The organism is Mesorhizobium sp. WSM4809, from assembly GCF_055811655.1.
Map to the genome: position 1 here is coordinate 515,260 of NZ_JBVVQW010000001.1, position 230,686 is coordinate 745,945.

202 protein-coding genes, 2 tRNA genes and 1 pseudogene (2 of these 205 running past the window's edge) are annotated in these 230,686 nt (G+C 61.5%); 114 read left to right on the top strand and 91 right to left on the bottom strand.

Features of this window, described 5'->3' with window-relative positions; translation table 11 throughout:
* The 11 genes from ctaD to rnhA all read left to right on the top strand — a co-directional run.
* Positions 1–976 carry the 3' portion of a cytochrome c oxidase subunit I gene (ctaD, locus tag AC0L24_RS02285; RefSeq protein WP_023808611.1) on the top strand. The gene continues 677 nt to the left of window position 1, outside the view, so 976 of the gene's 1,653 nt are visible here — the last part of the coding sequence; the start codon falls outside the window, past its left edge; it ends in the stop codon at positions 974–976.
* Between the two features lie 75 nt (positions 977–1,051).
* Positions 1,052–1,996 (top strand): heme o synthase, encoded by a 945-nt coding sequence (locus AC0L24_RS02290; RefSeq protein ID WP_473563377.1) that lies wholly within the window; start codon positions 1,052–1,054, stop codon positions 1,994–1,996.
* 2 nt (positions 1,997–1,998) lie between these two features.
* A complete protein-coding gene (locus AC0L24_RS02295) occupies positions 1,999–2,157 on the top strand; it encodes a hypothetical protein (protein ID WP_013532777.1) in 159 nt (52 codons plus the stop codon).
* Positions 2,157–2,789, top strand: coding sequence for a cytochrome c oxidase assembly protein (locus AC0L24_RS02300; RefSeq protein ID WP_127270322.1), 633 nt, complete (start codon positions 2,157–2,159; stop codon positions 2,787–2,789). The genes AC0L24_RS02295 and AC0L24_RS02300 overlap by 1 nt, the downstream gene beginning before the upstream one ends.
* A gap of 1 nt (position 2,790) precedes the next feature.
* A complete protein-coding gene (locus AC0L24_RS02305; RefSeq protein ID WP_127270321.1) occupies positions 2,791–3,672 on the top strand; it encodes a cytochrome c oxidase subunit 3 in 882 nt (293 codons plus the stop codon).
* 92 nt (positions 3,673–3,764) lie between these two features.
* Complete coding sequence (locus AC0L24_RS02310) at positions 3,765–4,256, top strand: L,D-transpeptidase family protein (RefSeq protein WP_127320373.1); 492 nt, start codon at positions 3,765–3,767, stop codon at positions 4,254–4,256.
* A 56-nt stretch (positions 4,257–4,312) separates the two neighbouring features.
* A complete protein-coding gene (locus AC0L24_RS02315) occupies positions 4,313–4,717 on the top strand; it encodes a DUF983 domain-containing protein (protein WP_127320371.1) in 405 nt (134 codons plus the stop codon).
* Positions 4,714–5,469: an SURF1 family protein gene (locus tag AC0L24_RS02320; RefSeq protein ID WP_292634529.1), complete on the top strand. Its 756-nt coding sequence runs from the start codon at positions 4,714–4,716 to the stop codon at positions 5,467–5,469. Before AC0L24_RS02315 ends, AC0L24_RS02320 begins: the two co-directional genes overlap by 4 nt.
* 88 nt (positions 5,470–5,557) lie before the next feature.
* The gene (ispH, locus tag AC0L24_RS02325; protein ID WP_023808604.1) at positions 5,558–6,568 is read left to right on the top strand and encodes a 4-hydroxy-3-methylbut-2-enyl diphosphate reductase; all 1,011 of its coding nucleotides are present in this window, start codon (positions 5,558–5,560) and stop codon (positions 6,566–6,568) included.
* Positions 6,569–6,573: 5 nt separating this feature from the next.
* Entirely contained in the window at positions 6,574–7,536 is a 963-nt protein-coding gene (locus tag AC0L24_RS02330) for a homoserine kinase (RefSeq protein ID WP_127811000.1), read from the top strand.
* A 10-nt stretch (positions 7,537–7,546) separates the two neighbouring features.
* Positions 7,547–8,077 carry a ribonuclease HI gene (gene rnhA, locus AC0L24_RS02335; RefSeq protein WP_127810999.1) on the top strand — a complete coding sequence of 177 codons (531 nt, stop codon included), beginning with the start codon at positions 7,547–7,549 and terminating at the stop codon, positions 8,075–8,077.
* Between the two features lie 134 nt (positions 8,078–8,211).
* Here the strand turns inward: rnhA and AC0L24_RS02340 are convergent, their stop codons facing one another.
* The 3 genes from AC0L24_RS02340 to AC0L24_RS02350 all read right to left on the bottom strand — a co-directional run bounded on the left by AC0L24_RS02340 (position 8,212) and on the right by AC0L24_RS02350 (position 10,137).
* The gene (locus tag AC0L24_RS02340) at positions 8,212–8,688 is read right to left on the bottom strand and encodes a DUF2938 domain-containing protein (protein ID WP_027035933.1); all 477 of its coding nucleotides are present in this window, start codon (positions 8,686–8,688) and stop codon (positions 8,212–8,214) included.
* A gap of 74 nt (positions 8,689–8,762) precedes the next feature.
* On the bottom strand, positions 8,763–9,245 hold the full coding sequence (locus tag AC0L24_RS02345; RefSeq protein WP_127398996.1) for a peroxiredoxin: 483 nt from the start codon (positions 9,243–9,245) through the stop codon (positions 8,763–8,765).
* 85 nt (positions 9,246–9,330) lie between these two features.
* On the bottom strand, positions 9,331–10,137 hold the full coding sequence (locus AC0L24_RS02350) for a protein-disulfide reductase DsbD domain-containing protein (RefSeq protein ID WP_127327100.1): 807 nt from the start codon (positions 10,135–10,137) through the stop codon (positions 9,331–9,333).
* Between the two features lie 170 nt (positions 10,138–10,307).
* On the opposite strand from AC0L24_RS02350, the gene AC0L24_RS02355 reads away from it, so the two are divergent.
* On the top strand, positions 10,308–10,916 hold the full coding sequence (locus AC0L24_RS02355; RefSeq protein ID WP_023808594.1) for a YqgE/AlgH family protein: 609 nt from the start codon (positions 10,308–10,310) through the stop codon (positions 10,914–10,916).
* A gap of 161 nt (positions 10,917–11,077) precedes the next feature.
* Here AC0L24_RS02355 and AC0L24_RS02360 read toward each other — a convergent pair whose 3' ends face one another.
* From AC0L24_RS02360 to thrC, 4 genes are read right to left on the bottom strand one after another with little or no spacing between them, the layout of a single operon-like run.
* Positions 11,078–13,966 (bottom strand): EAL domain-containing protein, encoded by a 2,889-nt coding sequence (locus tag AC0L24_RS02360; RefSeq protein ID WP_127270311.1) that lies wholly within the window; start codon positions 13,964–13,966, stop codon positions 11,078–11,080.
* Between the two features lie 3 nt (positions 13,967–13,969).
* On the bottom strand, positions 13,970–14,566 hold the full coding sequence (locus AC0L24_RS02365) for a GNAT family N-acetyltransferase (protein WP_127268573.1): 597 nt from the start codon (positions 14,564–14,566) through the stop codon (positions 13,970–13,972).
* A gap of 15 nt (positions 14,567–14,581) precedes the next feature.
* Complete coding sequence (locus AC0L24_RS02370) at positions 14,582–15,874, bottom strand: M16 family metallopeptidase (RefSeq protein WP_473563378.1); 1,293 nt, start codon at positions 15,872–15,874, stop codon at positions 14,582–14,584.
* A gap of 14 nt (positions 15,875–15,888) precedes the next feature.
* Positions 15,889–17,286, bottom strand: a complete 1,398-nt coding sequence (gene thrC, locus AC0L24_RS02375; protein WP_128363688.1) for a threonine synthase — start codon at positions 17,284–17,286, stop codon at positions 15,889–15,891.
* A gap of 127 nt (positions 17,287–17,413) precedes the next feature.
* Here thrC and AC0L24_RS02380 point away from each other — a divergent pair, with 127 nt between their 5' ends.
* On the top strand, positions 17,414–18,145 hold the full coding sequence (locus tag AC0L24_RS02380) for a hypothetical protein (RefSeq protein WP_473563379.1): 732 nt from the start codon (positions 17,414–17,416) through the stop codon (positions 18,143–18,145).
* Positions 18,146–18,187: 42 nt separating this feature from the next.
* Here AC0L24_RS02380 and AC0L24_RS02385 read toward each other — a convergent pair whose 3' ends face one another.
* Positions 18,188–18,874, bottom strand: a complete 687-nt coding sequence (locus AC0L24_RS02385) for an HAD family hydrolase (protein ID WP_127268823.1) — start codon at positions 18,872–18,874, stop codon at positions 18,188–18,190.
* A gap of 176 nt (positions 18,875–19,050) precedes the next feature.
* On the opposite strand from AC0L24_RS02385, the gene AC0L24_RS02390 reads away from it, so the two are divergent.
* A complete protein-coding gene (locus AC0L24_RS02390) occupies positions 19,051–20,184 on the top strand; it encodes a site-specific DNA-methyltransferase (protein ID WP_127268824.1) in 1,134 nt (377 codons plus the stop codon).
* A gap of 65 nt (positions 20,185–20,249) precedes the next feature.
* Here the strand turns inward: AC0L24_RS02390 and AC0L24_RS02395 are convergent, their stop codons facing one another.
* Together AC0L24_RS02395 and mutY are read right to left on the bottom strand one after the other, a co-directional pair.
* Positions 20,250–20,861, bottom strand: coding sequence for an HAD family hydrolase (locus AC0L24_RS02395; protein WP_127395640.1), 612 nt, complete (start codon positions 20,859–20,861; stop codon positions 20,250–20,252).
* Positions 20,854–22,026 (bottom strand): A/G-specific adenine glycosylase, encoded by a 1,173-nt coding sequence (gene mutY, locus AC0L24_RS02400; protein ID WP_128288855.1) that lies wholly within the window; start codon positions 22,024–22,026, stop codon positions 20,854–20,856. The genes AC0L24_RS02395 and mutY overlap by 8 nt, the downstream gene beginning before the upstream one ends.
* Positions 22,027–22,079: 53 nt before the next feature.
* On the opposite strand from mutY, the gene AC0L24_RS02405 reads away from it, so the two are divergent.
* The 3 genes from AC0L24_RS02405 (at position 22,080) to smc (ending at position 27,054) form a co-directional block, all read left to right on the top strand.
* Positions 22,080–22,580: a DUF721 domain-containing protein gene (locus tag AC0L24_RS02405; protein ID WP_127268827.1), complete on the top strand. Its 501-nt coding sequence runs from the start codon at positions 22,080–22,082 to the stop codon at positions 22,578–22,580.
* A 163-nt stretch (positions 22,581–22,743) separates the two neighbouring features.
* Positions 22,744–23,487: a DsbA family protein gene (locus tag AC0L24_RS02410; RefSeq protein ID WP_473563381.1), complete on the top strand. Its 744-nt coding sequence runs from the start codon at positions 22,744–22,746 to the stop codon at positions 23,485–23,487.
* A gap of 105 nt (positions 23,488–23,592) precedes the next feature.
* Entirely contained in the window at positions 23,593–27,054 is a 3,462-nt protein-coding gene (gene smc / locus AC0L24_RS02415; protein WP_127810993.1) for a chromosome segregation protein SMC, read from the top strand.
* 261 nt (positions 27,055–27,315) lie between these two features.
* On the opposite strand, the gene AC0L24_RS02420 is transcribed toward smc, so the two are convergent.
* The 4 genes from AC0L24_RS02420 to AC0L24_RS02435 form a co-directional block, all read right to left on the bottom strand.
* Positions 27,316–27,531 carry a hypothetical protein gene (locus AC0L24_RS02420; RefSeq protein WP_127810992.1) on the bottom strand — a complete coding sequence of 72 codons (216 nt, stop codon included), beginning with the start codon at positions 27,529–27,531 and terminating at the stop codon, positions 27,316–27,318.
* Between the two features lie 183 nt (positions 27,532–27,714).
* A complete protein-coding gene (locus tag AC0L24_RS02425; RefSeq protein ID WP_127810991.1) occupies positions 27,715–28,083 on the bottom strand; it encodes a VanZ family protein in 369 nt (122 codons plus the stop codon).
* Between the two features lie 187 nt (positions 28,084–28,270).
* The gene (locus AC0L24_RS02430) at positions 28,271–29,473 is read right to left on the bottom strand and encodes a polysialyltransferase family glycosyltransferase (protein ID WP_473563382.1); all 1,203 of its coding nucleotides are present in this window, start codon (positions 29,471–29,473) and stop codon (positions 28,271–28,273) included.
* A 662-nt stretch (positions 29,474–30,135) separates the two neighbouring features.
* Positions 30,136–31,773, bottom strand: a complete 1,638-nt coding sequence (locus AC0L24_RS02435; protein WP_128289085.1) for an ABC transporter substrate-binding protein — start codon at positions 31,771–31,773, stop codon at positions 30,136–30,138.
* Between the two features lie 128 nt (positions 31,774–31,901).
* On the opposite strand from AC0L24_RS02435, the gene AC0L24_RS02440 reads away from it, so the two are divergent.
* On the top strand, positions 31,902–32,801 hold the full coding sequence (locus tag AC0L24_RS02440) for a LysR family transcriptional regulator (protein ID WP_127810990.1): 900 nt from the start codon (positions 31,902–31,904) through the stop codon (positions 32,799–32,801).
* An 89-nt stretch (positions 32,802–32,890) separates the two neighbouring features.
* Here the strand turns inward: AC0L24_RS02440 and AC0L24_RS02445 are convergent, their stop codons facing one another.
* The 4 genes from AC0L24_RS02445 to AC0L24_RS02460 form a co-directional block, all read right to left on the bottom strand.
* A complete protein-coding gene (locus AC0L24_RS02445; RefSeq protein WP_236382848.1) occupies positions 32,891–33,763 on the bottom strand; it encodes a phytanoyl-CoA dioxygenase family protein in 873 nt (290 codons plus the stop codon).
* Positions 33,764–33,931: 168 nt separating this feature from the next.
* Positions 33,932–36,022: an O-antigen ligase family protein gene (locus AC0L24_RS02450; RefSeq protein WP_292136631.1), complete on the bottom strand. Its 2,091-nt coding sequence runs from the start codon at positions 36,020–36,022 to the stop codon at positions 33,932–33,934.
* Positions 36,023–36,249: 227 nt separating this feature from the next.
* Positions 36,250–36,324 (bottom strand) — tRNA-Gln (locus AC0L24_RS02455).
* A 128-nt stretch (positions 36,325–36,452) separates the two neighbouring features.
* Complete coding sequence (locus tag AC0L24_RS02460) at positions 36,453–36,797, bottom strand: VOC family protein (RefSeq protein WP_127290804.1); 345 nt, start codon at positions 36,795–36,797, stop codon at positions 36,453–36,455.
* A gap of 221 nt (positions 36,798–37,018) precedes the next feature.
* Here AC0L24_RS02460 and ppdK point away from each other — a divergent pair, with 221 nt between their 5' ends.
* The 3 genes from ppdK to AC0L24_RS02475 all read left to right on the top strand — a co-directional run bounded on the left by ppdK (position 37,019) and on the right by AC0L24_RS02475 (position 41,829).
* Complete coding sequence (ppdK, locus tag AC0L24_RS02465) at positions 37,019–39,697, top strand: pyruvate, phosphate dikinase (protein ID WP_127395676.1); 2,679 nt, start codon at positions 37,019–37,021, stop codon at positions 39,695–39,697.
* A gap of 118 nt (positions 39,698–39,815) precedes the next feature.
* The gene (locus tag AC0L24_RS02470) at positions 39,816–40,919 is read left to right on the top strand and encodes a glycosyltransferase family 9 protein (protein WP_127395677.1); all 1,104 of its coding nucleotides are present in this window, start codon (positions 39,816–39,818) and stop codon (positions 40,917–40,919) included.
* A 169-nt stretch (positions 40,920–41,088) separates the two neighbouring features.
* Positions 41,089–41,829, top strand: coding sequence for a polysaccharide deacetylase family protein (locus AC0L24_RS02475; RefSeq protein WP_127395678.1), 741 nt, complete (start codon positions 41,089–41,091; stop codon positions 41,827–41,829).
* 39 nt (positions 41,830–41,868) lie between these two features.
* On the opposite strand, the gene AC0L24_RS02480 is transcribed toward AC0L24_RS02475, so the two are convergent.
* Positions 41,869–42,258 carry a DUF427 domain-containing protein gene (locus tag AC0L24_RS02480; protein ID WP_473563384.1) on the bottom strand — a complete coding sequence of 130 codons (390 nt, stop codon included), beginning with the start codon at positions 42,256–42,258 and terminating at the stop codon, positions 41,869–41,871.
* Positions 42,259–42,403: 145 nt separating this feature from the next.
* Positions 42,404–42,760: a hypothetical protein gene (locus tag AC0L24_RS02485; RefSeq protein WP_013532740.1), complete on the bottom strand. Its 357-nt coding sequence runs from the start codon at positions 42,758–42,760 to the stop codon at positions 42,404–42,406.
* 183 nt (positions 42,761–42,943) lie between these two features.
* On the opposite strand from AC0L24_RS02485, the gene AC0L24_RS02490 reads away from it, so the two are divergent.
* Positions 42,944–44,572 carry a fatty-acid--CoA ligase gene (locus AC0L24_RS02490; protein ID WP_127395679.1) on the top strand — a complete coding sequence of 543 codons (1,629 nt, stop codon included), beginning with the start codon at positions 42,944–42,946 and terminating at the stop codon, positions 44,570–44,572.
* 80 nt (positions 44,573–44,652) lie between these two features.
* Positions 44,653–45,438, top strand: coding sequence for a DUF1499 domain-containing protein (locus AC0L24_RS02495; protein ID WP_127810988.1), 786 nt, complete (start codon positions 44,653–44,655; stop codon positions 45,436–45,438).
* A 71-nt stretch (positions 45,439–45,509) separates the two neighbouring features.
* On the opposite strand, the gene AC0L24_RS02500 is transcribed toward AC0L24_RS02495, so the two are convergent.
* A complete protein-coding gene (locus AC0L24_RS02500; protein WP_127810987.1) occupies positions 45,510–46,508 on the bottom strand; it encodes a LacI family DNA-binding transcriptional regulator in 999 nt (332 codons plus the stop codon).
* Between the two features lie 198 nt (positions 46,509–46,706).
* Here AC0L24_RS02500 and AC0L24_RS02505 point away from each other — a divergent pair, with 198 nt between their 5' ends.
* From AC0L24_RS02505 to AC0L24_RS02525, 5 genes are read left to right on the top strand one after another with little or no spacing between them, the layout of a single operon-like run.
* A complete protein-coding gene (locus AC0L24_RS02505) occupies positions 46,707–47,747 on the top strand; it encodes an ABC transporter substrate-binding protein (protein WP_127327122.1) in 1,041 nt (346 codons plus the stop codon).
* A gap of 36 nt (positions 47,748–47,783) precedes the next feature.
* Positions 47,784–48,821 (top strand): ABC transporter ATP-binding protein, encoded by a 1,038-nt coding sequence (locus tag AC0L24_RS02510; protein WP_127396569.1) that lies wholly within the window; start codon positions 47,784–47,786, stop codon positions 48,819–48,821.
* 5 nt (positions 48,822–48,826) lie between these two features.
* The gene (locus AC0L24_RS02515; protein WP_245481910.1) at positions 48,827–49,699 is read left to right on the top strand and encodes an ABC transporter permease; all 873 of its coding nucleotides are present in this window, start codon (positions 48,827–48,829) and stop codon (positions 49,697–49,699) included.
* Positions 49,692–50,483, top strand: coding sequence for an ABC transporter permease (locus AC0L24_RS02520; protein WP_127810985.1), 792 nt, complete (start codon positions 49,692–49,694; stop codon positions 50,481–50,483). The genes AC0L24_RS02515 and AC0L24_RS02520 overlap by 8 nt, the downstream gene beginning before the upstream one ends.
* The gene (locus AC0L24_RS02525; RefSeq protein WP_245481760.1) at positions 50,480–51,415 is read left to right on the top strand and encodes a phosphorylase family protein; all 936 of its coding nucleotides are present in this window, start codon (positions 50,480–50,482) and stop codon (positions 51,413–51,415) included. The genes AC0L24_RS02520 and AC0L24_RS02525 overlap by 4 nt, the downstream gene beginning before the upstream one ends.
* Before the next feature lie 33 nt (positions 51,416–51,448).
* On the opposite strand, the gene AC0L24_RS02530 is transcribed toward AC0L24_RS02525, so the two are convergent.
* Entirely contained in the window at positions 51,449–52,357 is a 909-nt protein-coding gene (locus tag AC0L24_RS02530; RefSeq protein ID WP_127327126.1) for an MBL fold metallo-hydrolase, read from the bottom strand.
* Between the two features lie 117 nt (positions 52,358–52,474).
* On the opposite strand from AC0L24_RS02530, the gene AC0L24_RS02535 reads away from it, so the two are divergent.
* From AC0L24_RS02535 to AC0L24_RS02605, 15 genes are all read left to right on the top strand, one after another.
* The gene (locus AC0L24_RS02535; RefSeq protein ID WP_023808554.1) at positions 52,475–53,065 is read left to right on the top strand and encodes a biotin transporter BioY; all 591 of its coding nucleotides are present in this window, start codon (positions 52,475–52,477) and stop codon (positions 53,063–53,065) included.
* Between the two features lie 365 nt (positions 53,066–53,430).
* Positions 53,431–54,708 carry a sugar transferase gene (locus tag AC0L24_RS02540; protein ID WP_245481759.1) on the top strand — a complete coding sequence of 426 codons (1,278 nt, stop codon included), beginning with the start codon at positions 53,431–53,433 and terminating at the stop codon, positions 54,706–54,708.
* Positions 54,709–54,751: 43 nt separating this feature from the next.
* A complete protein-coding gene (locus AC0L24_RS02545) occupies positions 54,752–56,026 on the top strand; it encodes a nucleotide sugar dehydrogenase (RefSeq protein WP_127810984.1) in 1,275 nt (424 codons plus the stop codon).
* Positions 56,026–57,051 (top strand): NAD-dependent epimerase, encoded by a 1,026-nt coding sequence (locus AC0L24_RS02550; protein ID WP_127395597.1) that lies wholly within the window; start codon positions 56,026–56,028, stop codon positions 57,049–57,051. Before AC0L24_RS02545 ends, AC0L24_RS02550 begins: the two co-directional genes overlap by 1 nt.
* Before the next feature lie 97 nt (positions 57,052–57,148).
* Positions 57,149–57,979 carry a glycosyltransferase family 2 protein gene (locus tag AC0L24_RS02555; RefSeq protein ID WP_164873884.1) on the top strand — a complete coding sequence of 277 codons (831 nt, stop codon included), beginning with the start codon at positions 57,149–57,151 and terminating at the stop codon, positions 57,977–57,979.
* A complete protein-coding gene (locus tag AC0L24_RS02560; protein ID WP_127810982.1) occupies positions 57,976–59,244 on the top strand; it encodes a polysaccharide biosynthesis protein in 1,269 nt (422 codons plus the stop codon). The genes AC0L24_RS02555 and AC0L24_RS02560 overlap by 4 nt, the downstream gene beginning before the upstream one ends.
* Complete coding sequence (locus AC0L24_RS02565; protein ID WP_164748853.1) at positions 59,237–60,013, top strand: class I SAM-dependent methyltransferase; 777 nt, start codon at positions 59,237–59,239, stop codon at positions 60,011–60,013. The genes AC0L24_RS02560 and AC0L24_RS02565 overlap by 8 nt, the downstream gene beginning before the upstream one ends.
* A 5-nt stretch (positions 60,014–60,018) precedes the next feature.
* Positions 60,019–60,828: a class I SAM-dependent methyltransferase gene (locus tag AC0L24_RS02570; RefSeq protein WP_473563386.1), complete on the top strand. Its 810-nt coding sequence runs from the start codon at positions 60,019–60,021 to the stop codon at positions 60,826–60,828.
* Positions 60,806–61,963 (top strand): glycosyltransferase, encoded by a 1,158-nt coding sequence (locus AC0L24_RS02575; RefSeq protein ID WP_292692712.1) that lies wholly within the window; start codon positions 60,806–60,808, stop codon positions 61,961–61,963. The genes AC0L24_RS02570 and AC0L24_RS02575 overlap by 23 nt, the downstream gene beginning before the upstream one ends.
* Complete coding sequence (locus tag AC0L24_RS02580) at positions 61,960–63,102, top strand: glycosyltransferase family 4 protein (protein ID WP_127810979.1); 1,143 nt, start codon at positions 61,960–61,962, stop codon at positions 63,100–63,102. Before AC0L24_RS02575 ends, AC0L24_RS02580 begins: the two co-directional genes overlap by 4 nt.
* 57 nt (positions 63,103–63,159) lie before the next feature.
* A complete protein-coding gene (locus AC0L24_RS02585) occupies positions 63,160–63,594 on the top strand; it encodes a hypothetical protein (RefSeq protein WP_127810978.1) in 435 nt (144 codons plus the stop codon).
* Between the two features lie 153 nt (positions 63,595–63,747).
* Positions 63,748–64,806: a Fic family protein gene (locus AC0L24_RS02590; RefSeq protein ID WP_473563387.1), complete on the top strand. Its 1,059-nt coding sequence runs from the start codon at positions 63,748–63,750 to the stop codon at positions 64,804–64,806.
* 685 nt (positions 64,807–65,491) lie between these two features.
* A complete protein-coding gene (locus tag AC0L24_RS02595; RefSeq protein ID WP_245481758.1) occupies positions 65,492–65,818 on the top strand; it encodes a hypothetical protein in 327 nt (108 codons plus the stop codon).
* Positions 65,819–66,150: 332 nt separating this feature from the next.
* Positions 66,151–66,471: a hypothetical protein gene (locus tag AC0L24_RS02600; RefSeq protein ID WP_127268328.1), complete on the top strand. Its 321-nt coding sequence runs from the start codon at positions 66,151–66,153 to the stop codon at positions 66,469–66,471.
* A gap of 120 nt (positions 66,472–66,591) precedes the next feature.
* Positions 66,592–67,401: a tyrosine-protein phosphatase gene (locus AC0L24_RS02605; protein ID WP_127381370.1), complete on the top strand. Its 810-nt coding sequence runs from the start codon at positions 66,592–66,594 to the stop codon at positions 67,399–67,401.
* Between the two features lie 25 nt (positions 67,402–67,426).
* Here AC0L24_RS02605 and AC0L24_RS02610 read toward each other — a convergent pair whose 3' ends face one another.
* The gene (locus tag AC0L24_RS02610) at positions 67,427–67,585 is read right to left on the bottom strand and encodes a hypothetical protein (protein ID WP_164752261.1); all 159 of its coding nucleotides are present in this window, start codon (positions 67,583–67,585) and stop codon (positions 67,427–67,429) included.
* Between AC0L24_RS02610 and AC0L24_RS02615 the strand changes: the two genes are divergently transcribed.
* From AC0L24_RS02615 to AC0L24_RS02655, 9 genes are all read left to right on the top strand, one after another.
* On the top strand, positions 67,578–68,183 hold the full coding sequence (locus tag AC0L24_RS02615; RefSeq protein WP_224696614.1) for a polysaccharide biosynthesis/export family protein: 606 nt from the start codon (positions 67,578–67,580) through the stop codon (positions 68,181–68,183). The genes AC0L24_RS02610 and AC0L24_RS02615 overlap by 8 nt on opposite strands.
* Before the next feature lie 29 nt (positions 68,184–68,212).
* Positions 68,213–70,591 (top strand): GumC family protein, encoded by a 2,379-nt coding sequence (locus tag AC0L24_RS02620; protein ID WP_473563389.1) that lies wholly within the window; start codon positions 68,213–68,215, stop codon positions 70,589–70,591.
* Positions 70,479–71,738, top strand: coding sequence for a tetratricopeptide repeat protein (locus AC0L24_RS02625; RefSeq protein WP_127810974.1), 1,260 nt, complete (start codon positions 70,479–70,481; stop codon positions 71,736–71,738). Before AC0L24_RS02620 ends, AC0L24_RS02625 begins: the two co-directional genes overlap by 113 nt.
* Positions 71,735–73,066 carry an O-antigen ligase family protein gene (locus AC0L24_RS02630; protein ID WP_127810973.1) on the top strand — a complete coding sequence of 444 codons (1,332 nt, stop codon included), beginning with the start codon at positions 71,735–71,737 and terminating at the stop codon, positions 73,064–73,066. The genes AC0L24_RS02625 and AC0L24_RS02630 overlap by 4 nt, the downstream gene beginning before the upstream one ends.
* A 144-nt stretch (positions 73,067–73,210) precedes the next feature.
* The gene (gene rfbA / locus AC0L24_RS02635) at positions 73,211–74,092 is read left to right on the top strand and encodes a glucose-1-phosphate thymidylyltransferase RfbA (protein WP_127272412.1); all 882 of its coding nucleotides are present in this window, start codon (positions 73,211–73,213) and stop codon (positions 74,090–74,092) included.
* Positions 74,093–74,647 (top strand): dTDP-4-dehydrorhamnose 3,5-epimerase, encoded by a 555-nt coding sequence (gene rfbC, locus AC0L24_RS02640; RefSeq protein WP_024503666.1) that lies wholly within the window; start codon positions 74,093–74,095, stop codon positions 74,645–74,647.
* Between the two features lie 22 nt (positions 74,648–74,669).
* Positions 74,670–75,740: a dTDP-glucose 4,6-dehydratase gene (gene rfbB, locus AC0L24_RS02645; RefSeq protein WP_127272411.1), complete on the top strand. Its 1,071-nt coding sequence runs from the start codon at positions 74,670–74,672 to the stop codon at positions 75,738–75,740.
* Positions 75,737–76,639: a dTDP-4-dehydrorhamnose reductase gene (gene rfbD, locus AC0L24_RS02650; RefSeq protein WP_127810972.1), complete on the top strand. Its 903-nt coding sequence runs from the start codon at positions 75,737–75,739 to the stop codon at positions 76,637–76,639. The genes rfbB and rfbD overlap by 4 nt, the downstream gene beginning before the upstream one ends.
* A complete protein-coding gene (locus AC0L24_RS02655) occupies positions 76,636–81,054 on the top strand; it encodes a glycosyltransferase (protein WP_473563390.1) in 4,419 nt (1,472 codons plus the stop codon). Before rfbD ends, AC0L24_RS02655 begins: the two co-directional genes overlap by 4 nt.
* Positions 81,055–81,153: 99 nt before the next feature.
* On the opposite strand, the gene AC0L24_RS02660 is transcribed toward AC0L24_RS02655, so the two are convergent.
* The 11 genes from AC0L24_RS02660 to AC0L24_RS02710 all read right to left on the bottom strand — a co-directional run bounded on the left by AC0L24_RS02660 (position 81,154) and on the right by AC0L24_RS02710 (position 92,319).
* The gene (locus AC0L24_RS02660) at positions 81,154–82,989 is read right to left on the bottom strand and encodes a DUF7657 domain-containing protein (protein ID WP_127810971.1); all 1,836 of its coding nucleotides are present in this window, start codon (positions 82,987–82,989) and stop codon (positions 81,154–81,156) included.
* Between the two features lie 49 nt (positions 82,990–83,038).
* On the bottom strand, positions 83,039–83,737 hold the full coding sequence (locus AC0L24_RS02665) for a methyltransferase domain-containing protein (RefSeq protein WP_127381362.1): 699 nt from the start codon (positions 83,735–83,737) through the stop codon (positions 83,039–83,041).
* A gap of 32 nt (positions 83,738–83,769) precedes the next feature.
* The gene (locus AC0L24_RS02670; RefSeq protein WP_164873882.1) at positions 83,770–84,171 is read right to left on the bottom strand and encodes a GtrA family protein; all 402 of its coding nucleotides are present in this window, start codon (positions 84,169–84,171) and stop codon (positions 83,770–83,772) included.
* Positions 84,172–84,200: 29 nt separating this feature from the next.
* Complete coding sequence (locus AC0L24_RS02675) at positions 84,201–85,133, bottom strand: glycosyltransferase (protein ID WP_210214652.1); 933 nt, start codon at positions 85,131–85,133, stop codon at positions 84,201–84,203.
* A gap of 67 nt (positions 85,134–85,200) precedes the next feature.
* Positions 85,201–85,497 carry a hypothetical protein gene (locus AC0L24_RS02680; protein ID WP_127810968.1) on the bottom strand — a complete coding sequence of 99 codons (297 nt, stop codon included), beginning with the start codon at positions 85,495–85,497 and terminating at the stop codon, positions 85,201–85,203.
* A gap of 141 nt (positions 85,498–85,638) precedes the next feature.
* Positions 85,639–88,146 carry a hypothetical protein gene (locus tag AC0L24_RS02685; protein WP_473563391.1) on the bottom strand — a complete coding sequence of 836 codons (2,508 nt, stop codon included), beginning with the start codon at positions 88,144–88,146 and terminating at the stop codon, positions 85,639–85,641.
* On the bottom strand, positions 88,143–89,075 hold the full coding sequence (locus AC0L24_RS02690; protein WP_127810966.1) for a lysylphosphatidylglycerol synthase domain-containing protein: 933 nt from the start codon (positions 89,073–89,075) through the stop codon (positions 88,143–88,145). Before AC0L24_RS02690 ends, AC0L24_RS02685 begins: the two co-directional genes overlap by 4 nt.
* A gap of 4 nt (positions 89,076–89,079) precedes the next feature.
* On the bottom strand, positions 89,080–89,703 hold the full coding sequence (locus AC0L24_RS02695) for a class I SAM-dependent methyltransferase (protein WP_127810965.1): 624 nt from the start codon (positions 89,701–89,703) through the stop codon (positions 89,080–89,082).
* Positions 89,704–90,768 (bottom strand): glycosyltransferase family 2 protein, encoded by a 1,065-nt coding sequence (locus AC0L24_RS02700; protein WP_245481757.1) that lies wholly within the window; start codon positions 90,766–90,768, stop codon positions 89,704–89,706. It lies immediately after the preceding gene.
* Positions 90,769–90,820: 52 nt separating this feature from the next.
* Positions 90,821–91,588 (bottom strand): ABC transporter ATP-binding protein, encoded by a 768-nt coding sequence (locus AC0L24_RS02705; RefSeq protein ID WP_473563392.1) that lies wholly within the window; start codon positions 91,586–91,588, stop codon positions 90,821–90,823.
* On the bottom strand, positions 91,528–92,319 hold the full coding sequence (locus AC0L24_RS02710; protein WP_127810964.1) for an ABC transporter permease: 792 nt from the start codon (positions 92,317–92,319) through the stop codon (positions 91,528–91,530). The genes AC0L24_RS02705 and AC0L24_RS02710 overlap by 61 nt, the downstream gene beginning before the upstream one ends.
* A gap of 411 nt (positions 92,320–92,730) precedes the next feature.
* Between AC0L24_RS02710 and AC0L24_RS02715 the strand changes: the two genes are divergently transcribed.
* The 3 genes from AC0L24_RS02715 to AC0L24_RS02725 all read left to right on the top strand — a co-directional run bounded on the left by AC0L24_RS02715 (position 92,731) and on the right by AC0L24_RS02725 (position 96,352).
* The gene (locus tag AC0L24_RS02715; protein WP_164873880.1) at positions 92,731–94,719 is read left to right on the top strand and encodes a nucleoside-diphosphate sugar epimerase/dehydratase; all 1,989 of its coding nucleotides are present in this window, start codon (positions 92,731–92,733) and stop codon (positions 94,717–94,719) included.
* A gap of 32 nt (positions 94,720–94,751) precedes the next feature.
* Positions 94,752–95,687 (top strand): glycosyltransferase family 2 protein, encoded by a 936-nt coding sequence (locus AC0L24_RS02720; RefSeq protein WP_127320325.1) that lies wholly within the window; start codon positions 94,752–94,754, stop codon positions 95,685–95,687.
* A gap of 122 nt (positions 95,688–95,809) precedes the next feature.
* Positions 95,810–96,352: a sugar transferase gene (locus AC0L24_RS02725; protein ID WP_127397109.1), complete on the top strand. Its 543-nt coding sequence runs from the start codon at positions 95,810–95,812 to the stop codon at positions 96,350–96,352.
* A gap of 52 nt (positions 96,353–96,404) precedes the next feature.
* Here the strand turns inward: AC0L24_RS02725 and AC0L24_RS02730 are convergent, their stop codons facing one another.
* Both AC0L24_RS02730 and AC0L24_RS02735 read right to left on the bottom strand, forming a co-directional pair.
* A complete protein-coding gene (locus AC0L24_RS02730; protein WP_127397108.1) occupies positions 96,405–97,340 on the bottom strand; it encodes an NAD-dependent epimerase/dehydratase family protein in 936 nt (311 codons plus the stop codon).
* A complete protein-coding gene (locus AC0L24_RS02735; protein ID WP_127397110.1) occupies positions 97,337–98,662 on the bottom strand; it encodes an O-antigen ligase family protein in 1,326 nt (441 codons plus the stop codon). The genes AC0L24_RS02730 and AC0L24_RS02735 overlap by 4 nt, the downstream gene beginning before the upstream one ends.
* A 481-nt stretch (positions 98,663–99,143) precedes the next feature.
* On the opposite strand from AC0L24_RS02735, the gene cysD reads away from it, so the two are divergent.
* Genes cysD through cysQ form a run of 3 tightly spaced genes read left to right on the top strand, consistent with a single transcriptional unit; the run spans position 99,144 to position 102,788 of the window.
* Positions 99,144–100,049 (top strand): sulfate adenylyltransferase subunit CysD, encoded by a 906-nt coding sequence (gene cysD, locus AC0L24_RS02740; protein ID WP_027035869.1) that lies wholly within the window; start codon positions 99,144–99,146, stop codon positions 100,047–100,049.
* A 2-nt stretch (positions 100,050–100,051) separates the two neighbouring features.
* Complete coding sequence (gene cysN, locus AC0L24_RS02745) at positions 100,052–101,989, top strand: sulfate adenylyltransferase subunit CysN (RefSeq protein WP_164873879.1); 1,938 nt, start codon at positions 100,052–100,054, stop codon at positions 101,987–101,989.
* A 10-nt stretch (positions 101,990–101,999) separates the two neighbouring features.
* Positions 102,000–102,788 (top strand): 3'(2'),5'-bisphosphate nucleotidase CysQ, encoded by a 789-nt coding sequence (gene cysQ, locus AC0L24_RS02750; protein WP_164874015.1) that lies wholly within the window; start codon positions 102,000–102,002, stop codon positions 102,786–102,788.
* A gap of 15 nt (positions 102,789–102,803) precedes the next feature.
* Here the strand turns inward: cysQ and AC0L24_RS02755 are convergent, their stop codons facing one another.
* From AC0L24_RS02755 to AC0L24_RS02770, 4 genes are all read right to left on the bottom strand, one after another.
* Entirely contained in the window at positions 102,804–103,946 is a 1,143-nt protein-coding gene (locus AC0L24_RS02755) for a DegT/DnrJ/EryC1/StrS family aminotransferase (RefSeq protein ID WP_127810963.1), read from the bottom strand.
* Between the two features lie 248 nt (positions 103,947–104,194).
* Positions 104,195–105,118 (bottom strand): carbohydrate kinase family protein, encoded by a 924-nt coding sequence (locus tag AC0L24_RS02760; RefSeq protein ID WP_127810962.1) that lies wholly within the window; start codon positions 105,116–105,118, stop codon positions 104,195–104,197.
* Positions 105,115–105,561, bottom strand: coding sequence for an RbsD/FucU family protein (locus AC0L24_RS02765; RefSeq protein ID WP_127396452.1), 447 nt, complete (start codon positions 105,559–105,561; stop codon positions 105,115–105,117). Before AC0L24_RS02765 ends, AC0L24_RS02760 begins: the two co-directional genes overlap by 4 nt.
* Complete coding sequence (locus tag AC0L24_RS02770; protein WP_127810961.1) at positions 105,561–106,787, bottom strand: ROK family transcriptional regulator; 1,227 nt, start codon at positions 106,785–106,787, stop codon at positions 105,561–105,563. The genes AC0L24_RS02765 and AC0L24_RS02770 overlap by 1 nt, the downstream gene beginning before the upstream one ends.
* A gap of 209 nt (positions 106,788–106,996) precedes the next feature.
* Between AC0L24_RS02770 and AC0L24_RS02775 the strand changes: the two genes are divergently transcribed.
* From AC0L24_RS02775 to bglA, 10 genes are all read left to right on the top strand, one after another.
* Complete coding sequence (locus tag AC0L24_RS02775) at positions 106,997–108,031, top strand: sugar ABC transporter substrate-binding protein (RefSeq protein ID WP_127398255.1); 1,035 nt, start codon at positions 106,997–106,999, stop codon at positions 108,029–108,031.
* 159 nt (positions 108,032–108,190) lie between these two features.
* The gene (locus AC0L24_RS02780) at positions 108,191–109,252 is read left to right on the top strand and encodes an ABC transporter permease (RefSeq protein ID WP_127269995.1); all 1,062 of its coding nucleotides are present in this window, start codon (positions 108,191–108,193) and stop codon (positions 109,250–109,252) included.
* Between the two features lie 2 nt (positions 109,253–109,254).
* The gene (locus AC0L24_RS02785) at positions 109,255–110,037 is read left to right on the top strand and encodes an ATP-binding cassette domain-containing protein (protein ID WP_164762554.1); all 783 of its coding nucleotides are present in this window, start codon (positions 109,255–109,257) and stop codon (positions 110,035–110,037) included.
* 234 nt (positions 110,038–110,271) lie between these two features.
* Positions 110,272–112,740 (top strand): glycogen/starch/alpha-glucan phosphorylase, encoded by a 2,469-nt coding sequence (locus AC0L24_RS02790; RefSeq protein ID WP_473563393.1) that lies wholly within the window; start codon positions 110,272–110,274, stop codon positions 112,738–112,740.
* A gap of 106 nt (positions 112,741–112,846) precedes the next feature.
* Positions 112,847–115,060: a 1,4-alpha-glucan branching protein GlgB gene (gene glgB / locus AC0L24_RS02795; RefSeq protein ID WP_473563394.1), complete on the top strand. Its 2,214-nt coding sequence runs from the start codon at positions 112,847–112,849 to the stop codon at positions 115,058–115,060.
* A 35-nt stretch (positions 115,061–115,095) separates the two neighbouring features.
* The gene (glgC, locus tag AC0L24_RS02800) at positions 115,096–116,361 is read left to right on the top strand and encodes a glucose-1-phosphate adenylyltransferase (protein WP_013532699.1); all 1,266 of its coding nucleotides are present in this window, start codon (positions 115,096–115,098) and stop codon (positions 116,359–116,361) included.
* Between the two features lie 3 nt (positions 116,362–116,364).
* The gene (gene glgA / locus AC0L24_RS02805; RefSeq protein ID WP_292457855.1) at positions 116,365–117,810 is read left to right on the top strand and encodes a glycogen synthase GlgA; all 1,446 of its coding nucleotides are present in this window, start codon (positions 116,365–116,367) and stop codon (positions 117,808–117,810) included.
* Positions 117,811–117,813: 3 nt separating this feature from the next.
* Positions 117,814–119,442 (top strand): alpha-D-glucose phosphate-specific phosphoglucomutase, encoded by a 1,629-nt coding sequence (locus AC0L24_RS02810; RefSeq protein ID WP_127398063.1) that lies wholly within the window; start codon positions 117,814–117,816, stop codon positions 119,440–119,442.
* 208 nt (positions 119,443–119,650) lie between these two features.
* Positions 119,651–121,660 (top strand): glycogen debranching protein GlgX, encoded by a 2,010-nt coding sequence (gene glgX, locus AC0L24_RS02815; RefSeq protein ID WP_127810958.1) that lies wholly within the window; start codon positions 119,651–119,653, stop codon positions 121,658–121,660.
* On the top strand, positions 121,647–123,266 hold the full coding sequence (gene bglA / locus AC0L24_RS02820) for a beta-galactosidase BglA (RefSeq protein WP_127396101.1): 1,620 nt from the start codon (positions 121,647–121,649) through the stop codon (positions 123,264–123,266). The genes glgX and bglA overlap by 14 nt, the downstream gene beginning before the upstream one ends.
* 11 nt (positions 123,267–123,277) lie before the next feature.
* Here bglA and AC0L24_RS02825 read toward each other — a convergent pair whose 3' ends face one another.
* On the bottom strand, positions 123,278–125,059 hold the full coding sequence (locus AC0L24_RS02825; RefSeq protein ID WP_127396102.1) for a TadG family pilus assembly protein: 1,782 nt from the start codon (positions 125,057–125,059) through the stop codon (positions 123,278–123,280).
* A complete protein-coding gene (locus AC0L24_RS02830; RefSeq protein WP_127396103.1) occupies positions 125,060–125,494 on the bottom strand; it encodes a TadE/TadG family type IV pilus assembly protein in 435 nt (144 codons plus the stop codon).
* A gap of 390 nt (positions 125,495–125,884) precedes the next feature.
* Between AC0L24_RS02830 and AC0L24_RS02835 the strand changes: the two genes are divergently transcribed.
* The 4 genes from AC0L24_RS02835 to AC0L24_RS02850 all read left to right on the top strand — a co-directional run bounded on the left by AC0L24_RS02835 (position 125,885) and on the right by AC0L24_RS02850 (position 131,315).
* The gene (locus AC0L24_RS02835) at positions 125,885–127,477 is read left to right on the top strand and encodes a peptide ABC transporter substrate-binding protein (protein WP_127396104.1); all 1,593 of its coding nucleotides are present in this window, start codon (positions 125,885–125,887) and stop codon (positions 127,475–127,477) included.
* 164 nt (positions 127,478–127,641) lie between these two features.
* Positions 127,642–128,565 carry an ABC transporter permease subunit gene (locus AC0L24_RS02840; protein WP_127322904.1) on the top strand — a complete coding sequence of 308 codons (924 nt, stop codon included), beginning with the start codon at positions 127,642–127,644 and terminating at the stop codon, positions 128,563–128,565.
* Positions 128,558–129,679, top strand: coding sequence for an ABC transporter permease (locus tag AC0L24_RS02845; RefSeq protein WP_127267925.1), 1,122 nt, complete (start codon positions 128,558–128,560; stop codon positions 129,677–129,679). Before AC0L24_RS02840 ends, AC0L24_RS02845 begins: the two co-directional genes overlap by 8 nt.
* Positions 129,680–129,695: 16 nt before the next feature.
* On the top strand, positions 129,696–131,315 hold the full coding sequence (locus AC0L24_RS02850) for an ABC transporter ATP-binding protein (protein ID WP_127810954.1): 1,620 nt from the start codon (positions 129,696–129,698) through the stop codon (positions 131,313–131,315).
* 33 nt (positions 131,316–131,348) lie between these two features.
* On the opposite strand, the gene AC0L24_RS02855 is transcribed toward AC0L24_RS02850, so the two are convergent.
* The 4 genes from AC0L24_RS02855 to AC0L24_RS02870 form a co-directional block, all read right to left on the bottom strand.
* The gene (locus tag AC0L24_RS02855; RefSeq protein ID WP_127396723.1) at positions 131,349–131,693 is read right to left on the bottom strand and encodes a hypothetical protein; all 345 of its coding nucleotides are present in this window, start codon (positions 131,691–131,693) and stop codon (positions 131,349–131,351) included.
* A 224-nt stretch (positions 131,694–131,917) separates the two neighbouring features.
* Complete coding sequence (locus AC0L24_RS02860) at positions 131,918–132,361, bottom strand: hypothetical protein (RefSeq protein WP_245481754.1); 444 nt, start codon at positions 132,359–132,361, stop codon at positions 131,918–131,920.
* A 6-nt stretch (positions 132,362–132,367) separates the two neighbouring features.
* Positions 132,368–132,658: a hypothetical protein gene (locus tag AC0L24_RS02865; RefSeq protein WP_473563398.1), complete on the bottom strand. Its 291-nt coding sequence runs from the start codon at positions 132,656–132,658 to the stop codon at positions 132,368–132,370.
* A 703-nt stretch (positions 132,659–133,361) separates the two neighbouring features.
* Positions 133,362–133,438: transfer RNA gene (locus AC0L24_RS02870), tRNA-Pro, on the bottom strand.
* 200 nt (positions 133,439–133,638) lie between these two features.
* Between AC0L24_RS02870 and AC0L24_RS02875 the strand changes: the two genes are divergently transcribed.
* Together AC0L24_RS02875 and AC0L24_RS02880 are read left to right on the top strand one after the other, a co-directional pair.
* Positions 133,639–135,159 carry a phosphomannomutase/phosphoglucomutase gene (locus tag AC0L24_RS02875; RefSeq protein ID WP_127396722.1) on the top strand — a complete coding sequence of 507 codons (1,521 nt, stop codon included), beginning with the start codon at positions 133,639–133,641 and terminating at the stop codon, positions 135,157–135,159.
* An 11-nt stretch (positions 135,160–135,170) separates the two neighbouring features.
* The gene (locus AC0L24_RS02880; protein ID WP_127810952.1) at positions 135,171–137,411 is read left to right on the top strand and encodes a mannose-1-phosphate guanylyltransferase/mannose-6-phosphate isomerase; all 2,241 of its coding nucleotides are present in this window, start codon (positions 135,171–135,173) and stop codon (positions 137,409–137,411) included.
* 8 nt (positions 137,412–137,419) lie between these two features.
* Here AC0L24_RS02880 and betB read toward each other — a convergent pair whose 3' ends face one another.
* From betB to betI, 5 genes are read right to left on the bottom strand one after another with little or no spacing between them, the layout of a single operon-like run.
* Complete coding sequence (gene betB, locus AC0L24_RS02885; RefSeq protein ID WP_473563400.1) at positions 137,420–138,883, bottom strand: betaine-aldehyde dehydrogenase; 1,464 nt, start codon at positions 138,881–138,883, stop codon at positions 137,420–137,422.
* 57 nt (positions 138,884–138,940) lie between these two features.
* Positions 138,941–140,593 carry a choline dehydrogenase gene (gene betA, locus AC0L24_RS02890; RefSeq protein ID WP_473563401.1) on the bottom strand — a complete coding sequence of 551 codons (1,653 nt, stop codon included), beginning with the start codon at positions 140,591–140,593 and terminating at the stop codon, positions 138,941–138,943.
* Positions 140,586–141,587, bottom strand: a complete 1,002-nt coding sequence (locus tag AC0L24_RS02895) for a threonine/serine dehydratase (RefSeq protein ID WP_127327175.1) — start codon at positions 141,585–141,587, stop codon at positions 140,586–140,588. Before AC0L24_RS02895 ends, betA begins: the two co-directional genes overlap by 8 nt.
* Positions 141,587–143,116, bottom strand: coding sequence for a choline-sulfatase (betC, locus tag AC0L24_RS02900; protein ID WP_473563402.1), 1,530 nt, complete (start codon positions 143,114–143,116; stop codon positions 141,587–141,589). Before betC ends, AC0L24_RS02895 begins: the two co-directional genes overlap by 1 nt.
* On the bottom strand, positions 143,113–143,703 hold the full coding sequence (gene betI, locus AC0L24_RS02905; RefSeq protein ID WP_127810947.1) for a choline-binding transcriptional repressor BetI: 591 nt from the start codon (positions 143,701–143,703) through the stop codon (positions 143,113–143,115). Before betI ends, betC begins: the two co-directional genes overlap by 4 nt.
* Before the next feature lie 192 nt (positions 143,704–143,895).
* Between betI and AC0L24_RS02910 the strand changes: the two genes are divergently transcribed.
* The gene (locus tag AC0L24_RS02910) at positions 143,896–145,062 is read left to right on the top strand and encodes an acetyl-CoA acetyltransferase (RefSeq protein WP_127810946.1); all 1,167 of its coding nucleotides are present in this window, start codon (positions 143,896–143,898) and stop codon (positions 145,060–145,062) included.
* A 25-nt stretch (positions 145,063–145,087) separates the two neighbouring features.
* Positions 145,088–146,092, top strand: a complete 1,005-nt coding sequence (locus tag AC0L24_RS02915) for an asparaginase (protein ID WP_127810945.1) — start codon at positions 145,088–145,090, stop codon at positions 146,090–146,092.
* Here the strand turns inward: AC0L24_RS02915 and AC0L24_RS02920 are convergent.
* Entirely contained in the window at positions 146,085–147,461 is a 1,377-nt protein-coding gene (locus AC0L24_RS02920; RefSeq protein ID WP_127810944.1) for a TIGR03808 family TAT-translocated repetitive protein, read from the bottom strand. The genes AC0L24_RS02915 and AC0L24_RS02920 overlap by 8 nt on opposite strands.
* A 119-nt stretch (positions 147,462–147,580) precedes the next feature.
* Between AC0L24_RS02920 and greA the strand changes: the two genes are divergently transcribed.
* The gene (gene greA / locus AC0L24_RS02925; protein ID WP_127810943.1) at positions 147,581–148,054 is read left to right on the top strand and encodes a transcription elongation factor GreA; all 474 of its coding nucleotides are present in this window, start codon (positions 147,581–147,583) and stop codon (positions 148,052–148,054) included.
* Here greA and AC0L24_RS02930 read toward each other — a convergent pair.
* The 4 genes from AC0L24_RS02930 to AC0L24_RS02945 all read right to left on the bottom strand — a co-directional run bounded on the left by AC0L24_RS02930 (position 148,051) and on the right by AC0L24_RS02945 (position 152,291).
* Positions 148,051–148,440 carry a type II toxin-antitoxin system death-on-curing family toxin gene (locus tag AC0L24_RS02930; protein WP_127269972.1) on the bottom strand — a complete coding sequence of 130 codons (390 nt, stop codon included), beginning with the start codon at positions 148,438–148,440 and terminating at the stop codon, positions 148,051–148,053. The two genes, greA and AC0L24_RS02930, sit on opposite strands and share 4 nt — an antisense overlap.
* Positions 148,437–148,658, bottom strand: coding sequence for an AbrB/MazE/SpoVT family DNA-binding domain-containing protein (locus tag AC0L24_RS02935; RefSeq protein WP_127269970.1), 222 nt, complete (start codon positions 148,656–148,658; stop codon positions 148,437–148,439). The genes AC0L24_RS02930 and AC0L24_RS02935 overlap by 4 nt, the downstream gene beginning before the upstream one ends.
* Positions 148,659–148,728: 70 nt before the next feature.
* Positions 148,729–150,852 carry a methylmalonyl-CoA mutase gene (gene scpA, locus AC0L24_RS02940; RefSeq protein WP_127810942.1) on the bottom strand — a complete coding sequence of 708 codons (2,124 nt, stop codon included), beginning with the start codon at positions 150,850–150,852 and terminating at the stop codon, positions 148,729–148,731.
* A complete protein-coding gene (locus AC0L24_RS02945) occupies positions 150,849–152,291 on the bottom strand; it encodes a methylmalonyl-CoA mutase subunit beta (RefSeq protein ID WP_127810941.1) in 1,443 nt (480 codons plus the stop codon). Before AC0L24_RS02945 ends, scpA begins: the two co-directional genes overlap by 4 nt.
* 347 nt (positions 152,292–152,638) lie before the next feature.
* Between AC0L24_RS02945 and AC0L24_RS02950 the strand changes: the two genes are divergently transcribed.
* Complete coding sequence (locus tag AC0L24_RS02950) at positions 152,639–154,186, top strand: helicase HerA-like C-terminal domain-containing protein (RefSeq protein WP_127810940.1); 1,548 nt, start codon at positions 152,639–152,641, stop codon at positions 154,184–154,186.
* Positions 154,187–154,328: 142 nt separating this feature from the next.
* Here the strand turns inward: AC0L24_RS02950 and AC0L24_RS02955 are convergent, their stop codons facing one another.
* The 4 genes from AC0L24_RS02955 to AC0L24_RS02970 all read right to left on the bottom strand — a co-directional run bounded on the left by AC0L24_RS02955 (position 154,329) and on the right by AC0L24_RS02970 (position 158,398).
* Positions 154,329–155,378 (bottom strand): class I SAM-dependent methyltransferase, encoded by a 1,050-nt coding sequence (locus AC0L24_RS02955; protein ID WP_127810939.1) that lies wholly within the window; start codon positions 155,376–155,378, stop codon positions 154,329–154,331.
* 158 nt (positions 155,379–155,536) lie between these two features.
* Complete coding sequence (locus AC0L24_RS02960) at positions 155,537–156,619, bottom strand: alpha/beta fold hydrolase (RefSeq protein ID WP_127810938.1); 1,083 nt, start codon at positions 156,617–156,619, stop codon at positions 155,537–155,539.
* Positions 156,620–156,740: 121 nt separating this feature from the next.
* Complete coding sequence (locus tag AC0L24_RS02965) at positions 156,741–157,565, bottom strand: L,D-transpeptidase (protein ID WP_127269960.1); 825 nt, start codon at positions 157,563–157,565, stop codon at positions 156,741–156,743.
* 170 nt (positions 157,566–157,735) lie between these two features.
* A complete protein-coding gene (locus AC0L24_RS02970; RefSeq protein WP_027035819.1) occupies positions 157,736–158,398 on the bottom strand; it encodes a haloacid dehalogenase type II in 663 nt (220 codons plus the stop codon).
* 156 nt (positions 158,399–158,554) lie between these two features.
* On the opposite strand from AC0L24_RS02970, the gene AC0L24_RS02975 reads away from it, so the two are divergent.
* The 4 genes from AC0L24_RS02975 to AC0L24_RS02990 all read left to right on the top strand — a co-directional run bounded on the left by AC0L24_RS02975 (position 158,555) and on the right by AC0L24_RS02990 (position 161,694).
* Positions 158,555–159,433 (top strand): branched-chain amino acid aminotransferase, encoded by an 879-nt coding sequence (locus AC0L24_RS02975; protein WP_127269956.1) that lies wholly within the window; start codon positions 158,555–158,557, stop codon positions 159,431–159,433.
* Between the two features lie 106 nt (positions 159,434–159,539).
* Positions 159,540–160,139: a superoxide dismutase gene (locus tag AC0L24_RS02980; RefSeq protein ID WP_013532667.1), complete on the top strand. Its 600-nt coding sequence runs from the start codon at positions 159,540–159,542 to the stop codon at positions 160,137–160,139.
* Positions 160,140–160,296: 157 nt separating this feature from the next.
* The gene (locus tag AC0L24_RS02985) at positions 160,297–160,734 is read left to right on the top strand and encodes a c-type cytochrome (RefSeq protein ID WP_127269954.1); all 438 of its coding nucleotides are present in this window, start codon (positions 160,297–160,299) and stop codon (positions 160,732–160,734) included.
* 9 nt (positions 160,735–160,743) lie between these two features.
* Positions 160,744–161,694: a cytochrome c gene (locus AC0L24_RS02990; protein ID WP_127810936.1), complete on the top strand. Its 951-nt coding sequence runs from the start codon at positions 160,744–160,746 to the stop codon at positions 161,692–161,694.
* Here AC0L24_RS02990 and AC0L24_RS02995 read toward each other — a convergent pair.
* From AC0L24_RS02995 to AC0L24_RS03005, 3 genes are all read right to left on the bottom strand, one after another.
* Positions 161,691–162,095 (bottom strand): SET domain-containing protein, encoded by a 405-nt coding sequence (locus AC0L24_RS02995; protein ID WP_127321379.1) that lies wholly within the window; start codon positions 162,093–162,095, stop codon positions 161,691–161,693. The two genes, AC0L24_RS02990 and AC0L24_RS02995, sit on opposite strands and share 4 nt — an antisense overlap.
* A 156-nt stretch (positions 162,096–162,251) precedes the next feature.
* Positions 162,252–162,878: a LysE family translocator gene (locus tag AC0L24_RS03000; protein WP_127395277.1), complete on the bottom strand. Its 627-nt coding sequence runs from the start codon at positions 162,876–162,878 to the stop codon at positions 162,252–162,254.
* Positions 162,875–164,998, bottom strand: coding sequence for a S9 family peptidase (locus AC0L24_RS03005; RefSeq protein WP_127810935.1), 2,124 nt, complete (start codon positions 164,996–164,998; stop codon positions 162,875–162,877). Before AC0L24_RS03005 ends, AC0L24_RS03000 begins: the two co-directional genes overlap by 4 nt.
* A 163-nt stretch (positions 164,999–165,161) precedes the next feature.
* Between AC0L24_RS03005 and AC0L24_RS03010 the strand changes: the two genes are divergently transcribed.
* Together AC0L24_RS03010 and AC0L24_RS03015 are read left to right on the top strand one after the other, a co-directional pair.
* Entirely contained in the window at positions 165,162–165,530 is a 369-nt protein-coding gene (locus tag AC0L24_RS03010) for an SH3 domain-containing protein (protein ID WP_127268166.1), read from the top strand.
* Between the two features lie 443 nt (positions 165,531–165,973).
* Positions 165,974–166,399 (top strand): Ros/MucR family transcriptional regulator, encoded by a 426-nt coding sequence (locus AC0L24_RS03015; RefSeq protein WP_013532660.1) that lies wholly within the window; start codon positions 165,974–165,976, stop codon positions 166,397–166,399.
* A 167-nt stretch (positions 166,400–166,566) separates the two neighbouring features.
* Here AC0L24_RS03015 and AC0L24_RS03020 read toward each other — a convergent pair whose 3' ends face one another.
* Both AC0L24_RS03020 and AC0L24_RS03025 read right to left on the bottom strand, forming a co-directional pair.
* Positions 166,567–166,995 carry a SufE family protein gene (locus AC0L24_RS03020; protein WP_127395284.1) on the bottom strand — a complete coding sequence of 143 codons (429 nt, stop codon included), beginning with the start codon at positions 166,993–166,995 and terminating at the stop codon, positions 166,567–166,569.
* 101 nt (positions 166,996–167,096) lie between these two features.
* Complete coding sequence (locus AC0L24_RS03025) at positions 167,097–167,450, bottom strand: DUF5330 domain-containing protein (RefSeq protein ID WP_127810934.1); 354 nt, start codon at positions 167,448–167,450, stop codon at positions 167,097–167,099.
* Between the two features lie 536 nt (positions 167,451–167,986).
* Here AC0L24_RS03025 and AC0L24_RS03030 point away from each other — a divergent pair.
* From AC0L24_RS03030 to AC0L24_RS03040, 3 genes are all read left to right on the top strand, one after another.
* Positions 167,987–169,717, top strand: a complete 1,731-nt coding sequence (locus AC0L24_RS03030) for an ATP-binding protein (protein ID WP_127810933.1) — start codon at positions 167,987–167,989, stop codon at positions 169,715–169,717.
* Entirely contained in the window at positions 169,692–170,489 is a 798-nt protein-coding gene (locus tag AC0L24_RS03035; protein WP_127268164.1) for a peptidoglycan-binding domain-containing protein, read from the top strand. The genes AC0L24_RS03030 and AC0L24_RS03035 overlap by 26 nt, the downstream gene beginning before the upstream one ends.
* Positions 170,490–170,558: 69 nt before the next feature.
* Positions 170,559–170,906, top strand: coding sequence for a DUF1491 family protein (locus AC0L24_RS03040; RefSeq protein WP_127810932.1), 348 nt, complete (start codon positions 170,559–170,561; stop codon positions 170,904–170,906).
* Here the strand turns inward: AC0L24_RS03040 and AC0L24_RS03045 are convergent.
* A complete protein-coding gene (locus AC0L24_RS03045) occupies positions 170,884–171,921 on the bottom strand; it encodes a hypothetical protein (RefSeq protein ID WP_127810931.1) in 1,038 nt (345 codons plus the stop codon). The two genes, AC0L24_RS03040 and AC0L24_RS03045, sit on opposite strands and share 23 nt — an antisense overlap.
* Before the next feature lie 188 nt (positions 171,922–172,109).
* On the opposite strand from AC0L24_RS03045, the gene AC0L24_RS03050 reads away from it, so the two are divergent.
* Positions 172,110–172,298, top strand: coding sequence for a hypothetical protein (locus tag AC0L24_RS03050; protein ID WP_127272037.1), 189 nt, complete (start codon positions 172,110–172,112; stop codon positions 172,296–172,298).
* Between the two features lie 140 nt (positions 172,299–172,438).
* Here the strand turns inward: AC0L24_RS03050 and AC0L24_RS03055 are convergent, their stop codons facing one another.
* The 6 genes and pseudogenes from AC0L24_RS03055 to AC0L24_RS03080 form a co-directional block, all read right to left on the bottom strand.
* Positions 172,439–173,008 (bottom strand): DUF1254 domain-containing protein, encoded by a 570-nt coding sequence (locus AC0L24_RS03055; RefSeq protein WP_127271883.1) that lies wholly within the window; start codon positions 173,006–173,008, stop codon positions 172,439–172,441.
* Complete coding sequence (locus AC0L24_RS03060) at positions 173,001–173,585, bottom strand: DUF1214 domain-containing protein (RefSeq protein ID WP_127321659.1); 585 nt, start codon at positions 173,583–173,585, stop codon at positions 173,001–173,003. The genes AC0L24_RS03055 and AC0L24_RS03060 overlap by 8 nt, the downstream gene beginning before the upstream one ends.
* A gap of 205 nt (positions 173,586–173,790) precedes the next feature.
* Positions 173,791–175,944: a transglycosylase domain-containing protein gene (locus AC0L24_RS03065; protein ID WP_127810930.1), complete on the bottom strand. Its 2,154-nt coding sequence runs from the start codon at positions 175,942–175,944 to the stop codon at positions 173,791–173,793.
* A gap of 230 nt (positions 175,945–176,174) precedes the next feature.
* Positions 176,175–177,612 (bottom strand): annotated as a pseudogene (locus AC0L24_RS03070) (FAD-binding oxidoreductase).
* Between the two features lie 239 nt (positions 177,613–177,851).
* Positions 177,852–178,784: a dimethylarginine dimethylaminohydrolase family protein gene (locus tag AC0L24_RS03075; protein ID WP_127267591.1), complete on the bottom strand. Its 933-nt coding sequence runs from the start codon at positions 178,782–178,784 to the stop codon at positions 177,852–177,854.
* Complete coding sequence (locus tag AC0L24_RS03080) at positions 178,771–180,399, bottom strand: zinc-binding metallopeptidase family protein (RefSeq protein ID WP_127810928.1); 1,629 nt, start codon at positions 180,397–180,399, stop codon at positions 178,771–178,773. Before AC0L24_RS03080 ends, AC0L24_RS03075 begins: the two co-directional genes overlap by 14 nt.
* 84 nt (positions 180,400–180,483) lie before the next feature.
* Between AC0L24_RS03080 and AC0L24_RS03085 the strand changes: the two genes are divergently transcribed.
* From AC0L24_RS03085 to AC0L24_RS03105, 5 genes are all read left to right on the top strand, one after another.
* Positions 180,484–181,380, top strand: coding sequence for a LysR substrate-binding domain-containing protein (locus tag AC0L24_RS03085; RefSeq protein ID WP_013532647.1), 897 nt, complete (start codon positions 180,484–180,486; stop codon positions 181,378–181,380).
* A 119-nt stretch (positions 181,381–181,499) separates the two neighbouring features.
* Positions 181,500–182,594: an ABC transporter ATP-binding protein gene (locus AC0L24_RS03090; RefSeq protein ID WP_127810927.1), complete on the top strand. Its 1,095-nt coding sequence runs from the start codon at positions 181,500–181,502 to the stop codon at positions 182,592–182,594.
* Positions 182,595–182,661: 67 nt separating this feature from the next.
* Complete coding sequence (locus tag AC0L24_RS03095; RefSeq protein ID WP_127810926.1) at positions 182,662–183,777, top strand: ABC transporter substrate-binding protein; 1,116 nt, start codon at positions 182,662–182,664, stop codon at positions 183,775–183,777.
* Positions 183,778–183,802: 25 nt separating this feature from the next.
* Positions 183,803–184,636 (top strand): ABC transporter permease, encoded by an 834-nt coding sequence (locus AC0L24_RS03100; RefSeq protein WP_127267594.1) that lies wholly within the window; start codon positions 183,803–183,805, stop codon positions 184,634–184,636.
* Entirely contained in the window at positions 184,636–185,439 is an 804-nt protein-coding gene (locus AC0L24_RS03105) for an ABC transporter permease (RefSeq protein ID WP_127267595.1), read from the top strand. The genes AC0L24_RS03100 and AC0L24_RS03105 overlap by 1 nt, the downstream gene beginning before the upstream one ends.
* Here the strand turns inward: AC0L24_RS03105 and AC0L24_RS03110 are convergent.
* Entirely contained in the window at positions 185,436–186,224 is a 789-nt protein-coding gene (locus AC0L24_RS03110; protein ID WP_127810925.1) for a 2-keto-4-pentenoate hydratase, read from the bottom strand. The two genes, AC0L24_RS03105 and AC0L24_RS03110, sit on opposite strands and share 4 nt — an antisense overlap.
* Positions 186,225–186,492: 268 nt before the next feature.
* Between AC0L24_RS03110 and AC0L24_RS03115 the strand changes: the two genes are divergently transcribed.
* The 13 genes from AC0L24_RS03115 to AC0L24_RS03175 all read left to right on the top strand — a co-directional run bounded on the left by AC0L24_RS03115 (position 186,493) and on the right by AC0L24_RS03175 (position 201,641).
* On the top strand, positions 186,493–186,900 hold the full coding sequence (locus tag AC0L24_RS03115) for a DUF3168 domain-containing protein (protein WP_127810924.1): 408 nt from the start codon (positions 186,493–186,495) through the stop codon (positions 186,898–186,900).
* A gap of 175 nt (positions 186,901–187,075) precedes the next feature.
* Entirely contained in the window at positions 187,076–187,378 is a 303-nt protein-coding gene (locus AC0L24_RS03120) for a hypothetical protein (protein ID WP_127380058.1), read from the top strand.
* Positions 187,379–187,514: 136 nt separating this feature from the next.
* Positions 187,515–188,180, top strand: coding sequence for a response regulator transcription factor (locus AC0L24_RS03125; RefSeq protein ID WP_023812809.1), 666 nt, complete (start codon positions 187,515–187,517; stop codon positions 188,178–188,180).
* Entirely contained in the window at positions 188,164–189,597 is a 1,434-nt protein-coding gene (locus AC0L24_RS03130; RefSeq protein ID WP_127269160.1) for an ATP-binding protein, read from the top strand. The genes AC0L24_RS03125 and AC0L24_RS03130 overlap by 17 nt, the downstream gene beginning before the upstream one ends.
* Before the next feature lie 185 nt (positions 189,598–189,782).
* On the top strand, positions 189,783–190,220 hold the full coding sequence (locus AC0L24_RS03135; RefSeq protein ID WP_127269161.1) for a hypothetical protein: 438 nt from the start codon (positions 189,783–189,785) through the stop codon (positions 190,218–190,220).
* A gap of 93 nt (positions 190,221–190,313) precedes the next feature.
* Complete coding sequence (gene ccmI / locus AC0L24_RS03140; RefSeq protein WP_127396031.1) at positions 190,314–191,450, top strand: c-type cytochrome biogenesis protein CcmI; 1,137 nt, start codon at positions 190,314–190,316, stop codon at positions 191,448–191,450.
* Positions 191,451–191,458: 8 nt separating this feature from the next.
* Entirely contained in the window at positions 191,459–191,902 is a 444-nt protein-coding gene (ccmE, locus tag AC0L24_RS03145; protein WP_127321624.1) for a cytochrome c maturation protein CcmE, read from the top strand.
* 32 nt (positions 191,903–191,934) lie between these two features.
* Positions 191,935–193,926 carry a heme lyase CcmF/NrfE family subunit gene (locus tag AC0L24_RS03150; RefSeq protein WP_473563406.1) on the top strand — a complete coding sequence of 664 codons (1,992 nt, stop codon included), beginning with the start codon at positions 191,935–191,937 and terminating at the stop codon, positions 193,924–193,926.
* A complete protein-coding gene (locus AC0L24_RS03155) occupies positions 193,923–194,390 on the top strand; it encodes a cytochrome c-type biogenesis protein (protein WP_127810921.1) in 468 nt (155 codons plus the stop codon). Before AC0L24_RS03150 ends, AC0L24_RS03155 begins: the two co-directional genes overlap by 4 nt.
* Positions 194,391–194,520: 130 nt before the next feature.
* A complete protein-coding gene (locus AC0L24_RS03160) occupies positions 194,521–196,074 on the top strand; it encodes a Do family serine endopeptidase (protein ID WP_127270962.1) in 1,554 nt (517 codons plus the stop codon).
* Between the two features lie 351 nt (positions 196,075–196,425).
* Complete coding sequence (locus AC0L24_RS03165) at positions 196,426–197,100, top strand: response regulator transcription factor (protein ID WP_023812818.1); 675 nt, start codon at positions 196,426–196,428, stop codon at positions 197,098–197,100.
* A 108-nt stretch (positions 197,101–197,208) separates the two neighbouring features.
* Positions 197,209–198,687, top strand: coding sequence for a sensor histidine kinase (locus AC0L24_RS03170; RefSeq protein WP_127810920.1), 1,479 nt, complete (start codon positions 197,209–197,211; stop codon positions 198,685–198,687).
* Positions 198,687–201,641, top strand: a complete 2,955-nt coding sequence (locus AC0L24_RS03175; RefSeq protein WP_127810919.1) for a bifunctional [glutamine synthetase] adenylyltransferase/[glutamine synthetase]-adenylyl-L-tyrosine phosphorylase — start codon at positions 198,687–198,689, stop codon at positions 201,639–201,641. Before AC0L24_RS03170 ends, AC0L24_RS03175 begins: the two co-directional genes overlap by 1 nt.
* Before the next feature lie 492 nt (positions 201,642–202,133).
* Here the strand turns inward: AC0L24_RS03175 and AC0L24_RS03180 are convergent, their stop codons facing one another.
* The 3 genes from AC0L24_RS03180 to pepN form a co-directional block, all read right to left on the bottom strand.
* Complete coding sequence (locus tag AC0L24_RS03180; protein WP_127810918.1) at positions 202,134–202,394, bottom strand: type II toxin-antitoxin system prevent-host-death family antitoxin; 261 nt, start codon at positions 202,392–202,394, stop codon at positions 202,134–202,136.
* Positions 202,395–202,502: 108 nt separating this feature from the next.
* Positions 202,503–204,824 (bottom strand): PAS domain-containing sensor histidine kinase, encoded by a 2,322-nt coding sequence (locus tag AC0L24_RS03185; protein ID WP_127810917.1) that lies wholly within the window; start codon positions 204,822–204,824, stop codon positions 202,503–202,505.
* Positions 204,825–205,007: 183 nt separating this feature from the next.
* A complete protein-coding gene (gene pepN, locus AC0L24_RS03190; protein ID WP_127810916.1) occupies positions 205,008–207,653 on the bottom strand; it encodes an aminopeptidase N in 2,646 nt (881 codons plus the stop codon).
* Positions 207,654–207,809: 156 nt separating this feature from the next.
* Here pepN and AC0L24_RS03195 point away from each other — a divergent pair, with 156 nt between their 5' ends.
* Together AC0L24_RS03195 and AC0L24_RS03200 are read left to right on the top strand one after the other, a co-directional pair.
* Complete coding sequence (locus AC0L24_RS03195; RefSeq protein ID WP_127810915.1) at positions 207,810–210,116, top strand: xanthine dehydrogenase family protein molybdopterin-binding subunit; 2,307 nt, start codon at positions 207,810–207,812, stop codon at positions 210,114–210,116.
* Positions 210,113–211,090, top strand: coding sequence for a DMT family transporter (locus AC0L24_RS03200; protein ID WP_127810914.1), 978 nt, complete (start codon positions 210,113–210,115; stop codon positions 211,088–211,090). Before AC0L24_RS03195 ends, AC0L24_RS03200 begins: the two co-directional genes overlap by 4 nt.
* Here the strand turns inward: AC0L24_RS03200 and AC0L24_RS03205 are convergent, their stop codons facing one another.
* The 3 genes from AC0L24_RS03205 to AC0L24_RS03215 all read right to left on the bottom strand — a co-directional run bounded on the left by AC0L24_RS03205 (position 211,091) and on the right by AC0L24_RS03215 (position 213,771).
* Complete coding sequence (locus AC0L24_RS03205) at positions 211,091–211,903, bottom strand: helix-turn-helix domain-containing protein (protein WP_127810913.1); 813 nt, start codon at positions 211,901–211,903, stop codon at positions 211,091–211,093.
* 143 nt (positions 211,904–212,046) lie between these two features.
* Positions 212,047–212,916 (bottom strand): uracil-DNA glycosylase, encoded by an 870-nt coding sequence (locus tag AC0L24_RS03210; protein WP_256745691.1) that lies wholly within the window; start codon positions 212,914–212,916, stop codon positions 212,047–212,049.
* Between the two features lie 210 nt (positions 212,917–213,126).
* Positions 213,127–213,771, bottom strand: coding sequence for a hypothetical protein (locus AC0L24_RS03215; protein WP_473563407.1), 645 nt, complete (start codon positions 213,769–213,771; stop codon positions 213,127–213,129).
* Between the two features lie 10 nt (positions 213,772–213,781).
* On the opposite strand from AC0L24_RS03215, the gene AC0L24_RS03220 reads away from it, so the two are divergent.
* The 3 genes from AC0L24_RS03220 to AC0L24_RS03230 all read left to right on the top strand — a co-directional run bounded on the left by AC0L24_RS03220 (position 213,782) and on the right by AC0L24_RS03230 (position 216,399).
* The gene (locus AC0L24_RS03220) at positions 213,782–213,928 is read left to right on the top strand and encodes a hypothetical protein (protein ID WP_155930595.1); all 147 of its coding nucleotides are present in this window, start codon (positions 213,782–213,784) and stop codon (positions 213,926–213,928) included.
* A 63-nt stretch (positions 213,929–213,991) separates the two neighbouring features.
* Positions 213,992–215,671 carry an electron transfer flavoprotein-ubiquinone oxidoreductase gene (locus AC0L24_RS03225; RefSeq protein WP_473563408.1) on the top strand — a complete coding sequence of 560 codons (1,680 nt, stop codon included), beginning with the start codon at positions 213,992–213,994 and terminating at the stop codon, positions 215,669–215,671.
* Positions 215,672–215,799: 128 nt separating this feature from the next.
* A complete protein-coding gene (locus AC0L24_RS03230) occupies positions 215,800–216,399 on the top strand; it encodes a DUF922 domain-containing protein (protein WP_127269929.1) in 600 nt (199 codons plus the stop codon).
* Positions 216,400–216,403: 4 nt separating this feature from the next.
* On the opposite strand, the gene AC0L24_RS03235 is transcribed toward AC0L24_RS03230, so the two are convergent.
* The 5 genes from AC0L24_RS03235 to AC0L24_RS03255 form a co-directional block, all read right to left on the bottom strand.
* The gene (locus AC0L24_RS03235) at positions 216,404–217,450 is read right to left on the bottom strand and encodes an endonuclease/exonuclease/phosphatase family protein (protein ID WP_473563410.1); all 1,047 of its coding nucleotides are present in this window, start codon (positions 217,448–217,450) and stop codon (positions 216,404–216,406) included.
* A gap of 70 nt (positions 217,451–217,520) precedes the next feature.
* On the bottom strand, positions 217,521–218,984 hold the full coding sequence (locus tag AC0L24_RS03240; protein ID WP_245466279.1) for an AMP nucleosidase: 1,464 nt from the start codon (positions 218,982–218,984) through the stop codon (positions 217,521–217,523).
* A 116-nt stretch (positions 218,985–219,100) separates the two neighbouring features.
* Complete coding sequence (locus AC0L24_RS03245) at positions 219,101–219,295, bottom strand: hypothetical protein (RefSeq protein WP_127292634.1); 195 nt, start codon at positions 219,293–219,295, stop codon at positions 219,101–219,103.
* Between the two features lie 39 nt (positions 219,296–219,334).
* Positions 219,335–219,493: a hypothetical protein gene (locus tag AC0L24_RS03250; protein ID WP_023812838.1), complete on the bottom strand. Its 159-nt coding sequence runs from the start codon at positions 219,491–219,493 to the stop codon at positions 219,335–219,337.
* 224 nt (positions 219,494–219,717) lie between these two features.
* Entirely contained in the window at positions 219,718–220,059 is a 342-nt protein-coding gene (locus AC0L24_RS03255; RefSeq protein ID WP_127380042.1) for a DUF2147 domain-containing protein, read from the bottom strand.
* A 448-nt stretch (positions 220,060–220,507) separates the two neighbouring features.
* Between AC0L24_RS03255 and AC0L24_RS03260 the strand changes: the two genes are divergently transcribed.
* Complete coding sequence (locus AC0L24_RS03260; protein ID WP_013532614.1) at positions 220,508–220,774, top strand: SEL1-like repeat protein; 267 nt, start codon at positions 220,508–220,510, stop codon at positions 220,772–220,774.
* Positions 220,775–221,166: 392 nt separating this feature from the next.
* Positions 221,167–222,288: an ABC transporter substrate-binding protein gene (locus AC0L24_RS03265; protein WP_127270990.1), complete on the top strand. Its 1,122-nt coding sequence runs from the start codon at positions 221,167–221,169 to the stop codon at positions 222,286–222,288.
* An 88-nt stretch (positions 222,289–222,376) separates the two neighbouring features.
* Here AC0L24_RS03265 and AC0L24_RS03270 read toward each other — a convergent pair whose 3' ends face one another.
* From AC0L24_RS03270 to AC0L24_RS03295, 6 genes are all read right to left on the bottom strand, one after another.
* On the bottom strand, positions 222,377–224,359 hold the full coding sequence (locus AC0L24_RS03270) for an acetyl/propionyl/methylcrotonyl-CoA carboxylase subunit alpha (protein ID WP_473563411.1): 1,983 nt from the start codon (positions 224,357–224,359) through the stop codon (positions 222,377–222,379).
* 286 nt (positions 224,360–224,645) lie between these two features.
* Positions 224,646–225,014, bottom strand: coding sequence for a hypothetical protein (locus AC0L24_RS03275; protein WP_127269365.1), 369 nt, complete (start codon positions 225,012–225,014; stop codon positions 224,646–224,648).
* 195 nt (positions 225,015–225,209) lie between these two features.
* Positions 225,210–226,817 carry a carboxyl transferase domain-containing protein gene (locus tag AC0L24_RS03280; protein WP_473563412.1) on the bottom strand — a complete coding sequence of 536 codons (1,608 nt, stop codon included), beginning with the start codon at positions 226,815–226,817 and terminating at the stop codon, positions 225,210–225,212.
* 2 nt (positions 226,818–226,819) lie between these two features.
* A complete protein-coding gene (locus tag AC0L24_RS03285) occupies positions 226,820–227,983 on the bottom strand; it encodes an isovaleryl-CoA dehydrogenase (protein ID WP_127810903.1) in 1,164 nt (387 codons plus the stop codon).
* Positions 227,984–228,049: 66 nt separating this feature from the next.
* Complete coding sequence (locus AC0L24_RS03290; RefSeq protein ID WP_127321262.1) at positions 228,050–228,700, bottom strand: TetR/AcrR family transcriptional regulator; 651 nt, start codon at positions 228,698–228,700, stop codon at positions 228,050–228,052.
* Between the two features lie 59 nt (positions 228,701–228,759).
* Positions 228,760–229,044, bottom strand: a complete 285-nt coding sequence (locus tag AC0L24_RS03295; RefSeq protein WP_127396809.1) for an acylphosphatase — start codon at positions 229,042–229,044, stop codon at positions 228,760–228,762.
* 160 nt (positions 229,045–229,204) lie between these two features.
* Here AC0L24_RS03295 and AC0L24_RS03300 point away from each other — a divergent pair, with 160 nt between their 5' ends.
* Complete coding sequence (locus tag AC0L24_RS03300; protein WP_127810902.1) at positions 229,205–230,197, top strand: bifunctional helix-turn-helix transcriptional regulator/GNAT family N-acetyltransferase; 993 nt, start codon at positions 229,205–229,207, stop codon at positions 230,195–230,197.
* A 34-nt stretch (positions 230,198–230,231) separates the two neighbouring features.
* Here AC0L24_RS03300 and AC0L24_RS03305 read toward each other — a convergent pair whose 3' ends face one another.
* A protein-coding gene (locus AC0L24_RS03305) for a pyridoxal phosphate-dependent aminotransferase (RefSeq protein WP_127810901.1) crosses the window boundary here: on the bottom strand, positions 230,232–230,686 show its end. The gene runs 658 nt beyond the window's last position; the window shows 455 of its 1,113 coding nt (coding positions 659–1,113); its start codon lies beyond the right edge, outside the window; it ends in the stop codon at positions 230,232–230,234.

Sequence of the window (230,686 nt, forward strand, 5' to 3'; positions counted from 1 at the left end):
GATCACCGCCTTCCTGCTCCTGCTGTCGTTGCCGGTCCTGGCCGGCGGCATCACCATGCTGCTCACCGACCGCAATTTCGGTACCACCTTCTTTGCGCCCGACGGCGGCGGCGACCCGATCCTGTTCCAGCACCTGTTCTGGTTCTTCGGTCACCCTGAAGTGTACATCCTGATCCTGCCGGGCTTCGGCATCATCAGTCACGTCATCTCGACCTTCTCGAGGAAGCCGGTGTTCGGCTATCTCGGCATGGCCTATGCCATGGTGGCGATCGGCGCCGTCGGCTTCATCGTGTGGGCGCACCACATGTACACGACCGGCCTGTCGCTCGACACGCAGCGCTATTTCGTCTTCGCCACCATGGTCATCGCGGTGCCGACAGGCGTGAAGATCTTCTCCTGGATCGCGACGATGTGGGGCGGGTCGATTTCGTTCAAGACGCCGATGCTGTGGGCGCTGGGCTTCATCTTCCTGTTCACCATCGGCGGCGTCACCGGCGTCCAGCTGGCCAATGCCGGCCTCGACCGCTCGTTGCATGACACCTATTTCGTCATTGCCCACTTCCACTACGTGCTGTCACTGGGCGCGGTGTTCGCCATCTTCGCCGGCTGGTACTACTGGTTCCCGAAGATGACCGGCTACATGTATTCGCCCGTCATCGCCAACACCCATTTCTGGGTCACCTTCGTCGGCGTGAACCTGATCTTCTTCCCGCAGCACTTCCTCGGTCTCGCCGGCATGCCGCGCCGCACCATCGACTACCCCGATGCGTTCGCCGGCTGGAATTATGTGTCGTCCATCGGCTCGTATATCTCGGCCATCGGCGTCCTGATCTTCCTCTATGGTGTGTTCGAGGCCTTCCAGAAGAAGCGGATCGCCGGCGCCAACCCATGGGGCGAGGGCGCAACGACGCTCGAATGGCAGCTGCCTTCGCCGCCGCCCTTCCACCAGTGGGAACAGCTGCCGAAAATCAAGTAAGGCGGCTGCCCGCTCGAATACGAAACCGCCGGTCCGCCGGCGGTTTTGGCCAACGGATGATGGACTTAAGTACGCATGGCCCTTGTCGACGACCCATCGATTGACGAAGCGGGCTTTCGCATGTCGGAAGCGACGGCGGGCGATTTCTTCGCGCTGCTGAAGCCGCGCGTCATGTCGCTGGTGGTGTTCACCGCCTTTGTCGGCCTTGTCGCCGCACCCGTGACCATCAACCCTCTGCTGGCGGTGATCGCCATCCTGGCTATTGCAATAGGTGCTGGTGCCTCCGGCGCGCTCAACATGTGGTACGATGCCGACATCGATGCCGTGATGACCAGGACCGCCAACCGCCCGGTCCCGGCCGGTCGCATCCAGCCGCACGAAGCGCTGACCTTCGGGCTGGTGCTGTCGGTGCTGTCGGTGATGACGCTCGGCGTGCTGGTCAACTGGCTGGCGGCGACGCTGCTCGCCTTCACCATCTTTTTCTACGCCGTCGTCTACACGATGTGGCTGAAGCGCTGGACGCCGCAGAACATCGTCATCGGCGGGGCCGCCGGTGCCATTCCGCCTGTGATCGGCTGGGCCGCGGTGACCGGGACAGTCAGCCTCGAAAGCATTGTCCTGTTTCTGATCATCTTCCTGTGGACGCCGCCGCATTTCTGGGCGCTGGCGCTGTTCAAGTCCGAGGACTATGCCAAGGCCGGCATTCCGATGATGCCCAACGTCGCCGGCCACGCTTCAACCCGCCGCCAGATCTTCGCCTATGCACTGGTGCTGGCCCCGGTCGGCGTGCTGCCGTGGCTGCTTGGCTACACCACGCCGTTCTATGGCGTGGCCGCCCTGCTTCTGGGAGTCGGTTTTGTCTGGTACGCGTGGAAAGTGCTTGGCATGGCCGACGATGACCGTGTCATGAAACCGGCCAAGGCCCTGTTCGCCTATTCGCTGCTTTATCTCTTCGCCATCTTCGCTGCCTATCTGGCCGACAGCGTTGTCGAACGCGCGCTTGCCATGGGTGGAGCATGACCATGATCGAGGAAAAGCTCGAGACCGTCACGTTGACCGAGCGTCAGAAGAAGGCGCAGCGCAGCCGTTCTATCGCCATCGGTGTGGCGCTGGCGCTGCTGGTGGTCATTTTCTACATCGCGACGATCGTGAAGTTCGGCCACAATCTGGGCACGATGTGATGAGCGTCGGGACCTCCAAAAAAGCGGCTGGCAAGAACGGCAACGTCATCGTCGCGGCTGTCTGCCTCGCCTTTTTTACCGGCATGATCGGCATGGCCTATGCCGCGGTCCCGCTCTATAAGATGTTTTGCCAGGCGACCGGCTATGGCGGCACGACGCAACGTGCCGAGAAGCAGTATGCCGGCCGCGTGCTCGATCGCGAGATCACCGTCCGCTTCGATGCCAACATCGCTGGCGTGCCGTGGGAGTTCCAGCCGGTCCAGCGCTCGATGACGATGAAGATCGGCGAGACCGTGCAGGCGCACTATCAGGCGACCAACAAGTTCGATCGTCCCGTGACCGGCCGCGCAACCTTCAACGTGCAGCCTGAACTGGCGGGTCCCTATTTCAACAAGGTCGAGTGCTTCTGCTTCACCGACACGACGCTGAAGCCCGGCGAGACACTGGACATGCCGGTCCTGTTCTACGTGGACCCCGACATCGTCAATGTGCCGGAACTGAAGGACGTGAAGACGATCACGCTGTCCTATACGATGTTCCCGGTCGAGAAGGCCAAGCCGGTCGCCTCCTCGGAGCCGGCCAAGGGCAATAGCAAGACAATTTCGAATACCGAAGCAAATCTCGGGGGTTGATATGGCAGACGCGCACGCAAAACCACAGCATGACTATCATCTCGTCGACCCGAGCCCGTGGCCTTTCCTGGGATCGGTAGGCGCACTTGTCGCCGCCTTTGGCGGCGTCTGCTTGATGGAATACCTGAAGGGCGGCTCGTTCCCGATCTTCGGCTTCAACATCGCCAATCCATGGCTGTTCTTCATCGGTCTCGTGATCATCCTCTACACTATGTTCGCCTGGTGGTCGGATACGATCAAGGAAGCGCATGAGGGCCATCACACGCGTGTCGTGTCGCTGCATCTGCGCTACGGCATGATCATGTTCATCGCCTCGGAGGTGATGTTCTTCGTTGCCTGGTTCTGGGCCTATTTCGATGCCAGCCTGTTTCCGAGCGAAGTCCAGCAATATGCCCGCACCGCGTTTACCGGCGGTGTCTGGCCGCCGAAGGGCATGGAAGTTCTCGACCCCTTCCATTTGCCGCTCTACAACACCGTCATCCTGCTGCTGTCCGGCACCACGGTGACCTGGGCGCACCATTCGCTCATCCATGGCGATCGCAAAGGCCTGATCAACGGCCTGGTGCTGACTGTTGGCCTCGGCATGCTGTTCACCATGGTGCAGGCGTACGAGTACATGCATGCTCCGTTCGCCTTCAAGGATTCCATCTATGGCGCCACTTTCTTCATGGCGACCGGCTTCCACGGTTTCCACGTCATCATCGGCACCATCTTCCTGTTGGTCTGCCTGATCCGGGCGATGAAGGGTGATTTCACCCCCAAGCAACATTTCGGCTTCGAGGCGGCCGCCTGGTACTGGCACTTCGTCGACGTGGTCTGGCTGTTCCTGTTCGCCTCGATCTACGTCTGGGGATCGGTCGGCGCGGTGATCGAGGGCCACTGATCCTGGCCTGAGGAATTTCCGTTTGGGGAGGGGCGGCCGCGGCAATGTGGCCGCCTTCTCTTTTTGGCGCAATGATCGCTGATCGATAGCCAATGCGGCTGACAATTTTCCGGGCCATTTGCGCATTGATGATCGCGGCACTCCCGGCCTTTGCCGGCGAGAAGGTGGATCTGGTGCGTGTCCACAAAGCCGAACGCCGGCTGGAACTGATCGGCGACGGCAAAATCCTGCGCAGCTACGGCATCGCACTCGGCGGCGATCCTGTCGGGCATAAGCACCAGGAGGGCGATCAACGCACGCCCGAGGGGAACTATGTCCTCGACTGGCGCAACCCGAACAGCATCGCGCACAGATCGATCCATATTTCGTACCCCAACACCGACGATCTGGCGGCCGCCAGGGCGCGCAATGTCGACGCGGGCGGCATGATCATGATCCACGGCCAGCCAAACGGTTATGGCTGGTGGGGCTGGCTGCTTCAATTGGTCGACTGGACCGACGGCTGCATTGCGGTTACGGACTCCGATATGGACGAAATCTGGGCGATGGTGGCCGATGGCACACCGATCGAGATCGAGCGGTAGGCAATGAGTGGCAAGATGAACTGGTTGCCGGTCGATCTGAAATCGAGCTGTAAGCAATGAGCGACGATTCTTCCAGGAGTGAAGATAGGGCGATCTGGCCGCCGATCGATCCGATCTCGGCCGGCCTGCATGGCCGTTGCCCGCGCTGCGGCGAGGGGCGGCTATTTTCCGGCTTCCTCACCGTCGGCAAGCGATGTGTCAATTGCGGCCTCGATTATTCCTACGCTGATGCCGGCGACGGGCCGGCGGTGTTCGTGATCCTGATCATCGGCTTTATCATCGTCGGCCTGGCGCTCTGGGTAGAAGTCACGCTCAGCCCGCCGCTCTGGCTGCATCTGCTGGTCTGGATTCCGCTGGCTGTTGTGCTGTGCTTGACGGCGCTGCGGCTGATCAAGGGCGTGCTGCTGACGCTGCAATACCGCAACCAAGCGGCCGAGGGCCGACTGGATCGCGGCGAATGAGCGAGGCTTCCATTAAAACTGACGGTCGTTCGCGGCCGCGATCGGCATTGCTGCTCGGCCTTGGCCTTGTGCTGTTCCTGATCCTGCTGGTGCTCGGCACCTGGCAGACGCAGCGCCTGTATTGGAAGGAAGGCCTTCTGCAGACCATCGACCAGCGCACCCATTCGGCGCCCTTGCCGTTGGTTGCGGTCGAGAAAGAGTTCGCCGCCACCGGGGATGTCGATTACACGCCTGTCACCGTCACCGGCACGTTCCTGCATCAAGGCGAACGCCATTTCTACGCGACCTGGGAAGGTGATGCCGGCTTCAATGTCTACACGCCGCTGGCGCTCGACGACGGCCGCTTCCTCCTGATCAATCGCGGCTTCGTGCCTTACGATCTGAAGGATGCCGCCAAGCGCGCCAAGGGACAGGTGGCTGGCAGAGTGACGGTCACGGGGCTGGCCCGCAACCCGCTGCCGGGCAAGCCGTCGATGATGCTTCCCGACAACGACGTGGCGAAGAACATCTTCTACTGGAAGGACCGCGACGTGATGGCTGCAAGCGCCGGTCTGCCTGCGGGCGCCGCGCTGGTGCCGATCTTCATCGACGCAGACAAGACGCCAAACCCAGGCGGCTTGCCGGTTGGCGGCGTCACCATCATCGATCTCCCGAACAGCCATCTCCAATATGCGATGACTTGGTACGGGCTTGCCGCGGCGCTCGCAGCCGTGCTCATCCTGCGGCTTCGCCGTCCCGCGAAAGACGAATGAACGCGGCTGATGCCCCCTTTCAACCGATGCCCTTGACAGGGCAGGGGTGCGCACTTCATTTCGGCTTTGATCAACCGGCCCGGATTTAATGCTTCAGACAACCACTAAACCACCTCTGACGATCCGGCTCTGCCAGCCGCGCGGTTTCTGCGCCGGTGTCGACCGTGCCATCCAGATCGTCGTGCTGGCGCTGAAGAAATATGGCGCGCCGGTCTATGTCCGCCATGAGATCGTGCACAACCGCTACGTCGTCGAGGGGCTGCAAAGCCTTGGCGCCGTCTTCATCGAGGAACTCTCCGAGATACCGGCCGAACATCGGCAGTCGCCCGTCGTGTTCTCGGCGCATGGCGTGCCGAAATCGGTGCCGGCGGATGCGAAGGCGCGCAATCTCTTCTATCTCGATGCCACCTGCCCGCTGGTGTCGAAGGTCCACAAGCAGGCGATGCGCCATCAGCGGCTCGGCCGCCATGTGCTGTTGATTGGTCACGCCGGTCATCCCGAAGTGATCGGCACCATGGGCCAACTGCCGGACGGAGCGGTGACGCTGATCGAAACCGAAGCCGATGCCGCAAAGCTCTCGCCCGCCGATCCGCAGGCGCTCGGCTTCGTTACCCAGACCACATTGTCTGTCGAGGACACCGCCGGCATCATCCGCGCCTTGCAGGATCGCTTTCCGGCGCTGCAGGCACCAGCGGCGGAATCGATCTGCTATGCCACCACCAACCGCCAGGAAGCAGTCAAGGACACCGCGCCGGGTGCCGATCTCTATCTGATCGTCGGCGCGCCGAATTCCTCCAATTCGCGACGACTTGTCGAAGTCGCGGAGCGTGCAGGCGCCACCATGTCGCTTCTCGTGCAGCGCGCCGCCGAGATTCCGTGGAATGACATCGGCAACATCTCGACGCTTGGCCTGTCGGCCGGCGCATCGGCGCCCGAAATCATCGTCGACGAGATCATCGACGCGTTCCGGCAACGCTTCGATGTCACGATCGACCTGGCCATCACGGCCACGGAAACGGAGGATTTTCCGGTCATGCGGGTATTGCGCGATGTCGAACTGACGCGGGCCGACATGGCCTTCGTCAATGGAGCCGCGTAAGCCACATGGCGGTATACACCGACGTTGCGGAAGGCGAACTCGGCGCATTCCTGAAGCACTATCCGGTCGGCGATCTCCTGTCCTACAAGGGCATCGCCGAAGGCACCGAGAACTCGAACTTCCTGCTGCACACCTCCAGCGGCTCCTACATCCTGACGCTCTATGAGAAGCGCGTCGAGAAGGCGGATTTGCCGTTTTTCCTCGGGCTGATGGGCCATCTCGCCAACAAGGGCGTGTCCTGCCCGCTGCCGGTGACCGCGCATGACGGCAGCGTCATCGGCACGCTCGCCGGCCGGCCGGCGGTCATCATCACCTTCCTGGAAGGGCTTTCGTTGCGGCGGCCCACAGCAACGCATTGTGCCGAGGTCGGCAAGGCATTGGCGCAGTTGCATCTGGCCGGTGCCGATTTTTCGATGACGCGTCCGAATGCCCTGGCCATCGACGGCTGGCGCAAGCTCTGGGATGCAGCGCGCGATCGCGCAGACGAGGTCGAGCCGGGCCTGGCGGCCGAGGTCGATGCCGACTTTGCCGATTTCGAGCGCAACTGGCCGAAGGACCTTCCCAAAGGCATCATCCACGCCGATCTTTTCCCGGACAACGTTTTCTTCCTCGGCGAAAAACTGTCCGGCCTGATCGATTTCTATTTCGCCTGCGACGACCTCTACGCATACGATGTCGCCACCTGTCTCAACGCCTGGTGCTTCGAGAAGGATTTTTCCTTCAACCTCACCAAGGGCAAGGCGCTGCTCGCCGGCTACCAGAGCGTCCGGCCCCTGAGCGACCAGGAACAAACTGCGCTGCCGGTGCTGGCGCGCGGTTCGGCGTTGCGCTTCATGCTGACCCGGCTGTACGACTGGCTGACCGTCCCCGATGGCGGGCTCGTGATGAAGCGCGATCCGACCGAATACATCAGAAGGATGCGGTTCCACCGGGCGATCAAATCTCCTTCGGAATATGGATTGGCCTGATATGGGTATCATGAGCAAGCAGGTTGAGATCTTCACCGACGGCGCCTGTTCGGGCAATCCCGGCCCCGGCGGCTGGGGCGCGATCCTGCGCTTCAACGGCACCACCAAGGAGCTTTCCGGCGGCGAAGCCGAGACGACCAACAACCGCATGGAACTGTTGGCCGCCATTTCGGCGCTGAACGCGCTGAAGGAACCTTGCACGGTCGACCTTCACACCGACAGCAAATATGTCATGGACGGCATTTCCAAGTGGATCCACGGCTGGAAGAAGAACGGCTGGAAGACCGCCGACAAGAAGCCTGTGAAGAACGGTGAACTGTGGCAGGCGCTCGACGAGGCCAATAAGCGCCACAAGGTCACCTGGAACTGGGTCAAGGGCCATGACGGTCATGTCGAGAACGAGCGCGCCGACGAGCTTGCGCGCGAAGGCATGGCGCCGTTCAAGAAAGGTCCGTTCAAGCCTGCAGCAGCGGCAAAGCCTGCTGCGCCGGCCAAACAACCGGCAATCGCGAAAGTGCGGCGCTCTACCCAGAGCTATTGAATTTCCGGAGCGGCGTGGCTCTCAGGTACGAAGAAGCGGATCAGCCGGCGGGGGTGGCAACTACTACGATATCGGCGCGCACCGCGTTATCTACTGCTGGCTGCCGATCGACTGGCCAGCGCAGTTGTAGACCCTTATCGGATCAGCAGCGCCGTGCCCCAAAGCCCAAGTGCGAACACCGTGTGCGACACCAGGTTCAGCGCCCGGATCTGCATCGGATTTGGCCGCTTCGAGGCCGCCCAGCCGGCGCCCATGCCGGGTGCCAGCAGGAACCAGCCGGCGCCGACGGTGACGATGCCGAGGATGAAGGCCGGCAGGAATGTCGGCGCGGCAAGCCAGCCTGCTCCGGCCAGCACCACCAGGATGATGCCGTAGACGATGCCGACAAAATAGTGAAAGGCCCAACCCAGCGCCTTTTCATGCACGTACGGTGCGGCACCGCCGATATCGTCGTGGAAGACCTTGTCACGGAGATGCCAGACCCAGCGACCGACCGGCCCCCAGTTCGGCCGTGGCTGGCCGAACGCCTTGTGCAGGAAGATGGCCCAGAGATCCATCAGGACGGTGGCGCCGATGCCGATCGCGATAGCGCGCCAGAACATGTCAAACATCGCTAGAATCCCCCAAACGCAAGCCCTGGGCTACAAGCGCGATCGTCGTTCCACACCCGACGCCGCGCTGAAGTTCAGAGCTGTCCCAGAATATGAGCCGCGCCGGACTCGTCGACACCAGGCTTGGTCTCGACATTGAGCGCGGTGACCTTGCCGTCGTCGACGATCATCGAAAACCGCTTCGAACGCAGCCCCATGCCGCTGGCGGAAAGGTCATTGTCGAGGCCTACCGCCTTGGCGAAATCGCCACTGCCGTCGGCGAGGAACATGATCTTGCCCTCACCGCCGGTGAAGTGCGCCCAGGCGCCCATGACATGGACGTCGTTGACCGAAACGACGGCGATGGTGTCGACGCCGCGCGCCAGGATGGCATCGTGGTTTTCGAGATAACCCGGCAAATGGTTGTTGCTGCAGGTCGGTGTGAAGGCGCCGGGAACCCCAAACAGCACGACCTTCTTGCCCGAGAAAATCTCGGCCCCGGTGATCGGCTTGGCGCCATCGGCGGTCATCGTCTTGAAGGTCACGTCAGGCAGCTTGTCGCCAACGGAAATGGTCATGGATTCCTCGCTTGGGAAAATGGGGAAGGACGTGTCTTTGCCTAGCGAACCCAACGGCTTCCTGCAACCGTTGGGGTGGGCTGGATCAAGGGAAAGGCAGAACCCCTTCGACCGCGCCCGCCGAACTCGTTAGCGTATAGTGAAGCCCGCCATCGGTCGGCGTCGTCGAGGGGCGATCGAGGATCGGCACGGTGAAAATCAGCTTGCCGTCTTTTTCGCTGCGGGCAGGGGTGCCGAACATGTAGTCCCGCTCGCCGGCCACGAAGAAATCCGCCGCCTCCGGATCGCCGGGAAAGCTCGCCTCGACAATCAGCGTCTCGTGGTCGCCCGGCAGCACATTGATGCCGAAATCGGACCTCGCGGGCGCTGGTAGCGCCGCGAAACTCGCCTTCACCAGCGCTGCGTCCTCGGCATTGTCCGGATCGGAGGCGGGGTCGACGGTCAGCCGCGTCTGCACCGGAATGCAGATCGTTTCGCAGATGCCGAGAAAGATGTCGGCATCGATCAACGCCGGCTGGTTCGGCGCCGCCAGCGTGAATGTCACCGGCAGAGAAACCGGATAGTTGTAGCCTGCCCATTTGCCATAGCCGTCGTCATGGCGCTGCGGCGCCGGAAACGATAGCGCTGCGTCGGCGATGTTGGTGCTGGCTGAAATGTCGAGCTGCGGCGGCACGCCCGCGTCGCCCGGATCGCGCCAATATGTCTTCCAGCCGGGCTTGAGCGCTATGTCGAGAACGCCCTGGATGCGGCCGGTGTCGTCGGCTTTGCCTGATGTCACCAGCCGGACCTTGCCGCCTTCGCTGTTGTACCACGCCGATGAGGAGGCGGCGGCGGGAAGAGCGGTTGCCGATCCGATGGCGGCGCCGAGCAGCAGGATTTTCAAGCTTCGCATGGCGGTGATTTGATCGTCCGTTCGTGGCCGCGCAATGATTTCATGGCCTTGCCGGTATCATATTTGCGTGACTTCGAGGGAGAAGAATGTTCGAGCCGCCGCCACAGGCTTTGGTCGAATCCAGCACGGCGCATCTTTTCGGCGCTTTGGAAACGCGTTACGCTCCCTTCATGGACTTGTTGCGCCACAAGAAGACGGTCGCCAGCCGCGGCTTTCTCGACGATCAGTTCCTGATTGCCATGCCCGGCATGAAGGACGACCGTTTCACGCGCTCGGTCATCTATGTCTGCGCACATTCCGATGAAGGCGCCATGGGGCTGATCATCAACCAGACGCAGCAGATGCTGTTTCCGGATCTGCTCGTGCAACTGGGCATCATGAACGAGCAGGAGGCGATCCGATTGCCGGCGCAGGCCCGCGATTTCGTCGTGCGCAATGGCGGACCCGTGGATCGCAGCCGGGGCTTCGTCCTGCATTCGGGAGACTATCGGGTGGAATCGTCGCTGACCGTTTCCGACGACATCTGCCTGACGGCGACCGTCGACATATTGCGCGCCATATCGTCCGGCCGCGGGCCTCGTCATGCGCTGATGGCGCTCGGCTATTCCGGCTGGGGCGCCGGCCAGCTGGAGACCGAGATCGCCGAAAATGGCTGGCTGACCTGTCCGGCCAATGCCGAGCTTCTGTTCGACACCGATATCGAGCGCAAATACGACCGGATCCTCGCCTCGATCGGTATCGACCTTGCGCATCTCAGCTTGGCGGCCGGACACGCCTAAACCCCATCAGCCTCATCGCGGAGCCCGTTTCGAAACTCGCTCTGGAGAGTCATATGGTGGTGTTTTCGAGAACCGGAGCGCAGCGGACATTCGGGTCCGTGCACCGGAAGCGCAGAAAACGCCGTCAGATGGCCGCCAGAGTAGAGTTTCCAAACGGGCTCTCACGCTTGCGTCAGCGGATACTGCTCTTTTAGCGTCTTCAGCACCTGGTCGCCCGGCATCGGGGCGCCGAACATGAAGCTCTGCACATATTCGCAGCCCATCTGACGCAATTCCAGCGCATCGCTCTCGTCCGAAATGCCTTCGGCGACGACGGACAGACCGAGCTCATGCGCCATGTTGACCATCGACTTCAGCAGCACCGCGCGCTTGGGCGTGTTGTCGTCGACGAAGCTCTTGTCGATCTTGATGGTGTCGAAGGGGAAACGCGTCAGGTAGGCCAGTGAGGAGTAGCCGGTGCCGAAATCGTCCAGCGACAGGCCGATGCCGAGTTGCTTCAGCTTGGTCAGCACATGCGCGGTCTGCTCGGGATTGTCCATGACAAGCGATTCGGTGAGCTCCAGCCGGAAGCAGCGCGGCTTCAGATTGGCCCGCGCGATGACCGAGCGGACGTCGCTGACCAAGTCGCGGCGGATCAGCTGGCGGCTGGACAAATTGACCGAGACCGACAGCGGCGCGTCACCGATCTGTTTTTGCCAGCTGGCGAGATCTTCCGCCGCCTGCTGCATGGCAAACAGGCCGAGCTGCACGATAAGCCCGCAGCTTTCGGCGACCGGGATGAAATCCGCCGGCGGGATCATGCCGCGGCGCGGGTGGTCCCAGCGCAGCAGCGCCTCGAAGCCGGCGACGCTGCCGTCCTCGAGGCGCACGATCGGCTGGTAGGCAAGCGTGAATTCGCGCCGTTCGATGGCGCGGCGCAGGTCGGATTCGAACTGCAGCCTGTCGGTGCCGACAGTGCGGAAAGCCGGACGGAACGGCTCGATCCTGTCGCCGCCGAAGCGCTTGGCCTGGTGCATGGCAAGCTCGGCATCCTTGACCATGTCCTCGGCCGACATCTGCGGCGAATTCCAGGTGATCAGTCCGATCGACGCGGTCAGCACGATCTCGCGCTTGGCAAAGGTGATCGGGTTGTTGATGGCATGCTTGATTGCATCAGCGACCGCAGCGATGCGGGCCGGGTCCTGTTCGGACAGCAGCATCAAAGCGAACTGATCGCCGGCAAAGCGCGACAGCGAATCCTTCGGCTTGAGCAACCGGTGCAGGCGGCGCGCGATGGTCAAGAGGATGGTGTCGCCGGCCGAGATGCCGAGCCCGTCATTGACCTGTTTGAAACGGTCGATGTCGATGACGAAGACGGTCGGCCGCACCTTCTCTTCGGTGCGCGCGATCGAGATGATCGCTTCCAGCCGGTTCATCAAAAGTTCGCGGTTTGGCAGGCCGGTCAGATTGTCGTGCACGGCGTCGTGCAGCAGCCTTTCCTCGGACTTTTTCTGCTCGGTCACGTCGACCATGGTGCCGACGCAGCGGATGACTTCGCCGTCCGAGCCGATGACCGGGCGTGCGCGCAGTGAAAACCAGTGATAGTGGCCGTCGGCGCCGCGCAGGCGGAAATTCTGCGACACCCGGCCGCGCCGGTGTTCGAGCACCACGTCGAGCGTCGTGCGGAACGTGTCGCGGTCGTCGGCATGCAGCACCGGCAGCCAGTTGCGGGCCGCGCCGCCAAGGCTGTTCGGTGCCAGGCCGAGCTGGATGCTGACATCGGGCTTGGTGACGACGCGGTCGCGCAGCACATCCCAGTCCCAGACCGTGTCGCCCGATCCGGCCACCGCCAGCGCCTGCCGCTCGAGGTCGGAGAACAGGCCCTGGTGCAGGGCGCCGCCGGCAAAGGCGTGCTGCATCACTGTGAAGCCGATCAGAAGGATGATCAGGATCAGCCCGCCGCCCAGGGCCGGCTGGGCAATGTCGTTGTCGAGCATGCCGGTGATCGCCATCCACGATCCGCATAGCCACAACAGCACCATGACCCAACTGGGCACCAGCATGATGGCACGGTCGTAGCCGCGTATGCCGAGGAAGATGATCAGGCCAAGCCCGGTCAGTGCGGTTGCGGCGAAGGACAGCCTGGCGATGCCGGCGGCAACCGCCGGATCGACGATCGCGACCCCGGCGATCAGCACCAGCCCGAGGATCCAGACCAGTGCGCCGTAGCTGAAATGGCCGTGCCATCGGTTGAGGTTGAGATAGGCGAACAGGAACACCACGAAGGTTCCAGCCAGCGCCACCTCCGTTCCCGCCCGCCACATCTGCTCATTGCCGGGCGAGATCTCGATGACCTTGTTGAGGAAGCCGAAATCGACACAGATATAGGCCAGTACCGCCCAGGCAAGCGCGGCGGTCGCGGGGAACATCGAGGTTCCCTTGACCACGAAAAGAATGGTGAGGAACAGCGCCAGCAAGCCTGCGATACCGATGACGATGCCGCGAAACAGCGTGTAGGAATTGACCGAGTCCTTGTAGGATTCCGGATCCCAGAGGTAGACCTGCGGCAGCTTCGGCGAGGCCAGTTCGGCGATGAAGGTAATCACCGTGCCGGGGTTCAGCGTCACCCGGAAAACGTCGGCATCGGGGCTGGTCTGGCGGTCGAGCGCGAAGCCTTCGCTGGGCGTGATGGCGGCGATGCGGGTCGAGCCGAGATCCGGCCAGAAGATGCCGGAATTCACCAGGCGGAAATGCGGTGCGACGATCAGCCGGTCGAGTTGCTGGTCGGTGGTGTTGGCGAGCGCGAACACCGCCCAGTCGCCGGTCGAACGGGCATCATTGGCCTCGACCTCGATGCGCCGCACGATACCGTCCGGACCCGGCGCGGTCGACACCTGGAAATTCTCGCCCTGGTTCCGGTAGATCTCGACGGCGCCGGAAAGGTCGAGCGCGACGTCGTCGCGGGCGATCTTGATCGGCTCCACGGCGAAGGCCGACGATGCCGCCCACAGCGTCAGGAGTGTCGCGAGGACAAAGGCGAACAGCGACCCGTTTCGCAGGAAATTCGTCAAAAATCAGTCCTTCGTTCCAACGCCCGGCGGATCGTCCGCGATCCGGGCGTAGAGGTAGTGGTCCTGCCAGATGCCGTTGATCCTGAGGTAGGATCGCAGCAGTCCTTCGCGCCGAAATCCGGCTTTTTCAAGCACGCGGATCGACCTGATGTTGTCGGGAATACAGGCCGCTTCGATCCGGTGCAACCTCAGCGTATCGAAGGCGAAGCGGGCCACCACCTTGACCGCGTCGGTCATCAGGCCGCGGCCGCCGAAGCGCTCGCCGATCCAGTAGCCGACATGGCCGCTTTGCGAGACGCCATGGCGTATGTTGCCGAGCGTGATGCCGCCAGCAAGCTTGCCGCTGCTCTTCTCGAAGATGAAGAAGGCGATCGCGGTTCCTTGCGCATAATCTTCGCGGTAGCGGCTGATGCGCAGCCGCCATGCGTTGCGGTCGAGTTCATCGGGAGTCCAGCGTGGCTCCCAGGGTTCGAGGAAGGCGCGGCTTTCGCCACGCACCACCGCCCACTCGCGGTAGTCGTTGGTGAACGGCACGCGCAGCGTGACGCGGTCGCCTTTCAGCGCCGGCAGGTCGCGGCGAAAGAAAGGGAGCGCGAACACGACGCTTCGAGGGGCTTAGACGGCGAGCTTACGGGCCGCGGTCTGCGTGCCTGCGAGCGATTCGAGGATCGCCTCGTATGGCGCCAGTGTGCCCACAGGCCCGACAGCGGTAAGCGTCGGCTTGGTCGAGAACAAACGCGACGATAGATCGGTCAGCCGCTCGACCGTCAGCGCCGACAGCCGTTCCATCAGTTCCTCCTTGGTGATCGGCCGGCCGAACAGGAGCAGTTGCCGTGCGATCTGCGAAGCGCGGCTGGCCGGGCTTTCGGCTGACATGATCAGTCCGGCGCGATATTGGGCGCGCGCCCGGTCGAGTTCTTCCTGCAGGATTTTCTCGCCGGCCTTCTGCAGTTCGTCGATGATGACAGGCACCAGTTCGGCGATGTCGCTCTGGCCGGTCGCGGCATGGACGCCGAAGACGCCGGTGTCGGAAAAGCCCCAATGGAAAGCATAGACCGAATAACACAGGCCGCGCTTCTCGCGGACCTCCTGGAACAGGCGCGACGACATGCCGCCGCCGAGGATCATCGACAGCACCTGCGAGGCATAGAAGTCGCGCACATGATAGGCACGACCCTCGAACCCCAGCACGATCTGCGCGTCCATCAGGTCGCGGTCCTCGCGAAAATCGCCGCCGACATATTGCGCATATTGCGGGATGGTGCTGTCGGCCTTGCTGCGGAAGCCGCCGAGCTGCTTTTCGACCTCGCGCACGAAATTGTCATGCTTGATGTCGCCGGCGGCGACAATCACCATGCGCTCGGCGCCATATTGCCGCTCGATGAAGTCGTGGAGTTGCTTGGAGGTGAAGGATTTGACCGTTTCGGGCGTGCCGAGAATGGAGCGCCCAATCGTCTGATGGCGATAGGCGGTTTCCGTGAAGCGGTCGAAGACGATATCGTCGGGGGTGTCGTGCGCGGCGCCGATCTCCTGCAGGATCACATGCTGTTCGCGCTCGAGTTCCTGCGGGTCGAATTCGGACTCCTGCAGGATGTCGGCAAGAATGTCGACGGCCAGCGGCACGTCGTCGGAGAGCACCCTGGCATAGTAGGAAGTGGTTTCGACGCTGGTGGCGGCGTTGATCTCGCCGCCGACGTCCTCGATCTCCGAGGCGATTTCGAAGGCGCTCCGCCTTTTCGTGCCCTTGAACGCCATGTGCTCGAGCAGATGGGCCATGCCATGCTCGTCCTCACGTTCATTGCGGGCACCCGACTTGACCCAGGCACCAAGGGCAACCGATTCGATGCTTTGAAGGGTTTCGGTGGCGACTGTCAGGCCGTTCGACAGACGGCTTACCTCAACACCCATATGGCTAGTACTCCTTAACGCGCCGCCCGCGCGCGGCGGCCGACATAATCTTCCACCATTTTCAGGTCGGAGGGAAGTACCGTGTATTTTTCCTCCGATGTCATCAACCCACCTAGCCACGCGGGCAGTGCGGGCGACACGCCGCTGGCGGCTTCGACGGCGGCCGGAAATTTTGCCGGGTGCGCAGTACCCAGCACCACCATCGGCACGGCGCCTGACGCCTTGCCCGCAGCGACATGCACAGCTGCCGCGGTGTGCGGATCGAGCAGATAGTTGCTGGCCGCGAGCGTCGAGCGGATGGTGGCGGCGACCTCGTGCATATCAGCCCGGCCGGCGTCGAATTCCGACCGCATCCCGGCGATTTGCTGGGGTTCGATGGTGAAAGCGCCGGACTGCTTCAGACCGTCCATGTAGCGCCGCACGGTCGCGGCGTCACGGCCGGAGGCCTCGAACAGCAGGCGTTCGAAATTGGACGACACCTGGATATCCATCGACGGCGACGTGGTCGCAAAGACGCCCTTGGTGCGGTATTCGCCGGTCGAAAAGGTCCGTGCCAGGATGTCGTTGTCATTGGTGGCGATGACCAGCCGCTCGATCGGCAAGCCCATCCTCTTGGCGGCGTAGCCGGCGAAGATATCGCCGAAATTGCCGGTCGGCACGGTGAAGGAGACCGGCCTGTCCGGCGCGCCGAGCGACAGCGCCGAGGAGAAATAATAGACGATCTGGGCCATGATGCGGGCCCAGTTGATCGAATTAACGCCAGAAAGAGCCACCCGGTCGCGAAAGCCGTGATCGTTGAACATGTCCTTGAGCAGTCCCTGGCAATCGTCGAAATTGCCTTCGATCGCCAGCGCATGGACGTTTGCAGCCGTCGACGTCGTCATCTGCCGCTGCTGCACCGGCGAGACGCGGCCGTGCGGGAAAAGGATGAAGATGTCGGTCCGGCTGCGACCGGCAAAGGCATCGATGGCCGCCCCGCCGGTATCGCCCGAGGTGGCGCCGACGATGGTGGCGTGCTGGTCGCGTTCGGCAAGCACATGGTCCATCAGCCGGGCCAGAAGCTGCATTGCCACGTCCTTGAAGGCGAGCGTCGGCCCGTGGAAGAGTTCCAGGATGAAGGTGTTGGGGCCGGTCTGCACCAGCGGGCAGACGGCCTCGTGGCGGAAGGTGGCATAGGCTTCGCGCACCAGTCGCTCGAAAACGGAGGCCGGGATCTCGTCGCCAAGGAACGGCGACAGCACGCGGATCGCAAGGTCGGGATAGGCAAGGCCGCGCATGGCGCGGATCTCGGCGGCGGAAAACTGTGGCCACTCGCGCGGCACGTAGAGCCCGCCGTCGCGCGCCAGCCCGGCCAGCACCGCGTCGGAAAATCCAAGAACGGGGGCTTCCCCGCGGGTACTCACATAGTGCATGTCACAATTCCGTTACTGCTTGGCTTTCCATCCACCGCAAGGTGGTTAATTTCTGCGCTGGCTCAGTCGCATTTTTGCCGCGTGGTTGATATACGTCACCAGCTTTGCGAGAGGGAAGTGCAGTTTCATGGCGTTTCGTACATTCAGTGGTCGCTTTTTGGCGGGTCTTGCGCTCACCGGCTTTATACTTGCCGCCGCCGGCTGCCAATCGGGCGACAATGGCATCCTGAACCTCGGCAAAGGCAAGAAGGAGGACCCGACGGCGCCACCGCCGCCCCAGGATCCCAAGATACTGGCCAGCCAGTTGCAGGCCTATTGCCCCCGGGTGACGGTGCGCGACGGCACGGCTTTCTTCAATACCTATTCCAAGGAAGCTCAGAAGCCCAAGCCCAGGATCAAGAAGACCGGCGACGCCGCGCAGGATGCCGCGGCCCAGGCCGACGCTGACGCCGCTGCTGCAACTCCGCCCGACGAATCGGCCAACATCATCTACCAGGCATCGGTCAGCGACGTGACACGCGACTGCAGCCGTGCCAACGGCCAGTTGACGATGAAGATCGCGGTCGCCGGCAAGATTGTCCCCGGACCGAAGTTTTCTCCAGGCACCATCACCATGCCGATCCGAACGGCTGTGATGCATGGCACCGAGGTCCTCTACTCGCAGCTCCACCAGTATCAGGTCCAGGTCACCGATCCTTCGGTTGCCACGCAGTTCGTCTTCACCGATTCCAATGTCGTCGTGCCCGAGCCGACGGCGCAGGATTATCAGGCCTTTGCCGGCTATGACGAAACCGCGCATCAGGCAACGGCCGACAAGCCGAAGAAGACCCGCCGCAAGAGGGCTGCCGCGACGAACTAGGTCTCGGCAGTTGCATGAGGCGTGCGTCGCGGCGCACGCTTCTCAGGCGTCCGACCACTCCGACAGCGCCGCGATCACGCTTTTCAACTCCGCCCAGCGGCGGATCACCGTTTCGGCGCCGGCCTCGGTGAGCGCGTCGGCATGGCCGGGATAGCTGTGGGCGGCTCCGGTGAAGCCGATCACCCGCATGCCCGCCGCCCTTGCGCCGTGGACGCCGTGCACGGAATCCTCGATGACGAAAGTGTTCGCCGGGTTGGCGTTGAGTTTCTCCGCCGCGAACAGGAACACGTCCGGCGCCGGTTTCGTTTTCCCGGTCGGTGTTTCCATCGCCGAAAAAATCCGGTCGGCGAAAAACGGCAAAAGATGCACCTTCTCCAGCATGAATTCGATCCGCTCGGAGCGTGAATTCGAGCAGACGCAGCGCGGCACGGTTACCGCGGCAACGGCCTCGCGCGCGCCATCGATGGCGCGGACGTCGCTGCGCAGTTTGCGGTCGACCAATTGTTCCTCCCTGTCGATCAGAGAGGCCTGGAAGGGGATGCGGGACTTTTCCTCGACCCGCAGCATGATGTCCTTGAAGGTCAGGCCGGCATAGCTCTCCGAAATCTCCTCAGCCGATATCTCGTATCCTGCCAAGGTCAAAAGCTCGGCGTCGACACGGGCGGCGATGATCTCGGAATCGACGAGCACGCCGTCGCAATCGAAGATGACAAGGTCTGGCTGGGGCATGGTGATCCGGACAATGGGAGGGCGAAGCGGCCTCGGAAGGCTCAGGCGGCGCGGCATACACCAACAGGGCCGCCTTCGCAAATTCGCCCCACCCGTGCCTTGGCCTTCACGGAATATTTACGCTGATCGGTAACCATAACCAGGAGTAAACAGTAACGCGTGCCCTGGGTGTCAGAATGTCTGCCGTGCGTCTTCTCGACGAGCTATCCCACGCCCCCCAGCAATCCGAATGGCTGGACACGATCCTCAAGGGCGACTGCGTCGCCGCGCTCGACCGGCTGCCCGAAAAATCGATCGACGTCATCTTCGCCGATCCGCCCTACAATCTGCAGCTCGACGGCGACCTGCACCGCCCCGACCAGTCGAAGGTCGACGCCGTCGATGACGAATGGGACCAGTTCGAGAGTTTCGAGGCCTATGACGCTTTCACGCGGGCCTGGCTGCTGGCGGCGCGCCGGGTGCTGAAACCCAACGGCACCATCTGGGTCATCGGCTCCTATCACAACATCTTCCGTGTCGGCGCCAAGATGCAGGATCTCGGCTTCTGGATCCTCAACGACGTCGTCTGGCGCAAGACCAACCCGATGCCGAATTTCCGCGGCCGCCGCTTCCAGAACGCGCATGAGACGATGATCTGGGCTACGCGCGACCAGAAGGGCAAGGGGTACACTTTCAACTACGAAGCGATGAAGGCGTCCAACGACGACATCCAGATGCGCTCCGACTGGCTGTTTCCGATCTGCACCGGCGGCGAGCGGCTGAAGAACGACAATGGCGACAAGCTGCATCCGACGCAGAAGCCGGAAGCGCTGCTTGCCCGCATCATGATGGCCTCGACCAAACCTGGCGACATCGTGCTTGATCCCTTTTTCGGCTCAGGCACCACGGGCGCGGTGGCCAAGCGTCTCGGCCGCCATTTCGTCGGCATCGAACGCGAGCAGGCCTATATCGACGCCGCCAACGAGCGCATCGACGCGGTGCGGCCACTGGATGGCGCCGATCTCACCGTGCTGACCGGCAAGCGGGCCGAACCGCGCGTTGCTTTCGTCAGCCTGATCGACACCGGCCTGATGATGCCGGGTGCGACGCTCTACGACGCCAAGAAGCGCTGGGCCGCCAAGGTGCGCGCCGACGGTACGGTGGCGATCGGCGACAGCGCCGGTTCGATCCACAAGATCGGCGCCGAAGTGCAGGGGCTGGATGCCTGCAACGGCTGGACCTTCTGGCATTATGAGCGCAGCGGTGGCCTGACCCCGATCGACGAGCTTCGCCGCATCGCGCGGCTCGGCATGGAGCGGGCAGGGGCCTGAACCCCTGCCAATTGCTTCGAATGCCGTTGATTCAAAGCTCAACGGATCGCGCGAAGTGATTCAAATCAAGCCTTGATTCCGAGACGTTCGAGGTCTGCTTGAAGCGTCTCTGCATCGGTGAACAGCACCGACTGCCAGCCGGCCGCCTTGGCGCCGTCGACATTCTTCTGGCTGTCGTCGATGAACAGTGTGGCTGACGGTTCGAGGTCGAACGCGGCGACGTGGTGATCGTAGATGCCGCGATCCGGCTTGATCATGCCGATTTCGCCCGAGATGGTGACGCCGCGTGGACGATTGAGGAAATCGAAGCGCTCGCGGGCTTCGGCCAGCGTGTCGCTGGCGAAGTTGGTCAGCATGGTCACGTCGTGGCCGCTCTCGATCAGACCGACCATGATGGCGACACTGTCGTCATAGGCATGTGGAACCATCTCGTGCCAGTGGCGGCGGAACCCGCGGATGTTTTCCGCGTGATCGGGATGGTCCGCGATCAGCAGCGCCTCGGCCTCTTCCCAGGTCCGGCCGCGATCCTGCTCGATGTTCCAATCATGCGTGCAGACATTGTCGAAAAACCACTTTCTCTCTTCGGCATCCGGAATGAGGCGGCTGAACGGAATGTTGGGATCGTAGTGGATCAGCACTCTGCCGATGTCGAAAACGATGTGGCGTATTTCAGTCATGGGGCCTCTTTGCACTGTGTGGCGACGGCTTTTTCGTCGCGCCGGGTATCGCAGCCTCGATTGCCTTTTTCATGACAGTCGGCAGCGCCTCGCCGGAAATCTCGTGAGCGAGCGACCAGAAATGCCCGTCTGGCGCATCACCTTTGATGTGAGCGTGAAAGACTTCGAGTTCGAGAGCGAAATGCGTGAAGACATGCGCAATGCGGCCCGCATGCCGCCAGTCGGCGGGAAACGGCGCGGCCGCTTCCGTGGTTGCCCCATCGATCCGCGCGGTCCAACCCGTCGTCGGCACCTCGGTCATGCCGCCGAGCAAACCCTTCTCCGCCCGTTTGCGCAGAAGGATGGCGCCGTCGGCCCGCACGGCGACAAAGGCCGCGCCGTGCCGCTGCGGCTTGTCGGCCTTGGGCAGGCGCACCGGGAAGTGCTCGGGATCGCCTGAAACGACCGCGCTGCAGTCTTCGCGCAGCGGGCACAGCATGCAGCGCGGCCGGCGTGGCGTGCAGATGGTGGCGCCGAGATCCATCATCGCCTGGGCGAAGTCGCCAGGCCTTGTCCCGGGCACCATGCGATCGACATGGGCACGGATTTCGGGCTTGGCTTCGCTCAGCGGGGTTGCGATCGAAAACAGCCGGGAAATGACGCGTTCGACATTGCCGTCGACAACGGCGGCGGGACGGTCGAAGGCAATCGCCGTGATGGCCGCCGACGTATAGGCGCCGATGCCTGGCAGTTCTCTCAAAGCCGTTTCCGTGTCGGGAAACCGGCCGCCACGCGCGGCCACAAGATCGGCACAGGCCTTGAGATTGCGGGCGCGGGAGTAATAGCCGAGCCCGGCCCAGGCCTTCATCACATCCTCCGCCGGCGCCGCGGCCAGCGCCCCGACATCGGGCCATTTCTCGACGAAAATCCGGAAATAGGCCTTCACCGCTTCGACGGTGGTCTGCTGCAGCATGACCTCGGAGAGCCAGATACGGTAGGGATCAGGCCGCACGCCGCGCGCATGCTCACGAGGCGTGATGCGCCACGGCAATTCACGGTGATGCGCGTCGTACCAGCCTAGCAGGCGGGACGCGATATGCCCGGATGCAGCTCTGCTGCTATCCCCGGATGCGGCTTTGCCACTATCCCAGGATACGGTCTTGCGGGTCTGGTCTGCTGGTGCCATTGATCTGTATCGGCCTGGCCGGTATCTGCTGGGGTCGTGGCTGGAGGACGTACATGGCAGGCAGAACGCCCTACGGCAATCCCGTCCCGGTCAGCGATCTCGCGACCAGGATCCTCGATCCGGTGCTGCGCAAGCGGGCTGGCATTTCGATCGGCCTCGTCCAGTCATGGGACGAGATCGCCGGCCCGCGGCTGGCCAGCCATTCGCGCCCCGAAAAAATCCAGTGGCCGCGCCGTATGCATGAGGACGATCCGTTCGAGCCGGCCGTGCTGGTCATTGCCTGCGAAGGCATGGCGGCACTTCATCTGCAGCACGAGACGGGCGAGATCATCAACCGGGTCAACGCCTTCCTCGGCTTCACCGCCATCAATCGCATCAGGATCCTGCAGAAGCCGGTGACAACCGACAAAGGAAGGCGCAAACCGGCCCTGAGGCCGCTGACGGCGGCTGAGAAGACTAAATTGTCGGGAACTGTCGGCCTGGTCGATAATGATGAACTGCGCGCCTCGTTGGAGAAACTTGGCGCGACCATTATTGGGGAGAGAAAGTCATAGGCGTCTTGAAGAAAGTCATGGATTCGTCGTCAATATCTCGCATTCGTGATCGCCCTTGTCAGGTTTCGCGATTGGATTGGGGAATGAGATGCCTTAATTCGCGCCAACTCTCGCCTTTTCGTGTCTTTGCATTGCAAAATCCAACCCTTGTCAGGTGATTCGTATGAACCGTCCCCCGTTTGGCCAAAGCTTGTCTCGCAGAAACGTCCTGTCTTCGCTGGCCGCCATTCCGGCGGTGGCCCTGCTCGCCGACTGCAGCGGCTCTGGCGAGGAGGCGAAGGCCGCGGATGTGAAGCCTGCGGCCCCGGCCGCCCCCTCGACGCCGGCCACGCCGGCCGCCGCCACCGCGCCGGAAGCCCAGGGCACCGTGGACATGGCGGAACTGATGAAGCCGGGTGCGCTGCCCGACAAACAGCTTGGCAAGGACGACGCCAAGGTCACCATCGTCGAATACGCCTCGATGACCTGCCCGCACTGCGCGCATTTCGCCGAGACCACCTTTCCGGACCTGAAGACCAAGTACATCGACACCGGCAAGGCGCGCTACATCCTGCGCGAATTCCCGTTCGATCCGAGTGCCGAAGCCGGTTTTATGCTGGCGCGCTGCGCCAAGGACAACTACTACCCTATGGTCGACGTCCTGTTCAGGCAGCAGGCGAACTGGGCTGGCGTTCAGAACACCAAGGATGCACTGCTGCAAATCTCGAAGCTCGCCGGTTTTACACAGGAGTCCTTCGAGGCCTGCTTGACGGACCAGAAACTTCTGGACGATGTGAGATCGGTCCAGAAGCGTGGCGCCAATGAATTCAAGGTCGACTCGACACCGACCTTCTTCATCAACGGTAAGACCTACAAGGGGGCGATGTCGATTGAGGAAATGTCGGCCATCATCGACCCTCTGCTCTGACGTCCAGTCAGCCCTGAGGCGGCGGCGCTTCGGCGTGCGCGGCTTCCGGTCGTGCCGCGAATTCTCATCGCAAAACCACGGTAATCCGCTTAGTGGGCGGCGCGAATGAAGTTTTCGCGCCTTCGCCTCCTCGGTTTCAAGTCCTTCGTCGAGCCCGGCGAGTTCGTCATCGAACGCGGACTGACCGGCATTGTCGGGCCGAACGGCTGCGGCAAGTCGAACCTTGTCGAGGCGCTGCGCTGGGTGATGGGCGAAAGCTCCTACAAGAACATGCGCGCGTCCGGCATGGACGACGTCATCTTTTCCGGCTCGGGCACGCGCCCGGCACGCAACACCGCCGAAGTCACGCTTTTCCTCGACAACAGTGACCGCTCGGCGCCCGCTGCCTTCAACGATGCCGACGAATTGCAGGTGTCGCGCCGCATCGAGCGTGAGGCCGGCTCGCTTTACCGTATCAACGGCAAGGAGGCCCGCGCCAAGGACGTGCAGCTTCTGTTCGCCGACCAGTCGACCGGCGCGCGTTCGCCGTCGATGGTCGGTCAGGGCCGCATCGGCGAACTGATCCAGGCCAAGCCGCAGGCACGCCGCGCGCTGCTCGAAGAGGCAGCAGGCATTTCCGGCCTGCACACCCGCCGCCACGAGGCAGAACTGCGGCTGAAGGCGGCCGAGCAGAACCTCGAACGACTGGACGACGTCGTCGGCGAGCTGGAAAGCCAGATCGAAAGCCTGAAGCGCCAGGCGCGCCAGGCCTCCCGCTTCAAGAACCTGTCGGCCGATATTCGCAAGGCCGAAGCGACGCTCTTGCATCTGCGCTGGACACTGGCCAAGACCCAGGAAGGCGAGGCGCGTTCGGCGCTGGCGGTTGCGACAGCCCTTGTCGGCGACCGCGCCGCGGCCCAGATGGCCGCCGCCAGGGAGCAAGGTATCGGCGCTCACCGGTTGCCGGATTTGCGCGACGCGGAAGCCGCCGCCGCCGCTGCCTTCCAGCGCTTGTCGATCGCCAAGTCGCAGATCGAGGAGGAAGCCGGCCGTATCCGCGCCCGCCAGAGCGAACTCGAGCGCCGGCTACAGCAGCTCGACGGCGATATCGCGCGTGAAGAGCGCATGGTCCGCGACAATGCGGACATTCTCGAGCGCCTTCGCACCGAAGAGGCAGCACTCAATTCGGAAAATGCCGGCGCCGCCGAACGCGAAGCCACCACCCGTGCGGCGTTCGAACAGGCGGCGTCGACGCTTTCGCAAAGCGAAGCCAAGCTCGCCGCGCTGACAGCCGAACGGGCCGAGGCAGCCGCCTCGCGCAACCAGATCGAACGGACGCTGCGCGACACCGCCGAGCGCCGCGACCGCTTCGCCCGCCAGCTTGCCGATGTTGACCGGGAATTGTCTGAGATACTCTCCAAGGTCGCTGGCCTGCCCGATCCGGCCGAGAAGCGGGTGCTGGTCGAACAGGCCATGGCGCTGCTGGAGGAGGCCGAGGCTGCCGTGTCCGAGGCCGAGCAGTCTGTCATCGATGCCCGCGCCACGGAAAGTTCTGCCCGGCCACCGCTTCAGGATGCCAGGGCCGAGCTGGCGCGGATCGAAACCGAAGCGCGCACGCTGGCCAAAATCCTGAATGCAGCCAGCGGCGATCTCTTCCCGGCCGTGCTGGAGCAGATCAGCGTCGATCGCGGTTTCGAAACGGCGCTGGGTGCGGCCCTTGGCGAAGACCTCGACGTGCCGCTTGACCGCAGCGCGCCGGTGCATTGGGGCGAAAGTGCGATCCAGCCCGGCGACGCGGCTCTGCCGGAAGGCGTTAAAAGCCTGGCCAGCGTGGTCCACGCGCCGGCACAGCTCGCCCGCCGCCTGGCGCAGATCGGTATCGTCGATGCCGCCGGCGACGGCCGCCGGTTGCAGTCGCTGCTTGCTCCCGGCCAGCGGCTGGTCAGCCGTGAAGGCGCGCTCTGGCGCTGGGATGGCTTTACCGCAAGCGCCGATGCGCCGACCGCCGCAGCACAACGGCTGGCGCAGAAGAACCGGCTGGCTGAGCTCGATGCCGAGGCGATACAAGCGACGCTCGTCCTGCGCCAGGCCGAGGATGCGCTGGGAGAGGCTGAACAGGCGCTCCGCCTGGCAAGCGAGGCCGAGCGCAACACGCGCCAGGCCGGTCGTGACGCTCAGCATCGGCTGGACGCTGCCCGCAATGCGCTGGCCGAGGCCGAAAGGGCCGGCGGCGAATTGCAGAGCCGGCGCGCCGCACTCGATGAGGCACGCGCCCGCATCGTCGACAGCCATGAGGAGATTTCGGCCGCCTTCGCCGAGGCGGAAATGCTGCTGCAGGACGCGCCCGATCTTGGCGATCTGCAATTGCAGCTCGAACAGTCCTCGGCCAATGTCGCCCGCGACCGCGCCGCGCTTGCCGATGCGCGCGCGGTGCATGAGGGGCTGCGGCGCGAAGCCGAGGCGCGCGCGCGCCGGCTCGATGCCATTGGCGCCGAGCGCAGCAATTGGCTGGAGCGGGCCGAAAACGCCTCGACGCAGATCGCATCGCTCGGCGAACGCAAGGCCGAGGCCGAGGCCGAACGCGAGCGGCTGGCCGATGCTCCCGATGAAATCGACGCCAAGCGGCGTGCCTTGCTGTCGCAGCTCACCGAGGCCGAGAGCTTGCGCAAGGCGGCAGCCGACCGTCTGCAGGAAGCGGAGAACCGGCAATCCGAACTGGACAAGGCCGCCACCGGCGCCATCCAGTTCCTGGCCGAGGCGCGCGAGACCCGCGTTCGCGCCGAAGAGCGGCTGACCGCGGCCGACGAGCGCCGGCTGGAGATCGAGGCGCGCATCCAGGAAACGCTGAACACGCCGCCGCATCTGGTCATCCGCCACACCGGTCTGGAGGCCGACAGCCCGATGCCTGAGATGGCCGAGATCGAGCGTCAACTCGACAGGCTCAAGATCGAGCGCGAACGGCTCGGCGCCGTCAACCTGCGCGCCGAGGAGGAGCAGAAGGAGCTATCCGACCGGCTGGAGGCGATCGTCTCCGAGCGCGAGGACATCATTGAGGCGATCCGCAAGCTCAGGCAGGCGATCCAGAGCCTCAACCGCGAAGGCCGCGAGCGGTTGCTGGCCGCCTTCGAGGTCGTCAACGGCCATTTCCAGCGGCTGTTCTCGCATCTGTTCGGCGGCGGCACGGCGGAATTGCAGTTGATCGAATCCGACGATCCGCTCGAGGCTGGCCTCGAAATTCTTGCCCGCCCGCCCGGCAAGAAGCCGCAGACCATGACGCTGCTGTCCGGCGGCGAGCAGGCGTTGACGGCGATGTCGCTGATCTTCGCGGTGTTCCTGACCAATCCGGCGCCGATCTGCGTGCTCGACGAAGTCGACGCGCCGCTCGACGACCACAATGTCGAACGCTTCTGCAATCTCATGGACGAGATGGCGGCCACCACCGAGACGCGTTTCGTCATCATCACCCACAATCCCATCACCATGGCACGCATGAACCGGCTGTTCGGCGTGACCATGGCCGAGCAGGGCGTCAGCCAACTGGTGTCGGTGGATCTGCAGGCGGCCGAGGCGATGCGCGAGGCAAGCTGACCCAGGTCGCGCTGCCTGCGAAGGGCCGTTCCGGAGCAATTCAGGAAAAGTGTGCAAGCGGTTTTCGCCCGGCAAAAAAATGTCAGGGCCGCGGACTGTGCCTGTGCGAATGATGCTTGGCCGAGGACCAGACGAAATAGAGCGATCCCAGTTTCAGCACAGGCACCCTGCGATCCCGCTCGCGATCACGCAGTTCGCGGTAGGTCTTCACCTTCAGTGTGCCCCCGGCAATCTGATTCGCAAAGCCATGATGCATAGAGCTTACGTGCTTTCTCCAGTCGACGGAATGTTCATTTCAAGCTCCTCGTTAGTATTCGAGCTCTTGGAGGGTCGATCGGGAATTGTACTGGGCCACCAGATGACGAAATATTTGCCAAACTGCCAGGCCGGGACTTCGCCCTTGTGCTCCCGTCGCCGCAACTCATGACGTTGCTTGACCTTCAACACACCACCCGGAAGCCTGATCTTGATCGTCATCGTCCCTCAATACTGATGGCGCGCTTCCTGGGTGCCGCGCCCGAAGCTTCATCTGTCCGGCCAAGGTAGAAAAAACCGCCCACTCTCGGATCGGACCGTTGCAATCCGATTTCGCCGAGTCAATGGAGCCGGGGGCGAACTCCTCTGGCTATCGGCCCCGTGCACAAAGGCTTGAGAACAGGCTCAACCTCTGCGCCGCAAGATCCAGTTCACACAGATCACGGCCACGAGGCCACACGCGATGCCGACGCAATCGGCAACCCAGTCGGACACGTCCAGATCACGTCGTATCAGCGCCGTGCCCTGGAGGACCTCGATCGCCGCTCCAACAACTGCAAGGAAGACGATCAGCCTGACCTTGCGATCAGGCCAGCCGAGCCCTCCAAGGAAAGTCATGACGGCAAAGGCGCTGGCGTGATTCAGCTTGTCGTAATGGAAACCGATATCGATCCCGTACTCCTCGAGTCCGGGTATAGGCACCAGTGCAAGGACAAGAACAGCGACAAGCGTGCTGAAAAAAGCAATCCGTTCGGCGGCTGGATGAAGTCTCATTCTGCTCCAATCTGTGCCTGCCCGCCGCGAAGGTCGAAACCAGCTCGGTATTGGCGGTTCAGGCTGAAACTCAGATCGACGGCGTTGTCTTTCAAAGCCGCAATTTTTGCTTGAGCCTTTTCAGCCAGGTCTGTTCCGCCTCATCCTGGTCTTGATGCGCCGGGACGTAGCGCGGCGTTGCCGCCGTTCAACGGATTCCCGTCTGCGTCTCGTTCAAAGAGTGGAGTGCTGAAAAGGGCTCCGCATGGGCTTTCACCATTTCGCTCATTAGAATATCCGCGCCAGTCATCAGGGGGATCAAGGTTTCCGCAAATGTGTATGTTTTGATGCCGTAAAGCCACTTCAGGTAGAGAAGGGCAGCTGACGTGCCCGAGACGCACCCAACAATGTTCATCCGGGATACGACAAGCTCTATCGGATATATGTGCGGAAGGTTCGCTTCCATGATCCTGGTGCTGGCGTCGGCTGTCACATTGCCGATGGTATCCAGCAATTCGGGGAAGAAGGGCGTGCTTATTCTGGGATGTTCCTTCCAGACGACGTCGTATCCTCTCTCAACGATCTGCTCCGCAATGCGTCTATAGATCGCCGCCTCTTGCGCGTACGACATTATGCGGTTTCGCGACAATGCCTGGCCGAGCAGCAGGATCCGTGGGTTGGCTGACGTGCGGCAATGTTCATTGCCGCCGGAAAGCGCATCCCTGCAGGCTTCATCTATTACGTCGCGCATCAGCGAAGCGCCGACCTGAAATCTTTGTACGTTCTCCAGAGCATCGTGAATGGGGATTTCGTGGAGCAAAGAATAAAACTTTGTCACCCGTCTCAGATGGTGTCTTTCTATCTTGTCGGCCGCTTTCCTCAGTCGGAACGCCGGTGAAATTGTAGAGAGTCCTGCAATCAAGGCTCCGGTGATGCGCCGTCTAAACCTGGTGCCTGGCGGCCGTGACATGGTTGAAATTTCGAATGGAAGGTATGACGTCAAGCCATCCTCATACAAAACGATCTTGGCTTGTGGGTATGAGTCCAGCAGTATTTTTTCCGATGGCCGGTTAACGAAGCAGGCCCAGATTTCAACCGCGGAACTCGCGTCGATGCCAATTGTGTCTCGGATCAGACGATGGATCCGGAAAATTTGCAGTTGCCCATATTTACGCTCGGACGTCAGAAGGTCGTATGCCCATATGATCCGTTTCCAGGTCCATACTGTAGACGCAAGTTCAGCAAGACCGGTCTTGAAATGCTCGGAAACGCCGGCCGTTTCATAGAGCAGAAGGTAATCCTCATGCTCCTCATCCGCCGGGGAGCTTCCATCCATTGTTGACTGGCGAAGAGAGGCAACCAGGCTGAGCAATTGCCAGCTGCCAAAGACGCAGCATATTCGAACTGGCAATTTAAGGTCTCCAGATAGGATGGAAATAACGCCGCATGTTCCGCGATCTCAACCGCAAAATTGCTTCATGTCCGAAGACCGTGTGTGGCTCGGGGCGTTTCGCCAGCTTCATAATACTGCCTGTCGTGTCGACCGGAAATATCTTGCAGATATTGGCGTCCAACGCCCGAGACAGGCTGGAGTTCCGCGCAATAAGCAGGCGAATTCAGTTCAATTGAGCGGCAGAGACCTGTTGAGATCCGGCATAAACATCAGGCGGCGGCAGACCGCTCATGCGGCTCGATCTTGCCGCTTCGGTTCCTGTCGGCACCAAGAGCGCGAATTCTCCCGGTTTTCGGGAAGGTCGTTGCCCGGGAAAGCGGGTTTCACTTCCATCAGTCAAAAGTAAGCTCCAGCCATGAACCGGAGCTTGATGATGACAGAGGCGGAAACCAGAATGTTTCACACGCTTGATGTGCCAGCCGGTCCGGTGCGCTGGCCCGGGATTCCGGCCGACCTGCCAAGGTATGGCGCGTGTGGCCGCACCTGCGCATCATGCCCGATGCGAAGCCCGCACTGCTCCTCGAACGCCCTTGATGCCGAAGCTTCGGCGCAACTTTCCCGGTGAGCAGGCGATGGGCGGCGCCGGAAAATGCGCCGCCTGTCGGAAGGGTTGCCCGCGATCAGGCCGCGAGCCAGGCCCGGGTGAAGTCCTGCTCATAGGCCTGATGCATCTGGTAGCCCATCAAGGCAGGTTTCATATGGCAGAACAGCTTTCGCCAGTAGGGCTGAACGATGATGCCGGAATCCTGAAGCATGACCTGCAGTTCCTTCATCACCGCACGGCGCTGCTCCGGATCGGCGATGGCGTTGGCCTTGTGGACCTTGGCATCGAAGTCGGGATCGGCGAACCCTGTCTCGTTCCATGCCGAACCGGTCTGGTAGGCAAGCGCATAGGTCTGGATGCCGAGCGGTCGGGCGTTCCAATTGGTGGTCGCGAAGGGATACTTCGTCCAGTCGTTCCAGAATGCCGATTCCGGGATGACAGTGCGTTTCACCTTGAAGCCCGCGTCGCGCATCTGCTGGGCGACGGCATCGGAGCTTTCCTTGCGGTAATCGGCTTCGACCGAGATCAGATCAAATTCGAAATCGAGCTGGCCGGCTTCCTCGAGCAATGCCCTGGCCCGGACCGGATCACGTTTGATCGGCGGCAAGTCGGCGTGTTCGGGATGCATCGGTCCGACATGATCGTTCTGCGCGACGATACCCATGCCGTCGGCGCCCAGTTGCAGCACCGCTTCGTTGTCGACCGCAAGCTGTATGGCGTTGCGCACGCGCTTGTCGTCATAGGGTTTGGCGTTGACGTTGCAGCGCGAGACCAGGGTGGCGGCAGTGACGATCTCGCTTTTCTTCAGGCCCAGCCTGTCGAGCATGGCGACGTCATAGGACTGCGTCTGCCCATTCAGGTCGATCTCACCGGATTCGAATGCGGAGACGGTGGCGGCCGAGTCGGTGCCGTAGTCGGTCCAGTCGATGCCGTCGAGGAACACCTCGCCGCCCCACCACGACCCGTCCGGCCGCTTGCGCACCGAGGCAGCAACGCCGACATCGAGTCTTTTAAGTTCGAACGGGCCCGTGGAAACGGGGTTGGCCGACAGTGGCGCCGCCTTCGGATTGAATGTGTGGTGGACGATCAATGCCGGATAGTCGGTCATCGCTGGGATGATGGTGATGTCGGGCTGAGCCAGTTTCAGGGCCACGGTGTGGCCGTCGCGAACCTCGATGGCGCCAGTGCGCGCCACCTTGGTGTCGGGATCGATCAGCGCGGTCATGCGTCCTGCCATCGAGTTGCCGGCGGCATCCTTCTCGCACCAGCGCGTGATGTTGAAGGCAACATCCGTGGCGGTGAAATCGTCGCCGTTCGACCATTTCACCCCCGGGCGCACCTTGAGCACATATTCCGTCGCGTCGGCATTGATCTCCCAGCTCTGCAGCAGCACCGGCTCGAAGGTGAAATCCGGCTTCCAGCGCACCAGCGGTTCGAGAAACTGCATGGCGATGTTGCCCATCTGCGAAACCTTGAACTTGCGCGGGTCTTCCAGCTCCATCACCTGCATGGCAACACGCACCACGCCGCCCTTCCTGGGTTGGACGGCTTCCTCGGCTCGCGCCGGGACCGGCTGACCGATGAGCCCGTAGGCAATCGCCGTGCTGGCGCCGAAGGCGCTGGCCAGCGCCAGGAACTCGCGGCGGCCAAGCGCGCCGCTCTTCGCGCCTTTCGCAAATGTGCCGATCGCGGGATGAAGAGGTCTGGATGTCATATCGGTTCTCCCATTGTTGATTTTACGCCCAAATTCGGTGGAATGCCCTTGCCGCGTCGTTGCTGGGCGCTGTTTTCTACAGGACGCAGCCGATGGCGGCGGGGCCGCGACGGCGAGGGGAAGGCAAGATGAATCTTCTGACGGCGATGCGGGTGTTCGATCGGGTTTGCCTGCTGGGCAGCCTGTCGGCGGCGGCGCGCGATCTCAACATGTCGACGACGGCCGTCAGCCGTACCATCAAGGAACTGGAAGACGACCTTGGCGTCCGGCTCATCAATCGCACCACAAGGCGTCTCAGCCTCACCGAGGCGGGCCGCGACTATGCTCCGCGTGCGCGCAGCCTGCTCGACGACATATCCGAACTGCAGGATTCGACGCGCGGCCTGCACAAGGAGACGCGCGGCCTGATCCGGGTTTCCTGCTCCAATGTTCTGGGCCACACGCGCATAACCAAGCTGGTGCCGAAATTCCTCGAAGAAAACCCGCTCACCACGATCGAGTTCGACCTCACCGCGCGTTATGTCGTCGGCATTGTCGAGGAAGGCTATGATGTGGCCATCCGCTTCGGCGGTCAGGCGGATTCCGCCCTGATTGCGCGCCGGCTTGGTGAAGTCCGCAACTATGTCTGCGCCACGCCCGATTATTGGGATGCAAACGGCCGTCCGGTCCACCCGGATGAGCTGGCAAGCCATTCCTGCGTGCTGAGCAATTTCGCCAAGCGCCTTGGCACGTGGCCATTCATCGGACCCGATGGCCCTTTCGATGCGGCTATCGGCGGGCGCATCTCGACCAACAGCGTCGAGGCCGCCTACCAGATGACTACCGCCGGTTTCGGCATCGGCAACCTGCCCAGCCTCCTGGTCGACGCTGCGATCAGGGACGGCCGGCTGGAAGTGCAACTGGATGAGTTTCGCCCCGGCTCCAGCCCGATCTACGCGCTCTATCCGCACCGCACCTATATTGCGGCCAAGGTGCGCGCGTTCGTCGATTTCCTGATCCGCGAACTGTCGGCCGACTTCACCGCCTGAAATGCTGCCCGATTGTCCATGGCCAACGCCGCCAGGGGCCTGGCGCGAACGCCAGGCCCCCTCTGCCCCCGTCGCCCGACGCGGCAGCGTCATTTCCACCAGGCGGTGGTGTCGTACATCGGTCCCGGCTCCTCGAAGAGCTTTTCGTATTTGCACAGTGCCGGCGTCTTGCCGAGCGGCACCGAAACGCCGTCCCTGAACGCCCATTCGCCACGTTGCGTCGTATCGGCCCGCACATAGCTGGACAGCGCAAAGGCCCGGTCGTGCTGCGATTTGTTGGGCGAGGAGCCGTGCACGGTAAGCAGCCCCCATAAAGCAAGGTCGCCCGGCTCTAGCACCAGCGGAACGATGGTCGCCGGGTCGATGCCGACTTTGCGCAACTCTTCTTCGGCGGTCAGGCCCTTCATCAGCTCGCCGGTTCCCTCGTCCGACAGGCCGAGATAGCCGAGCTTGTGGCTGCCGGGCACGACCTGAAGGCAGCCATTGTCCAGCGTCGCCCGATCGACCGCGAGGCCTGTTGTCACGGTGGCGTCGGCGACATTGTCGAAGGCCGCCTGGTTACGGAAGCGCAAATCCTGGTGGAAGCGATAACCCGTGACATTGGCGCCGGGCGGCTTCCAGTGCAGCTGTTGGGCGATCTGCCTTATGTCACGGCCGATCAGGCTCTCGAGCAGCTTCAGATAGTCGGGATTGCGGCGGAATTCTTCGAAATAGGAATTGATCCAGGAAAACCAGTAAGCCTGCAGCACATAGCGTTGGCCAAAGTCCGATTCAGGCAGGATCTGGAAATTCAGGTTGCCGTGCCGGAAGGTGGCGTGATGCTTGAGGCCTTCGGCATAGACCGCATCGGTTTCCTTCTTCAGCCGGATCATCTCGTCGCCGTCGACGAATTGTCGAACGACCGCGTATCCTTCCTCGCGGTACTGCTCCACCGCCTCGCGTGCCTGCCTGTCCGTCAGCATGTCCGTGACAACCCCTGTCTGTGATCCGTGTCGATCGTAACGAAGGGGTTGCCGGCGATAAGCCATCGATTTTGGCATCGACTTTCCCGATTATCGGGAAATTGAGCGGGGCGTCAAAGGTGGATTGGTCGCAATCGGCTGGTCAGATACGTGCTGCGCCGGCAGGCCCTAAAAATAGGTCCGCGGCGCGACAAGGTTCTTCTGCTGGCGAACATAAAAACAATAGAAGCCGAACGCTGCGGCAAACCACATGAAGGCCTCGCCCATGGCCAGCCGGTTGTTGGAATTGGTGAGGATGGTTAGGGCGAAGAAGACCAGTGTGGAGATGTAGCAGGACCATGCGGCCGGAGCGACGAGCTTGGCTCGCATGGCCAGCAGAACCTGCCTGGCCGACCAGGTGTAGAGAAAGGCAAAGAACGCCAGTCCGACCACCCCATAACGCACGGCAATCTCCAGATAACCATTGTGGAAGACATTGAAGATCATGGGATGATAGGTTCTGTTCTGCCATTCGGTCAGCCAGCTGGAACTGGCTCCGAAGATCGGGTGGCGCTTCCAGATATTGATCGCATCCGCCCACAGCATCAGCCTTTCCTTGGCTGCAAGCGGAACCGCGTCGCTCGCGATGGCGCGGTCGAAGGCGGGGAGGACCCCATGCCTGAACACATCCGGAACCAAGGTTTTGACGAATGCCATGGTATCGTCGGCGGTGGACGAGAAGATGTTGTGTGCCGCGACAATGCCGGCCGCCACGATCACCAGCACGCCACCCGAAACCAACAGTTCGCGGCGATGGCCTCTCGCCAGGGTCATGACCGCCAACAAGAGCAGAGCGAGCGCAAGCGCAAGCCACACTCCCTTTGAGCGCATCTCGATGATATTGACGAGGGCAAGCAGCAGGACGGCTGTCGACAGGGCCCAATGCAGGTTCTTGGTTGCTTTTCCGAGGTCCGTTCTCTGCGCCGAGTAGGCCATGAATTGCAGCGTGCAGAGGAAGATGAAACCGGCCGCCACCGACGCGTGGATGGGATTGTTGAAAAGCCACGGGGCAGGTTGGACGCCTTGAAACATGTCCGAATAGAAGGTGTCCGCCGCTAGGAAGACGAGACTGAGGATCATGAACCAGAGCACGAGCCGTGCGGGCTGCCTGACAAACAGCAGAAACGCGAAGCCGGTCGTCGCGTAGAACAGCGGAAACATGTAAATGCCTTCGGCGCCACCCAACTGGTGGGTGCCGAAATAGACGATCGCCAGTCGGATGAAGACGTAGAGCGACCAGCCCAGACACAGGAAGCCGACCCAACCGATCAGCGGTTTGCTGTAGGTCCACAAGTCCACTCTGAACCAGCGGATGACCGCGACCAGGGCCAGCGCCAGGCCCGCATAGCGGTAGGTGTCGGCCTCGCGCCACACCGCGGAGACCAAAGCGAGAATGGCGAGTGCCGCAAGCAACAGAAGCAAGGTGTGGCGCGGCGCGTTGTCCTTGGCATCATCCAGGGCATTTCGCGGCAGAGGGGGCGGCAGCAGGACGTGATGCAGGCGGCGCAGTTCGTCGCTGGCCCGTAACACCCCGGCACGTAGCCGGCTCGGCCCGCCCAGCCTTGCGGATTTGTAGCTTCCCGAGGGACCGGCTATGCCCGAGATCCCACTGCTGGCGGCGAAGCCAAGCACGTTTTGGCGGACCGAATACACTTTCAGGCCGGTATCCCAAAAGCGCTCGAGTGCAACGTCCCATGGCATTTTCATAACGGCGAGCGCCGACAACAGACCCTGCGCGCCCTCCCGCGTCACCAGATAGGCGGCGGCCGAGCCTTGCGGGCCATGCAGCGCACGACCGATCTCGTCGCCTTCAACCGTTTCGACGGCGCGCATGAAGAAGCTCATGCGATGGTTGGTCAGCTTGATGACGTCGAAATCCGGCACCGCCGCGATGATGGCCTCGATGCGCCGCATGGTGTTTTCGCTGAAGAGGACGTCGTCCTCGACAATCAGGCCATGGGCGCTGCCACCGGCCAGGAACGTTTCCAGCGCCCGGATATGGCTGCGGTAACAGGCATATTCGCCCGAAAGGATGTCGCGCCCGCTCAGCTTGCGCGCGGCTGGAAGATCGATCTCCGTCCAGTCTTTTTCAGCAAGCGCCCGACCGTCGACGGCGGCAATGCGCTGCAAGGTCAGTCCTGCCGCTTCGGCGCTGGCGAGCAATTCGCTCCAGCGCTGGGTCTCGCGATCGAGGTTGATGGCGAAGATAGGGAGGTTCATTGAAGTTCCATGTTGAGCCGCCACCCACCTGGTCGACCTATGTATGGAAAGAAGGAGATGTTCAAGGCGACACTTTACAGATCATGTGCAAATGCTGACCCGAATTTGCCGCGATGGCACTGGCTCATCTGGATTTATGAAACAGTCGAATTATTAGCTGATCGGCTTCATGGAAGGTCGCAAAGGTACCCTCGGGTCCCATGTGTCAGGAACGGACCTTCGCGGGATGGCTGGGGCGCCAGGATTCGAACCTGGGAATGTCGGTACCAAAAACCGATGCCTTACCACTTGGCGACGCCCCAATTGCCGTCAGAGTCGCTTGTGCGGCGCGTTATTAGCAGAGCAGCCAAAAAGCACAATCCTTATGAGTGACGGTTGGAACGCTCGAATTGGGCAGGCAACGCAGCGCTGGCAAATGATATGCAGCGGGCTATTCGGACCACACCGCCATCTCGTTTCCGGCTGGATCGACGAAGTGGAAGCGCCGGCCGCCGGGGAACGGGAAGATCGGTTTGACGATCGTGCCGCCGGCGCTTTCGACAGCGTCGAGGGTTTGCTCCAGATCCCTGCTGTAGAGCACGGGCAGCGGCTTTGATGGCGCTTCCGCGGCATCTGCCTGGAAGCCTCCGTCCAGGCCTTCGGCAAAGGCCGAATAGGTCGGCCCATAATCGGTGAACGACCAGGCAAAGGCGGTACTGTAAAAAGCCTTCAGCCGGTCCAGCGTTCCACCGGTCGCGGGCATTTCCAGATAGTCGAGTTTTCCGGGCAGTTTCATGGCGCACCTGTTTGTTCACTGTATGTTCTACCCCAGAATTCCTGACTTGGCAAGTCTTTTTGCCGCATGCTGGAGCACGGCTTTGCTTAATCGATTGTAGTGGCCAGGTGGCTTTGCCGATGTCTTGCCTTTCGCACTGCAGCATCATATCGCTCCAAGGACGGACCGGCGGAACTTTCCGTTTCGCCAATCTTTCCAGTCTCCTGCAACCGGAGCGATGCATGACCAAATGGGTTTTCACCTTTGGCGATGGTGCGGCGGAAGGCCGTGCCAGCGACAGGAATCTCCTGGGCGGCAAAGGCGCCAACCTGGCCGAGATGTGCAGCCTGGGGCTGCCGGTGCCGCCGGGCTTCACCATCACCACGGAGGTCTGCAACGCCTACTACGCCAACGGCCGTATTTATCCGGCCGGGTTGGAAGCCGATGTCGCGGTCGCGCTCGATCACATCGGCCGGCTGACCGGCCGTCGGTTCGGCGACCCGTCGAAACTGCTGCTGGTGTCGGTGCGTTCGGGCGCTCGCGCCTCGATGCCCGGCATGATGGATACCGTGCTCAATCTCGGCCTGAACGACGAGACGGTCGAGGCGCTGGCCGCCGATTCCGGCGACGCGCGCTTTGCCTATGACAGCTACCGCCGCTTCATCCAGATGTATTCCGATGTCGTCATGGGCCTCGACCATGAGGTGTTCGAGGAAATCCTGGAGGATCAGAAGGGGGGGCTCGGGCACGAGCTCGACACCGAACTCACGGCGCTCGAATGGCAAGGCGTCATCGCGCTCTACAAGGCCAAGGTCGAGGAAGAGCTCGGCAGGCCTTTTCCGCAGGATCCGCATGAGCAGCTCTGGGGCGCGATATCAGCCGTGTTCTCGAGCTGGATGAACAACCGCGCCATCACCTATCGCCGGCTGCACGACATTCCCGAAAGCTGGGGCACCGCGGTCAACGTCCAGGCCATGGTGTTCGGCAATATGGGCGAAACCTCGGCCACCGGCGTTGCCTTCACGCGCAACCCTTCGACCGGCGAAAAGATGCTCTATGGCGAGTTCCTGGTGAACGCGCAGGGCGAGGACGTCGTCGCCGGCATCCGCACGCCGCAGAACATCACCGAAGCGGCACGTATCGCAGCTGGCTCGGACAGGCCGTCGCTGCAGAAGCTGATGCCTGACGCGTTCCAGTCCTTTGTCACCATCTCCGACAGTCTGGAGAAGCACTACCGCGACATGCAGGATCTCGAATTCACCATCGAGCGCGGCAAATTGTGGATGCTGCAGACCCGCTCCGGCAAGCGCACCGCCAAGGCGGCGCTGAAAATCGCCGTCGAGATGGCGCGCGACAGATTGATCACGAAAGAGGAAGCCGTCGCCCGTATCGACCCGGCCTCGCTCGACCAGTTGCTGCATCCGACTATCGACCCCAAGGCCGCGCGCGACGTCATCGGCATCGGACTGCCGGCGTCGCCCGGTGCCGCCACCGGCGAGATCGTCTTTTCCTCCGGCGACGCCGAGGAATTGAAGACGCAGGGCCGCAAGGCGATCCTGGTGCGCATCGAAACCAGCCCCGAAGACATCCACGGCATGCATGCGGCGGAAGGCATCCTGACCACGCGCGGCGGCATGACCAGCCACGCCGCGGTGGTGGCACGCGGCATGGGCAAGCCTTGCGTCTCCGGGGCCGGCTCGCTGCGTGTCGACTACAAGGCCGGCACGCTGATGGCGATGGGCTCGACCTTCCGCAAGGGCGACATCGTCACCATTGACGGCGGCAATGGCCAGGTGCTGAAGGGCGCCGTGCCGATGCTGCAGCCCGAACTTTCCGGCGATTTCGCCGCCATCATGGAGTGGGCGGACGCGGTCCGCCGCATGAAAGTGCGCACCAATGCCGAAACGCCGCTCGACGCGCGCATGGCGCGCTCCTTCGGCGCCGAAGGCATCGGCCTCTGCCGCACCGAGCACATGTTCTTCGATGGCGACCGCATCGTCGCCATGCGCGAGATGATCCTGGCAGACACCGAAAAGGACCGGCGCGCCGCACTTGCCAAGCTTCTGCCCATGCAGCGCTCGGACTTCCTCGAACTGTTCGAGATCATGGCCGGCCTGCCGGTGACGATCCGCCTGCTCGATCCGCCGTTGCACGAATTCCTGCCGAAGACCGAGGAGGAGGTGGCCGAGGTCGCCGCCGCCATGAAGGTGTCGCCGGACAAGCTCAGGCAGCGCACCGAGGCCTTGCACGAGTTCAACCCGATGCTCGGCCATCGCGGCTGCCGCCTGGCAGTCTCCTATCCCGAGATCGCCGAGATGCAGGCGCGCGCCATTTTCGAGGCGGCCGTGGAGGCCGGCAGGAAGGCCGGCGCTCTGGTGGTCCCCGAGATCATGGTGCCGCTCGTCGGCCTGGTGAAGGAACTCGATTACGTCAAGGCGCGCATCGATGCGGTTGCCAAGAGCGTCATGGAGGAAACCGGCGTCAAGATCGACTATCTCACTGGCACGATGATCGAGCTCCCCCGCGCCGCGATCCGTGCCCATGTCATTGCAGAGTCAGCCGAATTCTTCTCCTTCGGCACCAACGACCTGACCCAGACGACCTTCGGCATCTCGCGCGACGATGCGGCCTCGTTCCTGGAAACCTACCGCCAGAAGGGCATTATCGATCAGGACCCGTTCGTCTCGCTCGACATCGACGGCGTCGGCGAACTGGTGCGCATGGCCGCGCAAAAGGGCAGGGCGACGCGGCCAGACATCAAGCTCGGCATCTGCGGCGAACATGGCGGCGATCCGGCCTCGATCCGCTTTTGCGAAGAGGTCGGCCTCGACTACGTGTCCTGTTCGCCCTATCGCGTACCGATCGCCAGGCTGGCGGCCGCGCAGGCTGCGGTGCTGGTTGCGAAGGCAGGCCGCCGATAGGATCCATCCAGCTTACCGTTTTGTAAGGCAATTCACGCGAACGTGCTGGCGGCGTCGCGCAATCTCGACATTGTTCCTGCCCAATTTGCGGCTATCCGCAAATTGCTCCCGGAAACAGATGCTGCAGATTTCTCCCGCGCCGTTCCACTCGATCCTGGTCGTCCAAACCAAGTTCATAGGCGATCTCGTCCTCGCCTCGGCGCTCGCCAAGAACCTGCGGCTCGCATTCCCCGGCGCCAGCATCGTCTTTCTGTGCGAGGCTCGCTTCGAGAGCTTCGTGATCGCCCATGATATAGCTTCCGAGGTGGTCACATTCAGGCGCGACCGCATGCGCGGCACGTCCTTGGAGCGCGGGAAAGAGCTTTACGCCATGGTGCAGGCGTTGCGCCGCTTCCGTTTCGACCTGACCATCGACCTGACCGACTCGAAGACGTCGCGCATCGTCACCGGGCTCGTCAACGCCAAGACCCGTGTCGGTTACAGTCCTTCCGAAAGACCCTTGCGTATGTTGGAGCGGCAACCCGCCAATGTTTTTGCCAAGCCCTACGGCTTTGATGGTCAGCATTTCCTGTACCGCTACCTCTCGCCGCTCGAAGCGCTCGGCATCGAACTTCGCACGGTGATTCCAAACCTTGAGCCGCTGCCAATGGAGACGGCGAAAGCATTGGCGCTGCTGGGTAAGCACCATCTGAGGCCAAACGCATTCATCGCGGTACATGCGGGTGCAAGCTTCGAGGGCCGACGTTGGCAGCCGGAGCGGTTTGCAGCAGTGATCGTCGAGATCGCCGGCGAGACTGGTCTGGACGTCGTCCTGGTGGGTGGCCCGGACGAGCGCGAGATCGCCGAACGTATCGTCGCCAGGACCGCGCCGTCGGTCGTCAATCTCGTCGGTGACCTGTCGCTTGAAAGCCTGCTGGCGGTGCTGAAACAGGCCCGGCTGTTTCTCGGCAATGAGAGTGGCCCGATGCACATGGCCGCGGCCACTGGGACCCCGGTTGTCGGGCTGTTCGGTCTGACGGAGCCGTCGCGCTGGGGTCCCGTCGGCGTGCCGAGCATCTCGCTCCAGCCGCCGATGCCTTGCGCCTGCATGGCCGAAAACCTCTGCCGCGCGCCGGATCCCAGCAAGGCATGCTGCGTCTGGGGCCTGGAGGTCAAGCCTGTGGTCGATGCGGTGCGCGAGGTTCTTTCGCGCACCGAAATGAAACTGGAACACGCCATCTGAGATCATGCGCCGCATGCACGACCGCTCTCGACGCGGTGGAATGACCTGTCGCCCACAGGAACGGTCACATTGTCGCGGAGCGCTTTTCTGCTATGCGCCATCCCGATTTTCGCCTTCATGCGGGTCGTTGGGATGCCTGCTTGAAATGACGGGTCCGGGAATCGGTTTGATGCGCCTGCTGCAAAAAAATCTCTGCATGATCGCCCTGTCGTGGGCGATGGCATCCGCCAGCCATGCCGCGCCCCTCGTCGAGCCGACGCTGCACATCAAGTCGCAGGCGAGCGGAGCCGGCCGTGTGGCGCTTACGCTCGACGCGTGCGGTGGACAGACCGACAACCGGATCCTTTCGGCGCTGGTGGACAACAAGATCCCCGCCACCATTTTCGTGACCGGCATCTGGCTGAAGCGAAACGCCGCCGCCGTCGAGATCATGCGGGCGCATCCCGATCTGTTCGAACTGGAAAATCATGGCGGCCACCATGTCCCGGCGGTCGACACGCCGCGGAAAATCTATGGCATTCGCAGCGCCGGCAGCCCGGATGCGGTGCTGGCCGAGGTCGAATCGGGAGCCGCCGCTCTTACCGGGACCGGCGAGCCGGCGCCGAAATGGTTTCGTGGCGCAACCGCCGAATACAGCCCGTCGTCAATCGCCATGATCCGCAAGCTTGGCTTCAAGGTCGCGGGATTCTCGATAAATGGCGACGGCGGCTCTTTGCTTGGCGCCAAGGAGACCGCCCGGCGCATCGCGGCGGCCAAGGATGGCGACGTCATCATCTCGCACATCAACCAGCCGACCCATGCGGCCGGCGAAGGCGTGGTCCAGGGGCTGCTGGCGCTCAAGGCCAAAGGCTTGACCTTTGTGCGGCTCGACGATGCCGAGGGCATCGGCAATAACGGCACGACGGAGTGACTGGCCAGCCGAGCGGATCTCGATGCCTTCGGCGTTGGCTCAGTCCGGTTTGGCTTCGATCGTGACCTTGCTTGCGTAGAATGCGCCGTGGTTGCGGATTTCAGCCATTTCGTCGAAAGGACGCTCGTAGGCCCACATGGCGTTCTGGCCGGTCTCGCCGGCAGGCAGCACGCTCCAATAGCTTGCATCGCCCTTGTAGGGGCAATGGGTCGAGTGGTCGGTGCGGCCGAGCTTGCCGAAATCGATGTCGGCGAACGGAATGTAGAAGGCCGCCGGATAGGGGGCCTCGGTCAGCACCTTGGCCTTCGTTGTTGAAGCGATGACCACGTCTCCGACACGCACGGTAACGGTGCCGGCATAGGGCTCGACAGTGATGATTTTGTCCGGGTTGCGTTGGAAACCGGGTGCGGGGTTGGCGATCTGAACCATGCGGGGGGCTCTCCTTGCGTCGACTTAAGGTGTGTCGCGCAAGCCCGTTGCGCAAGGCCGCTATCGCCATCCAGCCCGCAAAACTTGCCGAGGCCGACATTGATGAATCGGACCCTGGAATCTTCGAGGTACTTGTCGTCAGCGGTCAGGCGGCGGCCTTGAACACGTCCATGAGACCGGCATAGGCGGCAGCGATCCCGGCGACCGGGTTGCTGCTTCTCGAGACGGTCTCGACCTTCAGGGAACCGCCGCCGGTAGGCAAGGTGAGCAGCAGGAACTGGCGGTTTCCGCCATCGCCGACTGACGCGGCCGCGACGTGCTGGTCCTCGCCCTGATTCTGGACGCACATCTTGAACAGCAGCGTGCCGCCGACCGCTTCCAGCGCGCCGCCGACAACTTCAACAAATTCATCTTCGGAAACAGTCTTTGTGTCCGGCACCAGATCGGCCAGACTTTCGGCAAGCGTACTCTCGAGAGCCTTGTCGTCGAGCTGCGCGTCCATGCGAACCTCTTTCAGTCGCCAATCGCACCCCTTTGCCCGTTAACGAAACTTAACGCCGACGATGGCCGGATTGTGGCGGTTTTCCACCAATGCGGCGCTCAGGGGTGCTGGCGGCTGGACAATCCGCCGGTTCGCTCCACAATAGCTCGAAAAGCACAACGCAAAAGCGTGAGGGAGGATCGAATGCTGGGACTGATGCAGGAATGGCCACTGCTTTGCCATAAGCTCATCGACAATGCCGAGCGGCAGCATGGCGTGCGCGAGATCGTGACGCGCTCGATCGAGGGGCCGATCGTGCGCACCACTTACGCCGACATCCATCGCCGTGCCCTGAAGGTCGCCCAGCGGCTCGAGCGCGACGGCTATGGGCTGGGCGACCGCATCGCCACGCTGGCCTGGAACACCGCACGCCATATCGAGGCCTGGTACGGCATCATGGGCATCGGCGCCATCTACCACACGCTCAATCCGCGGCTGTTTCCCGAGCAGATCGTCTGGATCATGAACCATGCCGAGGACAAGGCAGTCTTCGTCGACCTGACCTTCGTGCCGCTGCTCGAGAAGATCGCCGGCGCCGTCAAGTCGCTGAAACAGGTGATCGTGCTGACCGACAGGGCGCATATGCCGCCGACGACATTGCCCAACGCGGTCGCCTATGAAGATTGGCTTGACGAAGCGGATGGCGACTTCGCCTGGAAGACCTTCGACGAAAGCACCGCCGCCGGCATGTGTTACACGTCCGGGACCACGGGCGATCCCAAGGGCGTCGTCTACAGCCATCGTTCGAACGTGCTGCACGCCATGATCGCTGCCATGCCCGACGCCATGGGACTGTCGTCGCGCGATACGATCCTGCCTGTCGTGCCGATGTTTCACGCCAATGCCTGGGGCCTTGGCCAGAGCGGGCCGATGATCGGTGCCAAGCTGGTCATGCCCGGCTGCAAGATGGATGGCGCCTCGATCTATGAACTGCTCGACACCGAGAAAGTGACCTTCAGCGCCGCCGTGCCAACCGTCTGGATGATGCTGCTGCAGCATCTGGAGGAGACCGGCAAGGAGCTTCCCCATCTCAACAAGGTTGTCATCGGCGGCTCGTCGTGCCCGCGCGCGATCATGACCAAGTTTCAGCAGAACTACGATGTCCAGGTTATCCACGCCTGGGGCATGACCGAAATGTCGCCGCTCGGCACGCTGTGTACCCTGAAGCCGGACCATGCTGGTCTTGAGGGCGAAGCCCGGCTCGACGTCCAGCAGAAACAGGGCTACCCGCCCTTCGGCGTCGAAATGAAGGTGACCGACGACGACAACAACGAGCAGCCCTGGGACGGCAAGACTTTTGGCCGCCTGAAAGTGCGTGGGCCGGCCGTTGCCCGTGCCTATTATGGCGACGCCGGCGTGGAGCAGTTCGATGAGGATGGCTGGTTCGACACTGGCGACGTCGCCCACATCGACGCCGGCGGCTACATGCAGATCACCGATCGCGCCAAGGACGTCATCAAATCCGGCGGCGAATGGATTTCGACCATCGACCTCGAGAACCTGGCTGTCGGCCATCCCGATGTCGCCGAGGCGGCAGCCATCGGCGTTCAGCATTCGAAATGGGGCGAACGGCCGCTGCTGGTCGTCGTCCGCAAACCGGGCAAGGAACCGACCAAGGCTGACATTCTCGGGTTCATGGATGGCAAGGTGGCCAAATGGTGGATGCCGGACGATGTCGCTTTCGTCGGCGAAATTCCGCACACCGCAACCGGCAAGATCCAGAAGATCACCTTGCGCCAGCAATTCAAGGACTATCGCTTGCCGACCGATTGACGCGATGTCGCATGTTTCGGCTTCATGCCATCGCAAAAAGGCACTAAGTCTCCGTTCGGGTTGGGGCAGCACGGAAAACGATGGTTAGCATTCCTGAACGGCAAACGTCGAAGGCGGCCGGCTGGTCGCGGCGCACGGCCGCTTTTTCGTTGGTGCTGCTGCTGACGGTCTTTGTGGGCCATCGCTTCGATCTCGTCGAAACACCTGTCTTTCTGTGGGTGCTCGGCATTGTCGCGCTGCTGGCGGCGATGGCGCTGTTGTTTGCCGGGTTTGCCTTTTCGCGGCTGTGGAATTTCGGCGACCGCGGCGGCCGCGACCTGACGGTCGGCGCGCTGCTGGCACTGCTGGTGCTCGCACCCTACGGCGTCGCCGCCTACTGGGCGACGATCTATCCGCCGCTCAGGGATATCTCGACGGATTTCGACGAACCGCCGACGCTCGACGTGAGCGACCGGACGAAGGATATGAACGTGCTTGCACCGTCGACGCCTGGGGAACAGCGGCTGCAGGCCGATAGCTATCCGCTGGTCAGCGCACGCAGCTACGACCTGCCGTTCGAGACTGTCGTCAATGCCGTCGAAACCGTACTCGACCGGCGCGACTGGGAGCTGTCGGAGCCCTATCCCGATCTCGCCGGGCAAAGCGAGGTGACCATCACCGCCGTCGCCAAGGGCTTCGTGATCGGCCTTCCCGCCGATGTGGCGATCCGCGTGACGGACGATGGCGACACGGTCATCGTCGATATGCGGTCGGCATCCCGCTACGGCCGCTACGACCTTGGCGACAATGCCGCGCGCATCACCGAATTCCTGGCGGAGCTCGACCAGGAAGTCGCCGGTCAGGTCGGCGCCGCGCCAGCCGAGTGACTTTCAGAACCGGGTTGTAGTCAGGCGAATCCGTATGTCGCAGCAGAATGCAAGTTGGGTCTGCGGATAGACTATTCAGCGGGCTCGTATCTCCCCTGCAACAAGATCGTCGAGACCGGGCCAAGCGGATCGATGATCCGGCTCTCCAGGACCTCGATGAGTTTGCGTCCAACCCCGGCCATATCCACGAAATGAACGCCGATCTTTGCCGGCAGGAAGCGTGCAAGCCGCGTGCTGTCACGAGCGACGATGTGGACGTCGCTCCCTGGCACAAGACCTCTTCTGCCAAGAGCATGTAACGCCCCGAGAAGGCCCAGTTCGTTGGCGCATGCCAAGCCGGTCGGCCGATCTGACGACGCCAGTAGGCGATCGAACCAGCCTGCGCTCGATTCCATCGTGAACATGCCGTGACCGATCAGCGATTGGTCGATCGGAATACCGGCCTCGGCCAACGCCCTTTGATACCCGGCAAGACGCATGGCACTCGCCTGATCTTCCGGAACGAGAAGTTGCAATGCAATGCGTCGACAGCCCTTATCCATCAGCCGTCGGGTCGCCTCGTAGGCAATCTGTTCGTTGTCGATATCAACGTAAGGATATGCGACGTTCAGGTCCGTTCTTCCGAATGTGACGAATGGCATGCCTGCATCCAGCAGCAGCTTGACTCGCGGATCGCCCGACACCATGCGCGTGATGATCAGTCCGTCTGTGCTGCGCGCTTGAAGCTGCCGCTGCACACTCTCGACAGGATCGTCATCGGGAGTGGTGGAATAGATGGAGAGACTATAACCCGCTTGCCGCGCCGCCAGCGTCATGCCCTCGATCAAGGGAAGCTTCAATAGATCGGACAGATGGTCTTGTGTCTCCATCGGGTATACTGCCGTTATCGTCAGCGTTCGGCCGGTTTTGAGCGCGTAGCCATGATGATTTGGCAGATAACCGGCCCGTTTCGCCGCGTCTTTCACGCGTGCAATGGTCAAGGGATGGACTTCTGGCCCGTCCTTCAGAGCGCGGGAAACCGTCGTCACCGAAAGGGAAAGTTCCACCGCGAGCTGTTTTAGATTGGCCATTGTCGCCCGCCTTCATTGCTAAATCGCCGGCTGATTTCCTGCTGAAGCGCCGTGACGTTACCGGATTCGATATCCCGGTCAATCCTAACTCCTCGGGGAAGCAGCTTGACTCGGTTTAGATTGAGTGCAATCGTAACGTTACGATTAAAGAGAAACGGCGATTTTGAGCGACATTTCATAATTTCGGGAGGAGAACCTATGTCTTGGCTACGCATTTCCTTAGCAGCATTTGCAATCTCGGCTGCTTTGCCCGCCCATGCTCAAACAGTCACCATTACGACAGCGGGTGGCGACTATGGTAATGCCATGAAGGAAGCTATGTGGGGTCCTGCTGCAAAAGAGCTTGGATACGATGTCCGCGAGGAGACCCTAAGCGACGGCCTAGCCGCCTTGAAGATGCAGGTCACCTCGGGGGCTATCACGACCGACGTCATTCACCTTGGCTCACCGGAAGGCGCACAGGCTGCCGCACAATCGCTGCTGGAGCCTCTCGACTACAAGATTATCGACCCAAAGTCGGTGCCAGATGGCGCAAAGTCCGACTACTGCTATCCGTTCGACTCCTATGGCACCGTCATGTCATGGAATACCAAGACATACGGCGAGAACCCGCCGAAGACGTGGGCGGAATTCTGGGATGTTGCCAAGTTTCCTGGTCGTCGCGCGCTGCGCGCCAATGCTCAAGACTCGATCGAGATCGCACTGCTCTCCGACGGCGTGGCGCCGGCGGACATTTATCCCGTGCTCGGCACGCCGGAGGGTCTGGATCGCGCCATCAAGCGGCTCGAAGCAATCAAACCAAATGTCTCGGTGTGGTGGACCTCGGGCGCTCAGTCGGCGCAGTTGCTGAAAGACGGTGAGGCGGATTTGATCGTTACCTGGAACGGTCGGGCGGAGACAGTGAAAAAAGATGGCGGCGCGGCCGACTACACGTTCAAGGGTTCCGTCATTGGCACTGACTGTCTTGGAGTGCCGAAGGGGGCGCCGAACAAGGAAGCGGCCATGAAGCTGATAGCTGCGATGACACAGCCTGCGCGCGTGGCCAAGCTGACCGATTTCATCGCTTACGGCCCGGTCAATCCTGCTGGCTATGAGGGTGGCCTTATTCCCGCGGACCGTCTGAAGACCCTTGCGACCGCGCCTGAAAATGCCGGCACTTCGGTGTTCTCGAACGCGGATTGGTGGGTCAAGAACGGCGAGGCTGCCCAGAGGGCCTTCGATGAAATGATGAGCCGCTAAGCTTCGAATACATCGGCTCTAGGGCTGGAGCACATGATGAAGTCGCTCGCGATCACCATCGACAGCGTTCGCAAAACCTATGGGACCTACGTCGCGCTGGACGATGTTTCGCTCGACATCAAGGCTGGCGAATTCCTCACGCTGCTAGGCCCATCGGGGTCGGGCAAGACGACCTTGCTCATGGCCTTGGCCGGATTTGTCCGGCCAGATTCCGGCAAACTCTTGTTGGGGGATCGGGACATCACCCGCCTGGCGCCCAACAAGCGCGACATCGGCATCGTCTTCCAGAACTATGCCCTGTTTCCCCACATGAACGTCCTCGCGAATGTCGAGTACCCGCTGGTACTGCGCAAGGCGCCGAGATCTGAGGTCCGAAAGCGGGCGTTTGAGGCGTTGGCCCGCGTCAAGCTGGAAGATCTGTCGGAGCGCAACATTGCCGCGCTATCGGGCGGACAGCGCCAGCGGGTAGCACTGGCGCGGGCGATCGTCTTCGAACCACGCGTGATGCTGATGGACGAGCCGTTGTCGGCGCTCGACAAGAGTCTGCGCGAAACCATGCAGTATGAAATCAGACGTCTGCACGATGATTTGGGGATCACAACCATCTATGTGACGCATGACCAGCGCGAAGCGCTGATTATGTCTGACAGGGTCGCGGTCATGGATTCCGGCCGTATCCAGCAGATTGATACGCCACAGCGGATTTATCATCATCCATCGACCCGCTTCGTCGCGGAATTCCTAGGCGAGGCCAACATTATAGCCCCAGGCCTCGTGCGCAGAATCGACGGCGCCGATACATCGCCCGAAGCCCTGATGATCCGCGCGGAAAGCTTCCATCTTGATGCAAAGCTCGTCGGACGAGATGGCGTCGCGCTCGAAGGAACACTGCGCGCCAAGGTGTTTCGCGGCGAGAACTGGCTTCTGACGCTTGTGCTGGACGGCGGGCAAGAAGTTCTTGTCTGCATTCCGGCAGCCCTGGCCAGCGGCTGCGCCGAGCTTGCCACCGGCCAGTCGATGACCGCCTTTGCACCAGCCGCAAAAGTTCACGCGATGCCAGGAGCTAGGGCGTGACCGTCATGGCGAATCCCGCGCTTGCGGCAGACGCAAGACGAGAGCGGCGGTTCTTCCTCTCACTTTCTCTGCCGGCGCTGTTCATCGTTGGGCTGGCTGCGATACTGCCTATCCTGTGGATCATCCGGCAATCGTTCCTGACCACGGATGGCGAATACACTCTCGGCAACTACGAGAAGGTGCTTTCGAGCGGGCTGACATGGTCGGCACTGGTCACAACCCTTGAATTGTCCCTGGGCACGCTGGCGATCTGCATTCTTCTCGGTACTCCCCTGGCGCTCGCCCTGGCCAGCGCCAGACCTAGGGTGGCCAATTTGCTGATGGCCTTCGTCATGCTGCCATTGTGGACCTCCATTCTGGTGCGCACCTATGGCTGGCTGGTGCTGTTGCGGCGCGATGGCCTGATCAACGCAACTTTGACGGGTTCAGGCCTGACAGCTGAGCCATTGCCGCTGGTCTACAATTTCACGGGAACGCTGATCGGCATGGTTCACTACATGCTGCCGCTCTTTCTGCTGCCGGTTTATGCCGCGATGCGCGATATCGACGCCAACCTCATTCGTGCGGCGGCGAGCATGGGCGCCACTCTCGGGCAAACGATCCGCACGGTCATTCTGCCGCTTTCGGCCGGCGGCATCTTCTCGGGGTCGATCATCGTCTTCATCTATACGCTCGGCTTCTTCATCACGCCGGCGGTGCTGGGCGGCGGCAAGGTAAATCCTCTCTCCACCCGGATCGAGCGCACGCTATCGACCTTTCAGGATTGGGGGTCGGCGAGCGTCCTGGGCATTCTGCTCCTCGTTGTCATGGCTCTGATCGGTGTGATGTTCCTGTCGGCACGGCGACTGCTGACGCGCGACGGTGCGTCCCATGCTTGAGGCCTATCCGGACAACAGGCTGTCCCGCATCTGTCTGTGGGGCTTTTCCGCACTCGTGCTGGCGTTCTTGATGCTGCCAACGCTCGTGGTCGCGCCGCTGTCCTTTTCGGCGTCCGACCTTCTCGAGTTCCCGCCGCGCGCATATTCATTGCGCTGGTACGATCATTTTTTCGGTTCGGCGACGTGGATGGCTGCGCTCAGGACGAGCCTGGTTCTTGGAACATTGACAGCTATGCTCGCGGTACCCTTGGGGCTGCTGGCCTGCATTTCGATAAATCGGCTCGGCGGAAAGGCCGCTGTTACCATTCAGGGCATTCTGCTCACCCCGTCCATCGTGCCAGGAATCCTGCTTGCGATCGGTCTCTTCTTTGTGCTGGCGGCGCAACATCTGGTCGGAACGCTATTCGGCGTGCTGGTCGGGCATGTGGTGTTGGCCATTCCTGTCGTGTGCATTGTGCTGTTGCCCGCTCTGGCCCGCTTTGACTGGAACCAAGTTCAGGCGGCGCGCAGCCTCGGCGCGAACTGGGCGAGAGCCATCGGCGGCATAATTGTCCCGCAGCTTCAGATCAGTCTGCTGTCGGCCATATTGATGGCCTTCCTGACATCACTCGACGAATCCGTCATTTCGATCTTCGTCTCGAGTGGTCAAAACAGCACGCTGCCGAAGCTCATGTTCATATCTCTGCGCGATCAGATCGATCCGACCATCGCGGCGATCTCAACGGTGTGGACCGCCATGGTCGTGGTCGTCGTCTTGATCGTGACTTTACACCAAAAATCATGACTGAAATTGGAAACATGCTCACAAATCAGATAGCCAGTGATCCGGCGGATCACGCAGCGGACATACCTCAGGTAGGACTGGCCATCATCACCGGGTCGGCAAACTGGGGGCTGGCCTTCCCGGAAGATATCGAATTCGATGGTGTGCGCACCTTGCGGCGTGACATTAGTTTTGAAACGCCTTTCGGCCGCAGCGACAACTGGAAGCTGATCGAGTTCGATGCCTCGATTACTGCGGAAGGCAGAACGAAACGTGCGTTGTGCATGTATTCGCACGGCAATCCGCGCGACCATATCGACCATTCCTGCCATCGCCGGGCGTTCTGGGTGTTGATGAACGCGGGTGTAAAGCAAGTCCTAGCCTGCTCGACCGTTGGAGCCGTCAACAAAGCGATTCAACCCGGCGACATGGTGGTGACTGCCGATATCATCGAACTGACGCAGACGCCTTTTTCACTGCTTCCAGACCGCCAGAGCTTTGACTGCTCGGGCAAGCAGATCGTATGTCCAAGATGTGCGGCGGTTCTGGTTGAGACGGCCCGCCGTCATTGGCCAGCCGAATGCCGGGTTCATGGCATCGAGCAGCAGTTGGTGGCTGCCCATTGTTACGGGCCTCGACTGACAACCCCAGCCGAGGCTTTGGCTTATCGAAGCATGGGCGCGGATGTGCTCAACCATTCCATCGCCCCCGAGGCGACCCTGTCGCGCGAAATCGGCGCTTGTTTCGTGCCGCTTGCGTTCGTGACCGCGGGTTTCAACGACTATATGGACCGCAGTCGCCAGGAATTGCTGCAGGAGCATGTGTTGCCGAGCCTCTCCATGACCGCCTCGCGGGTTGCGCTGGAGACCGCGGCACGACTTCCAACTGATCCTGAATGCTCTTGCCAGGGCTTGAAGTCGCCCCAACCGGCAGAGCGCTCCAGCCGCTTCTAGAGTATAAAGGGCGCAGATGAGCTCGCGCCGATCTTAGCTTGCCGGCACAAAAATACCGGTGATGGCCGGGTCGCCGTCTGTCGTGACCAGGCCGCGCGCCGTCAGATCCTCGAGATGGGCAAGCACCGACAATCCGGCGGCGCCATGCAGCCGCGGGTCGGTGTCCCTGTAGATCGCCTTGACCATGTCCACGATCGTCCGGTCCCCCTCTTTGACCCGCTCCAGAATGGCGCGCTCGCGCATCTTGCGATGCGTCTTCAACCCGCGCATGAAAGCGCGCGGTGCTGTCACCGGCCCGCCATGTCCTGGCAACAGCAAGCGGTCCCCGCGTTCGATCAAGCGGTCCAGCGAGGCCATGTAGTCGGCCATCGCCCCGTCCGGCGGGGCGACGATGGAGGTTGCCCAGGCCATGACATGATCGGCCGAAAACAGGATGCCGGTTCCCTGCAGCGCGAACGCCGCATGATTGGCGGTGTGGCCCGGGGTCAGAACCGTCCTGATCGACCAGCCGTCGCCGTCGACCACCTCGCCGTCGGGCAGGGCGACATCAGGGATGAAAGCCGTGTCGGCACTGGCATCGAGCGCATTGGTCTCGCCGATATGCAGGGCTCTTGCCGGCCGGTGCGGCCCCTCTGCCAGCACGAGGGCGCCGGTGCGCTCTTTCAGCCGGGCCGCCAGCGGGGAGTGGTCGCGATGCGTGTGGCTGACGAAGATATGGCTGACCGGCCGGCCTGCGATCACCTCGATCAGGGTCCGCAGATGCGCCTCGTCCTCCGGCCCCGGATCGATCACCGCCAGCGTATCGCGGCCAACAACGTAGCTGTTGGTGCCGTGAAAGGTGAAGGGGCTTGGATTGCGGGCCGTGATGCGCTGGACATCGGGCGCGACATTCACCCCCTGGCCATAGAAGGGGTCGAAGCCGGTATCGAATTTCAGTGCCATGCATCGGTGCCTTGTTTCGGGAAACGGCAAAACCGATTGCCGCACAACACGCAAGCCAATATAGGAGGATGTGAGGCCGCGAACATCGGAGTGCGGCAATCGGATTGGGGAAATACCATGGCAATTGCAACTACGATGCGTCCGCTTGTTTCTCTGGCTCTGCCGCAAAACGGCGCGGCGCGGCTGGCAACGCAGCTTTTCCTGGCCATCGCCGGAACGCTTGTGCTGACACTGTCGGCCAAGACCAAGGTAATGCTCGGGCCGGTCGACATTTCGATGCAGACGCTGGCCGTGCTGCTGATCGCCGCCGCCTTCGGCATGCGTCTCGGCGTCGCCACCCTGCTGCTCTACATGGCCGAGGGCGCCATGGGCTTCCCCGTCTTCCAGAGCACGCCTGAAAAGGGTCTCGGCATTGCCTACATGCTCGGCTCGACCGGCGGCTATCTCGCCGGCTTCGTGGTCATGGCGGCAATTGTCGGCTGGGCGGCGGATCGCGGCTGGGACCGCCATCCAATCAAGCTTTTCAACGCCATGCTGGTTGGCGAAGTCGTCATGATGGCAATGGGCTTTGCCTGGCTGGCGCTGCTCATCGGTCCGGAAAAGTCGTGGCAGTTCGGCGTCGTGCCGTTCATCGTCGGCGACCTGATCAAGGTGGCGCTCGCGGCAAGCCTGGTGCCGGCCGTCTGGACGCTGCTGAAGCGCGGCTGAAGCGCGCGATCGAAGAAACGGCCAGGGGCAATCAAGCCACTGGCCGGAGCGGCGTCACTGGCGGATTTCCGGTCTGATGTCCGCCAACCTCGATAGATTGTCGGTTAGATCGCCCTAGACGCTGCGACATCTTCAGTAATGATCATTAAGTCGCTTTATTAGCCTAGGCTTTTCAATTTCCCGAACTGTTGATCTGAGAAATAGATGCTTGCTGGCGCGACCGCGCTGTCGTAGCTCTTGGTCTTCGACTGTATCGAATCGCCGGGGGGCGAGACGTCCGATTCGTTGTTGTGAACGATCAGGTCAGATGCGCTATCGCGCTGGTCTGTCGCCGATACGGCAGCTTCGGGGAAGGGGGGAAGACGTTGAATGTCGCAGCGTCGACTATTGTCGGAAGCCGGCACTTCCTGTTCAGGATTCGGTTTCAACTGCTTGGCGGACTGACATTCGCGATTTTTGCGCCGGCGATCATCCGGATTGTCTTCAATCCTGAATTCATCTATTCGGCCAATCTTCAGGTAACAGTAGCCGCTGCGGTCATCGCGCACCTTGTGGGCTTCTTGTCTTATCGCCGCATCGGAAATTTCCCAGGCGTGGCCGCGGCAAGTTACATCTTGCCGACATTTGCCCTGTCCTACGGGGCTGTTTTCCTGACCATCTTCTTTTTTCGGTTCGAGTACAGCCGGTTTCAGGCTGCCGCCAGTTTCACGCAGTCCACGCTCTGGTACTTCGGCCTGAGCCTGTTGACGCGGCGTCTCGATCCGTACCGGCTCGTGGTGATTCCCGGCGGAGATGTCGAGCGCCTCAAGACGTTACCGGGTGTGCATTGGTTTTGGATCAAGTCGACCAGTACGATAATCGAAAGAGCCAGCGGCGTGGTCGTTGATCTGCGTGCCGATCTTGGCGCGGAATGGGAACGATACATCGCGGATCGGGCCCTTTCGGGAACGCCCGTATACCACGTCAAGCAGGTCAGAGAGTCGCTGACCGGTCGGGTCGAGATCGAGCACCTGTCGGAAAACACGCTTGGTTCGCTCAATCCGAACCAGGCCTATCTCAAGATCAAGCAGGCGGTCGACTGGGTCTCGGCACTTGTCTTGATCATCGTTCTTTCCCCCGTTCTGGCGTTGATAGCGCTGCTGATCCGGCTGGATTCCGATGGTCCTGCGCTGTTTCGCCAGCAACGCATGGGCTACCGGGGCAAGATCTGCACGGTCTACAAGTTTCGCTCGATGCGCGAGCACTCTGGCGCCGGCAGCGAAAAGGAAAGGGCGATCACCAGGCACGACGATGACCGCATCACCAGAGTCGGGCGTTTCCTGCGAAAATCCAGGATCGACGAACTGCCGCAGGTCATCAACATCCTGCGTGGCGAAATGAGTTGGATCGGGCCGCGGCCGGAAGCTGTCGTGCTGTCGCAGTGGTACGAGGCTGAGCTGCCATTCTACCGCTACAGGCATATCGTCAGGCCGGGCATAAGTGGGTGGGCACAAGTAAATCAGGGGCATGTGGCTGCCGTCGATGACGTTATGGAAAAATTGCACTATGATTTCTATTACATAAAGAACTTTTCGCCTTGGCTGGACGTTTTGATAACTCTCAAGACGCTGAAAACGATGCTTACCGGCTTTGGTGCGAGATAACCAATGCGAAGCATGGCTCTGGAATAGCAAGCGCAGGAAGCAGATGGATCTCGCCTCCAGGAAAATAGCGATCATCGGGCTTGGCTATGTCGGCCTGCCGCTGGCGGTCGCCTTCGGCGCCGGCAGGGATGTCGTCGGTTTCGACATCGACCAGTCGAGGGTGGACGCGCTGAGGCGTGGCGACGACCATACGCTGGAAGCCAGCAGCGATGAGATCAGTGCTGCGTCGCGGCTGACATTCACCACCGACAAGGCCGATCTGCGCGATTGCGGGATTTTCATCGTCACGGTTCCAACGCCGATCGACAGGGCCAACCGTCCGGATCTGAAACCGCTGATCATGGCATCGACTTTTGTCGGCGAGGTCATATCGCCAGGCGCGGTGGTGATCTTCGAATCGACGGTCTATCCCGGCTGCACGGAAGAGGTGTGCGCGCCGCTGATCGAGAAACATTCGGGCCTGCGCTACAATGAGGGGTTCTTCCTCGGCTACAGTCCCGAGCGCATCAATCCGGGCGACCGCGAGCATCGGTTGCAAACGATCGTCAAGGTCACCAGCGGCTCGACGCCGGAAGCGGCCGAAGGTATCGATGCGCTCTATGCCTCGATCGTGCCGGCAGGCACACACCGTACCTCGAGCATTGCGGTCGCCGAAGCGGCCAAGGTCATCGAGAACACTCAGCGCGACCTCAACATCGCGCTGATGAACGAGTTGTCGCTTATCTTCGGCAAGCTCGGCATCGACACGTCCGAAGTGCTGGAAGCCGCCGGCACCAAATGGAATTTCCTGCGCTTCACGCCTGGTCTCGTCGGCGGCCACTGCATCGGCGTCGATCCCTACTATCTCACCCACAAGGCCCAGGAACTCGGCTATCATCCGGAGGTGATTCTTGCTGGCCGCCGTATCAATGACGGCATGGGTCGGCACGCGGCGGATCAGACGGCCCGCCTGATGATGCGCAAGGGAATACCTGTCGTTGGCAGCCGGATTCTGGTGATGGGCGCGGCCTTCAAGGAAAATTGTCCGGACCTGAGGAATTCCAAGGTCGCCGATATCGTTGCCCAACTGAAGGAATACAACGCCGGCATCGACATATGGGACCCCTGGGTCGACGCGCAGGAATGCGCGCGTGCCTTCGGCGTAGCCAGCATGAAGGACATTCCCGACATGCGTTATGACGGCGTTATCGTGGCCGTCGGCCACAGGCAGTTCCGCGCGTTAGGCGTCGACGGCCTGATGGCGCTTTGCAAGACCCCGGGCGTCATCTACGACATCAAGGGTCTGTTCCCCAGGCATGTCACGGATGGGCGTTTCTGATGAAGGTTCTGGTCACCGGCGCGGCCGGCTTCATAGGATATCACGTAGCGAAGCGGCTGCTGGAGCGCGGTGACGAGGTCGTCGGCATCGACAACGTCAACGACTATTACGATCCGGAGATCAAGGAGGCGAGGCTGCGGCTTCTGGACGAGGCGAGCCGCAAGACCAATGCCGGCTATCATTTCATCCGCGGCAATCTCGCCGACAAGAGCGTGGTCGACGCCTGCTTTGCCGACCATGCATTCGACCGGGTGATCCATCTCGCCGCCCAGGCCGGGGTTCGCTACAGCCTGGAAAACCCGCATGCCTATGTCGAAAGCAACATCATCGCCTACACCAACATGCTGGAGGCCTGCCGCAACAGCGCCGTCGCGCACCTGACCTATGCCAGCACGTCGAGTGTCTACGGTGCCAACACCGACATGCCGTTTTCCGAGCATCGTCCGGCCGACCATCCGCTGCAGTTCTACGCCGCGACCAAGCGCGCCAACGAACTGATGGCGCACAGCTACAGCCATCTGTTCGGATTGCCGACGACCGGGCTTCGCTTCTTCACGGTGTATGGTCCCTGGGGTCGCCCGGACATGGCGCTGTTCCTGTTCACCAGGAACATCCTGGCCGGCGAGCCGATCAAGCTGTTCAACAACGGCAACCACACGCGCGACTTCACCTATGTCGATGACATCGCCGAAGGCGTGATCCGCGCCAGCGACAGCCCGGCCACGGGCAATGCCGCCTGGGACTCCAGCCGTCCCGATCCGGCCACAAGCAGCGCCCCCTGGCGCATCTTCAACATCGGCAACAACAACCCGGTGAAGCTGACCGCCTATGTCGAGGCGCTGGAAAACGCGCTGGGCCGCAAAGCCATCGTCGAACTCTTGCCGCTGCAGCCCGGCGACGTGCCCGATACCTTCGCCGACACCTCGGCGCTGGAGCAGGCGGTCGGCTACCGCCCGGCGACGACGGTGACCGAGGGCGTCGGGCGGTTCGTCGAGTGGTACAAGGCGTATTTTGCGCGGGGATAAGGCTCGGCGTTTCCCGGCTGATCCGCGCTGTTCCATGATCGCGTAACCAGGAGCAGATGGAATCGATACGGCTCGCAAACAGGCAGTCTGCAATCCATTGCAGTCCCAGGCGCTATTGAGCGTCTGCATCCCCACGTTCAATCGGCGGGATCGCGTTGCGGCGCTGGTTCAGCAACTGTTGCGTACGGACTGCCCATTGCAGATATGCGTCCATGTCGACGGTTCGACCGACGGAACGAACGAAGCGCTTGCGGAAATCGCATCTCGCGATGCCAGTTTGGTGGTCACCACCGGCCCGAATGACGGCAGAGGCCGCGCGATGTTTTCGGCGATTGCTTCCGCCACTGGCGACTATTGCATGGTCTTCGATGATGACGACGATCTCTTCACCGATCGCCTGCCGGAAGTCTGTGAGCACCTCTCGCAGAGAGGTGTCGATGAGAAGATTGCGGGTTTTGTGTTCTCGATGGCTCTTGGCCACCCAGAGACGGCAGCAGAGCCGTTTCCGTCGGAACGGACAAACCTGATAAAGATGCGGGCCGACGAACGGGTGGTCGGCGACAAGAAGGAGGTCATCAAAACTCCTTTGCTTAAACGGGTTGCCGTGCCCCCAGCGGGGCGGTTCCGCCGCGTTCCAACATCTCTTCTCTGGTCCAGATTGGCGATCGAATACGACGTTATCTGTGTCAATGTCGAGATTGGACAAAAACGATATTTGCCGGAGGGGATGACGGCAAGGATTCGGCTTCTTCAGCGACAAAATGCATACCCGATGTTGTTGCTGAACTTGAACTACATCAAGGCGTTCTGGCTAGGACGATATCGGTCAGTTCGGTTCTTGGGCAAGGCGGTTCTTGCCTGTTTGAGCTTTGGTGTCTTGAGTTTCCCGTTCTTGCTCAAGAGGTCATTCGTGCGGGTGACTTCATGAAAGAAGCCAGCCTGTGGAAGTTGGTGGAAGCCATCGTAATACGAATTGTTCCTGGTCTTCTGAACATAGCGACGTTGCTGTACATCGGCAGCCATCTGGAGACTGGACAGTACGGTGTTTTCAGCACGACGATTGCGACAGTTTCATTTATTTCGACACTTGTTTTTGGAGTCGCGACCTATTCGATAATGCCGGTTTCCGCAAAAATGCATGCCGCGGGAATGGGTAGAGAGTACGTATCGTCCATTTTGACCGTGCTGGCAGTTGTGGTGTTGTTTGTCGTTCTGGCTGGACTGGCAATGACGTGGCTGGGATTTGGCAATGCCGTTGCCGCGACCATCATCGTTTCTTTCGGCTTGCACACCGCACTTCAAGAGATTTTGAGGTCACAACTGCGTTTGTGGGCGTACGGTTGGTCGGCGATTGGCCAGGCCGTCGCATACCAGGCAGGAGCCATAATCCTGCTTGTCGGCGATGCGAAAGTAGGCTCGGCTCTTGCAGCCTTTTCGCTCAGCTATTTCGTCGGAGCGCTGATTTCATTTGCCTTCCTGGGACCTATGAATCTGAGACGGCCTGGCTTTTCCTATCTTGCCGGGTCTCTGGTTACAGGCTGGGGATTTGTGTTGAGCAATCTGGCCGAGAGCGGCGTGTTTGTCGGCATTCGATACATTGTTTTGTTGCTTGGCTCCGAGACCCATCTCGGTGTCTTCTCGTTTTGCGTCGATCTTTCACAACGGTCCGTCGGCTTCTTCATGAATGCGGCCAGCTTCGTATTTGTGCCAAGGGCGTTTCTCAGTGCCGCAAATGGAAACGTCAGGCAGTTTCGGCGCGGACTGTTCGAGGGAGCGGCCATCGCACTCATTTTTGCGACCGTGGCCGCGGCCGGAATAGTTGGCCTGTTTTTCTCGGGCCATGCATCCGGATGGCTGGGGAAGTCTTTTGATCCTGTGGTGTTCGGGATCGTTTCTTGTGCTGTTCTGGTCAACAGGACGAAAAAAGTGATCATCGATCCGTTTGCGCTTCGGTCGAGCAAAGCGATGGCGTTGACCTATTCCTACGCGATAGGGGCGTTGGCTTGCTGTTGTCTGGCGGCATTGGGCCTTTGGTGGCGGGTGCCTCTTGGCAGTGAAATGGCATTTTTGTTCGGATATGTCGTTGCCGCTGGCTGTTCCTTTTTCGCATTGAGGAATGTGATTGCAGATCAAGGGCCTGGTGCGAAACAGCGCACCGTTTTGATGGTCGGTCCGGATGCCAGAAATGAATGAGAAGAAAGCATTCTACGACGAGAAAAACAGGCGCATCGTCCATGTCGGCACGGTGGCTGATGACGACTATTGGGATTCTCACTGGGCCGAAGGGATTGTCTTGAGGCCGGATCGCTTTGTCGTTGAAACCACCAAGCGATACCTGACCGGATCGGCCAAGATCCTGGACGCTGGATGTGGCTTGGCCAATACGGTCCATGGCCTCGACCAGGCAGGCTTTTCCGCCTACGGGATCGACTTCGCGCAGAAGACCGTGGGGATGGTGAATCGTGCCGCGCCCCATTTGCAAGTGACCGTGGGGGATGTTCGAGCGACGGGCTTCGCGGACGAATTCTTCGATGGGGTGTGGTCTCTGGGGGTGATCGAGCACTTCTTCGACGGTTACGATGAGATCGCATTGGAGATGAAGCGCATCATCCGGTCAGGAGGAGTTGCCTTCGTGACAGTGCCGAGCATTTCTCCTCTCCGACGGCTGAAGATCAGAATGGGTCTCTATCCCAGGTTTCCAGGTGAACAGGCCGGATTTTACCAGTTCGTTCTTGAGCCGTCTTCGATTGTTTCCAGTTTCGAACAGCACGGCTTCAAGCTTCTGGAATCACAGCCGAGGGGAGGCTTCAAGGGGCTGAAGGACGAGACATTTTTCTCCAAGCCGATGCAGGCCTGGTACGACAGCAAGAATGGAATCCTGAGAGGCTTGCGTGCTGCTGTGGACCGGTTGCTCGGCCCATTTTCGCATCATACGCGGCTCTACGTCTTCCACAGGATATAGCGCGGATGTCAAATCCGAGTGGGCGCAGATCGCCAAACGAAACCGGTGGTGAAGCAGTGTCGATATTGCGAAAGTTTGTTCGCGCGAATGTGGCCATTTCCGAGTTCCTGGACAGTGCTCTGCCGCAGCGCCTTCGCATCGACGGCAACCGGACCTTTGCGACGGAGATAGCACCTCCCTTACTTACTTCAAACGCACGGGTTTACGATCTTGGCGGGGGTGCCAGGCCGTTCGTCAGTCTTTCGGAGAAGCGGCGCCTTGGGCTTTTTGTCGTTGGGCTCGACCTCGACGCGGAAGAGTTGTCGAAAGCGCCACGCGGAATATACGACGAGGAGATTGAAGCGGACCTTACCTCGTTTAGGGGGAGGGGCGATGCTGACGTCGTCTTTTGCCAGGCAACGCTCGAGCACGTCCGTGATGGCGAGGGCGCCCTGCGCGGCATTGCCAGTTGCGTGAAACCGGGAGGCATGGTTGCCATTTTCTCGCCCTCGCGCAACTCCGTTTTTGCCAGATTGAATCGGGTCCTGCCGGAGGGGATGAAGCGACGGCTGCTTTTTGCGATCTATCCTGAAAAGGGCATGGGTCATGACGGTTTTCCGGCTTTCTACGACAAGTGCTTGCCCAGCGACGTCGAGACAATCGCAGAACGGAACGACCTGGAACTTGTCGAGCGCCGTCTGTTCTGGAAAAGCTCCTACTTCTATTTTTTCGTGCCGGCCTTTCTTGTCTGGCGCATCTGGTTAGGCGTTTCGGCCCTGTTTCTCCGCAAGGATGCCGCTGAAACCTACGCCTATGTCTTTCGGCGAAAACAGTGAGTTCCCGCGGCCCATGAAAAGGAAGCTCGCGCTGATCGCCATTCCGCTCGACAGAAGAGGCGGTGCCGAAACCATCCTGAAACTTGTTGCGCGCGCACTCGCGAGGCGACCCGACTGGGACGTCGAAATCGGCTTCTTGGGTAGCCAGGCGGCGGGCGAGGCCGCTGGATCACACCAGGACGGAATTCGGTGCAGCTACGGCTATGGCGGCGGCAAGGCCATGAGCGAGTTTTTGCTCGCCCCGCGGCTGATCCGGCGTCGGTACGATTTGGTGTTCTCGAGCCACGCACGGGTAAACTCGTTTCTGGCTGCCGCCCGATGCGTTGGACTTCTCCGCAGCCATAGGCTGGTCGCCCGCGAGTCCACGGTACTTCTGGATCGCTTCAAGGGTCCTCGCGCGCTCGCTTACAAGGCGCTCTATGCTGCCTATGGCAGCCAGGACATGATAGTCGCGCAAACGAGCTATATGAATGAACGCCTGCGTGACGTATTGCCCCGGCGAGCAATCGCCAAGCTGTGTACTTTGCCCAACCCGGTCGACGAAGATCTCATCGTCAAAATGTCCATGGAAGCATTGTCCGGGCACGACGCCGAGATACTTTCCCGCCGTCCGCAGATAGTCTGGTGCGGCCGGCTGATTGATGTGAAGCGTCCGACGATCGCGGTTGATGTGCTGGCCGAAGTCAGACGAAGGACCGGCGAGGATTATGAGCTGACCATGGTTGGCTCTGGCCCCATGGAAGCGGAGTTGAGAGCCCGCGCCGGCAAGCTTGATCTGACCTCGCGAGTAAATCTGCTCGGCCAGAGAGACAACCCGTTTCCGCTGTTTCGCGCAGCGCGTGCCGGCATGCTCACGTCGGCGACGGAGGGATTTCCCAACGTCCTTCTGGAAATGATGGCTTGCCGGATTCCCGGCATCGTCACCACCCCCTGTGCGGGAGATCTGGACATGCTGTCGGGCCTGGAGATTTCAGCCGGCTTTGGCGCGTCGGAAATTGCGGAAGCACTGCTGAAGGTCATTCAAGGCGGTGATCGGTCGGCCTTGTACGGAAAGACCTTGTCGGAAAGATCGCCGGATCGGTTTGCGGATATGCTGTTGAGAACGCCGTTGTCATATCCGGGTGGGCAGCGATGACGGCCGTTGCTCGCAACAAGATAGTCGTCTCGATAAACACATCCTGGAATGTCGTCAATTTTCGCAAGGGACTGATCGAGGCGCTGCGGAGCCGCGGCTGTGACGTGGTCGTCGTCGCGCCGAGAGACGAGTATTCTCCGCTGATTGCGGCCATGGACTGCCGCTATGTCGAACTCGACATGGACAATTCCGGCACGTCACCGTTGCGGGATTTGGTCCTTCTGTGGCGCTACTGGCGTCTCTTGCGGCGCGAGAGACCGCTGGCCTTTGTCGGCTTCACGATCAAGCCCAATGTGTTCGGCTCCATCGCGGCCAATCTGAACGGCATTCCCGTCATCAACAACATTTCGGGATTGGGGACAGCGTTCGTCCGCGGTGGTCTGCTGCTCAGGATTGCCAAGGCCTTGTACCGGGTGGCATTGGCCCGTTCCAAAATGGTTTTCTTCCAGAATGACGATGACCGGATGCTGTTCGTCGACGAACGCCTGGTTCGCAAGGATCGAACCGCGCTTTTGCCTGGCTCCGGCATCGACCTCGTGCGTTTTGCCCCTTCGCCCGAAGCGCGCACCGGGTCTGGCGCCATCATCTTTCTTCTCGTGGCCCGGCTTCTCTGGGACAAGGGTGTCGGCGAGTTCATCACGGCGGCCCGTCGGGTTTGCCGTGAGGTGCCCGGAGTGCGTTTCCAGCTACTCGGCTTTCTTGATGTCGAAAACCGGACCGCGGTCAGCCGCGAACACGTGGAAAAATGGGTTGGCGAGGGATTGGTCGAATATCTCGGCTCCACCGACGATGTGCGGCCTTTCATTGGTGCCGCGGATTGTGTCGTGTTGCCCTCCTACAGGGAGGGAACGCCGCGCTCGCTGCTCGAGGCGGCTGCGATGGGCAAGCCGCTGATCGCAACCGACGTGCCAGGATGCAGGGAAGTGGTGGACCACGCGGTCAATGGCTTCCTATGCAAGGTGAGGGACCCTGATGACCTTGCGAGCAAGATGGTCGAGTTTGCGCGGCTGGACGACTCGTCCAGGGACAGGATGGGAGCCCAGAGCAGAAACAAGGTCGAGCGGCAGTTTTCGGAAACGATCGTCATCGAGAAGTACATGCTGCAGATAGAAAGACTGAGCGCCCTTGCGACGAAATGAGCGGACCGGCCGCACAGGGTCGGAGGGAGGATGGTTTTGTCAGTCAGGAGCATAGCGTTGCTTGCCGTCGTGGCAGTTTTGTTTGGTGTTGGCTTTCTGGGCATCATCGTGATGCAGAGGGGCCGCCCGTCCCCCGCGAAGCCGGTAGCCGAGCTCAAGCCGTTTGACGGCAAGCTCGCCATTCCATCGGTCGATGATCTGCGTGTCGGCGGTCGCAAGATCCTGCTGTGCGGGGCGGCGTTTTCCAGGCCTCAGGCCATGCGCCTCCTGGTGACGGAAGCGGCGCGCCGAGACTACCAGGGGCTCGTCCTGGCCTGCAAACCTGTCGGTTCCGGAACACCTTGCGACGGCAAGATCGCTTCCAGGGTTGGCGATACCCTTGTTGTGCAGTGCCTGACGGCTGAGGGCGAAGATTTGGCCACCATACTTACGCGGGGCGGAATTCTCTGCGGCCAGCCGGTTCAGGCCGGCGCAACGTACAAACCTTGCTGAGCAGGTCGCCAGTACAGACCGGAGACTCTTACGGCGAAGTGAGTGGGTCTGGTTCTTAAGCTGGCCGGCTGCCCGCATTTGGGTATTTATGGGCCCTTTATTGGGTCTGCCGGTTCTTGAATTTTTCGGGTATTTTTGGGTACATTTGTGGGTATGACCCTGAAGATCGACTCTCTGCAAATTACCACCGAGATCCTTGCTCTGGTCTCGGAGATCGACGAATTCAAAGGGGCTTGGCGAGCGCTGGGCGCGCTCGCTCCGGAGCGCCTATCGGCTCTGCGCCGCGTTGCGACCATCGAGAGCATCGGCTCTTCTACCCGTATCGAAGGAAGCAGGCTTACTGACGGCGACGTGGAGCGGCTGCTCGCCAACCTCGACATCAAATTCTTTGAGTCCCGAGACGAGCAGGAAGTCGCCGGATATGCGCAGATCCTGGAAATGATCTTCGCGCATTTCGATGCGATTGATCTGACCGAAAACCACCTGACACAGCTACACCGTGACCTGCTGGCGTTCAGCAACAAGGATGAACGCCACCGCGATGCATATAAGACGCTCGCCAACAATGTCAGTGCGTTCGATGCCGACGGAAAAGAGATCGGCGTCATCTTCGAAACGGCGACGCCTTTCGATACGCCGAAGCGGATGAAAGAGCTTGTCGATTGGACACGCGACACACTCAACAAGCAAAGCCTGCACCCTCTGCTCGTCGTCGCAATCTTCACGGTGGTGTTTCTGGAGATACACCCATTCCAGGACGGGAATGGACGGCTGTCGCGCGTTCTGACGACGCTCCTGCTGATGCGCAGCGGATATGCGTATGTGCCTTACTCTTCCCTCGAAAGCGTGATTGAGAACAGCAAGGAAGGCTACTATCTGGCGCTACGCCAGACTCAAAAGACGATCCGCAGCCCGAACTCCAATTGGCAGCCATGGGCTGTGTATTTCCTGCGCGCTCTGCAGCAGCAAAAGCGGAGATTGGAGAAAAAAATCGAGCGGGAACGTCTTGTGCTCGGCACGTTGCCGGAACTCTCTCTGCAAATCGTTGAGGCCATCAATGAGCGTGGGCGCATAACCATCAGCGAGATCGTCAACCTGACAGGTGCAAACCGAAACACCGTCAAAAAACACTTGGCCATTCTGGTCGAAGCGAACCATCTGGCCCAACATGGAACCGGCAAGGGAACGTGGTACGGCCAAAATAGGCGGTAAAGGCGCCAAGTCTGAGGCACGTCGACTTGGTGAGTTGGATCGCGGTTGAGGCATGGAGCAGATCTCTATGGCGGGAGAGCAGGAATGGGTAGCGGAGCCGGCCGCCTACCCCGTTGGCCGCGATTGGTATCGAGCCGATCTCGAATTACATGCTGTCAGCACGACCAACGGTCGAATCGCGCGGCTGCCATCAAGGAATATCTACCGAAAAATGTGTCGATAATTCAATATATTAGGTTGGTTGGCGAAAGGTTTGGCGCGCTCAGCTTGGTCAAAGCTTATCGAGCCAGTCACCGCGGAAAGGAGACCTCAAATTTTTTTCCGATAGTAAGAAACCTGTGACAGGTAGTCGAAGACTATTAATGCGATCTGGCTAAAGTACTGTGCTTTGACAGACACGCGTCAGCTTAAATCGCCTCGCGCGCGCGAAACAGGTTGGAATTGTGGCGAAAAACTGGTACGCGCTGATGCAATGCCTTTGACTGGGTGCGTCTGAAGTGGTGCAGCAAGAAGGGACCGAAGACTGATGAGCCTTGTGTTTAAAACTGCGCTTGCCGTATTTGTCGTGTCAATCGGGTTTGGTTCAGCTTCATCGTTTGCCCAGGATGCTTCGTGCAGCTGCGCGACACCCTATCAAGGTTCGGCAAACCCGATCGGATCCATCCGTTCCGCCACCGGTGATGTGATGGTGTCGCAGACGGCGGGCTATGGCGCTGCCAAGGTTGGAAGCGCGCTCGATTTCGGCAGCCGTGTGGTGGTTGGCGCCAACGGCGCGGCCTCCGTTCTGGTCGGCGGCTGCAATCTGGAGGTTTCGGCCAATTCGAGCCTCGACGTTTCCCGCCTTGGCAACAACATTTGCCTCAAGCTTGTCGGCTCTGAGAAGACGGCTGCTATTCAGCCCTCCGGCGGCGGCGCCGGGTTCGGTCCGCCGGAGGCGATTTTCGCCGGGGCGCTTCTGACGTCTGGCGTGCTCGCGGCGACGCAGGACGACGACAACGGCGTCAGCCGCTGACGAAGATATGGCGGCGTCGGCCGCTGTAGAGAAGGGTCTGGAAAGGTCGGCGGCCCGGCTGGTTTATTGGGTTTGTTAACCATATTGTTCTATTGCTTGGGGCGGGGCGGGCTGTAATTCGTACCAACAGGGCGAGTTACAGGTTTTGGTGGGGTAAAATGATGAGTTGCCATCGGTTCGGGGTTGCTTTTGCTTTTGTTGCATTCGTCGCAGGGGGCGCCCTGTTCGCCGCGCCCGAGGCTGTAGCTCAGCAAACCTGTTCCTGTCTTGCGCCCGTGCCGGCGTCCGCAGACGCGATAGGTCGTCTTACGCAGGTCCGGGGTGATGTCCAGATGTCCCAGGCCGGCGGCTATGCAGGGGTGGATGCCGAGGCGCCGGTGTATGCGGGCGCGCGCATCATGACCGGGGCGCAGGCGTCTGCTTCGCTGGCTATCGGAGCCAATTGCGCGCTCGATATTCCAGCCAATGCCACCGTCAAGGTCGATCCTATCGAAGGCGGCATGTGCGTTTCGCTTGAGACACCGTCTGCGACGATCGTACCCGCCAGCTCAGAACCTGGCATGTTGCCGGTTCTCTTGGGCGGCGCCGCCGTCGGTGGTGCCGCCGCCCTTATTATCGGCCTGCAGGATGACGACGACGCGGTCAGCCGATAGGCGGGATACGACCCCCGCTGTTTTGCGTAAATTTGTCAAATGCGTCATTCGCCTTCATGCGGGTGACGCGTTTCTATTTTGTCGAGGCGAAGCTTTGCCTCCTCTCAACCAGAAACGCCAATGATCGATCTGCATTCACATATCCTGCCCGGTCTCGACGACGGTTCTCCTGACTTGGCCATGTCGCTGGAGATGGCACGGCTGGCAGTGGCCGACGGTACAACGCATATGGCATGTACGCCGCATGTAATGCCTGGGGTTTATGAGAACGCCACGCCAAAGATTGCCGGGGCTGTTCAGGCGTTAGAACTGGAGCTTCATCGCGCTGCCATACCGCTTACCCTATATGTTGGCGCTGATGTTCATCTCGCGCCTGATCTCCCCGATCGATTGAGGCTTGGTACGGTGCCGACTCTGAACGGATCCCGCTATTTCCTGTTCGAACCGCCACATCACATTTTGCCTCCGCGGCTCGAAGACTTCGCCGCCCGTCTCATAGGCGCCGGCTTCGTGCCGATCCTCACTCATCCAGAGCGGTTGACCTGGATCAAGGCGAATTACGACGTCATCGAGAGGTTGAATACGCTAGGCTGCCTTATTCAGCTCACGGCTGATTCTGTGACGGGGGCCTTTGGACGTACGGCGCTCTACTACTCGGAGAAGCTGCTGGATGAGGGCAGGGTGGATATTGTCGCCTCCGACACCCACGGCGCCAGCCGGCGGCGGCCAGGGCTTTCGCAGGCGGTTGTCGCCATCGCGAACCGGTGTGGGGAAGATGAGGCTTACAACATGGCAGTGAAACGCCCGGACGCGATATTGCAAAATCGGCCGCTCGTGCCCATCGGAAAGCAAAGCCCGAGAAAATCGGGGGGCAGCAGTGCGGGGCGGTTTGGCGGATTGGGCCGGTTGTTTAAGAGCGGGGCTCTTTGATGGGCATTTTCGATCTCGCAAGAAGTCATGCGGGCACCGTGCCCGCTTTGCTCGCATCGCTAGCAATATCTGCCTGCGCAAGCACTTCGTCGACATCGACGTCCTCCACCAGTTCTGTCGATGCGCTGCAGCCGACGGCGTCTTCATCGGCGCTCTCTGGCGGTGGTACGCTGCAGGTGGTCAAGGATCTCCCGCCGCCGCAGAATACCCAGAACGGCAGCGAGCAGCCTCTGTCTGCCAACGATGTGCTCGAGGTCAGTGTGTTTCAGGTCGATAATTTGAACAGAACAGTTCAGGTCGACGCGGGCGGACAGATTTCGCTTCCGCTGATTGGGACCATGACTGCAGCCGGCAAGACCGTTCGTCAGCTCGAGAAGGAAATCGAGACTGCCTACGGTGAAAAGTACTTGCAGTCGCCTGACGTGACGATTTTCGTCAAGGAGTCGATTGGCCAGCGCATCACGGTCGATGGTGAAGTCAACAAGGCCGGCATTTATCCGGTGTCCAGCAGCGCTTCCTTGCTCGACGCGATCGCCCTTGCCGGAGGGTTCAATCCGGTCGGTGATGCCGGCAAGGTCTTCGTCTATCGCAATGTCGGCCAAAACAAGCTGGTCGCAAATTACAATGTCGAGGAAATCCGCGCCGGCAAGAACCGCAACCCGCGCATCTATGGCGGCGACGTGGTCGTCGTTTTTGCTTCGAAGTCGAAAATCGCGATGAACAATTTGAAGGATGCGCTGGGCCTCGCCTCCAGCGCTGCCCGCATTGCGGTCATTCCGTAGACACGGACAACCCCAGGATCACCTCGCGCATGCTCGATCGCAACAGGCAGCCCCAACTTGCCGGACCCGGACATGGCCAGGCCCTGTCCGCGGACTCCTATTACGACGTGCCGCAAAACTATGGTCCCTATGGTCGCGACTATGCGGGCCAGGATGAGGGGTTCAACCCGCTCAAGCTGCTTTTGTACATCGTCCAGTATCGCTGGCTGATCGTCATGATGGCGGCGGCCGGGCTCGTTGCCGGCGTCATCGTGACGATGATGCAGACACCAAAATACCTGGCGACGACGCAGCTCGAAGTTCTGGTGCCTTCGGCGAAAGTGTTTCAGGACATTGAGGTCGTTTCCGAAAACAGCGACGTCCGGGCCTTCCTGACCGCTCGGGAGAAGCTGAAGAGCCGGGCATTGGCTCAGCGCGTGGTGTTCCAGCTTGGGCTTAGCGAAAAACCGGATTTTCTGTTTCCGACGCCGAGCTTTTCCCCGAGCAATATTGTCTACCGTGCGTTCGGGATGTCCAAGTCACCCTCCATTGAGGAGAAAACGCCCGAAGAGCGCGAGGCAATTGCGATCAAGCGCATCCAGGAAGATCTGACGGTCAATCTGGTCACCAATACGAGCCTGCTATCGATCACCTTCGTCGATCAAAAGCCGAAATATGCAAGCGACGTTGCCAATCAGGTCGCGCAGAGCTTTATCGATCAACGTCTCGATCAGACCAGCGAGACCTCTGATCTGGCACGGCAGTTCATCCAGGAACAGGTTTTGCAGGTGAAGCAAAAGCTGCAGACCTCCGAAGAGGAACTGGTCACCTATGCAAAAGATGCCGGCATCACGGTTACCGGCGATGACAAATCGCTGATCGGCTCCAACATCGAAGCCCTGAACACCGCTCTGGCCACTGCAATCCAGGAGCGTCTTGATGCGGGGCGGGTGGTCGATCAGATAGAAAAAGGCCGCGGGTCGAGCCTCGGTCCGGTTCTGGAAAGCGAAGGTCTGCAGAAGCTTAGCGAAAAGCTGGCGGATCTGACCAGCCAGTATCAGCAGAAATTGGGCATCCTGAAGCCCGGTTTTCCGGAAATGCAGCAATTGCAATCGCAGATCAAGGAACTCCAGCGAATCTACAACAACGGCGTGCTGGCGATAACCGATTCGTTGCGGCTGAAATATCAGGAAGCACAGAACAAGGAAGCCGACCTCAAGTCCAAGCTCGCGGAGATGGAGAGGCAGCAGGTCGTCTTCAACGACAAGAATATCAAATACACGATCCTGAAGCGCGAGGTCGACTCCAACCGGTCGCAGTATGACAGCCTTATCGCCAAGCTGAATGAAGTCGGCGTCAGCTCGGAGCTCAAGACGCAAAGCGCTGCGATAGTCGATTTCGCTTCGCTGCCCACAGCCCCCTATTCTCCACGTCTGAGCATCAACCTTGCAGTCGCTCTCGCGCTTTTCATGGCCCTGGCTGCATCGAGCATCTACATCATCGAGTTGCTGAACAATACTTTCACCAACCCGGAGCAGATCGAGAAAGAGCTGGGGCTGGCGATGCTCGGCATCCTGCCGCTTGTCGGTGACCGCGAACTCATAGCCAGCATCGCCGATCAAAAATCCGGGCTCTCCGAGGCCTATCGTTCGCTGCGAACATCGCTGCAGTTCTCCGGTGCGGAGGGCGCGCCGCGATCGCTGCTGGTGACCAGTTCGGAACCGTCGGAAGGCAAGTCGACCACGTCGTTCAAGCTTGGCCAGGATTTCGCGGCACTCGGCGCAAGGGTTCTGCTTGTCGACGGCGATCTCCGCAAACCCAACCTGCACCGGCTGTTCGGCCTCGACAATGCGATCGGGCTGAGCAACCTGCTGACTAATACCGTTCGCAAGGACGATCTGCCGGGCATTTTCAGACCGACGAAATACCCTAATGTCACCGTGCTGACGTCCGGAACGATTCCGCCGAATCCGGCCGACCTGCTCTCGTCGCCGAAGATGGCGTTGATCTTGACCAATCTAGGCAAACGCTTCGATCTGGTCATCATCGACGCCCCGCCGGTCGTCGGTCTTTCCGATGCACCAATCCTCAGCCGGCTTGCCGAAGGCACATTGATGGTCGTTTCGACCAATCAGGTCACACGCAAGTCAGCCAAAACGGCACTCAAGCGTCTGCGCTCAGCCGGTGCGAACGTGATCGGAGCGGCAATGTCGAAATTCACGGTCAACAAGTTCGATTACAATTACGCCTATAAATACATGAACTATCAGTACTACGACTATGGCGCGAGTACCCCGAAAATTGAGGGCAAAGTCGATGACGGAGCAGGCGAGCCCGCTCACGCGAAATCTCCGGCGTTCAGGCGTTTGGTTCGTCGCCTCCGTTCTGGTGTTGGCGGTTTCGTCGATAGGGCTAAGTCGGCTTCTTGAGTCGGAAACGCCGGCCGTCTCGCTTGCGCTCGATCCGTTGAACATAGATGCCTTGATAGGCGAAATTGCCGGTCGGCTGAGCGAAACAGGCGACGGTGTTGATCTCGATGTCTTGGCAGCAAAGGCGAGGGGCGCGCTTCGTTTCAACGTGGCGGACGCCCGGCTCTACAGCCTGATAGGCGAGATTGAGTATCGACAAGGCGAGAAAGACGAGGCTTTTGAACTCTTCGACCAGGCTCGAAAGCTGTCCAAGACTGAAATCCATTCGCTTCAGAGATCGATCGATCGCTCGATCGAGATGGGCGACCTGTCAAAGGCCGTCGCCGAGATCGACACGTTGCTGCGCCGGTGGCCGGACACATTTCCAGTCATTGCGGCGGGCTTGCCGGCTATTCTTTCAAACCCGGACGGATATCAGGCTGTCCTGGCAGCCTTAAGGATCGAGGCACCGTGGAGGTCCAATCTTTTCTCCGCTCTTGGTAAGAATCCGCGGGGCCTGCGCGTCGCAAATCAACTGTTGCTGGACCTTACCGGATCGAGCTCACAACCGACGTCGAAGGAATTGTCTGCCGTAATCAACGGTTACATCCGGCAGAAGGAATACGAGGCGGCCTATCGGCTGTTCCTGTTCAGTCTGTCCGATCAGGAGCGGACACTGTCCGGATACATTTTCAACGGCGGCTTTGAACAGATCCTCAGCGACAAGCCATTCGACTGGCAGGTTCGCGACCGCTCCGGTCTGGAAATTACCTTTGCCGGGGCGCGCGATGTCGCAGAAAGCGATAGCGGAGCGACTGTCCGATTCCTGAATACGCCGGTGAAGAACGCCGCGCTCCAGCAATATGTCGAACTGCCTCCCGGCTCCTACAGGATTTCCCTGATCGCCTCCGCGAGAAACCTGAAGCTGCCCAAACAGTTGTTCTGGTCCATCAGATGCGCGGATCCGGCGAGCGAAATAGCTCGGTTCAACATTCCGGAGGGCACATTCAATCGGCGGCAGTTGAGTCTGGATTTCGCGATCGGACTAGGCGCGTGTCCCATGCAAGTGTTGCGGCTGGAAACAGCTGCCATCGCTGAGAGCTGGCGATTTCGATACGTTGGCACGTTGGTCATGCACAAATTGAGCATCGAAAGAGTTTCATCTTGAGAGAGCGGTCAGCCCGGTCCACGGAATGGGAAAAATATCTGCTTGGGTCGGTTCTTTTCCTGTCAGTGCTGATTGGCGGCGGCACCGCGAGCGGTCTCTACACCGATGCGCTGATCGAGGTGGCGGCGATTGTCGCGGCCGCGGCCGTCTTTTCAAGGCCGTCGGGGCACGGCATCCCTCGCTCGGCCCTGTGGTTGCTTGCTCTGGGCCTTGCCGTGTTCTGTTTTCAAATCGTGCCGCTGCCAGCCGCCCTGTTGAGCGGCTTGCGGCCTGAGGTTCTACTTGCAAATCCGTGGCTGAGCGGTGAAACCGGGCTGCGTTTCGTCAGTGTCGGCGTGGGACGTACGATCGAGTGTCTGTTGTACTTCCTGGCGATGGCTGCATTCTTTCTGAGCGTCACCCGCCTGCGCCCAGATCAGGTCTACGGCCTTCTGCCCTTCTTTTTCATGGGTGTCATCTGTAACGGACTGGCTGCGGCGATCCAGTATTCGCTCTCCGATACGGTCGCCATACAGGGTTTGTTGCCGTTCACGATCAATGCCGGACTGTTTGCCAACCAGAACCATTTTTCAGCTTTGCTTTTCGTCTCCATCCCCTTCGTCGTCTACTACGGCCTGTTTCGCGGGCATCTTCTGTCCGGGTCGCTCGGCTTGATAACGCTGCTGCTGTTGCTTCTTGCCGCCGGTTCGCGCGCCGGTATTCTGATAGGACTGGCGATCACCATAATATCAGTCGTCTTTCTGTCCGCGCGCTCGAGGCTGGGCGGGTATGGAATACCCGCTGTCTTCATCGGGCTTTCGCTCTATACGATCGGGGCGTGGACGAAAATCGATGCGGAAGTGGTTGACCCGGCCTTTGGACGGGCCGAATTTGCCCGCACGACGATCGCGGGAATTGAAGAGAACTGGGCGACGGGCGTGGGCTTTGGCAGTTTCCCAAAAGTCTACCAGATTTACGAAAAGGGAGAGATGATCTTCAAGCCCTACGTCAATCACGCCCACAATGATTATCTGGAATTGGCACTTGAAGGTGGCGCACCTGTTGTCTTTCTGGTCGCAGCTTACTCGATATTGCTTTTTGCGTTTTCCGTCACGGCACGGCGAGATCCGCTGCAGAAAATGGCGTTTCTCTCAGTATCGTTTCTGCTCGTTCATTCCCTGGTCGATTATCCCATGCGAACGGCGGCGCTTGCGATGACTTTCGCCTATATGAATGGCATCATCTTTCACAAGGGATTCGCTGGGCGGTTAAGCCAGAGAGGCGAGTCGACCGAGGCCCATGATGACAATCTGCTTGTTCCCGTCAGGCCGGCTCTGGCAAGACGATAGCAATGCGTCGCCTGGAATTGGCGATGGATTGGCGCCGGATAGTGACCCGGTCGTTTGCCGAACGCCGAGATTGACAAGCCATTGCATGGAACCTAAGCACGGGCGGCTGGGGCCGGGGGGTTCAGGCATGTCAAGGAGAGCTTCTTGAAAGGAATTATCCTTGCTGGAGGCAGTGGAACGCGTCTTTATCCACTAACATTAGCAGTCTCTAAGCAAATTCTGCCGATATACGACAAGCCGATGATCTATTATCCGCTGAGCGTTCTGATGCTCGCGGGTATCCGTGAAATTCTGATCATTTCGACGCCGCGTGACCTGCCGGTTTTTCGCGATCTGCTTGGCGATGGATCGGAGTTCGGCCTCGACCTGTCCTATGCCGAGCAACCGCAGCCCAACGGGCTGGCGGAAGCCTTCATCATCGGCCGCAATTTCATCGGCAAGGACAACGTGTCGATGATCCTCGGCGACAACATCTATTTCGGCGACGGGCTGTCGCAGCTTTGCCGCGACGCTGCCTCGCGCGAAAAGGGCGCTTCGGTGTTCGCCTATCATGTCGAGGATCCCCAGCGTTATGGCGTGGTTTCCTTCGACAAGGCCACGGGAACGGCGCTGACGATCGAGGAAAAGCCGCAGGTGCCGAAATCCAACTGGGCGGTTACCGGTCTCTACTTCTATGACAACGACGTCGTCGACATCGCCCCTGCCATCCGCCCCTCGGCGCGCGGCGAGCTCGAGATCACGGCGGTCAACAACGTCTACCTCGAGCGCGGCCAGTTGCATGTGCATCGGTTGGGGCGCGGCTATGCCTGGCTCGACACCGGCACGCATGACAGCCTGCATGAGGCCTCGTCATTCGTGCGCACCATCGAGCACCGCCAGGGCATCAAGGTCGCTTGTCCCGAAGAGATCGCCTTTGAACAGGGTTGGCTGACAGTGGACCAGGTTCTGCGTCGCGCCGATCACCTGGGCAAGAATGAATATGCCGCCTATCTGCGCCGGCGTGTCGTCGACCTGTCGGAGGGCTAGGTGTTGGAGGTCAGGCCCCTTGGCATCGATGGCGTGCTGGAAATCGTGCCGAAGCGACATGGCGACGCACGCGGCTTCTTCGTGGAAACCTACAATGCCGAGCGCTTTTCGCAGGCCGGCATAGACCTGGCTTTCGTGCAGGACAATCATTCCTATTCCGCCGCGGCGGGCGTCTTGCGAGGGCTTCACTATCAGCTTGCGCCGCGCGCCCAGGACAAGCTGCTGCGCGTCATCCGGGGCAGCATTCTCGATGTCGCGGTCGACATTCGCCGCGGTTCGAAAACCTTCGGAAAATGGGTCGCTCTCGAAGTGTCGGCCGAAAAGGGCAACCAGATTCTGGTGCCGAAAGGCTTCGCGCACGGCTTCGTGACGCTCGTGCCCGACACCGAGGTCCTGTATAAGGTGACCGACACCTATTCGCAGGCGCATGATCGGTCGATCCGTTTCGACGATCCCGCCATCGGCATCGAATGGCCGTCACTGACCGGCGGGTTCCAGCTCTCGGACAAGGACCTCAAGGCGCCGCTGCTGGCCGCCGCCGAGGTGTTCGCCTGATGGGTTACGTGAGGACAGCGGCATGAATTTTCTGGTGACGGGCGGTGCTGGCTTTATCGGTTCGGCGGTGTGCCGGCATCTATGCGCCAACCCGGCCTATCGGGTGACCAATCTCGACAAGCTTACCTATGCGGGAAACCTCGCCTCGCTGCGGCCGATCGAGAACGCACACAATTATCGCTTCGCGCAGGCCGACATCTGCGACGAAAAGGCTGTGCTCGACATCCTCCGGCGCGACGATATCGACATCGTCATGAACCTTGCCGCCGAGAGCCATGTCGACCGCTCGATCGATGGGCCGGGCACCTTTATCGAGACCAACATCGTCGGCACCTACAAGATGCTTAATGCCGCGCTGGAATATTGGCGCGGCCTGCCCGAAGACCGGAAGAGCCATTTCCGCTTCCATCATGTCTCGACCGACGAGGTGTTCGGCGATCTTCCCTTCGACGGCGGCATGTTCGTCGAGGAAACGCCCTACGCGCCATCCTCGCCCTATTCCGCCTCGAAGGCGGCCTCGGATCATCTGGTGCGGGCCTGGCACGAAACCTATGGCCTGCCGGTCGTGCTTTCCAATTGCTCGAACAATTACGGACCCTATCACTTTCCCGAAAAGCTGATCCCGCTGGTCATCCTCAATGCGCTCGATGAAAAGCCGCTGCCGGTCTATGGCGCCGGCGCCAATGTGCGCGACTGGCTGTTCGTCGAGGATCACGCACGCGCGCTGGAACTTGTCGCGACCAGGGGACTGCCGGGCGAAAGCTACAATGTCGGCGGCAATTCCGAGCGGACCAACCTTGGCGTCGTCGAGACGATCTGCGATCTGCTCGACGGCAGGCGGCCGCGGGCAGGGGGCAAGAGCTATCGCGACCTGATTTCCTTCGTCACCGACCGCCCCGGTCACGATCGCCGCTATGCCATCGACGCCTCGAAGATAGGCCGAGACCTGGGCTGGGCGCCCAATGAGAATTTCGACAGCGGCCTCGCCAAGACCGTCGACTGGTTTCTCGACAACAAATGGTGGTGGGGACCGATCCGCGAGCAGCGCTATGCCGGTGAACGGCTGGGCGAAGCACGCAAGGGGGCGGCGTGAGGCTGGTTGTCACCGGACGCGACGGACAGGTCGCGGCGAGCCTTCTGGAGGCCGGCCCGGCGGCCGCCGGCGTTGAGGTCATCGCCATTGGCCGTCCGCAACTCGACCTCGCAAGACCCGACACGGTGATCGAAGCCATCGCGGCCGCGAAGCCTGATATCGTCGTGTCGGCCGCCGCCTACACGGCGGTGGATCAGGCCGAGGACGAGCCCGATCTGGCATTCGCGGTGAACGCCGTCGGCGCCGGCAAGGTGGCGCAAGCAGCAAGCCGCCTGGGCGTTCCCGTCATCCATCTTTCGACCGACTATGTCTTCGACGGCACCAAGGACGCCGCCTATGTCGAGACCGACGCCACCGCACCGCGCAGCGTCTATGGCGCCTCCAAGCTTGCCGGCGAGCAGGCGGTTGCATCAGCCAATCCGCACCATCTGATCCTGCGCACGGCATGGGTCTACAGCCCGTTCGGCAAGAATTTCGTGAAAACCATGCTGCGGCTGGCCGCCGACCGCGACGAGATCGCGGTGGTGGCCGATCAGTGGGGAAATCCGACATCGGCACTTGATATCGCCGACGCGATCCTGCATGCGGCGGCACAACTGCACGAGGGCGCCGGCACATCCGGCATCTATCATCTGGCCGGAACCGGCGAGGCCAACTGGAGCGGCTTTGCCCGCCATATCCTCGACACAAGCCGCGTGTTGGGTGGTCCCTGGGCGCGGGTACGGGACATTGCTACGATGGACTACCCAACCAAGGCGCGCCGCCCCGCCAATTCCCGGCTATCGAGCGCGAAATTCGCGGCGGCGTTCGGCTGGAATGCACCGGAGTGGCGGCAATCGACGGAAGCGGTGGTGCGCCGGCTGCTAGCCGGTGAGCCGAAACAGGCATTGACGGCATGAACAAGCACTCGTCAGCGGAAAACACGCGCGATGCCGCGCCCGTCGACGAGCCGAAGGCACGCAAGGCAAAGCCGAAAGCAGCCAAACGCACCTGCATCATGGTGCTCGGCATGCATCGCTCGGGCACCAGCGCGCTGACGAGGGCGATCAATCTGCTTGGCGCGGAACTGCCTAAGAACATGCTGGGCGCCAATCTATCCAATCCAACGGGTCACTGGGAGCCGGAGCGTCTCATTGCGCTGCACGACCAGATGCTGGCCGAAGCAGGAAGCAGCTGGGATGATTGGCGATCCTTCGATCCCAACGATCTCGGCGCGCAGCGTCTGCGCTTCTACAAAGCAGAGATCGCGCGGCTGATCGACGAGGAATACGGCAGCGCGCCGTTTTTTGTGCTCAAGGAGCCGCGTATCTCACGTTTCGTGCCGCTTTATGCGGAGATCTTGAGGCGCATGCGCATCGATGTTCGGTATGTGCTGATAGACCGCAATCCGTTGGCTGTGATCGCTTCCCTGGCGAACCGAAACGGTTTCACGATGGGCTTCAGTTCGCTTCTTTGGCTTCGCCACGAATTGGAAGCCGAGCGCGCAACTAGGGGTCGGTCACGCATCTTGTTGTCTTACGAGAGTCTGCTTGATGACTGGCGACAGGGTATCGACGGGATCACTGCTACTCTCAGCCTAGACTGGCCGGTACCCGACGTGAAATGGCAGTCCCTGCTGTCTGAGCATTTCGCTACCGACAATCAGCACTTTGCCGCCAGCACTGAGTTGCTCGACGCAGACCCGCGCATCATTGACTGGGTCAAAGACGCTTATACCGCACTGATAGCGCTCAGGTCCGATGATACTGATGCAGTTGCAATAGAAATTTTTGATCGGATCAGAGCAGAGTTCGAATCTGTTTCACGAACTTTTGGCGACGCTTTTTTCCTTGAAATTGATTGCCGTCTCCGCGTGTTTCATCGGCAGAAGTTGGAACAGCAGCAATTAGCCAAACAGCGCGATGCGCGGCCCGCAAAGCAGGAACCATTCGTTTCACTTCGTGACCTGTACGACGCGCATCGCGGCAAAGTGTCGGATAAATGGTCGATCTATCTCAGCACCTATGACCATATTTTTTCAGAGTATCGAGACAGGCCGGTTCGAATCCTGGAAATCGGAGTTCAGAATGGCGGATCCCTAGAGATATGGCAGAAATATTTCCCCGATGCTGAAATAATCGTTGGCTGTGACGTCAATCTGGCTTGCGGAAATCTCGTTTTCGACAGCCGGAAGATAAAGATTTCCGTAGGTGACGCCAATACTGATGAAACAGAGCGCGACATCATCTCGATGTCGGAAAAATATGATATTATAATTGATGACGGATCGCACCTATCCTCGGATATAATACGCTCGTTCGCGCGATATTTCCCCCACCTTTCCGAAGGGGGCATCTACATCGCCGAAGATCTGCATTGCAGTTACTGGCAGGAGTTCGAGGGCGGTCTCTACGATCCGCTTTCCTCAATCTCGTTTTTCAAACGCCTGCTTGATGTGGTCAACCATGAGCACTGGGGGCTGGATCGCCGTCGGGTCGATGCCTTGGCGACTTTCGCCGACAGGCACCAGGTCGCATTCAACGAAGCTTCTCTCGCATCGGTTCATTCCGTCGAGTTCTTGAACTCGCTTTGCATTGTAACGAAGCTGCCAATTCCGGAAAACGTCCTGGGCGCGCGCAGCGTGCACGGGCGGGTCGCGCTCGCCGACGAGGGCATGGTTGCTCTCGACGAGACGAGGAGCAAGGCGACTGACCAAACCCGAAACCAGTGGTCGCTGAGAACGACGACCATGGAAGCGGAAATCGAAACCAACAGGGCGTTGGTGGTAAGCCAGGAAGCACGCATCGAGGCCTATTCCGGTGAGATTGCTGCGCTGACGGTCGAGCGCGAGCATCTCCGCGCGGCCACGCAAGCGCTGGAGTTGGCCCACACCAATCTCGCGGCAAAGGACCAGGACATAGCGGCGCTTCAGCGTGAGTTGCAGGAGCGCGAACATAAGCTGCAGGAACGCCACCGGCAGATGGCCGTGTTGAATCACGAAATCGAATTGGTTCACAGCAGCCGGACCTGGCGGTATCGATCGGTTTGGAAGAGGCTTGTGTCACCCCCAGCCAACGCAATTCTTTATGCCGGACGGACCATTACGGCCAACGCACTTCATCACCTGGAAGGCGTGCCATTGGGCAACGGGGCGACGGAGTGGACAACAACAGGCGATGATCCGCAGTTCGAACTCGGCTGGCCGGGCTCCCGGCCTTTGCCCCCCGGACACTACAGGCTCAGCGTACACGTCCCGGCTGAAACGGACGCGTTGGCCAACGCGCACCTCTATGTCGACAGTGGCAAGGGCTACAACGAGATTGAGCGGATCGATCTGCGGTTTCGTTCGAATGGAAAGAGCCCGGCCGTGGCCGTGTTTTCGCTTGATGCCGGTGCTCAAAAACTGCGTGTCGATCCGAGTGAGGGCTCTGGCAAGATCGCTATCGACCGTGTGCGGCTGCGTCGGCTCGGACGGATTGAATATTATGCGTCCCTCATTGGGAGAGTCGTCGCCCGCCAGGTGAAAAACCCCGGCACGCTCGTGCGGTCTGCGGCTCGTGGCATAAAGATCCTGAGGCAAAGCGGCCTTCGGGGATTTGCGGCCATGCTCCGCTCGACGGAAGCGCTAGGTCCACTGGGCAGCGTTACCTATGAGAGGTGGATCGCGCTCAACGATACGCCAACGGAACACGACGTTGCGGATTTGAGGCAACGATTGGCCCAGTTGGATAACAAGCCGCTTATTTCAGTGCTGATGCCAGTCTACAACACCCCGGAGAAACTCTTGCGGGAAGCGATCGACAGCGTCCGCGCCCAGATCTACGAGAACTGGGAGTTGTGCATAGCGGACGATTGCTCGACGAAACCGTATGTGCGGCGCGTTTTGAACGAATATGCGAAACGTGATCCGCGCATCAAAATCGTTCTTCGCGACAAGAACGGCCATATCTCGCATGCATCCAATTCTGCGTTGGAGCTGGTCACCGGTGAGTGGGTCGCATTGCTCGACCACGACGATCTTCTCCGTTCGCATGCGCTGGCCGAAATCGTGCTGGAAGTCGATCGTCATCCTGATGCAGAACTGATCTACAGCGACGAAGACAAGATCGATGCGGAAGGCAGGCGCTATGACCCCTGTTTCAAGCCGGATTTCTCGCGGGAGCTTTTCCGCTCACAGAACTATCTGAATCACCTCACCGTGCACCGGGCGGAAAATATCCGCGCCGTCGGCGGCTGGCGCCCCGGCTTCGAGGGCAGCCAGGACTATGACCTCAATCTGCGCGTCTTCGAGCGCATTGGCCCTGAGAGAATTAGGCACATTCCGAAGGTGCTCTACCATTGGCGCGCGGTGGAAGGCTCGACGGCGCTTGGAGGTTCGCAGAAAAGCTACGCCTATGTGGCCGGGTTGCGGGCGTTGGAAGAACATGTCGAACGCATGGATATTCCGGCGAAAGCCGAGGAAAGTCCCGGCACAGCCAGTTACCGCCTTCACTTTTTCGTCCCCGAACCGCAGCCGTTCGTGAGCCTCATCGTTCCAACGCGCGACAAGGTTGAACTCCTTCGCAACTGTGTGGAGTCCATCCGCGAAAAGACCACCTACGGGAATTACGAGGTTCTGGTGGTCGACAATGGCTCGGTGGAGGAGGAAACGCTTGCCTATTTCAGCGAACTGAAGAATGCGAAGAATGTTCGTGTGCTCCACTACGACAAGCCGTTCAATTATTCCGCGATCAACAATTTCGCCGTGGGAAAAGCGAAGGGCTCGATCATCGGCCTCGTCAACAACGACATAGAGGTGATCTCGCCGGGCTGGCTGACGGAAATGGTCTCCTGGGCCGCTCAGCCGGATGTGGGTTGCGTCGGCGCCAAGCTCTATTATGCCAATGACACAATTCAGCATGGCGGGGTGATTGTTGGATTGGGCGGTATTGCAAATCATTCGCATAAGCATTTCCCCCGCCATCATCCGGGGTATTTTAGCAGGCTAAAGGTCCTGCAGAACCTCTCCGCTGTCACCGCAGCCTGTCTCCTGATCCGCAAAAGCGTGTTTGAAGAAGTAGGGGGCCTCAATGAGATCGACCTGACGGTCGCCTTCAATGATGTGGATCTTTGTCTGAAAGTGGGGGCAGCCGGCTATTCAAACGTCTGGACGCCCTATGCCGAGCTTTATCATCTCGAAAGCGTCTCACGCGGCATTGATGCTGCTCCGGAAAAAATGGCACGCTTCCATAGTGAGGTTGCGTATATGCAAGGACGATGGAAAGAAATCATCGAGCGTGATCCTTTCTATTCGCCGAATTTGACAAAAGCGCGCGAAGATTTCTCGCTAGGCTGATGTCGAAAGAATAGCTATGGCTCTGCTGGCTGAATTTCGCCCGCTCACGGCCATCGGTTGTACGCTCTTAACCCTCGGCTCTTGATCAGTCGCGCTAGACTAGCCCCGTATTTTGGTTGTAAACGCCTTGATCGGAACCCAAGCTTGATCGGGCGAAGGCGAGCGAGGTTCCGGCACGTCAGTTGGAATGATGTGTGCGTACCGGTTGAATGCATCATTAAACGCTGCTTCAGGCATTGAGGGAAACACTCGCCGGAAGAACGAAAGCTGCGGTGCTGTGAGCGTGTGATTGATTGCCGGCACACCCGCGCCAGAGAATAGAGCGCCATACATACCAGGCATGACGGCCCATCCGTTAGGGTTGGTTTTTGCCTGCTCGCGAAGCGCGGTCAGAAAAGGCGTTTCCGGAATGTCGAAAATCGGAAAGGCCTGCTGAAAAGGATTGAACATACCGAACGTAATCGCGCCAGAGACAAATGCAGAGCCAAATAATATCCGCCCATTGTTTCTTGTCGGCTGACCAAGGTACCAGACATACCCGGCGCTCAAAACAAATGGAACAATTGCAATCCATTCGAAGTATCCACGCGTCAACGCGCTAGGATTTTTTTCATATGAATACCCCGGAATCCAAGTAAACCCTGCCTTTGACAGAAACCAAGTCGATACCATAATTGCTAAAAAAAACGCAATTCTCTCTTTCGAAATTACAAATGTGCATCTAGATGCGGCAACAATTATAGATATGGTAAAAAGCAATCCAAATCCCCAGACCATACGCCCAGGTTGAACTTTGTTCCAGAGCAGGATCTTCCCAATACTGGAAGATATCGGCAGTGTCATCCACGCTAGCATCAAAATCAAACCTAGCCCGACCACCCCAAAAGAGACGAAGTTGTTTCTCAAGGTTTCAGCCAATGACCGATAGCTGACAAAAACGAGCACTGTCAGAGGCAGGAGGGTCGAAACAACTGCAACCTCGCATTCGTTAGTCGCGAGAAGCGGCGAGAAGCGCACCGTCGTAAAAAAAGGAAAGAGATAGGCAAGCAACCTCATTTCGTCAACGCCACCGCCCGATATCTCCCTTTGGCCAGGATAGACAGTCGCCTGCATAATCTGAATGAGATCGCTGAAATACAAAACAAAACTGATACCGAGGCAAGCAATCGCCAAAACTGCGACAGCAATATTCGCAGGAGTGATCATATCGCGTCGGAAGGCCAGGAGCAGTATTCCCAGCGAAAACGCTGCGGGGATCATGAAAGGGGGGTAGACGAAACCGAACACCCAGACAGCGCAGGTCCAGAAAAGAAGTGGCAATTTCAGCCACGGACGAATCGGAAGCAGGAATGCTATTAGCGGCCAGGGAGCGAACGCAAATGTTGCACCGTGTGATGTCCACCACACCTGCACCAAATGGGAGCAGAAAAGACAGCCGGCACCGAACACTGCGATCCACAGATCGGCACCAAATTGCCGCAAAAGGATGGTGTAACCAGCTAAAAACGCCGTCCAAAGCACGGCAAAATATAGAGAATAAGCATAGGCCGGCGGCAAGACCCAAAAGCCCCAAAGCTGCGGCTTGAAGACAAGAGACCAATCCAGAATAGGCAAAGCCCAGAACCCTTTCAGGGACTCATGATAAGGGGAAATCTGGTTGAAGGTCGAAAAGCCGCCGCGGACGGCAGTTTGAAATAGCGGCGTTAGGACGATCCATTCGTCCGATCGAATGGGGCGGGCTGACAGAAGCAAGGGCCTTGCATGCGAGCCAAGATATTGCAGGCCCATCGCATAGTGCGACGGCGTGAGCGCCAATCCGACATAGACGGCAGCAACTGCAAGAAGCGAAATCAGGAGTACCCGCGCGGTTTGCGCCTCAGTCCAACTGAACCCAAGCAAGCTCCATCTCTGTAACTCCACAGTGGTCCCAGTCATCAAATCTCTTCCCGCCGGAATGGGTTCCATATACCGCAAGTATCTTCAGCTATCGTACGATAACGGCACAATTGGAGCTAAAAAGACCTAGAGGAATACCGGTGTTAACTATTGCAGCCGGACTTCTCCCTGATTTGGGCCAGTCTTTCATAATAGATCGGCCATCCAAAAAGTCCATATTTTCTGGATGCGTCCAGTACGAATATCTGGTTCCATTCAGCAGTGTCCGAAAGAGCCGGGGCGTGTAGTGCAGAAACGGAAGACCTGTGTGATGCTCAACAGGAAACCAACGATTAGGAAAGGCAATAAAAACTTTTTTTGCCACCCTTAGATGTTCGGAGATAAACTCGGTCCTCTGTGCAGGCCCTCCAACATGCTCTATTACCGCGTTGGAACACGCGATGTCAAAGCTTTGATCATCGAAGGGCAACCGTTCTCCAGCGCGTATTTGTTTGAAATGGACTTTTGGGTAGTTGGAGACGACCTGCTTCCCATCGCCCAGGCCGACGCAAGTGATATTGTGTTGCCACGGATAGTGTTTCTCGAGGAAATTGGCCCCGTCATTCTCGTCGTCGGAGACGCCAATATCCAGGATGCTGGAAGTGCTGCCTGGTGACAGCTCTTCCATGAACAAATTCATCATCGCCATACGGGCGCGTTTTAGAAGGCGCATCGAAAATGAATTATTCACGCCATCTCTGTAGTAAATAGAGTCAATATTCCCTCCATTATCGTTCGTCTTATTCACGACATCCTCTCCATTGTTTATCGCGTGCACCGTTACGCCTTCCTGTTGCCGGGAAAGACAAACATGTTGTAGAGAAGAAAATTGACCACCAGGCCAACGGCTGCGCCCGCACAATAGGCAGGAACGTGCCGTAGACTCGCGTCGTGGGGAGCAATTGCGGACATTACGGCAAGGTTGGCTCCCGCTCCGACAGAGCTCGCAACCAGGTAACGCAAAAACTCGGCAAACGCGGTATAGACGCGCCATGCCGAGAAAGTAGCAACTCGATTGATCGCCCATGTTGTGGCGATTGCGACAATGGAGGCAATGATCCGCGCGCGCCAGTATTGAGTGGAAAAAATCAGTGTCAACCCGAAGAATACGGTAGCATCGACTATGAACCCAACAGCCCCCACGCCGAGGAAATCGGGAAGCTTTCTGATGCGCTGCCTCATGTGTTTTGCCTCGACGCGCCTACTGTGGATCATGGCGCCGGATATCGGAGGTAGGCCAAGCGCTTCGCCTCGCGCCGGCCGCGCGTAACGGTGTCAAGAATGAAGCCGCTGGATAACGAGAGCAGCGCGGACACCATGATGCCCGTCGCAAGAACCGCTGTCGGCAAACGGGGTACGAGGCCGGTTTCCATAAACTCGATGATGACAGACGCGCCAATGAGCAGAGAGAGCATCGCCAAGATACCCGCCACAATAGAGAAGAAGGCAAGCGGCCGCTCCTCCTTCATGAGGAAACCGATCAAGCGCAGTATTCGTAAGCCATCACTGTAGGTCCGCAACTTGCTCGCGGAACCAGTTGGTCGTTCGCGGTACGGGGCTGTGATCTCTGATTGGGGTAAGCGGAGATCGAGCGCATGCACCACAAGCTCGGTTTCAATCTCAAACCCGGTCGATAGGGCGGGAAACGATTTAGCATAGCGCCGCGAAAACGCCTTGTATCCAGATAGCATGTCGGTGGTTGCTGCGCCGAAAATTCGTCGAACGAGGCCGGTTAGGAGCTTGTTCCCCCATTCATGGCCGCTTCTATATGCGTCGGAATTCTCAGCCGCACGCGCGACATTTACCATGTCGTAGGGGCCGGAACAGAGCTCATCAATTAGGCGTTGGGCTACAGACGCGTCATAAGTGCCGTCCCCATCGACTAAAATATAGATGTCCGCCTCAATATCGCTGAACATTCGCCTAACCACGTTTCCTTTTCCCTGGCTTTTTTCTTTGCGTACAATCGCTCCTGAGCGAACAGACGCGTTATAGGTGTCATCACTCGAATTATTGTCATAAACGTACACATCGGCTGCGGGTAGGTGTGATTTGAAGTCATGAATTACGTCAGCAATAGTTAGCTCCTCGTTGTAGCAAGGAACAAGTACTGCTATTTTGTGTTCACGGTTCTTGTTAGTCATGGTGCTTGTCATTTTTCGCAACAGCCCGGGGGGAGGAGGTCGAAGACTTCCTTCACGCAAAAGCATTTCAGATAGGATCGCAATTGGCTTCGACCGCGAGTATCGATTCCGCCCCTGCTTGATACATCAAGTAAGCATGTCCTGCTTCCATCGGTCCGAGTTCCAGGATGCGCTTGCCGGAAAAATCCCTCAACGGTTTTCGAAAGCCAGTCGATACGTGAGCCTTCAAAGAGGGCGGCGCGCTCCCGGGGGCTGTTGTGGCATCGGCCGTCGCTGGAGATTTGGACGACCATTCGCCTTTGAAAATATCAACTGCACTTTGGGCGCTTGGCGAAATCGCGACGGATGGGTCTAAAATGTCCATCATTTCCTCTAAAGTCGATGTTGGGGCGGACCTTAGCAGTCGGCAAAGTCCTCGTCACGCCGTCTGCCTCTCATGCTCCTTCAGCTATGTGGCGAGCACTGATGACAGCAGCAGGTCAGAACCGGAGGTAGGGATAATCGTTCATGTGCCTGTTGGTAATCGAGGGGCTCTGCCGTTCGTCATCACTAGGAGAATGACTGAGACGGCGAAGCCGGCGATGCAGAGTTCCAGCGTTTTCAGCAGGTGACTGCTATCATAGTAGAACCGAATTTTGCTCTGCCCGTTCACCTCGACAGCAGGAAAAAAATCTAAAAAGCTTTTTAGCTCTACCGCCTTTCCATCCAATGTGGCCCGCCAATATTTGTTGGTGCGGATGGGGAAAATGACCCATCCATGTGTTGCGCCTGAATATTCCACTGTCACGTCATCCGGTCGATATGTTGCAAGTCGCACCGAGCCAAAATCTGCTTCCGGTTGCCCGTCTAACCCATGCACATAATAGCCCGAGCCTAGAATCACGTGGTTTTCGACAACATCAATGCCCGGCTCTACCGGCGTGATCGAGAAATTTTGAGGAAGATGAGTTTTCTCAATAACTCTAATTTTTGGGATACCGGGAAATACACTCGACCCAACTTGATAGGTTGCGCCCCCGGCGGTTTCGAAGGCCCATGCACTAAGCATCTTTTGGCTGTCGGGTTTGGTCATTGAAATGACGTACCGATACGTTCCGGTCACAAGAGGAGCGGCCTGGTTGAAACTGAACGTGGCGAATTGGTTGTCACGTATCGCCTCCGGTGGCAATTCAGCGTGAGCCACGAGAAGTTCATCTTTGTAAAGATCAAATATCAATGCCGAGGGAGCGTAGCCCTCATTATATGTTGCCAATAAAACCTGCACGCTCGTCGCACTCATGGGCTTGTCAATTACCAAGTTACCTTTGAGGGCACCGTTGTTAAGGGGGAGAGTGGGTCTCTGGCCAATGCCAGAGGTTTCATAAGCCAATTCGGTGGCGCATCCACTTCTGACGAGGAAGAAGCGGACGGCAGCATAGGTAATTCGTCGGCTGGAGAAATTAATGTCGGAGCATTGAATGACGGAGGCGGTATATGTTGTCTGATAAGAAGGCGCTATGTCCTGAGCTATTTTCTTTTGAGCGTCGGTGCGAAAGCCATGGGCAAATAATTCTGGCAATCGATAGTTCGACAAAAATCCAGAGGAAAGAAAGCTGTCGTCTGAGATGATGCTCTGACCAGGAAGAATTTTTGATAAAACATACGATATTGACGGGGTTTCTGGGAAGAATGTCTCGATGTCGGGTCTCGCATTGATTTGCCTGAACCAGTAGCCGAGATTAATTGCCTGAAGTAGGCATATGAACAGAACGACATGTGATTTGTAATAAGGCTCGTATTTTGGTGATGTGGGAGATATGTAATTAATCGTATAGGAAGAGAGTATGGCTACTGATAGTCCAAAAAGTATAGATGCTCTGCTCCAGGTGTTTAAATCGAAGCCAGGGATTAATTTCACGAGGTTGGCAGGCGCTGCGCCAAATGCTGTTGCCATTGTGAATATTGCAATGATTAACCCAAGGATAGCGAATCGATTTCGCTCCCGAAAGATTATGTATATTGAAAGAATAGTGAGGAGGGCGGCTGGTATTCCAGCCGAAAAAGTGCGCTCGACACCTAAATGATCTGAAAAATCAGAGCCAAACATATAGATAATGTCGTAAGGGGAGAATGCTGTCCCACTTGTTCGGCTAGACAAATCAGTTGAATCGAGAATGTCTCTGGTTTGCAAGAGGCCGGGGAGGGCTAGGAATGCACCGGCAGTGCCTGCGCAGCCGAGCCCGACAATTCGCCTGATCGGAAGCTGATTGATGCCGATGCTCCTGAGTTCGGCAAGAAGAACTACGATTCCCAGTATCAGTGACGAGATGGCCCCAAGGAGGGCCACAAATGGAAAGCCGCCTAGGCCCATCAAGGCTACGCTGAAAGTGAATCCTAAGGCCCAACTCAAACGGCCTGTCTGCCAGTATCGGAGTTGAGTGGCGAGAACCCATGGGATAAGAGCGCTCGTTGTCAGGTGCGGCCAATGTGCCCATGCGATGTTGAAACCGCAAAATGCGAATACCATGGCGCCAAAAACTGCCGCCCTGCGATTACTGAACATGAAGAACAGCAGGAAATAAGTGCCAAAGGCAGCCAGGAGATAGTTCGTAAGAATTGCGAACGTGTAGCCCATGGCCTCGTTCGGCGTGAGGGCATAAACTATAAAAGGTATCGAAAGGCCCTCATAAATAGGCGCCTGGATGCCAGTTGCACCCAGCTGATGCAGGGGGTTCCATAATGGGATATGCCCTTCCCATAACTCTCGCCTAAATTCTCGCCAGTTCGGCAGGCGGTGATCCAGCGCGTCAGAACGCTCTGCATTGATAAGGGGGGTGTCGATCCCAGCATTGTCCCATCCTGGATACGCCAGCAGCAGATCCATTGGTGCCAGCGTTTGCCGAAAAGGATTCACGCCGACGATTCCCAGGACGAGGACGAAAAGAAGCACCATCGAAATGATGTGTCGCAGAAATGGGGTCTCTCCCGGCAAATGGCTGTTTTGCACGGGTGCTTCGCCCATTTGCGTGTTCATGCGCTCTTCCCCTTTTGCAATATCAATTCCACCAGGGCGACCAGGCAGTCTCCGAGAACGGTGACGAGCCGGTTGCCGAGAGCAATCGCGGTGGCTGCCGGAGGCGGCAGGCCCGCGGCGGTAAGCCCCATGATCAGAACTGCTTCACGCACCCCAAGGCCACCCGGCGCTCCCGGAACGACAAAGCCAATGAGCCAGGCAGCCGCTCCTATGCCGACCAGTTCGGCCACATGCCCCGCATCGTCCAAGGTTCTGGTAAGCGCAACGATCAGCAACCCATTGCCGATGAAAAACAGTGCATAGAGAAGAAATGCTTCGGCAGAGGCGATTAGCGCTCTTCTCCCGATGCTGGCGATCCTGAAGCGAAACAAAAGCGCTGTCCCGACGGCAAGCGCCAAAAGCCCGGCGGCGATTATTCCCGCGAGCAATCTAGGGTTATCGAGACCATAGCGCGCAGAGGCATCCTGGAAAACTGGCCATGCCAGCAAGGCGGCCAACGTTCCTGCGGCAAGGACGATGATGGACAATTCCCCTATCTGGGCAAAGGCAAGCGCCTTGTTCGACGCTCCGGCATTGCGGGCGAGGGCAAACCGGCCAACCATATGCATCACGTTGCTCGGCAGGTATTTGTAGATCTGCGTCTTCCCAAAAATGCCAAGCGCACGACCCAACCCAAGCGACGGCCCGTCAACGGCAACCAAGAAGCGATACCAGGCGATGCCGACCAGTTGCAGGATGACGGCATAGGCGAGGGCGCAGCCCGGTATGGCGATCAGAAAAAATGGTGAAATAAGTTGTCGTTGCAGGTCGCCGAAGGAGCGATGGACCGCCAATCCGACGAAGACAAGCGCGGCAAGGCTGACAATCAGGCCCCCGGCGCGAATTATTGAATTCAGCTTTCTGCTTTTGGCTGATGGTGCCGTCTGCATTGTCTCAGTCACAACGGCAAAGGGCCATGGTCCAAGGGAGCGGCTTGCGGACCTCCACGACCTTTAGCGATTTGCCCAGCAGGTTGATGAACGATGCGGATGACCAGTGCTGGATATGCCCCGGCGTATTTCCAAGGCTTGAGATGTATTTACCTCTGGCCATGTTAAGTGCCCGCCAGACAGGCTCGCGTGGCACGCTGACAAGAAGATAAGGTTTGGCAAGCGATTTGAGTATCGCAAGGGCTTGTTCGGTATCTGGGATGTGCTCGAGAACTTCGCAGCAGATCACCAGTTCGGCCGAAGCGACTTCCGGTGTCAGGTCGAAAAGCGAGCGTGTTTCAAATATCGGCTCCAGCCCACGCTTCGTGCATTGCTCGTTAGCCTCCGAAACACTGACGGATTCCAGGTCGCTGCCGCGAACATTCCACCCCCGATCATGGAGGCGAATGGACAAATTTCCCTCGCCGCAGCCGACCTCGTAAGCGTTTTGGACGCCTGTCTTCGCCGTCAACATATCGAAACTGCTCAGAAAGCCATCCATGAGATATCGTGCGATCGGATTCCGGGTATTGTATTTGTCGTAGTAATTGCCCGGAACGTTGTCGTAGGTTGCTGGCGCTTCGTTCATCTACACTATTCCGCTTATTTTACCTGCCTGAACCTTGGAACCTTCGCGATCTATCGAAAGCGAGCGGATCAATGCATTTTCCCGATGTTCCTGTTGCAGTTGCCTGATCCTGATTTCTTCGAGAATTTGTCTGTTAACCGCGATCAGTTCGGAAAGGATACCGCTCATGGCGAGGATGCCAGCAAGGGCAAGCAAGGCGCTGGAGAGAACCAGCGACTGAATGTTGCCGCTGCCTTCACCCCTTAGATAATGGAAAAGGAACCGGGCGATCATGATCAAACCCGGCGTGGCGACTATGGCCGCACACACCGAAAAGAAGCGCAGCGGGCTATAGACGACAAAGATCCTCACCACCGTTATCAGGGAGCGCCGCACATAGCTTGGTATGCTCTTGACCAGCCGTGAGGGCCGGAGATCCCCGTTCACGCGGATCGGCACGGAGGTGATCGGAATGTTCCTGCGGCCCGCCTGGATGATCGTTTCCAGCGTATAAGTGTAGCGGTTGAAGACGTTGAGCTGTATCGCCGCGTCGCGGTGGATGGCACGGAAACCGCTCGGCGCGTCGGGAACCGTCGTGCCGCTGGCAAGCTTGACGACCAAGCTTCCAAGCTTCTGCAGAAATTTCTTGACGGGTGAAAAATGCTCTATCTCGCTGATCGGCCTTGCGCCGACGACGATCAGGGCCTTTTTCTCCAATATCGGGCGGACGAGATCGGAAATGCAGGAGGCATCGTATTGGTTGTCCGCATCGGTGTTGACAATAACATCGGCGCCGAGCTTCAACGCCGTCTCAATGCCGGTCATGAAGGCTTTGGCAAGCCCCTGATTGTGGGGCAGCGAGACCACGTGATCCACACCGTTTTCCCGGGCAACCTCCACTGTGCGGTCAGTGGAGCCATCGTCGATCACGAGCCACTCTACCTGGTCGAAACCCTCGACCTGACGTGGGAGATCAGCAAGCGTGACGGCGAGTGTCCCCTCCTCATTCAAGCATGGGATCTGGATGATAAGCTTTGACAATCCACCCTCTTCTCTTTTTCTAAAGACCGGCTGGCTGCCATCCACGGCATGGACCTGAAGAACTTGGATATGAAGCCAATTGATCGCGAGGCGGCTTTTAAACCAGGGACTCGATCCGCCCAGCTCGAAGCGTCATTTTCTTCGTGCAAACGCGCTCGATGAGCGCTTCGTCGTGGCTGGCCAATACGATGATGCCGGCCTTTTCCGCCAGTTCGTTCATCCGTTGTTTGGCTTTTTCCTGGAACGATGCGTCGCCGGCGCCAATCCATTCATCCATCAGCAGAATTTCGGGCTCGAGCGTGGTCGCCGCCGCAAATGCCAGGCGCGCCGCCATGCCCTGGCTGTACGCCTTGAACGGCAGGTCGATGAAGTCACCCAGTTCGCTGAAATCGATTATTTCTTCCATCTTCTCTTCGATCTCGGTCGCCGTCCAGCCGCTGATCAATCCTCTCAGCACGATGTTCCTGCGCCCGGTGGCCTCCGGGCGAAACCCTATGTTGATGTTGAACAGGGCATCGACCTTGCCCGCGATCGATATCGTGCCACCCGACGGCTGATAGATTCCATATAGAACCTTGAGCAGCGTTGTCTTGCCGGCACCATTCGGGCCGACAAGGCCCAACCGGTCGCCTGCATTGAGTTCGAAGCTGACATCGTCGAGCGCCTGCACGACCTGCTTGGTGCCCGACTTGGCTATGTTGCCGCCAAGAGCGCTGCGACGCCGGCCAGGCGCCGAAAGTGTCAATTTTTCGAACAGACGATAAACGAGGCTGACATTGTTCAGTTGGATGGATGTCATGGAACTCAGATCAGGAAAACGATGCGTTTGCGATAACGGCCCAGCAACAGCAACGCAAGAGCCCATAGGCCGAGACTGATGTAACCAGCCACGGCCAACGCATGCATCGGAAATATGCCGGCCGTGATCGGCTCACGCACGCCCTCCAGGAAATAGGTGAAGGGATTCCAATGATAGGCATACTTTTGGACGCCTTCCTGACCGCTATAGACCCAGAACACCGGCGTGAAGAACATGCCGACCCGCATCAGATTCCCGACGATGAACTCACTATCGGGAAAGAAGGCGCCCAAGAACGCAAAAACCGTTACGAATGCAGGCGTTGCCAAGATGATGAGCAGCAGACCCAGCAGCGATAGCAGCCAATTCGCGCTGATCCCGTAACCGCCCAGCAGCAGAACAAGAACGCAACCCGCCAACGAATAACCAGCCCTGATGATGCATTGCATCGTCAATCGCATCACATAGACGAACAACGGCAGCGTTGTGCCTTGAATGAAGCTCGCTTCTCGCTGGAAAAGCGACACGCTCATGGTGATGGTCTCGGTGAGATAGAACCAGACCAGCATGCCGATGGCCACATAGGCTATATAGCTTGGGTTGCTGGCGTCGGTGGTCACGAAAACAAAGACAAAAGTGCCGACGAAAGCGAAATAATTGACCAGCATCCAAAGCGGGCCGAGCGTCGTGCGTCTGTGCTGGTCGCCGATGTCCTCGTGGGCAAGCGCGATCCAGACCCGGTGTAATCTCATGGCCTTTGAGATGTCGTCAAAAGCGCCGTTTAGTGCCGCAATCATAGCTGGGAGTATCGCAATCCGTTATTCTGGCGCATTATTCTTCGCTGGCCATAGCGAACCACCAAGCCCGTCTCTAATAGCCATTTCGATGGGCATATGGCAACGCATTGCGTCGTAACGCGGTGGGGAGCAGAGTCAACTGCGGCAAAACTGAACGCATGCTGATGCTGTGTGACTTATCTATTAGCTCTTGATAATGTTTCCTTTGCGGCAATCGCCCCAGCATGATCCATGTTCTCCACTGGACGCCTCTTCTCGAAAAAACCTCTAGCTATGCCCTCCGCCCCGCAGTATGCGATACACCACGGCGGGGGCCGGGGATGGCACTTAAGGTGGATTGGTCGCGAAGTATCTTCGTGTTCGCACTTCGCTGGTGTCGATCCCCTTGAGCCTGGAGTCTAGTGCCGTCCAATGAATTCTTACCTCGAATCAGTATTCGGGCTCAGGCCACAGATGCGGCGCGTCTTCATCATGGTCCAGGACGTGGTCATGGTCCTGGTCGCCGTGGCGCTCAGCCTCGTGCTTTCGCGGTCTAATCTTTCGTTCGACGCGCTCTCCAAGGAGGGTCTGGCGACATGGGCGGGCATCGTCGTCATCAGTCATTTGCTGTTCCGCTACAGTGGCCTCTACACCACCGTCTGGCGCTTCGCCTCGACGCCGGACTTTTTCAACATCCTGAAGAGCTGCGCGATCTTGACGTTCACTCTTTATGTGGCGTCGCTGCTGCTGCGGTTTTACCGGCCGGTGGCGGGGCTCAACGAGCGTCAGTTCATCGTCTTCTTCCTCGTCTCCTTCACGATCATATCGGCACCCCGGCTGTTCTACCGCTTCCTGCGCGACGGCGCGAGCTGGGGGATTCTGAGCCGCAAGACCGACATCAGGCAGGCCAAGCGCGCTCTGTTCGTCGGCCGGCTCGGCGAGGCCGACCTGATCATCCGCTTCACGCGCACGGCGCAACCGGCGGACTATTCCATCGCAGGCATCATGGCGACCGAGCGCGGCGCCCCGTTGGGCACGCGGATTCAAGGTGTTCCCGTGGTGGCGACCATGCCGCGCCTGATCGATGTCCTGGAAGACTATGCGACCGGCACCAAAAGCCTGGACTTGCTGATTTTCGGCAGCGGCGCCGAGCACGAAATCGAGGACTATTCGGAACTCGTGCGCATTGCCCGGCACGGCGACATAAATGTGGTGCAGTTCTCAGGCCTTTCGGAGTTGGAACAACACGGAAAGCTGGTTCTCGACACCGTCGAGATGGAAACGATCCTGCGCCGTCCGGCGGTCGCGTCCGACATCCAGCGCATCGGCGCCTTTGTCAGCGGCAAACGCGTTCTGGTAACCGGCGGTGCCGGTTCTATCGGCCAGACGCTGGTCAAGCGGTCGCTGGAACTGGGAGCCGAGGCGGTGCTGGTCGCTGACAACTCCGAATTCGGCATCTTCCAGCTGAGCCAGTATGTTGACGAGAAGGACCATGACCGACTCAAGGTCCGCATCGTCGATGTCTCCGACCGGCGCCAGATAACGCGTGTCGTCACGGAATTCCGGCCGGACATCATCTTTCACGCCGCGGCGCTCAAGCACGTGCCGCTGCTCGAGGAGAACTGGGATTCGGCCATTCAAACCAACATTTTCGGAACGCTCGTCTGCGCCGAGGTTGCCGCCAAGTGCGGGGTTGCGCAATTTGTCCTGATATCGAGCGACAAGGCGGTGGATCCCTCATCGGTGCTTGGCATGACGAAGCGGGCCGCCGAACAGATCATCAGTGCCTTGCACGGCACGCCGGCAGGCGAGACGGGCGGGCGCCTCCCGGCCACCAAGTTCATTGCAGTGCGGTTCGGCAATGTCTTCGGCAGCAATGGTTCGGTGGCGACCATATTCCAGGCGCAGATCGAGGCTGGGGGACCCGTCACCATCACCGACCGACGCATGACGCGCTATTTCATGACCGTGGCCGAAGCCGTCGATCTCGTCATCATGTCGGCGGCCGATGCCGCGTCGCGGCAGAGCGGACACGATTACGCCGTCTATATGCTCGACATGGGCAAGCCGGTGCCGATTCTTGAAGTGGCCGAAACGATGATCCGCTTGTCCGGAAAGAGCCCATACAAGGACATCGCGATCCGGTTCACCGGCATCAGGCCGGGCGAAAAACTTCACGAAACGCTGCATGGCGAAGACGAGGAACTCGTCGAACTCGGCATCTCGAAGGTTTTCGGCCTCAGCACGGACGTCGTGGAATGGTCGGATGTCCAGGTCGCGCTCACGGCCCTGCAGCAGTCGGCGAAAAACCAGGACAAGGCTGGCGCGCTCGCCGCATTGGCAGGTCTCGACCGCGCCAAGAAGGCCAGGGCAAGTGCACGTCAAGACGCGATCCCGAAAACGGCGGGGCAGGCGAGCTAGGCCCGTTCAGAATTCAGAAAGCGATCTTGCTCGTGAGCAAAGATGATCTGCGCATCGCGGTCCTGATGGGCACGAAAGACGGCGCCGCCTTCATCGAGGAGCAGCTGCAGTCCCTGCTCGAGCAGTCGCACCCTCTGGTCGACTTGTGGATTTCAGACGATGGCTCCACCGATGGCACGACCGCCATCATCGAGACATGGAAATCCCGCTGGCGGCCCAAGGGGCGGATGACGCTGGTAGAGGGGCCGCGGCAAGGCTTCGCCGCCAATTTCCGCTCCATGATCGTCGACCGACGCATCGAGGCGGACTGCTATGCCTTCTGCGACCAGGACGATATCTGGGAGACCGACAGGCTGGAGAGCGCTATCAGCTGGATGCGGACCCAGGATGCGAAAACCCCGCTGATGTTTTGTTCGCGAACCGCAACCATGACGGAAACAGGAAGCCTTGTCGGCCATTCGCCGCTGTTTGCCCGGCCGCCATCCTTTCGCAATGCGCTTGTGCAAAGCATCGCCGGCGGCAACACAATCCTGCTCAACGCCGCGGCACGCGACCTGCTGGCCAGGGCCTCCACGCGGACCGGGTTCGTCAGCCATGACTGGTGGGCCTATCTCATAGTGACCGCCGCCGCCGGCATCGTCCGCTACGATCCGCGACCGCTGGTGCGCTACCGGCAGCACGCGGCAAACCTGGTCGGCGCCAACGTGTCCTGGAAAGCAAGGTTCTCTCGGCTTGGCCGCCTGTTCAAGGGGGAATTCGCCGGCTGGACGGACCTCAACCTCGACGGTCTCGCCGTCAATCGCGATCTCCTGACCGAGGACGCGACGGCGTGCCTCGACCTTTTCATCCGCGGGCGCAACGGTGGCCTTTCCCGCCGCTTGGCAGGCTTGCGCCAAAGCGGCGTCTATCGGCAGACCGTTTCCGGAAACATTGGGCTCTATCTCGCCTTCATCCTGGGGCGCATCTGAACATTGCGACGGCTGCGTGGCGCGCTTGGTCAAGAGATCGGCTCATGCTACGTCGACCGGATTGACGGCATTGGCCTGCGGCGTTGCCTCGGGACTTCGGCAGGGAGCACTATCGGCCGTTCATGAAGACAGCCAAGCAAATCTTCGATATTGCCGGTGCGGCTCTGCTGCTGGTGGCCACATCTCCTGTCTTGGCGCTCACCGTCCTTGCCGTTCGGGCATCGTCGCCGGGCCCGGCTATTTTTTCACAGGTGCGGGTCGGCCGTGACGGTCGGCTTTTTCGCTGCCACAAGTTGCGCACGATGTATGTCGGGACGCCGTCACTACCCTCGCATGAGGCGCCGGCGGATTCCGTGACATCGGTCGGGAAGGTCCTACGGAAGTTCAAGCTCGACGAGCTGCCGCAATTCTGGAATGTCCTGAAGGGCGAAATGAGCCTGGTCGGGCCGCGCCCCTGCCTGCCGACCCAAACCGAGTTGATCGAGTGTCGCAGGCGGCTGGGGGTTTTGGCGGCGCTGCCGGGCATAACCGGCCTGGCCCAGATCAGGTGCATCGACATGTCGAACCCGGAGCTTTTGGCCGAAACGGATGCTGCCTACCTCCGCACTGCGTCGTTCTGGCTCGATCTTCGGATACTGTTTGGAACGCTCTACCGCAGACCATGATCCCAAAAAGTGGAAGCCGGTTTTTGGGAAAGATCATGGTCAAGCAAGAAAGTCAGGATCTACCGAGCCGCGCCAGCTCGGCCAGCCGCTCGACCGTGCGGGCTTCAGGCGTCCACCCCTGCGATACCAGCAGGGCGGGGTCGCATATCTGTGTCGCGGTCAGGCTGTCCCAGAACGCCCGCCTGCCGAGCGCGGCCACGACCGGCCGTATCAGACCGGCCGGCACAGCCATCAGGCGCTCACGCCGCCCCAAACCTCTGCGAAAGGCGGCGATGATGGCCTCGACGGCGACCGGCGGCACATCTGCGCCGACATAGATCGGGCGAAGCGGTCCGGAATGGCTGAGCAGGTGCGACACTGCTCGCACCGCGGCCTCGGAAGACATCAGCGAGCGGATTCCGGTCAAGGCACCCGTCGGCAGCGGCAGCGGCGTATCGGCAAGGCGCATCAGCGTTGCCAGATTCCCCCTCATGCCGCTTCCATAAACCGGAGGCAGGCGCAACACGGCGGCGTCCGAGCGGCCGTGTAACGCGTAGGCGTCCAAAACCTTGATCTCGCCTTCGCGCTTCGAGCGTCCATAGGCGCATTGTGGGGCAGGAAGCGTGTCCTCGTCGATCGTTGCGCTGACGTGCGCGCCGATCACCGCTCGGATCGAGGAGAGATGGATGAAACGTCCGCTTATCTGGGCGGCCGCGGCATGCGCCAGCCTTGCGCTCAGTTCCACATTGGCCGCTTGGTAATCGGCTTCGGTTGCATTTCCCTGATCATTGTTGAGGCCGGCGCAATGGACGACGTCAGTCATATGCCGGGTCAGTTCCAGGAAGGCGGCGGCCGGCGCATCGAAGCCGGGCATCGGCACAGTCTCGTTCTCCGAACCAAGCCTCTCGGGATGGCGGGAGGCGAGGCGAAGCTCGGCACCGGCTTCGCGAAGGTGGCGCACGACAAGGCGCCCGATGAAACCTGTCGCGCCCGTGACCAGAACCTTCATGGCCTTACCCGAAACAGCTCTTTCGTGGCTGATGGAAGTGCTCGCTCTTCCATCACTGGTGCAAGTGCCTGCTCTTCCAACAAAGGAACATGGCGTCCGGAGGCGAGATATGTTCCGCTCACCAGGAAGACCATCAGCACCGAGTCCAGAATGTCATGGCCGATCAGGATGCCTGTCATTCCGGCCGTCAGATAGGTGATCACCACGACAACAATCATGGTCGCGCCGAACCGCTCGCTCGGATCGTTGCTGTTTCGCAAGACCCGGGCGGCATTTCCAGCGGCAACGATAAAGATCGCCGCCAGCGTCACGGCACCCAGAATTCCCGCTTGCACCAGGGCGGTCAGGAAGCCGTTGTGAAAATGGTTGAAGCCTGTGTCCATCGCGAACTGCTCATGAAAGCCCTGCTTGATCAGATGCTGGGTTGCACCCACACCGTGCCCGAACAGTGGCATGTCATGGAATGCTTTGAGGCCGATCTCCCAAAGCGCAACACGTATTCCCAACGAGGTGTCGTAATTGCCGCCAGCCCCAAGCGCACCCCAATCGGAGCGCAAAAAATCGACCCGCCCGGATATCGCCTGGAAGCTGGAAGCGGCGATCACGACGCCGACCGCTGCCAGCAGCAGCAGCAGGCGAACGGCATTCCTGCCTCTGAGCCTGTGCCGGTTGATCAGCATGACGGCGATGCCGGCGATCAGCAGTGCCAGCCAGACGATACGCGAGCCGGAATAGATGACGGCGATCGTCCCTGCCAGTGCCGCGTAGAAGAGGGGTGTCCGGGCTTGCTCAACACCGGACAAGGCGCCAGCCACACACATCACCACGGCAAGGCACACCACGGTTGCGAAGACGATCGGATTTCCGGCTCCACCCTCGGCCCTGACGCCAATCCAATATTGCTGGATGACGGCCATGAGCAGCGCGGCAAAACAGGCGGCCATGCTGGAAAGCACGATGATGCGGGTAAGCGTGGTTTTCTGAGTGATGCTCCAGGTCGAATAGGACACGGGAAAAAACAGGAAGGTGACGAGCGGGATAAGATGTGGCGCATCCCGGGCGAACGAATTGTTGACGATGGACGCCAGGAGATTGGAGGCGCAGTAGGCATAGATCGCGACCGTCATCCAGATCATGGCCCGGTCGGCGTTGAAGCGCCTTTTCCGTAAAGCAGTCAGCAGGACTGACGAAAGGCCTCCGCCATTGAATACAAAGCTGACCACCGATCCCAGAACCGGTGGAAAAAAGAAGCAAAGGATGGAGAAGTAGTTGTTGATCCGCGAAGGCGTGAATTGCTGTCTCAGGGATGAAAGCCGGGTCAATTTTCGGGCTCGCTGTCTTCGGCTAGTTTCATGCGGCGGATCTTGTTTGGCGAAGTTTAATGCGCTCGCCTCGAAATTGCCCATGATGCACTTGCCCACTTCCCGAAGCTGGTATAGCGGCTGCCCCCCATTTTCGATAGTGTATAGGGCAGATTGCCACCGAAAAGCGGCGGCAGGCGCGGGCCGACCAGAGGAAGTCCCTTGAAAGCCGCAGCTGATCCATTCAAGCAATATTTTCCCCGCGTTTTCTGGGCCGTTGAGCTTGCAGGCAGGAATTTCCGGATTTGCCGGCATCTGTGGAAAATTCATTCTCGAACCATGTGCGGCCGGGTCAGTCCAGCATTGTTCTTGACAATGGCGATCTGCTAGAACGCCGGCACGAGAAAGAACGTCCAGAAACAAGGCTCGAACCGGGCGCGAAGAGCTCGATGATTTGAGGCAAGGTCTTCTGTTGGAAGATACGAAAGAACGCCCACGGCCCATGACAACAGCGCTTACGCATCTTCAGCGGCTTGAAGCCGAGTCCATCCATATATTCCGTGAGGTTGCGGCCGCTTTTGCCAAGCCGGTCATGCTCTATTCGGTTGGCAAGGATTCATCCGTGTTGATGCATCTGGCGATGAAGGCGTTTTATCCCGCCAAGCCGCCGTTCCCCTTTCTTCACGTCGACACGACGTGGAAGTTCCGCGAGATGATCGCCTTTCGCGATCAGATGGCGCAGAAACTCGGCTTCGATCTCCTGGTTCATGTCAATGAAGACGGCGTGCGCGACAACATCAATCCGTTCGACCATGGTTCGAACACCCACACCCATGTCATGAAGACCGTGGCGCTGCGCCAGGCGCTCGACAAATACGGTTTCGATGCGGCCTTTGGCGGCGCTCGTCGCGACGAGGAGAAATCGCGCGCCAAGGAGCGCATCTTTTCCTTCCGCAACGCCCAGCATGTGTGGGATCCGAAGAACCAGCGCCCCGAAATGTGGAAGATATTCAACACCCGCATCGCATCGGGTGAATCGATCCGCGTCTTTCCGCTGTCGAACTGGACCGAACTCGATATCTGGCAGTACATCCTGCAGGAAAGTATCCCGATCGTGCCGCTCTATTTCGCCAAGGAACGACCGGTGGTGGAACGCGACGGCATGCTGATCCTGCGGGACGACGAGCGCATGAAACTGCGCCCCGGCGAGACGGTGGAGAACAGGCTGGTGCGGTTCCGCACGCTTGGCTGCTATCCGCTGACCGGCGCCATCGAATCGGATGCCGACACGCTGGAAGCCATCGTCGGCGAAATGCTGACGGCACGGACGTCCGAACGGCAGGGTCGCCTGATCGACCGCGATGAAGCCGGCTCGATGGAAAAGAAGAAGCGCGAGGGGTACTTTTGACCATGCGCCACATCATGGCAAAGAGCCTCGCTCCCACCGACGGCGTTCGCGACTATCTGGCTGCGCAGGAGAAGAAGTCGCTGCTGCGCTTCCTGACCTGCGGCTCGGTCGATGACGGCAAGTCGACGCTGATCGGGCGCCTGCTGTCCGACACCAAGCAGATTTTCGAGGACCAGCTCGCCGCGCTCGAACGCGATTCGCGCAAGCATGGCACGACGGGCGACGACATCGATTTCGCGCTGCTGGTCGACGGTCTGGAGGCCGAGCGCGAGCAAGGTATCACCATCGACGTCGCTTACCGCTTCTTCGCCACGCCGAAACGCAAATTCATCGTTGCCGACACACCTGGCCACGAGCAATACACCCGCAACATGGCCACCGGCGCCTCGACCGCCGACCTGGCGATCGTGCTGATCGATGCCCGGCAGGGTGTGCTTCGCCAGACAAGGCGGCATTCGATCATCGCCTCGCTGCTCGGCATCCGCCACGTCGTGCTGGCCGTCAACAAGATCGATCTTGTCGATTTCGATCAGGCGGTTTTCGACCGGATCGTCGAAGACTACGGGCAATTCTCGCGCGATCTCGGCTTCCAGACCATTGTGCCGATCCCGATGTCGGCCCGTTATGGCGACAATGTCAGCCGCCGGTCGGAAAGCATGGAATGGTATTCCGGTCCGACGCTGATCGAGCATCTCGAAACCGTGTCGGTCGACGAAGCGATGGTCGAACTGCCGTTTCGTTTCCCTGTCCAGTATGTCAACCGTCCCAATCTCGACTTTCGCGGCTTTGCCGGCACGGTCGCCTCCGGCTCGGTTGCGCCCGGCGACGAGGTCGTTGTCGCCAAGTCCGGCAAATCCTCGCGCGTCAAGCGGATCGTCTCGTATGGCGGCGATCTCGCCCAGGCGGCCGCCGGCCAGGCCGTCACGCTCGTCCTCGATGACGAAGTCGAAATCTCGCGCGGCAACATGCTGGTTTCGCCTGCCGCACGGCCGCAAGTCGCCGACCAGTTCGCCGCCAACATCGTCTGGTTCGACGAGCATGCGTTGCTGCCAGGCCGCTCTTACATCCTGCGCACCGAGACCGACCAGACCAGCGCCACCGTCACCGACCTGAAATATCGGATCAACGTCAATGACTTTGCCCATGAAGCGGCAAAGTCGCTCGACATGAACGAAGTCGGCATCTGCAACATTTCGACGCGGACGCCGATCGCCTTCGATCCCTTCGCCGAAAACCGCACCACCGGCGCCTTCATCCTGATCGACCGCATCTCCAGCGCCACGGTCGGCGCCGGCATGATCCTGCACTCGTTGCGCCGCGCCGAAAACATCCATTGGCAGTCGCTCGATGTCGGCAAGCGCGTGCGCGCCGACATGAAGAACCAGCGGCCCGCCGTGTTCTGGTTCACCGGGCTGTCGGGTTCCGGCAAGTCGACCATCGCCAACCTGTTCGAAAAGAAGCTGTTCGCCACCGGCCGCCACACTTATATCCTGGACGGCGACAACGTCCGTCACGGTCTCAACCGCGATCTTGGCTTCACCGACGCCGATCGCGTCGAGAACATCCGCCGCGTTGCTGAAGTGGCGCGTTTGATGGCCGATGCCGGATTGATCGTCATTGTTTCGTTCATTTCGCCCTTCAGCGCCGAGCGGCGCATGGCACGTGAATTGATGGCCGACGGCGAATTCGTCGAGGTGTATGTCGATACGCCTTTCGAGGAATGCGCCCGGCGTGATCCGAAGGGCCTCTACGCGCGCGCGCTGAATGGCGAGATCAAGAATTTCACCGGCGTCGATTCCCCTTATGAAGCGCCGGAAACCCCGGAGGTCCATCTTCGGACACTCGGCAAGTCGGCCGAAGAGATGGTCGACGCCCTGGAACACTGGCTGAACGAGCGCGACATTGCCGAAGACCAATACGATAGCGGCGGCGGCATCTGACGACAGGCTGATGCTTGAAATCTTCGAGCGCCTGGCCTTGTCGGCCGGGCGCGAGGTGATGCGTGTGTTCCACGCCGGCTGTGCGGTTGACCGTAAGTCCGACGCCTCGCCGGTGACCGAGGCGGACCGCGAGAGCGAAAAGATCATTCTCGCCGGACTGCGTGCCGCATTTCCCGATATCCCCTGCGTGGCCGAGGAAGAAGCTTCCGCCGGCATCGTGCCGCCCGATCTGGACGGGGCTTTTTTTCTGATCGATCCGCTCGATGGGACCAAGGAGTTCGTTAACCGCCGCACCGATTTCACCGTCAACATCGCGCTGGTTCGCGATGGCGTGCCGGAAGTCGGCGTCGTCTTTGCGCCCTGCACGGGCCGCTTCTTTTCCGGCCTGCCGGGCAGGGCGGAATCACTCGAAATCGATGGCGATTACCAGATCGTCGGCCGCCGGCCGATCGCGGCGAGAGCGGCCGCGACGCCGCTGGCCGTCGTCGCCAGTCGGTCTCACAACACACCGGAAACCGAGGCCTATATTCGCGACCTCGGTGCCGCCGAAATCGTTTCGGTCGGTTCGTCCTTGAAGTTCTGCCTTCTCGCCAGTGCCGAGGCTGATGTCTATCCGCGCTTCGGCCGCACCATGGAATGGGACACAGCGGCGGGCGACGCCATCCTGCGCGCCGCCGGCGGCATGACGCGCACGCTGGACGGCCAACCTCTGGTCTATGGCAAGCGCAGGCAAAGCGACGACGAGGATTTTGCCAATCCGCATTTCATTGCCAGCGGCAGGGCGGCGGGCCCCGGCTGAGAAAGGCTCGGCAGCTTACTCTGCCGCGGCCTGCGCCGAATTCGAGCCGATATAGTTGCGGATCGTCTCGATGATGCGGTCCTGGTCGGCTTCGCTGAGATAAGGGTGCATGGGCAGGCACAGGATCCGCTTCGGCAGGTCTTCCGATACGGCAAGGCCGGTCGGCGTGCGCGGGTAGTCGCGATAAGCGACCTGGGCATGCAGCGGCTTCACGTAGTAAATGACAGACGGAATGCCCTTTTCGCCGAGATGCGCCCTCAGCCCGTCGCGCTTGGGCGTCTCGATGGCGTATTGCGCCCAGGCCGAACGGCTGCCGTCCAGATTGCGGGCGGCGGTGACGATGTCGCCAAGCCCTTCGGCATAGCGCTTTGCCACCACCTGGCGGGCGACCATCTCGTCTTCGAGGATTGCCAGCTTCTCGATCAGGATCGCCGCCTGGATCGTGTCGAGGCGTGAATTGATGCCGACGCGGACATTGTCGTACTGCGTCTCGCCCTTGCCATGGAAGGCGAAGGAGCGAAGCTGCTCGGCCAGCGCATCGTCATTGGTGAACATCGCGCCGCCGTCGCCGTAGCAGCCAAGCGGCTTGGCCGGATAGAAGCTGGTCGATCCGACATGGCCGAAAGCACCGCACATCTTGCCGTCGAGCGAACCGCCCATCGACTGGGCGGCATCCTCGATCACCATCAGCCCTTCTCGGCTGGCGATCGCCATGATCGCCTCGTAGTCGGCGGCAAGGCCAAACAGATCGACGGGAATGATTGCCTTCGGCTTCAGCCTTCCTTCCTTGTTGATCATGGCAATGGCCGCTTCGAGGCTGGCAATGTCGATGTTGTAGGTATGTGGGTCGACATCGACGAACACCGGCTCGGCCTTGGCCAGCGCCACCACTTCGGCGGTGGCGGCGAAAGTGAAGCTCGGCACGAACACGGCGTCGCCCGGGCCGACGCCGGCCGCAAACAGCGGCAACAGCAGTGCATCGGTGCCGTTGGCGCAGGCCACGACATGCTTGGTGCCGATATAGGCGGCGAGCTTGTTCTCGAATTCGGTGACTTGCGGGCCAAGAATATAACGGCCTTCGTCGACGACACGGTCGATCGCGGCCTTCAGCCGGTCGCGGATTCGTTCGCGCTGCGCGCCAAGATCGATGAACTGCATGTCGGCCTCAAAACGGGTTAGCCAGATAATCGGCCGCTGGTACCAGAGTTGCGCTTGCCGAGAAAGCCGGGCAGGCGGAGCCCCAAATTGCCCAAGTGTCGCAGTCCGTTACCAGTATTTCCCGGCGAATGTCAGTCAGATGCCGGAAATCCGGGCTTCGTCGGGCGCCATCCCGCCCTTATAGCCCTGTAAAAGAGCCCTGCGAAACATAAAGTGATCGATTGGGCTCAACTTATGTTGAGCGTTGCTCAGGCGATTTCATGTCGCCAGGGTGGATTGGCGCCGGCCCGCGACACGGTCACTGCCGCCGCCTTCGCGCCGAGCGCCAGCGCCTTGTGGATGGCGTCTTTCGACAAGGCGGAAATCGCCGCCTTGGTCAGCAGGCCCTGCTCATGCAAGGAGGCGAGGATGCCGGCGTTGAAGGTATCGCCGGCGCCGACCGTGTCGACCACCTCGACCTTTTCCGGCATGACGGTGACGGCATGTTCCCTGGTATAGCCGACGGCGCCTTCGCTGCCATGGGTGACGACGATCAGCTTCGGGCCTCGGTCCAGCCAGTTGCGGATGACATCCTCGTGCGAGCCGGCTTCGCCGAACCAGTTCAGGTCTTCGTCCGACAATTTCACGATGTCGGCCATCGCCATCATCGCGCGAATGCGCCTGAGGTGCTTGGCCTTGTCCGGTATGAAGTTCGGCCGGATGTTGGGATCGAGCATCATCACTCGACTTTCATGCTCGCGCCGCATGAACTCCTCATAGGCACTGCCGGCGGGCTCCGAAATCAGGCTGATGGCACCAAACAGCATGGCTTCGATCTCGCTGCCAAGCTGCGGCAGGTCGTCGACGGTCAGCATGCGGCCGGCGGTGTTCTCGTCATAGAAAGTGTAGGTCGCCTGGCCGTTGGTGAGCTTGACGAAGGCCAGCGTCGTTGGCCGTGGTGAGGTGTGCGCATAGGTGGAGCTGACCTTGCTTGCCCCCAGCGCATCCCGGAACTGGCCGCCGAACAGATCCGACGACAGGCCCGAAAAGAAGCCTGCCGGCGCGCCGAGCCGGCCAAGCGCGATCGCCGTGTTGAACACCGCGCCGCCGACATAAGGCGCAAAGGCCGGCTCACCCGCTGTCGTCGTGCGCGGCAGCATGTCGATCAGGGCTTCGCCGCAGCAGAGGATCATGGCTTCCTGGTCTCCGGCGGATGGATCACGCCCTTGCGTATGATGATGTTGGCGTAGAGCCGCGGCTCGCTGGTCGCGACGATGGCATGCGCCGATTTGACCCGTGCATAGAAGTCGGCGCCGGCCAGCGCAACCACCTTGCGGTCCGGCGCGCGTTTGGCGCAGATCGCCTCGATCTCATGGTGGACAGGATCGGCAAGCGAGGGATCGCCTTTGACAGAGGCGCGAAACAGCGCCTCTGGAACGGCGTCGTCTACCGGCAGCACGCTCAAGATCGCGTCGAGCACCGGGATGAGATGGTGCCCGTCGGCTCGCACCAGCCGGGTGGCCTGTTGTTCGGCCGGATAGTTTCCGTCGACAAGGGCGATTTCGTCGCCATGGCCCATGGCACGCAACGTGGCCAGAAGCTCCGGACCGAGCAGCGCCGGGATTCCGATCAGCATCAGGCGCTCCTGGAAATCGTCGTCGAGCCGATCAGGAAGCGTTCGGAAAGGGGCAGGCTGGCGCCGCCGAGCGCCCGGGCGTGAATGCCGACGGTTCCCTCGCGAACGGCGGGCAGCTTCAGGCCTTCGCCGTCGATCGTGGCGATTGCCGCGATGATGGCGTCGACCAGCCGGCGGCGCACCGCCTTCGGCATCCAGCCGTCGATCACCGCCGCTTCGAAATCGATGACCGAGGATGCGGCGACGATGGCGTAGGCAAGGGCTTGCGAGGCACTGGCGATCCAGTCGTCGAGTTCGGAGCCGATCTCGCCCCAGTCTTCCGGCGATGTCCACAGATGCGAGGCCTCGACGCCGCGCGCATTGAGCGCCTTTTCGAGCATGGCGATGGACGCCACGTCGATCAGCTGGGCCGGTTTGCCGTCCGGTCCGGGTACGGGCATCGAACCCAGCGCGCCGGCATTGCCGGTCGGGCCGCCAAACAGCCGGCCATTCAGCACGATTCCGCCGCCGGCAAAGGCGCCGATGTAAAAATAGACGAAGTCACGCGCGGCACCCGCCTGGCCGAAGACGAGCTCGGCGCCGCAGGCCGAAGTCGCATCGTTCTGCAAATAGACCGGAAAATCGCATTGCGCCTGGATGTCGGCCCTGATGTCGCGGTGGCGCCATTCGTCCATGACGTCGCGCGGGGCGCCGGCGGTATCGGCCCAGTTCCACAATTCGAACGGCATGGCGATGCCGAGCCCGGCGATGCGCTTGTCCTGTGCAGGCGTCAGCTCGCCGCGCATCTGCCGCATGCCGTTGCTGACGAAGTCTACTGTCTCGCGCGGCGCCGGGTAGCGATAGGAATGCTGCAGCATCGAACGGACATGGCCAAGGAAATCGATCAGCACCAGTTCGGCGCTGCGGCGGCCGATCTTGAGACCGATGAAGAAAGCGCCTTCGGGATTGAGCGCCATCGGGATGGAGGGTTGGCCGATCTTGCCGCGCAACGGCGCCTGGCGCAGCAGAAGGCTTTCTTCCTCCAGCTCGCGCATGATGACCGAAACCGTCTGCGCCGAAAGCCCGGTCATGCGGGCGATGTCGGATTTCGCCAGGCTGCCGTGCTGGCGCACCAACGAGAGCACCAACCGCTCATTGTGGTCGCGCATGCCGCTCTGGTTGGTGCCGCGGTGAATGAGGCTGTCATTCACCTCGGGCGAACCGTGCCTCGCAATGGCGGTTTCCACCCTGTTCCTCCCGTCGTTTCCCCTCAATGCTTTTGGGCCAGAATGGGTGAATGAAGCAAGGCTGTCAATAATAAATAAGAGTGATTTAATTATTGACAGAAGCTTCGGCCTGGTGTCTGTTGAGGCAGCGTCCACGCTGGGAGAATTTCGTTGGATGCGCTGCAGGTGCCGGTTGGCCGGCATCGGAATGGTTCCACTGGGAGGAAATCGTGACCAATACAAAACTGTTGAAATCGACCGTGTTTGCCGCCGCGGCTCTGGGGTTGGTGGCGTTTGCGTCGTCCGCATCCGCGGCCGGTGTCGGTGCCTGTCTGATCACCAAGACCGACACCAATCCCTTCTTCGTCAAGATGAAGGAAGGCGCCACGGCGAAGGCCAAGGAACTCGGCGTCGACCTCAAGACCTACGCCGGCAAGATCGACGGCGACAGCGAGAGCCAGGTCGCGGCGATCGAGAGCTGCATCGCCGACGGCGCCAAGGGCATCCTGATCACTGCATCCGACACCAAGGGCATCGTGCCGACCGTGAAGAAGGCGCGCGATGCCGGCCTGCTGGTGATCGCGCTCGACACGCCGCTCGATCCGATCGACGCCGCCGACGCGACCTTTGCGACGGACAATCTCGAAGCCGGCAAGCTGATCGGTTCCTGGGCAGCCGCCACGCTCGGCGACAAGGCCAAGGACGCCAAGATCGGCTTCCTCGACCTGACGCCTTCGCAGCCGACTGTCGACGTGCTGCGCGACCAGGGCTTCATGATGGGCTACGGCATCGATGTGAAGGATCCCAACAAGATCGGCGATGAGGACGATCCCCGCATCGTCGGCCACGACGTCACCAATGGCAACGAAGAGGGCGGCCGCAAGGCGATGGAGAACCTTCTGCAGAAGGACAACACCATCAACGTCATCCACACCATCAACGAACCGGCCGCTGTCGGCGCCTATCAGGCGCTCAAGGCTGTCGGCCTCGAAAGCCAGGTGTTGATCGTTTCCGTCGACGGCGGCTGCCCCGGCGTGAAGTCGGTGGCCGAAGGTGTCATCGGCGCGACGTCGCAGCAATATCCGTTGCAGATGGCAGCACTCGGCATCGAGGCGATCGCTGCTTTCGCCAAGGACGGAACCAAGCCGAAGCCGACCGAAGGCAAGGACTTCTTCGATACCGGCGTCAACCTGGTGACCGACAAGCCGGCCACCGGCGTGAAGTCCATCGACACCAAGGAAGGCCTCGCCAAATGCTGGGGCTGATGCCGGTCTGACAGGCATCTACCGAACCTGGGCGGTCGGGGCTTGATCCCCGGCCGCTTCGGGTGGACGATGGCTCGCGTGACCGCGAACAATCCCGGCAGCAGACCGGAAAGGCGTGGACTGGCGTCGGCGTTTGGCTGAAGCCTATGGGGAGTAAACATGGCTCAAGCTCAGGAATTCGAGAAGGTTCTCTCGAGCAGCGACACCAGCGTTGCTGCTTTTGACGAGCACAAATCGGCCGTCAAGCGCATCCAGCATTTCCTGCATTCGACGCCGGCCGCGGTGCCGCTGATCGTCCTGGTTCTGGCGATCATCGTTTTCGGCATCACCATCGGTGGCCGGTTCTTTTCGTCCTACACGCTGACGCTTATCCTGCAGCAGATCGCCATTATCGGCATTCTGGGTGCTGCGCAGACGCTGGTCATCCTGACCGCGGGCATCGACCTGTCGATTGGCGTGATCATGGTGATTTCAGCGGTGATCATGGGCAATTGCGCCGTCAGCTACGGTATGCCGAGCGCGCTCGCCGTGGCGATCGGGCTTGCCGCCGGCGCGGCATGCGGGCTGCTTAACGGGGTGCTTGTCGCTTACATGAAGCTGCCGCCCTTCATCGTGACGCTTGGCACCTGGAACATCGTCATGGCCACGAACTTCATCTATTCGGCCAACGAGACGATCCGCGACACCGATGTCGACACCCAGGCGCCGCTGCTGCATCTCTTTGCCATCAGCTTCAAGGTCGGCACGGCGGTGCTGACGCTCGGCGTCATTGCCACGGTCGTGCTCGTGATGATCCTCTGGTACGTGCTAAATCACACGGCATGGGGCCGCCATGTCTACGCCGTTGGCGATGATCAGGAGGCGGCGAAGCTGTCGGGCATCCAGACCAAGAAGGTGCTGATGACGGTCTACACCCTTGCCGGGCTGATCGCCGCTTTCGCTGCCTGGGTCTCCATCGGCCGCAACGGCTCGATCTCGCCGTCGGCTGCCGTCACCGACTACAATCTCCAGGCGATCACCGCGACGGTGATCGGCGGTATTTCCCTGTTCGGCGGACGCGGCTCGATCCTGGGCACGCTGTTCGGCGCGATGATCGTCGGCGTCGTCTCCATGGGCCTCAACATGCTGGGCGCCGATCCGCAATGGAAGGTGCTGCTCACCGGTGTGCTGATCATCGGCGCCGTGGCGGTCGACCAATGGATCAGAAAGGTTTCGGCATGACCATGACCCAGGAACCCATTCTCACCGCGCGTGGCCTGGTCAAGCGCTACGGCCGCGTCACCGCCCTCGACAACGCCGACTTCGACCTCTACCCCGGCGAAATCCTTGCTGTCATCGGTGACAATGGCGCCGGCAAATCGTCGCTCATCAAGGCGATTTCCGGCGCTGCCGTGCCCGATGAAGGCGAGATCCGGCTTGAAGGAAAACCCGTCTCCTTCAAATCGCCGATGGAGGCCCGCGAAGCCGGCATCGAGACCGTCTACCAAAACCTGGCGCTGTCGCCGGCGCTGTCGATCGCCGACAACATGTTCCTTGGCCGCGAAATCCGTAAACCGGGTTTTCTGGGCGATTGGCTTCGCATGCTCGATCGCCCGGCGATGGAAAAGCGCGCCCGCGACAAGCTTACCGAACTTGGCCTGATGACCATCCAGAACATCAGCCAGGCTGTGGAGACGCTCTCGGGCGGCCAAAGGCAGGGCGTTGCCGTGGCGCGTGCGGCCGCCTTTGGCAGTCGTGTGGTGATCATGGACGAGCCGACGGCCGCCCTTGGCGTCAAGGAAAGCCGCCGCGTGCTCGAGTTGATCCTCGACGTCAAGAAGCGCGGCCTCCCGATCGTGCTGATCTCGCACAACATGCCGCATGTCTTCGAAGTGGCCGATCGCATTCACATCCATCGGCTGGGCCGTCGCCTCGCCGTCATCGACCCCAAGCAATATACGATGTCCGACGCCGTCGCCTTCATGACAGGAGCCAAGGCCCCGCCGGAGGCGGCGCTGGCGGCTTGATACATGTCGCCCAAGTGGCTGGCGCATGGCGACAGCGGCAAGCACGGAACAGGGATTTGAAACGCGGCGCGCGGGCCGTCTTGGCGCGTCACACTTCAGAGTTGCCAAATTGCCGCAGGGGGCAAGCCGAATCGAACCTGTTTAAATCGATTGAATATATGGCGGTATCAGCTAGCATGGGCTGGGAGGAGCGATGAAAGCCGGTATGATCATGGCAACCGCACGAGAGGCATCATGACGAGCGCGATGACGTCCGAACCCCTTCCGCCACTGCTCGAAAATCCTGACCCAAAGACACTCGCACGTGAAGTCTTGGTTGCCCTCAAATACAGGGTCGGCAAGGACACCACCGTTGCGACCCAGTACGACTGGCTGACCGCCTCGATCAAGGTCGTGCGCGACCGGATCGTCGATCACTGGATGCAGGCGACGAGAGAGGCTTACGACCAGAAGGAAAAGCGCGTCTATTATCTGTCGCTGGAATTCCTCATCGGCCGCCTGATGCGCGATGCTTTCTCCAATCTGGGCCTGATGGACAACATGCGCGAGGCGCTGTCGTCGTTGGGTGTCGACCTCGACTTGATTGCAGCACTCGAGCCCGATGCGGCGCTCGGCAATGGCGGCCTCGGCCGGCTCGCGGCCTGCTTCATGGAAAGCATGGCGACCGTCGACATTCCGGCGCATGGCTACGGCATCCGCTATGCCAATGGCATGTTCCGGCAGGAGATTCACGACGGCTGGCAGGTCGAACTGCCAGAGACCTGGCTTGATCACGGTAACCCGTGGGAATTCGAACGTCGCGAACGCTCCTTCGAGGTTGGTTTCGGCGGTTCGGTGGAATCGATCACCTCCAAGGACGGGCGCCTCGAACGCCATGTCTGGAAACCGACCGAGCATGTGCTGGCCGTCGCCTATGACACGCCCGTCGTCGGCTGGCGGGCCAATCGCGTCAACACGCTGCGGCTCTGGTCGGGCATGCCGATCGATCCGATCCTGCTCGACAAATTCAATGCCGGCGACCACATCGGCGCGCTCGCCGAAAGCAACAAGGCCGATGCCTTGTCGCGCGTGCTCTATCCCGCCGATTCCCACAAGGCCGGGCAGGAACTGCGGCTTCGGCAGGAGTATTTCTTCTCTACCGCCTCGCTGCAGGACATCGTGCAGCGCCATCTGAGCCAATATGGCGACCTGAAATCGCTGCCCGACAAGGCTGCGATCCACCTGAACGACACCCATCCCGCCATCGCCGTGCCGGAGTTGACGCGCCTGTTGATGGACGTCCACGGCATGGACTTCGACCAGGCCTGGGACATCACCCAGCGCACCTTCGGCTACACCAACCACACACTGCTGCCCGAGGCGCTGGAAAGCTGGCCGGTGCCGCTGTTCGAGCGGCTTTTGCCGCGCCACATGCAGATCGTCTATGCCATCAACGCTGAAGTGCTTCTGGAGGCGCGTGCTTCCAACCAGTTCTCGGACGAGCAGATTGGCCGCATCTCGCTGATCCAGGAAAATGGCGACCGTCGGGTGCGCATGGGCAATCTGGCCTTTGTCGGCTCGCATTCCGTCAACGGCGTTTCGGCTCTTCACACCGACCTGATGAAGGAGACGGTGTTCGCCGACCTGCATAAGCTCTATCCCGATCGTATCAACAACAAGACCAACGGCATCACGCCGCGGCGCTGGTTGATCCAATGCAATCCCGGACTGACGTCGCTCGCCCGTGAGGCGATCGGCGACCGTTTTCTCGATGACATCGACGCCATCAAGGATCTCGACGGTTTCGCCGGCGACGCCGCCTTTCGCGACAAGTTCGCCGCCGTCAAGCGCGCCAATAAGGCGCGATTGGCCAACCTCGTCGCCGACCGGCTCGGCATCAAGGTCGATCCTTCGGCGCTTTTCGACATCCAGATCAAACGCATCCACGAATACAAGCGCCAGCTTCTGAACATTCTCGAGGCGATCGCCCTCTATGACCAGATCCGCTCGCACCCCGAGCGCGACTGGATGCCGCGCGTGAAATTCTTCGGCGGCAAGGCGGCGCCCAGCTACCACAATGCCAAGCTGATCATCAAACTCGCCAACGATGTCGCAAAAGTCATCAACCGCGATCCGGCCGTGCGCGGTCTGCTGAAGGTGGTGTTCGTGCCGAACTACAATGTCAGTCTGGCCGAGATCATGATGCCGGCGGCCGACCTTTCCGAGCAGATCTCGACTGCCGGCATGGAAGCGTCGGGCACCGGCAACATGAAGTTCGCGCTCAACGGCGCGCTGACCATCGGCACGCTCGACGGTGCCAATGTCGAGATCAAGGAATGCGTCGGCGACGACAACATCTTCATTTTCGGCCTGACCACCGCCGAGGTCGCCGAGCGGCGCAACAACGGTTACGATCCGCGCGCCGTCATCGAAGGATCATCTGAGCTCGCGCAAGCGGTCGCTGCCGTCTCGTCGGGCGTCTTTTCGCCGGACGATCCGGAGCGTTACCGCGACCTCGTCAACGGCCTCTACAACAGCGACTGGTTCATGGTCGCCGCCGATTTCGATGCCTATGCCACCGCCCAGCGCGAGGTCGATGCGGTCTGGCGCAACAGTCCCGACTGGTACGCCAGGGCAATCCGCAATGTGGCGCGTGTCGGCTGGTTCTCCTCCGATCGCACGATCCGCCAATATGCGAAAGAAATCTGGAACGTGCCTGCCTGATGTGATTGCATGAGGCCGCAAACAATGTGGTCCCGGTGGTGTGACTTGAAAGTCGGATCACACCACTAGAAACAAACACTCGGTGCCTGGGGAGGGACACTGCCTGATGAAGAAGCCGCGCGCGACCGCTGCGACAAGCGGGCCGGACGGACTGGCGGCAGCCAGCGATGTTGCGGCGATTGTTGCCGGCACGCATGGCGATCCGTTTGCCGTTCTGGGTGTTCAGGAGGCTGGGAAGGGTTTTGTGGCCCGCTGCTTTGTTCCTAATGCCGAATTCGTCACTGCCTATACGCTGACCGGCACCATCGCGGGTGAATTGTCCAGGCACGACGATGGCGGCTTTTTCGAAGGCAAGCTCTCGATCAAGAAGCGGCAGCCGCTTCGCTATCACGCGCGCAATGCCGGCGGCGACTGGTGGCTGACCGATCCCTATTCGTTCGGTCCGGTGCTCGGGCCGATGGACGACTACTACATCGCCGAGGGATCGCATCTCAGGCTGTTCGACAAGCTCGGCGCCCATGTCATCGAGCACGAAGGCGCCACGGGCGTGCATTTCGCCGTCTGGGCTCCCAATGCGCGGCGTGTCTCTGTGGTCGGCGATTTCAACGAATGGGACGGCCGCCGGCACTCGATGCGCGACCGCCGCGACACCGGCATCTGGGAGGTGTTCATTCCCGATATCGGTGCCGGCCGGCCCTACAAATACGAGATCATCGGCCCCGACGGCGTCAGGCTGCCGCTGAAGGCCGATCCGTTCGCCTTCAAATCCGAACTGCGTCCGGCCACCGCTTCGGTCGTGGCCGTGCCGCCGGCCCATGAGTGGGGCGATGAGGCGCATCGCAATTTCTGGCGCAATGCCGATCACCGGCGCGAAGCCATTTCGATCTACGAGGTCCATGCCGGCTCCTGGCAGCTTCGCGACGACGGTACGTTCCTGTCATGGGACGAACTGGCCGACCGGCTCATCCCCTATGTGGTCGAGACCGGCTTCACCCATATCGAATTCATGCCGATCTCCGAACACCCGTATGATCCGTCCTGGGGCTACCAGACGACCGGCCTCTACGCGCCATCGGCCCGCTTTGGCGATCCGGACGGCTTTGCCCGCTTCGTCGACGGCGCCCACCGTGCCGGCGTCGGCGTTATCCTCGACTGGGTGCCCGCGCATTTCCCGGTCGATGAGCACGGCCTGGCCAATTTCGATGGCACAGCGCTCTATGAACATGCCGATCCGCGCAAGGGGTTTCATCCCGACTGGAACACCGCGATCTACAATTTCGGCCGCCGCGAGGTGGTGTCGTTCCTGGTCAACAATGCGTTGTTCTGGGCCGAGAAATACCATGTCGACGGACTTCGCGTCGATGCGGTCGCCTCGATGCTGTACCTCGACTATTCACGCAAGGCCGGCGAATGGATCCCCAACGAGAAAGGCGGCCGCGAGAACCTTGAGGCGGTCAGCTTCCTGCAGAAGATGAACAAGGAGGTCTACGGCCACCATCCGGGCGTGATGACCATCGCCGAGGAATCGACCTCTTGGCCGAAGGTCTCGGCACCGGTGCATGAAGGCGGGCTGGGCTTCGGCTTCAAGTGGAATATGGGCTTCATGCACGACACGCTGGAGTATTTCTCCAAGGAGCCGATCTTCCGAAAGCACCATCACAACGACCTCACCTTCGGCCTGACCTACGCCTTCTCGGAGAATTTCGTGCTGCCGCTCTCGCACGACGAGGTCGTGCACGGCAAAGGCACGCTGCTTGGCAAGATGGCCGGCGACGACTGGCAGAAGTTTGCGACGCTGCGCGCCTACTACGCTTTCATGTGGGGCTATCCCGGCAAGAAGCTGCTTTTCATGGGGCAGGAGTTCGCGCAGCGCCGCGAATGGAGCGAGGCGCGCGCGCTCGACTGGAACCTGCTTGAATTCCGGCCGCATCGCGGCGTCTGGCAGACGGTGCGCGATCTCAACTACCTCTACCGTTCGCGCCCGGCACTGCATGGCCGTGATTGTGAGCCGGAAGGGTTTTCCTGGCTGATCGTCGATGACAGCCAGAATTCGGTTTTTGCCTGGCTGCGCAGCGCACCGGGCGGCAGCCCGGTGGCCGTCATTTCCAATTTCACGCCGGTGCCGCGTGACAATTATCGCGTGCCGTTGCCGAAATCAGGCAAATGGCGCGAGATCATCAACACCGACGCTTCGGAATATGGCGGTTCCGGCAAGGGCAATGGCGGCATGGTCGAGGCGCGGGCGGAGGGAGGAAACATCTCAGCGACGATGCTTTTGCCGCCGCTGTCGACGATCATGCTTGAACTCGTTGCCGACTGAGCCATGTCGATATCGAGTAACTTGGGAGGGTAGAAATGGCAGACTTGAAACGGACCCAGCCGCTGGCGCGCGATGCCATGGCCTATGTATTGGCCGGCGGCCGTGGGAGCCGCCTCAAGGAACTGACCGACCGGCGTGCCAAGCCGGCCGTCTATTTCGGCGGCAAGACGCGCATCATCGATTTCGCGCTCTCCAACGCGCTTAACTCCGGCATTCGACGCCTCGGCGTCGCCACTCAGTACAAGGCGCATTCGCTGATCCGCCATCTGCAGCGCGGCTGGAACTTCCTGCGCCCTGAACGAAACGAGAGTTTCGACATCCTGCCGGCCAGCCAGCGCGTGTCGGAAACGCAGTGGTATGAGGGCACGGCCGACGCCGTCTATCAGAACATCGACATCATCGAGGCCTACGGACCCGAATACATGGTCATCCTGGCTGGCGACCACATCTACAAGATGGACTACGAGATGATGCTTCGCCAGCACGTCGACGCCAATGCCGACGTCACCGTCGGCTGCCTCGAAGTGCCGCGCATGGAAGCCACCGGCTTCGGCGTCATGCATGTCGATGGCAAGGACAACATCATCGCCTTCGTCGAAAAGCCCGCCGATCCGCCCGGCATTCCCGACAAGCCGGAGTTTGCCCTGGCCTCGATGGGCATCTACGTCTTCAAGACCAAGTTCCTGATGGAGCAGTTGCGCCGCGATGCGGCCGAGCCGGGCTCGAGCCGCGACTTCGGCAAGGACATCATCCCCTATATCGTCCAGCACGGTAAGGCGATCGCGCACCGCTTCGCCAAGTCCTGCGTCCGCTCGACCGCCGAGAACGAGGCCTACTGGCGCGACGTCGGGACGGTCGACGCCTATTGGGAAGCCAATATCGACCTCACTGATATCACGCCTGAGCTCGACCTCTACGACCGCGACTGGCCGATCTGGACCTATGCCGAGTTGAAGCCGCCGGCAAAGTTCGTGCATGACGAGGATGGCCGCCGCGGTTCGGCTGTGTCTTCGCTTGTCTCGGGCGATTGCATCGTCTCGGGGGCTTCGCTGAAAAAAAGCCTGATCTTCACCGGCGCGCGCATCAATTCCTATTCGACGCTGGAAGAAGTCGTCATGCTGCCCGACGTTCATGTCGGCCGGAACGCAAAGTTGAAGCGCGTGGTCATCGACCATGGTGTTAGGATACCGGAAGGGCTGGTGGTCGGCGAAGATCCTATTCTCGACGCCAAGCGCTTCCGCGTTTCCGAAAAGGGCATCTGCCTGGTCACGCAGGACATGATCGACAAGCTGGGGCTCTAACGCATGCAGGTTCTGTCGGTCACGCCCGAGATCTTTCCGCTGATCAAGACCGGAGGGCTTGCCGACGTGACCGGCGCGCTGCCCATCGCCTTGGCGGCCAAGGGCGTGACCGTGCGCACGCTCATCCCGGGCTTTCCGACCGTCATGGCCGCCTTCAAGAAGAAGCGGGCGGTTCTGCAATATCCCTTGCTGCAGGGCGGCAAGGCCTCCGTCCATTCAGTCCAACTCGCCGGGCTCGAACTGTTCGTGCTCGATGCGCCGCATCTGTTCGACCGTCCCGGCGGTCCCTACGGCAATGCCACCGGCGTGGACTGGCCAGACAATTGGCGGCGTTTCGCGGCCTTGAGCCAGGTCGGCGGCGACATCGCCGGTGGGGCCATCTCTGGCTACCAACCCGACATCGTCCATGCCCATGACTGGCAGTCGGCGATGACCCTGGCCTACATGCGCTACGGCAAGGCAGTTGGCATTCCCTCGATGATGACCGTCCACAATCTCGCCTTCCAGGGCCAGTTCGGCGCCGGCATCTTCGGTGAACTCGGCTTGCCGGCGGCGGCGATGGCGCTCGACGGCGTCGAATATTATGGTGGTGTCGGCTTCCTCAAGGCTGGCCTGCAGGCCGCCTGGGCGATCACCACGGTCAGCCCGACCTACGCGCAGGAGATCCGCTCGGCGGAATTCGGCATGGGTCTCGACGGCCTCATCAACATGCGCTCCAGCGATCTCTATGGCATAGTCAACGGCATCGACACCGGCATCTGGGATCCGGAAACCGACAAGCATCTGGTATCCCCCTACACGGCGAGCACACTGAAGGCGCGCGCGCCCAACAGGACTGCCGTGGAGGACCGCTTCAGTCTTGAGCGTGACGACAGCCCGATCGTCTGCGTGGTCAGCCGGCTGACCTGGCAGAAGGGGATGGACATACTGGCGCTGGTGATCGACGGCATCGTTGCCACTGGCGCGCGGCTGGCCATCCTGGGATCGGGCGATGCTGGTCTCGAAGGCGCGCTGCTTGCCGCTGCCGCCCGGCATCGCGGCCGTATCGGTGTGGTCGTCGGCTACGATGAGGGGCTGTCGCACATCATGCAGGGCGGCTGCGACGCCATCGTCATCCCCTCGCGCTTCGAACCGTGCGGGCTGACCCAGCTTTACGGCCTGCGCTATGGCTGCGTGCCGGTGGTCGCGCGCACCGGCGGCCTCGCCGATACGGTCATCGACGCCAATGAGGCCGCCGTCTCTGCCGGTGTCGCCACCGGCTTCCAGTTCGCGCCCAACAATGGCGGTGCCTTGCTGCACGCCATCCGCCGCCTCGTCGACGCCCATGCCAGTCCGACGGTCTGGGAATCGCTGCAGCGCCAGGGCATGAAGGCCGATGTGTCGTGGGACAAGAGCGCCGAAAAATATGTCGAACTCTATCGCTCGCTGCTTTCGAAAAGGGTTGCCTGAAGCATGATACGGACCGTCCCCACCAAGCCTTATTCCGACCAGAAGCCCGGCACGTCGGGCCTGCGCAAGAAGGTGCCTGTCTTTCAGCAGGAGCACTATGCCGAGAATTTCATCCAGTCGATCTTCGACGCGCTCGACGGTTTCAAGGGCAAGACCCTGGTGATTGGCGGTGACGGCCGGTTCTACAATCGCGAGGTCATCCAGAAGGCCATCGCCATGGCCGCCGCCAACGGCTTCGGCAAGGTGATGGTCGGGCAGGGCGGCATCCTGTCGACGCCGGCCGCCTCGCATGTCATCCGCAAGTACAAGACCTTTGGCGGCATCATCCTGTCGGCCAGCCATAATCCCGGCGGCCCGCATGAGGATTTCGGCATCAAGTACAATGCCGGCAATGGCGGCCCGGCGCCCGAAAAGCTGACCGACGCGATGTTCGAGAAAACCAAGACGATCTCAAGCTTCAAGATCGCCGATATCGATCCGATCGACATCGACACAACAGGCACGGTCAAGGCCGCCGGCATGACGGTCGAGATCATTGACCCGGTCGCCGACTATGCCGAACTGATGGAAAGCCTGTTCGATTTCGATGCCCTGCGCAAACTGTTCAAATCCGGCTTCCGCATGCGCTTCGACGCCATGCACGCGGTGACCGGCCCCTACGCCAAGGAGATCCTGGAAAACCGGCTCGGCGCGCCCAACGGCACCTGCCGCAATTTCAAGCCGCTGCCGGATTTCGGCGGCCATCACCCGGATCCGAACCTCGTCCATGCCAAGCACCTCTATGACGAGATGATGGGACCGGACGCGCCGGATTTCGGCGCTGCCTCGGATGGCGACGGCGACCGCAATCTGATCATCGGCAAGGGCATTTTCGTTACTCCGTCGGATTCAGTTGCCATGCTCGCCGCCAATGCCCGCCTGGCGCCCGGCTACAAGGCCGGTTTGAAGGGCATCGCCCGCTCGATGCCGACCAGTGGCGCTGCCGACCGCGTCGCTGAAAAACTCGGCATCGCCCTCTATGAGACGCCGACCGGCTGGAAGTTCTTCGGCAATCTGCTGGATGCCGACATGGCGACGATCTGCGGCGAGGAGAGTGCGGGCACCGGCTCCAACCATGTCCGCGAAAAGGACGGCCTATGGGCGGTGCTTTTGTGGCTCAACATCCTTGCCGCCCGCGGCGAAAGCTGCAAGCAGATCGTCACTGAGCACTGGGCGACCTACGGTCGCAACTACTATTCGCGGCACGATTATGAAGAGGTTGAGAGCGACCGCGCCAACGCATTGGTCGACGAACTGCGCGCCAAGCTCGGCGCGCTGCCGGGTACCAGCGTGCGCGGCATGAAAATCGCCAGCGCGGACGATTTTGCCTATCGCGATCCGGTCGACGGTTCGATCAGCGAGCATCAGGGCATCAGGGTGCTGTTCGAAGGTGGTTCGCGGGTCGTCTTCCGCCTCTCCGGCACCGGCACGTCGGGCGCGACGCTGCGCGTCTACATCGAACGTTACGAGCCGGACAAATCGAGGCACGACCTCGACACCCAGGCCGCCCTTGCCGATCTGATAGCCGCAGCCGATGATATTGCCGGGATTCACAGCCATACCGGCCGCCCCAAGCCAAGCGTGATTACTTGAGGGTGGCGGTTCGCGCTTTCCCTTCTCCCTTTGTGGGGTTCGAAGGACGGGGCGAGACCCGTGGCTCGCCCCAGGGCGGTGGATCGGCGCGTAGCGCCGAGACGATTGAGGGGTGCGCGAAGGATCGCTGTCCTTGCCAAGCTGGAACACCCCTCATCCGTCGCCTTCGGCGACACCTTCTCCCACAAGGGGCGAAGGGGGAGACTGCATGACCCAGCTCGGCGCCACCGTCACCCGCGAAGGCATCCGCTTTGCCGCTTGGTCGCAGGCGGCCCGTCGGCTTTGGGTCTCGATCTTCGACGAGCAGGGCAACCGGGAAATCGAACGGCTCGAACTGCAGCCGGAAGGTGAGGGCGTCCATGCGCTGTTCATTGCGGGCCTTGGCCAAGGCATCCGCTACGGCTTTCGCGCCGATGGCGACTACGCGCCGGAACGCGGACTGTGGTTCGATCCCGCCAAGCTCCTGACCGATCCATATGCCGTCGAGATCGACAGGTCCTATGTCTATGACTGGCGGCTGGCCCAGCGCCGGGGCGAGGGCGCCGATACCGCGCCGCTGATGCCGAAGGCGATTGCCGCTGCGCTGCCGAAGCCGGTGCAGGCTGCCCCGCCGCTATTCCAGCCGGGCGGCCTTATTTACGAAGTGCCGGTGCGCGCCTTCACCATGCTGCATCCGGACATTCCCGAAAAATTGCGCGGAACAGTCGCCGCACTTGCTCACCCGGCGGTTATCGAGCATCTGAAAGAACTGGGGGTTGACGCGGTCGAACTGATGCCGGTGACCGCGTCGATCGACGAGCGACATTTGCCGCCGCTCGGGCTGCGCAACGCCTGGGGCTACAATCCCGTGACTTTCATGGCCCTCGATCCGCGTTTGGCGCCAGGCGGCATCATGGAGTTGCGAAACACGGTCGCCGTGCTGCGAGAGGCTGGCATCGGCGTCATCCTCGACCTCGTCTTCAACCACACCGGCGAGAGCGACTGGCTTGGCCCGACGTTGTCGCTGCGCGGCCTGGACAACCAGGCCTACTACCGGCACTCATCAGACGGCGGGCTGGCCAACGATACCGGCACCGGCAACACGGTCGCTTGCGATCATCCTGTCGTCCAGGAGATGGTCCTCGACACGCTTAGCCATTTCGTCAGGGATGCCGGCGTCGACGGCTTCCGCTTCGACCTGGCGCCAATTCTGGGCAGGGTTGAAGGAACATTCGATGCCGAGGCGCCGATGCTGAGAGCGATGCGCGACGACCCGCTGCTGGCCGATCGGGTGTTGATCGCCGAGCCGTGGGACATCGGTTCCGACGGCTATCAGCTCGGTAATTTTCCGCCGCCATTCCTCGAATGGAACGACAAGTATCGCGATGACGTCAGGCGCTTCTGGCGCGGCGACGCCGGCATGGTCGGTGCGCTGGCGACCCGGCTTGCCGGTTCGTCCGATGTGTTCGCAACGAACAGGCAAAACGCCAGTCGGACCGTCAATTTCATCGCCGCCCATGACGGAATGACGCTCGCCGATATCGTGCGCTACGAGCGCAAGCACAACGAAGCCAATGGCGAGCAGAACCGCGACGGTCACAATGAAAACCTGTCCTGGAACAGCGGCGTCGAAGGGGATGCGGACGATCCGGCCGTATGGGAGTCTCGCCAGAACGATCAGTGCGCGCTGCTCGCCACGCTGTTTGCCTCGCGCGGCACCATCATGCTGACCGCAGGCGACGAGTTCGGCCGTACCCAGCAGGGCAACAACAACGCCTATGCGCAGGACAACGAGATCACCTGGCTCGACTGGGCCGGCCGCGACCAGGCGCTGGAGCGCTACACGGCGGAACTCTCGAGGCTGCGCCGGTCGATGCCGGCGCTTTCCGACACAAGCTTCCTCACTGGCCAGCCACCGGCAGGTTCGGAGATACCGGACGTCGCATGGCTGACCGAGACAGGCGCGCCGCTCGACGAACAGAGCTGGCAGGATCCGCAGCGGTACCGCCTGGTCATGATCCTGGCCGCCGAGGATGACCGCCGTCTTGCGGTGCTTATCAACGGCGATCGCCGGGCCTGCATGTTCACCTTGCCTGAGCGAGACGGATTCTTCTGGGCTCCAGCCATCGAAGCGCCGGATGCGGCGGACAGCTCGCGACCGATATCGGGACGGGCGGTGATCTTCATGATCGAACGAGCGCAAGCCGGCACAGGGGAGAAGCGCGATGGCGGCGAGTGACAAGACCGGATGGTGGCGCGGTTGCGTCATCTACCAGATCTATCCGCGCTCCTACCAGGACACGACCGGCAACGGCAGCGGCGATCTCGCGGGTATCACGTCGAGGCTCGCCCATGTCGCCTCGCTTGGTGTCGACGCCGTCTGGCTGTCGCCTTTCTTCAAGTCGCCGATGGCCGATATGGGCTACGACGTGTCGGATTACTGCGATGTCGATCCGGTGTTCGGCACGCTCGAAGATTTCGATGCGCTGGTCGCCGAGGCGCATCGTCTCGGCCTGAAGATCGTCATCGACCAGGTGCTGTCGCATTCGTCCGACAAGCACGACTGGTTTGTCGAAAGCCGCGCCAGCCGCGATAACCCCAAGTCGGACTGGTATGTCTGGGCCGATACCAAGCCCGATGGCGGCGCGCCCAACAACTGGCTCTCGGTGTTCGGTGGCCCGGCCTGGGAATGGGATTCGACCCGCCGGCAATACTACATGCACAACTTCCTAGCCTCGCAGCCCGACCTGAATTTCCACAACCCGGAGGTCCAGGACGCGCTTCTCGACACGGTGCGCTTCTGGCTGGAGCGGGGCGTCGACGGTTTCCGGCTCGATACGGTCAATTACTATGTCCATGACCGCTGGCTGCGCAGCAATCCGCCCCTGGCGTCGAGCGTCGCCGGCACTAACAGCGAGACCAACACCTACCTCTACCAGGAGCATCTGTTCGACAAGACGCAGCCGGAAAACCTGGCGTTCCTGCGCCGCTTCAGGACGCTGCTCGATGAATATGACGACCGCGCCGCGGTCGGCGAAATCGGTGATGAAGGCCGCTCGCTGCAGACGCTCGCCGCCTACACGTCAGGCGGCGACAAGCTGCATATGTGTTACACCTTCGACCTGCTCGGTCCGCAGTTCTCGGCCGCGCATGTGCGTGGCTGCGTCGAAGCCTTCGAAGCGGCCGTTTCCGACGGCTGGGTCTGCTGGGCGTTCTCCAACCATGACGTGGTGCGCCATGTCAGCCGCTGGACAAGGCCGGGCAGCGATCCCGACGCGGTCGCAAGATTCTCGATCATGCTGTTGTCCTGCCTGCGCGGCTCGATCTGCCTCTATGAGGGCGAGGAGCTGGGCCTGGAGGAGGCGGAACTGGCCTATGAGGATCTGCGCGATCCCGTCGGCATCCGCTTCTGGCCAGGCGTCAAGGGCAGGGATGGGTGTCGCACGCCGATGGTCTGGGAGGCCGGCGCCGACAATGCGGGCTTCTCCACGGCCAGGCCGTGGCTGCCGATACCGGCCAGCCATCGCGCCCGCGCGGTCGACGTCCAGAATGCCGACACGGCCTCGGTGCTGAAGTCCTATCGGACCACGCTGGCCTTGCGCGGGGAGCATGAGGCTCTGGTATCAGGCTCGATCCGCTTTCTCGACGCCGAGGGTGACGTGCTCGCTTTCATTCGCGAGGGCGGCGGTGAAAGACTGCTCTGTGTCTTCAATTTCGCTGGAGGACCGGCCAATTGGCCGTTGCCGGGGAATATCGGAGCGGTTGTACAGCTGGATGGCACCGCGATCGTCACGACCGAGCTTTTGCTGCCAGCGCTCGGAGTCTTTTTTGGCAGGCTCGACTGATACCCGGACCGTTACTGCACCAGCACGGCACGTCCGCATGTCGCGCCGGTGACCCGGACATCGGCCTCGCCGAGATGCACGCCGAGCGTATCGAGCAGGTTGTAAAGCAATGTGTCGACTGGTGCCGTTACGGTTTTCAAAAGCGTCGTCACAGCTGGCTTCACGGTGCCGAGCAACGCCGTTATGTCAAGCCCGAGGATACCAAGCGCATTGACGGAAAGCGACAACTTGTCGACCAGTGACGTTGTCAGCGTCTGGGTAATGTCCCGTGTTGGCGTCGTCTTGATGGTTTTGGCGGCGATCTCGGTTTTGTTGAAGACCAGGTTGGTCGGGCTGACGTTGGTGATGTCGGCACCCGCCGAACCCTTCACCAGTATTAGCGGGATTTTTAACAGCAGCAGATTGAGGCTGACATCCGCGATGTTGGCGTCGGAGAACGACTGCGGGTTGCTGAAATCCGCGAAGGCGGTGGGGCTGTTATCGGCATCGCTGGCGGCAAGGTTCACCGCCGCGATGCCGGGCTTCGCGGCAATGGTAACCTTCAGGCTGTCGGGGCCGGTCGGGCAACTGATGTCGGTCAGCTTTGCTTCGGCGTAGGCCACTTCGACATTCAGCGGCAGCTTGACTGACAGCAGGCTGATACCGCCGCCCAGGTTTGGATTGCCGACGCCGACCGTGACCAGCAGCTTGATGCGCGTTTGCGCGGTGCGAACCACGGTGCCGGCTTCTCCAACCGCCAGCCACGGCGAGGATTGCGGCGGTTCGCCGATGGCGATGGCGAGCGTGGTCGACAGCACCCCCGGAATGGCGGCGCCGAGGGCGACGTCGACCTGCTTCGAACCGTTTGCCAGTCCGGCGGCGGCGGTCAGCATGCCCATCGCGCTGGCATCGACGCCAAGGCCGGCCGGCTTTTGACCGAGGCCCAACTTGCCGACGGAGCCGAGATCGATCAGATGACTGAGCGGGATCTGGACCGTACTGGTCGACTTGGAAGCGATCGTCTGCAGGGCGAACTTGGCCGTGTTGCCAAGCCCCGGCACATTGGCCATGGCCGTGGCGATTTGGCCGACGGTCGCCTTCGATGCCAGCACATCCGAATACGACACGCCGGTCAGGTTCAACTGTGTGGCAAGGCCGTCGACGAAGGAGAGCACGCTCACATCCGCGGAGAGCAGCGCGTTGTAGTCCATGACGCTGAGCGAGATGTTGCTGCCGAGAAGTCCGCCGAGAAGCGCGTTGAGGATACCGCCATCGAGGCTGGCGAGCCTCGATCCGACCGAGAACGTCGCCTGCGGCGTCATGCTGGCGATGGCTTGGGTGCCGATGACGGGGGTGGGGATCAGCGAACTCGCGAAATAGCGGGCCGGGATCTTCTTCAGGGTGACACGGACGGCATTGTAGGGTGTTACGCTGGCCTGGAAACGCTGGCCCACATTGGCACCGGATGCCACATATCGCCCGGGCGTGACCGTCACGACGGTTTTGCCGGCCGACGGCTCGATCGTCTGTCCCGAGCTTTGAACGACAACCCCTGGCATGCCGTTGTCGGTCAGCGTGGTGACAACCGCTGTGTTGACTTTGGTCATGTTCGAGGCGGCGGTGATCGCCGCCAAATCCACCATTGCCTGGGCTTCGCGGCGCTCGGTGTAGATCGAAGCTTCGTCGATGGCCACCGCGGCCAGCGCCAGCGCCACCGGCGCGCTCAATGCCGCCATGACAGTGAAGTTCGCTTTCCTGTCACTCAGCATCAACCGGGCAAGGCGGCCGATCCCATTGCACGCGTGCAGCAGCATTCAAATGCCCCCGACCCTGATCGTTGACTGACGCTTGATCGTGGTCCCGGGCATGGCTATGCCCGGGAAAAGGTTCCAGATCGGCAGGTTGCGGGCGTCGTACTGGATGGAAACCACGAACTGGCTTCCATCAGCCGTGCTGTCGTTGGCCTGGTAGGTCAACTTGCTGACATCCACGAAAGGATATCCGCCGGCATTGTTGCTGACGAAGCTGGCTACGAGCGTCTGGCGTTCGGTCTGGTTCAATCCGGCAATTGCCGTGCGGGCGGCATCCGCTGCGATCTGTTGGATCGAGTTGGCGGCGCCGAAGTATATACCATACGCAACCATTCCGAGTAGAAGGAGAATGAAAATCGGTGAAAGTAAGGCAAATTCGACCGCAGAAGTGCCCCGTTCTTCTTGAAATTTCCGCGTTAATTGACGGATTTTGGGCAATTTACTTTCTCTGTTACTCATAGCCGCCACGCGTCTGAAGTTCGAACCATATAGAAGGTACTCATAATGTAACCCCAGGTTGCTTAAGAACGCATTAAGACATTCCGGCAAACTGGCATGGCTCCGATTCGCGGTGAAAAATGGCGTCTAGGTGAAGAAACCAAGTCAAGCTTCTGGTTTCGGCTGGTGTTTCAGTGGCCACGCCATAGCTTTCGTCCGCCTTACTTTGGGTGACCCAGAGAGTCTGTTGAAATAAAAATTCTCCGCGTTAGTGTCTGGGCACGAGCCGCAGGACGGGAACCAGCGGCGCGCTCAAAGGGGTCAGATATCGACTCCAGGGCGTCAACACTTACTAGGCGCGCCAACGGCAGCGCCGACAGGGAGAACTTCATGCTGAAAAACATGCTGAAGGCGACGGTGCTCGCCACGACCATGGCGCTGGCCGCCGGCACGTTCTACACGCCGGCTTTCGCCGAGACCGTCTATAACAGAGGTAGCGCCGCCGAAGCGGAGACGGTCGATCCGCACAAGACCTCGACAGTCTACGAAGCCGATATCATACGCGACTTGTTCCAGGGCCTGGTCATGCATGACCAGAAGACGAACCTCATTCCGGGCGCGGCCGAAAGCTGGACAGTGTCCGACGACGGCACTGTCTACACCTTCAAGCTGCGCAAGGATGGCTTCTGGTCGGATGGCAGCCCGGTGACGGCGGACGATTTCGTCTATTCGTTTCGTCGGCTGGAAGATCCGGCCACCGCTGCCGAATACGCCTCGATGCTGTACCCGGTGAAGGGTGCGGAGGACGTCAACACCAAGAAGGGCAAGCCGGAAGATATGGGTGTCAAAGCGATTGACGCAAATACCCTCGAAGTCACGCTGAAGGCGCCGACGCCTTACTTCCTGGAGATGCTGACCCACCAAGCCACCTATCCGGTCAACAAGGCTTCGATCGAAAAGCTCGGCGCCGACTGGATCAAGGCGGGTAATCTCGTTTCGAACGGCGCCTATACGCTGGCCGAGTGGATTCCCAACGACCACTTGAAGCTGGTCAAGAATCCGAAATTCTGGGACGCCGCGACCGTCAAGATGGACGTCGTCAACTATATCCCGACCGAAGACCGCTCATCGGCAATGAAGCGGTTCGAGGCCGGCGAACTCGACAGCTACGGCGACCTGCCGACCGAACAGCTCGCTGACCTCAAGACCAAGTTCGGCGACCAGGTCCGCGTCGGACCTTATCTCGGCACCTATTATTATGCGATCAAGACCGACAAGGCGCCCTGGGACAATGTCGAACTGCGCAACGCCATCTCGATGGCGATCGACCGCGACTTCCTCGCTGAGAAGGTCTGGCAGAACTCGATGCTGCCTGGCTATTCGATGGTGCCTCCGGGCATCGCGGGCTACACGCCGGCAATGGCCAAATACGCCGACATGTCGCAGATCGACCGCGAGGACGCTGCCAAGAAGACCCTCGAGAAACACGGCTATACGCCCGAGCATCCATTGAAGATGGAGATCCGCTACAACACTTCGGAAAACCACAAGAACACGGCCGTCGCCATCCAGGAACAGTTGAAGCCGCTCGGCATCGACGTCTCGCTCGTCAACACCGACACCAAGACCCACTACTCCTTCCTCGAGCAGAAGGGCGACTACGACGTGGCGCGTGCCGCCTGGATCGCCGACTACAAGGATCCGGAGACCTTCCTCGGCATCACCCGCAAGGCCAGCGGCAACAACTATTCGAGCTATGTCAGCCCGGCATATGAAGCGGCCATGGACAAGGCTGCGGCTGCCGGCGGCAAGCCGGAAGAGCGCATGAAGGACCTCACTGAGGCCGAGCGCATCCTTGTCGATGACGTCGGTAACATTCCGCTTCTCTACTACAGCTTCCACGACATCGTTTCCTCGAAGCTGCATGGCTTCGACGACAATGTGATGGACATCCATCCGTCCCGCTTCATCAGCAAGGACTGATCCTTAGCTGGGCCGCCGCGCAACTCGATGCGCGGCGGTGCTGGTTTGCCATCGCATCGGCCCGGGAACCGGAATCGATTTTCGGCATGTCGGTGCGAAGATTTGAAGGCTAGGGCGCAACCGTCCAACTGGACGCGCGTTGCTCTGGGTCAAGCGGGGCACCGATGCTGCGATACGTATTACGGCGGCTTCTGACCGCCATCCCGACGCTGTTCGTCATCGTGACCATGGCGTTTTTCCTGATGCGCGTCGCGCCGGGCGGCCCATTCAACCAGGAGCGGGGGCTGAGCCCCGAGATCAGGGCCAATCTCGAAGCCCAGTTCGGCCTCAACGATCCGCTCTGGCTGCAATTCGTCCATTATCTCGGCAATCTGCTGCGCGGCAATTTCGGCCCGAGCTACAACATGCCGGACTTCACCGTCACCGAACTCTTCGCCAAGGGCCTGCCTATATCGGTTCAGCTCGGTGCCTCGGCGCTCGTCCTGGCGCTGCTGCTCGGTTGTGTGCTCGGCACCATTGCGGCGCTTAACCAGAACAAGCTTGGCGACTATACGGTGATCGCGCTGGCGACGGCCGGCAGCACCATCCCAACCTTCGTCATCGCGCCGGTGATCCAACTCCTGTTCGGGCTGACCTGGAGGCTGCTGCCGATCGGTGGGTGGGGCGATGGCGCTTTCATCAACAAGGTCGGTCCGGTGTTGACGCTCGCTCTGCCGCAGATCGCCATCGTCGCCCGGCTGATGCGTGGCTCGATGATCGAATCCTTGCGGTCCCACCACATCCGCACGGCGCGCGCGCTCGGCCTGTCCGATTGGTCGGTGGTGGTCAAGCACGCGCTGCGCGGTGCCATCCTGCCGATCGTCTCCTTCACCGGTCCGGCGGCGGCGGCATTGCTGACCGGCTCGGTCATTGTCGAGACGATCTTCTCCATTCCAGGCGTCGGCCGCTATTTCGTCGATGCCGCGCTCAATCGTGACTACACGCTGGTGATGGGAACGGTGGTGGTGATCGCCATCTTTACCATTGTCTTCAACCTGATCGTCGACGTCATGTACGCGGTCGTCGATCCGAGGGTGCGCTATGACTGACATCGCAGCCACAGCCCCCACCGTCATCGGCCGTTCGCTCTGGGGGGATGCCTGGGCGCGGCTCAAGGCCAATCGCGCCGCCATGTTCAGCCTGTACTACCTTGCCCTGATCGGTGTCGTCAGCGTGTTCGGGCCGTGGTTCGTGCCACATCAATACACCACCATCTATGCCGACTATGTGCGTATGCCGCCAAGCCTGTCAGCCTATCCGAAGGCCGACATGATCGAGACGGCGCTCACCGAAGCGATCAAGCGCATGCGGGTCGACATCAAGGAGTGGCGGCAGGAAGGCAACCAGGTCTTCGTCACCGTCAAGTCGACCAGGCCGATCGACGATCGCAACATCCGTTATCTCGACCGTTCCGATGCCTTTGACGGCACCAAGATCGAGAGCAAGTCGCCCGACGGTCTCGAAGTGACGATGAGCGCCTCGATCAAGCAGCAATATTTCCTGTTCGGCACCGACAACACCGGCCGGGATCTGTTGTCGCGCACGCTGATGGCCGGGCGCATATCGCTGGCCATCGGCCTGCTCGCGGGTGTCGTGGCGGTGGTCATCGGCGTGGTCTACGGGGCCGCTGCCGGCTTTGCCGGCGGCAAGGTCGACGAGGTGATGATGCGCATCGTCGACGTGCTCTATTCCTTGCCCTTCATCTTCTTCGTCATCATGCTGGTAGTGTTTTTCGGCCGCAACTTTGTGCTGATGTTCCTGGCGGTCGGCGCCGTGCTGTGGCTCGACATGGCGCGCATCGTGCGCGGCCAGGCGCTGTCGATCCGCCGGCAGGAATATGTCCAGGCGGCGGAAGCCATGGGTGTCGGCCAGCGCGGTATCCTGCTGCGCCACGTCATCCCCAACCTGCTCGGCCCGGTGGTGATCTACATGACGCTGCTGGTGCCTCAGGTCATCATCCTGGAAAGCTTCCTGTCGTTTCTCGGCCTCGGCGTGCAGGAGCCGATGACCAGCTGGGGCGTGCTGATCTCGGTCGGCGCCAAGAACATCGGCACCGCCAACTGGCTGCTCCTGTTTCCCGCCTTCTTCCTCGTCTCGACGCTGTTCGCGCTGAACTTCGTCGGCGACGGCCTGCGCGACGCACTGGACCCGAGAGATCGATAAGATGGGGATCGCTAAGATGGCTGCTTCCGAAACGATCCTCAGCGTCAAGGATCTGCGTGTCCGCTTCCGCACGCTCGACGGCGCAGTCGAGGCGGTGAAGGGCATCAGCATCCACGTCAATGCGGGCGAGACCGTTGCCGTGGTTGGCGAATCCGGGTCCGGCAAAAGCCAGACGATGATGGCGGCGATGAGCCTGCTGGCATCGAACGGCGAAGCGACAGGCAGCGTCGATTATCGCGGCCGCAATCTTCTGACGCTCAGCAAATCCGAGCTCAACCAGGTTCGTGGCCGCAAGATCAGCATGATCTTTCAGGAGCCGATGACTTCGCTCGATCCGCTCTATTCGATCGGCAATCAGTTGATCGAGCCGATCCGCCGGCACCGGGGCCTGAATGCCGCCGAGGCGCGGGAAGAGGCGCTCAAGCTGCTGCGGCTGGTGCATATTCCCGATCCCGAGCGGCGGATGAAATCCTATCCGCATGAAATGTCAGGTGGCCAGCGCCAGCGTGTGATGATCGCGATGGCGCTCGCCAACGACCCTGACATATTGATCGCCGACGAGCCGACGACGGCGCTCGACGTGACCATCCAGGCGCAGATCCTGATGCTTCTGGCCGAATTGCAGCGCAAGCTCGGCATGGCGATCGTCTTCATCACCCACGATCTTGGCATCGTCCGCCGCTTTGCCGACCGGGTCTATGTCATGCGCCAAGGCGAGGTTGTCGAGGAGGGGGAGGCGGAGGCCATCTTCGTCAATCCCCAGCATGCCTACACGAAAATGCTGCTGGCGGCCGAGCCGACCGGCAGCAAGGCGCCGCCGCCCGCCAATGCTCCGGTGCTGCTCGAAGGCAGAAATGTCGAAGTGACGTTCAGGATTGGCGGCGGGTTTCTTGCTGGTGAACCGCTGATGCTGCGTGCCGTCGATCACATCTCGATCCGGCTGCAGCGAAACCAGACCATCGGCATCGTTGGTGAATCCGGCTCGGGCAAGTCGACGCTCGGCCGCGCCTTGCTGCGGCTGTTGCCGAGCGACGGAATTATCCGCTTCGGCGATCGCGACATTTCCCAAGCCGACAGGCAGGCGATGCGGCCGCTGCGGCGCCAGATGCAGCTCGTCTTCCAGGACCCGTTCGGCTCGCTGTCGCCGCGCATGACCGTCGGCCAGGTCATCACCGAAGGACTTCTGGTGCATGAGCCTGATCTTTCGGGCAAGCAGCGTGATCAACGCGCGGTCGACGCCTTGCGCGAGGTCGGCCTCGACCCCAACGCACGCAATCGCTACCCGCACGAATTCTCCGGCGGCCAGCGGCAGCGCATCGCCATTGCTCGCGCCATGATCCTGAAGCCCAGGCTGGTGGTATTGGATGAGCCGACCTCAGCGCTCGATCGCTCTGTGCAGAAACAGATCGTCGAACTGCTGCGCAAGCTGCAGGCGGACCACGAATTGTCCTATCTCTTCATCAGCCACGATCTGTCGGTCGTGCGCGCCATGGCCGACTACATCATCGTCATGAAACAGGGCAAGATCGTCGAGGAAGGGCCGACTGAGGCGATCTTCATCGATCCGCGGCACGCCTACACACAGACGCTGATGGCCGCGGCGATCGACGTGACGCGATTTCGCCTGAGTGCCTGAACCGGGCTCCGCACCGAGGCATTGGCTGTCCGCTCAATTCGCGGACCTGAGGCACTTGCGTGCTCGCACAGCGGCAATGGCATCCTGTTGCTGCTTAAGCCGGTCGATCCTGGCTGTTTCACGGTTGGCTACCGCGGTCTTCACGCGTGAGCCGCCGAGCAGCCAGCGTGGAACATTGGTGTTGGCCACCTTGCCGCGCGTGATTGCCGTTTGCGAGATGTCACGGGCGACGTCTCCCATCGCCCTGTTGAGGTCGGTGCACGTCATCGAATCGTATTTCGCTGCATCGACGGTTCTGCCGAGCGATGAACAGCCAGCGAAGAGAACCAGCGTCATCACAAGAATCAAGGGCGGGGCTGTGGTTGAATTCAAATTCATGTCGCACTCGGCCCGCCGTTTCGCTGACTCCATCAGGTCCATCAACCCTAAAGCCGACGGACCTTTTCGTCAAAATATGCGGCCCGCGAAGAAACCTGCTACCGGCCAGCTTTGCGTCCGGCGCAGGAACATTCTCTGCCACTCGAATTGCTATCTGGCGCGTGTTGGGTTCAATCACTGGTGAACGCAGAGAGCGCGTCTCGGCAACGTCGGGCGGGCCTTTCCTACGCTGCTTCAGCCACGAACGTCGACGGGGGACGACCGCCGAGCACTGCCTGAGCGATGTCGGCGTCATTTTCATCGACATGCGCCGTCACCAGAACCACCCCCTCGGCAACGTCCTGACCATCCGCCTCTATGGCTGTCATGGCGAATGTTCCAAGCAGACCGCCGGCAACGCCGCCGCAGACCGCGCCCGCCACCGCTGCTGGCAACACGCTCGCAGCAACAGGATTGGTGCCATAGGCCGCAACGGCGCTCAGGCAGGCCAACACGCCGGCGGCAGCGCCAAGTAACGATCCCAAAGCGGAAACCCTAAGAAATCCCGCCTCGTTATTGTAAGGCCCGATGATGGCGATCTGTACGCGAGGAATTCCGGCCGCCACCAAGTCGCTGGCGACCCGCGCCGCATCGGCGGGGGAATCAAAAAGTCTGCTAATCGTCGGCATGGTCGCTTAACGCTTCTGGCTGTTCAGCGTCGTGTCGGTGAGGAATGACGCGGCAATCAGGTCGTCAACCTCGATTCGGCCCTCGTCGCCCTCCATGATGGCCGCGACCTTCTGGAAGGTCTTCATCTCGTCTTCGGTAATCTGGGCTTCCTGCATCCTGGCCTTGATCTCTGTCATGCGCATGCCCAGGGCATGGGATTTCTTGGTCTCACGGTTCGACATGCTGCTGCTCTTTAGTTTTTCATTGATCATTTTTCGCCCACCACCCGAATTTGGGGCAAGGGCAAGCGTTTCCAACCTGGACTTCGGTCGGGCAGGGGCTGGACTTAAGTCTGGTTGCGGGCGTGATTGGGATGCGTGCCAAAGGCCTCTCGTGGCCCCACTCCCATCAAGACCCGACTCCCATCAAGAATCGGGGCCGGATCCCAGCGTCGGTACCCGTCGTTCGATCACCACGGGATGGTTCCGATGGGTGAGGACGGAACCTGTCACGACAGCGCTGTCGTGGTGATGATGCCGGCGCCTATGATCATAGGACGCACGACGGAACATTAGGCGTGCCTGATGGTTTATTCTCGCAGCCGGGATCACGATTTGGTGTCTGCTGCAGATCAGTCGGCAAAGGCTGGTCGGCCCGCGTTCTCCGCCAGAGGCGCGGGCTTCCCCAGGCAACAGGAGAGAGATCATGAACAACATCATTTGGCTCGTTGGAGCTGTAGTCATCGTGATAGCGATCTTGAGCTTTTTTGGCCTCCGCTGAGCGGAGACGCGCGTATCCGTCAGGATCTTTCCAGAAGCTGTCCGCGAGCGCACGCATGAAAACATCAGGCGGCCGGTTGGACCGTCTGGTTACTGTCCAGTGCAACAGGCATCGCTGTCGGCCGAGTCACAGAGGCACGGCGAATAGAAATTCGCCATCCGACTGACGGGGACGCGAGTAGTCTCGCTTGAGGGGCAGGTGGAGCGCCGAAGTCGGGATGCGCTAACTCTTTGTTTTTTCTGGTCGGAGTGGCAGGATTTGAACCTGCGACCCCCTCGTCCCGAACGAGGTGCGCTACCAGGCTGCGCTACACTCCGTGACCAGACCGCGGGCTTATAGCCGCCACACTTGGTTCCTGCAAGCGGCACGGCGGCACTTCTGTCGCATTTCGTCGGCTTTCGTCGAGCATTGCCCGAAAGGCCCGGATTCCCTTCCGGAATAAACGTGGCCTAAAGCCTTGTGTGCTAAGCCGCAGCCCTCGACAATTCGTAATTTCTGCCATTCGGAGTTTCCAGTCTTGTCCTTCAGCATCGTTGGCGACGCGCGGCCCAACAGTTTCGAATTCGAAACCGAAGCGCTGATCAAGCCATCCGGCTTTCGCGAATATGATGCGCGCTGGTGGTTCGGCCATCCCGGCTCCGCGCAACGACCGGAACTCAATCTGATCGGCGTCCAGGCGCTCGGCATGGGGCTTGGTACGCTGATCCGCCGTCTCGGCGCCGGTCCCGATATCGTCACCGGGCATGATTTCCGCTCCTATTCGCTGTCGATCAAACTGGCCCTGGTGTCCGGTTTGATGGCCGCAGGCGCACGGGTGAGGGACATCGGACTGGCGTTGTCGCCGATGGCGTATTTCGCCCAGTTCGCTTTGGATACGCCCTCGGTCGCCATGGTCACCGCTTCGCACAACGAAAATGGCTGGACTGGCGTCAAGATGGGTGCTGCGCGGCCGCTGACCTTCGGCCCGGAAGAGATGAGCGCGCTGAAGGCGATCGTGCTGGCTGGTGATTTCGATCTCGTCGGCGGCGGCTCCTACGATTTCATCCGCGATTTTCGCGCGACCTATCTCGACGATCTGACCCGCGACAAGCGCATCGCCCGAAAGCTGAAAGTGGTCGCAGCCTGCGGCAATGGCACTGCCGGCGCCTTCGCGCCGCAAGCGTTGCAGCGCATCGGCTGCGAGGTCATCGCGCTCGACGTCGAACTCGACCATACATTTCCGCGCTACAATCCCAATCCCGAGGATATGCGGATGCTGCATGCCATCCGGGACAAGGTGCTGGCATCAGGCGCCGACATCGGCCTTGGCTTCGACGGCGATGGCGACCGCTGCGGTGTCGTCGACAATGAAGGCAATGAAATTTTTGCCGACAAGGTCGGTGTGATGCTGGCAAGGGATATTTCCAGCCAGCATCCCAACTCGACCTTCGTCGTCGACGTCAAATCGACCGGCCTGTTCCATACCGACGCAATGCTGCGCGCCAATGGCGCCGTCACTGACTATTGGAAAACCGGCCATTCCTACATCAAACGCCGCGTCGCCGAACTCGGTGCTGTCGCCGGTTTCGAAAAGTCAGGTCATTTCTTTTTCAATCCGCCGATCGGGCGCGGATATGACGACGGGCTGGTCACCGCCATCGCCATCTGCCTAATGCTGGATCGCAGCCCGGGCAGTTCGATGGCCGATCTTTATCGCGCGCTGCCGCTGACCTTCGGCACGCCGACCATGTCGCCTCACTGCGCGGACGAGGTGAAGTATGGCGTGGTCGAACGGGTGGTTGCCGATTTTCAGACCATGAAACGGGATGGAATGGTTTTCGCCGGCCAGAAGATCGCAGACCTCATCACCGTCAACGGCGTGCGCGTCGTCGCCGACGACGGCACCTGGGGGCTGGTGCGCGCCTCATCGAACAAACCGGAACTGGTCGTGGTGGTCGAAAGCCCGGTGTCGTCGCAGCGTCGACGGGAGATGTTCGAGGCTGTCGACGCCGTGCTGCGCCGCAGCCCCGAGGTGGGCGCCTACAACCAGACCTTTTGAATGGTAGTTGAATGACCGAGCGGATTGTCAGTTTTGTCATGAGCGGCGGCGTCGGCTCGAGGTTGTGGCCGCTGTCGCGCGAGGACAACCCCAAGCAGTTCCACGATCTGTCCGGCGATGGCTCGATGCTGGCCAAGACCTTGCGTCGGCTGACGGCCCGGCCGGAAGGCGAAACGCCGATCTTCCTGATCGCCGCGGAGCGCCATGCTGATCGCGTTCACGCCGATCTTGCTGGTCTCGACCTCGCCGGCGGCGGTCCGCTGTTCGAGCCGACCGGGCGCAACACAGCCGCCGCCGTCGCACTGGCGACGCTGCGCACGCTGTCCGAATTCGGTGACAGCCTGGTGCTGGTGGTGCCGTCGGATCATGAGATATCGACCCCGCGCCAATTCTGGCAGAGCGTCGAAGCCGGCACCGAGGCAGCGCGCAGTGGACGGCTGGTGGTGTTCGGCATCAAGCCGACACAGCCCGAGACCGGCTACGGCTATATCGAGGTCGCGGCCGAAAGCGGCGGCACCTTCGATGTGTCGCGCTTCGTCGAAAAGCCGGATATTGAGACTGCGCAAAGCTATCTCAAGGCCGGAAATTTCTACTGGAACACCGGTATCTTCCTGTTTCGCGCCGTCGCCATGCGTGATGCCTTCATAGCGTTCCAGCCGGATATCTGGCTGGCCACCGAAGCAGCTTACAGGGCAGCGACATCGGATCTGTCCGGCCTTTACATGCCGCTAGAACTCTACGCCGCCATTCCGTCGAACTCGATCGACTACGCCATCATGGAGCGGGCAAAAGACATCGCCATGGTGCCGGCCGGCTTCCGCTGGAACGATCTCGGCTCCTGGCAGTCGCTGCTCGATGTCGGCCCCGCCGACGACCGGGGCAATGTCATCATCGGCGATGTCGTCGCTATCGATTGCGAGAATTCCTACATTCGCAGTGATGGCCGCCTGCTGTCGGCGATCGGCATGAAGGACATCGCCATCGTTTCGACATCGGATGCCACCTTCGTCGCCCCGGTCAGCCACAGCCAGCACGTCAAGAAGATCGTCGAGCAGCTCGAAAAATCGGGTCGCCTGGAAACCAGGTTCACGCCGGCGCATGACCGCGTCATCGAAAGCGGCGCCTGGCGCCGGCGCGTGCATCACTGGCTGTTTCAGGAGACCTTGCCGCTGTGGTCGACATCGGGGGTCGACGAACGCCATGGCGGCTTTCACGAAGCGCTCGGCCTGGACGCCTCGCCGCTGATGAAGCCCAAGCGCATGCGCACCATGGCAAGGCAGGTCTATGCTTTCGCCGTCGCCCGAGCGCGCGGCTGGGACGGTCCGGCCGACCGGCTGATCAGCCACGGCATCGCCTTCATGGCCGGCAAGGGCCGCACCGACAAGGGCGGCTGGGTTCGGACGCTGAATGTCGACGGTTCGGTCGCCGACGCCACCGAGGATGCCTACGATCATTCCTGCGTGCTCCTGGCGCTCGCGCATGCGCATATGTCTGGCAATCCAGACGCCTTGCGCCTCGGCGAGGAAACCTTCGCCTTTCTCGATGCGCATCTCGAAGACAGCCGCATGACCGGCTTCCTCGAGACATCGGACGGCAAAGGCGAGCGCCGCTCCAACCCGCATATGCATCTGCTCGAGGCCTTCCTCGCTTGGCATCAGGCGACTGGCGAGCGCGCCCATCTGCGCCGCGCAGCGCGCATCATCGACCTCTTCCGAAGTCATTTCTTCGATCCGGAAAGCTGGACGCTTGGCGAGTATTTCGATGCCGAATGGAAGCCATCCGCAGGAGAGAAAGGGTCATGGACCGAGCCTGGCCACCATTTCGAGTGGGCCTCGCTGCTGGTCGATTTCGCTGGACGCAGCGGCCAGGCCGAATTGAGCGGCTTTGCCAGAAAACTTTACGCGTCGGCCACTGCCAATGGCCTCAACCGCGCCACCGGCCTTGCCTATGGCGCCGTCTCGCGGCAGGGCCTGCCGCTCGACCTGATATCACGCAGCTGGCCGCAGGCCGAAGCGGTGAAGGCGGCTATCGCGCTGGATGGTTCGGGCGGGCCGGACCTGAAGCCCGAGATCGAAGCGCGCGTCGGCCGGCTGTTTCGCTGGCACATCGACCCGGCGCCGCTCGGCCTGTGGATCGACCGCATCGACGAGCGCGGCCGCTCACTGGCATCGGACGTGCCGGCCAGCATCTTCTATCATCTGGTCTGTGCGCTGACCCAGTATCTGGACAGCACGGCCGACCCGAAGGCGTAGAGGGTTGATCAGTACGGGCTCGCCACGTCGCCCGTCTCGACATAGATCGACTTCAGCTGCGAATAGAGTGCCAGCGCCGCCAATGAATTCTCACGTCCGATGCCCGACTGCTTGAAGCCGCCGAACGGGATTTCCACCGGCGTCAGATTGTAGGCGTTGATCCAGCAGGTGCCGGCCTGCAGCTCGGTAATGACGCGGTGGGCGCGCGGCAGGTCGCGCGTGAAGACGCCGGCGGCAAGGCCGAATTCGGTGTCGTTGGCGCGGTCGATCACCTCGTCCTCACCGTCGAATTTCAGCACGCTCATGACAGGCCCGAAAATCTCCTCGCGGGCGATGCGCATTGTGTCGGTGACGCCGGTGAACACCGTTGGCTCGACAAAGAACCCCCCCTGGAAACCCTGCAGCGAAGGCACGTTGCCGCCACAGGCAAGCGTTGCTCCGTCCTGCTTGCCGATCTCGATATAGCCCACTACCTTGTCGTGCTGCGCCTTGGAAACCAGCGGCCCCATCTGGGTTTCGGGGTCGAGCGGGTCGCCGATGCGGATTTTCTTGGTCCGCTCGATCAGACGCTCGACGAAGCGGTCGTGAATGCCGCTCTGCACGAAGACGCGCGTGCCGTTGGAACAGATCTGCCCGGTCGAATAGAAATTGCCGAGCATGGCGCCGCCAATGGCGTTCTCGATGTCGGCATCGTCGAACACGATCAGCGGCGACTTGCCGCCAAGCTCCATCGTCGCGTGCTTCATCTTCGAGCCGGCGAGCGACAGCACCTTGCGGCCGGTCGGCACCGAGCCGGTCACCGAGACCTTGGCGACGACATCGTGGCCGACAAGCCCGGCGCCGACATCGCCATAGCCCTGCACGACATTGAACAGGCCGTCAGGCAGCCCCGCTTCGCTGTAGATCTCGGCCAGCGCGAGTGCTGAAAGCGGTGTGTTTTCCGAAGGTTTGAACACCATGGCGTTGCCCATGGCGAGCGCCGGTGCCGATTTCCAGCCGGCGATCTGGATCGGGTAGTTCCAGGCGCCGATGCCGACACAGACGCCGAGCGCTTCGCGCCTTGTGTAGGCGAAGGGTCCGCCGAGATCGACCGACTCGCCATTGTAGGCGGCAACCGCACCGCCGAAATATTCAAGGCAGTCCGCCGCCGAAGGGGCGTCCGCCACCAGCGTTTCCTGGATCGCCTTGCCGGTATCCAATGTCTCGATGCGGGCGAGGTCGGCGTTGCGGGCGCGCAATATGTCGGCGGCGCGGCGCAGGATGCGCCCGCGCTCGACCGGCTTCAGCCGCGCCCAGGCGGGCTGCGCCGCCCGCGCTGCCTCGACGGCGAGTTCCAGCACGTTCGGCGTCGCCGAGCGGAGCATGGCGATGATCTCACCGGTTGCCGGATAGATGACCGGCAGCGGCGCGCCGCCTTCGTCCTCGATGTAGCGTCCGTTGACATAGTGCGATGCCGTGGGCTGAGCGCGCATGGAAGTCTCCAGATTGTCTTTCGCGGCATGCGGATCGTGCAGTCACACGATCATGCTCTATCTGTCCGACGCCTGCCAGCGCGGATTGATCCATGGTTCCTGGTTGGACGGCGCCAGCGGCGTGCGGCCAAGGATGTGGTCGGAAGCCTTCTCGCCGGTCATGATCGAGGGCGCGTTGAGATTGCCGTTGGTGACGCGCGGGAAGATCGACGAATCGGCGACCCGCAAGCCTTCGATGCCGATGACCCGGCACTCCGGATCGACGACACTCATCATGTCGTCGGCGCGGCCCATCTTGCAGGTGCCGCAAGGATGGTAGGCGCTCTCGGCATGATCGCGGATGAAGATGTCGAGCTCGTCGTCCGACTGCATGTGGCTGCCCGGAGAGATTTCCTTGCCCCGATAGGGGTCGAACGCCGACTGCCCGAAGATCTCGCGCGTCAGCCTGATGCAGTGGCGGAACTCCTCCCAATCGTCTGGATGCGACATGTAGTTGAAGCGGATCACGGGCTTGGATTTCGGGTCCGGCGAACGCAGCGTCACCGAACCGCGCGACTTCGAGCGCATCGGTCCGACATGCGCCTGGAAGCCGTGCGATTTCGCAGCCGCCTTGCCGTCATAGCGGACTGCCGCCGGGATGAAATGGTACTGGATATCGGGGTAGTCGACGCCGGCGCGCGAGCGCACGAAGGCTGCCGCTTCGAAGTGGTTGGTGGCGCCAAGCCCGGTCTTGAGGAACAACCACTGCGCTCCGATTAGTGCTTTCGAGAACGGGTTCAGCACCGAATTGAGCGTGATCGGCAGCAATGATTCCTGCTGGATGTAGAGCTCCATATGATCCTGCAGATTGCGGCCGACACCGGGCCGGTCGGCCACCACCGGAATGCCGTTTTCGCGCAAATGCTCGGCCGGGCCGATGCCGGACAGCATCAGTATCTTGGGCGAATTGATCGACGATGCGGCGACGATCACCTCACGTCGCGCCTTAACGACCTGAATCTGTTTGTGAGCTTCGATCTCGACGCCGATAGCGCGTTGATTCTCGATAATCACGCGCCGCGCAAAGCCCTTGACCAGACTCACATTTTTGCGCTTCAGCGCCGGCTTCAGATAGGCCGATGCCGCCGACCAGCGGCGACCGCCGCTGATGGTCTGCTCCATCGGCCCAAAACCTTCCTGCTTGGAACCATTGTAGTCTTCGGTCAGTTCGAACCCGGCCTGGCGACCAGCCTCGACAAAGGCGCCATAGAGCGGATTTTTACGCGAGCCGCGCTGCACATGCAGCGGCCCGCCGTGGCCGCGCCAGCCATCCTCGCCGCCGTCCGAATCTTCCATACGCTTGAAATAGGGGAGCACGTCGGCGAAGCCCCAGCCGGCCGCACCCTCTTCGGCCCAATGGTCGAAATCGCGGGCGTGGCCGCGCACATAGACCATACCGTTGATCGAGGACGAGCCGCCGATCACCTTGCCGCGCGGTGTCGCCAGCACACGGCCGCCGAGATGCGGTTCCGGCTCGCTGGCAAAGCCCCAGTCATAGAGGCTCATGTTGAGCGGGATCGACAGCGCCGACGGCATCTGGATCAGCGGCCCGATATCGCTGCCGCCGAATTCGATGACGATGACCGAATGCTTGCCGTCTTCAGACAGGCGATAGGCCATGGCCGAGCCGGCCGAGCCGGAGCCGATGATGACGAAATCTGCTTCAAGCATGGTTCATATGCGCCATGAAATCGGCGAGCGAGACATTGCCGCCGGTAGCCACAACAAGGGCGGTCTTGCCCCTCACATCCACCTTGCCGCCGAGCAGTGCGGCGAGCGAGGCGGCCCCCGAGGGCTCGAGCACCAGCTTCATGCGCTCGAAGGCGATCCGCATGGCGCTGCGCACCGATTGGTCGTCGACGGTGATGCCGCGAACACCGGCGGTCTTGACTGCCGCGAAAGGCGCGTCGCCCGGCCGTCGCGACATCAGCCCGTCGCAGATCGACTTCGGCCCGATCGGCATCGTCTCGATGCTGCCATGTGCCAGCGACGAGCCCATGCCGTTGAAACCTTCAGGTTCGACGCCGATGATCTCAGTGGCGGGCGACAGATAGTGGAAGGCGAGCGAAACGCCGCCGATCAGCCCACCGCCACCGACCGAGCAGAACAAAAGATCGGCGCTGGCGCCTTTGGCTTCGAGTTGGTCAAGCGCTTCGAGGCCGGCGCCCGCCTGGCCGGCAACGATCTCCGGATCGTCAAACGGATGCAGCAGGGCCAAGCCTTCGGTCTCGGCGATCTCGCGTGCCTTGGCGGCGGCGACTTCCTCACGCGCGCGTTCGCCATGGTCGGTCAGCACGACGCGGGCGCCATAGCCGGCCGTAGCATCACGCTTGGCGGCCGGTGCGTCGATCGGCATGACGATGGTGACGGGAATGCCGAGCGCCTGGCCGGCAGCCGCCAGCCCTTGCGCGAAATTGCCGGAGGAGTAGGCGACGACGCCTTTCCTGGCCTCTTCAGTGGAAAGCTGCTTCAGGCGCCAATAGGCGCCGCGCACCTTGAACGATCCGGCCCATTGCAGCGATTCCGGCTTGATGAAGACGCGGGCCGCACCCGTCTCGCGGGCCAGTGCCGCCGATTCCAGCAGCGGTGTGATCTGCGTCGCCCTGGAGGTGACGGCATAGGCCTGCTTGAGGTGGTCGAGGGAGGGGACGAGAAGGTCTGACATCATTCGCCTCGCGGATACCTTTTGCTCTCTTCGAGATTGTCGAGGTTCATGTGATTGCGCATGTAGCGCTCGGACGCTTTTTGCAGCGGCTGGAAATCCCAGGGGTAATAGGCGCCGTTGCGCAGCGCCGGATAGACGACCCAGCGGCGCGCCTGGCTTTCGCGGACAGCGGCGTCGAATCCGGCCATGTCCCAGCGCGACTGGACCTTGTCCATGAATGCCGCCACCAGGCCCGCATTGGCCGCGTCGTCGACCAGATTGTCCCGTTCGAGCGGATCGGCTTCGAGATCGAACAGTTGCGGCGGATCGAGTTCGCAATGGACGAATTTGTATCTGCCGTTGCGGATCGCCACCAAGGGCGCGTTGGACCCTTCGGCCGCATATTCCATCAGCACCGGCGCGGTGCGCTCAAACCCCTTGGTGAGCGGCAGCAGCGACTGGCCGTCGGTCCACGGCGCGATTGCAGCGATGTCGATGCCGGCGAGGTCGCAAAGCGTCGGCGCCACGTCAAGATTGGAAACCGGCGTCTCGATCAGCCCGGCGTGAACGCCCTTGCCGGCAATCATCAGCGGCACCCGCGCCGAGCCCTCGAAGAAGCTCATCTTGAACCATAGGCCGCGCTCGCCGAGCATGTCGCCGTGGTCCGAGCAGAACAGGATGATTGTGTCGTCGGCCATGCGGGTGCGCTCGAGAACATCCAGGATCTCGCCCAGCTTGTCGTCGACATAGGAGATGTTGGCGAAATAGCCCTGCCGCGAACGACGCACCTGTTCCGGCGTGATCTCGAAGGAAGGATAGTCGCTGGCGTGGTACAGCCGCCGGGAATGCGCATCCTGCTCGTCATGCGCGATGAACCCGGTTTCCGGGTTCAACGCCTGGCAATGCTCATAGAGATCCCAATACTGCTTGCGCGCGACATAGGGATCGTGCGGGTGCGACAGCGAGACGGTGAGGCACCATGGCCGATGGCTCGCATCGTCCTGTTCGCGCGAAAGCTGATAGAGCTTCTGTGTGGCTAGGAACACGACCTCGTCGTCATACTCCATCTGGTTGGTGATCTCGGCAACGCCGGCGCCGGTCACCGAGCCCAGATTGTGATACCACCAGTCGATACGCTCGCCGGGCTTGCGGTAGTCCGGCGTCCAGCCGAAATCGGCAGGGTAGATGTCGGTCGTCAGCCGTTCCTCGAAACCGTGCAACTGGTCCGGCCCGACGAAATGCATCTTGCCCGACAGGCAGGTGTAGTAGCCGGCGGCGCGCAGATGATGGGCGAAGGTCGGGATCGATGAGGCGAATTCGGCGGCGTTGTCATAGACGCCGGTGCGCGACGGCAATTGCCCGCTCATGAACGAGGCACGGCCCGGTGCGCAGAGCGGCGACGCCGTATAGTTGTTGGCAAAGCGCGCCGAACGCGCAGCCAACGCTTTCAGGTGCGGTACGTGCAGAAACTCCGCCGGACCGTCGGGAAACAAGGTGCCGTTGAGCTGGTCGACCATGACGATCAGGAAGTTGGGTCGCTTCATTGTCACTGTTTGCACCGCTCACCGAGTTTGGTTCCGAGATAGTCCTCGACCAGCGCGATCGCGGTCGCGGCGTCGGGCACGCCGTCCTTCAGCGCCCGCCTGATGTAGAGCCCATCGATCATCGCCGCTGTCGCTTCGGCTGCGCGGTCGGCTTCGGCTCTGGGCAAGATGCCGGTCAGCCCGCTCATCAGGTTCGAATGCAGTCGCCGCGCATAGACCCTGAGCAGTCGGCGCAAGGCCGACGATTTCTGCGCTTCGACATAGAAGGCGAGCCAGGCGGCGATGGTTTCCGGCTGGAACTGGATGTCGGAGAAATTGACAGCCACCACGGCCGAAACGCGTTCGCGCGGGGTGGCAGCCGATTGAAGGGCGCGTCGCATGTCGATGGTCAGTTCGGCCAGGATGTGCCGCATCGTCGCCAGCAACAGTTCGTCCTTTGCGCCGAAATAGTGATGGGCAAGAGCCGACGAAACCCCGGCGCGTCCGGCGATCTCGGACATGGTGACGTCGAGCGAGCCGCGCTCGCCGATCGCCGAGATCGTCGCGTCGATCAGCGCCTTGCGGCGCAGCGGTTCCATTCCGACTTTCGGCATCTCGCGATGATCCTTTGAGAAAACAGGATTATTTTTTATTGACGCGTCAATCAACAAAAAAATCGACCGCGATCTTGGCTGTACCAAGCGATTGTCCTTCACGAAGTGGGCAGGATTGTTTATATTTGAACAATAAAGGCGAAATGCGCCCTGAGCCCACATGTTAGGCTGGCGCCAAGGATGGAGACCGCCATGACCGCATGCATCGTTGGCTGGGCGCATTCGCGCTTCGGCAAGCTCGAGGGCGAAACGCTCGAAAATCTGATCGTCAAGGTGGCAACCGACGCGCTCGACCATGCCGGCGTCGGTCCCGACGAGGTCGACGAGATCGTGCTCGGCCATTTCAACGCCGGCTTTTCGGCGCAGGATTTTACCGCCAGCCTGGTGCTTCAGGCCGACGACCGGCTGCGCTTCAAGCCGGCGACGCGCGTCGAGAACGCTTGCGCCACCGGATCGGCCGCGGTCCGTCAGGGCATCCGCGCCATCGACGCCAATGCCGCCCGCATCGTGCTGGTGGTCGGCGCCGAGCAGATGACGACGACGCCGGGGCCGGAGATCGGCAAGAACCTGCTCAAGGCGTCCTATCTGCCCGAGGACGGCGAGACACCGGCGGGTTTCGCCGGCGTCTTCGGCAAGATCGCGCAGGCCTATTTTCAGCGCCACGGCGACCAGTCGGATGCGCTGGCCATGATTGCCGCCAAGAACCACAAGAACGGCGTCGACAACCCCTATGCACAGATGCGCAAGGATTTCGGCTACGAGTTCTGCCGCCAGGAGAGCGAGAAGAACCCGTTCGTTGCCGGCCCACTGAAGCGCACCGACTGCTCGCTGGTCTCCGACGGCGCCGCCGCCCTTATCCTTGCCGACACCGCCACGGCGCTGAAGATGCGCCGTGCCGTTGCCTTCCGCGCCAACGAGCATGTGCAGGATTTCCTGCCGATGTCGAAGCGCGACATCCTGACCTTCGAAGGCTGCGAACAGGCCTGGAACCGGGCGTTGAAATCAGCCGGCGTGACGCTCGACGATCTGTCCTTCGTCGAGACGCATGACTGCTTCACCATTGCCGAACTGATCGAATATGAGGCGATGGGTCTTGCCAAGCCGGGAGAGGGGGCCAAGCTTGCGCTGGACGGCACAACGGCCAGGGATGGCCGCCTGCCGGTCAATCCCTCCGGTGGGCTGAAGGCCAAGGGCCATCCGATCGGCGCCACGGGCGTGTCGATGCATGTCTTGACCGCCATGCAGCTTGTCGGCGAGGCCGGCGGCATCCAGGTGCCGGGCGCCAAGCTTGGCGGCATCTTCAATATGGGCGGTGCCGCGGTCGCCAACTACGTTTCCATTCTCGACCGGATCAGGTAAACCGCCCGCATTTACGGGAGGGTTCATGACAAATCCGGTTCTGATCGAAGTGTTGCGCGGCGCGATCGTCGAGAGCGCGCATCGCGGCTCAGTCGCGGTCTTCGATGGCGATGGCAAGCCCGTCTGGGAGATCGGCGACACAGCCAAGCCGGTGTTTCCGCGCTCGGCGGTCAAGGCGATCCAGGCACTGCCGCTGGTCGAAAGCGGTGCGGCCGATGCCTATGGCTTCGGCAACCGCGAACTGGCGCTCGCCTGTGCGTCCCACTCAGGCGAGCCGGCCCATGTCGAACTGGCGCGATCCATTCTGTCCAAGGTCGGGCTGGATGGGTCGGCGCTCGAGTGCGGCACGCATTGGCCGTCCAATCATGACGCCGAGATTGCGCTCGCCCGCGCCGGCGGCTCGCCGAACGCATTGCACAACAATTGCTCCGGCAAGCATTCCGGCTTCCTCTGCACCTGCGTCCACGCGGGCATTGCGCATCGTGGCTATGTCAAGCCGGGACATGGCTTGCAGGAACTGGTGCGCGACGCCATGCAATCGGTGACGGGCGCTGTCCATGGTGAGGACCAGCGGGCCATCGATGGCTGTTCGATCCCAACCTATGCGGTGCCGCTCAGGAGCTTTGCGATCGGCTTTGCCCGCATGGCCACGACATCAGGTTTTGGCCCCGAGCGAGCCAAGGCCGCGAGGCGGCTGCTGGCCGCCTGCATGGCCGAGCCGTTCTTCGTTGCCGGCACAGGCCGCGAAGACGTCGCACTGATGGAGGCCGCACCAGGGCGGATTTTCACCAAAGGCGGCGCCGAGGGCGTCCATTGTGCCGCAATTCCGGAGCTTGGTCTCGGCATCGCGCTCAAATGCGATGATGGCGCCGGCCGCGCCGGCGAAGCCATGATTGCCACCGTCCTCGCCAAACTGTTGCGCGCCGACGAGGCATTGGCGTTCAAGCTGAGCGAGTTGGCAAACACGCCCATAGAAAACCGCAACGGTGCCAAGGTCGGGGCGCTGAGGCCGACGGCAGCCCTCAACTGACGTGATTGCGCTCGACGGTCAGATGCGCATAGCCGGTATCGTTTGACGAGGCGAGGTCGCCCGTTGCGGGCTCGGCCCAGCGCTGGCCGACAACCGCACCGTTGAGCGCGCCGTCGATGATATTGTCTGAAATGACCGCCGTGCCGGCACCCTCGACCACGGACACGACGATACCGGTTCCGGCCTTGCGGATGATGTTGCCCGTAGCGACGACATTGCGCAGGTAGGGACCCCAGCCGATCTGCATGCCATAAAGCGGCGCGTTCTCGATGACGTTGTTGGAAACGGTGGTGTCGGCCTCAACGCCGATGCCGACGCCAAATCCCGGCGAGTCGGCGGGGTAGGGACCGCTGGTCGACAGATTGCGCACGATGTTGCCGGAGCAGACGCCCATGCGGCCGCCTTCGTTGAAATTGACGATCGAGATGCCGTTGGCGGCGCCGTCGACGATGTTGTTGCTGATGATGGCGCCTTCGAACGAGAACTCGGAATAGACCGCCGTTTCGCCCGAGCGCGAGCAGGTGTTGCCCGATATCTGCAGGTTGCTGGCGCTGTTGGCGCGGATCGCCGAGAAGGCGCAGTCCGAGACGATGTTGCCCGAGATGACGACATTGCCGGCGCGAAAGGCATTGATGCCGTTGCCGTTCTGCCCGGTTCCGCCGCTGCGTGCCTGGATCCGTTGGACGCGGTTGCCGGTGACCATGGTGCCGTCTTCGGCCACCTGCCAGCGGTGCACGAGGATGCCGCCATTGGCGCAATCGGAGACGGTGTTGCCCGTAATGGACAGCCCGCCAGCCTCGACCGAGTAAATGCCGGCATCGGCGGCGCCCGATATCTCGCTGCGCTCGATCCGGCCGATCGCGTGTTCCAGCGCCAGTCCGTTCTTGCTGCTGCCGGTGATCTGACAATTGTCGATGGCGAGGTGCGCGATACGGCGCAGATCGAGCAGCCCTTGCGTGTAATCGCCCATCGTGCGGTTCGAACCATCAAAGACCAGACCGCTGAGTTCGATATGGTCAGCCTGTTCGGCCATGAAAAGGTGGCCGTCACCGCCGTAAACGACGCGCGTCGCGCCCGGCACCCCGGAAAGACGTACGCGGCCGGGCAGTGAAAGATTGGAGACGACATAGGTGCCGGGCGGCAGGAACACCGGCATATCGCGGGCATTGGCGTCACGCAGCAGCTTGGCGAAGGTCTTGCTCTGATCGTCTGATGTGCCGGGCTGCACGCCGAGTTCTGTGGCATTGATCGAGCCGCGCATCGAGGCTTTCTCGATGCCGCTCAAGCTTGCGGCCACCGCCTTGCCGAGCGCAAGCCCCATGACGGCAAAGCCGGCGGTCCCAGTCAGCAGCGTTCGCCTGTTCAACATCGGCACAGAATCCCAGCGTTGAGCCAGCTATCGCAGGAATCGTGCCAGCCGTTCTGTCTCTCCTGCCGAGCGCGCGACAATGGCTTGTCGAGCAGCCTCTGCGGGCCTAAGTTCAGGAAATGAGCAGAGCTTTCACCCGCGAGGAAGACAGCGAAAATGCCATCGCCGGCGTCGGTGAGCGGCCGGTCAGCCACCATCGCAATCTGGTGACGGAACGCGGCCTGGCGCAGATCGAGGACAATCTCGCCGATCTGCGCGACATACTGGCGAAGGCCGAACGCAAAGCCGACCGCGAGCGCATCGCGGTCGTGTCGCGCGACCTGCGCTATTGGACCGCCCGGCGTGAAAGCGCCGAACTCTCGGTGCCGGAGCCGGGCAGTAACCTTGTGCGCTTCGGCATGGGCGTCACGATCGAGAGCAATGACGGCAGGAAGGTCCACTGGAAAATTGTCGGCGAAGACGAGGCTGATCCCACCAAGGGTAGCATTTCGCATGTTTCGCCGATGGCGGTCGCCCTATTCGGCAAGAAGATCGGCGACTTGGCCAGCGTCAACGGCAAGGAATGGGAAATCGTCAAGCTTTCCGAGAGCTAATCCTCGATCTTGACGACATGGTCGCGGAAGAACGCCGCGGCTCCGGCTTCATCGATCTCGCCTGAAGCAACGGCCATGACGAATTCGTAGAGCGTGCCGTTGTCGGCTGTCAGGACATGGCCGTTCACGATCAAAAATGCACCGGCTGCAACTATGGCCGTGCGCTTGTTGCCGTCGACAAAGGCATGATTTCTTGCGATGCCGAAGACATAGGCGGCTGCTAGGTCTTCAACCGAAGGGTTTTCGTAGTTGGCCTTGTTCTCGGCACGCGCGAGCGCAGATTCGAGAGCATTTTCATCTCTCAAACCTTGAGCACCGCCATGCCTGCGCAACTGCTCGGCATGCATCGCTTCAACCGCACGCCGGGTAAGGAACTCCCAGCTCATTCGGCGAGCTTCTGAAGCGCGACCTTGTATTTGTCCATGACCTTGCGAGCAGCTTCCATCTGCCGCTCGAAACTGTCGTCCATCGGCTCAAGGGCAATGCCCTTGTCCGTTTCGACGATCTGGAGCTGATCACCTGTCTTCATGTTCAGACGATCGAGCAGATCCTTGGGCAGGATCACACCTTCCGAATTACCGATCTTGCGAATGGTCGTGTTCATGACAGATATCCTGTTGCAACGCCGATTATAACTCGACCGGCGAGAAGTTGCAACAGGTATTATAACAAGCCTAGCGGACCGCCAGCAGCCGGTCCAGCAGCCGATCCGCCGCCTCCGGAATAACAGTTCCCGGCGGGAAGATCTCGGCAGCGCCGGCCTGTCGCACCGCGTCATAGTCTTGCGGTGGGATGACGCCGCCGGCGACGATCAGCATGTCGCCGCAGCCGAGCTTTTTCAGCGCGTCGCGCAGTTCGGGGATCAGCGTCAGATGTCCCGCCGCCAGCGACGAGGCGCCGACGATGTGGACGTCCTGTGCGACCGCCAGCTTGGCGATCTCCTCCGGTGTCTGGAACATCGCGCCGACGGTGACGTCGAAGCCGAGATCGGCGAAGGCCGTGGCGATGACCTTCTGGCCGCGGTCGTGGCCGTCCTGTCCCATCTTGGCGACCAGGATGCGCGGCTTGCCGCCGGTCTTCTTCTCGAAGGCGTCAAGCTTGTCCTGCAGACCGTCGACCACGGGATGATCGCCAAGCGCCTTCCGATAGACCCCGGAAATGGTCTGTACCGTGGCGACGTGGCGCCCAAACGCCCTTTCCAACGCGAATGAAATCTCGCCGACCGTGGCATTGGCGCGCGCCGCTCGGATGGCGAATTCCAGCAGGTTTTCATTGCCTTGCGCGGCACGGGTCAGCTCATCGAGCGCGCTTTCGACGGCGGCGACGTCGCGCGTGCCCTTCAGCCGTTGCAGCTTCGACAATTGCCGGGCCCTGACCTCGGCATTGTCGATCTTCAGCACGTCGACCTCGATGTCGGTCTCGGGCCGATGGGCGTTGACGCCGACCAGCATCTGCTCGCCGGAATCGATGCGCGCCTGCGTGCGCGCGGCGGCTTCCTCGATGCGCAGCTTGGGAATGCCCTGTTCGGTCGCCGCTGCCATGCCGCCGAGCGCCTCGACCTCCTCGATGTGGGCAAGAGCGCGCGCCGCCAGATCATGCGTCAGCCGTTCGAGATAGGCCGAACCGCCCCACGGGTCGATGATGCGCGTGGTGCCGGATTCCTTTTGCAGGATGAGCTGGGTGTTGCGGGCGATCCGCGCCGAGTGGTCGGTCGGCAGCGCCATCGCCTCGTCGAAGGAATTGGTGTGCAGCGACTGGGTGTGGCCCTGCGTTGCAGCCATCGCCTCGATCATGGTGCGGATGATGTTGTTGTAGGGATCCTGCGCCGTCAGCGACCAGCCAGAAGTCTGGCAATGGGTGCGCAGCGACAGCGAGCGCTCGTCCTTGGGCGAAAAATTCTTCTGCATCAGGGTCGCCCACAACAGGCGCGCGGCCCGCAGCTTGGCGACTTCCATGAAGAAATTCATGCCGATGGCCCAGAAGAAGGACAGGCGAGGCGCAAAGCGGTCGATGTCGAGGCCCGCCGCGACGCCGGCGCGGGCATATTCGATGCCATCGGCGATCGTGTAGGCGAGCTCAAGGTCGGCCGTCGCGCCGGCCTCCTGCATGTGATAGCCGGAGATCGATATCGAATTGAACTTCGGCATGTTCTTCGATGTGTATGAGAAGATGTCCGACACGATCCGCATCGAAGGTTTTGGCGGATAGATGTAGGTGTTGCGGACCATGAACTCCTTCAAAATGTCGTTCTGAATGGTCCCGGCGAGATCCCTCTGTGCAACGCCCTGTTCTTCCGCGGCGACGATGTAAAGCGCCATGATCGGCAGCACCGCGCCGTTCATCGTCATCGATACCGTCATCTCGTCGAGCGGAATGCCGTCGAAGAGCTGCCGCATGTCGAGGATGGAATCGATGGCGACGCCCGCCATGCCAACATCGCCGGCAACGCGCGGGTGGTCGCTGTCATAGCCGCGATGCGTGGCGAGATCGAAGGCGACCGACAGCCCCTTCTGGCCGGCGGCAAGGTTGCGCCGGTAAAAGGCGTTGGAATCTTCGGCCGTCGAGAAACCGGCATATTGCCGGATCGTCCAGGGCTGCTGGACATACATGGTCGGGTAGGGGCCGCGCACGAAGGGCGGCAGCCCCGGATAGGTGTCGAGATGCGGCAGCCCCTTGAGATCGCTTTGATTGTACAGATGCTTGGCAATGAGCCCTTCCGGCGTGGTCCGCTGGCCTTTGACCTCGACAGGCGTGCGGCGTGGCGGGACCCAGCCGATCTGGCCGAAGTCCGGGATCAAGAGCCGGCTCCGATCGATTGGTCGATGCGGACTGGAAACAGCGGCTCGCAGACGGCAACGCCTTCGGTGAAGGCCGGCCGCCGTTCCGCCGCCAGCGTCTCGACCGGACGTTCGTCTTTCGATGGATAGAGCGTGGTGCCGACGATGGCCCGTTGGCCTGTGCGGTAGGCTGCATTGCGCTGCTCCGCCGCTGCGTGGACGCGCTTCTGGATGTGTCCGTCCTGAAGGCTGGACAGGACACCGCCCTCGGCTTCGATCGTCTGCAACTCCGCCCAGGCCAGTTCGCACAATTCCGCGGTCAGCGCTTCCACAGCGCCGGAACCATAGGCGGGATCGGTGACATGATCGATATGGCTTTCATTGGCCATGATCAGCTGCGTGTTGCGGGCAACACGACGGGCAAAACCCGCCGGCAGACCGTGCGCGATCGTGTGCGGCAGGATGGAGATCGAATCGGCGCCGCCGCACGCCGCGGCAAAGCATGCAATGGTGGTGCGCAGGATGTTGGTCTCCGGGTCCATCGCCGTCATCATGCGAAACGACGTCTCGGCATGGATACTGGCCGTGGATGTCGGGATCGAACAAGCCTCCTGCACCCGCGCCCAGAGGCTGCGCAGCGCCCGCATCTTGGCTATCGACAGCAACTGGTCCTGGTCGACGCTGAGTGCAAAACCGATATGAGGTGCGGCATAGACAAGCGGCTGCCGCGCCGTCTCGAACATTCTGAGGTAGGAGACAGCCGAAGCCAGCATGATGCCAAGTTCCTGCGCTTCCGTGGCGCCGGCATTGTGGAACACGCGCCCGTCAGCTTCCAGCAGCACGCCCGGAACGCCCATCGCGAAGAAATGCGCCAGCGACTGCGGCATGGAGGCCCGCAGCGCCTCGATCGACATGCGCAGCCGACCCGTTCCCGCGAAGATCGCTGCTGGATCGATGCCGAAGGAGAGGTTGAGTTTTGCCGGGTCCGACCGCCGCTTGCTCAGGAAAGCGACCAGCCAGTCGGCCACGGCGCGGCTCCAGGGATGGGCGTCGATGCGAACCTGGATGCGGTTGAGCGGTATGCCGTCCAGCACCGCCTCCAACGCCTCCGCCGTTCTCGGCAAGCCGTATCCGAACGCGTTCGGCGCCCCCTCGAAGACCAGCGACAATCCCGTGGCACCCTGTGCCACATCTTCCAGCGCTTGGCTTCTGGCGCGGTTGGTGTCGGGATCGTCGACCCGCTGGCTGACGATCCATGACGATTTCGGGTTTGCGCGCACGATCGGTTCCGCCGCAGTGCTGCGGTCGTAGAGCGGTTCGATACGGATGTTGTCGTCGCTGTGCGAGACCAGCCTTTCCTCGAAGGAAGCGCCTGCCAAAGCCTTTTCCGCCAAGGCGAGCCATCGCTGGCGCTCGATGTTTTCGGGTTCCACGTCCTGGATCAAGGCTCCGGCGCCCATCCGTCCTCCTCGTTTCATACGGCCGCACCAGCCGGGAGCGGTCCAGTCTACGGTCCCCGGTCCGATATCGCAATGCAATGCGCTTTCAGAGACCGGATTCGATCCATCAGATATAGGTCAGTCCGCATGGACGACGATTGCCAAACAGCGGCAAAATCCGCAAGCTCCAAAAACCCGATTTGACCGAATGGGGCGATTTGGACGAATGGCCCGGATTTGGGCGAATGGCCCGGATTTGGACGAAGGGCCCCGATTTGGACGAATGGCATTGTCGCTGCGCAATGGCCTCACTATACCTGCGGCAAGGCCCCTGGCTTTAGACACATCAGTTTGCGGAGACCGGACATATGGCTGACGACACCAGTATTTTCATCGGCGCCAGCCGCAAGCCCGACGACAGCTATCAGCGTGCCGAGCAACTGTTGCTGCAATATGGGAATCGTCATGGCCTGGTGACCGGCGCCACCGGTACCGGCAAGACTGTCACCTTGCAGATCCTGGCCGAAGGATTTTCCAACGCCGGCGTGCCGGTGTTCTGCGCCGACATCAAGGGCGATCTATCGGGCATCGCGATGATGAGCACGGCACAGGATTTCCTCGTCAAGCGGGCCGAACAGGTCAAGCTAGATCCTTATGACTTCCAGGAATTTCCCGTTATTTTCTGGGACTTGTTCGGCGAGCAGGGTCATCCCATCCGCGCCACGGTCTCGGAAATGGGGCCGTTGTTGCTGTCGCGCCTGATGAACCTGACGGAGGCGCAGGAAGGCATCATGAACATCGCCTTCCGCCTGGCGGACGAGGAAGGCCTGCTGCTGCTCGACATGAAGGACCTGCAGGCGCTGCTCGCCAACATCGCCGAGCGCGCCGACGAGATCGGCTCACGCTATGGCAACGTGACGAAGCCATCGGTCGGGGCTATCCAGCGCACGCTGCTGGTCCTGGAGCAACAGGGAGCCGCAAATTTCTTCGGCGAACCGGCACTGCGTATCGCCGATATCATGCGCACCACCCGCGACGGACGCGGCGCCATCAGCGTGCTTGCCGCCGACAAGCTGATGATGAATCCGCGGCTCTACGCGACCTTCCTGCTATGGCTGATGTCGGAACTGTTCGAGGTGCTGCCGGAAGTCGGCGACCCCGACAAGCCGAAGCTGGTGTTCTTTTTCGACGAGGCGCATCTTCTGTTCGACGAAGCACCCAAGGTGCTGATCGATCGCGTCGAACAAGTGGTCCGACTGATCCGCTCGAAGGGCGTCGGCGTCTATTTCGTCACGCAGAACCCGTTGGATATCCCTGAAAAAGTCCTGGCCCAGCTCGGCAATCGCGTCCAGCACGCGCTGCGCGCCTATACGCCGCGTGAGCAGCAGGCGGTGAGGACGGCGGCCGAAACGTTCCGGCCAAATCCCGATTTCGACTGCATGACCGCCATTACCCAGCTTGCCACGGGCGAAGCGCTGGTCTCGACGCTGGAGGCCAAGGGTGTCCCGTCCATGGTGCAGCGGACCCTGATCCGCCCGCCGTCGTCGCGCCTTGGACCGATAACGGCAGCCGAGCGACAAAAGCTGATCCAGGAAAGCCCGGTCGCCGGCCAGTACGATCAGGCCGTCGATCGCGAGTCGGCTTTCGAAATGCTGCAAAAAAAAGCTAAGGACGCGCAGGATGCCGAAGAGCAGGCCCAGCAGGCCGGCAGCGGCGGCTCGCGCTGGACCATTCCGGGCTTCGGCAATGACGATCCCGCGCCGCAATCGGGTGGCAGGCGCACATCTGCACCGCGCCCGTCCAACCGCCAGACGGTGGCCGAGGCGGCGATCAAGTCGGTGGTGCGCTCGGTTGGCTCGTCGGTCGGCCGGGCAATCGTGCGCGGCATATTGGGGAGTCTGTCGAGGGGACGATGAGCTTCGGATCCAAGGCAGGGGCATCCGCTTTGGCGAAATGTCCGTGGCTTGGAGCCGCATCGGATAAGCGGCACTGGGACAGCCGGTTTTGCCGGAAAGACGTTGGCCGGTTCGAGTAGGGCCTGAACCGACCTTTTCTGCGTCAGGTCGCTTCGAGCACCATGTTGAGTGGGGTCTGGGCGGCCCGCCGGACGCGAGAGAACCCACCTGACCGGATCACCTCCGTCAGCCGGTTCTCTCCTGCTTGAGCGCCGAGCGCGAGGCCTGTCTCCTGTGCCAGTGATGTGGGAACGCAGATCATTGTCGAGGCCGAGTAGTACAGCCGTCCGACGGGATTGATATTTTCCTCCAGAGTATCTCCCGCCATTGGTTCGACAACCATCCAGGTGCCGCCCTCTTTTAGCGATTTGCGAATATGCACCGCCGCGGCCTTTGGGTCGCCCATATCGTGTAGGCAGTCGAAGCAGGTGATCAGATCGAAGTCACGCCCGCCAAAATCTTGCGCCCGGCCGACCTCGAAACTCAGGTTCGTCAGTCCGTACGACCGGGCATGCGCGGTCGCGGCGGCAATCGAGGCTGGATGGAAGTCGTAACCTATGAAGCGGGAGGCGGGGAACGCCTGCGCCATCAGGATCGTCGACAGACCGTGCCCACACCCAACGTCGGCCACCGATGCCCCTGCCTTCAACTTGGCTACGACACCGTCAAGCGCCGGCAGCCAGTCCTTCACCAGGGCATTGACATAACCCGGCCGAAACAGACGTGACACGGCGCAAAACAGACACCCTGCCTGATCGCCCCAGGCAACGCCTCGCCCGGTCTTGAAAGCCGATTCCACTTTTGGCTGGTTCTCGACCATAGCAGCCGCGGTGTCGAACCCGCCAATCAGATGGACCGGGCTGTCGGATTCGGCAAATACGAATGACTGCTCGGGCGTCAGCGAAAACCGTCCATGTTCATAGTACACGTAGCCGGACGCCGCCTGCGCCGACAGCCATTCACGAACGTAGCGACGCGCGCATCCTGCAGCATCGGCAAGTTCGTCGGCCTTCGCAGGGCCGATTTCCTTGAGCGTTTTGTAGAGACCCAGCGCATCTCCGATCCGAACCAGCGGCACGCTGACTGCACCACCAAGGTCTGCCAGAACGCGGCCTACCAGTTCATTGAGCTTGGTTTCATTGAGTTGCGTCATGTCGGGTTCCTCCTGATCTTCGGACGACGGCTTGTCGTTCCGTCGATTCCGAGGATGAGCCCCCCTCTGATGATGGGCATGATGCAGCGGTCCCGTGGGGGAAGTGAAAGCGAACGCAAATAGGGACAGAAGTCCCTTGTTTGTGGTCTGCGAGGAACTCAATCGGGCTGGGGCGCTCGTTCTCTGTCGGAGAGCGTCATCACGATTGCCTGCGATCGGCTGTGGACGCCGAGCTTGCTGAAGGTCATCGACAGTTGATTGCGCACGGTCTTCACGCTCTTGCTCAAGCGCTGCGCGATCGCGCGGTTGTCCAGTCCCTGTTTGACCAGATCAAGAAGCGCCGCCTCTGCAGGTGTCAGGCCAGCCTCTCGGATTGCGCGTGGCTGCCTGGGCCGCTCATGTCCGAGGAAGGCATCGAGTTCATCCTGGAACACCTTCCAGGCTGGCTCGGTCGGCAGGAGAACGTGATTTTTGCTTTCAAGCGGCAGGAAGCGGGCTCCAGGGATCGCTGCGGCAAGCTTGCAGCCTTCATCGAACGGCACGCGCATGTCCCCGCGGCTGTGCGCGATCAACGTCGGGACGCGGAGTTTTACCGCGAGGTCGAGGACGTCGATCCCTTGCATCTGCCAGAGCAGGCGGGCGGCTACGTCGGCGCTTGCCGTCACGCGCTCAAGATCGCCCCACCAGCGATGCTGTTCTTGTGTCCCGTTGGGAATGAAAAGGTTGGTGAAGAACTGGCAGAACGCAGGATTTTCACGTCCCCAGCCGATGCGCACGAAATTGACGAGTGTTTCGGCTTCCAACCGCTCGGCCTCGGTGTGTGCTCGAACTCTCGCACCTTGGCCATAGGCATTCAGCAGCACCAGATGCGACACCCGCTCAGGATGCCGCAGCGCATAGGCGATGCTGAGAGCGCCGCCTTGCGAAAGACCGAGCAGAACGAAACTTGGCTGCTCAATGGTCGCCGTCACGGCGTCCAGGTCTGCGTGCCACGCTTCGATCGAGAGGTCGGCGACATGGCGATCCGACAGACCGCAGCCGCGTGGATCGTAGCGAACAAACTGGTTGTGGGCCGAAAGGGCCTGGAGCCATGGCCGCCAAACCGGGCTTGCGAGATCATAGTCGACATGGCTCAGCCAGTGCGCCGCCCGAACGATCACCTTGCCTTCCCCGCACGATGCGACAGCGATGCGGGTACCGTCCTCGGACGTGCAGAACCGTATGCTCTGGCTGAGTTTCATCACCCCAGAATATCGCAGTGGGACGCCACGCGACAGACCGGTCTCCGCCGACGCAGAATCGTTTCCGTTTCAGAGAGACAATCCGGTGAAGGAGCGTCGCAACCGCCGCTCCTTCGCCTGATCAGAAAATCGAATTCGTGATCGCCTTGACCGGTCCAAGCAGCACCGATCCGTCCGGCACGCCGGCGTCGATCGGGATCGCCTGTCGGTTGGCCGTCGCCACCATGGGTTGGCTGGCGTCGCTGGTCACGACGACCGGAGTCTTCGAGGGCACGCGATCATAGAGGTCGATAATGTCCTGGTTCATCAGTCGCACGCAGCCTGACGACACCGACTTGCCGATCGACCGCCACTCCGGCGAGCCGTGCAGACGATAAAGCGTGTCGACATTGCCCTGGAACAGATAGAGCGCGCGTGCGCCGAGCGGGTTCTTCAGGCCGCCGGGCATGCCGCCATTGTCGGCGCTATAGGGCTTCAATTCCGGCTGACGGGCGATCATTTCATCCGGCGGCGTCCACTTCGGCCATTTCTGCTTCCACTGAACGACGGCGTCGCCGGACCATTCGAAGCCGGCACGGCCAAGGCCGACACCGTAGCGTATCGCCTGACCGCCCGGACGAACCAGATAAAGGAAGTGGCCGGTGGTATCGACGACTATGGTTCCCGGCTTCTGTCCCGTCGGGTCGGGAACGATCTGACGCAGGAACTGCGGATCGATCTTGTCGACGGGGATGGCCGGCAAATCGAAGCCGCCGTCGCTGACAGCGGCGTACATCGTCACATAATCGGCCAGAGGCGGCTCGACATAGGTTGGTGGCGGCGGCTCGACCGGACCCGGCCCGGTGGTGGCGCATGCGGAAACCGCGATCGAAGCGGCGCCCAAGGCTGCGGCGTTGAGAAAGCCGCGACGGCTCAGGCGAAAAGATTCGATTTCGGTTATGGACATGGTTGCCTTCTTTAAGTCTCAAATCGCAACAAAACGTGAATTCGCCGACAGTTGCGCGGGTGCCTGACAACACCTGGGGCGATAGGCGGTTCCGATTCTGGCCCGAACGTGGGCAAACAAAGGCGAAGCTGTGACCAGGCTGCTACTGTGGCGCCAGAGACACAGGTTTTCTAGCTGCCGGGCACAAGGGCTTCGAGCGACGGCAGGATAAGGGCCGGTGGGAAATCCCGGTATTCTTCGGGCTGGTTGGAGCGGTTGATCCACACAGTGCGAAAACCGAATTTGGTGGCGCCAGCAATGTCCCAGCGATTGGACGACTGAAAGGAAACCGCGCCGGGGTAGAGGCGCCAGCCGGTGGCGACCATGTCGTAGACCGCCGGGTCGGTCTTGAAGCGCCGCACCCTATCGACGGAATAGATGTCATCCAGAACCTGGTCGAGCGCGGCGGATTTGACCGCCGCCTGCAGCATTTCGGGCGAGCCGTTGGACAGGATCGCCAGCCTCGCTCCCGAAGCCTTGAGCGCCTTGAGCACGGCCGGCACTTCCGGATAGCAATCCAGCCGCCAGTAGGCATCCAGCAATATCGCCTTGAGACCGGGGTCGGCCGAGGGAACCTTGCGCAAGGCGAAATCGAGCGCCTGTTCGGTCAGTTGCCAGAAATCGGCATAGGCGCCCATCAGCGTGCGCACCCAGGAATATTCGAGCTGCTTGGCGCGCCAGATCTCGGACAACAATTGGCCGTCCGGCCCGATCCGGTCGGCATGACGACGCACGGCGGCATGCACGTCGAACAGCGTGCCATAGGCGTCGAAGACATAGGCGGCGTATTGCATGACAACAGTTTTGAGGGCAGGTGCGACAAGGTGCAAGCTTTGATTGCATTGCGCCCCGGCACTGGCCTCAACAAAACTCCATGTGCCGGTTGACGGCGCCCGCCAAAGCATCTTCCAATGGCCGTCACACGAGACCGATTGAGGCGGGACCACACGATGACACTGGCGGCTGCGGCGCAATCCGCGACATGGACTTTCGTCGATGGTGATTGGCACGAGGGCAACGTCGCCATTCTGGGGCCGCGCAGCCACGCCATGTGGCTCGGCACCAGCGTGTTCGACGGTGGCCGCTGGTTCGAAGGCGTGGCGCCGGATCTCGACCTCCATGCCGCCAGGGTGAATTCTTCGGCGATCGCACTCGGCCTGAAGCCGAACATGAGCGCCGACAAGATCGTCGGGCTGACATGGGACGGGTTGAAGAAGTTCGACGGCAAGACGGCGGTCTATATCAGGCCGATGTACTGGGCCGAGCATGGCGGCTATATGGGCGTCCCGGCCGATCCGGCGTCTACCCGCTTTTGCCTTTGCCTCTATGAATCGCCGATGATTCCGGCGACTGGCTTTTCGGTGACCGTGTCGCCGTTCCGGCGTCCGACCATCGAAACCATGCCGACCAACGCCAAGGCCGGCTGCCTTTACCCCAACAACGGCCGGGCCATTCTCGAAGCCAAGATGCGCGGCTTCGACAACGCAATGGTGCTCGACATGCTGGGCAACGTTGCCGAGACCGGGACCTCGAACATCTTCCTGGTCAAGGACGGTCATGTCTTTACACCGGCGCCGAACGGCACCTTCCTGTCCGGCATCACCCGCTCGCGCACGATAACGCTGCTTGGCGAGTATGGGTTCAAGACCACGGAAAAGACGCTGTCGGTGCGCGATTTCCTCGAAGCGGACGAAATTTTTTCGACCGGGAACCATTCCAAGGTCGTGCCGGTCACGCGTATCGAGGATCGCAATCTGCAACCCGGGCCGGTGGCCAAAAAGGCGCGCGAACTCTATTGGGATTGGGCGCATTCGACTTCCGCTGCTTGAGCGGATAAAAAGGCGACCGACGCTTCATCCGGAGTTGTCCCAATCCATTCCAGACCTATCTTACTCCGGTATCGACACCGGATTTTTCCACGAGGGAGTACTATCCATGGCCTTTGAATTGCCCGCTCTGCCTTACGACTATGAGGCCTTGCAGCCTTACATGTCGAAAGAGACGCTGGAATATCACCACGACAAGCACCACAAGGCGTATGTCGATAACGGAAACAAGCTCGCCGCCGAGGCAGGCTTGGGTGATCTGTCGGTCGAAGAGGTGGTCAAGCAGTCGTTCGGCAAGAATGCCGGCCTCTTCAACAATGCCGCCCAGCACTACAACCATATCCATTTCTGGAAGTGGATGAAGAAAGGCGGCGGCGGCAACAAGCTGCCGGGCGCCTTGCAGAAGGCAGTTGATAGCGATCTCGGTGGCTATGACAAGTTCAAGGCCGACTTCATTGCCGCCGGCACGACCCAGTTCGGTTCCGGCTGGGCCTGGGTTTCCGTCAAGGATGGCAAGCTGGCGATCTCGAAGACGCCGAACGGCGAGAACCCGCTCGTCCATGGCGCGTCGCCGATCCTCGGGGTCGATGTCTGGGAGCATTCCTATTACATCGACTATCGCAACGCCCGGCCGAAATATCTCGAGGCGTTCGTCGACAGCCTGATCAACTGGGACCATGTCCTTGAATTGTACGAAAAGGCGAAGTGATCGATTTCCAGGAAGCCCCGGTATCACCCGGGGCTTTTCTTTTTCAGTGTCCCATAAAAAGCAAAGGTCTGGCAAAAGTCGTCCGGGGAGGGAATTTTCCTCCTACGGCATCCGTTAACGTCCTGTCCCGAAATGCCTTCATCATGGAGCCAATTGAATGAGAAAGCTTGTTATCGCCATCTCTATGCTCGCACTCGCGGCCTCGGCGGCTTTTGCCGACCCGGTCCTCGACCGGCAGGCACTGATGAAGGAACGTGGAAAGATCGTCGGCGGCCTGTCGAAAGTTGTCAAGGGCGAGGAGCCCTTTGATGCCGCGGCTGTGCTGACGCAACTTCAGGCGTTGCAGGCGAATGCGGAAAAATTCGATGCCGATGCGCTGTTTCCGGCCGGCAGCGACACCGGCGATACCACGGCCTCGCCGAAGATCTGGCAAGACATGGCTGGCTTCAACGCAGCCGAGGACAAATATCTCGCAGACGTGAAGGCCGCGGTCGCTGCGGCTCCCGCCGATGCCGACGCGCTGAAGGCGCAAGTCGGCGCTATCGGCTCGGATTGCGGCACCTGCCATCAAGGCTACAGAATCAAGAAGGGCTGATCACCAGCCATGGCATGGCTGAAGAAACTTGTCGGCGCCGTCGTCATTCTGGGCGGCGTCGGCGCGGTTGCCGGGTGGGTCCTGTCGGCGCCGGTGAGGCTCGACAGGGAAACCCTGGCCAAGCTCGGTCCTGGCGACGCAGCCAGGGGCAAGCGCATCTTTTATGCCGGCGGTTGCACATCCTGCCATGCAAAGCCGGGCTCACAGGGCGACGCCCGGCTTCAACTCGTGGGTGGCCTTGAACTCAAGACGCCGTTCGGAACCTTCGTGCCGCCCAACATTTCGCAAGATCCCAGGGACGGTATCGGCGCATGGTCTGTCGAGGACCTCGCCACTGCCATGCTGAAGGGCGTGTCGCCTTCTGGTGAGCATTTCTATCCGGCGTTTCCCTATGCATCCTACGCGCGCATGAATCCGGCTGACATTGGCGATCTCTATGCCTTCTTGAAGACGTTGCCGTCCGTCGCCGGCAAGGCAGCGGGCAATTCGCTCGATTTCCCCTTCAATGTCCGCCGCGGCATCGGCCTGTGGAAATTGCTCTATCTCAGCGACCAGCCGGTTGTTGCCTTCCCCGAAGGCACGCCTGATCCGGTGATGGCAGGCCGCTACCTGGTCGAGGGTCCGGGCCATTGCGGCGAATGCCACACGCCGCGCGATCCTGCGGGCGGCACGAAGAAGAACGAGTGGATGGCGGGCGCCGTGGCCGCCGAAGGCAATGGCGTCGTGCCGAACATCACATCGGGCGAGGGCGGTCTCGCCGAATGGTCGGAGGCCGATATCGCCAACTATCTCGAAACCGGCTTCACGCCCGATTTCGATTCGGTCGGCGGGGCCATGGTCGATGTCCAACGGAACATGGCCGAACTGACGCCGCAGGACCGTGCGGCCATCGCCGCCTATCTGAAGGCGATACCGGCGCATCCAAACGGCTATCCGGCCCGCAAGAAGACGGCAAACTAGACCGAGTCTTCAGACAGGTGGCGGTCGCCGAGAAAATCGAAACCCGTCTCGAAGAAATGGTTGTAGTTGCAGGTCAGCTCTTCGCCAGGCGCGATGTCGCGCAGCGCAAAGCTCTCCTCCGGTGAGGAGACGTCGCAGTTCGGCTCGTCGGCATGGTTCATGTAGCGCGCGTCGTCGGCTTCGAAGACGATGTAGTTCGGATCGCGGCGGTCGGGATAGGAGTAGCGATCGAGATAGCTCTTCACCGGACCGGCCGCACGTTCATAAGTCTCGACCTCGATGAGCCGATCGAACCTTGGGTCCAGCTTCCAGATCAGAGTGCCGCGAGGAATGTGGTTCTTGGCAAAGACGCCGATTCCCTGGATAGGCGATTTGTCGAGATAGACGTCGACGAGCAGCATAATGGACCTTTACGCGATTGGAGGCTGTCGGGCCGGGAAAAACCGCGCACTGGGTAGCGCGCGGTCATCGCAATTGCGAGTGAAAATGAGCAACGGGAACCTAAAAAGCCCTGATCACGCAGCCTCTTCGGAAGGCGCGTCGATCATCGTCTGGAGTCAGCGTTGCTGCAGCGCCAGACGGACGCCCAAAGCGCAGTAGATGCCGCCGACAACTTTGCCCTGCCATCGTAACACCGACGGATTTCGGCGCAGGAACGTGCCGAGCCGGCCAGCGCTCACGGCAAAGACGACCGTGCTGAAAAGGCCCAGTACGACGAAGATGGCCCCCAACACGGTCATCTGAAGCATCACCGTCCCGTTTTCAGGCCGCACGAACTGAGGCAGGAAGGCAAGGAAGAACAGAGCGGTCTTGGGGTTGAGCACTTCGGTCAGGACAGCCTGTCGAAACGCCTTCCCGGCAGAGATCGCAAGCGCGCCGGCAGCCGGGCCGCCTGGTGTTTTCTCCATGATCGCGCGAATGCCGAGATAAACCAGGTAGGCCGCGCCGATGTACTTTATGACGCTGAACAGCGTCGCCGATGCGGCGATGATCGCCGATATGCCGATCATGGCCATGACGGTGTGAAAGATGTCGCCGACAGCGATCCCGGCGCCGGTCGCGATGCCAACCTTGGTTCCGGAACTCGTTGCCCGCGCTATGGTAAAGAGCGTGGCCGGGCCGGGGATGAAGACGAAGCCGAGCACAACCGCGACATAAGCAATCAGTGTAGCGAGATCGATCATCGGTCGATTTCTCCCGTAGGCTGCGCCTTACCCATCACCTTCAGCGCGAAGGAATAGGTGTAGGCGATCTCCTCCAGCCGCGAAAACCGGCCGGAGGCACCGGCATGGCCGGAATCCATGTTGATCTTGAACAGAACCGGATTGTCCCCGCTCTTGCGGTCGCGCAGCCGGGCCACCCATTTGGCCGGTTCCCAATAGGTGACGCGCGGATCGGTGAGACCGGCCAGCGCCAGGATCGGCGGATAGTCGTGATCAGCGACATTGTCATAGGGCGAGTAGGCGGCAATGGTCCGGTAGTCGTCGGCGGACGCGATCGGGTTGCCCCATTCGGGCCATTCCGGCGGCGTCAGCGGCAGGGTCGCATCGAGCATGGTGGTGAGGACATCGACGAAGGGAACCTCGGCGACGATGCCGCCAAAACAATCCGGCGCCATGTTGGCGACGGCACCCATCAGCATGCCGCCGGCCGAACCGCCCTGGGCGACGATACGGTCATGCGCCGTGTAACGCTCCGTCACCAGATGGCGCGCGACGGCGATGAAATCGGTGAACGTGTTCATCTTGTGCTCCCGCTTGCCGTCATCGTACCAGCCATAGCCCTTGTCCTTGCCGCCGCGAACGTGGGCGATGGCGAAGACGAAGCCACGGTCGACCAGCGAGAACCAGTTGGTGTTGAAGGCGGCGGGCACGGTGATGCCATAGGAGCCGTAGCCGTAAAGCAGGCAAGGTGCGGATCCGTCCAGCGGCGTGTCGCGATGGTGCAAAAGCGAGATCGGCACCAGTTCGCCATCGCTGGCCGGCGCCATCAGCCGCCGCGTGACATAGTGGTCCGCATCATGGCCGGACGGCACTTCCTGGGTCTTCAGCAATACCCGCTCGCGGGTGCGCATATTGTAGTCGAACACCTGGGCCGGCGTCGTCATCGACGAGTAGGAAAAGCGCATGATCTCGGTGTCGTACTCATAGGAACCCGACAGGCCGAGCGAGAAGGCCTCCTCGTCGAGGGACAGAAGATGCTCCTCGCCGCTGGTGCGGTCGCGCACCACAATGCGCGGCAGGCCTTCCTTGCGTTCGAGCCGAACCATGTGGTCCCTGAAGCCGATCACCGACAGGATCAGCCGGCCGGGCTCGTGCGGCACCAGTTCCTGCCAGTTGGCGCGCACGGGATCGCCCGCTGGTGCCGTCATGATCTTGAAGTCCTTGGCGCCGTCGGCATTGGTCAGGATGAAGAAGATATCGCCGCCTTCTTCCAACTCGTACTGAAGGCCAATCTCGCGCTGCGACACCAGTTTCGGTTCGGCAAACGGATCGTCGGCGCGCATCAGGCGGTATTCCGAGGTCTCGTGATCGTTGATGCCGATCATGATCCACTCGTTGTTGCGGGTGCCGTCGACATTCATGAAGAAGCCGGGATCGGTTTCCTCATAGATCAGCCGGTCGCTTTGCGGGCTGTCGCCAAGCGCATGGAACAGCACCTTCGACGGGCGGTGGTTGGGATCGAGACGTGTATAGAAGAAGCCGTCATTGCCGGCGTTCCAGACACCTGAACCGCCGGTGTCGGGGATCTGGTCCGCAAGTTCCCTGCCGTCGGCAAGGTCACGCACGCGAAGCGTGTAGAATTCGGAGCCCTTGTCGTCGAATGCCCACAGCAGCCTTGCGTGGTCGGCCGAATGGTCGACGCCGCCAAGACGGAAATAGGCCTTGCCCGCGGCCTCCGCGTCACCATCGAGCAGGATATGCTCGGCACCGCCGTCTCGCGGCATGCGGAAATAGCGCGGCTGCTCGCCACCAAGTTTGAAGGACGAGCCATAGGCATAGGGCCCATCCTTCATCGGCACGGAAGAATCGTCTTCCTTGATACGGCCCTTCATCTCCTTGAAAAGCTGCTTTTGCAGTTCGACCGTGTCGGCCATCAGCTTTGACTGGTAGGCATTCTCCGCCTCGAGTTCTGCGCGGATCCCGGTATCGAGCAATGACGGGTCGCGAAACATTTCCTGCCAGTTGTCGGCCCGCAGCCAGGCATAGTCGTCGGTTCGCGTGATGCCATGATGCGTGTCGGAAACCGGCCGCTTCTCGGGCGTTGGCGGGCTGACGATCGGAAATATGGATGTCTTGGTCATTGCGTCTCGCTTTGCCAGTATCTTCAATGGGCCAGTATCTTGAATGGACCATCTCGAATGGAGAATATCTTGAACGGCGAATGAACACGCCGATCAGGGCAGGTTCAAGAGCCGGAGCGTATGGATTGTGTCGGCTCCAGGAGATGAGCCGGGAGGAGAGATGATGACTATTTGGTCTCGGACTGCTGCGGCTTTCGCCGTTGCTTCACTAACTCTGGCCTTTGCCGGCCAGTCTCATGCGACCGTATTCGCGGCTTGGCAAGTGGCCAATGTGCCGTTCGGCGACACGCTCAATGTGCGCAAATACCCTTCGGGCGCATCCCAGAAGCAGGCCGCATATCCGAACGGGACCGTTCTGCAGATGACCGGGCGATGCACCGGCGGAATAAACCTGCTCGACATCGCCAACCAGCCGGCATGGAAGCAGGAACAAAAGATTCGTTTTCGCTGGTGCGAAGTCTGGCATGATCCGGCCCAGAACGGCAAATTCGTCACCGGCTGGGCGTATGGCAAATACATCACGCCGCATTGATTGATCCGGCAGCAATCAGCCGATCCGCCGGATGACAGGCATGTCGCCTGATTGCTTGCGTATGACCACGGCAACCTGTGGTTTTGCGGACAAATATGAACAACCAATATTGCCCGACGATAGCTAAGCAAAATCAAACATTAAAACCCATTTCGTGAGATGCCGCGAATGTAACGGCGAGCTGACGTTGCGTCAGCCGTTGCCGGCGAGCGCGCGAAATATCGATAAATTACACAATGCACGAAAGATTGAAGCTGATCGCGGAATAATTGATCAATATCGCTCAATATAGCGTAAGGGCCGAATTGACTTACTTGGTCTGGGCGCTCATTGATGTGCCCGCGACACGAATCGTAGAAACTCTACCTGCACAAAATTCGTGCGATGCCCTGCTTGTAAAAAAGGGCGCAGATCGATGTAACTCTTGTTGGGGCCCGAAGACCATGGATATTGTCGAAACACCTTCCAGAAACAGCGATGCGCTGATCGAATTGACCGCCGATGTGGTGGCCGCCTATGTCAGTAACAATCCCGTGCCGGTCGGCGAATTGCCGAACCTGATATCCGATGTCCATGCTGCGCTCGGGCGTGTGGGCGGAACCGCCGAACAGCCGCCTGCCGACAAGCAGAAGCCGGCGGTCAACCCGAAGCGGTCGGTTCATGACGACTACATCGTCTGCCTTGAAGACGGCAAGAAGTTCAAGTCGCTGAAGCGCCATTTGATGACCCACTATGACCTGACACCGGACCAGTATCGCGAAAAGTGGAACCTTGACCCGACCTATCCGATGGTTGCACCCAACTATGCGGCTGCCCGGTCACAGCTTGCCAAGAAGATGGGCCTCGGCCGCAAGCGCAAAGCGCGGTAATCGCTGCCAGAGCAATTCAAGAAAAAGTGAAACGGTTTTCCCGGGAAAGCGCATAGAGCTCTCCCTTGGGAATTGCGTCAAAATAAGCCAGATCGGATCGACATCAACGGCGCCTTCGGGCGCCGTTTGATTTTTGCGCCGCGAGGCGCGGATCCGGTATGAAGGTGTCAGGCGGTCTGCTTGAGCGCTGCCTCGGCGTCGCGCTTGATGCGCTTGACCATCGAGCGAAGGCCGTTGGCGCGCTGCGGCGACAGATGTTCGTCGAGGCCGAGTTCTTTCGCTGTCGCTTCCGCATCGGTCTGCTGGATTTCGCTGGCGGTCCTGCCGGAAAACAGCGCAAGTATGATCGCAACCAGTCCACGCACGATGTGAGCGTCCGAATCGCCCGTGAAGGTGATGACTGGGTCGGCTCCAGCCCCGCGTTCGGTGGTCAACCAGACCTGACTGACGCATCCCGGCACCTTGTTGGCGGCGCTGCGCTGCTCGTCGGGAAATGGCGGCAGCGCCTCGCCGAGTTCGATGACATAGCGATAGCGGTCTTCCCATTCCTCGAGGAACGAAAAATCGTCGCGGATCGTCTGGATCGTGGTGGTCATAATGCCGGATATAGTCACGCGGCGGCGCCGCGTCACGGAAAAAACAAGGACACCGCGGGCGTCGAGAGGGCAGACAGCCCGCGGTGCGCCGTCGAAACGGCTTAATTCTGAGGCGGCAGGTTGACGGTCTCGGGCAAGACGATTTCTTCGGGCAGGCTGCCGGTCATCGTCGCCGTGTCGGGGCCGGCGGCGGACTTGTCGTCCATCATCGCTGCCGCGATCTTGGCGGTCTCCTGGGCGCGGGCGGTGATGGTGTGCATTGCCGACTTGCCAGTCTCGCAGACATCGGGCTTGCGTTCGCAAATGCCGGCGATATCGCCAACCGCTTCGCGTGCCGCAAACAAGGCCTGGATCGGCCCGACGCTTTCGCGGCCCGATTCATCGGGGCCGACAGCCAGCGGCAGCGCCAGCAGCACCAGCGAAAACCAGAAAGCCATTCTTATGAGGAAGACCATGCCCTTGCCCTCTCGTCGTGACCGGATCATGCATCCATATGGCATGACCTCTTTTGTAGGCAGGATCTTGGCACACAGGCGCAAAGGACGGCTTGCGGGCAAAGAGAGAATTTTCCTCAAATTTTAGGCAAATTCGAGACGAAGCGTTCTGCGATCGATTTGTCTCAATTGCCAGTGATTTTCCTTAACAACAAATAACCATACATCCCCATGATTTTCCTGTATTTTTCTTGGAATGTGGAAGTCCGGGTGCCGTGTGCGCCTGTCCGATAGGTGCCGTCGCCGGATAACTCTCCGTTTACTATGGCTGCATTTGCCCGTGCTTTCGGCGGCCGGCATCCCGATATTTGCCGCAGGCCAGGGCCTTGGTCGGCCTTGCCTTATCCATTCCTTAAACGCTGGATGCCAGTTTCAAAGCCAACCAGAACCATCTGCAAAGCAGAGCTGTCCACGACAAGTGCGAGTGCGTTGAGTTGAGTTCAATCAAGGCCAGATACGTTGAATTGCCTGGCGCGATTTCTGCCGGTTGCGAACGTATGGTCCATCCGTCCATCCTTGGGCGGAGCGACCGCGAGCGCCAGCGCCGTTTCATCGGCGTCATGCTCGCCGCTCCTTTCTTTGCCGCCGGCGCCGCGGTCACCCTGGTCACTTCAGGCATGGGCGTTGCCGTCACCATGGCCGCCATCTTCGCCGCCTTTGGCCTGTGCTGGTTCGTCGCCTTGCTGGTGGCGGCGACCGGCAAGATGGCGATGGCGAGTGGGCTCGCCCTGATGCTGGCCGGCATTTCTCTCGGCAGTCTCATTGCCGCCGCGGGCGGGCTGAGTTCGCCTGTCGCCATGCTTGTCCTGGCGCTGCCTTTCGAAGCCTGGTGGATCGGCGGCTCGCGACGTGCAGCACTGTGGGGAGCCGTGTCGGCCGCTGTCGCCATCCTGGCTCAGCCTTTGGCTGGAACCGTATTTCCGTTCGCAGGAGCGCAGATCGCGGCGTGGCACTGGCTGGTGCCGTTGGCGTGGGCGCTTACGCTGATGCCGCGTGCATCGGCGTTTCAAAACACGGCCGACGCGGCTGTGGTCGACACTGCCGACCGGCTCGAAGAAATCATCGATGCGGTGGTCTTGCGGGTCGCCCGCCATGGCGAGGTCCTGGACGCGTCGCCGAAAGCGCGCACGCTTTTGAAACTGCCGCCCGAACTGCTGTCTGGAAACGGCCTCTTCGATCGCGTCCATCTGTCGGATCGCGTTTCCTATCTCAGCGCAATGGCCGACATGCGCGACGGTGCGCTGTCGCGCCGGCTCGAATTGCGCATCCGCCTGCCTCAGAACGGCAATAGCCTGACGGCCGACAATTACCGCCCGTTCTCGCTTGATCTGGTGCGCGGTGAGGAACAGGGTGACGTCTTTACGCTCGTCCTGCGCGAGAATGACGAGATCGCCCGGTTGCGCGAGGATCTCGCGGCGGCCAATGAGGCGGCCGCATCCGCCGAAGTGGCGAAGGGCCGCTTCCTGGCGGTGGTCAGCCACGAACTGCGCACGCCGTTGAATGCCATCATCGGCTTCTCGGATATGCTGCTGCATGAGATGTTCGGCGGCTTCAAGGATCCGCGCCAGAAGGAATATGTCGGCCTGGTGAGGGATTCGGGCCAGCATCTGCTCGCCGTCGTAACCTCGATACTCGACGTGTCCAGGATTGAATCGGGCGTTTATGCGACCGAGCCGGAGCCGTTCCGGTTCGCGGAAGCGGTCGACATGTGCCAGTCGATGATGCAGTTGCAGGCGCAGGCCAAGAACATCGATCTGCGGGCGCAGATCGCGCCGGACGCCGGCGACATCAATGCCGACCAGCGCGCGGTGCAGCAGATGCTGATCAACCTGGTCTCCAATGCGATCAAGTTCACCCCCGACGGCGGCGACGTCGTCGTCGGTGCCAAGCGGATCGGTTCGCGCCTGCATTTCTGGGTCAGGGATACCGGCATCGGCATCGCCGAGGAGGATTTCGCCAATCTCGGCAAGCCCTTCATGCAGATCCAGAACGACTATACCCGCCGTTTCGAGGGGACTGGTCTTGGCCTTTCACTGGTCAAGGGCCTTGTGGCGCTGCACGAAGGCACGATGTCCATCGAAAGCATGCCGGGCGAGGGCACCACGGTGACCATCAGCCTGCCGGTGAACGGACCGAAGGGACATCAGGCGGAGAAGGCCGGCGTGCTGACCATGCCTGTAGCGATGGCGAAAGGGGACAGAAATGGCTCGCTCCGCAAAACAGGCTAAGGCGGTCAAGCGCCGCAGCAACGCCTTTCAGGACGGCGCTGTCGCCGTCGGCGGAATGATCTCGCGCAACCCTGTCCTGGTGGGCGGCTCGACGGCATTCCTGGTGACGCTGTTCTACGTCTCTGCGAATGCCTTGTGGTACCAGCCTTTCCCGCATGCCGGCGCATTCTTCGCGACCCGCAGCATTGCGGGCTTTCCGCACGCGGCGCCCGACGAGCCGGAAACGACGTTCAACATCGTGCGGCCATCCGGCGCGCCGGCACCGATCAAGGGCGATCCGGTTGTCGAGCAGGTGCAAGGCATATTGAAGGATCTTGATTTCTATTCGGGAACGGTCGACGGCATTTCCGGACCCAACACCCGCAAGGCTATCCAGGACTATCAGCAGAAGGTCGGGCTCAACGCGTCCGGCGAGATCGATGCGCTTCTGCTCGATCAACTGGGCGCGACGCCGAAAACCGCTTCCGTCGTACCCAGGCCGCAGCCGCGCCCGGATATGCCGGCCGCCGTTCCGGTGTCTTTGCAGACAGGTTCAGGACAGACAAATTCCGGGCAGGCGGATGCCGAGACGCAAGCGCCCGATGCCCGCATCGTCAAGATCCAGGCCGGGCTCAAGGCGTTCGGCAATGACGACATGCAGCTGGATGGTGTCGTCGGCGCGCGCACCAAGGCGGCGATCAAGGAATTCCAGTCGCTGTTCGGGCTGCCGCAGACCGGCGAGCCCGATGAGATCGTCTACGTCAAGATGCGCGAGATCGGCCTGACCAACTGACGGCTGAAACGACGGCTCGCCCAGCGGCGGAAATATCGATAGAGAACCGGCAGTTTCGGGAGCTCTCTCATGCGCGTCACATCGGATCTGTGGGTCTCGGCCCTGTTGCGCCGGGTTTTCAGCGCCGGTGGATTTGCCGCCGTGGTCAAGCGCGGCGCGACCGAGGCCGGCGCTGTGTTCGTGCTGGCGCGGGGCAGGCTGGGTGAGGTTGCCCTGTTCGGGCCGGCGCCGCAGACAAGCTATGATTCGGCCAAGCCCGACGACCGGTTTTTCACTCTGCTCGGAGCAGGCGACGATGCCGTGGTGCTCGACGCCAGGCTGGAAAGGGAGAAAAAATTCGATCCCGACATCTGGGTGGTCGAGATCGAGGCCGGCACCGTGCCCGTCGAGGAGCTTATTTCCGTGAAGACGCCCTGAGGCCGGACGAAGCCGCCGCATCGTCGCTGTTCAAGGCGGTGCGTGTATCGCCGTTGGCAGGTGCTGCGCCGCGAACCACCCTTGAAAGGGTTTCCGCTCTCCACGACCGCATCTTGTCCTGGGCCGCTTCACGATGCAGCAGCCGGTAACGGTCGAGGAAGGTGCGGATAGCCTGCGGATGCGGGAACTGGCCGGGATAGATGGCAACCGTGATCAGGAAGGCCCTGTCTTCGCTGAGGTCGAGCGAGCGCAAGGCGGCAAGCAGCGAGGCATAATTCTGGTTGGCGGTGAGCGATCGCGCGATCTCGAAATCGATGTCGAGTGCATCGGCGAGCGCGGTCTGGAAGAACGCGGCGTTTCCCGTCAGCGCTGTCTCGCGCAATTTCACATAGGTGTCGGCGCCCTTGAAAGGATCGGCGTTCGTCGCTGCCGCCTCGTCGCCCGTGCGCATCATCGAGCGCAGCCTGCGCCGTGCATTCTCAGCCGCGATGCCGAGTGCCTGTTCCCGGGCGGGCTCGTCAGAGGCGGTTTCCGTGCTCGCTGGCGCGATCTTGTCTGCCGCGGCGGCATTCGCATCCGGTTGCGGCGCGCGCACCAGGGTTGGCCTCTCGAGGGCCCTGATCAGATCAGCGATGGTCGGGTTCAAACTCTTGCGGCGCGCGATGGCACGCGCATGCGGCAGGCCATGTCGCCCGATCAGCGCGATGAGATCGATGTCGCTGACGGCGCGTGAGCGGATGAGCAGCGGCGCGGCAATGTCGACCGGTTCCTCGCAAAGGCGGCGCACCAGGGCGGCGGGGGCGTATTCGCATTCGGAAAGGGCGGCTGCCACGTAACGGCGAGATTCGACGGACACGTCATTGAACAGCGGCAGCGTCAGGTCTTCGAGTTGACCGATCTCGCGGCGTGAAGGGCGAGTGAGCGAGCAGAATGCCGACACCGCGGCGCGGAACAGCCTTTCGGCCTTTCCCGAGTCTTTTCGCACCGCGATTTGCCTGAAGTCCGAAGATGACACGAAGGATACGCCCGTACTCGACACAACCTTGACGACGCTCGACCGGGACCGTGTCGGTTCCGAGAGTGCCAAGAACAAAGTTCAAGTTAGCGACGATCCGTTAGCGTTCCGTTAACCCTCTGCCGGCCTTAATGACATTTGGAGGCGTTGCGTTGTGCTCCGGGGAAACCGAGAGGAATGCGCGAACCATGGGCATGGTACTGTCTTTCGTGCCGCGTACGGCACCAAACACCAGAGTAAAGCAAACCGCCGAAATGCCGGCAGCGGTGATCATCTTTCCCGGCATCCGCTACGAGCGGCCGCATGCCGGCGAAGTGCGGCCGGTCGATCCCGACAAGCCGGGTTCGCCTGGACCAAAACCGGTCCCGCACCACTGAGTTTCGGCGGCCACGGACCTTTGGTCCGGGATCATGTCTAGTGCATGTCGCCCAAAAGTGACCTCGGTTTTGGGAGAACGACATGCACAAAAACAAAGATCCAAAGCGGGTCGCCTGAATCCGTTCAGACGCGACACGCTCTAGAAGTCCTGCAACTCGCAGGAACTCTGTTCGAAGAAGCGCGACACGATCGGCTTCCAGCTGCTGTCGGGCACGAAGGCGCGGATGACGAAGATGCCTTCCTCGATCGGCGCTTCGACGAAAATCGCTCCTTGAAGATCCTCTGGAAGATCCTTGCGCACGTCGATCATCTGCGCCGGCGTCAGCACGACGGCATCCAGAACGCCGCCGGTCGCTGTGTGGTCGTTGAAGGAATAGATGTTGTGGCCGCTGCGGTCATAGACCGACACCGACCAGAACGGGACATGCCCAGGTGCCTTGACGCGGACCATGCCTTCGCCCAGATCGAACCGGCAGGCCGTCGCGTAAAACAGCGGGTCGACGGATTTCACCACGGGCGCGCCACCGGCCTCGGCATCGAGCCGCGTCATCTTGTACAGATCCGACGCCATGGACAGCCGCGACCAGGCATCGCGTTCGGAAAACTCGGGCACCAGCAGCAGCACGGCGATGTGCACGATGCCGGCGCCGAGCAGACCGAGCAGGACGGCATGCAGAAGTCCGCGCATCGCAGCGTAAAAACTACGCATTGCAGCCGACCTTGACGATATGCGGCAGCGAGACGTCCGACAGGCCGGTGCTGCTGGCGATTGGCGTGTCGTAGAAGGTCAGCACGAAATACATCCTGCCGAAGCCGTCTGTCAGCAGCCAATTGCCCGGCATCGGGTGATGGCCGGCTGAAATGATCACCGAATTGTCGGGCTGGCGCACCACCCCGTAGGATTGCAGCGCCGCCAGCCGGGGTTTGCCGGTTTCGACCACGCCGAGCGACTGGTCGGCGGCATAAAGCGTCCAGAACCGTGCCGTCGGAAAATCACCCTCGATTGTGTAGGTGCATTCGCGCTTGAGCTCGGCGCCGGCCGCGTCTCGCTCGGCGACGAAGGACAGCCCCTCGGCGCGGCCGAGCGCAAGCACACCCTCGCGCGCCACGCGGGCCTTGGAATAGGGATCGGCGGCCGGTGTGCCGATATCGGGAAAGGCCGTCCATTGGCCGATCCTGATGGCGCCGACGCCATCCTGGATTTTCAGCGCATACCAGACGCTGCCGCCACCGCCGACGATGGCTATGGCAAGCGAAAGCAGCGTCAGGAAGGCAGTTTTGAGCATGAGGGGCCGGGAACACGAAGAGTTGCCGCTCGGGGATATCGCGGCGTGGGGCCTTGTGGCAAGCGGGCCGACGTAGAATTGCAGACGGCTCTCCCTTCTCCCCTTGCGGGAGAAGGTGGCCGAGCGAAGCTCGGTCGGATGAGGGGTGTTCCAGCTTGGCAATGGCGGTGATCCGGCCATCACCCCTCAACTGTCTCGGCGCCAATCACAGCGCCGATAGCGTCTCCGGCAGTTGCGGCGTACTGAGGACGGGCGCCGAATGGAACAGCGTGGTCATGTCCCGCAGCGTCTGGGTCGTGCGGCTGGACAGCACCGGCGGCCGTTCGGCGGCTGCATCGGCCGCCGCCTGATCGTCGCTCTTCTTCTGTGCTTCCTCGGCCTTGGCGGCGATCTCCTCATCGACGAAGGGCTTGTCGATGCCAGGGATCGGCTTGAGGTCGATGTTCTGGTGCGCGTAGACCATCAGTCGCTGCCACACCATCGCCGGCAGTGAGCCACCGGTCATGTTCTTGGTCGGCGTGAAGTCGTCATTGCCCATCCATACCGCCGCCGTGTAGTTGCCGGTGAAGCCGACAAACCAGGCGTCGCGGTAGGACTGCGTGGTGCCTGTCTTGCCGGCGACGACGATGTTGGGAAGTTGGGCTCGCCGCGCCGTACCCATCACCGGCACTGCCGCCAGCATGGTGTTCATCGATTTGAGCGCCTGCTCGGACAGCACCCGGTGGGGCGGCGGCGCGTCCTTGGCGAAATCATAGACCACCTCGCCGGTGCGGGTGACGAGTTGGCTGATGCCGTGCCGGGAGCCGACGAAGCCGTTGTCGGCGAACACGCTGTAGCCCGTCGCCTGGTCCATCACCGTCATGCTCGAGGTGCCGAGCACCATCGTCTTATGTGCTTCGATCGGCGATTCCACGCCCATCGCCTCGGCCATGGCCTTGATCGGGCCGATGCCGAGATGATCCTTGGCCAGCCGCACCGGCACGGTGTTGATCGACTTGGCCATTGCCATGATCAACGTGACGTTGCCGGCCGATCCGCCGTTGTAATTGTGCGGCGACCAGCTGCCCCAGCTGATCGGGCCGCCGGAAATGATGGAGTTGGGGGTGAAGCCGTGTTCCATCGCGGTTGCGTAGACATAGGGCTTGAATGACGAGCCGGTCTGGCGCAGCGCCTTGGTGGCGCGGTTGAACTGGCTGGCACCATAGTCGCGGCCGCCGACGATGGCGCGCACGGCGCCGTTGGTCTCGATGACGACGACGGCACCTTCGGTGACGTTGTACTCCTTGCCGAACTGGCGCAGGTGGAACTCCACCGATTCTTCCGCCGCCTTCTGGATGTTGGCATCGAAGGTGGTGTGGGCGAGAAGCGAGTGCTGGCCAGGTTTGGCGATCTTCTTGACCTCGTCGAATGCCCAGTCGAGGTAATAGTCAGGGCTTTTCTGTTCGCCGCGGTCGACGACATCGGCCGGATGCAGCCTGGCCTGCAGGACCTGGCCTTCGGTCATGAAGCCGGCATCGACAAGGTTGGACAGCACCACATTGGCGCGCGCGCGCGCCGCCGGCAGGTTGATGTGCGGCGCATATTTGGTCGGCGCCTTGAACAGGCCGGCCAGCATCGCCGCCTCGGCCAGGTTCAGGTCCTTGACGCTCTTGCCGAAATAGAAGTCGGCGGCAGCCTCGATGCCGAACGTGCCGCCGCCCATATAGGCGCGGTCGAGATAGAGCTGCAGGATCTCCTTCTTCGACAGATTGGCCTCGAGCCACAGCGACAGGAAGGCTTCCTTGATCTTGCGCTCCAGCGTGCGCTCATTGGTGAGGAACAGGTTCTTGGCCAACTGCTGGGTGATGCTCGAGCCGCCCTGGACGACGGAGTTCGCCCGCACATTCTCGAAGATCGCGCGCGAAAGGCCGAGCACATCGATGCCATAGTGGTCGAAGAAGCGACGGTCCTCGGTGGCAAGCACCGCCTTGATGACGTGATCGGGCATCTCGTCGACCGGCACGGAATCGCGCTGGATGATGCCGCGCTGGCCGATCTCGTTGCCATAGCGGTCAAGGAAGGTGACGGCGAAGTCGCCCTGGGCGCGCCAGTCGCCAGCCGTGTCCTGGAAAGCCGGAATGGCCAGCGCCAGCATCACCACGATGCCGACGGCGCCGAGCGTGAAACCTTCGCTCAACAGTTCGATGATGCCACGGCGCCAGCCGTTGACGCGGAAGCGCCGCGAGAAGATCGTCGCCAATTCCCAGAACTGGCGCGCCTTGAAGCCGATCTCGTAGAGCGAGGAATCGATCCACGCATCGAGCGCCAGCAGCCGGGCGGCGATCGGACCTCTTCTTTTGCGCGGTTCGGGACTGGCCATTCGGAATCCGGCTAGCAATTGCACGACCTGAGAACCGCAAACCGGCAATTTCAGGGCGATGCATTCCGGGAGACTATTCCTCCATTTTTCCAGCGGTCACAAGGGCGGTGAAGACACAGTGGCGGGTTTGTTGCTGATGGGCCGGCCCGAGAATACAGCCCGGCGCCAACAGCATGTGCCCGCGCCTCCAGCGGAGGCGTGAACTTGTTATCACTGCAGCTCGGCGCGCCTCATGCGGCTCGCAAGCTTTCTTTCGGACGCAAATTCTGGTTCATGCGGAACAAGTTCAATGGGTCGTAGCGCTGCTTGATTTCCAGAAGCCGTCGATGATTGCCACCATAGGCCGCTTCGACCCGGTCGACCTCGTCCTCCGGCATGAAGTTCACATAGGCGGTGCCGGCGGCATAAGGTTTGGCCGCCTCGTAGATTGAACGAGCCCAGTCGGTGCAAGCCTTGTCCATCGTCGGTTCGCGCCAGCGGGCGTGAACGTTCATGACGAAATGTGAACTGCGCTGTGGGAACGCCGTTGCATCCGCCTTGACGCGACCTGCCGCGCCGCCGACATGGCCGATAAATATCTCGCATTCGGGCCCCGGCAGCTTGGCTATTGCCCCTGACGACCGCAGCCGCCTCCTCGGAAAACTCGGTGAAGTCATGGCTCTTCCAGTAGTTGCGGGCGCCGGGCGTGAGCAGTGGGTCGAATGCCTGCTGCCAGCCGGTGAACGGGCTGGGGCCCACGACATCGGCAATCGGCGTGCCGATGGCTCGAAGTTTTTGCGTCGCCTTTTCGCCTGCCTCGATGTCGCCGCAATAGCACATGGCCAGAACCAGAACCTCCTTGCCATGCCATTCCGCGGGCAGGAAGGGCAGCGGCGGCGCCTGCCGCATGACTACCCAGCAGGTCAACTCGTCAGGAGCGGTTTCGAGCGCCTTGCGATACTCCCGCAGCACCTTTTCGGCATCGGCGAAGGGATGGACGACAAGCCCTGCCAGCACTTGCGGTCCAAACTCATGGAGATGGAACTCGAATGCCGTGACGACGCCGAAATTGCCGCCGCCGCCGCGCAGCGCCCAGAATAAATCGGGATTTTCAGTCTTGCTGGCCCGGAGCAATTTGCCGTCGGCGGTGACCACATCGGCGGAGGCAAGATTGTCGATGGTCAGGCCGAATTTGCGGGTGATCCAGCCGAAGCCGCCACCCAGCGTCAGGCCGGATATGCCGGTGGTCGAGTTGATTCCGGTCGGCACCACCAGCCCGAAGGCCTGCGTTTCCTTGTCGACATCGGCAAGCGTCGCGCCAGGCCCGACCCATGCCCGCCGCGCAGCGACATCGACCCGCACCGACTTCATCAATGACAGATCAATCATCAGGCCACCATCGCAGACCGCACTTCCGGCAATGTTGTGGCCGCCGCCGCGCACGGAGACGAGAAGCCTGTTCTCCCTGGCGAAATTCACGGCACTGATGACATCGGAAGCGCCGACGCAGCACACGATCAGCCCGGGCAGCCGGTCGACCGTGGCATTCCAGACGGTCCGTGCTTCGTCGTACGCGGCATCGCCTTCGCTCAGCATTTTGCCGCGCAATTGTGCCGAAAACGCTTCCAGGGCTGCGGCGTCGATTGTCGTTTTTCCGCGTTCAAGCGTGGTGAGGCTCATGGTGTTCATGGTTTCCTCCCGATTTGCAGATGAGCTGTCCTCTCCCAAAAGACGTTTTTACTGTGCGCTTATATTAGCTATCGCGCAAGTTTCGCGTCGGCCAGCGTTGCGACTCGCCAGCGGGGCACATGGTGCCGCCAGCCGGCGATCTCAGCCGTTTTGCGCGCGCGACCTTGCACCCTCGGCCGCCAGGATGCCGATCATGCTGATGCGAATGTGAGCGAAGCAGCGTAGCGCTATCCCACTCCTCAGGCCGGTTCGCGCTTCAGCGCCTGCGCCATGCAGTGGATGCCGCCGCCGGTCTTCGAGATCTCGCTCATGTCGACGGCCGCGACCTCGAAGCCGCGCGCCTTGAGCTGACCGATCAGCGCCTGGCTGGAGGTCGGCGCGATCACCCGGTCCCTGCCCAGCGACATGAAGTTGCAGCCCAGCGCCATCGTATCCTGGAACGGCACGTCGATGATCTCGTGGCCCTTGCCCTTCAACCAGTCGACAATGCCGGGTTCGGTGCAGGCGAGGCAGACAGCGGTCAGTTTCTCGGCGATCGGCACCACCATCAGGTCGATATGAACATAATACTCGTCGATGAAGGCGATGCGGGTTTCCCAACCTTCCTTGTCGAACCATGCCTGCACCTGGCGGGCGCCTTCTTCCTGCGTACGCGCGCCGCCGCAGCCGATCAGCACGACGCCGTCCTCGATGACGTTGAAGTCGCCGCCCTCGAACGTGCCTGCCGTGACCATGTCGTAGATCGGGATGCCGAGCTTTTCATAGGTGCGGATCGCGGCATAGTTCTCGCCGCGCCGCCACCAGTTGGCCATGGCGGTGATGAAGGCGCCGTAGGGCGTCATGACGCTGGAATCGCGGGAATAGACCTGCATCGGCAGCTCAGGCGTCGGCTCGTGCCAGTGGATGTTGACGCCGAAATGCTCGTAGGCGGCGACCAGGTCCTTGTGCTGGGCCTGGGCGATCTGGACGTTGCAGGGCGCCTCGCGCAGGTGCTTTCGCGACAGCGAACTGGTCGACAGATGGCGCAGGAAATTGGGTGAGCCAAGCAGGACGTCGGTCAGCACGTCGGTCTCGTTGGCAAAACCCCAGGCGGTCAGCGGCTTGGTGCCGCCGGCGGGGTTGCGGCGCTGCAGCGAAAACGGCTCGGCCACAATGCGGTCATGAACGGTCATGGGATGCTCCTCGTGAGGTGGCTTGGGGTGTCTGATTGCTCGGTATCCACCAGTCGCGTCCACGCGGGGTGGTGACATATTCTGGCCATCGAAACCCGATCGGCGGGTCGTAGTCGCAAAGCGGCGCGATCCAGTTCGAACCGCCGATTCCGCCGCCGGTGCGGGCGACGAATTCATTCATCGCCGCATCGCGGGCGGTCTGGTCTTCCAGCAGGCGGAGCGCCGCCAGCGCGACCGTCTTGGACGCGCAGATGACCATCGGGTCGATCGTCGCCGAAATGCCGCCCAGCGCATTCATCACCCATGCCGGATAGGGGTAGCCGGTCTCCGAACGCAGCGCCGGGCGGGCGACATAGAACCGCGCTGTCGGCGTATGCCAGCTCATGTCGGTGTAATCGTCGGAGGTCGAATTGACTTGCGAGGGCGGCAGATCGCGGCGCAGGATCGCTTCCGCCGCCTGCGGCTCGATCAAGCGCTCGAGTTCTTCGATCAACGGCTCGTCGCTCGCCATGCGCCCGGCATTGACCTGTATTTCGCGGGCAACTGCTTTGGCGTCTTCGTCCCAGCGCGGCGGCCCAGCCGTCGACAGTGCTTCATAGGCGATCTCGGCCATGGCGTGGTTGGCAAGTCCCGGTCGTGACTTCGACACCCAATGCCGCTCATGGCGGCAGCCGCTCATGCTGGCAGCGGCCTCGGCATTGCGGTCGAGCACCGCGGTGACCTGCTCGGCCATGGCAAGCGTCGGCACGCGGATCATGTACTGGATCTCGGCCAGTCCCGCCGGCAAATTGTCGGCGGTCGCTTGCCCCGCCGTCAGGATCGCCTCGCTGATCGACCAGCCGCCCTGGTGCGGCAGCATGGAATCGCGCAGAGCCTTGGAGGCCATGTACATCATCATCAATGCGTCGTTGGCGCCGGGGGCGCGCGCCGCCGAATGTGCTTGCGGAATGGGTGCAGCACCCGCAGCCAGCGCCCAGCGCTCCGGTTGGTCGCAGATGAAGCGATAGATCATCGCGTAGGCCGCGCCGCAATGTGTGTCCCAGCGCGCCGTGTTGCAGAGCGGCAGCATGTAGAACGGGTGAAAGGAGATCATGCCGGCAAGGCCGTCATAATAGCCCTTGGCGGCATGGATCGGCTTTGACCCGCGCACCTTTTCCGCCGGCTCGCCGGTGAAGCGCAGCGTGCCTGATATGCCATGGCGCTGCATCGCCGCCTTGGTCGCCAGCAGCCCGCCGAGGCTCGAAATCCCGAGGCCGGAATGCGGGTCGGTGTGGCCGCCGGCCTGGTTGCCAAGTCCCCGGCGCGGACGCTCGACCGTAGCGGCATCCTGGCAATTGCCCGGCACCGCGTCGTATTCGGCGTACATGCCGATGGTCGGGCCGGGGCCGTTGGTCCAATGCGCGCAGAAGGCGGTCGGCATGCCGGCGGAGCCTTCTTCGACGGAAAAGCCTTCGAGTTTCAGCCGCTCGACATACCAGGCGGCTGATTGATACTCCCGCCACGCGGTCTCGCCGTAATCGAAGATGGTGCGTGTCCACGCGGACAACAACGGCTGGATGCCGTCGAGACAGGCAAGGGCGGTTGCTTGCGCCGAGGTGGCCACCGGTTTCTCCATGGCATGAGAAGAAAGCAGTGAAGCGGGTCGCTAAAAAGTGATATGTTTTCCCGGTTCGTGCAAATTCGGTTCACCTGAGGTTCCTTGCGTATACCATCGACACAAGCGCTGCGTGCGCTCGACAGCTTCGCCCGGCACGGCAGCGTCTGGCGCGCCGCCGACGAGTTGCACCTGACCCGCAGCGCTGTTAGCCATCAGCTTCGCCTGCTGGAGCGCGACCTCGGCTTCGACCTGCTCGAACGCATCGGCAAGGGCGTGGCGCTGACGCCGCGCGGCCAGCGCTACGCCAGCGATGTGCGCAAGGCGCTCACCGTTCTGGGCGACGCGGTGACGCGCGATGCCGGCACCGGAGTCGGCGGCTCGTTCGCCGTCAGTTGCACGCCCGGCTTCGCCTCGCTGTTCTTGTGCACCCATATCGGCGAGTTCCGGCAGATGTATCCTGACGTGGCGCTGCGCATCCTGACGCCGCGCCGGCTCGACGATGTCAGCAATGCCGATGCCGATGCCTTCATTGCGTTTGGTGTCGGCAATTGGCCGAACCGGGCGGTCGAGCCGCTCTGCGAAATCTCGTTCACGCCGCTCTGCAGCCCGACGCTGCTCAACAAGGTCGGCGGTTTTTCCCGGCCGTCGGACGTGCTGCGCGCCAACCTGCTGCATCTCGATGACACCGAGGATTGGGCACGCTGGCTGGCGCTGTCCAAGGTGGAAAACCCCGACATTGAGGGCGGCATCTTCTTTTCGGACATGAACCTCGTCTTTTCGGCGGCGATTGCCGGCCAGGGCATCGCCATGGGCGACGAACTGACCAGCCGGCGGGCGCTGAGCGAGGGCCGGCTGGTCAGGCCGTTCGACATCGCGATCAAGTCGCCGCGCTCCTATTTCCTGGTCTCCGAACACGCCAAGGCTTCGCATCCGGTTCTGGAAGCGTTCGCAGGATGGCTGCGGTCGAAACTCCAGGAGAACCGCATTCTGCCGTATTGAGGGCAGTTGGCGACATCTCGCCATAGATGAATGAAATTTGCCGATCACGCGAAAACTATTCGGTTGCGGTGAGCCGGCACCCTGCCTACGATTTCGACAAGCGTTAGGGAAAGGGCAGTATGCAGCAACCCGGCCGTGCCGCAGAGATCAAGGCAATCGGGATCGGCAAGAGCTTCGGCTCGTTCCGTGCGCTGGACAATCTGTCGCTCGATATCGGCCGTGGCGAGTTCCTGACCCTGCTCGGGCCGTCCGGTTCGGGCAAGACCACCTTCCTGATGATCCTTGCCGGCTTCGTGCAGCCGACCGAAGGCAAGCTGTTCAGCGACGGCGTCGACATCACCGACCGGCCGGCCGAGCAACGTGCCGCCGGCATGGTGTTCCAGGGCTACGCGCTGTTCCCGCATATGAGCGTCGAAGCCAACATCGCCTTCCCACTCAAGGTGCGCAAGAAATCGGCCGCCGACATCAAGCGCCGTGTCGGCGAGATGATCGAGCGCGTCGGCCTCAAGGGCCACGAGAAAAAACTGCCGGCGCAATTGTCAGGCGGTCAGCAGCAGCGTGTGGCGCTGGCCCGCGCGCTGGTGTTCGAACCGGGCGTGCTGTTGCTCGACGAACCGTTTTCCGCGCTCGACAAGGGCCTGCGCGGACAGATGCAGGCCGAGATGAAGCGGCTGCACCAGGAGACCGGGACCACCTTCGTCTTCGTCACCCACGACCAGAGCGAGGCACTGGCGCTGTCGTCGCGCGTCGCCATCTTCAATCACGGCAAATTGCTGCAGGTTGGACCGCCCGACGAGGTCTACGACCGGCCGGACAACCGCTTCGTCGCCGAGTTCCTCGGCGAGATCAACATGCTGCCGCTGAAGGGGGTCAGGCCCGCCGGCAATGGCTCGACGGGCCTGTGCGAGGACCGCACGATCAGCATGGGCTGCAAGGCCGAGCTGGTACAAGGCGATGCAATCCTGGCGATCCGGCCGGAATACATGTCGATATCGGGCGAGGCGGCAGATGGTGAGAATGGCATCGCCGCTACCGCCACCAACTCCACCTATCTGGGTGCTGCAACGCGGCTCGACCTGACGACGCGGCAAGGCGCCAAGGTCACGGTCTCGGTGCCCAACGAGGTGGCTGCCGCGGCCTTGAGCAAGGGCAACTCCGTCTGGCTCACCTGGCCGGCGGAAAAGGGTTTCCTCCTTCCGCATGGAGGGCAATGACGAACGGTGTGGCGAGATATCGCAGCACCGATTCCGGCACTATCAACAACAAAAAAGGGGAACTGACATGACACATGACACCAAAAAACAAGCCATCGAGAACCTGTCCGCCAGGGCAGGTCGCGGCGAGATTTCGCGCCGGCAGTTCACGCAGCTGGCGGCACTCGTGCTGGCCGGCACGCCGATGCTGCTGCGCTCGACAGGTGCCTTTGCGCAGGCCAAGGAACTTGTGCTGGTCAACTGGGGTGGCGATGCCATCACCGCCTACGATGCCGCCTATGGCCAGGCCTTCACCAAGGACACCGGCATCACCGTCAAGATGGACGGTTCGGGTCCGACCGAAGGTGCCATCGCCGCGCAATTCAAGAGCGGCGCGCCGACTTGGGATCTCGTCGACGTAGACCCGTTCTCAGCCATCACGCTCGGCGCCCAAGGGGCTCTCGAGCCGATCGATTACAACATCGTCGACAAGAAGAAGATGCGGCCCGGCTTTGGTTGGGAATACGCCGCCTCGACCTATTTCTTCTCCTATGTCATCGCCTATGATTCCGAGAAGTACGGCAAGGACGCGCCGACCGGCATGGCCGATTTCTTCGATGTGAAGAAATTCCCCGGCAAGCGCTCGCTCTACAAATGGGGCGTGTCGAGCTGGGAAGCGGCGCTGCTCGCCGACGGTATCGCGCCTGCGTCGCTCTACCCGCTCGATCTCAAGCGCGCCCATGACAAGATCGCCGCCTTCAAGGAAAACGTCGTTGCCTATTGGGGTGGCGGCGCCGAAAGTCAGAGCGTGCTGCTCAATGGCGAGGCCTCGATGGCAATCGTCTGGTCGACCCGCGCTTCACTGATCGAGCAGGATAGCGGCGGCAAGATCAAGTTCATCTGGGACCAGGGCCTGATCTCGCCCGGTGCGCTCGCCGTGCTCAAGGGCAATCCCGGCGGCAAGGACGCTGCGATGAAGTTCATCGCCAGTGCCCAGGACCCTGAAAAGCAGCTGGTCATGTTCGACAAGCTCGGCCAAGGTCCTGCAAACCCGGCGGCAGACGCGCTGATCCCTGCCGACAAGAAGCGCATCAACCCGGTCGATCCCGAGAACATGAAGAAGCAGATCGCGCTCGACATGGACTGGTACGCCAAGAACTACGGGCCGGCGCTCGACGAATACACCAAGATCATCTCGGCCTGATCAGGGCAGGGGTAATCGGGTCGACATGAGATCCTATCTCTCCGACAGGATGGGCGCGGCGCTGTTGATGGCGCCGCTGCTCCTGTTTCTTGTCCTGGCCTATGCCTGGCCGTTCCTCGGCGTCGTCAAATGGAGCTTCACGCTGCCGACGCCCGGCCTCGGCCAGTATGAGGCGCTGCTTACCGACGATCTCGTGCAGTCGGTGTTCATCCGCACGCTGCGCATCGCGGCGGTCGTCACCGTGGTTTCGGTGGCCGCTGCCTACGCCATCACCGTCGTCTGGGTGCGTGGAACCCCGGCACAGCGCCTGGTCGCCGAGTTCTGCATTCTCGTTCCCTTCTGGATTTCCGTGCTGACCCGTGCCTTCGGTTGGGTGGCGCTGCTCTCCAATCGCGGCCTGATCAACAGCTGGCTGCAGGCGATCGGCTTCATTTCCGAACCGTTGGCGCTGGTGCGCAACGAATTCGGCGTCATCGTCGGCATGACGCATTTCCTCATTCCTTTCGCCGTCTTCCCGCTGGCATCGGCTATGCGCAGCCTCGACGACCGCGTGCTCCTGGCCGCGCGCGGGCTCGGCTCCAGCCGCATGCGCACCTTCTGGACAGTGTTCGTGCCGATGACGCGCTCCGGCATCATCGGCGCGGCGATGATCGTGTTCGTCTTCTCGCTCGGCTTCTTCGTCACGCCGGCGATCCTCGGTGGCGGCCGCAGCGTCATGATCGCCGAGCTGATCTATCTCAGGATCTTCCAGAGCCCGGACTGGGGCCTGGGGGCGGCGATCAGCGTCGTGTTGGTGCTGTTCGTCGGCGCGCTGATGGCGCTTTTGTTCCGATACGTCAGACCGAAGCAGTTGATCTGATGCCGACCTACCGCCCCGGTCCCGTCTCGCTGATCATCGCCGCCCTCGTGGCGCTGTTCCTGCTGATGCCGCTGCTCGCCGTCATCCCGGTGTCGCTGACGCCGAGCCGCATGCTGGCGATGCCGTCGGGCGAACTGTCGCTGCGCCACTACCGGGCGCTGGTCGAGGACCCGCGCTGGCTCCAATCGATCCTGCTCTCGATCCGCATCGGTGTCGTCAGCAGCGCCTTTTCAACCGTGCTCGCGCTGTGCTTCAGCCTCGGCGTCTGGATGTTCCAGCCCCGCTTCACCGCGGCCCTGGTCGGCTTCGTGCTGCTGCCGATGGTGGTGCCGCCGGTGGTCTCGGCGATCACGCTCTACTTCCTGCTGACCTCGATCTCGGGCTTCAGCACGTTCTTCGGCTATGACACATGGCTCGGCGTCGCCATGGCGCATTCGGTGATGACGGTGCCCTTCGCCACCGTGCTGATGCTGGTCTCGCTCAGCCAGCTCGACCGGCGCATCGACCTTGCCGCGCGGGGCTTAGGGGCCACTGTGTGGGAGCGCGCCACCCGCATCATCATGCCCAACATCAAGTTCGGCATCATCACCGCGGCACTGCTCTCCTTCGTGCTGTCGTGGGAAGAAATCGGCGTCACCCTGTTCATCACCTCGGTCAACGCCATCACCCTGCCGAGGCTGATGTGGATGGGCCTGCGCGACAACATCGACCCGGCGATCGCCGCGCTCTCGGTGATCCTGATCATCATCACCGTGCTGGTGCTGGCGGTGCGCAGTTTCGTGGCCAGGCAGCGCGGAGCCTAGACAAACCGCACCGAGACGCGGCCAAACCGGCCGAGATCGCCGGTGACTTCGTCGCCTGCCTCGACGCTTATCGGCGTCACGCAGGTGCCTGTAATCACCACCTGTCCCGGTTGGAGCGCTATGCCCAGGCCCGACAGCTCGTTGACGAGCCAGGTGAGCGCGACGCGAGGGTCGCCCAACACGGCCGCTCCCGATCCGCTATGTTGCGACCTTTCGGAAACGGACGCGACCACGGGGTGTTTTGCAAGATCCACGCCGCGCCAGTCGTCTTCCGCCGCCTCGCCGATGACAAACAGATTGGCGCAGGCATTGTCCGCAATGAGCTGCGGCGCCCCGACGGCGCAGAAATCGTCATAGCGTGAGTCCGGAATTTCGATCGCCGGGTGCAAGGTCGCCACGGCTTTCATCACTTCGGCGATTTCATAGGGCGCAGGACGAGGCGGCAACTCGCGGCCGAAGCGGAAAGCGAACTCGATCTCGGCCACGCGCATCTTGCTCGTCGCCAGCGAAACGGTCCCGCCGACCTCCACCGCTTTTTCGGCCAGGAGACGTCCGGCCATCGGGCCGTCGACATTGATGTGCCTTTGTCCGGCCACACTGGTCGCGGCAATCTTCCAGCCGAAAAGCGAGGCCGCCGAGCGATCCAGGACATGCGATTGGATGGCGTAACCTTCGAGCCGTGTTTGTGGGCGCAACGCCTCGGGTATGGCGCCGAGACGGGTGCCCTGGTCCCAGTGGCCTACCAACAACCGCGAGGCAGCCCTGGTCTTTTCTGCATCGAGCATCATCAGCTTCCGAAATTGCTTCGTGGATCGTCATGCGACCCTGTAGCGAGAATATGTAACCAGGAATCGAGAGTCCATGTTCGCGGCGCGGTGCCCGCGGACGATGGTGTTGGCAAAGTCGCCCTTTCGAGATCATCGGCATCCATCATTCCGATGACGAATCGCCATCGCCTCCGCGCGTCGAATGGCTATATCTGTCAGAACACGCAGAACGCGGACAGCTTCCGAAAAGCAATAATCGGCAGCGCAGGAACTGGAGGAAAAGACGATGACCGCGCCAGACGATTTACAGCAGGCACTGTTTCTCAGGCTGAAAAGCGATGCATCGCTGTCGGCCTTGCTGGGCGGCGCCGGACTGCTCGAACGGCCAACCGACAATGCCGCTTTTCCGTACGTGACCTGCGGCCAGACCTCTGCTTTCGACTGGGATACGAGCACCGAGAACACTGATGATCAGTTGATTACGCTGCATGTCTGGTCGAAAGCCCATGGCGACGCCGAAACGCTAGCCATCATGGCCGCCATCCAGGCGCGCCTTGCCGACGCAGCATTGGCGATTGGCTCTCGCGGCCAGACACGACTGTCGCTGGAATTTGCCGAAGCCCGCCATGACGAGGATCTGCTCGTGCATCACGGGCTGCTGCGTTTTCGCGCGATAACGCAGGAAAATGCCTGATGCGCTTTCAATATGGTCAAAACCGAGTCTAGACTGGACTTTCGCGGGATTTCACCTGTTCGAGGCGGTGAAATTCCAGATTGATTGTCTCGCGTTGCAGGGGTGTGGCGAGGATGTTTTCAGCGGCGTTCACCGTTCATTTCACGTTCAGCACCGATGCGTTACAACGCCGGTCATGAAAACGCTTCGCTCCCCCCTCCGAACCGCGACACTGGCGCTTTGTGCTGCCGGGCTGTTCGCGTCGCAGGCGATGGCGATACCGGTCATCGCGCCGCCCGACCTGGCCAGCCCGATCGTACTGGCTGCGTCCGATTGCTACGCCATCGGCCAGCAGGTGGCCGAGCAGAATGGCGGAACGCTGGCCAAGGCCTCGCAATCGACGCGCGGCGGTCAGCCTGTCTGTGTCATCGTGGTGCTCGTTCCAGGCAAGGACGGACAACGTCCGCGCCGTTCCGAGATCGTCGTTCCGCTGAACTGACCCAATCAACCTTAGGCTACGTTTCCCAGGCCGCCGGAATCGGCCTATATCTGCCCCAGTCTTCAATCTGACAAAGCTCTTCATCTGACCAAGCCCTTCAATCTGACAAAGCTCTTCAACAGGTATCGAACTCCGCATGCGTGTACTCGTCGTCGAAGATGACAAGGATCTCAATCGGCAGATATCGGATGCGCTGGTCGATGCCGGCTATGTCGTCGACCGCGCCTTCGACGGCGAGGAAGGCCATTTCCTTGGCGACACAGAGCCCTATGACGCGGTCGTGCTCGATATCGGCCTGCCGCAGATGGACGGCATAAGTGTGGTCGAGCGCTGGCGGCGCGGCGGCCGCAAGATGCCGGTGCTGATCCTGACGGCGCGCGACCGCTGGAGCGACAAGGTCTCCGGCATCGATGCCGGCGCCGATGACTACGTCACCAAGCCGTTCCACATCGAGGAGGTGCTGGCGAGGTTACGAGCCCTGATCCGGCGAGCAGCCGGCCATGCCTCGTCCGAACTGACCTGCGGGCCGCTGCGTCTCGACACCAAGGCCTCCAAGGCCGATGTCGACGGCGTGCCGCTGAAACTGACGTCGCACGAATTCCGCCTGCTCGCCTATCTGATGCACCATATGGGCGAAGTGGTCTCGCGGACCGAACTGGTCGAGCATCTCTACGATCAGGATTTCGACCGCGATTCCAACACCATCGAGGTGTTTGTCGGGCGGCTGCGCAAGAAGATGGGCATCGACATGATCGAAACCGTGCGCGGCATGGGCTACCGCATGCGTGAGCCGGAGGCGTAACTCGGAACCGCTCAAACCAACCGCAAGGACGCCGCTTTCGCTGCGTTTGTGGCCGCGTTCGCTGACGTTCCGCGTTATCGCCTTTTCCACGGTCTGGGCGATCGTGACGCTCGTTGTCATCTTCACCTTGATCACCACGCTCTACCGCCAGGCCAGCGAGCGCGGCTTCGACAGCCTGCTTTCGGCGCATCTGTTCAACCTGATCGGTTCGATCGGCATCTCCGACAGCGGAGCGCTGACTGGCGCGCCAGACCTCGGCGACCTTCGGTTCTCGGAGCCGAATTCGGGCTGGTACTGGTCGGTCGAGCCCGCTTCGGAGGGTGTGCATGGCGATCTCCACTCGTCGTCGATGACCACGACGATCCCATCACCGAGCGTTGCCGAGGTGCCGTTCAATGCCAGCTTTCAGCGCAGCTACGCAGCTGAAGGCATCGACGGCGAGCAACTCGAAGTTTTCGAGAGCGAATTCGTTCTCGACGCCAAGAACCGGGCCGCGCGTTTCCGCGTCATGGGCAACCAGAGCGAACTCGAACAGGAAATCGCTACCTTCCAGCGCCGCCTGCTGACCTATCTCAGCCTGTTCGGCGTCGGCATGATCGCCATCAACGCGATCGCCATCCTGCTCGGCCTGCAGCCGCTGCGCCGGGTCAGGAACGCGCTCGCCATGGTGCGCGAGGGCACCGCGCAGAGGCTCGACGGCCGCTTCCCGGCCGAGATCGAACCGCTTGCCAACGAAACCAACGCGTTGATCGAAAACAACAGGCGCATCGTCGAGCGGTCGCGAACACAGGTCGGCAATCTCGCCCATTCGCTGAAGACGCCGCTGGCGGTATTGCTCAACGAGGGCCGCGCGCTCGGCGGCGCCAAGGGGCAGCTGATCGCCGAACAGGCCGCTTCCATGCAGAAGCAGGTCGAACACTATCTCCAGCGCGCCCGCGTCGCGGCACAGCGCGACAGCGTCGTCTACCGCACGCCGGTGACGCCGCTGGTGCAGCGCATGGTGCGGGTTCTGCAGAAGCTCAATCCGCAGACAAATCTGTCGCTGTCGCTGCCGGCGGCCGAAATCGTCTTCGCCGGCGAGCGCGAGGATCTTGAGGAATTGCTGGGCAATCTCCTTGAAAACGCGATGAAATGGGCAAAGAGCGCGGTGCAGGTTTCGGTCGTGCCCTTGACCGGCAAGGACGACCCGGCCGGCCTGTTCGAGATCAGCATAGAGGATGACGGTCCGGGCATTCCCGAGGACAAGGCGCGCGAGGCGCTGAAGCGAGGACGGCGTCTGGACGAGACAAAGCCCGGAACAGGTCTGGGGCTGGCCATTGTCGCAGACCTCGTCAACGAGTATGGAGGCGTTCTGGCGCTCGAACGGTCCGGTATGGGCGGATTGAAGGCGGTGGTGCGATTGCGGAGCCTTCAGTGATGTTCACCAGGGCCAATCGACATAGAGGGACGGGAGATGTTATTGGCGGCATGTCGATTGGTCTCGCAGCTGCCAACGGCCAAATTTCCGACAAATATCAATACTATGGCCACGCCAACTTCTCCGATGACGCGGCCCCCGGCGCATCCATGGCAGGCTCCCACTCAAGAAAATCGGTTGTTGGCATGAAGATTCGCGTCGCTCTCGTTTCCGCATTGCTGGCCGTTTCCGGCTGCACCACCTTGAGCGGCAAGGGTCCAGCCATAGCAGTGACACCGGCCTCGACACCTCCTTCAAGCGGCAAGGTGACCACGACGATCATTTCGGCGATGGGCGGCGGCCTCATCAGCGGGACGATCGGCAACGGCCTCAGCGAGACCGAGAAGCGCAGCGCGCTCGAGGCTGAATACAAGGCGCTGGAATATACGACCAGCGGCCAGAAGGTGACGTGGAAAGGCGCTCAGGCTTCGCGCTACGGCGAGGTGGTTCCGGCCCAGCCGTACCGCGTCGGTTCGCAGGACTGCCGCCAGTACACGCAGACGGTGTTTTCCGCCGGCGCCGGGGTCACGGCGCGTGGAACCGCTTGCCGCAACGCCGATGGCAGCTGGACGCCGCTGACCTGACGACCGTCTGCCGACGATTGGCGGCTGGCGTCGTCAAAGCGTCGCAGCATGCATCTGTTGGCACGGCAGAGCTCTGCCGGTATTGGAAGAACCATGCTGTTCTGGGTCATAGCCGCCATTCTCACGCTGGGTGCAAGCCTGGCGGTGCTGCTGCCGCTGGCCGCCAGCGCCAAGGGCGGGTCGTCGAGCGGCGAACATGATCTCGAAGTCTATCGGGACCAATTGTCCGAGCTTGACCGCGACGCCGCGCGTGGCTTGATCCAGCCGGCCGAAGCCGCCGAGGCCCGCGCCGAGATCGCTCGCCGCATCCTTCGCCTTGACAATGCGGGTACCGCCGGCGGCGCAAACCCTGGCCGAGCGTCGATCACGGCAAGGCTGGTGGCAACCGTAGCCGTGCTGGCGGTGCCGCTGGTCAGTTGGGGGCTCTATGTCCAGCTTGGCTCTCCTGACCTGCCGTCGCAACCGCTCAGCGAGCGGTTGGCCAAGAATCCCGCCGACAGTTCGGTCGACGAGCTGGTGGCGCGGGCCGAAGCCCATCTGGCCGCCAATCCCACTGACGGCAGGGGCTGGGACGTGCTGGCACCGGTCTATCTGCGCATGCAGCGCTTTTCCGACGCGGCGGGAGCCTATCGCAACGCCATTCGGCTCGATGGCGACAGCGCCGTTCGCCAGGCCGGTCTCGGCGAGGCGATCGCCAGCGCGGCAGGCGGCATTGTCTCGGCCGATGCCCAGGATGCTTTCGAGGCAGCCCTGAAGCTCGATCCGGCCAACGCGAAGGCGAGTTTCTACCTGGCCATGGCGTTGGCGCAGGAGGGGCGCGCCAAGGAAGCGACCACGGCATGGCAGGCGATGCTGGGCAGATTGCCGCCGGACTCGCCATGGCGCGGTGCCGTCGAGCAGGCGCTCGCCAAATCCGGAGGCTCCGACGTCGCTTCCGGCGCCACCAACGGTCCCGATGCCGGCGATTTCGACGCCGCATCCTCGATGTCGCCGCAGGATCGGGAGACCATGATCAACACGATGGTCGCCGGCCTCGACGACAAACTGCGGCAAAATCCGCGTGATCCGGAAGGATGGATGCGGCTCGTTCGTTCCTATGTCGTGCTCGGCAAAGCCGATCAGGCGCGTGAGGCGCTCGGTCGCGCCATCGCCGTCTTTGGAGCCGACAGTGAGCAGGCGAAGAAATTCACCGCCTTTGCCGCTTCGCTTGGCCTTGCGGCGACGGAGTAGAACAAGACATGACGCGCAAGCAGAAACGATTGTCGGTGATCGCGGGCGGGCTGGTCTTCCTGGGTGCCGCGACCGGGCTGACTTTTTACGCGCTTGGCCAGAAGGCCTCCTTTTTCTACATGCCGGCCGATCTCACCACCGCCAGTGTCCAGCCTGGCCAGCGCATCCGGTTGGGTGGATTGGTCGAAAAAGGCACGATCCAGCGCGGGCAGGGGGCCACGGTCGGCTTTTCGGTGACCGACACGCACAAATCGGTCAAGGTCACCTACACCGGCATCCTGCCCGACCTTTTCCGCGAAGAGCAGGGCGTCATCACCGAGGGTACTTTCGGCCCGGACGGGGTTTTTGTTGCCGATAGCGTGCTGGCCAAGCATGATGAGCGCTACATGCCCAAGGAGGTTGCGGACGGCCTCAAGGCCAAGGGCGTCTGGCAGGAGAACAAGAGTGAATAGCTCCGGCAGGAGAGCGACAATGGATCACGGGCATGGTTGAAACCGGACATTTCGCCCTCGTCCTGGCGTTTGCGCTTTCGCTGGTGCAGACGGTGGTGCCGCTGTTTGGCGCGCGCCTGAACAACCAGCGCCTCATGGCCGTCGGCGGTCCGGTCGCGGTGACCGGCTTTGCCCTGACGGCGCTGTCTTTCGCAGCGTTGGCGAGTGCCTATGCAAGCTCCGATTTCTCGGTGGCAAGCGTGTGGGAAAACTCACATTCCTTGCAGCCGTTGATCTACAAGATCACCGGAACCTGGGGCAATCATGAAGGCTCGATGCTGCTTTGGGTGTTGATCCTGACCTTCTTCGGCGCGCTCGTCGCCGCTTTCGGCTCCAACCTGCCGGCGACGCTGCGCGCCAATGTGCTTGCGGTGCAAGGCGCCATCGGCGCCGCCTTCTTCCTGTTCATCCTGGCGACGTCCAATCCGTTCATCCGGCTCAATCCGGCGCCGATCGAAGGCCGCGATCTCAACCCGATCCTGCAGGATCTCGGCCTCGCCATACACCCGCCGTTCCTCTATCTCGGCTATGTCGGCTTCTCGATCTGTTTTTCCTTCTCGGTCGCCGCTCTCATCGAAGGCCGCATCGACGCGTCCTGGGCGCGCTGGGTGCGGCCGTGGACGCTGGTCGCCTGGATGTTCCTGACCGGCGGCATCGCCATGGGATCGTACTGGGCCTACTATGAACTTGGCTGGGGCGGTTTCTGGTTCTGGGATCCGGTCGAGAACGCCTCCTTCATGCCGTGGCTGGCGGGCACAGCGCTGCTGCATTCGGCCATCGTCATGGAGAAGCGCTCGGCGCTGAAGATCTGGACGCTGCTGCTCGCCATCCTGACCTTTTCGCTGTCGCTGCTCGGCACCTTCCTCGTGCGTTCAGGCGTGCTGACCTCGGTGCACGCCTTTGCCACCGATCCGACGCGCGGCGTGTTTATCCTGTGCATACTGACGCTGTTTATCGGCGGCTCGCTGGCGCTGTTTGCGCTGCGCGCTTCCCGGCTGACGACCGGCGGCCTGTTCCAGCCGATTTCCCGAGAAGGGGCGCTGGTCCTCAACAATCTGTTCCTGACGACGGCGACGGCGACCGTCCTCGTCGGCACACTCTATCCGCTCGCCGTCGAAGCCTTTTCAGCCGACAAGATCTCGGTCGGCGCGCCGTTCTTCAATCTCACCTTCGGACCGCTGATGGCGCCGCTGCTGCTCGTGGTTCCGTTCGGGCCGTTGCTGGCTTGGAAGCGCGGCGATGTCTTCGCCGTCGCGCAGCGCCTTATGGTGGCCTTTGCAGCGGCGCTGCTGGCGACGCTGGTCACCGCTTTGTTCATCGACGGCGCCTCGGTGTTCGCAGCCCTGGGCGTTGGCCTTGCCGTCTGGCTGATCCTTGGCGCGCTCACCGATCTCGCCGTCAAATCGGGGGTCGGCAATGTCGCAGCGGGGATCATGGTCAGGCGCTTGCTCGGCCTGCCGCGCTCGGTCTTCGGCACTGCCTTCGCTCACCTTGGCCTCGGCCTGACCACGCTCGGCATCGTCGGCACACTTTGCTTCGGCACCGAGAAGATCCTGTCGATGCATGCCGGTGAGACCGTCGAACTGTCCGGCCATACGCTGCGTTTCGTCGGGCTTTATCCGGCCCAAGGACCGAATTACAGCGAGGATCTCGGCCGCTTCGAGCTGATCGGCGTCAGCGGCAGCCCTGTTGGCGAAATCAGCTCCGCCAAACGGTTTTATCCGGTGCGGCAGATGACGACGACGGAATCGGGCATCAGGACGTTTGGTTTCTCGCAGCTCTACATCTCGCTCGGCGACGAGGGCAATGACGGTTCTGTCGTCGTGCGTTTGTGGTGGAAGCCGCTGGTGACGTTGATCTGGGGCGGCGGCCTGATGATGATGGCGGGCGCGGCGATGTCACTGATGGACCGGCGCCTGCGCGTCGGCGCGCCGTCGCGGCGGCGCAAGCAGGCGAGCGCGGTGCCATCCGCGACCCTGCCATGAACGCGCGGCTTTTTCTGACCTCCATTGTCCTGCTGCTGGCGCTGTTCTTTGCCGGCACGGCCTCGGCGGTGAGGCCTGACGAGGTGCTGCCTGATCCGACGCTGGAGGCGCGGGCGCGGGCGCTGTCGGAAGGCTTGCGCTGCATGGTCTGCCAGAACCAGTCGATCGACGAATCCGATGCCGACCTTGCCCGCGACCTGCGCGTCCTTGTGCGTCAGCGCCTCGTCGCCGGCGACACCGACCAGCAGGTCATGGACTACGTGGTTTCGCGCTATGGCGAGTTCGTGCTGCTGAAGCCGCGTTTCGACCTGCGCAATGCGTTGCTATGGGGCACGCCCGTCCTGCTGTTGCTGGTTGGAGGTGTTTTCATCGTGCTGACCGCGCGGTCGCGCCGCGTGCTGGCGACCAATGCGTTGACCACTGAGGAACAGGCGGCGCTGGACGCCATATTGCGCCGCGACTGACGTCCGCCGTCACTCCCAAACATTACCAAAGTTTCATGTGTCGGAAATGGCGCTGTAATGTGTGCCGCTCTAATTCTCCTTTCCGAGGATGCCGACCAAGCAGCGTCCGTTGAAAGAGGATAAGAGATCCATGAATATTGCCCCCAATTCATATTCCGTCACCCGCAAGCGTCTCATGGCTGCCGTCGCATCTGTCGCCGTGGCCGGTGCGATCGGCGTTGGCGCGCTGACCAGCGGAACCAGCCCTGTTCTGGCCGATGCCGTACGCGTCGAGGCGCCGCAGGTGCCGGGCTTCGCCGATGTCGTCGAGCGCGTTTCTCCCGCCGTTGTCAGTGTCAAGGTCAAGGCCAAGATCAGCCCGGCCGCCGATGATGGCTCCGACCCGTCCGACGACCAGGATGGCATGAACAACCTGCCCAACAATCCACAGCTGCGCCGCTTCTTCAAGGAATTCCGTGGCTTTGGTGACCAGGACGGCCAGGGTGGCGGCAACAGGCGCTTCAGCCACCGCGACCGCAACAACGACCAGCCGCGGCCGGTTGCCCAGGGCTCGGGCTTCTTCATCTCGGATGACGGCTATCTCGTCACCAACAATCACGTTGTTTCGGAAGGCTCGGCCTTCACCGTGGTGATGCATGACGGCAAGGAACTCGACGCCAAGCTGGTCGGCACCGACCCGCGCACCGATCTCGCCGTGCTTAAGGTCGACGGCGTCGGCAAGTTTACCTATGTCGACTTCGCCGATGACTCCAAGGTTCGCGTCGGCGACTGGGTGGTGGCCGTCGGCAATCCGTTCGGCCTTGGTGGAACCGTCACCGCCGGCATCGTCTCCGCCCGCGGCCGTGACATCGGCGCTGGCCCTTATGACGACTTCATCCAGATCGACGCATCGGTCAACCGCGGCAATTCTGGCGGTCCGACCTTCAACCTCAACGGCCAGGTCGTCGGCATCAACACCGCGATCTTCTCGCCATCCGGCGGCAGCGTCGGCATCGCCTTCGACATTCCCGCTTCGACCGCCAAGCAGGTCGTTCAGGACCTGATGAAGAGCGGTTCCGTGCAGCGGGGCTGGCTCGGTGTGGAAATCCAGCCGGTCACCTCCGACATCGCTGAGTCGCTTGGTCTGAAGTCCAACAACGGCGCACTGGTTTCCAGTGCCCAGGACGATGGTCCCGGCAAGAAGGCGGGCATCACGGCCGGTGACGTGATCACCCAGGTCGACGGCAAGGATGTCGCTTCGCCGAAGGAACTGGCCCGGCTGATCGGCGCCTATTCGCCTGGCAAGTCGGTCGACGTCACCGTGTGGCGCGACGGCAAGAGCCAGACGGTCAAGGTCGATCTCGGCAAACTGCCCTCGAGCGACAAGCAGGCCTCTGTCGACCAGCAGCAGCCCGCCGCCCCGGCCAAGCCCGACACGCTGGCCGATCTCGGCCTGACCGTTACCAAGTCTGAAAACGGCAAGGGACTGGTGGTGACCGATGTCGATCCCGACAGCGATGCCGCCGATCGCGGTATCCAGCCGGGCGACGTCATCACATCGGTCAATTCGACCGAAGTGAACGGCACCGACGACGTCACCAAGGCGATGACCGATGCAGTCAAATCCGGCCGCAAGGCAGTGCTGATGCAGATCACCCGCGACGACACCAATCGTTTCGTCGCGCTGCCCGTCGCCAAGGGCTGAGGTTGGCCCCGGAGCGATCTCTCGGCCTTTCCAGGTGGGTGAGGGCGTTCCGGCGGCACGTTGGACTTTTCCAGTGCGGCAGTTTCAACACCCCCGAGCCGCCGTAGGGGAAAGCATGGAGAAGCGCGCGTTAGTCAGTCATCGCGCCTTCCCCCGGCGGCAGCGGGCTTCCCATCGTCCGCTGCCGCACACTTTCAAAAGCGCTTCCGCGATCCGACGCAAAATGACATCGGCAGCGAGCAGCTTTATCGCGTACGGCTTCGGCAATCTTGATCGCGGTGCGCTTTGGCAAAGGCCACAATGCAGATGTCTGCCACTCAACCTTCCGGCGAAATCGCGTATAACAGCCCTATGAAGATTCTCGTCATAGAAGACGATCGCGAGGCTGCGGATTACTTGCAGAAAGCCTTTGCCGAGGCCGGTCACACCGCGCATGTCGCTGGTGACGGCGAAACCGGCTTTGCGCTCGCCGACGCCGGCGACTACGACGTGATGGTGATCGACCGGATGATGCCGCGTCGCGACGGCCTGTCGGTCATTGCCGGTCTCCGGTCCAGGGGCAACACAACGCCGGTGCTGATCCTGTCGGCGCTCGGCGAGGTCGATGATAGGGTCACGGGTCTACGCGCCGGCGGCGACGATTACCTGACAAAGCCCTATGCCTTCTCCGAACTTCTCGCCCGCGTCGAGGTTCTGAACCGTCGCGCCAGCGCCAAGGAAGCCGAAACCGTCTACCGCGTCGGCGATCTCGAACTCGACAGGCTGTCGCATTCGGTACGCCGTGCGTCACGCGAGATAACGCTGCAGCCGCGTGAATTCCGCTTGCTCGAATATCTGATGCGGCATGCCGGCCAAGTGGTGACGCGCACCATGCTGCTCGAAAATGTCTGGGACTATCATTTCGATCCGCAGACCAATGTCATCGACGTCCATGTCTCGCGGCTGCGCGGCAAGATCGAGAAGGGCTTCGACAAGCCCATCCTGCATACGGTTCGCGGCGCCGGCTATATGCTGAAGAGCGGCTAGAGTATGATCCCGAAAAGTGGGAACCGGTTTTCGGAAAAGATCATGCTCCAACAAAGAGCTAGATCGGCATGACGATTCGACCAAACCTCATGCTGATCTAGCTGCGGCATGGCTCTTTCCGTGCCAGCCATCATGAAGACGACGGCAGCGCGGCTTTCGGCGCTCTACCTCCTGCTCTTCGCGCTCTGCGCGGTGGCGCTCGTCTTCTACATGACCTCGTTGTCGGCGCGCATGCTGACCGGGCAGACACAGGACACCATCAATGACGAGGTGCTCGGTCTGGCTCGCGCCTATCAACGTGGCGGTCTGCCGGTGTTGGTCCGTGTAGTCGAGGCCCGCTCGCGCCAGCCCGGCGCCAACCTCTATCTGATCGCCGACGCCAACGGACAGATCCTGACCGGCAATGTGCAGAGCCTGGAGCCGGGCGTTCTCGAAACCGAAGGCTGGACCAGCAGTCCGTTCTCTTATCAGCGTTTTGGCGAGGGAGAGCTCGAGCGCCTGCGCAACCTTCCCGCCGAGCAGGGCACCACCACCCAATCCGAGCAGAACGATGCGCAGGCGCAGGGCGAAAAGGGCCACAACGCCATTGCGCTGGTGCTGCGGTTGCCGAACCAGATGATCATGCTGGTCGGCCGCGACCTTGGCGAGCCGGAACGGTTTCGTGCGGTCATCCGCCGTGCGCTGATGCTGGCGCTCGGCATGATGGGGCTGGGCGGATTGCTGATCTGGTTTTTTGTCGGCCGCGCCGCGCTGAAGCGCATCGACAGCGTGTCGGAAGCCAGCCGCCGCATTATGGGCGGCGATCTGTCGGGCAGGCTGCCGGTGACGGGGGTTGGCGATGAGTTCGACCGGCTCTCCGAAAATCTCAATGCCATGCTGGCCAGGATCGCCACGCTGAATGAAGGCCTGAAGCAGGTTTCCGACAACATCGCGCATGATCTGAAGACGCCGCTGACCCGGCTCCGCAACCGGGCCGAAGCGACGCTTTCGGGCAAGCAAAAGCCCACCGATTACCGGCAGGCGCTGGAAGGCACTATTGCCGAGTCGGACCAGCTGATAAAAACGTTTAACGCCATCCTGATGATCTCCCGGCTGGAGGCTGGCTACTCCTCGGAGAACACCAACCGCGTCGATCTGGCGGAGGCCGTGCGCGACGTTGTCGAGCTTTACGAGCCGGTGGCGGAAGAGGCAGGCGTGTCGCTGGAAGCAGACGCGCGCGACGCGGTGTCCGTCAACGGCAACCGCGAACTGATCGGTCAGGCGCTGTCGAACATCGTCGACAACGCCATCAAATATTCGACCGGCGCCAATGCCCAGCCGGCGGTGCGCGTCACGCTCGAGCGAGCCGGTACGGACGTTCGCCTGTCGGTTGCCGACAATGGACACGGCATTCCCGACGATGGCGACCGGGCGCGGGCCACGGAACGTTTCGTGCGGCTGGAGAAGAGCCGTTCGCAGCCGGGTTCCGGTCTTGGCCTCAGCCTCGCCAAGGCGGTCATGACGTTCCACAATGGCCGGCTTGAACTCTTGCCTGGCAATCCTGGACTATCCGTGGTCATGAGTTTCCCGGCTCGGGAGGATCACTGATGAGCACTTCAGCCAAGCGGGTGGAGACTGGATGGCTGCTGAAGCCGGCTGCCAGGCTTGCCCCGCTCGACAAGGAGCGTGCGCGGCTGGAACTGGCCGAGATCGCTTCCGCCGCGCGCGAAGAGAGGCTGACGCGGCTGGCCAAGTTCCTGGCCGGCAAGGGCGAGGGCCAGGATTTCCTCGCCGCCGTCTTCGATCTGTCGCCGTTCCTGCGCGATACGGCACGCCGCCGGCCGCAAATCCTGGACGGGCTGTTCGAGCAGACGATCGAGGCTCGACTGAAGGTGATCGGCGCCGCCATCGACCAGGTGCATCTAGCCGAAGCAGTCTCGGAATCCGGCTTGATGATGGAGCTGCGCCAGTGGAAGGCGGAGGCGCATTTCCTCATCGCGCTGGCCGATCTTGCCGGCGAGGCCGAAACGGCGCTGACGGTCCGGCGATTGAGCGATCTTGCAGACGCCTGCACCCGTGCGGCCGTCGACTTCCTGCTGCGTGACGCGCATGGCCAGGGCAAACTCAAACTGCCGGATGTCGGCAATCCGTCGAAACAGTCGGGCTGGATCCTGCTCGGCATGGGCAAGCTCGGCGCGCATGAGCTGAATTTTTCCTCCGACATCGATCTGGTGGTTTTCTTCGATCCGGAAGCGCCCGCCGTCGTCGATCCGCTCGATGCCACCGAGTTGTTTTCGAGGCTGACGCGCCGCCTGGTGCGCATCCTGCAGGACCGCACCGAACACGGTTATGTCTTCCGCACCGATCTGAGACTGCGCCCAGACCCCGGTTCGACACCGCTGGCGATCCCGGTCGAGGCGGCACTGCGCTACTATGAGGCACGCGGCCAGAACTGGGAGCGCGCCGCGATGATCAAGGCACGCCCGGTGGCAGGCGATCTGGCCGCGGGTGCGGCCTTCCTCAAGGAGTTGCAGCCCTATATCTGGCGCAAATACATGGATTATGCGGCGATTGCCGACGTCCATTCGATCAAGCGCCAGATCCACGCCCACAAGGGCCATGGCGAGATTGCGGTCAAGGGCCACAACGTCAAGCTTGGCCGCGGCGGCATTCGAGAGATCGAGTTCTTCGTCCAGACCCAGCAGCTCATCGCCGGCGGACGCTTCCCTGAACTGCGTGGCCGCGAGACCGTGCCGATGCTCGGCGAGCTTGCGACCCGCGGCTGGATCACCGCCGAGGCGCGCGATGCGCTTGCCCGCCAGTACTGGTTCCTGCGCCGCGTCGAACATGCCGTGCAGATGGTTGCCGACGAGCAGACGCACACGCTGCCGGAAGATGATGAAGGCCTGGAGCGCATCGCCCGCATGCTCGGCTTTGCCGATGCTTCTGCCTTTTCTCGAGCGTTCCGTGCCTCGCTGCAGCAGGTCGAACGCCACTACGCGGCACTGTTCGAAACAGCACCCGAACTGTCGACCGGCATCGGCAACCTGGTCTTCACCGGCGATGTGGACGATCCCGATACGCTGCAGACCTTGCACGGGCTCGGTTTTCAGCGGCCAAGCGACATCTGCCGCGTCATCCGTGGCTGGCATTTCGGCCGCTATCGCCTCACCCAGTCGGCGGAGGCACGCGAGCGGCTGACGGAACTGACGCCGGCGCTGCTGCGCGCCTTCGGCCAGACGCGCCGGGCCGACGAAGCTCTGATGCGCTTCGACGAGTTTCTCGCCGGCCTGCCGGCTGGTATCCAGCTGTTCTCCCTGCTGCAGTCCAATCCTGCCCTGCTGAAGCTTCTGGCGACGATCATGGGGGCCGCCCCCCGGCTGGCGGCGATCATCACCCGCAGGCCGCATGTCTTCGATGGTTTGCTCGACCCGGCCTTGCTCACCGAACTACCGGACCGCGCCTATCTGTCGGCGCGGCTTTCCGCCTTCGTCGAGGGCGACCGGCTTTACGAGGATGTGCTCGACCGGCTGCGCATTTTTGCCTCCGAGCAGAAATTCCTGATCGGTGTCCGGCTGCTCGCCGGCTCGATCGATCCGGCGCGGGCCGGCCGCGCCTTTTCTGATCTGGCGGATCTCACCATCGAGGCTGCGTTGCAGGCGGTGACGGCCGAATTCGCGGCCCGCCACGGCACCATTGCCGGCGGTGTGGTTGCGCTGCTCGGTATGGGCAAGCTTGGCAGCCGCGAGCTGACCGCCGGATCGGACGTCGACCTGATCCTGCTCTACGACCACGCGCCGGATGCCGAAGAGTCCGATGGCGACAAGCCGCTGGCACCTTCGCATTACTACACCCGCATGACGCAAAGGCTGATCGCGGCGGTGTCCGCGCCGACGGCGGAGGGGGTGCTCTACGAACTCGACCTGCGCCTGCGGCCGTCCGGCAACAAGGGACCGGTGGCCACCCATATCGATGCGTTCAAGAAATACCAGCGCCAGGAAGCCTGGACTTGGGAACACATGGCGCTGGCCCGCGCCCGTGCCATTGCTGGCGACGCCAGCCTGTGTGGCGAGGTTGAAGCGGAAGTAGCGGCGGTGCTGGGCCAGCCGCGCGATGCTGCAAAGGTGATGGCCGAGGCTGCGGACATGCGGGCTATGATCGAGAAGGAAAAGCCGCCGCGCGATCTCTGGGACATCAAGCTTATTCCCGGAGGATTGATCGATCTGGAATTCATCGCCCAGGTGGCCGTCATTACCGGGCAGGTCGAGACCGGGCGCCGCGCCACCGGCACCGCCGAGATCCTGTCGCGCCTGGCACCGGGCTTCGCCGATGCCGGGGTGAGGCAGGAGCTTGGCGACGCCTACGCGCTCTATCTTGCACTGACCCAGATGACGCGGCTGTGCCTCACCGGAGCCTTTGAGCGCGACGACGTTCCGCCGGGGCTTTCGGATCTGCTTCTGGCGGTGACCGACCTGCCGGATTTCGGTGTGCTGGAAGCACACCTCAAGGAGACGTCGCAGACGGTCAGGAAGGATTTCGATCTTTTGCTTCGTACGGGATGACCGTGAAGCGATCGTCCCCTGGAACCGAAGACGTTTCGTGCTCTTCCGGTCTCATGCAGCTACTCTGTTCGCCGAATCTGCTGGAGCGCCCGGCTCGCGTGAGACTGCAAAATCCGGTCGCGCAGATAGGCATAGAAACGCGGCGGCAGCATGCCATAGTCGATCGGGACGGTTTGCTGCCCGCGATGGGCCTGAGATCGGGACCCGGCCAGAGGAAGTCATTGGTTTCGGTCACGACGATCCATGACGGCGTATCATCGAGGCCGAGATGGGCTTTGAGTGGCGCAGGTATTTCTACTGCATCGGCAGGATCAGCCGGTGGCGAGTGTGTGACCGGAACGACCGTTATAACTTCACGGCCCTCCACGACCCGGCGCGCGGCGACAATGGCGCATGGTCGGTTTTTGCGACCTTCTTCGGCACCCTTTTCGTGTTCTCTCACCCAGAGGTAAGAATAGGAAATCAACAGACCCGGGATAGGTTTGGGCAGGCTCACGGTGTCCAGTCTTTAAGCATCGCATCGAGCCCGGCATATTCGCTCGGTACGGCGCTTTCGGCGATGGCGTTCAGCGTCTCATCGTCCAATTCTTCCGCGTTACGGGCGACTCGTCCCTTGACCAACACCTCGAACATCGCCGCCGACAGGAGTACCGTGTGGGTCCGGCCATTCTTTGTGATTGCGACCGGCGCACGCTGGGCAACGTCCTGGAAACGCCCGACATTCTGCTGGAATTCTGTTGAAGTCACTCGCATAGCAATGCCTCTCTTTTCTATCTAAAATAGATAAAATAGATAGTTTTGTCAAAGCATCTCACCTCGGGCCTGCGAGGTGGGATCAAGCCTGGAATGGTGATGAAATCTTCAGGCTGCGGCCTTGATCGCCGGCGCGGCCTTCTTCACCGGGATGCGCACCGACACGATCGTGCCGACTCCTTCGCTCGACCGGATCTTCAGCGCGCCGCCCTGGAGTTCGGCCAGTGAACGTGAGATGGCAAGACCAAGGCCGGACCCGGCATGGCTCTTGGAGAACTGGTTCTGCACCTGCTCGAAAGGCCGTCCGAGTTTGCCGAGCGCATCCTTGGGGATGCCGCAGCCATTGTCCTCGATCGTCAGCACCAGCGCGCCGGATGTGTTGCGGGCCCTGACCGATATGTGGCCGCCCTGGCCGGTGAACTTCACCGCATTGGACAAAAGGTTGATGACGATCTGCTTGATCGCACGGCGATCGGCGACCAGCGTCAGCGCATCGGCAATGCGCGTTTCCACGGTGATGGCCTTTTGCGCCGCCTGCAGCGAAACGACGCGTACGGTTTCGCTGATCAGCGGGCCGAGGTCGATCTCTTCCCGGTCCAGCGAAAACTGGCCGGCTTCGATCTTGGACATGTCGAGAATGTCGTTGATGACGCCCAGGAGATATTTGCCGCTGCTGTTGATGTCGGTGGCATATTCCTCGTAGCGCTCCGATCCGAGCGGGCCGAACAGCCCCTGTTCCATCAGTTCGGAGAAGCCGATGATGGCGTTCAGCGGCGTGCGTAACTCATGCGACATGTTGGCCAGGAACTCGGATTTGGCCCGGTTCGCCGCTTCGGCGCGTTCGGTTTCCTTCATGTATTTGCGGTTGAGGTCGACCAGTTCGCGCGAACGCTCCTCTTCGGCCCGCCGCGCCAGGCTGAGGTCATGGATCGTCGCCATCAGCCGGCGCTCGCTGTCGACCAGCTTCTCCTGGTGCAGCTTGATCTGGGTGATGTCGGAGCCGACCGAGACGATGCCGCCGTCCCGGGTCTTCAGTTCGTTGACCTGCAGCCAGCGGCCGTCGGCCAGCTGGCGCTCGAAAGTGGCGCCGCCCTGCAGGCCGCTGGTGTGGGCGAGCCGCCGTTCGGAAGCAAAGGCCAGCATGCGTTCTTCCAGCGCCGCGCGCGCGGTGCCCGGCATCACGTCGCGGTCCGAAAGCCCATTGTCCTGCTGGTATTTGGAATTGCACATGATCAGGCGCTGCGTCGAATCCCACAGCACGAAGGATTCGTTGATGTTCTCGATCGCCGTCCTGAGGCGAAGGTCGGCAGCCTCGGAACGCAGCGCCAGATGACGCTGTTCGGTGACGTCGACGGCAATGCCGATCAGCTGGATCTCCGGCGCTTCCGGATCGATGACCTGTGCCCGTGCGCGCATCCAGACCCATTGGCCGTCGGAATGCCGCATCCGGAACACCTGGTCGATATGATCGATCTCGCGTGCGACAATTCTGTTGGCGAGTTCGAACAGGTCACCGTCCTCGGGATGGATGATCTGATCGACCTCGCCGAAGGACAGCATCGTGTCGCAGGGCTTGTAGCCGAGCATGTCGTACATCGAGCGCGACCAGTACATCTTGCCGCGCACCATGTCCCAGTCCCACAGGCCGCAGCGGCCGCGCACCAGCGCCATATCGATGCGCTGATGCGCTTCGAGATAGATGCGGTCAGCCGCCTGCGCACGTGCCGCCTGGCCGAAATAGGCATAGAGGATGACGATCAGCACGCCGGCCGTCAGCACGAACAGGGTGACGTTCAGTGAAACGGTCTTGCGCCAGGCATCGAAAACCGCGTCCTGTGGCACCAGGGCCGCCGATGCGCCCTTTCCGCCATCCGCCAGGCTGACCGCCGCGTACCAATCCCGTCCGTCGATGTTGACGTCCATGACGCCGGCACGATCGCCGAACATGAACAAGGGCTGGCCGCCCTCGACGAGGCCGTCGAGTGAATGGCCCTGCCATGGCATGGAGCGCGGCGTCACCGCGACGATCTTGAAAGCGCTGTCGGTGATGACAAGCACATGGCTGCGGCCCATCGCGCCCTGACGGCTGGTGGTCTCCAGCAGGTCCTGTATGGCGCCGGGCATCGTTTCCGAGGTGGTGGCGAGCGAACTGGCCAATTGGCCCGCCGCCAGCGTCAGGATCGCCTTGGCATTGCGCTCGACATCGTCGCGCTCGTTCATCAGCGACAGCACGCGCAGCGCCGCGATGACGATCAGGAAGGTGATGATGAGGACGGGTATCGATCGGCGCAGCAGCGGCTCGGCGGCCAGAAGCCGTCGATAGGCCGGTTCGGCGATGAGCCGCGTATTCCCGGCAAGACCGTCGCCGCGCGTCTCACGACGCGCAAAAGCCGTCCCTCCGGGCGCGCCCCACGCGTCCGCCTTCGCCATAAATGGCACTCCCCGAATTTGCCTATGCTGCTTGGCGATCCGGCAAACGCCGCACATCCGAATCGTCAGTAAAGAATCAAAGGTGATTCGCCTTGTCCAGTGGTCCGGCCAAAAAAGATTAAAAATCGACTAAAATAACGTCGAAATGGTCGATCTCCCCCCTCGTGGGGGAGATCACTATCCCTACGCCAGCGTGCGCTCGACAATATCCCGCAGATCCGCCGACAGGTTTTCGGCGCCGGCGATCGACAGCAGCGCTTCCCTGGCCTTCGCCTGCCGCAAAGGTTCGAGCGAACGCCACGATCTGAGCGCCGTAGCCAGCCTGGCCGCCACTTGCGGGTTGCGCTTTTCAACCTCGAGCACAGTCTGGGCAAAGAACCAGTAGCCTTCGCCGTCAGCACGATGAAAGCCGGTCTGGTTGGCGCTGGAGAAGGTGCCGATCAGCGAGCGAACCCGGTTCGGATTGCCCATCGAGAAGGCCGGATGGTTGGTCAGGGCCTTCACGGTGTCGACGGTTTGCGGCCCCGGAACGCTGGCCTGGATCTGGAACCATTTGTCCATGACCAGCGGGTCGGACCCATAGGTCGTCTCGAAAGCCGCCAGCGCCTCGACCGCCTCGGGCGAACCGTGGTGACGATGCGCGAGCACGGCAAGTGCTGCCGCGCGGTCGGTCATGTTGGTCGCCGACTGGAAATGCCTGGCGGCGAGTGCTGCTCCACCCGGCTGCAGCGACAGATAATCCAGCAAAGTGTTGCGCAAGGCGCGTCGTCCGGCGCTCGCCGCGTCGGGGCTGAACGCTGCTTTGTCTGCAAGGCCGCGGTAAAGGCCCGAAAAAACGTCCCGGTTCGCAGTGCCGATCGCCAACGCCAGTGCCTCGCGAGCCGCATAGATAGCATCGGGGTCGATGTTCCGGCCGATGTCGCGGGCGATGTCGGCTTCGCCGGGCAATGCCAGCGCCAGTGCTCGATAGGCCGGCTCCAGCGTCTCGTCGCCGGCGATGCTGCCGGCGAGTTCGATCAGCCGCGGTGCAAAGGCCGGCTGCTTGCCGCCGAGGATCTCGCGGAAGGCGGTGATCAGTGCATCGGTCAGCAAAGTATTGAAGGCCTGCCAGCGCGAAAAGGCGTCGCTGTCATGGCGGGCGAGAAAGAACTGGTCGTCGGCTTTCTGCTCGACGGACAATGTCACCGGCGCCGAAAAGCCGCGGTTGAGCGACACGGCCGGGCGCTCGGTGACGCCTGAAAACCGCACCATGTGGCGACGCTTGCGGATATGGATGACGCCGTCCTCGACGCTGGCGCCCTCGACGCCGCTATACGGCACAGGCTTGCCGCCGGCGCCGATCAGGCCGAAAGCCAGCGGGATGTGCATCAGCCGCTTGCGGCTTTCGGAGGGTGTCGGCGGTACCGACTGCTCGATTTCGAGCGTGAACTCTTGCGCCGCCGGATTGTGCGTCGAACTGATCGTCAGGTTCGGCGTGCCTGCCTGATGATACCAGAGCGCGAACTGCGACAGGTCGCGGCCGGACGCATCCTCGAACACCTTGATGAAATCCTCGATCGTCGCTGCGTCACCGTCGTGCCGCTCGAAATAGAGGTCCATGCCGGCGCGAAAGACGTCGGCACCGAGAATTGTGCGGATCATGCGCACCACTTCAGAGCCCTTCTCGTAGACCGTGGCGGTGTAGAAATTGTTGATCTCGCGGTAGCGGCGCGGCCGCACCGGATGCGCCAGCGGACCCTGGTCCTCGGGAAACTGGTGGGCGCGCAAGGTGCGCACTTCGGCGATGCGCTTGACCGCGCGCGAACGCTGGTCGGCGGAGAATTCGTGGTCGCGGAAAACCGTCAGGCCTTCCTTCAGGCAGAGCTGGAACCAGTCGCGGCAAGTGATTCTGTTGCCTGTCCAATTGTGGAAATACTCGTGCGCTATGATCGCCTCGATATTGGCGAAATCGGCGTCCGTCGCGGTCTCCCGGTCGGCCAGCACATATTTGTCGTTGAAGATGTTGAGGCCCTTGTTCTCCATCGCGCCCATGTTGAAGTCGGACACGGCGACAATGTTGAAGACGTCGAGATCGTATTCGCGGCCGAATGCCTCCTCGTCCCATTTCATCGACCGCTTCAGGGCATCCATCGCGTAGCCGGCCAGCTTCTCCTTGCCGGGCTCGACATAGATGCCGAGTTCGACCGTGCGGCCCGATAGCGTGACGAAACTGTCCGCAAGCCGGCCGAGATTGCCGGCCACCAGCGCGAACAGATAGGACGGCTTGGGGAAAGGGTCGTGCCACACGGCATAGTGCCGGCCGTCGCCGAGGTCGCCTCTGTCGACCGGGTTGCCGTTGGACAGGAGCAGCGGCGCTTCGTCACGCATTGCCTCGATGCGCACCGTGTAGACGGACAGGATGTCGGGACGATCGAGGAAATAGGTGATGCGGCGAAAGCCCTCCGCTTCGCATTGCGTGCAGTAGACATTGCTCGAGCGGTAGAGGCCCATCAGGGCTTCGTTGCCCGCCGGCGCCACCTCGGTCTCTATGAGCAACTGGAAGCGACGCGCCGCCGGTGGCTTGAGGATTGTCAACCGGTCAGGCGTCGCCAGCAGATCCGCCGGTTTTACCTTCTTGCCGTCGATCTCGATGCGCTTGAGCGTCAGCCCGTCGCCGTCGAGCACCAACGGTGCCGACACGGAGACGTCGTCACGGCGCTCTATCGTGAGGACGGCGGTGACACGCGTTGCGTCTGGCGAAAGGCGGAAGGTAAGGTCGGTTTTCGGAATGAGGTAGTCGTTGGGGCGATAGTCTTCGAGTTTGAAGACCTGGCCGGTGTCCGTGCGCATTCCGTGGGTTTTCCTGTCGATTGCGTTGGCGGCGGATTGTGTCCGCTGGTCCAAGAAATTTGAAGTCCGCGCTCTTTACACGAAACGGCCCCTCGACAAAACTGAGGCAATGCCTATTTCAGGCGTTCCTTCTCCTGTCATCATCACGAGGCACCCATGACCGTCGTCACACCGAAATTCGGCATGGGCGCATCCGTGCTGCGGCGCGAGGATGCCGCCTTCATCCAGGGCCAGGGCCGCTATACCGACGACATCCAGCCGGCTGGCGTCCTGCATGGCTATGTCCTGCGCTCGCCGGTCGCCAAGGCCAGCTTCACCATCGGTTCGACCGAGGCGGCGAAGACGGCACCTGGCGTCCATCTGGTGCTGACCGGCAAGGATCTTGCCCATCTCGGCGATCTGAAATCCGGCGTCATGCAGGAACAGCCGGACGGCACCAAGGCTCCGACGCGCGACATCCCGATCCTGTGCGGCGACCGCGTCAACTATGTCGGCGATGCCGTTGCCTTCGTCGTCGCCGACAGCCGAGCCCGGGCGCAGGATGCCGCCGAACTGATCGATGTCGACTATGACGGCGAAGATGCGGCCTCCGGGACGGCAACGGCATTGGCCGAAGGCACGCCGCTGGTCTGGCCGGAGCTTGGTTCCAACCGCGCCTTCAGCTACCACATGGGCGACAAGAAAAAGAACGAAGCGGCTTTCGCCAAGGCCGCCCATGTCACCCGCATCGAGTTCGTCAACAACCGGCTGGTGTGCAACTACATGGAGCCGCGCTCCGCGATCGGCGAATGGAACGTCGAGGAGAAGCGCTTCGTGCTGACCACCGGGTCGCAAGGCGTGCACTCCATGCAGTATATCCTGGCCAGCGTGTTCAAGATCAAGAAGGACCAGCTGCGCGTCATCACGCCTGATGTCGGCGGTGGTTTCGGGCCGAAGAGCTTCGTCTACCGCGAATATCCGCTGGTGCTGGAAGCGGCAAAGCGGCTTGGCCGCCCGGTGAAATGGGCCGGTGACCGCACGGAGCACTTCCTGACCGACGCGCAAGGCCGCGACAATTTCGTCACGGCTGAGATGGCGCTGGACAAGGACGGCCGCTTTCTCGGCATGAAGGTGGACCTGCTCGCCAACATCGGCGCCTATATCTCGCAATACGGCCCGTTCATCCCCTATATCGGCGTCACCATGTCGACCGGTGTCTACGATATCCAGGCGCTCGACGTCTCGGTGACCGGCCTCTACACCAACACCTGCCCGGTCGATGCCTATCGCGGTGCCGGCCGTCCGGAAGCAGCCTTCCTGCTGGAAAAGCTGGTCGATGCCTGCGCCCACGATCTCGGCCTGCCTGTCGAGGAGATCCGCCGCCGCAACTTCATCCGGCCGGAGCAATTTCCCTACCGGACGCAGACCGGCCGCCTCTACGACACCGGTGAATTCGAAGGCCATATGGAGCGCGCTATTGAGCAATCCGAATGGAAAGCGTTTCCCGAGCGGCTGGCGCAATCGAAGGCCGGCGGAAAAATCCGCGGCCTCGGCATGGCGACCTATATCGAGGCCTGTGCCTTTCCGGGCTCCGAACCGGCCTTCGTCGAACTCAACGGCGATGGCACGGTGACGCTGAAGATCGGCACCCAGACCAACGGACAGGGGCACGCCACCGCCTATGCCCAGTTCCTGTCGGAAAAGCTCAATCTCGACATCGACAAGATCCATGTCCGCCAGGGCGATACCGATGAATTGAAGGCCGGCGGCGGCACCGGCGGCTCGCGCTCCATACCGCTGGGGGGTGTATCGGCTTCCCGCGCGGGCGAGGATCTGGCCAACAAGATCAAGCGCATCGCCGCCGACGAGCTTGAAGCCTCGGCCGGCGACATTGAGCTGTCTGATGGTGTTGCCCGCATCGTCGGCACCGATCGCTCGATCGATTTTTCCGCCATCGCCAAGGCCGCCAAGACGCCGGATGATCTCAAGGGCTTTGGCGAGTTCGTGCAGGACGAATGCACCTATCCCAACGGCACTCATATCTGCGAGGTCGAGATCGATCCCGACACCGGCGCGACCGAGATCGTCCGCTACACCATCGTCGACGATTTCGGCGTCACCGTGAACCCGATCCTGCTCGCCGGCCAGGTGCATGGCGGCGTCGTGCAAGGCATCGGCCAGGCACTGACCGAGGACACCATCTATGGCGAGGACGGACAGCTTTTGACGGCGAGCTTCATGGATTACGCCATGCCGCGCGCCGACAATTTCCCGTTCTTCCATTTCGAGACCCGCAACGTGCCTTCGACCACCAATGCACTCGGCATCAAGGGCGCGGGCGAGGCCGGCACCATCGGCTCGACGCCGGCGGCACTCAATGCGGTGACTGACGCGCTCTGGCGCGCCTATGGCGTCAAGCACATCGACATGCCGGCAACGCCGGCGCGTATCTGGGCGACCATCCGAGAAGCGTCGGGAGCGTGACAGCAGGCCCCGGCAGCCCCCCGGCCACAGCCAGCGGTGATGCCGGCGGGCACGACACGCTAACCGGCATCATGTTCAAGATCGTGTCGGTGGCGGTCTTCGTCGGCATGCAGACCTGCATCAAAGCCGCAGGCACGGTTCCGGCCGGCCAGATTGTCTTCTTCCGCTCTTTCTTCGCTATCTTCCCGATCATCGCCTTCCTGGCCTTCAGGAAAGAACTCGGCACTGCCTTCACCACCAAGCGTCCGTTCAACCACATCGCCCGCGGCCTGGTCGGCGTCTGCGCCATGGGGCTCGGCTTTTTTGCGTTGACCCGGCTGCCGCTGCCGGAAGCGATCACGCTGAACTACGCGCAGCCGCTGCTGGTGGTGGTGTTCAGCTCCATCTTCCTCGGCGAGGCCATCCGTGTCTATCGCTGGAGCGCGGTCGCGGTCGGCTTGGTCGGCGTGCTGATCATCTCCTGGCCGGAACTGACGCTGCTGAGTTCCGACGAGGCGCTCGACGATCAGGAAGTGCTTGGCGTCATCGCCGCTCTTGTCGCCGCGGCGATCTCGGCCGTCGCCATGCTCTTGGTGCGCAATCTCGTGCAAAGCGAGCGCACGGCGACCATCGTGCTGTGGTTTTCGGTGACGGCGAGCGTCGTGTCGCTGCTGTCGCTGCCATTCGGCTGGCAGGCGCTGACGCCGCTCCAGGCGGCTCTCCTTGTTGCCGCCGGCTTCTGCGGCGGCCTCGGGCAGATACTGATGACGGCAGCCTATCGCCATGCCGAAGCCTCAGTCGTGGCGCCGTTCGAATATACGTCGATGATCCTCGGCGTCGTCGTCGGCTATCTCGTCTTCGGCGACGTCGCCACGCTCCATATGCTTGCCGGCGGCCTGATCGTCGTCGCCGCCGGCATCTTCATCATCTGGCGCGAACGCCAGCTTGGCCTGGAGCGGACCCGCACGCGCAAGGCATCTTTGCCTGAAGGGTGATTACGACAGCTCGGCTCGCTCCTTCGCCAACCGAACCAGCACCGTCCTCGTCTGCTCGTCGGCTGGAAAAAACGATTCGATCGCCAGTTCCGAAAGGGTCACGTCGAGCGGCGTGCCGAACACGGTGATGGTGCTGATGAACGACAGCACCTGGTCGCCGTGCGCAAGCCTGAGCGGGTGCACGATGGGGTTCGGCTCTACCGACACCGGCCGGCTGCCTTTCAAGCCGGACGGATAAGTCCTCAGCTCACGCTCGAGTTCGATCAGCACCGCGTCGCCGCTCGCGTCATTCTGGTGTTTCAGGCGCTCGAGCAGATGCGTCCGCCATTCCTGGAGATTGACGATGCGTGGCGCGATGCCGCCGGGATGCAGGCTGAGGCGAAGCACGTTGACCGGCGGCGTCAGCAGCGAAGCCTCGCTGACATCGGCAAGGAAGGGGGCAATGGCGGCATTGGCCGAAACCAGGTTCCAGTGGCGGTCGACGGCGAGTGCCGGGAACGGCTCGTGGCCTTTGAGGACGATCTCGACCGCCGCCATCGCCGGCGCCATCGTGGTGTCGGTCAATGAGCGCTCGCCGAAGCTCGGCGCAAAGCCGGCGGCGAGCAGCAACTGGTTGCGCTGCCTCAGCGGCATCGACAATTGCTCGGCCAGATGCAGCACCATGTCGCGTGAGGGCGCGGCGCGGCCGCTTTCGACGAAGCTCAGATGCCGCTGCGAGATTTCGGCCTCCATGGCGAGGTCGAGTTGAGACATGCGGCGGCGGGTGCGCCACTCGCGAATGAGGCTGCCGGCGGAGGTTTGGGCTGTTGTCATGAGGGCATGGTTAGACTGGAGAGGGGGGCATTTCAATTACGTCTGAGGTCATAGTTCTTGCCGGCGTTCGCCTATCCACATTGGAGATTGGCGAAAGCGGAGATGACAGCCAATCTCCCCCCCTCGTGGAGGAGATTGGCCAATCACCCAAGTGCGCGCAGCTTCGCCTTGACTTCGAGAAAATCCCGCCACGCCAGCTTCTTGTGCGACGGGGTTCGCAGGAGATAGGCCGGATGCAGCGTCGGCATGGCCGGGATGGCGATGCCGGACGCCGTCGTGTGGGCGCGCCAGTTGCCGCGCAGCCGCAATATGCCTTCCGAGGTGTTGAGCAAGGTCTTGGCTGACGGGCCGCCAAGGTTGATCAGCACCTTCGGATTGACCAGTTCGATCTGCCGCTCGATGAACGGCCGGCAGATCTCGGTTTCGTGCGGCGTCGGCGTGCGATTGCCCGGCGGCCGCCAGGGAATGACATTGGCGATATAGACTGAAGTACGGTCGAGCCCGATCGCCGCCAGCATGCGGTCGAGCAGCCGGCCCGATCGGCCGACGAAGGGCAGGCCCTCGATGTCCTCGTCGCGGCCGGGTGCCTCGCCGACCAGCATCACGGCGGCGTCCGGGTTGCCGTCGGCGAACACCAGGCTCTTGGCGGTGGCCTTGAGATTGCAGCCCTCGAATGCCGCCATGTGCTGGCGAAGCTCGTCCAGCGTCGTTGCTGTCGTCGCTAATTGGCGAGCCAGTGCCGCCTGCGCTTCGTCGGGAACGGTGGCCGACGTTGGGCGCGCAACCGGCGGCGCACTTGATCTGTCACCTGGTTCGGGGCGAGACATATTCGTCGAACGCTGCGGTGCGGCGATATCGCCCGAAGACGCCGCCGCGCGCTCCATGGGCTTTGGCGCAACCTCGGCGAATCGGTTCACGGGCTGGTCTTCAAGCGCCTCGTCGACGCCCACGCTGGCATAAAAGGCCAGCAAGTCGGCGATGTCAGGTCTGTTGTTTGGGGAAGCGGCAGTCATGCCGGCACATTCATCCGCGCGAGCACGATTTGCAAGTTTGTGATTGGCGAAAGCGGTGATGACAGCCAATCTCCCTCCTTGAGGGGGAGATGGCCGGCAGGCCAGAGGGGGTCGTCGCGCGTAGAGCGTCAACCTCCTCTGTCGGCGAAGGGGAGTCGCGTCCGGTCGTGCCGCCCCTCGAGGGGGGAGAGCGCGCCCCGCATCCGCGCCTCATCCCGTCGGTATGCGTGGATCCTGCACGAGGTAAAACGTCCAGCGCGGCGTGTAGTCGGTCATCAGGAATTCGAACCTGGCGGTTTTCACCGGGTCGACCTTGCCATTCCCGAACAGCAGCCGGTCATAGGGTTCGAAATCGCGATCGAAATCGGCGAAATTGCTCGATAAGATATTGTCTGGCGTCTTGTTGCGCTGGTCGAACGAAAGCCCGTCGCCGAACACGCTCGGCCGATTCAGGATCTCCTGCAATTCGAACTGGAATTCGACCCAGGCCTGGCCGCTGTTGTTGAGCACCTCGATGCGCATATACATCATGCCGTTGGCGAATTCGCCGGCCTTGCCGAAGGCCTGGATCGGCTTTGTCGTGCGGATCGTCAGCGTCACCGGTGTTGACGAATTCAGCTCTTCGGTGATGACGAACGGATCGTCCTTCGTTCCGATGCCCGAGGCGCCGGTGATTTGGAAGCCGCCAAGCTCGTCGGAGAAGGAGTAGGCGCCTGCCGCCCAGACCTTCACTTCGTCGGCGGCAGCGTGATGCGGCGCCAGCATCAGAAGGGCCAAAAGGAGCGCCCGGCGGATCCGGCCGGGCGGGAAAAGAAAGCGCGTCGATGAAAAGCCGGCTGGCCCAGGAATGCGCATGGCGTGAAGTATGGCCGATAAGCAAGCCGTCGAACAATTAAAAACGCGCGCCTCGCAGGCAATGCCGGGCGAAAAGCAGTCTTCCAGCCTCGCAATGCGCGACTTTTTGGCCAAAACGGCATTGTCACGTATGCGCCGGTTTCCTGTCGTCAATTGATGCGCTATGCAGCGCGGGAGCCAGCAAGATACCCGAATGGGATAAGCCAGTGCGGAGGGGTTGATGAGCGACATCGAACGCGAAAGCATGGAATTCGACGTGGTTATCGTCGGTGCCGGACCGGCGGGCCTCGCCGCCGCCATCCGCCTCAAGCAGGTCAATCCCGAGCTTTCGGTCGTCGTCCTGGAGAAGGGCGGTGAGGTCGGCGCCCATATCCTCTCCGGCGCCGTTGTCGATCCGATCGGCATCGACCGGCTCTTGCCGGGCTGGCGCGACGAGGACGGCCATCCCTTCAAGACGCCGGTCACATCAGACCATTTCCTGGTCCTTGGTCCTGCCGGCTCGTTTCGCCTGCCTAACATGCTGATGCCGCCGCTGATGAACAATCACGGCAACTACATCGTCTCGCTCGGCAATGTCTGCCGCTGGCTGGCGACCAAGGCCGAAGCGCTCGGCGTCGAGATCTATCCGGGCTTTGCCGCTGCCGGCCTGCTCTACAATGAGCAAGGCGCCGTCACCGGCGTCGTCACCGGCGACATGGGCATCGAGAAGGACGGAACGCACGGTCCGGGTTTCGCACCCGGCATGGCGCTGATGGGTAAATATGTGCTGATCGGGGAGGGCGCTCGCGGCTCGCTCGCCAAGCAGTTGATCGCCAGATACAAGCTTTCCGATGGCCGCGAACCGGGCAAATACGGCATCGGCCTGAAGGAACTCTGGCAGGTCAAGCCGGAGAACCACCGTCCGGGCCTGGTCCAGCATTCCTTCGGCTGGCCGCTTGACTTGAAGACCGGCGGCGGCTCGTTCCTCTACCATCTCGAGGACAATCAGGTGGCGGTCGGCTTCGTCCTCCACCTCAATTACAAGAATCCCTATCTGTCGCCCTTCGAGGAATTCCAGCGCTTCAAGACCCATCCGGCGATCAGCGGGACGTTCGACGGCGCCAAGCGCCTCGGCTATGGCGCGCGCGCAATCACCGAGGGCGGCTGGCAGTCGGTGCCGAAACTCTCCTTCCCCGGTGGTGCGCTGATGGGATGTGCGGCGGGCTTCGTCAACGTGCCGCGCATCAAGGGCTCGCACAATGCCGTGCTGTCCGGCATGCTGGCGGCCGAGCATGTCGCAGAGGCGATCGGTGCCGGGCGCGCCAACGACGAACTCGCTTCCTACGAGGAAGCCTGGCGCGCGACCGACATCGGCAAGGATTTGAAGAAGGTGCGCAACGTCAAGCCGCTGTGGTCGCGCTTCGGCACGATCGTCGGTGTCGGCCTCGGCGGCCTCGACATGTGGCTGAACACGCTGTTCGGTGTCTCGCCCTTCGGCACGCTGAAGCATGGCAAGGCCGACTATGCGACGCTCGAGCCTGCCGCCCGGCACAAGAAGATCGCCTATCCGAAGCCAGATGGCGTGCTGACCTTCGACAGGCTGTCCTCGGTGTTCCTGTCCAACACCAATCACGAGGAAAACGAGCCGGTCCACCTGCTTGTCGGCGACATGGAACTGCAGAAGCGTTCCGAGCATGATGTCTTTGCGGGCCCCTCGACGCGCTACTGTCCGGCCGGGGTTTACGAGTGGGTCGACAAGGATGGCAATGCCGCCGCCGATCCCACGGCCAAGGATGTGCGCTTCGTCATCAACGCGCAGAACTGCGTCCACTGCAAGACATGCGACATCAAGGACCCGAACCAGAACATCAACTGGGTGCCGCCACAAGGCGGAGAAGGCCCGGTCTACCAAGGCATGTAGGCCCGCGCCGGCCACAGCGTGCAAAGGCCCCGACGACGGCTCGGGTCTCCCGTGGCAAGTGAAACATTAGGACTGTTGAAACTGCCGCGCGCTTATGGTTCCATTCCTTGACGATAAGGAGATGGCCAATGCGCCTGGCGGTTCTGGCATGCCTTGTGGCGATCGCTGCGCTGTTCGGTTTGGCTTCGGCGGCCTCGGCCGGCACCAGGGTGGTGGTCAAGACGCGGACCTACGACATCACCGGGAACACGGGGCTGGCGCTGATGCAGGCTATGGACCGCAAGGGGCCGAAGCACGGCTTCATGACGCACGCCATCGCGTTGACCGGCTACGCAGTGGATTGGGACCTTGACACCAGCCAGGACAATGGCGTTTGCCGCTTGCGGCGCGCCAACGGCACGCTCAATCTCTTCTATACGTTTCCGCGTGTCGCCTCGGCCACCACGCCGACGCTCCGGAAGCGATGGACGCGGTTCTTCGCCGGCGTCCGCGCCCATGAGGAAACCCATGGCCGCATCGCCAGGGAGATGATGCGGGCCACGGAAAGATCGATCTCCGGCCTCAGGATTGCCGACGACCGGTTCTGCTACAAGACACGTCGCGAGGCACAGCGACGTATCAAGGCCACCAATGCCGCATATGAGGCCAAGCAGCTCGCTTTCGATGCGCGCGAGCATCGCGATGGCGGCCATGTCCAGCATCTCGTCATCGCTTTGGTCAGGCCCTGATCCTTCAGCCTGGCGTCTTGCCGGTCTGGCTTATGGCCGCGGTCGCGGTTTCATGTTCGTCGAGCGGCTTTTGCTGGTTCAGCCTGAGTGAGAACTCCACCATGACCGGAAGGTGATCCGAGCCGGTGTCTTCCAGCCGTGTCGCGGAATGGATGGTCACGCCGCCCTTGCTGAAAACCTGGTCGATCGGCAGGCCGGCGAAGCGCCGCAGGAAGTCCGGCAGCTTGATGTGGATCCAGGTCGGACCGGCGGACGGCATCACGGTCAGCCCGCCAAGCGCCGCGACCCGCCGCACGGCAGCACTCCATGGCGCGGCATTGCAGTCGCCCGCCATGATGGCCGTCTCGCCGAGCGCGGAAAGCGGCTCCGTCAACTCGCCGATCTGCCAGTACTGCTCGCGTGGCCACGGCCAACTGAGGTGGATCGCCGCGACATCGACGTCGATCCCGCCGAAGTCGACGGTCGCTGTCGCCATGGCGCCGCGCCTTTCGCAACGCGCCTCGGTGCCCGCGGCAAAGGGCCTCCGCGAGAGCAACGCGACGCCGAATATGCCGTTGGGATAGGGACAGAGGATCCGGTATGGATAGGCGCTGCTGATATAGCCAAGCTCGGTCGCCCACATCGCCGATACCTCGTCGAGGGTGATCACGTCGGGATTGGTCCGGCCGATCAGCGACAGCACCTTCTTCGGCGTCGGATTGTCGTAGCGCAGGTTCATCTGCAGCAGCTTGTAGATCGCGCGGTCTTCGTTCTTGGCTTCATAGGCGGCCTGAACCGGCCACAGGCGGGAGAAGGACAGCGACCCGGAAGTGGTGGCGAAGGCCGCCACGGCAAAAAGCAGTGCCACGGCCGCCTGCAGGCGAAATGTCGTGGCCAGCAGCGGCAGCGCGCAAAGAGCCATCAGCACGGCAAGGTGGACGCGGAAATGCGAGAAGGAATCGAAGGCGGGATGCAGCGTTCCGAAAAACCCGGCCACCAGCGCGATCGAACAGGCCAGCATTGCCAGGAATGCAACCGAAATCAGCAATGTCCCGACGCTCGCTCTCTCCATGCCGCCTGCTTATCGGCAGAAATGCGGCCCAATCAAGATGAGAAATGCCGCCGCGATGCGTGGCATCGGCCTACTGGAACGCCGTTTCCGAAAAACTTCTGAGCTTGCGCGAATGCAACCGCTCCATCGGCATTTCCGCGAGCTTCTCCATCGCCCTGATGCCGATGGTCAGGTGCTGCGCCACCTGGCGCTTGTAGAATTCGGTCGCCATGCCGGGCAGCTTCAACTCGCCATGCAACGGTTTGTCCGAAACGCACAGCAGCGTGCCGTAGGGAACGCGGAAGCGGAAGCCATTGGCGGCGATGGTCGCCGATTCCATGTCGAGTGCGATGGCGCGAGATTGCGACAGACGCTGTACCGGGCCACGCTGGTCGCGCAGTTCCCAGTTGCGATTGTCGATGGTGGCGACGGTGCCGGTGCGCATGATGCGCTTCAGGTCGTAGCCGGAAAGGCCGGTGACTTCGGCGACGGCTTCCTGCAACGCCACCTGGATCTCGGCCAGCGGCGGGATCGGCACCCAGACCGGAAGATCGTCGTCCAGCACATGGTCCTCGCGCACATAGGCATGCGCCAGCACATAGTCGCCAAGCGCCTGGGTGTTGCGCAGGCCGGCGCAGTGGCCGAGCATCACCCAGGCATGCGGCCTCAGCACCGCAATATGGTCGGTGATGGTCTTGGCGTTGGAAGGCCCGACGCCGATATTGACCATGGTGATGCCGCCATGTCCCGATTTCTTCAGGTGATAGGCCGGCATCTGCGGCAGGCGCGGCGGTGCAACGCCTTCGCTAGGCGCGCTTTGCCCGCTCTTGGTGATGACATTACCCGGCTCGACGAACTCCGTGTATCCGCCGCCGCCATTGGCCATCAGGTCGCGGGCGCGGGCGACGAACTCGTCGATGTAGAACTGATAATTGGTGAACAGCACGAAGTTCTGGAACTGCTGCGGCGTGGTTGCCGTATAGTGCGACAGCCGGTGCAGCGAATAATCGATGCGCTGCGCCGTGAAGGGCGCCAGAGGCCTCGGCTCGCCGAAGGCGACTTCGAAGGTGCCGTTGGCGATCTGGTCGTCGGTGCCATCGAGATCCGGCACGTCGAACAGGTCGCGGATCGGCCGCTTGATGCGCTCTGCCGTCGCGCCGTCGACATGGGTGCCTTCAAGGAAGGCGAAATGCAGCGGGATGGGTGTGGTCGATTCCGACACCGTGACCGCAACCCCATGATTGCGCATGATCAGGCGCAACTGCTCGACGAGGTAGCTTTCGAACAGGCCCGGCTGGGTGATGGTGGTGGAAAAATGCCCGGGCGTCGGCATATGGCCATAGGCCTGGCGCGAGTCGATCTGGGTGAACGAGTTGGTGGTGACACCGATCTCCGGATAAAAGGCCCGGTAGCGCTTGCCATTGTCGCCGCCTGCTGCCGCCAGCTCTGCGAAGGAGTCGCGCAGGAATTTGGTGTTGCGGTCGTAAAGCGCCTGCAGTGCCTTGACGGCTTTCTCGGCGCTATCAAAGCTTTGCCGGCCAAAAGGCTCCGGCATGACGACAGATTCGATGGCTTGTGGGTAGATTCGCTTTTCCATGGCTCAATATAGAGAGTTGGATCGGCACTTGGGAGGGGTGTCGCGACCGAAGGCGGCCAAAGCGCCGTTTTTCTTCAACCGCGCTGCAGGCTGACCAGGAGCACAAAGCCGACGCCGGACTTCTTCAGGGCTGGTGCGTCGATCGTCGAGCCGGCATCTGAGCGCATCATCGGCACGGCCAGAACCGGAGCGGCCAGAACCGCCAGGATAAGCGCCGCCCGCGGCAGAAGCCGAAGTGTCTTGAGAGCGTTGGCGGCGATGCGGTTCATGGTGTTTCAGCTTTTCTTTTCGAGGTCTTGGTTCTTTGTTCAGTTGCGAAGATGGGTGGGGCAGGCGAGGCGGCAGGTTCTGGAACTGGCTTCGTCCCAGGCGCGGGCCGGACGGCCCGCTTCGGCGACGAGGATGGCGAAGAACATTCCAAACAGGCTCACCAGCAGGCAGACGATGGTGAAGCGGCGAGCAAGCATTGGGTCGGTCTCCTTCAACACGCCGGAGAATGCCCTGATGCAACTGAACCGGCTCTGATGCCGGCGTTCATCTGCCGTTCAAGATGATTGACGGGGTTTCGACGGCGCCGGCGTCGGTTTGGATAGCCGCCGGCGGGTATCGAGCATCACCGGTGCAGGATGTGTCGACAAAACGAAAACGGGGCCCGCTGGGCCCCGTCCTCATGTCGCAAGGATGCGCTCGATCAGAGCTTGTGCCAGGTCTGGCTCTTGCAGATCAGCCCGCCGAGCACGCAGCCGCTCATCTTAAGAGAGGTGCCCGACAATGTCGCCTTGCCCGAATAGGTCTTGTCGTTTGCCGGATCGGTGATGTTGCCGGCATATTTGTTGTCGCCCGTCGCCTTGAGCGAGCCGATGGTCTTGCCGGCATATTTCCCGGACTTGAGCGTGATGGAAAACGAGCTGCCGCCGGCGATGGCCGCGGTTTCGCCGGCCTGCGTCTTCCAATTGCCTTCGATCGGATCGGCCCATGCCGCACTCGCCACGATCAATGTGGCCGCAAGGGCCAGGCTCAGTTTTCGAAACATGTCTTCCTCCCTGTGGATGTCCGGCCGGATGCTCCGCCTCGCCGGTCTGCCGCTTACGCAAACGTAAGCTAATCCAGCTCCCGGCAAAACAAAAGCGGTGCCGTAGCGGAACACTTTGGGATTTTGCAGCCGCCTGAAAGCGCCTCCTCGACGATGAAATGAAACGATCGGCGCATCGCCTTTGTCTGCCGTGGTTAGCGAAGTCTTGCCCCCGCGCGAGAAAACTTTCGTCAAATTTGAGGGAAGCAGGCTGAATTGCTGGGTTTGTATCCTTAACGAATTTCGGCGTTTACCTCTTGTTTTAGCTTTGTTTTCCTCAAATTAAGCACGCCATTTAACGACGGATTCAAGCCTGCACGGCATTCTCGAAAGCATCGGAAGAGCAGCCGGCAAGACGAAAGAAGGCAGCTCTCGGGAGCCTGACAGGGCCGGAAAACAGGGGATTGAAATGGCACGTTTTGAAATGCTTGAAGCAGGTTTCGGCGCCATGGGAGCAACTGCTCAGGCCGACATCCTTTTCGAACTGGGCATGATGTATGCGACCGGCCGCGATTGCGAGACCGATGTCGTTGCCGCCCACAAATGGTTCAACATCGCCGCAATCAAGGGCTCGGCCCGCGCCGCCGAGCTGCGCTCGGAACTGTCGGCCGCCATGTCGAAGGTCGAGATCGCCACGGCGCTGCGCGAAGCCCGCGAATGGATGACCATGCACTGAAATCTGCCAATCGCAGACAGATCCATCGAAGACAGGGAAGCTCCGGGATCAAGGCCGCACAGACGGCCAGACCCGGCGAAATTGAAGGCCGCGCAAGACGGTCACGAAGGCAAGGGAAAGAACGCGGCAGGCCGCAAGGCCCAGTCGTGCGCGACACAGGGAAGCTGAGCGGATTTTTAGGCGCGGGGGCGCCTGGAGATTGCTCGACGGGCAAAAAAGCCGCGACCAGCCGGAACAAGGCTGGCGTGGCTTTTTGCGTGGATGACGTCTTGCAGGCCCAATCGAGCGGCGCCAATGCGCCTAGACAGGCCGAATGAAGGATGAAATTGTCCGGCCTCTCTGGAAGAAGCGCGGCCGGGGCGGCCGCGCGTGAGTGGAGGAGTTCTACCATCATGAAAAAATTGAGTATTTTGAACGCGGCCATATTCGGCCTGATGTTGAGCACGCCGGTCGCATTCGCAGACGACATCACCTTTGCGGTGGTGGGCCCGATGACAGGACAGCTCGCCACCATCGGCGATCAGTTCAAGCAGGGCGCACAGGCTGCCGCCGATGCGATCAACGCCGCGGGCGGTGTCGACGGTCGTCAGATCAAGCTGAGCATCGAAGACGACCAATGCGATCCCAAGCAGGCCGTGTCGGTTGCCAACCGCGTCGTCGCCGATGGCGTCAAGTTCATCGACGGCCATGCCTGCTCGGGTTCCAGCATTCCGGCATCAGCTGTCTATGCCGAAGCCGGCGCCTTGATGATGAGCCCGGCCTCGTCAAACCCGGTGCTGACCGATGCGGCAGCCAAGGCCGGCTGGCCGACGATCATGCGCCTTTATACGCGAGACGACGCGCAGGGCGCCTTCATCGGCCCATGGATCGCCAAGAAGTTTGCCGGCAAGAATGTCGTCGTCCTGCATGACAAGAGCGCCTACGGACAGGGCGTGGCTGACGCCGTCAGGGCAACGATGAATGCCGGCGGCCTCAAGGAGGTCTATTATGACGGCATCAACGCTGGCGAGAAGGACTATTCGGCTCTCGTCACCAAGCTCAAGGATTTGAAAGCCGACGTTGTTTATTTCGGCGGCTATCATCCTGAAGCCGGCCTGATCCTGCGTCAGTCGGCGGAACAGAACCTGAAGTTCCAGCTGATCATGCCGGACTCCATCGCCTCGCCCGAATTCTGGCAGGTTGCCGGCCCGGCCGGCGAGGGCACCATGTTCGTCTTCCCGTCGGATCCCCAGGCAAAGCCGGAAGCCAAGGCAGCCGTCGAGAAGATCAAGGCCGGCGGTTTCGTGCCGGAGGGCTTCACGCTGTTCTCCTACGCCACCATCCAGGCTTTCGCTGAAGGCATCAAGCGCGCCGGCAGCGACGACCCGGCCAAGGTTGCCGAAGCGTTGAAGAACGGTACGCCGATCAGCACCGTTGTCGGTGATGTCACCTTCGACGAGAAGGGCGACCTCAAGAATGCCAGCTACGACATCAACCAGTGGCATGACGGCAAATACGCGCCGATCGCGCAGTAATCGCCACCCTGGCGACTGGATGGCATAGAGAATGGCCGGGTTCATCCCGGCCATTTTTTTGCTTCCCCTGTCGTGGCCTTCCGAACCGTCAGCTCACTGCTGTGGTCGCGGCGTTGTGCTCCTCGACGAACCGCACCAGCACCGTTCCGTCGGTGACCTGTGCGCCCTCTGTGGCGATCTCGGCGATCACGCCGTCATGCGGCGCGGCGATGGTGTGCTCCATCTTCATCGCCTCGAGGATCAGCAGCGGCTGGCCCTTGATCACCGTATCGCCTTTTCCCACGCGCACCAGCTTGACCAATCCCGGCATCGGCGCACGCAGGCTGCCGGTGCTTGCCGCCGCCTCATCGGCCCGTGCCAACGGGTCCGGCACGGCGAAGGTGTAGCCAACGGCGCCTTCGAACACGGTGATATGGCCTGGCCAGCGGGCGAGGCGCGGCGTGGCGCGAAAATCATGCGAATTGGTGTCGCCATAGGGTTTGTCCAGCGCGACCTGGAATCGTCCGTCCGCCCGCACCGAAACCTTCGCCGCGATATCGTCTTCGCCGAACTTCAGCCATGTGCGTCGCGCCACGCTGTGGAAATGGGCATAGCCGACAAGCGACGACCACGGATCGTCGGATGACGGCGATGCTCCGGCCCCGGAGGCCGCAAGGGCGGCGGCAGCAATGGTTTCGTCGCTCGGCGGCGGGACGGTCGTCAAGGTTTCTTGGTGTCTGCCAATCAGGCTGGTGTCGACATCGCCTGCAGCGAAATCCGGATCGGCGGCCAGAGCGGCGAGAAAGGCGGTGTTGACCGTCGAGCCGGCGATCTCGGTCCGGGATAGCGCCGCGCCAAGCGCTCCCAGAGCCGCCAGCCTGCCCTTTGCGTGGACGACCAGCTTGGCGATCATCGGGTCGTAATAGGGCGAGATGGCGTCACCCGCCCGCACGCCGGTCTCTATGCGCATTGTGGCGCCTTCGGAGGCTGCGTCTGGAAATTTCAGATGATGCAGCGTGCCGGTCGCCGGCAGGAACCCTTTTGCCGCGTCTTCGGCATAGATGCGCGCCTCGAAGGCATGGCCGACGAGCGCGATCTCGCTTTGCGTCTTCGGCAGCTTTTCGCCGCTGGCGACCCGCAACTGCCACTCGACCAGGTCGGTGCCGGTCACCATCTCGGTGACGGGGTGCTCGACCTGCAGACGGGTGTTCATCTCCATGAACCAGAAGCGGTCGGCTTTCAGGCCCTGCGAGGCATCGACGATGAACTCGATGGTGCCGGCGCCTGAATAATTGATCGCCTTGGCGGCCTTCACCGCCGCATCCGTCATCGCCTTGCGCAAAGCCTCGGTCATGCCGGGGGCCGGCGCTTCCTCGATCACCTTCTGGTGGCGGCGCTGCGCCGAGCAGTCGCGCTCGTAGAGATGCACCACATTGCCGAAATTGTCGCCGAACACCTGCACCTCGATATGGCGCGGCTTGTCGACATATTTTTCGACCAGCACACGATCGTCGCCGAAAGCAGCTTTCGCCTCGCGCCGTGCGCTGGACAACGCTTCGGAAAACTCATCGGGATGCTCGACCCGGCGCATGCCCTTGCCGCCGCCGCCGGCGCGCGCCTTGATCAGCACGGGATAGCCGATCTCGCGTGCCTTGGACGCAAGCAGCACGATTTCCTGTGCCTCGCCATGGTAGCCCGGCACGACCGGCACGCCGGCCTTTTCCATCAGCCGCTTGGCGGCGTCCTTCAGCCCCATGGCACGGATCGAGGCCGCCGACGGGCCGATGAAAATGAGCCCCGCCGCCACCACCTGGTCGACGAAATCGGGATTTTCCGACAGGAAGCCGTAGCCGGGGTGAATGGCTTGTGCGCCCGTTGCCAGGGCCGCGGCGATGATCTTGTCACCGCGCAGATAGCTTTCGCTGACGGGCGAGGGGCCGATATGCACCGCCTCGTCGGCCATCTCGACATGCAGGGATCTCGCGTCTGCATCCGAATAGACGGCGACAGTGCGCACACCCATCTTGCGCGCCGTCCGGATGACACGGCAAGCGATCTCGCCGCGATTGGCGATCAGGATCTTGGCGAACATGGAGCCTCCGCATGTAAGGTTCGAAGTCCATGGGAAGCAGGGCGCTTGAACACCCCCCTCTGTCCTGCCGGACATCTCCCCCGCAAGGGGGCAGATTGGCAGCTTTGCCCTCGCTGCGAACTTTCAGTGTTGGAATTTGGCGAAAGCGATAGCGACCGTCGATCTCCCCCCACGTGGGGGAGATGTCTGGCAGGGCAGAGGGGGGTACTGTCCCGTGAGCGATTCCAGCCCTCGGCGTAGAGCACTCCCTTACCAAGGGAGTGCTCTACCTTGCGGTCGGTAGTATCTATTTCGATGACGAAATTGCGCAGCCGCCACTCGCGGTCTTGAGCTTCCACCTTGTCAAGCCGGCCTGGCAATTGCGCAGCGCCGTCTCTTCCGCCGCCTTCTGGGACGGCGCGTTGAGCTTCGTCCCGCAGACAATGTAGAGGTCGACGACACGCGAATAAAAGGTTGTAGCGTAGGCCGAATGACCGCTCGCCGCGACATAACCCTTGTAGGCAACGTTGCATTCGCCCGAACCCAAGGTCGGCGGAAAACGCACGTCTCCCTTGCGTCCTGCGAGCGATTCCGCCGAGCCGGCGTCGGTCGCTGTTAATATTAGAAATACAGAAAGTATCGAAGCAGCCGTTCCCTGGCAATATTTCAGTTTCATTTCCAGCCCGTCCCCATTGCCCCATGCTGGATAAGCAGTAGCGAATATTTTGCCTCGCCGCCAGTTCACTGTTTGAGAATCGAAGCCGCTTATGCTGATGAATCGATTGGCCCATACAGTTCAGCCTTTTCGCACGGCAGCAACGGCCTGCCGCTATAGTTCCGCCGTTTGGCCGTCGAAGTTGACCGTCCATTCTCACATCCGAAACACGCCAAAGCGCGTGTCCTCGATTTCGGCGTTGAGCGCAGCGGACAGGCTGAGCGCCAGCACGTCGCGGGTCTTCGCAGGGTCGATGATGCCGTCGTCCCAGAGGCGTGCGGACGAATAGAGCGGATGGCCCTCATGCTCGTATTTCATCAGGATCGGCTTCTTGAATTTCGCCTCCTCCTCGGCGCTCCATTCCCCGCCCTTGCGCTCGATGCCTTCGCGCTTGACCATGGCAAGCACCGTTGCCGCCTGCTCGCCGCCCATCACCGAGATGCGGGCGTTCGGCCATATCCACAGAAAGCGCGGCGAATAGGCGCGGCCGCACATGCCGTAATTGCCGGCGCCGAACGAACCGCCGATGATGATCGTCACCTTTGGCACGCGGGCGGTAGCGACCGCCATCACCAGCTTGGCGCCGTCCTTGGCGATGCCGCCCGCCTCGTATTTTCTGCCGACCATGAAGCCGGTAATGTTCTGCAGGAACACAAGCGGGATCTTACGCTGGCAGCATAGCTCGATGAAGTGCGCGCCCTTCACAGCGCTTTCGGAAAACAGCACGCCGTTGTTGGCGATGATGCCGACCGGCATGCCATGCAGATGGGCAAAGCCGGTGATCAGCGTGGTGCCGTAATTCTGCTTGAACTCGTCGAATTCGGAACCGTCGACGATGCGCGCGATCACCTCGCGGACGTCATAGGGCTGGCGCAGGTCAGTAGGCACGATGCCGTACAGTTCATCCGCGGGATGAAGCGGCGGAATCGATTTCTGTAAGTTCAGACTTACAGTCTTGTTCCGATTCAGGTTTTTGACGATGCGTCGGCAAATGGCGAGCGCATGGTCGTCGTCGAGTGCATAGTGGTCGGCAACACCGGAAAGCCGCGTGTGCACATCGGCGCCGCCGAGATCCTCGGCGCTGACGTCTTCACCAGTGGCCGCCTTCACCAGCGGCGGACCGCCGAGGAAGATGGTCGCCTGGTTGCGCACCATGATCGTCTCGTCGGACATCGCCGGCACATACGCTCCGCCCGCCGTGCAGGAACCCATGCCGCAGGCGATCTGCGGAATGCCTGCGGCGGACATGTTGGCCTGGTTGTAGAAGATGCGGCCGAAATGCTCACGGTCGGGAAACACCTCGTCCTGGTTGGGCAGGTTGGCACCGCCGCTGTCGACGAGGTAGATGCAAGGCAGATTGTTCTGCAGCGCGATCTCCTGCGCCCGCAAATGCTTCTTCACTGTCAGCGGATAATACGTGCCGCCCTTCACCGTGGCATCGTTGACGACGACCATGACCTCGGTGCCTTCGACGCGGCCGATGCCGGCGATCATGCCGGCCGAAGAGATCTCCTCGCCATACATCGACCATGCCGCGAACTGGCCGATCTCGAGGAAGGGCGAGCCGGTGTCGAGCAACTGGGCGAGACGCTCCCGCGGCAACAGCTTGCCGCGCGAAACATGCCGCTCGCGCGCTTCATCCGAGCCGCCGCGCTCGACGGCCGCCGCCTTCTCCGCAATGTCGGCGACCAGCGCCCGCATGCGCTCGGCATTGGCGCGGAATGCCTCGGAGGAAGGAGAGATCTGGGTTTGCAATGTGGCCATACCTACACCCCCTCCGCCATGATCTCGCGCCCAATCAGCCAGCGGCGGATTTCGCTGGTGCCGGCGCCGATCTCGTAGAGCTTGGCGTCGCGCAGCAGGCGGCCGGTCGGATAGTCGTTGATGTAGCCATTGCCGCCAAGCAGCTGGATGGCGTCGAGCGCCATCAGCGTCGCCTTCTCGGCGGCGAACAGCACGCAGCCGGCGGCATCCTTGCGTGTCGTCTGGCCGCGGTCGCAGGCAGCGGCAACGGCATAGACATAGGCGCGCGCGGCGTTCATCGTCGTGTACATGTCGGCCAGCTTGCCCTGCACCAGCTGGAACTCGCCGATCGCCTGGCCGAACTGCTTGCGCTCATGCACATAGGGGATCGCCACGTCGAGGCACGCCGCCATCAGGCCGATCGGGCCGCCGGCAAGCACGGTACGCTCATAGTCAAGGCCCGACATCAGCACTTCGACGCCGCGCCCTTCCTCATGCAGCACATTGTCGAAGGGCACCTCGACATCCCTGAACACCAGTTCGCCGGTGTTGGAGCCACGCATGCCGAGCTTGTCGAGCTTTTGCGCCACGGAAAATCCGGCCATTGCTTTCTCGACGATGAAGGCGGTGATGCCGCGCGATTTCAGATCCGGGTCGGTCTTGGCGTAGACGACCAGGGTCTCGGCGTCAGGCCCGTTGGTGATCCACATCTTGGTGCCGTTGAGCACGTAGCGGTCGTTGCGCTTTTCGGCACGCAGCTTGAGCGAGACGACGTCCGAGCCGGCGCCGGGTTCCGACATCGCCAGCGCGCCGACCCGCTCGCCCGAGCACAGTGGCGGCAGGAATTTTTCCTTCTGCGCTGGCGTTCCCCAGCGGTTGATCTGGTTGACGCAGAGATTGGAATGAGCACCATAGGAGAGGCCGACCGAGGCCGAAGCGCGTGAAATCTCCTCGACGGCGATCACATGCGCGAGATAGCCCATGCCGCTGCCGCCGAAATCGGGATCGGCCGTGATGCCGAGCAGGCCGAGCGCACCGAGTTCACCCCACAGATGCGCCGGAAATTCGTTCGAGCGATCGATGTCGGCGGCGATCGGAGCGATCCGGTCCTGGGCGAAGCGCCGCACCAAGTCGCGCAGCGCCTCGATCTCCTCGTCATGCCCGAAGCTGAGTGTGTTCGTGTACATGCCGTTCCTCCCCGCGCATGACCCCGAAAATCGACTTTGATTTTCGGAAAGGGATCATGCGCAAAATCAAAATGCTACAGCGTCCTTTGCGCGTCCGAAGGGACGCGCGGCGCTGTAGGTGCCGATCCTCGCGCCAACCAGGCGCATTGTCATTGAAAGATATGTCGCGGTCACTTCGGCGATCGACAGGCGTTCGCCCGGCCGAAACCAGACGATGACGCCAGTCATCATCTGGATCAGTGCCATGGCGGTCAGCCCGGTGTCGTCGATGCTGAAGGTGCCCGTCTCGGCGCCATCGCGTAAAATAGTGCGCAGTTCCTTTTCGTAGGCAGTGCGCATGCGCAGGATCTGCGTCAGCCGTTCGGGCGACAGGCTGCGCAATTCCATGTTCGACACATGCGTGGCGTGCCGTCGCTCGATATGAAAGGCGATGTGATTGCGCACATACGCCGAGAGCAGTTGCGCCGAATCTGCGTCCGCCGGGCGGGCTGCTTCCCATGCTGTGGCCAGACCCTCCATGTGCTCGCGCATCAGCGTGAACAGAAGCTCTTCCTTGGTTGGAAAATAGCGGTAGAGCGCGGCCGCCTGGACGCCGACCTCGGCGGCAAGCTGGCGCATCGACATTGCTTCGTAGCCAAACCGCGCGATGAGGTTGACCGCCGCCCCACGGATGGTCGCTTCGGTCTTTTCGCCATCGGATCCGGTCGTGCGCGCCATGTCAGCTCCTCTGTGGAGTGATAATAAAACGAACGTTCGATTAATTCAAGGCGGCGCGCTCAGGCAATGATCCTGAACCCGACAAGAGCGTGTTGTGTTGCCAGGTCCTCGACGTCGACCCTGGAGACCGAAGCCCCGGCCGGCCCTTTCCAGAGGCGCTCGATCATTGTCGAGACCGCCTCATCGAGCCCAGCGATCTGGGCCGTTACAGACCCATCCGCCTCATTGCGGACCCAGCCCGCAAGGCCAAGGCTCGTGGCCTGATCCCGAGCCCAGGCCCTGAAGCCGACGCCTTGCACATTGCCGTAGACCCGCGTCAGCACTTCCCTGCGACGATCAGCCATGAATCTCTCCAAGCCTGTCTCGTTTTGAATCTGGCGCGTGGCGTGAGGAATGCAACCTGGGAACTGCGCGCGAGCGCAATCGCTGGCCTCTCTGGCCCAAAATTTAATTGACTCCGTCCACTAATTTTGGAAAATACGGCTGCCTCAGGAGTGGCTGCGGATGTTGGACGAACGCAACGCATTGGTGGCCGATGTCAGGCGCTTCAATCGCTTCTACACGCGCACCGTCGGCCTTCTCGACGAGACGCTGACACAAAGTGCATTCACTTTGACCGAGGCGCGCGTGCTGTTCGAGCTGGGTCACCGCAGCAACCCGGCTTCCGCCGAAATCGCGGGCGAGCGAGGTTTCCTGGCTGGTGCTTTTCGGCTGGAGAATGGCCCGGCGGCCTCCGAAATATCAAGACAGTTGCGTGTCGATGCCGCCTATCTGACGCGGATCCTGCGCAAGTTCGCGGGCCAGGGGCTGACCGAGGCCAGAACGGACCCGGCTGACCGGCGTCGAAGGGTCCTCTCGCTGACCTCACGAGGCGAGGCAGCGCTTGCCAGACTGCAGGCGGCGGCCGATCGGGACACGGCGCGGCTGATCGAAAGCGTCCCCGACGACAGGTTGCATGAACTGCGCAGCGCCTTGCGCAAGGCGGGGGAATTGCTGGGCGATCCCACCCGTGACAGCAGCGAGGTGACGTTGCGGCCGCATCGCGTCGGCGATGTCGGCTGGGTCGTGCAGCGCCAGGCCCAACTCTATGCCGAGGAATATGGCTGGACGATCGAGTTCGAGGCCATGCTCGCCGAGATCGGCGCCGATTTCATTCGCAATTTCGTGCCCGGCCGCGATTTCTGCTGGATCGCAGAGCGCGGTGGTGATCCGGTCGGCGCGGTGTTCCTGGTTCATCAGGACGACGAAATGGCCAAGCTGAGAATGCTGCATGTCGAGGCGTCGGCGCGCGGCCTCGGCATCGGCAAACGACTGGTCGCGGAATGCGTGAACCAGGCCCGGGCTTGCGGCTACGCCAAGCTGGTGCTGTGGACCAACGACATCCTCGTCGCCGCGCGCGCGATCTACGAAAGTTCCGGCTTCAGGCTGGTCTCGCAGGAGCACCACCACAGCTTCGGCAAGGATCTGACCGGCCAGACCTGGGAAATGGATTTGTAGGCTGCTTTGCAGCTGGTTTGCTTGCAGACGGAACCTAATTTCCCCGCGCTGTTGCCAGCGCGCCAGGCAACTCCTCGGCAAGAATGTCGAGCTCGTGATCGAGACCGACGCTGATGCGGATGCAGCGGTCGAGCCGTGGCACCATGGGCTTGCGGATGAAGACGTCGCGTGACAGCAGACCTTGCAGAACTTTCAGCGCGAAAGCGCCATCGCCGCCGCAATCGATGGTGACGAAGTTGGTCGCCGACGCCAGCGGCTTCAGCCCGTTCGCTTCGGCAATGCCTGCGATGCGTCGGCGGCCGGCCGCGACCCGCGCCACCACGCTTTGCAGATAGTCCTGATCGGCGAGCGCCTCGACGCCGGCGATCTGCGCCATGCGGCTGACACCATAATGGTTGCGGATCTTCTCGAAGTCGCGGATCACCTGGGCCTCGGCGATCGCATAGCCGCAGCGTATGCCCGCCAGCCCGTAAGCCTTCGAGAAGGTGC

Excerpts from the sequence above, each read along its gene's own strand:
- AC0L24_RS02685 (WP_473563391.1), bottom strand. The coding sequence starts at position 88,146 with ATGAACACGCAAATGGGCGAAGCACCCGTGCAAAACAGCCATTTGCCG.
- AC0L24_RS02995 (WP_127321379.1), bottom strand. The coding sequence starts at position 162,095 with ATGCTGCTCGTCGACGTCTATCTCGACAAATCGCCTATCCAGGGAATC.
- AC0L24_RS03015 (WP_013532660.1), top strand. The coding sequence starts at position 165,974 with ATGGATATTGTCGAAACACCTTCCAGAAACAGCGATGCGCTGATCGAA.
- mutY (WP_128288855.1), bottom strand. The coding sequence starts at position 22,026 with ATGGCACCAGCAGACCAGACCCGCAAGACCGTATCCTGGGATAGTGGC.
- cysQ (WP_164874015.1), top strand. The coding sequence starts at position 102,000 with ATGCTTGAAATCTTCGAGCGCCTGGCCTTGTCGGCCGGGCGCGAGGTG.
- AC0L24_RS02910 (WP_127810946.1), top strand. The coding sequence starts at position 143,896 with ATGACCGCATGCATCGTTGGCTGGGCGCATTCGCGCTTCGGCAAGCTC.
- rfbB (WP_127272411.1), top strand. The coding sequence starts at position 74,670 with ATGAATTTTCTGGTGACGGGCGGTGCTGGCTTTATCGGTTCGGCGGTG.
- AC0L24_RS03160 (WP_127270962.1), top strand. The coding sequence starts at position 194,521 with ATGAATATTGCCCCCAATTCATATTCCGTCACCCGCAAGCGTCTCATG.
- AC0L24_RS03050 (WP_127272037.1), top strand. The coding sequence starts at position 172,110 with ATGGGCATGGTACTGTCTTTCGTGCCGCGTACGGCACCAAACACCAGA.
- AC0L24_RS03210 (WP_256745691.1), bottom strand. The coding sequence starts at position 212,916 with ATGACTGCCGCTTCCCCAAACAACAGACCTGACATCGCCGACTTGCTG.
- AC0L24_RS02510 (WP_127396569.1), top strand. The coding sequence starts at position 47,784 with ATGAAGTCGCTCGCGATCACCATCGACAGCGTTCGCAAAACCTATGGG.
- AC0L24_RS02345 (WP_127398996.1), bottom strand. The coding sequence starts at position 9,245 with ATGACCATTTCCGTTGGCGACAAGCTGCCTGACGTGACCTTCAAGACG.
- bglA (WP_127396101.1), top strand. The coding sequence starts at position 121,647 with ATGGCGGCGAGTGACAAGACCGGATGGTGGCGCGGTTGCGTCATCTAC.
- glgA (WP_292457855.1), top strand. The coding sequence starts at position 116,365 with ATGCAGGTTCTGTCGGTCACGCCCGAGATCTTTCCGCTGATCAAGACC.
- AC0L24_RS03225 (WP_473563408.1), top strand. The coding sequence starts at position 213,992 with ATGAGCGACATCGAACGCGAAAGCATGGAATTCGACGTGGTTATCGTC.
- AC0L24_RS02725 (WP_127397109.1), top strand. The coding sequence starts at position 95,810 with ATGAAGACAGCCAAGCAAATCTTCGATATTGCCGGTGCGGCTCTGCTG.
- glgB (WP_473563394.1), top strand. The coding sequence starts at position 112,847 with ATGAAGAAGCCGCGCGCGACCGCTGCGACAAGCGGGCCGGACGGACTG.
- AC0L24_RS03180 (WP_127810918.1), bottom strand. The coding sequence starts at position 202,394 with ATGCGAGTGACTTCAACAGAATTCCAGCAGAATGTCGGGCGTTTCCAG.
- AC0L24_RS03080 (WP_127810928.1), bottom strand. The coding sequence starts at position 180,399 with ATGGAGAAACCGGTGGCCACCTCGGCGCAAGCAACCGCCCTTGCCTGT.
- AC0L24_RS02450 (WP_292136631.1), bottom strand. The coding sequence starts at position 36,022 with ATGAACCTCCCTATCTTCGCCATCAACCTCGATCGCGAGACCCAGCGC.
- AC0L24_RS02690 (WP_127810966.1), bottom strand. The coding sequence starts at position 89,075 with ATGCAGACGGCACCATCAGCCAAAAGCAGAAAGCTGAATTCAATAATT.
- AC0L24_RS02765 (WP_127396452.1), bottom strand. The coding sequence starts at position 105,561 with ATGCTGATCGGAATCCCGGCGCTGCTCGGTCCGGAGCTTCTGGCCACG.
- AC0L24_RS02505 (WP_127327122.1), top strand. The coding sequence starts at position 46,707 with ATGTCTTGGCTACGCATTTCCTTAGCAGCATTTGCAATCTCGGCTGCT.
- AC0L24_RS02550 (WP_127395597.1), top strand. The coding sequence starts at position 56,026 with ATGAAGGTTCTGGTCACCGGCGCGGCCGGCTTCATAGGATATCACGTA.
- AC0L24_RS02695 (WP_127810965.1), bottom strand. The coding sequence starts at position 89,703 with ATGAACGAAGCGCCAGCAACCTACGACAACGTTCCGGGCAATTACTAC.
- AC0L24_RS02395 (WP_127395640.1), bottom strand. The coding sequence starts at position 20,861 with ATGACTGAAATACGCCACATCGTTTTCGACATCGGCAGAGTGCTGATC.
- AC0L24_RS02985 (WP_127269954.1), top strand. The coding sequence starts at position 160,297 with ATGAGAAAGCTTGTTATCGCCATCTCTATGCTCGCACTCGCGGCCTCG.
- AC0L24_RS03065 (WP_127810930.1), bottom strand. The coding sequence starts at position 175,944 with ATGGCCAGTCCCGAACCGCGCAAAAGAAGAGGTCCGATCGCCGCCCGG.
- AC0L24_RS02705 (WP_473563392.1), bottom strand. The coding sequence starts at position 91,588 with ATGGGCTCTTGCGTTGCTGTTGCTGGGCCGTTATCGCAAACGCATCGT.
- AC0L24_RS02755 (WP_127810963.1), bottom strand. The coding sequence starts at position 103,946 with ATGCAGTTCATCGATCTTGGCGCGCAGCGCGAACGAATCCGCGACCGG.
- AC0L24_RS03170 (WP_127810920.1), top strand. The coding sequence starts at position 197,209 with ATGGCTCTTTCCGTGCCAGCCATCATGAAGACGACGGCAGCGCGGCTT.
- AC0L24_RS03120 (WP_127380058.1), top strand. The coding sequence starts at position 187,076 with ATGAAAACGCTTCGCTCCCCCCTCCGAACCGCGACACTGGCGCTTTGT.
- AC0L24_RS02715 (WP_164873880.1), top strand. The coding sequence starts at position 92,731 with ATGAATTCTTACCTCGAATCAGTATTCGGGCTCAGGCCACAGATGCGG.
- AC0L24_RS02710 (WP_127810964.1), bottom strand. The coding sequence starts at position 92,319 with ATGATTGCGGCACTAAACGGCGCTTTTGACGACATCTCAAAGGCCATG.
- AC0L24_RS02330 (WP_127811000.1), top strand. The coding sequence starts at position 6,574 with ATGGCGGTATACACCGACGTTGCGGAAGGCGAACTCGGCGCATTCCTG.
- AC0L24_RS02440 (WP_127810990.1), top strand. The coding sequence starts at position 31,902 with ATGAATCTTCTGACGGCGATGCGGGTGTTCGATCGGGTTTGCCTGCTG.
- AC0L24_RS03235 (WP_473563410.1), bottom strand. The coding sequence starts at position 217,450 with ATGGAGAGAGCGAGCGTCGGGACATTGCTGATTTCGGTTGCATTCCTG.
- AC0L24_RS02305 (WP_127270321.1), top strand. The coding sequence starts at position 2,791 with ATGGCAGACGCGCACGCAAAACCACAGCATGACTATCATCTCGTCGAC.
- AC0L24_RS03260 (WP_013532614.1), top strand. The coding sequence starts at position 220,508 with ATGGCACGTTTTGAAATGCTTGAAGCAGGTTTCGGCGCCATGGGAGCA.
- AC0L24_RS03165 (WP_023812818.1), top strand. The coding sequence starts at position 196,426 with ATGAAGATTCTCGTCATAGAAGACGATCGCGAGGCTGCGGATTACTTG.
- AC0L24_RS03075 (WP_127267591.1), bottom strand. The coding sequence starts at position 178,784 with ATGACCGTTCATGACCGCATTGTGGCCGAGCCGTTTTCGCTGCAGCGC.
- AC0L24_RS03215 (WP_473563407.1), bottom strand. The coding sequence starts at position 213,771 with ATGCGCATTCCTGGGCCAGCCGGCTTTTCATCGACGCGCTTTCTTTTC.
- AC0L24_RS02785 (WP_164762554.1), top strand. The coding sequence starts at position 109,255 with ATGACCCAGGAACCCATTCTCACCGCGCGTGGCCTGGTCAAGCGCTAC.
- AC0L24_RS03290 (WP_127321262.1), bottom strand. The coding sequence starts at position 228,700 with ATGGCGCGCACGACCGGATCCGATGGCGAAAAGACCGAAGCGACCATC.
- greA (WP_127810943.1), top strand. The coding sequence starts at position 147,581 with ATGAGCAGAGCTTTCACCCGCGAGGAAGACAGCGAAAATGCCATCGCC.
- AC0L24_RS02420 (WP_127810992.1), bottom strand. The coding sequence starts at position 27,531 with ATGACGATCAAGATCAGGCTTCCGGGTGGTGTGTTGAAGGTCAAGCAA.
- AC0L24_RS02780 (WP_127269995.1), top strand. The coding sequence starts at position 108,191 with ATGGCTCAAGCTCAGGAATTCGAGAAGGTTCTCTCGAGCAGCGACACC.
- AC0L24_RS03185 (WP_127810917.1), bottom strand. The coding sequence starts at position 204,824 with ATGGCGAAGGCGGACGCGTGGGGCGCGCCCGGAGGGACGGCTTTTGCG.
- AC0L24_RS02975 (WP_127269956.1), top strand. The coding sequence starts at position 158,555 with ATGACACTGGCGGCTGCGGCGCAATCCGCGACATGGACTTTCGTCGAT.
- AC0L24_RS02675 (WP_210214652.1), bottom strand. The coding sequence starts at position 85,133 with ATGACTAACAAGAACCGTGAACACAAAATAGCAGTACTTGTTCCTTGC.
- AC0L24_RS02580 (WP_127810979.1), top strand. The coding sequence starts at position 61,960 with ATGACGGCCGTTGCTCGCAACAAGATAGTCGTCTCGATAAACACATCC.
- AC0L24_RS02565 (WP_164748853.1), top strand. The coding sequence starts at position 59,237 with ATGAATGAGAAGAAAGCATTCTACGACGAGAAAAACAGGCGCATCGTC.
- AC0L24_RS03270 (WP_473563411.1), bottom strand. The coding sequence starts at position 224,359 with ATGTTCGCCAAGATCCTGATCGCCAATCGCGGCGAGATCGCTTGCCGT.
- cysD (WP_027035869.1), top strand. The coding sequence starts at position 99,144 with ATGACAACAGCGCTTACGCATCTTCAGCGGCTTGAAGCCGAGTCCATC.
- AC0L24_RS02840 (WP_127322904.1), top strand. The coding sequence starts at position 127,642 with ATGCTGCGATACGTATTACGGCGGCTTCTGACCGCCATCCCGACGCTG.
- rnhA (WP_127810999.1), top strand. The coding sequence starts at position 7,547 with ATGAGCAAGCAGGTTGAGATCTTCACCGACGGCGCCTGTTCGGGCAAT.
- AC0L24_RS02485 (WP_013532740.1), bottom strand. The coding sequence starts at position 42,760 with ATGGACGCGCAGCTCGACGACAAGGCTCTCGAGAGTACGCTTGCCGAA.
- AC0L24_RS02950 (WP_127810940.1), top strand. The coding sequence starts at position 152,639 with ATGGCTGACGACACCAGTATTTTCATCGGCGCCAGCCGCAAGCCCGAC.
- AC0L24_RS02355 (WP_023808594.1), top strand. The coding sequence starts at position 10,308 with ATGGACTTGTTGCGCCACAAGAAGACGGTCGCCAGCCGCGGCTTTCTC.
- AC0L24_RS02560 (WP_127810982.1), top strand. The coding sequence starts at position 57,976 with ATGAAAGAAGCCAGCCTGTGGAAGTTGGTGGAAGCCATCGTAATACGA.
- glgX (WP_127810958.1), top strand. The coding sequence starts at position 119,651 with ATGACCCAGCTCGGCGCCACCGTCACCCGCGAAGGCATCCGCTTTGCC.
- AC0L24_RS03020 (WP_127395284.1), bottom strand. The coding sequence starts at position 166,995 with ATGACCACCACGATCCAGACGATCCGCGACGATTTTTCGTTCCTCGAG.
- AC0L24_RS02625 (WP_127810974.1), top strand. The coding sequence starts at position 70,479 with ATGACGGAGCAGGCGAGCCCGCTCACGCGAAATCTCCGGCGTTCAGGC.
- AC0L24_RS02955 (WP_127810939.1), bottom strand. The coding sequence starts at position 155,378 with ATGACGCAACTCAATGAAACCAAGCTCAATGAACTGGTAGGCCGCGTT.
- thrC (WP_128363688.1), bottom strand. The coding sequence starts at position 17,286 with ATGCACTATGTGAGTACCCGCGGGGAAGCCCCCGTTCTTGGATTTTCC.
- AC0L24_RS02530 (WP_127327126.1), bottom strand. The coding sequence starts at position 52,357 with ATGGCACTGAAATTCGATACCGGCTTCGACCCCTTCTATGGCCAGGGG.
- AC0L24_RS03030 (WP_127810933.1), top strand. The coding sequence starts at position 167,987 with ATGGTCCATCCGTCCATCCTTGGGCGGAGCGACCGCGAGCGCCAGCGC.
- AC0L24_RS02880 (WP_127810952.1), top strand. The coding sequence starts at position 135,171 with ATGACCGAGCGGATTGTCAGTTTTGTCATGAGCGGCGGCGTCGGCTCG.
- AC0L24_RS03055 (WP_127271883.1), bottom strand. The coding sequence starts at position 173,008 with ATGCGTAGTTTTTACGCTGCGATGCGCGGACTTCTGCATGCCGTCCTG.
- AC0L24_RS02960 (WP_127810938.1), bottom strand. The coding sequence starts at position 156,619 with ATGAAACTCAGCCAGAGCATACGGTTCTGCACGTCCGAGGACGGTACC.
- AC0L24_RS03245 (WP_127292634.1), bottom strand. The coding sequence starts at position 219,295 with ATGAACCGCATCGCCGCCAACGCTCTCAAGACACTTCGGCTTCTGCCG.
- AC0L24_RS03150 (WP_473563406.1), top strand. The coding sequence starts at position 191,935 with ATGGTTGAAACCGGACATTTCGCCCTCGTCCTGGCGTTTGCGCTTTCG.
- AC0L24_RS02525 (WP_245481760.1), top strand. The coding sequence starts at position 50,480 with ATGACTGAAATTGGAAACATGCTCACAAATCAGATAGCCAGTGATCCG.
- AC0L24_RS02590 (WP_473563387.1), top strand. The coding sequence starts at position 63,748 with ATGACCCTGAAGATCGACTCTCTGCAAATTACCACCGAGATCCTTGCT.
- AC0L24_RS02920 (WP_127810944.1), bottom strand. The coding sequence starts at position 147,461 with ATGTTGAACAGGCGAACGCTGCTGACTGGGACCGCCGGCTTTGCCGTC.
- AC0L24_RS02845 (WP_127267925.1), top strand. The coding sequence starts at position 128,558 with ATGACTGACATCGCAGCCACAGCCCCCACCGTCATCGGCCGTTCGCTC.
- AC0L24_RS02825 (WP_127396102.1), bottom strand. The coding sequence starts at position 125,059 with ATGCTGCTGCACGCGTGCAATGGGATCGGCCGCCTTGCCCGGTTGATG.
- AC0L24_RS02410 (WP_473563381.1), top strand. The coding sequence starts at position 22,744 with ATGAACCGTCCCCCGTTTGGCCAAAGCTTGTCTCGCAGAAACGTCCTG.
- betB (WP_473563400.1), bottom strand. The coding sequence starts at position 138,883 with ATGCGCGCTCAGCCCACGGCATCGCACTATGTCAACGGACGCTACATC.
- AC0L24_RS03280 (WP_473563412.1), bottom strand. The coding sequence starts at position 226,817 with ATGGCCACATTGCAAACCCAGATCTCTCCTTCCTCCGAGGCATTCCGC.
- AC0L24_RS03125 (WP_023812809.1), top strand. The coding sequence starts at position 187,515 with ATGCGTGTACTCGTCGTCGAAGATGACAAGGATCTCAATCGGCAGATA.
- AC0L24_RS02760 (WP_127810962.1), bottom strand. The coding sequence starts at position 105,118 with ATGATCCTCTGCTGCGGCGAAGCCCTGATCGACATGCTGCCGCGCACG.
- AC0L24_RS02935 (WP_127269970.1), bottom strand. The coding sequence starts at position 148,658 with ATGAACACGACCATTCGCAAGATCGGTAATTCGGAAGGTGTGATCCTG.
- AC0L24_RS02300 (WP_127270322.1), top strand. The coding sequence starts at position 2,157 with ATGAGCGTCGGGACCTCCAAAAAAGCGGCTGGCAAGAACGGCAACGTC.
- AC0L24_RS02340 (WP_027035933.1), bottom strand. The coding sequence starts at position 8,688 with ATGTTTGACATGTTCTGGCGCGCTATCGCGATCGGCATCGGCGCCACC.
- AC0L24_RS03255 (WP_127380042.1), bottom strand. The coding sequence starts at position 220,059 with ATGTTTCGAAAACTGAGCCTGGCCCTTGCGGCCACATTGATCGTGGCG.
- AC0L24_RS03060 (WP_127321659.1), bottom strand. The coding sequence starts at position 173,585 with ATGCTCAAAACTGCCTTCCTGACGCTGCTTTCGCTTGCCATAGCCATC.
- AC0L24_RS02350 (WP_127327100.1), bottom strand. The coding sequence starts at position 10,137 with ATGCGAAGCTTGAAAATCCTGCTGCTCGGCGCCGCCATCGGATCGGCA.
- AC0L24_RS02520 (WP_127810985.1), top strand. The coding sequence starts at position 49,692 with ATGCTTGAGGCCTATCCGGACAACAGGCTGTCCCGCATCTGTCTGTGG.
- pepN (WP_127810916.1), bottom strand. The coding sequence starts at position 207,653 with ATGCGCACGGACACCGGCCAGGTCTTCAAACTCGAAGACTATCGCCCC.
- AC0L24_RS03105 (WP_127267595.1), top strand. The coding sequence starts at position 184,636 with ATGCCGACCTACCGCCCCGGTCCCGTCTCGCTGATCATCGCCGCCCTC.
- AC0L24_RS02385 (WP_127268823.1), bottom strand. The coding sequence starts at position 18,874 with ATGCCCCAGCCAGACCTTGTCATCTTCGATTGCGACGGCGTGCTCGTC.
- AC0L24_RS02970 (WP_027035819.1), bottom strand. The coding sequence starts at position 158,398 with ATGCAATACGCCGCCTATGTCTTCGACGCCTATGGCACGCTGTTCGAC.
- AC0L24_RS03010 (WP_127268166.1), top strand. The coding sequence starts at position 165,162 with ATGACTATTTGGTCTCGGACTGCTGCGGCTTTCGCCGTTGCTTCACTA.
- AC0L24_RS02620 (WP_473563389.1), top strand. The coding sequence starts at position 68,213 with ATGCTCGATCGCAACAGGCAGCCCCAACTTGCCGGACCCGGACATGGC.
- AC0L24_RS03275 (WP_127269365.1), bottom strand. The coding sequence starts at position 225,014 with ATGAAACTGAAATATTGCCAGGGAACGGCTGCTTCGATACTTTCTGTA.
- AC0L24_RS02600 (WP_127268328.1), top strand. The coding sequence starts at position 66,151 with ATGTCCCAGGCCGGCGGCTATGCAGGGGTGGATGCCGAGGCGCCGGTG.
- AC0L24_RS02680 (WP_127810968.1), bottom strand. The coding sequence starts at position 85,497 with ATGGACATTTTAGACCCATCCGTCGCGATTTCGCCAAGCGCCCAAAGT.
- AC0L24_RS03240 (WP_245466279.1), bottom strand. The coding sequence starts at position 218,984 with ATGCCGGAGCCTTTTGGCCGGCAAAGCTTTGATAGCGCCGAGAAAGCC.
- AC0L24_RS02515 (WP_245481910.1), top strand. The coding sequence starts at position 48,827 with ATGGCGAATCCCGCGCTTGCGGCAGACGCAAGACGAGAGCGGCGGTTC.
- AC0L24_RS02860 (WP_245481754.1), bottom strand. The coding sequence starts at position 132,361 with ATGCCGACGATTAGCAGACTTTTTGATTCCCCCGCCGATGCGGCGCGG.
- AC0L24_RS02855 (WP_127396723.1), bottom strand. The coding sequence starts at position 131,693 with ATGAATTTGAATTCAACCACAGCCCCGCCCTTGATTCTTGTGATGACG.
- ispH (WP_023808604.1), top strand. The coding sequence starts at position 5,558 with ATGCTTCAGACAACCACTAAACCACCTCTGACGATCCGGCTCTGCCAG.
- AC0L24_RS02835 (WP_127396104.1), top strand. The coding sequence starts at position 125,885 with ATGCTGAAAAACATGCTGAAGGCGACGGTGCTCGCCACGACCATGGCG.
- AC0L24_RS03000 (WP_127395277.1), bottom strand. The coding sequence starts at position 162,878 with ATGATCGATCTCGCTACACTGATTGCTTATGTCGCGGTTGTGCTCGGC.
- AC0L24_RS02390 (WP_127268824.1), top strand. The coding sequence starts at position 19,051 with ATGTCTGCCGTGCGTCTTCTCGACGAGCTATCCCACGCCCCCCAGCAA.
- betI (WP_127810947.1), bottom strand. The coding sequence starts at position 143,703 with ATGCCGAAAGTCGGAATGGAACCGCTGCGCCGCAAGGCGCTGATCGAC.
- AC0L24_RS02670 (WP_164873882.1), bottom strand. The coding sequence starts at position 84,171 with ATGAGGCAGCGCATCAGAAAGCTTCCCGATTTCCTCGGCGTGGGGGCT.
- AC0L24_RS02575 (WP_292692712.1), top strand. The coding sequence starts at position 60,806 with ATGTCTTTCGGCGAAAACAGTGAGTTCCCGCGGCCCATGAAAAGGAAG.
- glgC (WP_013532699.1), top strand. The coding sequence starts at position 115,096 with ATGGCAGACTTGAAACGGACCCAGCCGCTGGCGCGCGATGCCATGGCC.
- AC0L24_RS02380 (WP_473563379.1), top strand. The coding sequence starts at position 17,414 with ATGGCGTTTCGTACATTCAGTGGTCGCTTTTTGGCGGGTCTTGCGCTC.
- AC0L24_RS02480 (WP_473563384.1), bottom strand. The coding sequence starts at position 42,258 with ATGGTTCAGATCGCCAACCCCGCACCCGGTTTCCAACGCAACCCGGAC.
- AC0L24_RS02435 (WP_128289085.1), bottom strand. The coding sequence starts at position 31,773 with ATGACATCCAGACCTCTTCATCCCGCGATCGGCACATTTGCGAAAGGC.
- AC0L24_RS03295 (WP_127396809.1), bottom strand. The coding sequence starts at position 229,044 with ATGGCTGATCGTCGCAGGGAAGTGCTGACGCGGGTCTACGGCAATGTG.
- AC0L24_RS02405 (WP_127268827.1), top strand. The coding sequence starts at position 22,080 with ATGGCAGGCAGAACGCCCTACGGCAATCCCGTCCCGGTCAGCGATCTC.
- AC0L24_RS02495 (WP_127810988.1), top strand. The coding sequence starts at position 44,653 with ATGGTTAGCATTCCTGAACGGCAAACGTCGAAGGCGGCCGGCTGGTCG.
- AC0L24_RS02605 (WP_127381370.1), top strand. The coding sequence starts at position 66,592 with ATGATCGATCTGCATTCACATATCCTGCCCGGTCTCGACGACGGTTCT.
- AC0L24_RS03025 (WP_127810934.1), bottom strand. The coding sequence starts at position 167,450 with ATGGTCTTCCTCATAAGAATGGCTTTCTGGTTTTCGCTGGTGCTGCTG.
- AC0L24_RS03100 (WP_127267594.1), top strand. The coding sequence starts at position 183,803 with ATGAGATCCTATCTCTCCGACAGGATGGGCGCGGCGCTGTTGATGGCG.
- AC0L24_RS02915 (WP_127810945.1), top strand. The coding sequence starts at position 145,088 with ATGACAAATCCGGTTCTGATCGAAGTGTTGCGCGGCGCGATCGTCGAG.
- ppdK (WP_127395676.1), top strand. The coding sequence starts at position 37,019 with ATGACCAAATGGGTTTTCACCTTTGGCGATGGTGCGGCGGAAGGCCGT.
- ccmI (WP_127396031.1), top strand. The coding sequence starts at position 190,314 with ATGCTGTTCTGGGTCATAGCCGCCATTCTCACGCTGGGTGCAAGCCTG.
- AC0L24_RS03230 (WP_127269929.1), top strand. The coding sequence starts at position 215,800 with ATGCGCCTGGCGGTTCTGGCATGCCTTGTGGCGATCGCTGCGCTGTTC.
- AC0L24_RS02500 (WP_127810987.1), bottom strand. The coding sequence starts at position 46,508 with ATGGCCAATCTAAAACAGCTCGCGGTGGAACTTTCCCTTTCGGTGACG.
- AC0L24_RS02930 (WP_127269972.1), bottom strand. The coding sequence starts at position 148,440 with ATGAGCTGGGAGTTCCTTACCCGGCGTGCGGTTGAAGCGATGCATGCC.
- AC0L24_RS03090 (WP_127810927.1), top strand. The coding sequence starts at position 181,500 with ATGCAGCAACCCGGCCGTGCCGCAGAGATCAAGGCAATCGGGATCGGC.
- AC0L24_RS02290 (WP_473563377.1), top strand. The coding sequence starts at position 1,052 with ATGGCCCTTGTCGACGACCCATCGATTGACGAAGCGGGCTTTCGCATG.
- AC0L24_RS02945 (WP_127810941.1), bottom strand. The coding sequence starts at position 152,291 with ATGGGCGCCGGAGCCTTGATCCAGGACGTGGAACCCGAAAACATCGAG.
- smc (WP_127810993.1), top strand. The coding sequence starts at position 23,593 with ATGAAGTTTTCGCGCCTTCGCCTCCTCGGTTTCAAGTCCTTCGTCGAG.
- AC0L24_RS03115 (WP_127810924.1), top strand. The coding sequence starts at position 186,493 with ATGACCGCGCCAGACGATTTACAGCAGGCACTGTTTCTCAGGCTGAAA.
- AC0L24_RS03040 (WP_127810932.1), top strand. The coding sequence starts at position 170,559 with ATGCGCGTCACATCGGATCTGTGGGTCTCGGCCCTGTTGCGCCGGGTT.
- betA (WP_473563401.1), bottom strand. The coding sequence starts at position 140,593 with ATGCTTGAAGCAGATTTCGTCATCATCGGCTCCGGCTCGGCCGGCTCG.
- AC0L24_RS03250 (WP_023812838.1), bottom strand. The coding sequence starts at position 219,493 with ATGCTTGCTCGCCGCTTCACCATCGTCTGCCTGCTGGTGAGCCTGTTT.
- AC0L24_RS02320 (WP_292634529.1), top strand. The coding sequence starts at position 4,714 with ATGAGCGAGGCTTCCATTAAAACTGACGGTCGTTCGCGGCCGCGATCG.
- ccmE (WP_127321624.1), top strand. The coding sequence starts at position 191,459 with ATGACGCGCAAGCAGAAACGATTGTCGGTGATCGCGGGCGGGCTGGTC.
- AC0L24_RS03285 (WP_127810903.1), bottom strand. The coding sequence starts at position 227,983 with ATGTACACGAACACACTCAGCTTCGGGCATGACGAGGAGATCGAGGCG.
- AC0L24_RS02535 (WP_023808554.1), top strand. The coding sequence starts at position 52,475 with ATGGCAATTGCAACTACGATGCGTCCGCTTGTTTCTCTGGCTCTGCCG.
- AC0L24_RS02470 (WP_127395677.1), top strand. The coding sequence starts at position 39,816 with ATGCTGCAGATTTCTCCCGCGCCGTTCCACTCGATCCTGGTCGTCCAA.
- AC0L24_RS02980 (WP_013532667.1), top strand. The coding sequence starts at position 159,540 with ATGGCCTTTGAATTGCCCGCTCTGCCTTACGACTATGAGGCCTTGCAG.
- AC0L24_RS03155 (WP_127810921.1), top strand. The coding sequence starts at position 193,923 with ATGAACGCGCGGCTTTTTCTGACCTCCATTGTCCTGCTGCTGGCGCTG.
- AC0L24_RS03095 (WP_127810926.1), top strand. The coding sequence starts at position 182,662 with ATGACACATGACACCAAAAAACAAGCCATCGAGAACCTGTCCGCCAGG.
- AC0L24_RS02730 (WP_127397108.1), bottom strand. The coding sequence starts at position 97,340 with ATGAAGGTTCTGGTCACGGGCGCGACAGGTTTCATCGGGCGCCTTGTC.
- AC0L24_RS02475 (WP_127395678.1), top strand. The coding sequence starts at position 41,089 with ATGCGCCTGCTGCAAAAAAATCTCTGCATGATCGCCCTGTCGTGGGCG.
- AC0L24_RS02965 (WP_127269960.1), bottom strand. The coding sequence starts at position 157,565 with ATGTCCATAACCGAAATCGAATCTTTTCGCCTGAGCCGTCGCGGCTTT.
- cysN (WP_164873879.1), top strand. The coding sequence starts at position 100,052 with ATGCGCCACATCATGGCAAAGAGCCTCGCTCCCACCGACGGCGTTCGC.
- AC0L24_RS02370 (WP_473563378.1), bottom strand. The coding sequence starts at position 15,874 with ATGGGTGTTGAGGTAAGCCGTCTGTCGAACGGCCTGACAGTCGCCACC.
- AC0L24_RS03265 (WP_127270990.1), top strand. The coding sequence starts at position 221,167 with ATGAAAAAATTGAGTATTTTGAACGCGGCCATATTCGGCCTGATGTTG.
- AC0L24_RS02460 (WP_127290804.1), bottom strand. The coding sequence starts at position 36,797 with ATGAAACTGCCCGGAAAACTCGACTATCTGGAAATGCCCGCGACCGGT.
- AC0L24_RS02490 (WP_127395679.1), top strand. The coding sequence starts at position 42,944 with ATGCTGGGACTGATGCAGGAATGGCCACTGCTTTGCCATAAGCTCATC.
- AC0L24_RS03035 (WP_127268164.1), top strand. The coding sequence starts at position 169,692 with ATGGCTCGCTCCGCAAAACAGGCTAAGGCGGTCAAGCGCCGCAGCAAC.
- AC0L24_RS02790 (WP_473563393.1), top strand. The coding sequence starts at position 110,272 with ATGACGAGCGCGATGACGTCCGAACCCCTTCCGCCACTGCTCGAAAAT.
- AC0L24_RS02295 (WP_013532777.1), top strand. The coding sequence starts at position 1,999 with ATGATCGAGGAAAAGCTCGAGACCGTCACGTTGACCGAGCGTCAGAAG.
- AC0L24_RS03205 (WP_127810913.1), bottom strand. The coding sequence starts at position 211,903 with ATGACAACAGCCCAAACCTCCGCCGGCAGCCTCATTCGCGAGTGGCGC.
- AC0L24_RS02445 (WP_236382848.1), bottom strand. The coding sequence starts at position 33,763 with ATGCTGACGGACAGGCAGGCACGCGAGGCGGTGGAGCAGTACCGCGAG.
- AC0L24_RS02660 (WP_127810971.1), bottom strand. The coding sequence starts at position 82,989 with ATGACTGGGACCACTGTGGAGTTACAGAGATGGAGCTTGCTTGGGTTC.
- AC0L24_RS02595 (WP_245481758.1), top strand. The coding sequence starts at position 65,492 with ATGGTGTCGCAGACGGCGGGCTATGGCGCTGCCAAGGTTGGAAGCGCG.
- AC0L24_RS03300 (WP_127810902.1), top strand. The coding sequence starts at position 229,205 with ATGTTGGACGAACGCAACGCATTGGTGGCCGATGTCAGGCGCTTCAAT.
- AC0L24_RS03175 (WP_127810919.1), top strand. The coding sequence starts at position 198,687 with ATGAGCACTTCAGCCAAGCGGGTGGAGACTGGATGGCTGCTGAAGCCG.
- AC0L24_RS03110 (WP_127810925.1), bottom strand. The coding sequence starts at position 186,224 with ATGCTCGATGCAGAAAAGACCAGGGCTGCCTCGCGGTTGTTGGTAGGC.
- AC0L24_RS02990 (WP_127810936.1), top strand. The coding sequence starts at position 160,744 with ATGGCATGGCTGAAGAAACTTGTCGGCGCCGTCGTCATTCTGGGCGGC.
- AC0L24_RS03195 (WP_127810915.1), top strand. The coding sequence starts at position 207,810 with ATGACCGTCGTCACACCGAAATTCGGCATGGGCGCATCCGTGCTGCGG.
- AC0L24_RS02655 (WP_473563390.1), top strand. The coding sequence starts at position 76,636 with ATGAACAAGCACTCGTCAGCGGAAAACACGCGCGATGCCGCGCCCGTC.
- AC0L24_RS02425 (WP_127810991.1), bottom strand. The coding sequence starts at position 28,083 with ATGAGACTTCATCCAGCCGCCGAACGGATTGCTTTTTTCAGCACGCTT.
- AC0L24_RS02315 (WP_127320371.1), top strand. The coding sequence starts at position 4,313 with ATGAGCGACGATTCTTCCAGGAGTGAAGATAGGGCGATCTGGCCGCCG.
- AC0L24_RS03135 (WP_127269161.1), top strand. The coding sequence starts at position 189,783 with ATGAAGATTCGCGTCGCTCTCGTTTCCGCATTGCTGGCCGTTTCCGGC.
- AC0L24_RS02310 (WP_127320373.1), top strand. The coding sequence starts at position 3,765 with ATGCGGCTGACAATTTTCCGGGCCATTTGCGCATTGATGATCGCGGCA.
- AC0L24_RS02850 (WP_127810954.1), top strand. The coding sequence starts at position 129,696 with ATGGCTGCTTCCGAAACGATCCTCAGCGTCAAGGATCTGCGTGTCCGC.
- AC0L24_RS03220 (WP_155930595.1), top strand. The coding sequence starts at position 213,782 with ATGGCCGATAAGCAAGCCGTCGAACAATTAAAAACGCGCGCCTCGCAG.
- AC0L24_RS02895 (WP_127327175.1), bottom strand. The coding sequence starts at position 141,587 with ATGTCAGACCTTCTCGTCCCCTCCCTCGACCACCTCAAGCAGGCCTAT.
- AC0L24_RS02810 (WP_127398063.1), top strand. The coding sequence starts at position 117,814 with ATGATACGGACCGTCCCCACCAAGCCTTATTCCGACCAGAAGCCCGGC.
- AC0L24_RS02545 (WP_127810984.1), top strand. The coding sequence starts at position 54,752 with ATGGATCTCGCCTCCAGGAAAATAGCGATCATCGGGCTTGGCTATGTC.
- AC0L24_RS02570 (WP_473563386.1), top strand. The coding sequence starts at position 60,019 with ATGTCAAATCCGAGTGGGCGCAGATCGCCAAACGAAACCGGTGGTGAA.
- AC0L24_RS03005 (WP_127810935.1), bottom strand. The coding sequence starts at position 164,998 with ATGACCAAGACATCCATATTTCCGATCGTCAGCCCGCCAACGCCCGAG.